Source organism: Bradyrhizobium sp. USDA 4501, from assembly GCF_054062115.1.
The window spans coordinates 4,366,139-4,596,824 of sequence record NZ_JBSSEX010000001.1; the positions used below are offsets into that span (position 1 = coordinate 4,366,139).

The 230,686-nt window shown below is 62.9% G+C and carries 170 protein-coding genes, 11 pseudogenes and 1 riboswitch; of the genes and pseudogenes, 84 read left to right on the top strand and 97 right to left on the bottom strand.

Annotated features, from left to right (window positions below; all coding sequences use genetic code 11):
* Positions 1-137 precede the first annotated feature (137 nt).
* Positions 138-410 carry a helix-turn-helix domain-containing protein gene (locus ACVWZM_RS20070; protein WP_456854387.1) on the bottom strand — a complete coding sequence of 91 codons (273 nt, stop codon included), beginning with the start codon at positions 408-410 and terminating at the stop codon, positions 138-140.
* A gap of 451 nt (positions 411-861) precedes the next feature.
* Here ACVWZM_RS20070 and ACVWZM_RS20075 point away from each other — a divergent pair.
* Positions 862-2,013 (top strand): annotated as a pseudogene (locus ACVWZM_RS20075) (IS5 family transposase); the annotation flags it as partial.
* 20 nt (positions 2,014-2,033) lie between these two features.
* Here the strand turns inward: ACVWZM_RS20075 and ACVWZM_RS20080 are convergent.
* The 5 genes from ACVWZM_RS20080 to ACVWZM_RS20100 form a co-directional block, all read right to left on the bottom strand.
* Positions 2,034-2,366: a hypothetical protein gene (locus ACVWZM_RS20080; RefSeq protein ID WP_456854389.1), complete on the bottom strand. Its 333-nt coding sequence runs from the start codon at positions 2,364-2,366 to the stop codon at positions 2,034-2,036.
* A 108-nt stretch (positions 2,367-2,474) separates the two neighbouring features.
* Positions 2,475-4,004: a phospholipase effector Tle1 domain-containing protein gene (locus tag ACVWZM_RS20085; RefSeq protein WP_456854391.1), complete on the bottom strand. Its 1,530-nt coding sequence runs from the start codon at positions 4,002-4,004 to the stop codon at positions 2,475-2,477.
* 23 nt (positions 4,005-4,027) lie between these two features.
* Positions 4,028-5,413, bottom strand: a complete 1,386-nt coding sequence (locus ACVWZM_RS20090; protein ID WP_456854393.1) for a hypothetical protein — start codon at positions 5,411-5,413, stop codon at positions 4,028-4,030.
* A 106-nt stretch (positions 5,414-5,519) separates the two neighbouring features.
* Positions 5,520-6,029: a hypothetical protein gene (locus ACVWZM_RS20095; RefSeq protein WP_456854395.1), complete on the bottom strand. Its 510-nt coding sequence runs from the start codon at positions 6,027-6,029 to the stop codon at positions 5,520-5,522.
* Positions 6,030-6,136: 107 nt separating this feature from the next.
* Complete coding sequence (locus tag ACVWZM_RS20100; RefSeq protein ID WP_456854397.1) at positions 6,137-7,702, bottom strand: tyrosinase family protein; 1,566 nt, start codon at positions 7,700-7,702, stop codon at positions 6,137-6,139.
* Positions 7,703-8,379: 677 nt separating this feature from the next.
* Here ACVWZM_RS20100 and ACVWZM_RS20105 point away from each other — a divergent pair.
* Together ACVWZM_RS20105 and ACVWZM_RS20110 are read left to right on the top strand one after the other, a co-directional pair.
* A pseudogene (locus tag ACVWZM_RS20105) lies at positions 8,380-9,011 on the top strand (IS110 family transposase); the annotation flags it as partial.
* A 375-nt stretch (positions 9,012-9,386) separates the two neighbouring features.
* Positions 9,387-9,596 (top strand): hypothetical protein, encoded by a 210-nt coding sequence (locus ACVWZM_RS20110; RefSeq protein ID WP_456854399.1) that lies wholly within the window; start codon positions 9,387-9,389, stop codon positions 9,594-9,596.
* Here ACVWZM_RS20110 and ACVWZM_RS20115 read toward each other — a convergent pair.
* The 4 genes from ACVWZM_RS20115 to ACVWZM_RS20130 are packed head-to-tail and all read right to left on the bottom strand — an operon-like array spanning position 9,591 to position 12,432.
* The gene (locus tag ACVWZM_RS20115) at positions 9,591-10,925 is read right to left on the bottom strand and encodes a hypothetical protein (RefSeq protein WP_456854401.1); all 1,335 of its coding nucleotides are present in this window, start codon (positions 10,923-10,925) and stop codon (positions 9,591-9,593) included. The two genes, ACVWZM_RS20110 and ACVWZM_RS20115, sit on opposite strands and share 6 nt — an antisense overlap.
* Positions 10,922-11,446 carry a hypothetical protein gene (locus ACVWZM_RS20120; RefSeq protein WP_456854403.1) on the bottom strand — a complete coding sequence of 175 codons (525 nt, stop codon included), beginning with the start codon at positions 11,444-11,446 and terminating at the stop codon, positions 10,922-10,924. The genes ACVWZM_RS20115 and ACVWZM_RS20120 overlap by 4 nt, the downstream gene beginning before the upstream one ends.
* On the bottom strand, positions 11,394-11,891 hold the full coding sequence (locus ACVWZM_RS20125; RefSeq protein ID WP_456854405.1) for a DUF7665 family protein: 498 nt from the start codon (positions 11,889-11,891) through the stop codon (positions 11,394-11,396). Before ACVWZM_RS20125 ends, ACVWZM_RS20120 begins: the two co-directional genes overlap by 53 nt.
* Positions 11,884-12,432 carry a hypothetical protein gene (locus ACVWZM_RS20130; RefSeq protein WP_456854407.1) on the bottom strand — a complete coding sequence of 183 codons (549 nt, stop codon included), beginning with the start codon at positions 12,430-12,432 and terminating at the stop codon, positions 11,884-11,886. Before ACVWZM_RS20130 ends, ACVWZM_RS20125 begins: the two co-directional genes overlap by 8 nt.
* A gap of 160 nt (positions 12,433-12,592) precedes the next feature.
* Between ACVWZM_RS20130 and ACVWZM_RS20135 the strand changes: the two genes are divergently transcribed.
* Genes ACVWZM_RS20135 through ACVWZM_RS20145 form a run of 3 tightly spaced genes read left to right on the top strand, consistent with a single transcriptional unit; the run spans position 12,593 to position 17,093 of the window.
* The gene (locus ACVWZM_RS20135) at positions 12,593-12,979 is read left to right on the top strand and encodes an antitoxin Xre/MbcA/ParS toxin-binding domain-containing protein (RefSeq protein ID WP_456854409.1); all 387 of its coding nucleotides are present in this window, start codon (positions 12,593-12,595) and stop codon (positions 12,977-12,979) included.
* Entirely contained in the window at positions 12,979-13,692 is a 714-nt protein-coding gene (locus ACVWZM_RS20140; protein ID WP_456854411.1) for an RES family NAD+ phosphorylase, read from the top strand. The genes ACVWZM_RS20135 and ACVWZM_RS20140 overlap by 1 nt, the downstream gene beginning before the upstream one ends.
* A 20-nt stretch (positions 13,693-13,712) precedes the next feature.
* Positions 13,713-17,093, top strand: a complete 3,381-nt coding sequence (locus tag ACVWZM_RS20145) for a TM0106 family RecB-like putative nuclease (RefSeq protein ID WP_456854413.1) — start codon at positions 13,713-13,715, stop codon at positions 17,091-17,093.
* A 313-nt stretch (positions 17,094-17,406) separates the two neighbouring features.
* Here the strand turns inward: ACVWZM_RS20145 and ACVWZM_RS20150 are convergent.
* Positions 17,407-17,631: pseudogene (locus ACVWZM_RS20150) on the bottom strand (hypothetical protein); the annotation flags it as partial.
* Positions 17,632-18,623: 992 nt separating this feature from the next.
* Here ACVWZM_RS20150 and ACVWZM_RS20155 point away from each other — a divergent pair.
* Together ACVWZM_RS20155 and ACVWZM_RS20160 are read left to right on the top strand one after the other, a co-directional pair.
* A complete protein-coding gene (locus tag ACVWZM_RS20155) occupies positions 18,624-20,486 on the top strand; it encodes a hypothetical protein (RefSeq protein ID WP_456854415.1) in 1,863 nt (620 codons plus the stop codon).
* 9 nt (positions 20,487-20,495) lie between these two features.
* A complete protein-coding gene (locus ACVWZM_RS20160; RefSeq protein ID WP_456854417.1) occupies positions 20,496-22,259 on the top strand; it encodes a hypothetical protein in 1,764 nt (587 codons plus the stop codon).
* Positions 22,260-22,393: 134 nt separating this feature from the next.
* Here the strand turns inward: ACVWZM_RS20160 and ACVWZM_RS20165 are convergent, their stop codons facing one another.
* Positions 22,394-23,767: a toll/interleukin-1 receptor domain-containing protein gene (locus tag ACVWZM_RS20165; RefSeq protein ID WP_456854419.1), complete on the bottom strand. Its 1,374-nt coding sequence runs from the start codon at positions 23,765-23,767 to the stop codon at positions 22,394-22,396.
* Positions 23,768-24,395: 628 nt separating this feature from the next.
* Positions 24,396-25,922, bottom strand: a complete 1,527-nt coding sequence (locus ACVWZM_RS20170; protein ID WP_456854421.1) for an Eco57I restriction-modification methylase domain-containing protein — start codon at positions 25,920-25,922, stop codon at positions 24,396-24,398.
* A gap of 1,138 nt (positions 25,923-27,060) precedes the next feature.
* On the opposite strand from ACVWZM_RS20170, the gene ACVWZM_RS20175 reads away from it, so the two are divergent.
* The 4 genes from ACVWZM_RS20175 to ACVWZM_RS20190 all read left to right on the top strand — a co-directional run bounded on the left by ACVWZM_RS20175 (position 27,061) and on the right by ACVWZM_RS20190 (position 36,975).
* A complete protein-coding gene (locus ACVWZM_RS20175) occupies positions 27,061-29,907 on the top strand; it encodes a hypothetical protein (RefSeq protein WP_456854423.1) in 2,847 nt (948 codons plus the stop codon).
* A complete protein-coding gene (locus tag ACVWZM_RS20180) occupies positions 29,904-34,178 on the top strand; it encodes a DEAD/DEAH box helicase family protein (protein ID WP_456854425.1) in 4,275 nt (1,424 codons plus the stop codon). The genes ACVWZM_RS20175 and ACVWZM_RS20180 overlap by 4 nt, the downstream gene beginning before the upstream one ends.
* Positions 34,171-36,414 carry a hypothetical protein gene (locus tag ACVWZM_RS20185; protein ID WP_456854427.1) on the top strand — a complete coding sequence of 748 codons (2,244 nt, stop codon included), beginning with the start codon at positions 34,171-34,173 and terminating at the stop codon, positions 36,412-36,414. The genes ACVWZM_RS20180 and ACVWZM_RS20185 overlap by 8 nt, the downstream gene beginning before the upstream one ends.
* 153 nt (positions 36,415-36,567) lie before the next feature.
* Positions 36,568-36,975 carry a hypothetical protein gene (locus ACVWZM_RS20190; RefSeq protein WP_456854429.1) on the top strand — a complete coding sequence of 136 codons (408 nt, stop codon included), beginning with the start codon at positions 36,568-36,570 and terminating at the stop codon, positions 36,973-36,975.
* Positions 36,976-37,429: 454 nt separating this feature from the next.
* Here ACVWZM_RS20190 and ACVWZM_RS20195 read toward each other — a convergent pair whose 3' ends face one another.
* The 10 genes and pseudogenes from ACVWZM_RS20195 to ACVWZM_RS20240 form a co-directional block, all read right to left on the bottom strand.
* Positions 37,430-38,836 carry a hypothetical protein gene (locus ACVWZM_RS20195; RefSeq protein WP_456854430.1) on the bottom strand — a complete coding sequence of 469 codons (1,407 nt, stop codon included), beginning with the start codon at positions 38,834-38,836 and terminating at the stop codon, positions 37,430-37,432.
* A 103-nt stretch (positions 38,837-38,939) separates the two neighbouring features.
* Complete coding sequence (locus ACVWZM_RS20200) at positions 38,940-39,326, bottom strand: hypothetical protein (protein ID WP_456854432.1); 387 nt, start codon at positions 39,324-39,326, stop codon at positions 38,940-38,942.
* A 96-nt stretch (positions 39,327-39,422) separates the two neighbouring features.
* The gene (locus tag ACVWZM_RS20205) at positions 39,423-41,168 is read right to left on the bottom strand and encodes a CHAT domain-containing protein (RefSeq protein ID WP_456854433.1); all 1,746 of its coding nucleotides are present in this window, start codon (positions 41,166-41,168) and stop codon (positions 39,423-39,425) included.
* 6 nt (positions 41,169-41,174) lie between these two features.
* A complete protein-coding gene (locus ACVWZM_RS20210; protein ID WP_456854434.1) occupies positions 41,175-42,392 on the bottom strand; it encodes a CHAT domain-containing protein in 1,218 nt (405 codons plus the stop codon).
* Between the two features lie 13 nt (positions 42,393-42,405).
* Positions 42,406-43,836, bottom strand: coding sequence for a hypothetical protein (locus ACVWZM_RS20215; RefSeq protein WP_456854436.1), 1,431 nt, complete (start codon positions 43,834-43,836; stop codon positions 42,406-42,408).
* A gap of 2 nt (positions 43,837-43,838) precedes the next feature.
* On the bottom strand, positions 43,839-45,086 hold the full coding sequence (locus ACVWZM_RS20220) for a phospholipase D-like domain-containing protein (RefSeq protein ID WP_456854438.1): 1,248 nt from the start codon (positions 45,084-45,086) through the stop codon (positions 43,839-43,841).
* Positions 45,087-45,250: 164 nt separating this feature from the next.
* Positions 45,251-45,694 (bottom strand): hypothetical protein, encoded by a 444-nt coding sequence (locus tag ACVWZM_RS20225; RefSeq protein WP_456854439.1) that lies wholly within the window; start codon positions 45,692-45,694, stop codon positions 45,251-45,253.
* A 100-nt stretch (positions 45,695-45,794) separates the two neighbouring features.
* Entirely contained in the window at positions 45,795-46,337 is a 543-nt protein-coding gene (locus tag ACVWZM_RS20230) for a DUF2252 family protein (protein ID WP_456854440.1), read from the bottom strand.
* A gap of 9 nt (positions 46,338-46,346) precedes the next feature.
* Positions 46,347-46,727 carry a hypothetical protein gene (locus ACVWZM_RS20235; protein WP_456856877.1) on the bottom strand — a complete coding sequence of 127 codons (381 nt, stop codon included), beginning with the start codon at positions 46,725-46,727 and terminating at the stop codon, positions 46,347-46,349.
* Between the two features lie 223 nt (positions 46,728-46,950).
* Positions 46,951-47,511, bottom strand: a pseudogene (locus ACVWZM_RS20240) (patatin-like phospholipase family protein); the annotation flags it as partial.
* A gap of 384 nt (positions 47,512-47,895) precedes the next feature.
* Between ACVWZM_RS20240 and ACVWZM_RS20245 the strand changes: the two are divergent.
* The 10 genes and pseudogenes from ACVWZM_RS20245 (at position 47,896) to ACVWZM_RS20290 (ending at position 59,580) form a co-directional block, all read left to right on the top strand.
* Positions 47,896-48,534 (top strand): hypothetical protein, encoded by a 639-nt coding sequence (locus ACVWZM_RS20245; protein ID WP_456854441.1) that lies wholly within the window; start codon positions 47,896-47,898, stop codon positions 48,532-48,534.
* A 15-nt stretch (positions 48,535-48,549) separates the two neighbouring features.
* Entirely contained in the window at positions 48,550-49,725 is a 1,176-nt protein-coding gene (locus tag ACVWZM_RS20250; protein WP_456854443.1) for a S8 family peptidase, read from the top strand.
* Between the two features lie 60 nt (positions 49,726-49,785).
* Entirely contained in the window at positions 49,786-50,016 is a 231-nt protein-coding gene (locus ACVWZM_RS20255; protein WP_456854444.1) for a hypothetical protein, read from the top strand.
* Between the two features lie 272 nt (positions 50,017-50,288).
* On the top strand, positions 50,289-50,711 hold the full coding sequence (locus tag ACVWZM_RS20260) for a MerR family transcriptional regulator (protein ID WP_456854445.1): 423 nt from the start codon (positions 50,289-50,291) through the stop codon (positions 50,709-50,711).
* Between the two features lie 54 nt (positions 50,712-50,765).
* Complete coding sequence (locus ACVWZM_RS20265) at positions 50,766-51,158, top strand: hypothetical protein (RefSeq protein ID WP_456854447.1); 393 nt, start codon at positions 50,766-50,768, stop codon at positions 51,156-51,158.
* Positions 51,159-51,424: 266 nt separating this feature from the next.
* Positions 51,425-52,558 carry a hypothetical protein gene (locus tag ACVWZM_RS20270; RefSeq protein WP_456854448.1) on the top strand — a complete coding sequence of 378 codons (1,134 nt, stop codon included), beginning with the start codon at positions 51,425-51,427 and terminating at the stop codon, positions 52,556-52,558.
* Positions 52,555-53,268 (top strand): dCTP deaminase, encoded by a 714-nt coding sequence (gene dcd, locus ACVWZM_RS20275; protein WP_456854450.1) that lies wholly within the window; start codon positions 52,555-52,557, stop codon positions 53,266-53,268. Before ACVWZM_RS20270 ends, dcd begins: the two co-directional genes overlap by 4 nt.
* Positions 53,269-54,012: 744 nt before the next feature.
* The gene (locus tag ACVWZM_RS20280; protein WP_456854451.1) at positions 54,013-58,266 is read left to right on the top strand and encodes a hypothetical protein; all 4,254 of its coding nucleotides are present in this window, start codon (positions 54,013-54,015) and stop codon (positions 58,264-58,266) included.
* Positions 58,267-58,428: 162 nt separating this feature from the next.
* Positions 58,429-59,150 (top strand): annotated as a pseudogene (locus ACVWZM_RS20285) (SOS response-associated peptidase).
* A gap of 49 nt (positions 59,151-59,199) precedes the next feature.
* Positions 59,200-59,580, top strand: coding sequence for a hypothetical protein (locus ACVWZM_RS20290; RefSeq protein WP_456854452.1), 381 nt, complete (start codon positions 59,200-59,202; stop codon positions 59,578-59,580).
* Between the two features lie 157 nt (positions 59,581-59,737).
* Here the strand turns inward: ACVWZM_RS20290 and ACVWZM_RS20295 are convergent, their stop codons facing one another.
* The 3 genes from ACVWZM_RS20295 to ACVWZM_RS20305 are packed head-to-tail and all read right to left on the bottom strand — an operon-like array spanning position 59,738 to position 61,660.
* On the bottom strand, positions 59,738-60,103 hold the full coding sequence (locus ACVWZM_RS20295) for a hypothetical protein (RefSeq protein WP_456854454.1): 366 nt from the start codon (positions 60,101-60,103) through the stop codon (positions 59,738-59,740).
* A complete protein-coding gene (locus ACVWZM_RS20300; protein WP_456854455.1) occupies positions 60,100-60,435 on the bottom strand; it encodes a hypothetical protein in 336 nt (111 codons plus the stop codon). The genes ACVWZM_RS20295 and ACVWZM_RS20300 overlap by 4 nt, the downstream gene beginning before the upstream one ends.
* Positions 60,436-60,475: 40 nt before the next feature.
* The gene (locus ACVWZM_RS20305; RefSeq protein WP_456854456.1) at positions 60,476-61,660 is read right to left on the bottom strand and encodes a DUF2235 domain-containing protein; all 1,185 of its coding nucleotides are present in this window, start codon (positions 61,658-61,660) and stop codon (positions 60,476-60,478) included.
* 631 nt (positions 61,661-62,291) lie between these two features.
* On the opposite strand from ACVWZM_RS20305, the gene ACVWZM_RS20310 reads away from it, so the two are divergent.
* The 3 genes from ACVWZM_RS20310 (at position 62,292) to ACVWZM_RS20320 (ending at position 64,268) form a co-directional block, all read left to right on the top strand.
* Positions 62,292-63,188, top strand: coding sequence for a 3'-5' exonuclease (locus ACVWZM_RS20310; RefSeq protein ID WP_456854457.1), 897 nt, complete (start codon positions 62,292-62,294; stop codon positions 63,186-63,188).
* A gap of 235 nt (positions 63,189-63,423) precedes the next feature.
* The gene (locus ACVWZM_RS20315) at positions 63,424-63,672 is read left to right on the top strand and encodes a hypothetical protein (protein ID WP_456854459.1); all 249 of its coding nucleotides are present in this window, start codon (positions 63,424-63,426) and stop codon (positions 63,670-63,672) included.
* Positions 63,669-64,268, top strand: coding sequence for a hypothetical protein (locus tag ACVWZM_RS20320; RefSeq protein ID WP_456854460.1), 600 nt, complete (start codon positions 63,669-63,671; stop codon positions 64,266-64,268). The genes ACVWZM_RS20315 and ACVWZM_RS20320 overlap by 4 nt, the downstream gene beginning before the upstream one ends.
* Before the next feature lie 56 nt (positions 64,269-64,324).
* On the opposite strand, the gene ACVWZM_RS20325 is transcribed toward ACVWZM_RS20320, so the two are convergent.
* On the bottom strand, positions 64,325-64,645 hold the full coding sequence (locus tag ACVWZM_RS20325; RefSeq protein WP_456854462.1) for a hypothetical protein: 321 nt from the start codon (positions 64,643-64,645) through the stop codon (positions 64,325-64,327).
* Positions 64,646-64,826: 181 nt separating this feature from the next.
* Positions 64,827-65,036, bottom strand: a pseudogene (locus ACVWZM_RS20330) (helix-turn-helix domain-containing protein); the annotation flags it as partial.
* A gap of 92 nt (positions 65,037-65,128) precedes the next feature.
* Here ACVWZM_RS20330 and ACVWZM_RS20335 point away from each other — a divergent pair.
* Both ACVWZM_RS20335 and ACVWZM_RS20340 read left to right on the top strand, forming a co-directional pair.
* Positions 65,129-65,558, top strand: a pseudogene (locus ACVWZM_RS20335) (transposase); the annotation flags it as partial.
* Between the two features lie 306 nt (positions 65,559-65,864).
* On the top strand, positions 65,865-67,661 hold the full coding sequence (locus tag ACVWZM_RS20340) for a hypothetical protein (protein WP_456854464.1): 1,797 nt from the start codon (positions 65,865-65,867) through the stop codon (positions 67,659-67,661).
* Between the two features lie 233 nt (positions 67,662-67,894).
* On the opposite strand, the gene ACVWZM_RS20345 is transcribed toward ACVWZM_RS20340, so the two are convergent.
* On the bottom strand, positions 67,895-68,122 hold the full coding sequence (locus ACVWZM_RS20345; protein WP_456854466.1) for a hypothetical protein: 228 nt from the start codon (positions 68,120-68,122) through the stop codon (positions 67,895-67,897).
* A gap of 207 nt (positions 68,123-68,329) precedes the next feature.
* Here ACVWZM_RS20345 and ACVWZM_RS20350 point away from each other — a divergent pair, with 207 nt between their 5' ends.
* From ACVWZM_RS20350 to tnpC, 7 genes and pseudogenes are all read left to right on the top strand, one after another.
* Positions 68,330-70,117 carry a PHA/PHB synthase family protein gene (locus tag ACVWZM_RS20350; protein ID WP_456854467.1) on the top strand — a complete coding sequence of 596 codons (1,788 nt, stop codon included), beginning with the start codon at positions 68,330-68,332 and terminating at the stop codon, positions 70,115-70,117.
* Positions 70,118-70,847: 730 nt separating this feature from the next.
* A pseudogene (locus tag ACVWZM_RS20355) lies at positions 70,848-71,115 on the top strand (IS5/IS1182 family transposase); the annotation flags it as partial.
* A 537-nt stretch (positions 71,116-71,652) separates the two neighbouring features.
* Positions 71,653-71,860, top strand: a pseudogene (locus tag ACVWZM_RS20360) (group II intron reverse transcriptase/maturase); the annotation flags it as partial.
* A gap of 411 nt (positions 71,861-72,271) precedes the next feature.
* Entirely contained in the window at positions 72,272-72,742 is a 471-nt protein-coding gene (locus tag ACVWZM_RS20365) for a DUF4238 domain-containing protein (protein WP_456854468.1), read from the top strand.
* Between the two features lie 112 nt (positions 72,743-72,854).
* Positions 72,855-73,283, top strand: a complete 429-nt coding sequence (gene tnpA, locus ACVWZM_RS20370; RefSeq protein WP_456854469.1) for an IS66-like element accessory protein TnpA — start codon at positions 72,855-72,857, stop codon at positions 73,281-73,283.
* Positions 73,280-73,633 (top strand): IS66 family insertion sequence element accessory protein TnpB, encoded by a 354-nt coding sequence (tnpB, locus tag ACVWZM_RS20375; protein ID WP_456854470.1) that lies wholly within the window; start codon positions 73,280-73,282, stop codon positions 73,631-73,633. The genes tnpA and tnpB overlap by 4 nt, the downstream gene beginning before the upstream one ends.
* A gap of 50 nt (positions 73,634-73,683) precedes the next feature.
* Positions 73,684-75,290, top strand: a pseudogene (gene tnpC / locus ACVWZM_RS20380) (IS66 family transposase).
* Between the two features lie 576 nt (positions 75,291-75,866).
* Here tnpC and ACVWZM_RS20385 read toward each other — a convergent pair.
* The 3 genes from ACVWZM_RS20385 to ACVWZM_RS20395 form a co-directional block, all read right to left on the bottom strand.
* The gene (locus ACVWZM_RS20385) at positions 75,867-77,126 is read right to left on the bottom strand and encodes an arsenic transporter (protein ID WP_456854471.1); all 1,260 of its coding nucleotides are present in this window, start codon (positions 77,124-77,126) and stop codon (positions 75,867-75,869) included.
* Positions 77,126-78,409, bottom strand: a complete 1,284-nt coding sequence (locus ACVWZM_RS20390; RefSeq protein WP_309143748.1) for an MFS transporter — start codon at positions 78,407-78,409, stop codon at positions 77,126-77,128. The genes ACVWZM_RS20385 and ACVWZM_RS20390 overlap by 1 nt, the downstream gene beginning before the upstream one ends.
* 133 nt (positions 78,410-78,542) lie before the next feature.
* Positions 78,543-78,992, bottom strand: coding sequence for a hypothetical protein (locus tag ACVWZM_RS20395; protein WP_057021152.1), 450 nt, complete (start codon positions 78,990-78,992; stop codon positions 78,543-78,545).
* Between the two features lie 185 nt (positions 78,993-79,177).
* Between ACVWZM_RS20395 and ACVWZM_RS20400 the strand changes: the two genes are divergently transcribed.
* The 7 genes from ACVWZM_RS20400 to ACVWZM_RS20430 all read left to right on the top strand — a co-directional run bounded on the left by ACVWZM_RS20400 (position 79,178) and on the right by ACVWZM_RS20430 (position 87,276).
* Positions 79,178-79,636, top strand: coding sequence for a hypothetical protein (locus ACVWZM_RS20400; protein ID WP_199805383.1), 459 nt, complete (start codon positions 79,178-79,180; stop codon positions 79,634-79,636).
* A gap of 105 nt (positions 79,637-79,741) precedes the next feature.
* The gene (locus ACVWZM_RS20405; protein WP_057021154.1) at positions 79,742-80,407 is read left to right on the top strand and encodes a response regulator transcription factor; all 666 of its coding nucleotides are present in this window, start codon (positions 79,742-79,744) and stop codon (positions 80,405-80,407) included.
* Positions 80,404-81,795, top strand: a complete 1,392-nt coding sequence (locus ACVWZM_RS20410; protein ID WP_456854474.1) for a sensor histidine kinase — start codon at positions 80,404-80,406, stop codon at positions 81,793-81,795. Before ACVWZM_RS20405 ends, ACVWZM_RS20410 begins: the two co-directional genes overlap by 4 nt.
* Before the next feature lie 215 nt (positions 81,796-82,010).
* Positions 82,011-83,015, top strand: a complete 1,005-nt coding sequence (locus tag ACVWZM_RS20415; RefSeq protein WP_456856720.1) for a TAXI family TRAP transporter solute-binding subunit — start codon at positions 82,011-82,013, stop codon at positions 83,013-83,015.
* 32 nt (positions 83,016-83,047) lie between these two features.
* Complete coding sequence (locus tag ACVWZM_RS20420) at positions 83,048-83,641, top strand: hypothetical protein (RefSeq protein WP_456854476.1); 594 nt, start codon at positions 83,048-83,050, stop codon at positions 83,639-83,641.
* A gap of 35 nt (positions 83,642-83,676) precedes the next feature.
* Positions 83,677-84,291, top strand: coding sequence for a DsrE family protein (locus ACVWZM_RS20425; RefSeq protein ID WP_057021157.1), 615 nt, complete (start codon positions 83,677-83,679; stop codon positions 84,289-84,291).
* A gap of 123 nt (positions 84,292-84,414) precedes the next feature.
* Positions 84,415-87,276 (top strand): hypothetical protein, encoded by a 2,862-nt coding sequence (locus ACVWZM_RS20430; protein ID WP_456854478.1) that lies wholly within the window; start codon positions 84,415-84,417, stop codon positions 87,274-87,276.
* A 124-nt stretch (positions 87,277-87,400) separates the two neighbouring features.
* Here the strand turns inward: ACVWZM_RS20430 and ACVWZM_RS20435 are convergent, their stop codons facing one another.
* The 3 genes from ACVWZM_RS20435 to ACVWZM_RS20445 all read right to left on the bottom strand — a co-directional run bounded on the left by ACVWZM_RS20435 (position 87,401) and on the right by ACVWZM_RS20445 (position 93,481).
* Complete coding sequence (locus ACVWZM_RS20435; RefSeq protein WP_057021159.1) at positions 87,401-88,828, bottom strand: HlyD family type I secretion periplasmic adaptor subunit; 1,428 nt, start codon at positions 88,826-88,828, stop codon at positions 87,401-87,403.
* Complete coding sequence (locus ACVWZM_RS20440; protein WP_456854480.1) at positions 88,815-91,463, bottom strand: type I secretion system permease/ATPase; 2,649 nt, start codon at positions 91,461-91,463, stop codon at positions 88,815-88,817. The genes ACVWZM_RS20435 and ACVWZM_RS20440 overlap by 14 nt, the downstream gene beginning before the upstream one ends.
* Before the next feature lie 578 nt (positions 91,464-92,041).
* On the bottom strand, positions 92,042-93,481 hold the full coding sequence (locus ACVWZM_RS20445) for a hypothetical protein (RefSeq protein WP_456854482.1): 1,440 nt from the start codon (positions 93,479-93,481) through the stop codon (positions 92,042-92,044).
* A 582-nt stretch (positions 93,482-94,063) separates the two neighbouring features.
* Between ACVWZM_RS20445 and ACVWZM_RS20450 the strand changes: the two genes are divergently transcribed.
* The gene (locus tag ACVWZM_RS20450) at positions 94,064-94,801 is read left to right on the top strand and encodes a class I SAM-dependent methyltransferase (RefSeq protein ID WP_057021161.1); all 738 of its coding nucleotides are present in this window, start codon (positions 94,064-94,066) and stop codon (positions 94,799-94,801) included.
* 34 nt (positions 94,802-94,835) lie between these two features.
* On the opposite strand, the gene ACVWZM_RS20455 is transcribed toward ACVWZM_RS20450, so the two are convergent.
* The 4 genes from ACVWZM_RS20455 to ACVWZM_RS20470 form a co-directional block, all read right to left on the bottom strand.
* Positions 94,836-95,630, bottom strand: a complete 795-nt coding sequence (locus ACVWZM_RS20455; RefSeq protein WP_456854484.1) for a hypothetical protein — start codon at positions 95,628-95,630, stop codon at positions 94,836-94,838.
* Between the two features lie 46 nt (positions 95,631-95,676).
* Positions 95,677-96,990 (bottom strand): O-antigen ligase family protein, encoded by a 1,314-nt coding sequence (locus ACVWZM_RS20460; protein WP_076834826.1) that lies wholly within the window; start codon positions 96,988-96,990, stop codon positions 95,677-95,679.
* A gap of 132 nt (positions 96,991-97,122) precedes the next feature.
* On the bottom strand, positions 97,123-98,262 hold the full coding sequence (locus ACVWZM_RS20465) for a glycosyltransferase family 4 protein (RefSeq protein ID WP_076834944.1): 1,140 nt from the start codon (positions 98,260-98,262) through the stop codon (positions 97,123-97,125).
* A 59-nt stretch (positions 98,263-98,321) separates the two neighbouring features.
* Positions 98,322-99,575: a glycosyltransferase family 4 protein gene (locus ACVWZM_RS20470; RefSeq protein WP_456854486.1), complete on the bottom strand. Its 1,254-nt coding sequence runs from the start codon at positions 99,573-99,575 to the stop codon at positions 98,322-98,324.
* A gap of 200 nt (positions 99,576-99,775) precedes the next feature.
* Between ACVWZM_RS20470 and ACVWZM_RS20475 the strand changes: the two genes are divergently transcribed.
* Together ACVWZM_RS20475 and ACVWZM_RS20480 are read left to right on the top strand one after the other, a co-directional pair.
* Positions 99,776-99,922: a hypothetical protein gene (locus ACVWZM_RS20475; RefSeq protein WP_156436591.1), complete on the top strand. Its 147-nt coding sequence runs from the start codon at positions 99,776-99,778 to the stop codon at positions 99,920-99,922.
* Positions 99,919-100,929 carry a polysaccharide deacetylase family protein gene (locus ACVWZM_RS20480; RefSeq protein WP_456854488.1) on the top strand — a complete coding sequence of 337 codons (1,011 nt, stop codon included), beginning with the start codon at positions 99,919-99,921 and terminating at the stop codon, positions 100,927-100,929. Before ACVWZM_RS20475 ends, ACVWZM_RS20480 begins: the two co-directional genes overlap by 4 nt.
* A 119-nt stretch (positions 100,930-101,048) precedes the next feature.
* Here the strand turns inward: ACVWZM_RS20480 and ACVWZM_RS20485 are convergent, their stop codons facing one another.
* The 4 genes from ACVWZM_RS20485 to ACVWZM_RS20500 form a co-directional block, all read right to left on the bottom strand.
* A complete protein-coding gene (locus tag ACVWZM_RS20485) occupies positions 101,049-101,990 on the bottom strand; it encodes an FkbM family methyltransferase (protein WP_456854490.1) in 942 nt (313 codons plus the stop codon).
* 70 nt (positions 101,991-102,060) lie between these two features.
* Positions 102,061-103,539: an oligosaccharide flippase family protein gene (locus ACVWZM_RS20490; RefSeq protein ID WP_456854492.1), complete on the bottom strand. Its 1,479-nt coding sequence runs from the start codon at positions 103,537-103,539 to the stop codon at positions 102,061-102,063.
* Positions 103,540-103,867: 328 nt separating this feature from the next.
* Positions 103,868-104,995, bottom strand: coding sequence for a GumC family protein (locus ACVWZM_RS20495; protein ID WP_076834827.1), 1,128 nt, complete (start codon positions 104,993-104,995; stop codon positions 103,868-103,870).
* 166 nt (positions 104,996-105,161) lie between these two features.
* Positions 105,162-106,661 carry an undecaprenyl-phosphate glucose phosphotransferase gene (locus ACVWZM_RS20500; RefSeq protein WP_057021166.1) on the bottom strand — a complete coding sequence of 500 codons (1,500 nt, stop codon included), beginning with the start codon at positions 106,659-106,661 and terminating at the stop codon, positions 105,162-105,164.
* A 179-nt stretch (positions 106,662-106,840) separates the two neighbouring features.
* Here ACVWZM_RS20500 and ACVWZM_RS20505 point away from each other — a divergent pair, with 179 nt between their 5' ends.
* Both ACVWZM_RS20505 and asnB read left to right on the top strand, forming a co-directional pair.
* Positions 106,841-108,220 (top strand): polysaccharide biosynthesis/export family protein, encoded by a 1,380-nt coding sequence (locus tag ACVWZM_RS20505; protein WP_456854494.1) that lies wholly within the window; start codon positions 106,841-106,843, stop codon positions 108,218-108,220.
* 233 nt (positions 108,221-108,453) lie between these two features.
* A complete protein-coding gene (gene asnB, locus ACVWZM_RS20510; RefSeq protein ID WP_456854496.1) occupies positions 108,454-110,184 on the top strand; it encodes an asparagine synthase B in 1,731 nt (576 codons plus the stop codon).
* A gap of 227 nt (positions 110,185-110,411) precedes the next feature.
* On the opposite strand, the gene ACVWZM_RS20515 is transcribed toward asnB, so the two are convergent.
* From ACVWZM_RS20515 to ACVWZM_RS20550, 8 genes are all read right to left on the bottom strand, one after another.
* Entirely contained in the window at positions 110,412-111,590 is a 1,179-nt protein-coding gene (locus ACVWZM_RS20515) for an acyl-CoA dehydrogenase family protein (protein ID WP_253588589.1), read from the bottom strand.
* A gap of 65 nt (positions 111,591-111,655) precedes the next feature.
* Complete coding sequence (locus ACVWZM_RS20520; RefSeq protein WP_456854497.1) at positions 111,656-113,668, bottom strand: non-ribosomal peptide synthetase; 2,013 nt, start codon at positions 113,666-113,668, stop codon at positions 111,656-111,658.
* 36 nt (positions 113,669-113,704) lie between these two features.
* Positions 113,705-114,745, bottom strand: coding sequence for a thioesterase domain-containing protein (locus tag ACVWZM_RS20525; protein WP_244559021.1), 1,041 nt, complete (start codon positions 114,743-114,745; stop codon positions 113,705-113,707).
* A 47-nt stretch (positions 114,746-114,792) separates the two neighbouring features.
* Positions 114,793-115,704 carry a 4'-phosphopantetheinyl transferase family protein gene (locus ACVWZM_RS20530; RefSeq protein WP_244559022.1) on the bottom strand — a complete coding sequence of 304 codons (912 nt, stop codon included), beginning with the start codon at positions 115,702-115,704 and terminating at the stop codon, positions 114,793-114,795.
* 253 nt (positions 115,705-115,957) lie between these two features.
* A complete protein-coding gene (locus tag ACVWZM_RS20535; protein WP_076834834.1) occupies positions 115,958-117,121 on the bottom strand; it encodes a GNAT family N-acetyltransferase in 1,164 nt (387 codons plus the stop codon).
* A 381-nt stretch (positions 117,122-117,502) separates the two neighbouring features.
* Entirely contained in the window at positions 117,503-120,118 is a 2,616-nt protein-coding gene (locus tag ACVWZM_RS20540) for an AMP-binding protein (protein WP_456854500.1), read from the bottom strand.
* A gap of 280 nt (positions 120,119-120,398) precedes the next feature.
* A complete protein-coding gene (gene galE, locus ACVWZM_RS20545; RefSeq protein WP_456854502.1) occupies positions 120,399-121,409 on the bottom strand; it encodes a UDP-glucose 4-epimerase GalE in 1,011 nt (336 codons plus the stop codon).
* 97 nt (positions 121,410-121,506) lie between these two features.
* Positions 121,507-122,427, bottom strand: coding sequence for a LuxR C-terminal-related transcriptional regulator (locus ACVWZM_RS20550; RefSeq protein ID WP_057021175.1), 921 nt, complete (start codon positions 122,425-122,427; stop codon positions 121,507-121,509).
* Positions 122,428-122,887: 460 nt separating this feature from the next.
* Between ACVWZM_RS20550 and ACVWZM_RS20555 the strand changes: the two genes are divergently transcribed.
* Positions 122,888-123,544: a LuxR C-terminal-related transcriptional regulator gene (locus ACVWZM_RS20555; RefSeq protein ID WP_225162391.1), complete on the top strand. Its 657-nt coding sequence runs from the start codon at positions 122,888-122,890 to the stop codon at positions 123,542-123,544.
* Positions 123,545-123,596: 52 nt separating this feature from the next.
* Here ACVWZM_RS20555 and ACVWZM_RS20560 read toward each other — a convergent pair whose 3' ends face one another.
* Positions 123,597-124,013 carry a VanZ family protein gene (locus ACVWZM_RS20560; protein WP_083715236.1) on the bottom strand — a complete coding sequence of 139 codons (417 nt, stop codon included), beginning with the start codon at positions 124,011-124,013 and terminating at the stop codon, positions 123,597-123,599.
* A 623-nt stretch (positions 124,014-124,636) separates the two neighbouring features.
* Positions 124,637-124,873, bottom strand: a complete 237-nt coding sequence (locus ACVWZM_RS20565) for a DUF6894 family protein (RefSeq protein WP_028335246.1) — start codon at positions 124,871-124,873, stop codon at positions 124,637-124,639.
* 579 nt (positions 124,874-125,452) lie between these two features.
* Between ACVWZM_RS20565 and ACVWZM_RS20570 the strand changes: the two genes are divergently transcribed.
* The 6 genes from ACVWZM_RS20570 to ACVWZM_RS20595 all read left to right on the top strand — a co-directional run bounded on the left by ACVWZM_RS20570 (position 125,453) and on the right by ACVWZM_RS20595 (position 128,581).
* Positions 125,453-125,713: a hypothetical protein gene (locus ACVWZM_RS20570; protein WP_076834843.1), complete on the top strand. Its 261-nt coding sequence runs from the start codon at positions 125,453-125,455 to the stop codon at positions 125,711-125,713.
* 221 nt (positions 125,714-125,934) lie between these two features.
* The gene (locus ACVWZM_RS20575) at positions 125,935-126,276 is read left to right on the top strand and encodes a hypothetical protein (RefSeq protein ID WP_456782899.1); all 342 of its coding nucleotides are present in this window, start codon (positions 125,935-125,937) and stop codon (positions 126,274-126,276) included.
* 180 nt (positions 126,277-126,456) lie between these two features.
* Positions 126,457-127,173, top strand: coding sequence for a septum site-determining protein MinC (minC, locus tag ACVWZM_RS20580; protein WP_028335249.1), 717 nt, complete (start codon positions 126,457-126,459; stop codon positions 127,171-127,173).
* Between the two features lie 21 nt (positions 127,174-127,194).
* Entirely contained in the window at positions 127,195-128,010 is an 816-nt protein-coding gene (gene minD, locus ACVWZM_RS20585) for a septum site-determining protein MinD (protein WP_057021178.1), read from the top strand.
* Positions 128,010-128,288, top strand: coding sequence for a cell division topological specificity factor MinE (gene minE, locus ACVWZM_RS20590; RefSeq protein WP_026192121.1), 279 nt, complete (start codon positions 128,010-128,012; stop codon positions 128,286-128,288). Before minD ends, minE begins: the two co-directional genes overlap by 1 nt.
* Positions 128,285-128,581, top strand: a complete 297-nt coding sequence (locus ACVWZM_RS20595; RefSeq protein WP_057021179.1) for a hypothetical protein — start codon at positions 128,285-128,287, stop codon at positions 128,579-128,581. Before minE ends, ACVWZM_RS20595 begins: the two co-directional genes overlap by 4 nt.
* 156 nt (positions 128,582-128,737) lie before the next feature.
* Here the strand turns inward: ACVWZM_RS20595 and ACVWZM_RS20600 are convergent, their stop codons facing one another.
* Complete coding sequence (locus tag ACVWZM_RS20600; RefSeq protein WP_076834846.1) at positions 128,738-129,541, bottom strand: NAD-dependent protein deacetylase; 804 nt, start codon at positions 129,539-129,541, stop codon at positions 128,738-128,740.
* 153 nt (positions 129,542-129,694) lie between these two features.
* Here ACVWZM_RS20600 and ACVWZM_RS20605 point away from each other — a divergent pair, with 153 nt between their 5' ends.
* Positions 129,695-130,075 (top strand): c-type cytochrome, encoded by a 381-nt coding sequence (locus tag ACVWZM_RS20605; RefSeq protein ID WP_229189985.1) that lies wholly within the window; start codon positions 129,695-129,697, stop codon positions 130,073-130,075.
* A 20-nt stretch (positions 130,076-130,095) separates the two neighbouring features.
* On the opposite strand, the gene ACVWZM_RS20610 is transcribed toward ACVWZM_RS20605, so the two are convergent.
* Positions 130,096-131,253 carry an Ig-like domain-containing protein gene (locus ACVWZM_RS20610; protein ID WP_456854504.1) on the bottom strand — a complete coding sequence of 386 codons (1,158 nt, stop codon included), beginning with the start codon at positions 131,251-131,253 and terminating at the stop codon, positions 130,096-130,098.
* A 185-nt stretch (positions 131,254-131,438) separates the two neighbouring features.
* A complete protein-coding gene (locus ACVWZM_RS20615) occupies positions 131,439-131,903 on the bottom strand; it encodes an Lrp/AsnC family transcriptional regulator (protein WP_057021181.1) in 465 nt (154 codons plus the stop codon).
* A 161-nt stretch (positions 131,904-132,064) separates the two neighbouring features.
* Between ACVWZM_RS20615 and ACVWZM_RS20620 the strand changes: the two genes are divergently transcribed.
* Positions 132,065-133,078 (top strand): 1-aminocyclopropane-1-carboxylate deaminase, encoded by a 1,014-nt coding sequence (locus tag ACVWZM_RS20620; protein ID WP_057021182.1) that lies wholly within the window; start codon positions 132,065-132,067, stop codon positions 133,076-133,078.
* A 500-nt stretch (positions 133,079-133,578) separates the two neighbouring features.
* Entirely contained in the window at positions 133,579-133,824 is a 246-nt protein-coding gene (locus ACVWZM_RS20625; RefSeq protein WP_456856722.1) for a hypothetical protein, read from the top strand.
* 1,217 nt (positions 133,825-135,041) lie between these two features.
* On the opposite strand, the gene ACVWZM_RS20630 is transcribed toward ACVWZM_RS20625, so the two are convergent.
* On the bottom strand, positions 135,042-135,350 hold the full coding sequence (locus ACVWZM_RS20630) for a hypothetical protein (protein WP_229193518.1): 309 nt from the start codon (positions 135,348-135,350) through the stop codon (positions 135,042-135,044).
* Between the two features lie 465 nt (positions 135,351-135,815).
* Here ACVWZM_RS20630 and ACVWZM_RS20635 point away from each other — a divergent pair, with 465 nt between their 5' ends.
* Positions 135,816-137,084, top strand: coding sequence for a S1C family serine protease (locus ACVWZM_RS20635; protein ID WP_456854506.1), 1,269 nt, complete (start codon positions 135,816-135,818; stop codon positions 137,082-137,084).
* Between the two features lie 159 nt (positions 137,085-137,243).
* Here the strand turns inward: ACVWZM_RS20635 and ACVWZM_RS20640 are convergent, their stop codons facing one another.
* Together ACVWZM_RS20640 and ACVWZM_RS20645 are read right to left on the bottom strand one after the other, a co-directional pair.
* Positions 137,244-138,185 carry a metallophosphoesterase gene (locus ACVWZM_RS20640; RefSeq protein WP_456854508.1) on the bottom strand — a complete coding sequence of 314 codons (942 nt, stop codon included), beginning with the start codon at positions 138,183-138,185 and terminating at the stop codon, positions 137,244-137,246.
* An 82-nt stretch (positions 138,186-138,267) separates the two neighbouring features.
* Complete coding sequence (locus ACVWZM_RS20645) at positions 138,268-140,016, bottom strand: flavin-containing monooxygenase (RefSeq protein WP_456854510.1); 1,749 nt, start codon at positions 140,014-140,016, stop codon at positions 138,268-138,270.
* A gap of 211 nt (positions 140,017-140,227) precedes the next feature.
* On the opposite strand from ACVWZM_RS20645, the gene ACVWZM_RS20650 reads away from it, so the two are divergent.
* Positions 140,228-141,175 carry a DUF1186 domain-containing protein gene (locus ACVWZM_RS20650; protein WP_456815160.1) on the top strand — a complete coding sequence of 316 codons (948 nt, stop codon included), beginning with the start codon at positions 140,228-140,230 and terminating at the stop codon, positions 141,173-141,175.
* A 67-nt stretch (positions 141,176-141,242) separates the two neighbouring features.
* Here the strand turns inward: ACVWZM_RS20650 and recQ are convergent, their stop codons facing one another.
* Complete coding sequence (gene recQ / locus ACVWZM_RS20655; RefSeq protein WP_456854511.1) at positions 141,243-143,111, bottom strand: DNA helicase RecQ; 1,869 nt, start codon at positions 143,109-143,111, stop codon at positions 141,243-141,245.
* A 132-nt stretch (positions 143,112-143,243) separates the two neighbouring features.
* On the opposite strand from recQ, the gene ACVWZM_RS20660 reads away from it, so the two are divergent.
* From ACVWZM_RS20660 to ACVWZM_RS20670, 3 genes are read left to right on the top strand one after another with little or no spacing between them, the layout of a single operon-like run.
* Positions 143,244-144,587 carry a c-type cytochrome gene (locus ACVWZM_RS20660; RefSeq protein ID WP_456854513.1) on the top strand — a complete coding sequence of 448 codons (1,344 nt, stop codon included), beginning with the start codon at positions 143,244-143,246 and terminating at the stop codon, positions 144,585-144,587.
* Positions 144,584-145,075 carry a (2Fe-2S)-binding protein gene (locus ACVWZM_RS20665; protein WP_057021187.1) on the top strand — a complete coding sequence of 164 codons (492 nt, stop codon included), beginning with the start codon at positions 144,584-144,586 and terminating at the stop codon, positions 145,073-145,075. Before ACVWZM_RS20660 ends, ACVWZM_RS20665 begins: the two co-directional genes overlap by 4 nt.
* Positions 145,072-147,297, top strand: a complete 2,226-nt coding sequence (locus tag ACVWZM_RS20670; RefSeq protein ID WP_057021188.1) for a xanthine dehydrogenase family protein molybdopterin-binding subunit — start codon at positions 145,072-145,074, stop codon at positions 147,295-147,297. Before ACVWZM_RS20665 ends, ACVWZM_RS20670 begins: the two co-directional genes overlap by 4 nt.
* A gap of 5 nt (positions 147,298-147,302) precedes the next feature.
* Here the strand turns inward: ACVWZM_RS20670 and ACVWZM_RS20675 are convergent, their stop codons facing one another.
* Positions 147,303-148,523 (bottom strand): DUF2235 domain-containing protein, encoded by a 1,221-nt coding sequence (locus ACVWZM_RS20675; RefSeq protein WP_057021189.1) that lies wholly within the window; start codon positions 148,521-148,523, stop codon positions 147,303-147,305.
* Between the two features lie 464 nt (positions 148,524-148,987).
* Here ACVWZM_RS20675 and ACVWZM_RS20680 point away from each other — a divergent pair, with 464 nt between their 5' ends.
* Positions 148,988-149,515: a hypothetical protein gene (locus ACVWZM_RS20680; protein ID WP_210262845.1), complete on the top strand. Its 528-nt coding sequence runs from the start codon at positions 148,988-148,990 to the stop codon at positions 149,513-149,515.
* Positions 149,516-149,529: 14 nt separating this feature from the next.
* Here ACVWZM_RS20680 and ACVWZM_RS20685 read toward each other — a convergent pair whose 3' ends face one another.
* From ACVWZM_RS20685 to ACVWZM_RS20700, 4 genes are all read right to left on the bottom strand, one after another.
* Positions 149,530-150,906, bottom strand: coding sequence for a vWA domain-containing protein (locus ACVWZM_RS20685; protein ID WP_057021191.1), 1,377 nt, complete (start codon positions 150,904-150,906; stop codon positions 149,530-149,532).
* Positions 150,907-150,912: 6 nt separating this feature from the next.
* Positions 150,913-151,860 carry an AAA family ATPase gene (locus ACVWZM_RS20690; RefSeq protein WP_021078095.1) on the bottom strand — a complete coding sequence of 316 codons (948 nt, stop codon included), beginning with the start codon at positions 151,858-151,860 and terminating at the stop codon, positions 150,913-150,915.
* A gap of 300 nt (positions 151,861-152,160) precedes the next feature.
* Positions 152,161-152,478 carry a hypothetical protein gene (locus ACVWZM_RS20695; protein ID WP_063790201.1) on the bottom strand — a complete coding sequence of 106 codons (318 nt, stop codon included), beginning with the start codon at positions 152,476-152,478 and terminating at the stop codon, positions 152,161-152,163.
* A 167-nt stretch (positions 152,479-152,645) separates the two neighbouring features.
* Entirely contained in the window at positions 152,646-153,278 is a 633-nt protein-coding gene (locus ACVWZM_RS20700) for an HAD-IA family hydrolase (protein WP_057021192.1), read from the bottom strand.
* 134 nt (positions 153,279-153,412) lie between these two features.
* Here ACVWZM_RS20700 and ACVWZM_RS20705 point away from each other — a divergent pair, with 134 nt between their 5' ends.
* On the top strand, positions 153,413-154,174 hold the full coding sequence (locus ACVWZM_RS20705) for a S1 family peptidase (RefSeq protein WP_057021193.1): 762 nt from the start codon (positions 153,413-153,415) through the stop codon (positions 154,172-154,174).
* A 130-nt stretch (positions 154,175-154,304) separates the two neighbouring features.
* Here the strand turns inward: ACVWZM_RS20705 and ACVWZM_RS20710 are convergent, their stop codons facing one another.
* From ACVWZM_RS20710 to ACVWZM_RS20720, 3 genes are all read right to left on the bottom strand, one after another.
* Positions 154,305-156,527: an acetate--CoA ligase family protein gene (locus ACVWZM_RS20710; RefSeq protein ID WP_229191108.1), complete on the bottom strand. Its 2,223-nt coding sequence runs from the start codon at positions 156,525-156,527 to the stop codon at positions 154,305-154,307.
* Positions 156,528-156,697: 170 nt separating this feature from the next.
* Positions 156,698-157,288 carry a class GN sortase gene (locus ACVWZM_RS20715; RefSeq protein ID WP_057021195.1) on the bottom strand — a complete coding sequence of 197 codons (591 nt, stop codon included), beginning with the start codon at positions 157,286-157,288 and terminating at the stop codon, positions 156,698-156,700.
* A 226-nt stretch (positions 157,289-157,514) separates the two neighbouring features.
* The gene (locus tag ACVWZM_RS20720; protein WP_456856724.1) at positions 157,515-159,734 is read right to left on the bottom strand and encodes a marine proteobacterial sortase target protein; all 2,220 of its coding nucleotides are present in this window, start codon (positions 159,732-159,734) and stop codon (positions 157,515-157,517) included.
* A 253-nt stretch (positions 159,735-159,987) separates the two neighbouring features.
* Between ACVWZM_RS20720 and ACVWZM_RS20725 the strand changes: the two genes are divergently transcribed.
* Entirely contained in the window at positions 159,988-160,752 is a 765-nt protein-coding gene (locus ACVWZM_RS20725; RefSeq protein WP_456815156.1) for a helix-turn-helix domain-containing protein, read from the top strand.
* Positions 160,753-161,023: 271 nt separating this feature from the next.
* Here the strand turns inward: ACVWZM_RS20725 and ACVWZM_RS20730 are convergent, their stop codons facing one another.
* Together ACVWZM_RS20730 and ACVWZM_RS20735 are read right to left on the bottom strand one after the other, a co-directional pair.
* Complete coding sequence (locus ACVWZM_RS20730; RefSeq protein ID WP_456815155.1) at positions 161,024-162,244, bottom strand: ABC transporter substrate-binding protein; 1,221 nt, start codon at positions 162,242-162,244, stop codon at positions 161,024-161,026.
* A gap of 125 nt (positions 162,245-162,369) precedes the next feature.
* The gene (locus ACVWZM_RS20735) at positions 162,370-163,911 is read right to left on the bottom strand and encodes an acyl-CoA synthetase (protein WP_456854515.1); all 1,542 of its coding nucleotides are present in this window, start codon (positions 163,909-163,911) and stop codon (positions 162,370-162,372) included.
* A 215-nt stretch (positions 163,912-164,126) separates the two neighbouring features.
* On the opposite strand from ACVWZM_RS20735, the gene ACVWZM_RS20740 reads away from it, so the two are divergent.
* The 4 genes from ACVWZM_RS20740 (at position 164,127) to ACVWZM_RS20755 (ending at position 168,384) form a co-directional block, all read left to right on the top strand.
* Positions 164,127-165,263, top strand: a complete 1,137-nt coding sequence (locus ACVWZM_RS20740; protein ID WP_057021199.1) for an acyl-CoA dehydrogenase family protein — start codon at positions 164,127-164,129, stop codon at positions 165,261-165,263.
* Between the two features lie 290 nt (positions 165,264-165,553).
* Complete coding sequence (locus ACVWZM_RS20745) at positions 165,554-166,723, top strand: acyl-CoA dehydrogenase family protein (RefSeq protein ID WP_057021200.1); 1,170 nt, start codon at positions 165,554-165,556, stop codon at positions 166,721-166,723.
* Positions 166,723-167,379, top strand: a complete 657-nt coding sequence (locus ACVWZM_RS20750) for a glutathione S-transferase family protein (RefSeq protein ID WP_057021201.1) — start codon at positions 166,723-166,725, stop codon at positions 167,377-167,379. The genes ACVWZM_RS20745 and ACVWZM_RS20750 overlap by 1 nt, the downstream gene beginning before the upstream one ends.
* Positions 167,380-167,553: 174 nt before the next feature.
* A complete protein-coding gene (locus tag ACVWZM_RS20755) occupies positions 167,554-168,384 on the top strand; it encodes a helix-turn-helix domain-containing protein (RefSeq protein WP_057021202.1) in 831 nt (276 codons plus the stop codon).
* A 152-nt stretch (positions 168,385-168,536) separates the two neighbouring features.
* Here the strand turns inward: ACVWZM_RS20755 and ACVWZM_RS20760 are convergent, their stop codons facing one another.
* Positions 168,537-169,760, bottom strand: coding sequence for an ABC transporter substrate-binding protein (locus ACVWZM_RS20760; RefSeq protein WP_456782885.1), 1,224 nt, complete (start codon positions 169,758-169,760; stop codon positions 168,537-168,539).
* Between the two features lie 215 nt (positions 169,761-169,975).
* Between ACVWZM_RS20760 and ACVWZM_RS20765 the strand changes: the two genes are divergently transcribed.
* The 4 genes from ACVWZM_RS20765 (at position 169,976) to ACVWZM_RS20780 (ending at position 176,156) form a co-directional block, all read left to right on the top strand.
* The gene (locus tag ACVWZM_RS20765) at positions 169,976-170,842 is read left to right on the top strand and encodes a BKACE family enzyme (RefSeq protein WP_057021261.1); all 867 of its coding nucleotides are present in this window, start codon (positions 169,976-169,978) and stop codon (positions 170,840-170,842) included.
* A 111-nt stretch (positions 170,843-170,953) separates the two neighbouring features.
* Positions 170,954-172,552 carry an AMP-binding protein gene (locus tag ACVWZM_RS20770; RefSeq protein ID WP_456854517.1) on the top strand — a complete coding sequence of 533 codons (1,599 nt, stop codon included), beginning with the start codon at positions 170,954-170,956 and terminating at the stop codon, positions 172,550-172,552.
* Positions 172,552-174,180: an acyl-CoA carboxylase subunit beta gene (locus ACVWZM_RS20775; protein ID WP_229191119.1), complete on the top strand. Its 1,629-nt coding sequence runs from the start codon at positions 172,552-172,554 to the stop codon at positions 174,178-174,180. The genes ACVWZM_RS20770 and ACVWZM_RS20775 overlap by 1 nt, the downstream gene beginning before the upstream one ends.
* Entirely contained in the window at positions 174,177-176,156 is a 1,980-nt protein-coding gene (locus ACVWZM_RS20780; protein WP_456854519.1) for an acetyl/propionyl/methylcrotonyl-CoA carboxylase subunit alpha, read from the top strand. Before ACVWZM_RS20775 ends, ACVWZM_RS20780 begins: the two co-directional genes overlap by 4 nt.
* A 129-nt stretch (positions 176,157-176,285) precedes the next feature.
* Here the strand turns inward: ACVWZM_RS20780 and ACVWZM_RS20785 are convergent, their stop codons facing one another.
* From ACVWZM_RS20785 to ACVWZM_RS20830, 10 genes are all read right to left on the bottom strand, one after another.
* On the bottom strand, positions 176,286-177,281 hold the full coding sequence (locus ACVWZM_RS20785) for an ABC transporter ATP-binding protein (protein WP_253588609.1): 996 nt from the start codon (positions 177,279-177,281) through the stop codon (positions 176,286-176,288).
* Complete coding sequence (locus ACVWZM_RS20790) at positions 177,278-178,291, bottom strand: ABC transporter ATP-binding protein (protein ID WP_076834870.1); 1,014 nt, start codon at positions 178,289-178,291, stop codon at positions 177,278-177,280. The genes ACVWZM_RS20785 and ACVWZM_RS20790 overlap by 4 nt, the downstream gene beginning before the upstream one ends.
* Positions 178,291-179,184 (bottom strand): ABC transporter permease, encoded by an 894-nt coding sequence (locus tag ACVWZM_RS20795; protein ID WP_016848340.1) that lies wholly within the window; start codon positions 179,182-179,184, stop codon positions 178,291-178,293. Before ACVWZM_RS20795 ends, ACVWZM_RS20790 begins: the two co-directional genes overlap by 1 nt.
* Before the next feature lie 217 nt (positions 179,185-179,401).
* A complete protein-coding gene (locus ACVWZM_RS20800) occupies positions 179,402-180,349 on the bottom strand; it encodes an ABC transporter permease (RefSeq protein ID WP_456854520.1) in 948 nt (315 codons plus the stop codon).
* A 91-nt stretch (positions 180,350-180,440) separates the two neighbouring features.
* On the bottom strand, positions 180,441-182,036 hold the full coding sequence (locus tag ACVWZM_RS20805) for an ABC transporter substrate-binding protein (protein ID WP_057021209.1): 1,596 nt from the start codon (positions 182,034-182,036) through the stop codon (positions 180,441-180,443).
* Between the two features lie 415 nt (positions 182,037-182,451).
* The gene (locus ACVWZM_RS20810; protein WP_456782880.1) at positions 182,452-183,339 is read right to left on the bottom strand and encodes a TauD/TfdA dioxygenase family protein; all 888 of its coding nucleotides are present in this window, start codon (positions 183,337-183,339) and stop codon (positions 182,452-182,454) included.
* A 78-nt stretch (positions 183,340-183,417) separates the two neighbouring features.
* Positions 183,418-184,116: a DUF2270 domain-containing protein gene (locus ACVWZM_RS20815; protein ID WP_456854522.1), complete on the bottom strand. Its 699-nt coding sequence runs from the start codon at positions 184,114-184,116 to the stop codon at positions 183,418-183,420.
* Between the two features lie 120 nt (positions 184,117-184,236).
* Positions 184,237-185,787 (bottom strand): AMP-binding protein, encoded by a 1,551-nt coding sequence (locus ACVWZM_RS20820; protein WP_456854523.1) that lies wholly within the window; start codon positions 185,785-185,787, stop codon positions 184,237-184,239.
* Positions 185,788-185,874: 87 nt separating this feature from the next.
* A complete protein-coding gene (locus tag ACVWZM_RS20825; RefSeq protein WP_456854525.1) occupies positions 185,875-187,029 on the bottom strand; it encodes an iron-containing alcohol dehydrogenase in 1,155 nt (384 codons plus the stop codon).
* Positions 187,030-187,184: 155 nt separating this feature from the next.
* The gene (locus ACVWZM_RS20830; RefSeq protein WP_456853106.1) at positions 187,185-188,402 is read right to left on the bottom strand and encodes an IS4 family transposase; all 1,218 of its coding nucleotides are present in this window, start codon (positions 188,400-188,402) and stop codon (positions 187,185-187,187) included.
* Positions 188,403-188,724: 322 nt separating this feature from the next.
* Here ACVWZM_RS20830 and ACVWZM_RS20835 point away from each other — a divergent pair.
* Both ACVWZM_RS20835 and ACVWZM_RS20840 read left to right on the top strand, forming a co-directional pair.
* A protein-coding gene (locus tag ACVWZM_RS20835) for an IS5 family transposase (RefSeq protein ID WP_139481326.1) occupies positions 188,725-189,488 on the top strand; the annotation gives its coding sequence in 2 pieces (ribosomal slippage) (positions 188,725-189,060 and positions 189,063-189,488; 762 coding nt in all).
* A 385-nt stretch (positions 189,489-189,873) separates the two neighbouring features.
* Positions 189,874-190,179, top strand: coding sequence for a DUF6916 family protein (locus ACVWZM_RS20840; protein ID WP_229190868.1), 306 nt, complete (start codon positions 189,874-189,876; stop codon positions 190,177-190,179).
* Here the strand turns inward: ACVWZM_RS20840 and ACVWZM_RS20845 are convergent.
* The 5 genes from ACVWZM_RS20845 to ACVWZM_RS20865 form a co-directional block, all read right to left on the bottom strand.
* Positions 190,161-190,709, bottom strand: coding sequence for a GNAT family N-acetyltransferase (locus tag ACVWZM_RS20845; protein WP_244559027.1), 549 nt, complete (start codon positions 190,707-190,709; stop codon positions 190,161-190,163). The two genes, ACVWZM_RS20840 and ACVWZM_RS20845, sit on opposite strands and share 19 nt — an antisense overlap.
* A 7-nt stretch (positions 190,710-190,716) precedes the next feature.
* The gene (locus ACVWZM_RS20850; protein ID WP_456854528.1) at positions 190,717-191,250 is read right to left on the bottom strand and encodes a phage tail protein; all 534 of its coding nucleotides are present in this window, start codon (positions 191,248-191,250) and stop codon (positions 190,717-190,719) included.
* Between the two features lie 12 nt (positions 191,251-191,262).
* Positions 191,263-191,787, bottom strand: coding sequence for a phage tail protein (locus ACVWZM_RS20855; RefSeq protein ID WP_057021216.1), 525 nt, complete (start codon positions 191,785-191,787; stop codon positions 191,263-191,265).
* Between the two features lie 12 nt (positions 191,788-191,799).
* The gene (locus tag ACVWZM_RS20860) at positions 191,800-192,300 is read right to left on the bottom strand and encodes a phage tail protein (protein ID WP_057021217.1); all 501 of its coding nucleotides are present in this window, start codon (positions 192,298-192,300) and stop codon (positions 191,800-191,802) included.
* 337 nt (positions 192,301-192,637) lie between these two features.
* Entirely contained in the window at positions 192,638-200,620 is a 7,983-nt protein-coding gene (locus ACVWZM_RS20865; protein WP_456854530.1) for a cadherin domain-containing protein, read from the bottom strand.
* 832 nt (positions 200,621-201,452) lie between these two features.
* Here ACVWZM_RS20865 and ACVWZM_RS20870 point away from each other — a divergent pair.
* The 3 genes from ACVWZM_RS20870 (at position 201,453) to ACVWZM_RS20880 (ending at position 207,298) form a co-directional block, all read left to right on the top strand.
* The gene (locus tag ACVWZM_RS20870; protein WP_233475753.1) at positions 201,453-202,670 is read left to right on the top strand and encodes an efflux RND transporter periplasmic adaptor subunit; all 1,218 of its coding nucleotides are present in this window, start codon (positions 201,453-201,455) and stop codon (positions 202,668-202,670) included.
* On the top strand, positions 202,667-205,840 hold the full coding sequence (locus tag ACVWZM_RS20875) for an efflux RND transporter permease subunit (RefSeq protein ID WP_028344243.1): 3,174 nt from the start codon (positions 202,667-202,669) through the stop codon (positions 205,838-205,840). Before ACVWZM_RS20870 ends, ACVWZM_RS20875 begins: the two co-directional genes overlap by 4 nt.
* Positions 205,841-206,107: 267 nt before the next feature.
* Positions 206,108-207,298, top strand: coding sequence for an ABC transporter substrate-binding protein (locus ACVWZM_RS20880; RefSeq protein ID WP_456854531.1), 1,191 nt, complete (start codon positions 206,108-206,110; stop codon positions 207,296-207,298).
* Positions 207,299-207,464: 166 nt separating this feature from the next.
* Here ACVWZM_RS20880 and ACVWZM_RS20885 read toward each other — a convergent pair whose 3' ends face one another.
* The 5 genes from ACVWZM_RS20885 to ACVWZM_RS20905 all read right to left on the bottom strand — a co-directional run bounded on the left by ACVWZM_RS20885 (position 207,465) and on the right by ACVWZM_RS20905 (position 213,104).
* Positions 207,465-207,854: an MAPEG family protein gene (locus tag ACVWZM_RS20885; protein WP_057021220.1), complete on the bottom strand. Its 390-nt coding sequence runs from the start codon at positions 207,852-207,854 to the stop codon at positions 207,465-207,467.
* 267 nt (positions 207,855-208,121) lie between these two features.
* Entirely contained in the window at positions 208,122-209,207 is a 1,086-nt protein-coding gene (locus ACVWZM_RS20890; protein ID WP_253625300.1) for a lipocalin-like domain-containing protein, read from the bottom strand.
* Positions 209,197-211,656, bottom strand: coding sequence for an FtsX-like permease family protein (locus ACVWZM_RS20895; protein WP_456854533.1), 2,460 nt, complete (start codon positions 211,654-211,656; stop codon positions 209,197-209,199). The genes ACVWZM_RS20890 and ACVWZM_RS20895 overlap by 11 nt, the downstream gene beginning before the upstream one ends.
* A complete protein-coding gene (locus ACVWZM_RS20900) occupies positions 211,653-212,306 on the bottom strand; it encodes an ABC transporter ATP-binding protein (RefSeq protein ID WP_057021223.1) in 654 nt (217 codons plus the stop codon). The genes ACVWZM_RS20895 and ACVWZM_RS20900 overlap by 4 nt, the downstream gene beginning before the upstream one ends.
* Before the next feature lie 36 nt (positions 212,307-212,342).
* Entirely contained in the window at positions 212,343-213,104 is a 762-nt protein-coding gene (locus ACVWZM_RS20905; RefSeq protein ID WP_057021224.1) for a class I SAM-dependent methyltransferase, read from the bottom strand.
* 222 nt (positions 213,105-213,326) lie between these two features.
* On the opposite strand from ACVWZM_RS20905, the gene ACVWZM_RS20910 reads away from it, so the two are divergent.
* Positions 213,327-214,655 carry an MFS transporter gene (locus ACVWZM_RS20910; protein WP_057021225.1) on the top strand — a complete coding sequence of 443 codons (1,329 nt, stop codon included), beginning with the start codon at positions 213,327-213,329 and terminating at the stop codon, positions 214,653-214,655.
* A gap of 224 nt (positions 214,656-214,879) precedes the next feature.
* On the opposite strand, the gene ACVWZM_RS20915 is transcribed toward ACVWZM_RS20910, so the two are convergent.
* Both ACVWZM_RS20915 and ACVWZM_RS20920 read right to left on the bottom strand, forming a co-directional pair.
* On the bottom strand, positions 214,880-216,598 hold the full coding sequence (locus tag ACVWZM_RS20915) for an N-acyl-D-amino-acid deacylase family protein (protein ID WP_057021226.1): 1,719 nt from the start codon (positions 216,596-216,598) through the stop codon (positions 214,880-214,882).
* A gap of 356 nt (positions 216,599-216,954) precedes the next feature.
* Positions 216,955-218,776 (bottom strand): annotated as a pseudogene (locus ACVWZM_RS20920) (chloride channel protein).
* A gap of 76 nt (positions 218,777-218,852) precedes the next feature.
* On the opposite strand from ACVWZM_RS20920, the gene ACVWZM_RS20925 reads away from it, so the two are divergent.
* On the top strand, positions 218,853-219,305 hold the full coding sequence (locus ACVWZM_RS20925; RefSeq protein WP_076834885.1) for a MarR family winged helix-turn-helix transcriptional regulator: 453 nt from the start codon (positions 218,853-218,855) through the stop codon (positions 219,303-219,305).
* Positions 219,306-219,333: 28 nt separating this feature from the next.
* Here the strand turns inward: ACVWZM_RS20925 and ACVWZM_RS20930 are convergent, their stop codons facing one another.
* The gene (locus ACVWZM_RS20930; RefSeq protein ID WP_456854534.1) at positions 219,334-220,572 is read right to left on the bottom strand and encodes an MFS transporter; all 1,239 of its coding nucleotides are present in this window, start codon (positions 220,570-220,572) and stop codon (positions 219,334-219,336) included.
* A 226-nt stretch (positions 220,573-220,798) separates the two neighbouring features.
* Here ACVWZM_RS20930 and ACVWZM_RS20935 point away from each other — a divergent pair, with 226 nt between their 5' ends.
* Positions 220,799-222,046: a hypothetical protein gene (locus ACVWZM_RS20935; RefSeq protein WP_456854535.1), complete on the top strand. Its 1,248-nt coding sequence runs from the start codon at positions 220,799-220,801 to the stop codon at positions 222,044-222,046.
* Positions 222,047-222,064: 18 nt separating this feature from the next.
* On the opposite strand, the gene ACVWZM_RS20940 is transcribed toward ACVWZM_RS20935, so the two are convergent.
* From ACVWZM_RS20940 to ACVWZM_RS20950, 3 genes are all read right to left on the bottom strand, one after another.
* Positions 222,065-223,057: an ABC transporter substrate-binding protein gene (locus tag ACVWZM_RS20940; protein ID WP_456854537.1), complete on the bottom strand. Its 993-nt coding sequence runs from the start codon at positions 223,055-223,057 to the stop codon at positions 222,065-222,067.
* Positions 223,058-223,443: 386 nt separating this feature from the next.
* Positions 223,444-223,617 carry a hypothetical protein gene (locus ACVWZM_RS20945; RefSeq protein WP_168858599.1) on the bottom strand — a complete coding sequence of 58 codons (174 nt, stop codon included), beginning with the start codon at positions 223,615-223,617 and terminating at the stop codon, positions 223,444-223,446.
* Between the two features lie 111 nt (positions 223,618-223,728).
* Positions 223,729-225,993: a TonB-dependent receptor gene (locus ACVWZM_RS20950; RefSeq protein WP_456854539.1), complete on the bottom strand. Its 2,265-nt coding sequence runs from the start codon at positions 225,991-225,993 to the stop codon at positions 223,729-223,731.
* Positions 225,994-226,102: 109 nt separating this feature from the next.
* A riboswitch (cobalamin riboswitch) is annotated at positions 226,103-226,300 on the bottom strand.
* Positions 226,301-226,412: 112 nt separating this feature from the next.
* On the opposite strand from ACVWZM_RS20950, the gene ACVWZM_RS20955 reads away from it, so the two are divergent.
* The 4 genes from ACVWZM_RS20955 (at position 226,413) to ACVWZM_RS20970 (ending at position 230,533) form a co-directional block, all read left to right on the top strand.
* Positions 226,413-227,456, top strand: a complete 1,044-nt coding sequence (locus ACVWZM_RS20955; protein WP_253638379.1) for a FecCD family ABC transporter permease — start codon at positions 226,413-226,415, stop codon at positions 227,454-227,456.
* Positions 227,453-228,226 (top strand): ABC transporter ATP-binding protein, encoded by a 774-nt coding sequence (locus ACVWZM_RS20960; RefSeq protein ID WP_456854541.1) that lies wholly within the window; start codon positions 227,453-227,455, stop codon positions 228,224-228,226. The genes ACVWZM_RS20955 and ACVWZM_RS20960 overlap by 4 nt, the downstream gene beginning before the upstream one ends.
* Before the next feature lie 242 nt (positions 228,227-228,468).
* Positions 228,469-229,632 (top strand): IS4 family transposase, encoded by a 1,164-nt coding sequence (locus tag ACVWZM_RS20965; RefSeq protein WP_456854543.1) that lies wholly within the window; start codon positions 228,469-228,471, stop codon positions 229,630-229,632.
* Positions 229,625-230,533 (top strand): ABC transporter substrate-binding protein, encoded by a 909-nt coding sequence (locus tag ACVWZM_RS20970; RefSeq protein WP_456854545.1) that lies wholly within the window; start codon positions 229,625-229,627, stop codon positions 230,531-230,533. Before ACVWZM_RS20965 ends, ACVWZM_RS20970 begins: the two co-directional genes overlap by 8 nt.
* Positions 230,534-230,686 lie beyond the last annotated feature (153 nt).

A 230,686-nucleotide genomic window follows, 5' to 3' on the forward strand; every position in this document is an offset into this window, starting at 1 on the left:
GGACGGCCCGTATACGTTATATAGTACAAAGAGATTGTGCCAAAGATATGGCCATGGCGAAAATAGAGGGTGCTCCGTAGAACCCTCGTTCGTGCGTCGATACAAGCGGTCCCAGCGCTAGTCGGGCCGCTCCCGATTCATCGGCGCGCCTTGAGGAGCTCGGACGCTTCGACGCTCAATGCCATCGCGATGCGCAGAACGGAGTCTAGCGTCGGGTTCGCTTCGCCCCGTTCGATGTCGCTGATCAGTGCGCGGCGGCTTTCCGCACGCTCCGCGAGCTCAGCTTGGGTCATTCGGAGGGATAGCCTTAACTTGCGGACGTTCCGGCCGAGAACTGTCCTGAGGCGCTGTTGCGCTCCTTCAAAGGAGTCAGATCCAGTCACGGCTCCTCCGGGAATCCTTCGCAGCATCCCGAAACATTCGAGCTGCGGAAGCAGTTGCGTCCCTCAATCTGCCACGTTTCCGCTCCGGAGGCCACCGGGCGGTGTCCAGGGTCAAGGAATCGTCGTCACCCGGCAGGCAAGGCGGAAAGATTGACGATATGCGCCGCGAGCGACCGGCTCGCGCGCCGCCTATTGCCGTCCTCCGTGCTTCGAAGGCTTGCCTTCATCTCCGAATCCTTGAATCACGTTCTTTTGGGCGCAACGACATGGCGGCCCCTGAATCCAGGCGTTTGCTAAGGTAATCTCTGCGAGTGTCGCGCTCCCTGTTATTCGGCCTGCAATATTGACCCGCATTGCCTCACCAAGAATATTACCGGAGAGCTGACCGTCTAGATTGGCGCGGCGATACCGAATCGGATCGGTATAGCCGATGGCAGGACGGATCAGCATGTGTGCGCGGCGCGAGCTCACGGCGGCCGCCGGGCTGTTCATCCTCAAGCACATGCACAACCTCTCCGATGAGGCGCTGTGCGACAGGTGGGTCGAGAACCCGTATTTTCAGTATTTCTGCGGGGATGTGGTGTTCCAGCATGAACTGCCGTTCGATCGCTCGTCGCTGACGCGCTGGCGCCGGCGGCTGGGGGAAGAGCAGATTGCGGCGCTCTTGCAGGAGAGCCTTTCGGTGGGACACCGAAGCGGGGCCATCGAGAGCAAGGATCTTGAGCGCGTGGTGGTGGATACCACCGTCCAGGAGAAGGCGATTGCGCATCCGACCGACGCGCGGCTCACCCACCGGGCGATCGAAAAGCTGGTGGCACTAGCCAGACGCGAGGGCCTCGAATTGCGCCAGAGCTATCTGCGTGTAGCCAAGCGCGCTGTCATCATGGTGGGGCGCTATACGCACGCCCACCAGTTCAAGCGCGCCCGGCGGGAGCTCAAATTCCTGCGTACCCGGCTTGGCCGCATCATCCGTGACATCAGACGCAAGATCGAGGGCGACCCTGCGCTTGAGGATCGCTTTGGTCCACTGCTCGATCTGGCGCTGCGGGTTCGCCATCAAGAGCAGCGTCAGCGCGGATCGAAGGTCTACTCGTTGCACGCCCCCGAGGTGGAATGCATCGGCAAAGGCAAGGCACGGGCCCCCTACGAGTTCGGCTGCAAGGTGTCGATTGCCACCCCCGCCACCGCGCCCAAAGGCGGCCAGTTCGTGCTGCACGCCAAGGCGCTGCACGGCAACCCCTATGACGGCCACACGCTCGGTCCCGTCATCGCCGATCTCGAAAAGCTCACAGGTGCCGCCGTGCGTCGCATCCATGGCGACAAGGGCTATCGCGGCCACAACTACCCGGACCGGTTCAAGGTCTGGATCAGCGGCCAGGTCCGTCGGGTCACCAAAGCCATCCGTTGCGAGATGCGCCGTCGCGCCGCCGTCGAGCCCGTGATCGGCCATCTCAAGGACGATCATCGGATGCGTCGCAACTATCTCAAAGGCCGAGACGGCGACCGGATCAATGCCGTGCTCGCAGCCGCCGGCTTCAACTTCAGCCTGCTCTTGCGCTGGTTCGCCAAGCTTTTGAGCGCATTGTTATTGATCCTCAGTCGCGGCTTCCCGTCACCGCGCCTCGCATAGGATGGCCTGCAGAACTTTCTTCACGAACGACTCATTCGCGGCGCCGATTTCGACAATGACAGCGCGTTCATGAACGACGTCGTCGTGCCCTGGTGTCGCGCGTAAAAGATCGAGGTGACACGCTCGCGCGCCTGGACGTAGGCTTTCACCATCGCCGGATCCGTAGCGATCTTCATGACCCATTCTGTGACGGAAGCGTCGCCTTGGGCGCCTGCGGGCGCGGGCTTTTGATGCGCAGGGACGGCCTTGACGCCTAGTTGGGTTGAGAACTTGTCGACCTCAGCTTGGGTGTTGGAAATAAGTGTGGCTCTGTCGATGCCCGCTGTTGCGGACTCCTTTGTATCGAGAACCACACTCAGCTCCAGTCTATCGTCCTCCTGCACCGGCACTTGCTGCGGCGATTATGGATTACCTTCATCATAACTCAACTTCGAGGTGCGCTCGTCTGTTCTGCCCGTCTCTCACGAGTAGTAAACCTTGAAATCGTCACTATGCCTCATGGATTCTGGCCTGTAGAGGCCATGATTGGCGCACTGAGGCACCTCGTCCAATTTGAACCGTTCTCTCACAGAGGGATGGACGAGCACATCATGCGGAATGCTGCGAATCTGTTCCTCCCAATTGAATCGGCTAAGCCGCCCACGGAGCCATTTCATCCAGGCCGGCAACTTCTCCACGTAGCCATCGATGGTGTCTCGCACGCCAGCGAGTTCGCAATGCTGGACACCGTCAGGGCGGGGGTAGAGGTTCAAAGGCGTGCCCGCGCCTCCGGTGTTCTCCAATTTGGCGCCGTTAACGAACACCGGACCAACCTTCAGGCCGTTCGGTATGGAAGTAGCCTCTTCGATCATCCAGGCAAGGGCGTTGTCTGAGAGCCTCGACTCAGCTTCGGGATAGCTACCGCCGATATCGGAGTGATTGCCCGCGAACCACATCTGTATCAACTTGGGTGGTCCTTCGGCGTTCGGCTTGGCCGCTGGATCGTCGGCAACGGTGCCCCACTGCACGCGCTGGAAGTCCTTCCGGTTCTCATCGATCGCGTTCGCCGCACGGCCAAAGCGGACATAGACGCTGAGCAGCCGGTCGAAATTCTCGTCCTTCCACTCTGCATAGTGTCTGCGCGGAGGATCCCCAGGTTTAGGAAAGTCGCGGATAACTTTCAGGCGTGATTGCTTCTGATAGTGCATCCAATAGACACCGAGACCGCCTACGCTCAGAGCGAGCAGGCCCCACCAGGTCGGCCAAAATGGGAGCCATCTGTCGACGAGCCACGCCACCAGGAGCGCCGGCAGTGCGGCAATCGAGCCTACGGTAAACGTGAAGGCCGATGCGAGTCCGGCCTGGATGACGAAACGGCGCAGCCCCTTAGCTCCCAGAGACGCTACCGTGTCGAAGACCCCGATGAAGTAAGGAGCCACATTGGAGTTGACTTCGCCGTCCGATCCATATTTCTCCCGAAATCGCCGCGCCTGTTCGAGGCGTTCGGCTGCATACTGATCGCGGGGAAATCCGGCCCCATGCTCGAGCACTACCGTGACGGCCTCGGCGGCGATGTCGTCCACCTGCTTCCGGAATCGCATCAGGGAACCAGTGGGGGTCTTGGTCGGTACGCCGCACAACATAAGCAGATTGGCCAGGCTGCGGACGGTGTAGGCGCCGCGACTGAAGCCAATGAGGAATACCCGATCACCGGGTCCATAATGGTTGATGATGAAGGCGTAGCAATCGGCAATATTCTTGACGATGCCGTTGCCGACGACCGAACCGAGCAGCTTCTGGATGAAGCGCCACGGCGCGCTTAGAGCGGTCGCTCCGATGTCGGTGCCGAGCCCCGGGTCATAGAAAGCCACCTGATCATGAGGGTCGATGGGATTTTCAGGTCCGGTGCGCGATGCGCGGTACATCTTATAGACGTTGCTGATGCGCTGCTCGGGTCGCACGCCGCCGTCTTGGCCGGTACCGTCCGAATAGACCACGATGTTCTTTGCCACGAAGGTACCCTCCAGGTCAGCCGTCAGTTCGCTTCCGTCGTGGGCAGGTCCGAGAACAAGTCGCGCAAGGGGCGCCCCAGATAGGCAGAGAGCAGTTTCTGCTGGTCCGGAGACACCTTGTCGTTGCCCGAAAACAGCTTCCGAACGTCGTCGCCATCCATTTCCAGGAGGCGTGCCATGCCGCCAAGGTCGCGGTTCGTGGCCTTGAGCGCCTCATCCAGGTCAACCCGGCTGTAGCGTGGACTGTAATCGGCGCCGCCGACGCTTTTCAGGAGCGAACTGGCGACCCCCCGGATGGTGGCCATCGAACGGTCGGACATCAATCCGGACACGACCGCCAGCAAGGAGATGAAGTAGGGGTTGAGCGGAGCGTTGCCGGCGAGCTTCCCGGTGTCGGCAAGGACCGGTACTCCAGCCTTGGCGATGATGAACATGACAATGGCAAGGACCGCGCCGAACGCCAACCGAAGAGGGTATTCGCCGAACGAAAGCGAATCCTGGTCGTTACTGATAAAAGCAGCCAGCAGGTTCAGGGCGCTGCCGAGCACTCCCATCGAGATGAGGAGCGACAGGACCACCATATCGTTGGTCCATAGCGCCACGTTGTACACCGCGCCGCCCCAGACGCTTGAAAGCGACGAAAGTTCGGCTGTGATATTGACGATGCGTTCAACAACTTCCGGCGTCGTTGTCGAACTGGAATCTCCGAAAAGCTTAGCAGCCGCCTGCTCGCGGTCTTGCCGCTGGTCTTGAAGGCTGGCGATCCAACTTTCCTTGCCCTTTATCTTGGCTTCGTTTGTTTCCACGGTCGCGCGGAGTTCTACGTTTTCGACGTAACGCTTTTTCAGTTGCCCGAGTTGATCGCCGAACAGCTTTTGCAGATCGTCGCGAGAAAGCAACAACTCGAGCTGGGTCAGGAGTTCAAAGACGCTTGGCGTGATTTCTGACTGAGAGGTCGCAGCAATCGAGGTCAGTTGGCCCGATGCGGCAGTCACGTTTTGCTTCAGAGATCTGACGTCCTCGCCAAGACGGGCAGCCTTGTTTAACTGCTCGGCCGCGAGCACCAGATTATTCTGCCTGTCTTTTGCGAGGTTTATCTTGTCTTGTGCGATGCCGTCGCGCAGCTTTCTGATGGCCTCAGGCCAATTCTTGAAGTCCTCTCGAAACTGATCGACCCGCCAGATCGTCAGAGGAGCTCCATTAAAGCTCAGTTCGGCGATCCGCGATTGAAACTGGGCGGCAGCAAAGAAGGTCACCGCGCTCGCCGCCGAAAGGATCACGAAAAGAATCAGCACGGAGCCGCCCAATACCCGGACGGGACGGAAATCACCGAAGTAACGCTTTATGAAGCCCTCGCGCTTAGCTGCGACGTCCCCTTGCAGCGTCGCAGTATCCGAACCCTCAGCCATGGCAGTCGTCCTCAATCAGGCGCAATGAATTTTTGCCTCCATCTCGAGCTGCAATTTTAGGATGCTCGACGGGCAATTCAAAACCAGCCAGCCAAAGCGCATCGATTCAGGAGCTTGACATACTGTCAAGCACCATCCGAAATTTCCTGTTAACAGCCGTCCTCTGGTAGAACGTTGCCCCGACCTTCTCCGGATCGAACGCCGGCTTCACGCTGGCGGCCTCGAGCTCCTTCTTGACCGCCATGTGGTGGCGCCCCTGCTGGCGAGCGATCGCGAACAGGGTGACGAATTCCGTCTCGAACCGTTCGACCTCCTCGGTTGGCACGATGGTGACCGGGCAGCGGTTGACGGGGTTGATCGCGGCGACGGTGCGCAGATGGCTGCCGGCGATGGGCTTGCGGGTGACCTTGTCGGCGACGCGCAGCCTGTCGGCCAGCGCCAGGCTTGTCAGGCCGTCGAGATCGGCGCCGCGGACCTCTTCCACGTCGACGAGGAGGTGGCCTCCCACTCGTCGATTTCGACGCGCTGCATCGCGCGGAAAATGTTCGGCATGCCACTGCGGGACGGGTGGAACTTGCGCTCGGCGTGTTCTTCGAGTGACGTCCGGCGGCGACATCGAACGGTGCCAGGCGGCGGATCGTGTTGCACATGAAATCGTAGTCTGGCCGAGCAGAGGAACGAGGTGAACGTGATTGGCTTTCCGGCGCGGACATCGGCCACTCGCTACTGAATCTCAACCGCGCCAACGGTCAGCGCCGCCCCCTTCCGAAATTCAACGGCGGGCGGTGCAGCAAGGTTCTTGCCGCTTGCACCCTTTTTTGTGGATGCGACCAGTCCCGATGTCGCCTCAAATGTCACTGTTAGCTCTCGCGTATCGCTGAGTCCTAGCGTCTGAAGCGCCTTAGAGACGTCGAACCGGAATGTGCGAGAGACGCGCCCCTTGTGCTGCATCCCCTCCATCGGGTCAAAAACCCCGAACCAATTGATCGTGCCTACATGCTCGCGAACGTTTGGTACGTCTTTACGCGCCACAAACACGGACAGGAGGGCTCCGGGGTCGGACTGCGAACTCACGTCTCGAACCACCAAAGTTGTTCTCCCGGAGAGGCCCGCCGCCAGTTCGCGCAACTTCGCCCCCTGGATCGTGATGTTGACCGAGGTCGTGCTTGCATTCAGCGGAATTGGCGGCGTTGATGTAGATGAAGTGGACTGCCCGGTCCCGGCCGACTGCGCCACAGCGATGTTCGGTGCCGGGGTTCGCGCGCAATTGCTCTCATTATCGTACGTGTAGCCAAGAACCTTAGTGTTTAGGAAGGCTTTCACCGGTTGCTTCACGAGCGCGCCGTTCTCGTCCACGAAGCTGAATTCCTGGTCCTGCCAATCGCCCGGACTTTCGTCCGGATGTGTATGTTGCCAACAAGACCACATACGGTCGATATTCGCGTGATGCGCATAGAAGATAGGATCATTTGCCGCCACACCCACCAAAGCCATGACCGGGATCGGACAGGTCTGACCAACCGAGCAGTGCACGTTGCCATGCACCCCCCGTTCAATGTCGCCCTCATACTGCAAAAAATTCGTGTCAGTGCTGAGGGGGCCGTCGATATCCGTGATTTCTGGATTTAAGGTGGCCGTTCCCTCATTCAAAGCTTCGGAACGTCGCCAGTCATAAAGCGGAGAATTCGGATTCTGAAACGCATCCGGCAAAGCCAACTGGGCCGGATCCGTATAGTCCCAATAGGGCAATGTGAGCGCAGGATCATTAGCGGCCCATCGCAGCACGCGCTCGAAATAGTAGAGATACATCCTGTGCCAGCCGAAGAAATTTAGTTGCTGGCCCGACGGAGAATGCTGGCAGGTCGCCCAGACGATAGTCGCGATAATATCCGGCGGCGTCTGATCTTGGAAGCCAGGCTTGTTGGCGGTCCCCAACAAGTACGGAAGGAACTGCGAAAGATTAAGGGTATTCAGGCGGTCCTTCTGAAAGCCCACCGTCCGGAACTTGCTGTTCGGCCCCAGGTATCCATGAATGTTCGCCCAGTACCTCCAACTGCGTCGGAAATCCGCAGAATCCATGGGGCTATTGTCGAGAGACCTCATCTTCGCGACTGCCTTTTCCAGGCTCGCGAGGCGCTTGGCACCGTCCGGTCCATTGATGAAATCCTGCCACTTCATACGCACGTGGATACCCGTGTTTGCACCGGCCTGCGCGTAGGCACCGTGAAGCACCAAGGGCAACGCGAGCAACAACACAGCGTTGACCGCCAAGCTGGACATGCGCGCCATCACAACCTCCTCAATCAAATGGCTCTGTTTAGGCAACCGTCTTTCAAGCGTTCGAGGACGACTAGGCGCGGTTCGCGATCCTCCTTCCTAAGCGTCAAGCCCACAAACGAAACGAAAGGCGGATCAATCGGCTTCGCCGGAACGCCGCCCCTGTCAGCAGGCTATGGTCATCGTCATCGCGTGCTGTTTTAGTATCAAGCCACGATGCCGGGCTCCTGGCGTGAGGCTAACTCTGCATCGGACGATTGTTCTGAACGTGTGCGTGCCGACGCTTGAACGAACGCGACGATCAGACATCTGACGGCCGCCGCCTCCACCTACCTTAAATCGTTGAGCGCGCCGCCTGCCAAAGCTTGTAGGCCCCTAAAGTCGGAATATTCTTCCGGCCATGATGGAGATATGCGCTCCGGTCCTCGTAAAGCGTCCGGCATTGATCCTCCATCTTTTGACCAGGCTTCCGAAGCCCCGGTCGACTGTCAGGCCATCTCGTCGTCACCCTCTCGCAAATGTCCGCGACAGCTCGACACTTATACTCGGCCGGACCGCCAAGCCTACTAAACCGCCATGTAAGGCGCTCTCCGTCTCTCAGCTTTTCGGCGTGTTGGGTGGACGGCCCCTGACGGCAATCGCGTATGCCAGCATGAGGTCGTTGCAGATCTCACTGAAAGGGGACCACAATGGAACAGATCAGCCGGATTAGGATGGATACGCCGAAACGGTTCTTACAACTTCACGGGGTGAACGCCGCCGAGACGGTGTTTTTGCGCAAAAGCTGAGGCGCAAGGAGATGGTGGCGTTTTTGGAGAAGCTTGCGCCGACGGTGAAGCCTGCGGCGCGCTTCCTACCATTCGGCTCGGCTTTTGCGGTCATTCGGCCATACGGTGAAGTTGATCCCGGCTCAACTGGTTAAGCCATATGTAAAGCGCGGCAAGAACGATATGGCCGATGCCGAGGCGATGAGCCGGCCAACGATGCGTTTCGTACCAATTAACATAGCCGAGCAGCAAGCAGCCCGATGCTGGTTGGCCTGCGCGATCGGCTTATCCGCAATCGCACGCAGCTGTCCAATGCCATTCGCGGCGATGCCGCCGAGTTCGGGTTCGTTGCCGCCAAAGGGGCGGCGAAACTTCGTCCGCTGCTCGAACGCATTGAAGCCGATGAGAGCGTGCCCGGCTTGGCGCGCGAACTGTTCGCGGCGCAAGCCAAAGAGTATGCTCAGCTTGAGGAGCAAATCGCCGGAGATCTTCGCCAAACTCATGGCTCGCACAAGGCTGACGAATGCAGCCGACGTCTCGCCAAGATCCTTGGCACAAATTCAGGTCGGCGGCGCCGACATCGTCGGTTATTGGGGGAGAATGTCGCAGTCATTGGTGAATAAAACGAAGGCGGGTAAGTCAGGTGCCGGAGAAATTAGCCAAAAAGAGCAACTCTAGACCATCGCCAACGACACGCTCGGCTTCTTCTCCGACATCGCCGATGCCGCCAACGCCAAGCTCGGCGAACCCCGCGCTTCCGGCGCGGAATCACTCGCCGCCGTCAACACGCTGACCGGGGCCAATGCCGTTCAAAACATGAGCGACATCACATCGGACGGCGGCAACAGCTTGTCGACGTTGCACGGGAGCCTGCGATCGCGCGTCTCGTCCTCCGTGACGATCGAGAGCAACGGCATGCCGAGGCATTGGTGAAAACATTCAAGCGCGACGACGTTCGTGTGATCCCGATCCCTGACGCGCACACTGCACTCCTGCCGATCGACCATTGGATGGTGGATTACAACTCAGAACGCGCGCATTCTCGGCTGGGCTACCGCTCACGGCGGGAGTACATTGCATCACTCAAACCAGCCGAGTCCGGTCTTGCCGCGGCAACCGCGCAATGCCATAAATCATAGTTGCATTAGTGCACTACCAACATTTGTCTGAGCACATTCAACGAAGTCAGAAACTGAGACCATCCCTGGAGCACCGAGCTCCATTTGCAGAAAGCGGGCTGTTGTTTGAAGTGAGGCAAGACGGATAGCTTGAGCGATGACCAACGCCCCCGTAGCCGCCCCCACAAACGGCACGGAGGTACTTGCTTCGGCGAAGCTCACGATCCCGCACTGGCCGATCTGTTTTTCGAGATCCTTGTAAGCAGCTTTTTCTTTCCGATCCGATAGTGCTTCTTCGGATGCATGCTCTGGCGCATTCCACAAATCGCCGGACGATGCGCCTTTGGCAATTACGCGTAGCTGGATGCCTTCGAAATCATGCGGGCCGTGCCCGAGGCCAGCGTCGATCATATAATCGAAGCCATGTTTCGCCATCACGCGGCGCGGCTCAACGCGGTCAAGGCCGCTTAATAGATACGGCGGGTCATCGGGCGTAAGCCGAATATCGCCATGATGCCGACGTTCGATAACGTCCGCTGTCCAGCCAACTGTGTCGAGCCACATGGCCGCAATCCGCGCCTTCTTTTCTCCGATATCGTCACCCGTTACCAGAAGGCTGGTTGCCTCGTTTTCCTCGCCGATGGTTTGATCGTCCTGAAGAACGGCGCGGCCGCCTTTCGAGCCGAGAAGACAGAGATTCCAGACGAAGCCTTGGCCAAGATGGCCGAGGCCGAGAAACCAAAATTGGTCAGGCACGTCAAAACTATCGGGCCCGATGTTCGTACGATCGGCCCGCTTCCATGGTGTCCAGAGCGAAATCGTGGCGTCCCTTGCGCGCAGCACCTTTCCGGCAAGGACACCTGCGAAAACTTGGCGGACGGCAAGGGCGGCAGCAAACACGCCGGAAAGAGCCAGCCGGGAGTCTCCGATCGTATCGTTGTGTACACGCGTTCCCGAGAGCCATCGGTCCCACCAGCAGCGGATCGTCCAGCCTTCGTCGCTGGATGCGTTCCCAACGATGATCCTGTGCGTCGTTCTCGCTGGCGTCTTTCTGGCAATCCTGGCGCCGAGCCGCCGTGCAGCACGGTGAAGCGTTGCACCCACAGGAAGGTTTGCGATCAGCGGAATATCCGCTTCGCTGACGAGAGTGACGCGACCAAAGCATTTGCGCGCGGTGACGATGGCGGTTAACGCTGCCGCCTGGCCGGCGCGCGTGGCGGCCTGATCAACGCCCACCACGACGGCAATGCGGACGGCATCAAGGCGCGCCTCCGCCTCCTCGAACGTACGCGCGCGCGCAGCGTCCGTGAGCGCCTTGGTGATGCGGGAGCGCTTCCAGTGGTTCGTCATAAGAACCATCCAACTCGCAGAAAGCGGCTACCGCTCTTGCTATGATCAGCCCACCGGCCGTTACCCAGGAATTCATACATCCCGATACTGCCGGGCTTCGGCGTACCGCGAGCAAAATTCGGCAGGATAAACGCGATGTGACCGGCGCGAGGCATAACGGGCCCCGCGCGATCGGATGCACTTTGCCCATACCCGGACGGGTGCACATGCACGTCCGCGACGACGCCGTAACCCCGTGCCCTGCAGATTTCCCAGAGCCGCGGCAGCGCCGTTTCACGAATGGTCACAATGCCAGTCGCCAGCGCCTTCGGATCAACGTCATCGTAGAACACGAATTCAAGGATCTCGTGCGTGCCGTTCTTCAATGTGCGGCCGAGAAGATAGGCGCCGCTTTCGCGCGTTTCGCGCAATGTGCGGCTTGCAAGCTCGCGCACGCCAGAATCCCAGACGCGCCGTGTGCAGATAATTCTAGGCGGCGCGAGCCCGGCCCAACCAAGCAGCGTGTTCAGAAACGAGCTCATACAAGCGCTCCATAATGAAAGTGATGTGCCGATCCCGGCGCCATACGAGGTCTGGGCGTTTCGATGCCCAGCCGTTATGCGGCGCGGCAAGGCGCTGCCACGGGCGGTAAATACCGCCATAGGTTCCTGGCTGCTGGTCGGTCCACTGCTTCAGCGCATCGACGACGCTGTCGGCGCTCGCCGCGAGGGGAGCAGGACGTTTGCCTTCCGCATGGTCCCAATGCTGGATGAACGGACCCGCGGCCGGAAAATTGTCGCATACCAACTGAAAGCCGAAGGTCACGCTGTGACTCGTGGGCGGATCGAAGCCGGTAATATTCATTTCCAGGTTTGGGAACGCATAACGCACGATCTGCCAGCGCCCCTGTTCGACGCCGGCAAGGAAGCGCACCGACCGAAGATGCGCATCCAGCGTTTGCTGCGCGGCTGATACAGCGTCAGCCATTGCTGAAATCCTTCAGCGTGAGATCAACGACCAGCGTGCAATGGCCGGGTTTGACGAACTTGCCCAACGCATCCTCGCGCGGAAGCGGCGCGTCGGCGCCCGGCAAGATCAGGTTGGCTTTTGCCGCAGCCACCGGGTCGAGGCCAAAGCCCTTCTTGCCAACGGCCCATTGCAGGGCCTTGAAGACCGTCTCCGACGGAGCGAAGGGATGCTCGATCGTGCGATGTTCGTAGCGGACCTGAAGCGTGACAACCGGGCAGCGGTGCCCCACCAGACGAATGGCCTTGCGTCCATGCGGCGGGCAAGGAAGCGGCTTGTCGTGGCCGTGTTCGAAGAGGTGCATGTCATCGGTCACGCCGATGCGGGCACGAACCGTCTCGTGGAAGCGCTCGTCGATGACGATGAAAAAGCCGATCGCCTCTTCGCGGTCCTCAATTTCGACTTCAACCTCGATTTCGAAGACCTCGATGCCCTCAAGGGCCGAATCGGGAGGCTGGCCTTCAACATGCTTGGGATTCGCGTTTTGGTTGCTATGTTCCATGGTATGGTCCTTTAAGCTGTGGCTTCTGCCCCATAAAGGGCAGTAAAAGCGCGGCTTACGTTCGGAAACGGACAAATTGGATAATTTCGTACGTTATTGGACTGTCTGTAATTGAACGAATATGCTACGTCAAGTCCGATTTTGGACTTATGGAGCCCTCATGCCGCCTGCCGCCACACCCGCCGAAACATCCGCGAGCGCATCCCCAAACCGGGCCTTGGATGTGTTTTTCAAAATTGCCGACGCCTGGAAGCTATCGATCGAGCAGCAGATCACGCTGCTCGGCGCCCCGGCGCGGTCGACGTTTTACAAATGGAAAAAGGAAGGCGGCTTGCTATCGACCGATACGGAGGACCGCATCTCGCACCTCGCCGCCATTTATAAAGCACTGCAAATAGTCGTTCCCGATCCACATGCGGCCGACACATGGATCGAAAGGCCCAACAAGTATTTTGGAGGCCGCACCGCGCTCGACGTGATGCTCGATGGCAAGCTGACCGACATCTATGCGGTCCGCGTTTATCTGGATGCCCAGCGCGGAGGCTGATGGCGATGTATCCCAAGCGTACGTTCGATCAGGATTGTTACCAACTTATCCCCTCCCGGTTTCCGATCATCGAGGTGTACGAGCGGCTGGGCGACGACCAGTTACAGAATGCCGCGAAAGCTCTGGAAGAGCGCACAAATCCTCGCCTGGCCGCAATCAAGCAGCTACCCAGTGTGCCGAAGGCGGGCGAAAAATCGGCCAGCCAGTATCAGAACTGGAATCATGCGCCCTTCGCCTACAAGGACCCACGTGGGACCTTTTTTCTGGGGCCGACGCTCGGGTGCCTTGAACTTGCTAGTGACATCAACACGGCTCTGGCATTCGCCCTGCTGCGCCGCGAGGAATTTCTCGGCAGCACGGGCGAACCCGCGATGGGCCTCGACATGCGTGTCTTCGGCCGTCGCATTACAGGAAGTTTTCACGACCTCACGAAGCTCGATCCCAACCTCTCGAAGGCCGAACGCCGGAAGATCGGGCACCAGCTTCATGACAGCGGCTCGCCCGGCGTTCTGTTCTGCCGGCCGGGCTTCGGCGAGCATCGCTTCCTTTCCGTATTCGACGGGGCCTTGCTGCCTCGTGCCGTGCAAGGCGCGCACTACCGTTTCGTGTGGGACGGGCAGAAGATCAAGAGCATCTATGATTTTTCCGACGGCAAAGAAATTTTACGGGGTGCGTTAGTGGCGCCCGATGTCGGCAGAGATGCTGCCGAATAGATAGAAACATTGGGGCAATCATGAGGGAGGAAGCAGGAAAACGCATTTATTCGGCAACCGACCTTGTGAATTATCTTGGCTGCACGCATGCAACATTCAACGACTTGCGGCAGCTTGTACACCCTGTGGCTCTTCCGGAAGACGACGAGCAGGCCAAGCTCCTACAGGAAAAGGGCATCGAGCATGAAAAGGCCTATCTCGCCCGCTTGCGGAAAGAAGGACGAACGGTTGCCGAGATAACCAGCGAAGGATCGCTTGCCGCTCGCGTTGCGGCCACGCACGAGGCGATGCAAGCTGGAGCCGATGTCGTATATCAAGGCGCGCTCTATGGCTCGCCATGGCACGGATTCTCGGATTTTCTCCTGCGCGTCAATGGCACCCCGTCGCGGCTTGGTGACTACGCCTACGACGTCGCCGACACCAAGCTCGCACGTACCGCCAAGCCAAAGCACGTGATCCAACTTTGCGTCTATGCGGACCTCCTTGGCTCCGCTCAAGGCGTTGAGCCGCCGCAATTGCATGTCGTCCTTGGCGACGGCCGCACGGCTTCACTTCGTACATCCGACGTGCGTCACTACTACGGCGTGGCACGAGGGCGCTTCGAAACCTTTGTTGGGACGCCCCCGACAGCCTCGGTCGCGGAGCCGTGTGGTCATTGTACCTTTTGCCGGTGGTCCGACACTTGCAGCACCGAATGGGAGGCGAACGATCATCTAAGTCTCGTCGCTAACATTCATCGCAGCCAGATGGACAAGCTACGGGCAAGCGGCATCACGACCGTCCGTCAGCTTGCAGCGATGCCGGCGACCACGCGCATTCCTGATCTGCAACCCAACACCTTGTCGCGATTGCGCGCACAGGCCGCTTTGCAAGTGGCACGCCGCGATACCGGGAAGAACCAGCACGAAATGCTGCCGCCGTCGCCGGGCCGTGGCTTTGAGCGGCTTCCCAAGCCGGACCCAGGCGACATCTTCTTCGATATGGAAGGTGACCCCCTTTACGAGATGGGACTCGAATACCTCTTTGGTCTTGTTCACTTCGATGGGGGCCAGGAGAAGTTCACGGCTTTCTGGGCGCACAATCGCGCGGATGAAAAGAAGGCGTTCGAGGACACCGTCGACTTCATGACAGCGCGCGTCGCGTCTTATCCGGCCGCCCACATCTACCATTACGCGAGCTACGAAGAGGCGGCCTTGAAGCGCCTCGCGATGCTTCATGGCACGCGCGAAACAGAGGTCGATAATCTGCTGCGCCGGCACAAGCTTGTTGATCTTTATAAGGTTGTGCGCGAATCTGTACGGATCTCGGAGCCGAGATATTCGATAAAGAACGTCGAGGCCTTCTATCTCGATGGCGCGCGGTCTGGAACCGTCACGACGGCGGGCGACAGCATCATCATTTACGAGCGCTTCCGCCGTCTTGGCGCCAAAGAACTGCTCGACGAAATCGAGGCTTACAACAAGCTGGATTGCCAATCGACCGCGCAATGCCGCGACTGGCTGATCACATTGCGCGCCGCCAATATGCCCTGGCCTACGGAAATCGCGCCGGAGAAGGCCGATCCCGTGCGCGAGCAGAAGCGCATCGAGGCCGAGCAGCGCACCGCCGCGCACATTCTGGCGCTCACAACGGGATGCGCACCCGAAGATCGTCCGTGGCGGACCTTACTGGCCTATTTGCTGGAATTTCACCGGCGTGAGGCCAAGCCGAAATTTTGGGCGATGTTCACGCGGCAGGAAATGACCGACGAGGAATTGGTCGACGACGCCGAGTGCATCGGCGTTCTTACCCCGGACCCCGCGCGACCGCCGCGCCAGGAAAAGAAGTCGATGGTCTACTCGTTCACGTTCCCTCCGCAGGACTTCAAGATGCGTGTCGATGACGAGGTCCTGCGGGCCGGCACGCTGGAGCCCGCGGGCGAGGTCTTTGAGCTTGATGAAGATGAAAGGCGTATCTCGCTGAAGCTTGGGCCGAAATGGACGCGCCTCGCCGACGGCGCGTCGCTCATTCCCAAGGGCCCTCTTGGCGATCTGGTTCTGCGGGCGGCGGTTCATCGCTTTGCCGAAACCGTCATCGCGGGCGATCTAAATCGCTACCGTGCCCTGACCGATATCATGAAGAAGACGGCGCCCCGCCTTGTAAAGCAGGCGCAAGGCGCGCCTATCATCGCGCAAGGTGCAGACCTTCTCGATGGATCAGTGGCTGCACTAAAGCGCCTTGACCAAAGCTACATGCTCATCCAAGGCCCGCCCGGCGCCGGCAAGACCTATACCTCGTCGCACGCGATCGTCGCCCTTTTGGCAGAGAAGAAGCGCGTCGGGGTGGCTTCCCACTCCCATAAAGCCATCAATAATTTGCTGAAAGACGTTGAAGCGGTCGCAAAAGAGAAAGGCGTCCGCTTCAACGGAATTAAGGGATCAACCAAGGAGGAGCAGTATTTTCAAGGGACGATGATCGCCAATGCCGAAAACAAGGATGCGGCGGCCGCCCAAGCCAATTATCAGCTCATTGCCGGGACCGCCTGGCTTTTTGCGCGCCCCGAACTCGACCAGGAGCTCGACTATCTCTTTATCGACGAAGCAGGCCAGGTGAGCCTTGCGAATGTGATTGCAATGGGCGTTGCCGCAAAAAACGTCGTTCTCGTCGGCGATCAGATGCAACTGTCCCAACCCATTCAGGGGGCACATCCGGGAGGCTCCGGCATCTCCGGCCTCGATCACTTGCTCGCTGGGTTAGCAACCGTTCCGCCCGACCGGGGCATCTTCCTCGCGACGACTTTCCGGATGAACCCCGACATCTGCAAATTCATCTCGGATGCTGTCTACGACGGCCGCCTCGTATCGGACCCGTCGACCAAGCAGCAAGCCATCGATATCGGCACGTCGACGGATGACGCGTTGGCTCCAACCGGCCTCCGCTTCGTTCCTGTCGACCATGCCGGTTTTGCGCAACGTTGCCCGCCTGAAGCTGAGCGTATCAAGAAGACCTACGACACGCTGCTTGGCAAAACGTGGGTGGACCGGAAAGGCGCCAAGAAGGCGATCGGCATCAACGATATTCTGGTCGTAACGCCTTATAACATGCAAGTGAACCATCTGCGCGATGTCTTGCCTGACGGCGCTCGTGTCGGAACCGTCGATAAATTTCAAGGGCAGGAAGCGGCTGTTGTACTGATTTCGATGGCGACGTCCTCTGGCGAGGACATGCCGCGCAATATCGAGTTTCTTTACAGCCGCAATCGTCTCAATGTGGCGATCAGTCGAGCTCGCTGCCTTTCCCTAATCTTCGCCAGCCCTCGTCTTCTCGAAATACCCTGTCATACGATTGAGCAGATGCAGCTCGTGAATACGCTGTGCTGGGCGAAACACTACTCCGATGAATCAGTTGCACCAGGTAAATAAGTACTGGAACCGAGATCGCAAATGTCCGAAAAAAGTCGCTAGACCCGCCGAACGTCTCGAGGCCGAGCCAATCTACCGCCTTGAGGAAGAACTCCTGCAGCGAGACCTGCAACCAGACTTCCCACCCGATTGGCTTGCGTGCAACGAAAGTACAAGGTCAAATGCCGCGGCCAGCGGCTTGGCGTTGCCACTTCGCCATCGGAGTATTTCGACGGGGCGCGGTCCTGTCGGTTTGGACGGCGGTACCATCAAGTTAACGAATTGGAGCGGCCGAGGAGTAGACGACCGGCATGCCGCCCGCCCGGGACCCTCTTCATCTTATCGCCGCTGGTTTGGTTGTATTTCCGGTTTCCCTTAAGCGGGCGATCGGCGTCGAGTTGTCGAAAGAGTGGAGCACGCCGCCGCGCGAGTTGCCCTGCTTGAGATCGACCTGACGGGACGCGTGGTTGTAGGACTGCGCGTAGCTGTTGCCGCGGGCCGACGTGAACGTAAGCGCGCGCCCCATTTCGTTGGTCCGTCCCATGCGAACCTGCAGCGGCGTGTTGTCCTTGGGGCGATCACCGCTCCGGCGATGGCGAGGATGATCTGATCGACGTTGTTGGCGTGATGCTGCCCGGCACCGAGCACACGCGCAGATATTCGCGAAGCTTTTCTACATCATTGACTTCAACGACCACGTTTCCCTCCTGCTACCGCAAGATATAGACGCGAGCACGGGAAGAAGGCGGCGGCAATCCAAGCTGAAGCCGAGGCTATCGAGAAGCGATCACGGTCTGAGGAGAATCGAAGGCAAAAGGAGAGGGAGCGGTTGCAAGCGGCGCTCCGGCACGCGCGAGGCTTGGACAGGCAAAGCGCGGTTTAGCCAACGCGCATTGTTGGCAAACAATCCGGCCCACCTCATGCGACGACCACCAGTCGAGCGATCCTGAAAAGGATCGGCCCGGCCGAGTACGTCGACGCCTTTCCGCTTTATGGCCGATTTTAACCATGTTTAAGGGCTGACTTGCACGGTGGCCCAAGGCCAAGTAGGATGAAGTCGCCGCGTGAGAACGCGGGTAAGCCTACGTCATCTGGTTTCTGATTGCCGGTGCCATTATATCCGCGGACGACGCGGGTACACCCTAGCTTAGTGCCACATTCGTGTGTGCGCTACATGTTCTCCGCTGGTCGATCGCGGAAAAGACGACCCCTAAACCCCGGCTTCAACCGCCGGGGTTTTTGTTTGCGCTTAACTCCGCGGCGTTCGGACGCGCATCTATCATCGGTCTCTCAAGCTGCTTACGCGCGCGCCGAAAGGCAGAGCTATTTCAGACGGCAACCTGTTCCGAGATCGCGAGGGCGTCATCAACCTTAATGCGGAGATACCGGACATGGTGCGGCTGACGTTTCAGTGCAGCATTAGCGGCCTCAACCGGGCACTCAAAGCTTCCAGTTATTCAGTTGTCAACTTTGAGAATGCACGCTAAGATGGTGGCGTTATTGCCAATCTGCCCTTACTTTTTTTCATACTCTAGCTTCTAGGCGCAGCTCATGAGCCACCGGTATCCGGCCCCCCCAGCACGCAGGCTTCGTGTCTACGCTTTCGATCCCCAAACTGCCAGCAGGCTGGGCTCGGTCGACTATGCGTTCGCCACTATCTCGTTGCCATGGGGAACAGCCAAGCAAGATGAACTGCAGCCCGGTCCCATCAACGACTATGTCGAGGTCATCGACGTAGACCCAGCCAGCCGCCAGTTCTACGATCCTGTGGATCTCAACGATCCATACCTGCTTGCGCAGGACGGGCTGACGCCGTCCGAAGGAAATCCGCAATTCCACCAGCAGATGGTTTTTGCGGTGGCGATGAAGATCATCCACATCTTCGAGCGCGCGCTCGGGCGCAAGGTGATCTGGGCGCCACACTGGAATCCAACGCGCAACACGTACGAGCCGGTGGACAAGCTGCGCGTCTACCCCCATGCGCTGCGCGAGGCCAATGCCTACTACAGCATGGCCAAGCGAGCGCTCCTGTTCGGTTACTTCCGCAGCACCAACGCGGCGGCCGGCGCGACCTGGATCTTTACCGCACTGTCGCACGATATCGTCGCCCATGAGACCACGCATGCAGTGCTTGACGGACTGCACCGGCGGTACGCGGAGGCGACGAGCGTCGACAGCCTCGCGTTTCACGAAGCGTTCGCCGACATCGTGGCGCTGATGTCGCATTTCACCCTTACCGAAGCCGTTTCCGCGCACATCCAGGGCGAGGGTGGGTCGTTCGACCAAGCGGGCCTGCTGAGCGGACTCGCAGAACAATTTGCCCGCGGCACGGTCGGACGAACATCGCTGCGCCAATATGTGGGTCATGCCCCTAAGCCGGAACTGCTTGCGGTGACGACCGAGTGCCACGAACGGGGTGCCATTCTTGTCGCTGCCGTTTTCGACGCATTCCTGACGATCTACAAAGCGCGTACGGATGACCTGCTGCGCATCGGCAACGTGACGCGCGGGGAAGGCAAGAGACTTAATACTGATCTCGTCGCCCGCCTGACGAGGGAGGCGGTCAAATCGGCCGACCATGTCCTTCGGATGTGCATCCGGGCGCTGGATTATCTGCCGCCCGTCGACGTCCGGTTCGGAGAATTCCTGCGCGCCATCATCACCGCCGACACCGACCTCGTGCCCGACGATCCGCACAACTACCGGATTGCTTTCGCGGAAGCCTTCCGCGGGCGCGGCATTCTGGTCGAGGACTGCCTGTCAATGTCACCGGAAAACCTGCTTTGGGAGACTCCAAAGCAGATGTTCGGATCGAATCCTCTGAGTGTCGACGACCTGCACTCGCTCAATCTGGACCTCATTCCGCACTACACACGCAAGGACATTCACGAAAGCTCGGAAGCAAATCGCCAGAAGGTCTGGAGGTGGCTCAGGACGCCGGACGACGATAACGAATCGGTCGACCTTGCCTGGGAAAACGCACTTGGGGTCTATTTCAAATTCCGGGAGAATGTGCCGCGAAGCATCTTTTCGGGGGAAGTCTTCCCGAACGTCGAAGTACACAGCGTGCGGACGACACGGCGGGCTGGACCTGACGGGCAAGACCTCCGGCAACTCGTCATCGAGGTGACGCAACGGCGGCGTGGCTATTTTGATCCCGAACAGCAGAAGAAGGCCGATGCCGGCGAGGAAGAGCCTGCAACGGCGGATTTCATCTTCCGTGGCGGCGCTACGCTGATCATCGATCTAAAGGAAGAGCTGTTGCGTTACGTAATCCGCAAGCCCGTTTCCGACGATACGCGCCTCGACGAGCAGCGAAAGGTTTTGTCGAATCCCGAGGGTTTCGGCTTCACGTATAATCCGGATGAGAGCGGCGAGCGCGAGCCGTTCGCCATGATCCATCGCGGTCAATAGGAGGCGGCCGTGGCACCAAAGGCAAAGGCCCTCAAGAAAAAGTCGAGCAAGAAGAAAGACGCACCGAGGTCCACCTCGGGGCCCGGCAAGAGGAAACGCTCCGCCGCCGCCCGAACAGCGGCCGGCAGGAAGTCGACGCAAGATGCGACTCCCGCGCCAGCCGCGGATGACGCCGTCGATCACAACAGTCCTGCGCCTCTGCGTTCTCCCGGAAATGGCACCGTGTCGATCCGGATGTACCGCGGATTGCTCGGCGATTTCTTCCTCGTCAGGCACGCCGCCGGCGGTCGCGTTTTCAAGATGCTGATCGACTGCGGCGTCTTGCAGCGCATTGGTACGGTGGAGGCGAAGCCGTCCACCTCCCTTGGCAAGGCGCGCATTGTCGACAACGTGGCGGATTTCATGAAGGAGACCGAGGAAGAGGTCGACCTAGTCGTGGCGACGCACGAGCATTATGACCACCTTTCCGGCTTCATCCTGGCAAGTGAAAAGTTCAAAGATTTTAAGATTGGCAAGGTCTGGATGGCATGGACTGAAGACAGGACCGACAAGATCGCGAACGGTTATCGCAGCAAAACGAAGAAAGCTCTCGCGGCGCTTGCAGGCCTGGCACTGAATTCGGCGCTCGCGCCGGACAGTGACGCGATGCAGACGGTGAACAATCTGCTGCAATTCTACGGCGAAAAAGAAAGCGTTCGAGCTCACGCCCTTGGTCTCGCAAAACCGGAGACCGACGGAAAGCTCTCCGGTAACGCGAGCTGCGAAGCGGTGCTGGACTGGTTGCGGAAGCGCGCTGGCGCCGCCAACGTATCGTTTCTCAAACCGGGCGAGGTGGTGCGCTGGGGGGTCGATGACGCGTTCCGGGCGTACGTCCTTGGTCCGCCGCGCGACGACAAGCTACTTCGCCAGCTCAATCCCTCCAAGGAAGACAGCGAGGTATATCTCGCGCGCCGTGAGGGGCTGTTTCTCGCTCGCAGCGGAGAGGTGGAAATGGTCACGGGGCTCGCGGCGATCCACGGCGACCCCATCGATGGCCGCGATCCCGACGCGGAGATCGACAATCAACCCTTCACGCGGATGTATCAGCATCCTTACCCTGCCGGTAAGAACGGTGCCGGCGACAGCAAGGGCCTGGTCAAGCTTGTGCCACGTTCGCCTAACGATCCGATCGCCAGGCTTTACAGGTCGAAACAGATTTTCGATCGTTGCATCGATGACGAATGGCTTGGAAGTGTCGAGAGTCTCGCACTAAAGATCGACAACGACGTCAACAACACATCGCTGGCTCTCGCGCTCGAACTGGCCGACAAGAGGGTGCTGCTGTTTCCCGGCGACGCGCAAGTCGGCAACTGGCTGTCTTGGGACCGCCAGAGTTATCCCGCTGACGACAAGCCGGGCGGATCCGCTCTGAAAATTGACGACATTCTTGCTCGTGTTATCTTCTACAAGGTCGGGCACCATGCAAGCCACAATGCGACCATGCGGGAGCGCGGTCTCGAACTAATGACGAGCTCCAGCCTGGTGGCGATGATTCCCGTCGTCGAGCTGACGGCTCGCGAACAGAAGACCAAGACCTCGCCGAAAGGCTGGGCCATGCCCTATGACAAGCTCTACGAACGGCTCGACCAGCTCACGGGCGGCAAGATCATCCGCGGGGACGGCGACACGACTACGGAGCAGAGCAAGTTCAAAGGATCGATCTTCAAGCTGTCCTACGGAGCAGATTTCAAGGACAAGGATCCCTTGTGGGCGGAACTCAAGCTTGATGCCTAGTCTAGCTGGCGCGTTGAACACCAGAGTTTCGCCGCGAACTCTGAGCGCTCCTTCGCCCTGCCGAGAGAGGGGACATTGTCGAGTCTGCGGTGATCGATACCATAGCCGCGGGTGAATCGCCGTTGTCGATGCCGCTATATCGGCAAGACGATATTCAAACCCCGCCAGCGATCGTACCAAGTCTGATGGGGGAATTGACGAAGCTCAATTCTCTTGCCTTGGATACTGGCGATAGTACCATCGACGACCCGATGTCCATACTCCCAGTATTTTTCGGCAATCTCGGCCTGCCTTGCGATGACACGGCGTTCCGCGACCGACTTCAGGAGAATCTCGACATACATGCTCTGGATCGCGCGACGCCAGTTTGCGGCAGCGTCAGCAGGGCGCGGTGCAGTAGGCTGCCGATCGCAGCGCATGATCCAATAATCTGCTTCCTCGTCTTTCCAGACTGCGGGGTCGTCGGATGGATCGACGCAAGGCGAGCGGCAGACCAGTGGCTTGCCTGTCGCTGTATCGACAAAGAAGAAGAAGCCCAGCTTGTGATAGAAGCGGATTCGCAGGAATTTCCGGATCTCCTCCTGCTGCTCAGACGAGAAGCACGCGGGTTCGGTTTTCAGTCGCTCGATCGTTGCGTCCACCGCATCGATGTCGAATCGCTCAACCTCCAGGATCAATGCCTCGTACTCCGGAAACAGGTCTGCCAGCACATCAATGATGTCGTGAAAGAGAGCGTTTGCGAGCTGGCCTTCACGCCAGCATCGCTGCACGCCGATATAATTCACGTAAGCCAGTTTGGCATCATAGTCGTACGTCAGGAATCCGAGTCCAATCGCCTTGTTCGCGACACTCAGGATGAAATAGCGGGAATCCAGCTGATATGAGATTTTTCCCCGGGCCGACAAGTTGAACGACCTCACCGTTCCGAGATCGGTATCCAGTACCCAGTGCTCGATATCCTCAGGATCGTCACGTTCGTTTGGCGGAAACAAATCGGCATATAGCTTGAAGACCTCGGTTTCGTTGAAGCTCGTTACGTCCAGAATATCGCCGCGCGCGACCGACAGCGTCGGGCGCATAAATGCGATCAAGGCGTTGCGCGCTTGCGGGTGTGTCAATTCGTCGAAGGTTGGGTTCAACGAAAGAAACTCGGTCCGCTTTCCCGTTTCGAAATCACGAACAGGAAAACTCGGTACTGTTCTGAGCTTTCGCCAGGCAGCCTCTCTTGCAAAAACCTGGATTACAATTGGCAGATATCCCCCGGTCTCCCGCTGGCGGGCGCGCGCACGACCTAGCTCCCGCTGAATGCGATCCGACGCGAGCGACTTGTCGCTGACCAAAAGAATGAAGAAGTGCGCGTTCTCGATCTCGCTCCTGCTGTCGGCGTGAGACGCAACCGAGAACCCGGAAACCGCAAGAAGGCTCTTGTACTGCTCGGCCTCATGATGATCTTCGTCGCAATGGGCAATGAAGACGGAATGCTTGCTGGCGGGTCTGATTGTTCGCATGAATCTGACTCCAAAAGGGCGATCCCAGTCTAAGACAGCTTACGATCTCGGTCGAGTTTCAACACCAAAGGACAGGTAGCCTCGACACGCTGAATTTCCTGGCCGTTCCCTCGGCCAGTGCGAGCAAGCCGATGCCGACCAGAACGTAGGCGCTGCAAGGAGCTTTTGTAGAACATCAAATCCTCAATACAATTTGGAGCAGCTGCCATTCGAGGGCGACAAATCCTGGTCCGCGCAACGCATGCCTCTCGCAGACCCAAGGCGCGAATTCGCATGAAATGCATTGCAACGAACCTTGCCCTTTTGTTGGGGGGGGGGCGACGTGGTCGCAAAATTCAGAGACGGCGTGATACCGATCATCGCCGCGGATAATAGGGGGCGACCATACTCGTCGGAAGCGCGGCCGCTCTGATCCACCGTTCACGCAAGGTGCTCGTCACCGCGGAGCACGTATTGAGCGATAATGCGGAAGTACAGCTCTTTATCTTTGCCCGTGACCGCCAAAGCAGATTTCTCGATCGAAAGTTCAGTGAAGCGCGATCTCGCTGTCAAACTTTTATCTTAAATCGCGCGAGGGAGCGCTCAAGCGGCCTTCTGCGGCCGCGACGAAATTTCTAGCGCCGGCAGCTTAATCGACATCAACGTATTCAAGGAAACCGAGGCCGATCCACAGACGCGATCGTACAGGGCGGTCATCTCGAGGGAGTTCAGCAAATCCGCCATCGCTCTCAGCTCCGCCATCGAAGTTTCTGCCGGCGGCGTCAGCACGATCACGTGGTTTTCCGCGACGAACGGTCCCACTCCTTCCAGGAATTTGCGGTCGACGACGGCCGCATTGATGCGACGCTTCTGCTTTCGGTTCGCGGTCCGCTGCACCACCAGACACGGTCGGCGCATAACATAAGATAGCTCGGTATCGACGACGACGCGATGGCCATCGACGTTGGCTTTCATGTGGTCGAAGTCCAGCGATCCGTCCGGACGTATCGCCGCCGCCCAGAGCAACGCGACGGACGAAGCCGCGCGGGTCTTCGAAATGCGTTCTTGCCACCTGTGGGGAACGACGGGCCCCACTTTTCCCCGCCCAGCCGAGTTTGGACAGCGATGCTCCCGTGGCGATCACGTCGGGCGTAGGCAATTCCCAGCGCCCACCTTCGCGGTCGAGCTTGATGTTGCCTAAAACGCGGTCCGTTCCGCCGTGCGTCAGGCTGCCGACGCGGACCGTCGGGCGCTGCTCGACGTCTCTGCGCATCGTGACGATGATGCAATCCTGAATAACGTCCAGGAATACGCGCTGACGGTTCTCGATTCGGTCGATCGCTATGACCTCACCGGCGATGGATTTGCGGAAGGCCGTGAAGGAAGGGCCTCCGATCATGCTCGCCGGCATCACGAACGACAGGAGCCCGCCCGGCTTCACGAAGCTGCGGCAGTGGTGCAGGAAGGCCATGGACAGATTGAGGTACCCTCCCTTTCCGGTCAGATCGGGCCACCGTTCGACGTAAGCGCGATAGTCCTCGCGACCGATCCGCATGTACGGCGGATTGCCGACGACCACGTCGTACTTGCCGGTGGCGACCGTCCCCAGCGTGTCCGCAACCTCCACGCAGTTTTCGACGGCTTGCCGATCGCGCTCCGAAGGGCTGTCGGCTCCGCGCGCCAAAGCGACCCGCCAGGCGAGTAGATCCTTCGAGACTTGGGCAAGCCGGCGGTCGATCTCGATGCCGCGCAGGAGCGTGAGCACCTTCCGCTGATCGCCTCCTTGCAGCGAACGGCTGATGAGTCCGTGCAACGGAGCAAGAAAGGCCGCTCCGCCCGCCGCCGGATCGATGATGGAGTGCCGCATCGGGTCGTAGCCATGCGCGGTCAAGCGGCGCAGCACGTGCGCCGCCAGATACGGAGGCGTGAAGTAAGCCCCCAGTCGTTCGCGCTCGCCTGATTTGAGTTGCAGGGCGGCGACGACGGCGGCTGCGTGCTCGCGCCATTCCAGCGGCAACGCCGCGAGACGCGCGTGGGCTGTCTGAACGGCTTCCGGGGCGCGCGGAAGCCGGCCATGCGCTATGCCTGCGGCAGGATCCGCGCATCGCCAGTCCGAGGTGTCGATAGCGCGCCGAATCGCCCCGAAGAATCGGGCGATTGCGTGTTGGTATTCCAAATGCTGCCCCATTTCAAAAACTGTACCCCAACAAGTCCGCAGTTCGGAATAGAAGTCTCTGCAGATTCGTTTGTTGGTTAACGGGAGAAATGGCTTTCCTGAATACCTGAATTTGACCATCTAAGCTTTCTGATGATTAATGGATGCCTCAGATCAGGAAAATAGATTGTCCCATGTCCTCCAATCCTGCCCCAGAGCACGATCAACGGTTGAAGGATGCGTGGTGCAATCAACGATCGCGAGTTGATGCTTGGGAGGATCGTCCGTTTCCACCGCTCGAGTGGGTCGAACTGGAAGCGTTCCTGTACGGCACGGCCACGACGTTGGCTGCGGTCGTGGGGCCTGCCCCGAACCTCGAGCGGGAACTCGCCGAGCTGATCGGCACCTACCTGGCCGGAGAACGCGCCGCGCAGGTCGATATCCCGTCGTCCTCACCCCCGGGCCGGGCCTGGTCGGCGATCCCGTCTGCCAGCCTTTCGGGTCCGTTCGTCGATTCGATGCGACGCCTGCATACCTATGGCTCGATCGGCACGCTCCTCGACGACGATCTGCCGGGGACGTCCGAACAGTTCGTGCGTCGCATCGAATCGGACCTCGATGCGCTCGCTTCGCTCCTGAGCAAATTGCCCAAGGCGGCAGCCACGGCCGGTAGACTGAACCTTCAGATGGTCCACGACATCGCGCTGGCCCGCCTGGCGATCGACGAGGGAACGCGTCAGGCGCCGGCGGCCGGATTGGCGTGGCTCGGCCGCGTCAGCGTCAAGACCGTCCAGAACCTGCTTTCCCGCGAGCAGCTCACGGGCGGCTCCGGATCCGCCGCCCCCCACTCGGCGCGCAACTGGCTCGCCCAACGCAAGGATTGGTCTCGCTCCTGCTGGCGCGAAGCCATCGAGGCCATCAATTCCGGGCTGGTGGCGCCCTTCCAGGAATTCGACGCCAAACAGGACCCGGCGGCGTCTCCGGACAGCGAAGGCGACGTCGTCGATTGGATTTTCGTGCCTCGAGCGGCGGACGGCGCGCTGTTCCTTCCCAACCTGATGCGTCCGCGCGGATGGACGATCGGTCCCCGCGGCGGCGAAAGGTCGTTCGGGGACTACTGGCGCGCACTCGATCATCTGCAGAAGACCGATCGACCGCATTGGCGGCGGCCCAACGAGGCCGGCGCCTACAACATCGTCGTCGCACGAGACTGGGTACGGATTCCGCGTGCCGAAATCGAATTGCAGCTCCGGGCGGTGTTGAAGACCGGAGGCTGTCCATGAAGGGACGCGACGGCGATCGGCGAAACCGCTTCGGCTCCAGCCTCGACATCATCAGACAGTCCCAGCGGAACGGTCTCGAGCGTCGCCGCAGCCTTCTGTCGAGACCGCCGCCCGACCGGCCGGCGGCGATCCAGGCGCCGTCGGCGAAGCCGGCCGCACCCCAGATGCTGCCCCCGCTGCGGCTCTACCATCGTTCGGACCTGAGTTCGGAAGTGAACTACGTGTCCGCGGCGCAGGCCGCCGTCTCGACCGTCGTCGACGCGGCGATGGAACGGAAGAGCGGCGTGGTCTTCTCATGGCCGGACCGGATCAACCGGCCGCTCGGCGTGACGATTTCCGCTCTGCTCCGGGCCCAATCGGCGCGGCCGATGCTTCGGTCCACGGTGGCGTATTATCCCTTCTCGGACCGCAAGACGCACAGTCTCAAATCCATCTTCGTCGACGAGCAGGATCTCGCGACCCGCTATCTCGAGCTCATCAGGTCGATGGACAGCTCCGAATACCGCGGGCCGGACTATCAGAACGCGTACCTTCTGAAGGGCCTCAGGGAGGCCTCCGCGACCAGCGGCGGCGCGACCATCAGCCACCCCAATCTGCGCGAACTGATTCCGACCTTCCCGCCGATCGAGCACAACCATTCCATCCGCTACGCCGATCGCGACGTGGACTTCCTCGGTGACATCGCTTCCCGTCGGACGTTGATCAGGGAAGCGTCGAAGTATCGCCGCGAGATCTCGTCGAAGGAGGTCGCGCCGATCGCGATTCTCGGCCTGCCCTCGTCGGTGGACGGCATCAATCGTCTCTTCAGGGCCGATACTCGGCTGGGCGACCGATGCAACCTGATCATCGCCGACGCGACCGATCTTGCGTTCGGGCAGGCCGAGTCCTGGCTCAAAGGCCTGCGTCGCCTGGCGCATCTTGCCCGCGGTTCCGGGCATGGCGTGCCTATCGTGGTCATCACGCAGGACGGATTCATCGCGAAGACGGCCGCCGAAATCATCGGCACGGCCGACGGCGGGGACGATCGCGCGCGGGTCGAACGCATCGGCGTGCGTAGCGTGGTCAAGATCGTCCCGAACGATTTCACGGCCCAATCGGACGTGGCCGAAACGTGGAACGCCGCTTCGTTCACGACCCACTTGAAGGCCGAAGAGCTCGCCCAATTTCGCGATGACGCGCTCTCGCTGGCGTCCGATCTTCGGAACGCCGGCTATCCGGGCGCCGCCGACGCGGTCGTCAAGGCTGTCACTTTCGCAAGGACGATCGCCTGTCTGCCGATTCCCTTGACGATCTTCCGCGAGCATCTCGACTACATGGAGCGCGCTGGCGCGGTCTCGGACTATGTCGCGGCCCAATACCGCTACCTCGGCGTCGCCGATTCACTACGCAAGGCGGAAAGGGAGGCCGACAGCCTCGGAGACGTCGTCTACGCCTTCCGCGAGCGCGTCGAAGCCATGGTCGACCGATATGCGAACGGCGGGGAAGTCGCCGAGCTCGTCCGCGAACTCATCGGCAAGGCCGTCGGCAAGGCGAATCGGACCATCGTCGCCTTCCGCGATCGCGTCGTCCTTTCCGCGGTGTCGGAGTGGCTCGCCGATCGCGAGGACATCGACCAGGCCAAGCTCGAAAGCAAGTTGATCCTGACGACGACCGAAGCGCTCGCCTCGACACTGTCGGCGACCTCGCGCGGAGCGCCCATTGATTCGCTCTTTCTCGTCAATCCGAAGGTCCGCCACTTCGAGCGCATCGTTCTGTCGCCATCGTTGCCCCGCAAGGTCGGTCTGATCGGAGACGGCGGCACACTCGGCGCGATCACCACCGTCCTGGCGCCCGTGACGCCTCTGTTCGACGGCGCGCCGGCCGCGCGGCTCAAGGCCGTATCGGCAAGTCTGGCCCAATGCGCGGAGCGGCTGAACTCGTTCGATTTCGAGAAGACGATATGTCCGGAGTTCGCACCAGACCTGACGCTCGACTTCACCATCCAGGACTCCTCCGAGGGCGGTCCGTACGACGGCCCGGTCGTCGAGCTCCGCACCGAGGACGGATACCTGCTGCGGCTGCTGCCGAGCGCCGAGTGTCTCGTCATCCAGGAAGACGAGCTAAATCCGTTGAAGGGAATGCCGGCGAACAAGGTCTCGATCGGCGATCGCATTTTCGTGTTCAGCCGGGACCTTCACGATCGGCTGGAATTCCTCCTGGGCCCCGTGAAGTCTGAAGGTACGACACTTCTTTCGTCGTACCAGCAGGCGGTCCGGGACCGCGTCGCCTTGATCCCCGGCGATCGGCAGAAGCAGGCTCAGGAAATACTATCGCTCATGAAGGCGGCGGCCGTCCAGATCGACGAAGCGTTCGACGCCGGCCGCAACGAAGTCTCCAACGTCATCCGATGGATGTCCACCGGCCGCACGAACGGACGTCCGGACGCACCGAGATCGGTGAAGACGTTCGCCCTCTTCATGAACGCGTTGGGCGTGCCGGAGACGATCGCCGCACAGTATTGGCGCAACGCAGTGGTCAATTCCCGCGTCATGGCCATCCAGGCCGGCCTGCACGCGCACAACCGGGCGCAGGAATTCGTCGTGAATCCCCACGCCTTCTACGCGCGCGCCACCGAGAAGAAGCCTGAGCTCAAGCAGCTCTGGGAGGAGATGGTGCGCAGCGCGAGCGTGGTCGTCCGCAGAGACTTCATTTCAGGCAAACAACGCAAGGAGAACGACCGATGAGCACGGCTCAACCGGGTCTTCCGAACGTCAACTCCGCGCTCAGCGACGATCCTGATCTCGCGCAAGAACTGAAGGAGGCGGTGTGCGACGCGCTGGTCGCCGCCGTCGGCGGAAAGGCGTCCGGAGCAGGGGAATTCGGGGAGGTCGTGCTCGGTCAGCGACCGCGCGATCAATTCTCATCCGGCTTCCTCCTCAACCAGATGTCGTCGTCGGGAGAGGACGAAAGTAGCGACATCAGGATTCCCGTGCACGGCGCGAGTCTCAAGCTGCGCAACGGCTCCGACGGCGACATCACTATCCAGCCGCATCTGGCCGTCTACGCGCGCGTGCTGCCTGCATGGGAGGATCTGGACAACGACATCCTGGGCTTGCGTCCGAAGCCGCGGCTCTCCCCGCAAGTCCGTCAGGAGGTGAACGCGGAAGCCTTCAAGATAGCCGAAGCCGCGCGCGTCGCCGGCGACGCCCGCTCCCGGAAAGTCATCTTCGCCGAGACGGCGCGCCGGCTGCTGACGCAACGCGGCGTGCGGTTCACCGGGACCGAAGAGACGGTCGTCACCGTGAATCCGGCGGAGGAGCCGCAAACGGGCGCCGAAACGCCGGTCCGACGCTTGGCCCGGGGCTCCGAAAGGACGGCGGCGGAGGAGACGCCCGTCGAGGTCGCCGAGACGACGGACGGAGCCGTCTACCCCGACGATCTCTGCTCTTCCGAAGAGATCCCGATGAAATTCCGGCGGTTGACCGTCGTGGTGCCGCCTCTGGTGCTCGCGTTGCGGAGCGAGCGTGGAGAGCGCGATCGAGCGATTCGCGAACACGCCGTCCAGATGAGCGGCGCGATGGCGAAAGCCTACGACGATTTCATGCGCTCCCAGGAAGGGACGGAATGGTGCTGGCGAAAGAAGCGTCTGCCGCCGAGCGCTTTCCGTTCGCAGCGCAGCTGGGACGCGGCGCTGGCGACAATCCGAGCGACGCCGGTCAACAGGGCACACCTGTGGCCCGATCAGAACGCCGAGATCGCCGTCGAGTGGGCGACCAGCCCCGTCGACGATCGCGTGATCCATGCCGCGATCGGCCTGATGCACCGGACCTGCAGCGCCGTCGGAGATCAGGACGGCGACGGCGGGCTCTACCAGGTCCGCCTCGAGATCGACGTCCGTCCCGCGGCGGCGCTGATCCCCTACGTTCTCGAGCGCGTGAAGCCGGCCTACGACATCCAGGGATTCCACTCGATACCCGCGGCGGGCTGGAACGGCGGCGTCGCGCAGAAGGCTCTGGAGGGCGGCGTCCGGCTTACGACGACATGGATGCCCCGGTACAATCTGCCGCGCATCGTCCCGAACCGCATCGACGCGCTGGACATCAGCTTCGAGGCGCTGGCCGATCCGAACCGGCCCATCGATCAGCTCGACCTCGTTCCGAACGCCTTCGCGCGCTGGATCGCCGATCAGCGCGGCGCCGTGGAGCCGACTTCGGGGCTCGCCGCCGACGATGCCGACGGCCGCGAACGCGAGCGCACGAAATTCGAGTGGGACATCGCCGCGTACGGCGAGGAGGTCGAAGACCTCCGCGTCGGAATCGAACTGCTGAAGCGGAGCCGTACGGCGTGGCTCGAGGACCGGAAGTCTCCGGCTGCGGCGCCGTTCAGGGCCTGGTATCTGACGAACCGCGCCTTCCATGAAGTCGGCCGACTCGAGAACAAGACATCATGGCGGCTCTTCCAGCTCGGATTCATTCTGTCGAACATAGTCTCGCCGTCGACGAGAATGAAGGAATTCGAGCATCTCTATGCGCCGAACCGACAGACCATCGAATCGGCGTCGCTGCTCTACTTCGCGACAGGCGGCGGCAAGTCCGAAGCGTTCTTCGGGCTGCTCCTGTACACGCTCTTTCTGGACCGCATCCGCGGCAAGCGCCGCGGCATTTCAGCCCTCATCCGCTACCCGCTGCGCCTCCTGACGGCGCAGCAGGCGCGCCGGCTGGCGAAGGTGCTGGCCAAGGCTGAAATCGTCCGGCGCAACGAACGGATCGACGGCGCGCCGTTCGAGATCGGCTTCTGGGTCGGCGGCAGCAGCACGCCGAACCGCTTGGCGAACGGCGATCAGGTCCTCGACGAATTCAAGTGCATTCCCGCCATCGAGGCGCCCGAACACGTGGACGAGGAGGCCAATCTCGGCGACCCGGCCTATTCCGCCGCCCTCCGGGATTACAACAAGCTGCCGAAATGCCCCTTCTGCGATCGCGACACCGCGCTGCGGCGCTATCCGAAGGAACGTCAGCGGCTCGGCATCGTCTGCCGAAACACCGAGTGCGAATGGAACCTCGAGACCAAGGGCGACGTCGAACGGCCGCTACCGTTCCTGCTGGTCGATTTCGACATCTATCGCTCCGCTCCCAGCATCCTCCTCGGCACCATCGACAAGCTCGCCCTGATCGGACAGCACTGGTCCACGATCAACAGGATCGGCGGAATGTTCGGTCTCGCACGCCTGATCGACGACAACGGCCTGATGGAGACGCCCTATGATCTCAATGTCGCGAAGGCGATGGAAGGGCGGCACCCGATCGCACCGGCCTTCGCCGGCGGCGTCGAGGTCTTCTTCGATCCTGTCCCGTCGCTGATCATCCAGGACGAAGCGCATCTGCTGGAGGAGAGCCTCGGCACCTTCGCCGGTCTGTTCGAAACCACCCTGTATCAATGGTTCCGTTCGCTTCGCCCCATCCTCGGGGACCGCATGTCGCTCGTTCCCGGAGACGGTTCGGACATCCGGCTTCCGAAGGTCGTCTGCGCCACCGCCACCATCTCCGATCCGGAGCGCCAGATCCGCGTGCTCTACCAGAAGCGCGTGCGGCAGTTTCCCCGCAAGGGAACGCGCCTGTATCGTTCGTTCTACGCCAATCCAAGCCGGTTCGAAGGCAGCGCCAGCGAGCGAAACGAAGCTCTCTCGTCGTCGTCCGATTCCAAGGCGGTCGAGACGTTCGCGCCCTGGGCGCGCGTCTACGTCAGTCTTCTCACCAACGGCCGGCCGCATACGACCGCATCGGTCATGATTCTCGGCGCGTTCACCGCGATCGTAACGATTCTTCTGCGCGATCTATGTTCCGGGGATCCGGCCCGTCAGGCCAAAGCGTGCCGGATGCTGGTCTCGAACCTCGGCGACACGGCGGTCTCCGCGAGGCATCGAGCCGCCCTGGCGCGGTTGGCGGCATCGGGTCGGTTCGACGTCATCGCCTCCGCGGTCGATCTCCATCGGGTCGCCCTGACCTACGTCACCAACAAGAAGGGCGGAGACCAGATACTGTCCGCGCTTCCGGGCATCGCGGACCGGCAGCATCGGGACTTCGGACGCGACGCGCTCGTCGAAAGCATCCGCACCGACCTGATCAGCGGCGGCGTCGAGTCCGGTGCGGTCGAGGCGATAGTGCGGAAGGCCGAAAGGCAGTTCGATCCGACCACGGAGGACGTCCAGGACGCGCTGCGGATGATCGTGGCCACTTCGGCGGTCTCGCACGGAGTCGACGTCGAAAACTTCAACTCGATGTTCTTCGCCGGCATGCCGACCGCGATCGACGAATTCATCCAGGCGAGTTCGCGCGTCGGGCGCACGCATGTCGGCTTTTCGTTGCTGATCCCGACGCCGCAGAACCGGCGGGACCGCTTCATCTTCGAGGTTCACGAAACCTTCCATCGCTTCCTGGAACGCATGATCGCGCCCCCGGCGATCGAGCGCTGGGCCGACCGCGCCGTCGTCCGGGTCATTCCGTCGCTCATCCAGAACTGGCTCATCGGCAAGATCTATCAGGAGCAGTTCGTCGCGGACGCAGACCCGGAGAAGAAGCGGACGCGCATCTTCAGCAAGGTGTCGTTCGTTCGTTCGCTGGTGAACCGCATGAAGACGGCCGCCTTCGTCGACGAAGCCGAGAGGTACATCGCCGGGTGCGTCGGCCTCGATGCCGAGGTCGGCGGCGCCGACGCGCAGCGGCAGATCGTCTCGGCGATGGTCAGGGATAGGCTCCAGGAATTCGTGAGACTGCTGGACATGCCGACGGCCGACGGCGACCTTGCCGCGTTCTGGGACCATTTCCGCGGCAACCTGGACAGTCCGATGACGTCGCTGCGCGATGTCGACGCGCCCGGCACCGTCCGTCCTCTCATCAACACCCGCAAAGCTGACGCCAAGGACCGCTTCCAGACGATGATGCGGTTCATCCGGGAGGGCGGCACCAGAAGGCCGCAAGGCATGATCGAAACCACCGCGGAGCTGCGCAATGAATGACGAAATCTTCTCCATGAAGCGGTCCCGGTCGCAGCTCGCGACGATCTATGCGCCGGGCGCGTTTTTCACTTTCGAGGGCGGCATGGGCGCCTGCATCGCCCAGCCGGCGGCCCGCATCGAGGCCAAGCTCAGCGAGATGCTGAAGAACCAGGTTCTTGACAGCATCAACGAACGCGTCCGGAACTGGGAGATCCAGGGTTTGAACTGCCGGCGGCCGGCAGGCCAACCGCCGGTCGATCCGGAGCTGGTACTCGATCCTCAGCTCCGCAACGACGACGGCCTGCCCCGTCTCCGCGGCGACCGCCTGGCCTTCCTCGTTCCGGACGTGATGAACTACGTGCCCGAACCGCTGACTTTCGTCTGCCGCCGGTGCGGCCTCATGAAGGACTTCGGCGGCGTCGAAGAGTTCGAGACGAAGAGCGGTACGCTCGAAGACGGATGTCCCAACGTCATGCAGAACGAGCCCTGCCGTTCCAACTGGGAGCAGTTGGACGTCGTCCAGGTCCACTGGTCGGGCGGCTATCACCGTGTTTCCACTCTCTCCAACCGATGGGACCGCGACCGGCAGGACATCGTCTGGAACCGCGTCCAGTGCCATTGCGGCAACTCGCATTTCCTGCTCGACCGCTCGTCCCCGGTATTCGGCAAATGGCGGTTGATCTGTTCGGCCTGCAAGAGCGCCACCAAGCTTCCCGTGCTGAAGGATCCCACCAGTCTGCGCGTCCTCGGCGACGGGCTGAATCAGGGATCGAACCAGCAAGTCGAAGTTAACATGGAGCCGGTGTCTTACCGCGCGAACAACGCGTACTACGTCCAGGGCGACAGGGTTTTGGCCTTGGCCAACGAAGACTACTTCCCGCTGCTTCTGCAGAGCCGCACGGACGAACTGAAAGGCTTCATCGCGAAGGCTTTCTCCTATCCGGTCGTCGCGATCTCGGAGGCGGACATCGAGAACACCTTGCGCGAAAAGAACCGGGCGCCCGAATTGCTCGCATACAAGAACCACGCCGAGATCATCGCGATGATGCGAGGCATGAAACGCGAGGATCTGGCCGAAGCTTCGGTCAAGGCCCGACAGGATCAGCTCGATCGCTGGCGGACCGAAGGACTCATTCCGGATGTCTACCAGCGGACCGCCGCCCTCGACTACGCGGTTGACATCCGCGCGGGGCAATGGGACCGCAAGTTCGATCCCATCCGACAGGCCGTGGAACACAAGACGCTCGAGATCGACGTCCTCAACGACGCCGACAAGGTGATCAACGTCAGGGAACCGAAGGATCCGATCCTGCCCGACATGGGTTCGGAAGAGGTCGAGACGACCAAGTCGCGGATATCGAACATCCTGTCGATGCTCGGCATCGAGGACATGCGGCTCGTCCGGAAGTTTCCGGTCTGCGAATTCACGTTCGGATTCTCGAGGGTCGAATCCGGCCCGCGGGTCACCCGGGACAAGACGGGCGAGATGTGGGAGATGCCCGTGAAGCTCAATCTTTTCCCGCGCGCGTACTTCCACGAGGAGCATGTCCGGCCGATTTACGTGATGAAGCAGGACAACGAGGCGTTCTACGTCCGTCTCGACGAGAACTGCGTCCGGGCATGGCTCGATGCGAACGGGATCGCCTACGACCTTCCCGCGCCGACGAGCCGGCTGGGTGCGGCGATCATCGACAGTTATCACACGATCAGGCCGGCGGGCGGCGGATTTTCGAGTTGGCTGGACGAGTATCGCGGCAACGCCACCCCCGAATCCCGCAACCTGTGCTCGTACGTCTACACGCTGCTGCACACGATGGCCCATCAGATGATGCATTCGGTGGCGCAGGTATCGGGCCTGGAGCTCGGAAGCCTGACCGAGCACATCTTTTTGCCGGATCTGGCCTTTGTCGTGTACCGCCGGGGCACGACGATGGATCTGGGCTATCTCAGTTCGGCCTGGCGGATGGCTACCAATTCGACCGACGGCAATCTGGTGCTATCGTCGATGCTGGATCCGACGAGCCTACGCTGCGGCTCGGGCGCTCTGTGCGACGAACGCGGCGGTGCCTGTCCGGATTGCATCCTGATTCCGGAGGTCTGCTGTATCACCCGAAACAACCTGCTGAGTCGGTCGGTGCTCCGCGGCATGGCAAAACCGCATTGGGACGTCGCCATACCGCGCGATCAGACCATAGAAGGATATTTCGACGTCGTGAGAAAGCGCAGTACGTCGGAGCAGCGCGATGTCGCCGCGTAACCGCCGTCCCGCACCGGGACGGGAGGTCTCGCCTGCGCCCGACGAGGATGATCTCTCGAAGAACAAGACCTTACTTCGCAATATGCCGCCTCGGACGATTTCAGGGAAAGGTTCTTTGAAGCCGCTTTTGAAGACACGGACATCGCGAGATCCATGCCTCCGTCAACCGGTGGGTTCCTGACCGTCGAGCCGTCCGAACAAAACAACGATCTCCCGCTCTTCGTCGACCGCAAGGCTGAAATGGAGCGGGAGTTCGTCGCCGAGTTATCGGAAAAGATCGGCGAGGCGAAGACCCGGGTTTTCTGCGATACCATCGCATGCGAATGGTTCGACGGTCTCTCGAATCGGTTGAAGGGAAGCGTGTCGGCGCTGAAGAGGAGCGTCAAAGCCCATCTTGAAGCCATCATCCGCGGCGGGCTGACCATCGATCGCACCGTGACTCTATCCGACATCGGGCCCGGCGATGTAATGCTCACGAACGAGGAACTCGCCCGCCTTTTGACACTCAATGACAGGATGATGCAGGTCGTGCTCGATGACTGGATCGCGCAGTGGAGATGATCGCTCGCTGCTCAGTAGGTTTCATCCCTTCGCCGACCATCGTCTTGCAAAACAGAAGCGGCCCGCGCCTCCAGTAAAAGTACCTGAGGTCATCATAGGGCGGAATATTTTCTTCGGAGCGCTTCAGGCGGTTGATGCTGGCCAGGCCGCTTGATCAATTGATGGGTTCTTTCAGAAGTGCAGCGTTCATATTTCCCCAATTGAAGGTAGCCGCTCTGCGTGACACTCACAAATCTCTCGCAATCACTTTGCGGTCTATTGGGCGATTTGCGCGTAAGGGGCTAAGGAACGTTGGGGCGCTACGGTCATCATCAACATCGCTGATCGTCAGGCGAGCGGAAACTCAATAGTACCGGTGAGTGTGTCGCTCATCACGCGGTCCCCAAGAAAGCATCAGCAGGTCGCACGGGTCCGCAAAACACAAGCCTCGAGCAATGCCCTTGAGAAGCTTGGCCTAAGTTTGAAGATACCTTGCACATTCGAACGTCAGCTCGTTCTTGGCTTTGTCACCCACGATGGCAGGCTGAATCTTCGCGTCCTTGACGCAGCGAAGCGTGTCCGTCAGACCCGCGATGCGCTCCAACTTACGCACCGTTGTCGCTACCGCCACCGACAACGCATCAAACTCGAGTATCTCTTCATGGAAGTCTTTCCACGAGCCGTGGTGTGGAAGTGACAGAATGAATATGTGGGACGAAAACCTTCTAAAGAAATCGAGCCATGCCTTGCGTCGGTCGGTCTTCTTCAGGCGAGAGTCGCCGCTACCCAGCCAGCCCACGGCCGAGGCCGCCATTTCGAGCCCGAACTGGGCCTTTCCGACCGGCCTCATCCATTGGTGGGGCAAGTTGGATCTATGCTCCGTTTCCGGCCCGGAATAGAGAGACATCGAAATGGAATTCTGATCGACTTCGAAATGGTCCGAATATAAGGAGACGAGCTTTTTGCGCTTGGTGCGCAGCGCGTCGAGCAACCCGCGTGCGAAAACCTCAAGCTCCGGAGATGGCGGAAGCGACAATTCGTGTAAGACCGCCTTCTGAAAAGCTGCTCTCGTCGCGCTCTCGACGGGATGCACATAGGGAAGCAAAATCCAGTCCGCCAATCTCCAGGAATCGTCGGCACTGGAACGCCACTCCAGGCGGAAATACGTCCCTGTTCCAGCCAACATACCTCCGGATGGGAGTTCTGTATCGATATCCTGAGGAGAGTCGTATTTCGGGCTCACGAAGCCTTTCGGTGCATGCAAGCGAGGAGGACGAAATATGCAAACTAGGCGCGCTTGGGCCCCTTCAGAGGTAGTGGACGGATTGGGACCGTCGGGATCGCGTGGCGCATCGGGCCATGGGCCTGGCGGAGGCTTGTCGCCGTCTCTGCCTGGTTCCACGAATATGACATGTGTAACACCTCGCCGTAGCCACCAGTTCAACGGATCTTGGACGTACTCCCGGACTGCGCTCGTGACCTTTCCCGAGTCCACGTCGCGTAAGAAAAGAACGGCCAGATCCTCGAAATCAAGGTAGGGCAGAACGACGATCTTGGGCGGATTTGCGCCCATCAGATTCTCGATCTTGTTCACGTGATCGGAATCGAGATGGGATACGAATAGAATATCGGTGCGGTTATCCGTCAGGCGATTATGATTTCTCAACGAGCGATTGAAGGCATCCGGAGACTCCGATCCGCAATCGTAGACATAGAATCTCTCAAGAAGAGTTCTTTGCGCGGCGCTGCCGTCGGCATTCTTCGCCTCGAGAAGCATCGCATTTGGGATCGGGATGGCGTCAGTCCGGACCAAGATACGACCAGCATGAAATCCTCCGTGCCCCACCGGGTACTGCTTTCTTAGAACGCTGGCAGTGATCATCCCAATTTGACTCCGTTCCGGCCGGCGGTTAACGACGATTGGCCAACGCCGCGTTGGATCGGCGATCGGCATCTTGATCAAGCCTGGGCTAACCGCAACGCGCCTACGCGACCGCGGCTTCGTCCAGCAAACCGCGCGCTGCATCCGGAGTTTCGCGGACCGCGAGTTGCATCCTTCCGGCGAAGATCAGCACTGACTTGGCCTTTGCGTGGTAGATGGCAGGGTCGCTCGCTATGATTTGGCGAACTCTTTGTGCGCTTACAGTAAGTTTGAGCGTTGCGTCGGGAGCCGAGAATTCGGCGACCCTGACCTTCGCGCCATCGAGCTTTTTCACCAAACCGCTTACAGACTCGACCGAATAGATGCGATCGTTTGCAAGCTGCAGCATCGTCGCGTCCTTCCATTCGCTGTCGAACGCCTTTCGCAACCAAAGCAACTCACCTTCTTCGACATTTTGAACCGCGCCTCCCGGCATGTTGACCACGATCACGACAGACCTCCTGCTTTGCGAAAAGAATCAGACGGCCGGGTGCGACGCGACTCCGCTTCAACTGTTGAGCCGCACCGAACAAGCCCAACAAAGAGCTCATGACAAAAAGGCATAACCGTCCACGCTCGAATAGAAGACGTCGGGGGCCGCGTCGATCGATAGTTCGAAGACGGTCAGGACGCGAGTGCTCTGGGTGCGGTCTTTAACTTTCATCCGGATCCGCGCGATCTCGTACTCGCCTGCCGCCAATATGGCGCCCCCCGACACGTTCTCAATTAAGATCTCTAGCACGCCGTCCGTCGCATTGGAGAGCGGCGCCTTCGGTGCAGCCGCTCCCTTCGTCGCGGATACGAAGTCGAAAGCGTCCTCCTCGAAGCTGATCTTCGCTCGCACCTTGTCGAGCCGTGCATCGGCGCGCAATCTCGCGGATAGACGGAAGTCGATCACGTCCTGCGCGTCCGGCAGACCTCCCTTCAACCTGATCGCATTTCCCATGATGTCGCTGATCTGCGACAAAAAGCCGTCGATCTTCGCGGCGATCGACTGCCGGAAGTCCGCGGCGGCGGCCTGCACCGCCGGCGGCTGCATCATGAGATCCTGCAGGCTCGCCCGATACGCCTCCACCTGGATCTTGAGCGCCATGATCTTCTTCTCGTCCTCGGGCGGAAGCGTTTCGTCATGGTAGGTCCGCACGTCGAAGGGACGCCCGTCCTTGCAGCGCCAGTACAGGACCGGGTTCGCCCAGCCGGGAGACCCGATCGATGTCGTCGCGGCGATCTGCGATCGGGCCGCGGTGACCGCCTCGTCGATGGTGGTACCGGGGTTGAGCAGCGTTCCGTAGAATTTACCACTGAACGACACCGCGGCGGCCGATTCCAGATCGAATTGCATGGCGACCACGGCGGATACGAACGAAAGACTTCCGGGGCTGACCAGGCGCTGCGCGATTCCGTCGAACGCCGTGGTCCCGTAGGGGGCTCCCGCAATTGAAGGCGGAAGCGCCGCCGTCGAGCAGCCGGTGATTACGACGAGGTTCGCCGAGGTGCAGTTCTTCAGCATGGAGTCGAACGTGAACGCGTCGAGCGGATCGAGCCCGCCGTCCTCCGCCTGGAGGCAGAGAAACGCGCGCGGCGTGGGATCCCCGCCGATCTGCCCGACGCCGCCGTGCCCAGCGAAGTGCACGACGTGGTAACCACCGCTAAGCAGCCGCTTGTTCAACTCGCCCCGCGTCGGCGGAATGCACGGATCGACTGTCACGAGACGGTTTGTCTCCAACTCCTTCAATGCTTCTTTGACGGTCGCCGTTTCCTTCGCGATGTTGGCTGGGGGCCACCCTTGCGGGCTCGCAGCCACCAGCAGGATGCGAAGTGGCGGCGCGAGCGGAACGGTAGGACGGTCTGGCTTGGCGACCAGGGTCCTGCTCACGGGGGTTTGCAGGGCGGAAGCGTAGAAGCCGCTTGCAGGCGTGTAGATCGTCTCGAAGGGAATTTCGGACAGACGAACCCCCTGCTGCGGAGCGTCGAGCGAGAGGGTCGAGAAGACAATGCGCAGGTTACGTTGGTTTTCCGACGATTTCTGAAGCGCGGCGTCGAGTGCCGCCTGCACGGCGGGATTGGTGACGGATCTGTAGACGGCCTGGCCGATTCGCTGCATCTCCCCCAAGTTGCCTCCGTTTCCAAATTTCGTCTTGTCGCGGATCGCGGCCAGGTCCGCGGCGTCGAAAACCGCTTCGGGTTGCCCCTTGGGTCCCGCCGCCGCAGCTATGGGCGATTCCAGGATCTGCAGCGCCAACTGTCCGTTGATATTCGGCGTAATCTGGACCCTGAACTCGTCGTACGACATCTCTCGTCACTCCGAATCGAAGCTTGCGGCGGTCGAGGAGAACGTCGAGAAGCGCGACCGCTCCTCGTCGTAGCTTTCTCCCAAAGCCTTCCCCATGTCGGTGTCCTCGAACGTCTTCAACCTTTCCTTCAGATCCGCGGCCAGCCTCGCGGCGAGCTGGGCCTGAACTTCGGCGGCATGCTGAACCGGGTCGATCGTCCTTCCAATCCTCAAGGGTCGATCGCCCCCCTCGCGCACGACCAGCGAGAAGCTTTCCGGCACGGTCGCGGTGGTGGTGCCGATCAAACGCGCGAGCGCTGCGTTGTACGCGCCGAGGACATTTCCTCGTTCGTCGATGAGTCCGGAGTAGAACTTGCCCCAGAACGCAGAGACGCCGGCCTCGTCGACGTCGGAACGGTTGACGATGCTGGTGGGAAGGCGGACGGCCTGTGGAGCGTTGGCGATGCAGACCAGTCCGGAGAGGTCGTAGTTGCGTTGCGAGAAGCCCGTGCTGATGCACAGCAGCCTGGTCGATACCGGGAGACCGCGCGACACCTGCGAGGCACGGATCCAGTTCGTCAAGCCGGTCTTCTCGTCGCGTAGAATCACGGCGCCTTCACCGCTCACTATGCCGCCATGTCCTAAGAAGTGGACGATATGCGGATCGAACTCGTGCACGACCGCCATCACGCTCGTTCCGGTTGCATCCCTAACCTCCCGGACGTCGTAGAACTGCGGATTGGCCGCCGCCTTCAGGATGGTCCGGTCCCTCTCGCTGAAGGCAAGATCGTCGTCGGCATTGGATGAGATCAGCAGCAGACGCAGCGGCGGAACGACGGTGATCGGCGGCGGCTTCAATGACGATGGCACCAGGCGTGCGACCGACAAACCGGCGGGATTCAGATTCAAACGCGGGAGAGATTCCCAAGGCAGCAGATCCACGGCCACATTGCCGCTTTCGATCAGCAACTGAACCGGCTCGGCGGAGCTGGTCATCTTCTGGCGGGCGTCGGGGGGAATCAGCGACCATAACCAGTCGGGGGTTGGTCCCTTCGACGACTGTTCGGCGGACCACGCCGGCAGGGTTACCTGCGTTCCCGCGAACGGTGGCTGCGTCGTCATTTCCTCTTCGGATGGCGCCCATGCGACGAGGTAGGATTCATCGGATCCGCGACCTCGCTCGAGCGAAATCGAGGAGCTCTTCGCGTTCGGCAGGCCGCTTTCGCGCGTGAAGCGTAGGATCATATCCATGAGTCCGTCATCCTTCCACGGCCTGACCGACTGGCGCGGCTGCAAGCGGCGACAGCGATCGACTCAGTTCCTGCGACACGAAACGATCGATTCTGGATTTGCGAGCCGAGGGCGGCGACATGAGAGGATCGGTGATGCTTCGTTTGCCCTTGGGCGCATTTCGGTCGAGCAGTAGGATGGCGTTGATCGACAGATTGTCTATCTCCGCGTCGAACGAGTTGTTCGCGATGGCGTCGTTGATCGCGATCCTGACTGAGGAAACGGCGTGCCGGGGTGCGATCCCGACGTTGGAGTTGAATTGCCTCAGCGATGTGGCGCATTTCGTGATCGCGTCCTCGTGCGCATTGGTGTATTCCACCAGCGAACGCAACGTCGTGCCCCCCATGCTCGGTATCGGCGAGTCCATCACACCGGCGATGATTTGCGGGATGTCGGGAAGATAATCTTTCAACGCAACGGGATCCCCGTAGAGCGGCTTCCAATCGGCCTCAAGTGTGTCGGCATGCCGCTCGAGCGCGCCACGGAAGGCCGCGTCCGCCGAAGCAGCGCCCATGGTCCTGATGTAGGCGGCGCAGAGAAGCACGCGTATGTAGTGGTTCGGGTGAGCATCGCCGGCGATGATCTGGGTCACTTGGTCCGGAGGGAGTATGAGTACGTTCCTCAGCATGTAAGCGAATGCAGGTCCGGAGAACTGTAGCGCGAGTAGATCCGGGAATATCTCTGAGGCCCACCCTAGCCATCGGCGTCGGCGCTCGTTCGGAATAGCGCCGGTCGCGAATATGGCCGAAAGATTAGTCTTGATCGCGGGAAGAAGCTTGAGGTCAGCGTCGATCTCGTGGCCGACTTCGTGAGAAATGGATAAGAATTCCCAGACGTTCGCCGTCTGGTCGTAGGGCACCTCCACTACGGGAATCGGAAGGGTCTGGCCGGCCAGCTCCTCGCTCTGTCCGTCGTTCGGACGCGTGCCGCGCGCCCAGGTCATCGGCGAGATGTCAGGGCTGAGGTAGGTGAGAGGTGGCTCCCGCACTTCTTCCGCTTTGATCCAGCCCTTCGCTTTCGCGGTCCCGATCGCCGCGTCGTAACAGTCGATCGCGATGATGTCGGCCGCCCGGAGACGCTTGCGGAACCGGTCGGACTTGCGTTGGTCGAACTTTCTGCGGAAGAAGTCCCAGGCGCGCTGTGCCGATGCGATCGCCATCAGAAGGTCGTACAGCGCGGCTTCGTACGATGCCTTGTCGGCTTCGGCCGGCAGGTTGCCGAGCACGGCATCGTACTTGGCGCGATAGGCGGCGATCAGTTCACCGATCGCCTCCATCTGGCTCCAGTGCAGGTTCGAATCGAGATCAGTCTCCGCGAGGGCCTTCCACTCCTCGACCTCGGCCGGCAGTTCCTTCGTCCGGCGCTCGAGTTCTCGCTTTCTTAGGAGCAGAAGGTCCATGATCAGACGATTTCTCCGCCACCCACATCGAGCAACTTCTTCCTGACGTCGTCCGCGGCGATGCCCTCGTTCCAATCCTCGTCAAATACCCCGGCATAGTAGCCAGCCAGGTGCGGGGACGTCAGCAGCACGCCCGCCTCGCGTGCCTTCGTGATCGAGTTGGCGCTCCAATTGGTCGACGAGACCGCCACGTGGGTGCGGTCGACGATGACGCCCTTGTTGTGCAGATGCGTGAAGAACTTGAGGTTCAATGCCTTCAGGCAATCCTTGAGCCCGACTGCGTCGAGAGTCTCTATGGTGAGATTCCAGTTCTTCGGGAACGTGGCGCTCGCCATGATGCGCACGTCGACGCCCTTTTCGCGGCGCTCCGCCACGATCTGGAGCAAGTCGTCGACCTTGTCGCCGGCCAGGACGTACTGCTGCTGGAGGATGATACTCTTCTCGGCCTTCTCCAGGAGTGCGGAGATGACGTCGAAATAGTTGTCGGGCGAGAATATCGGCATGACGTTCGTGGCGCCGTTGAACTTGTCGATATCGAATGTCTTCTGAGGACGGGCGACAAGCTCCGCCGGCACCATCAGCGAGCCGGTGACGTCATCCTCGTCGACCGATACAAGTGCGCCGGCTTCGCCGAGATCGGGGATTTCCCAGTCGGCGTCGAACACCGAGGTGAAGAATTTCGCGATCTCCGCGTCGTCCATGCGGAGCATCCATTCGCGATTTCCCTTCTTGAAGGGATCGCCATCCTCGATGAGCGGTATCGAGGTCTCGGCCCAGTTCGCACTCTCGACGACGACGGTCTTGCCGTCGATCACGACGAACTTCTGGTGGCAGACGGTGAAGACGCCGCGTCCGCCGCTAGATGGCGCCGGCTTGATCTCGAATCCGGTATCGTCGAGCGCATCCAGTACGTCGCGCTCCTCGGCGTGCGTGCCGCCGCGGTCGTACATCAGGCGGACTTTCGCTCCCTTGGCGTGCGCCTGCTTGACGAGATCGACCAGATATTCAGCGTGGATCTCATACACGTACACCAGAAGGGTGTGCTTGGCTTCCTCGAGTGCAGCGGAGATCAGTCGGTACGTGCAATCCGGGCTCACCGCGGCCTCGAAGGCCGAACAACTGAGGGGAGCCGCGGGGAATACGATCTTCGGGATACGGTCGGGCCTGAACTTCCCGAGCAACTGGCCCTGCTGGAGTGCGTCGACCTGATCGGCGACCTTCTTCAGACGTGCGAAATCGATCTGTACCATGACCCCTCCCAATAATTTTGACCGCTCATGATGGCTATCGGACGCAACGCCCGCATGACGGACCGAAAACGGACGCGAAAATCCTACCGGTGCAATGCCGGCGCAGAAAAGATCGAATGCGTTTATTATTTAGCTCGCACACCTTAAGCTTGTGCCGCAGAAAATCAATCCCGTTGTTTGTCGGATGAGCTTCGAGCGCCGGAGGCGTTCCACTCGGCGAAGTCGGCTTCGACCGCCGATGTCGCCGCCTTGGCTCTCTCGTGAAGCCAGCCCGCGTCCCTCCGTTCGAGGTCGTCCAAAATCGCGTGCTTTAGCCGGGGCGTCGAGGCGTGAAGCGAACCGATCTCGGAGCCCATCGCCCTCAGAAGTCTCGCGTCCAGCTTCCGGTCGAAGTTCGCATCGCGCTCGACTCTTCGAGTGTCCGCCGCGATGCGCCGCACGATGAACCCGTGATCGGTGCGCAGAAATGGATCCGGTGCGGACGATACCAGGTTCACGGCGTCGTCGAATCTGCTTGGGCGGCCGGCGTCTCCGGCCGCCCAGTCCCAGCCCGACGACAGCAGCGCCTTGGCTTCGCGGGCTATTCGGCCGCCTCGCCAGGTCGCCACCGCGACGTAGCGTGGCCGTCCTAGACTGCCTCCGCCTTTGCTGGCACTCGCGAAACGTTCGAACGCGGCTCCGGCCGGCAGGCTTGCGAGGAGGGCGGATTTAGCGTTCTGGGACGGATGCGCATCTGGGTACCCATCTATCACTTCCCCAAAACGACTTGCGCTGCTCGTCGGTGACCGTGACGTAGTCGCGCATCCACACTTCCTTTTGGTCGAGCAGCGTGGGTCCGGGGTCGCGCAGTCCTTCGCCGTAGCCGTCGAAGATCGCTTGCGCCGCCTCGCGGTTTCCGACGCCGAACCCGGCGAGGCGCACGCTCACAGCGAGCCTGAGCATGTCCGAGGCGTACGGGATTTCAGCGGCATCGTCGTGGTCGTTGACGCCCCAAACCAGCCTCGCTTCGGCGTCACGCCAGGTGCCGAAGTTCTCGACGTGGGCGTCGCCGACGGCGAGGGGAGTGGGCAGCTTCAATATCTCGGGAGCCGTCGTTCGGACCGTTTGCGCCCAGCGGAAGAAGGTTGCCCTGAGAAACCTGAACGCGTTCTTGCTCATCCGATCGTGCTTGCGTTCGAGATCCTCCTCCACGACGGCACATGCCGTCCTCATCCACTTCTCGTAGGCGGTGTTCTGTTCGACAAAGGACATGCCAAGCTCCTAACCGACGTCCGGAAGCCGATCGAAACTCGGGGCGCACGGATGAGGAATCGGAACTCGGCTGGCGGCGAGCGCAGCTTCTGTGTGCGCGTAGCCGGCCCTGACTAGAAGCCGGCGGGTTTCGGCGCTGAACTTCGTCAGCCGCGTCGGTACGACGGCTGCCCGGGCCGTCATGTCGGCGGTGAAGCCAAGCGGATTGCCCTGTCCGTAGCTGTCCACCGTCGTGCCGATGCCCCAATAGGCGACCGTCCTGGCCTGCGACCGATCGAGGCCGTGAAGGATCCGGATCCGGGTGTTGATGCCCTGCTGCAGGGAGACGTCGAGCACGCGTCTGAATTGGGAGTACCAGTTCGTCCAGGGCCGCGCGATCGGTTGCGTCACAGCTCCACCATCGCTGACGAGGAGCGTCCGATAGCGTTTCCACACGGGTTCGAGACCGAGATTGTCGTAGACGCCTCCATCGGTGAGGAACAGCTTGTCGGTGAATTGGGATCCGGGCCAGCGTCGTGGGCTCGCCCCACGATTTGATCGCGCCCTTCGGGGGCTTGACGCGGGCGGGGGACAGCAGCGGAGGAAAGCCTGCGGAGGCGGCGACCGCGAGCGCCAATTTGAGATCCGGATTCGCCCATTGGCCGACGCGCCAGTCGGCCGCGTATTCCTTCGCGAAACGCCAGAGCACGCCGGTCTGCAGGCTGGTCGAGGTGAAGACGAAGCGCGGAAGATCCGGAAGGTCCCTTAGCGTCTTCGAACCGAAGACGGATCTGTCGTAGGTCCATGCCGCCACGTTGGCGGCATGGACAAAGGGAAGAAAGCCGAGCAGGATCGACGGTATGTCGACGCGTTTCCGCGCGAGCTTGAGAAGTGGCTCGGAGACGTTGTCGTGGAAGCCCGTCGCGACGCCGTTGGCGTCGAAGGCGAGACCGGACCATCCTGCCGCGAGAATGCCGGCCGCGAGCGATCCTCCGGAAACGCTAGAGAAGCGGTTGATGGCCGGAAGCAGTCCGAGCTCGTTGAGGCGGATCAGGCTGCCGAGGTGGAAGAGCATCGCGCGAAAGCCGCCACCGGAAAGGCAGACGCCAATGCCGTCCTCGAGCTTCTTGCCCTCGAGGACGTCGGTGACCACGAAAGGCGTCTGTTCGGGATCGTTCTTGGCCTCATCCGCCATTGGTTAGCCCCCGCTTCCCGAAGACCGGCCTCGTCCGGACGAATTTCTGGACGAAGCGCCGGTCCGCATGCGATGGAAGGAGGATTCCACGTTTGCTAGAGAAAAGCGATGCCTACACGCGCAATGATCGTCGTCAACAAGAGTTGGGAGGCGGAGCCGCTGGTGGCGGTTCTCCGGAGCACCAACGGGCGCCCGGCCGATTTTCCGCAGGAGGTCGCCCCGCCGTGCGTAGAGATACCGTGGAGCGTCGGACGTTCGCACAAGATCCCGGCAAGAGCGGCATACCTCTCCGGCGAGTCCGCCGTCGAGGTCTGGTGCATCAAGGATCTGATGGATCCCGCCAAGAGCGCATCGAGCTCGGAGGAGAAGGCCCGCGTCCTTCCTATGATCGCCGCCGCCGGGCAACCGCCCGATCTCGTGGTGGCCGTCGGCACGGCGAGCCTTCCCGACGCCCGATCGTTCAACGGCTCCGTATCCGTCGGTTCCTCGTGCTTTTTGTTCGACCCGTATCCCACTTCCCCGAATCCGGAAAGCCGTTGGTCCAACGATCGCATCGGAAGCCTGGTCGACGAAGCGGATCGCACGAGCACCAACGGACTGATGGCGTGGCTCGATCGCGAAGCGAGGCCCAACGTCGAGACCAGATTCCTGCCGCCTCCGCTCGTTCCGGCCACTCCGCCCATCCTGATCGTGTCGACCACGTCGGTCGCGGTCAGCAACGTGAACGTCACCAATCCCGACAACTACGTCTGGACGGATCCGGAAGCACTCGCCTCGTTCTCTTCGGTCGCGCCCAAGCGAACGATCGGCTCGGTGGAGACGACCCACGGCGTGATCAGGCTCTGCATCCCTTCGCCGAACTTCCTCTTCGTATCCGGCATCGCCAACCGCCTCGGTTACTTCAATTCCGAACTGTCTCCCCGTTCCTATGCCCAGAACTTCGCGGCGTCCCACAACGCCGGAGTGACGGTCGCGTGGCTGCTTCCGCGCATCATGATCAGGATCGATTGGGCCGACGTGTAGCCGGGGTGATGCGCGATGATGCTCAAGTGCGGTTGTCCCGAAGGGCACACCATAAAAGGGTACGTCGAGTTCGTCTTTCCGGACGGATCGAGTTTCGGCAGCGAGATCGAAGACGGCATGGTTGAGGTGCCGGTGCTTTCGAACACGTACCCGAGGATGGCGGTCGTCAAGCCGATGGACGGTCATTGGAATACGATCGTGATGCGGCCATCCTCTGCGACCTCCTGTCGATGCGAGGCGATTACCTATGTCGGCGGCAAGCCTTGGTGGAAATCCATCGTGGGCGCTTCCAGAGAGAACGGCGGCGCGGGTGTCCGCATCGGCGTGATCGATCTCGGCTTTCAGCCCTGGCCGTCGCTTGCGCACCTCAAGTTCATGAACGCGGAAGGACAGGCGCTCGACTTCGACTACGTGCCCCCCACGAGCCATGGCACGCACGTCTGCCAGGTTCTCTGCGGAAGAGGCCGCGGCGAGACCGATAGCGGGATTGCCCCGGACGCCGAGGTGCTCTTCGTCGACGTGTCGGACAAGGACTATGTGGATCGGATCGACAGCGAATTGATCCCCGCGGCGATACACCTGCTGGCGGATATGCAGGTCGATCTGATCAACATTTCGGGCGGCTCGTACGTGCCTGACGGTCGCGAAAACGAGTTCGACCGCGTGCTGTTTAGCGCGGTCAACTACGCGAGAGATCAGGGATGTCTGGTGGTCGCCGCCACCGGCAATGAGGCCTCGAGACGGCCCGCAATTCCGGCTCGGCTCCCGAACGTCATCGGCGTCGGCGGCATGGGAGCGGCCGAGGTGGCGCCGGTCGGATCGCTGATGCACGGCGTCCAAACGAAGGCCAAGAAAGCCAATGGCGCGTGGGGAAAGTTGGACGATCTAGAGGTGTTCCATTACCTTCATTCGTCATACGGAACGGGCCTGGATGTGATTGCGCCCGCGGTCGGAATAACCATTTGTTACAGCCGAAGGTATATATACGACAGGGAGGGAACCTCGTTTTCCAGCCCGATTGTGGTCGGAATCCTGGCATGTGCCTTGTCCGTGGATCCGGCTTACAAGCTGCTGGCGGGGGCCCAAAGGGCTGATTTCGCCGCCAAAAAGCTCACTTCGATGTGTATGAACCTCGGGTTGGACCAGAAACGACAAGGGAAAGGACTCCCTGTGTTGTGCGCTGCGTGCTAAGGAACGGCATGCAGCGATTTGCCGTTGGCACATGGCTCGTCCGTACTCGGGACCACGAATATGAAGATTACGGTTAGCCTGAACGAGCAAGCGGCGCTGAAGGCGCAGGGCGGAAAAGCCCCCGACCTGAAGCAGCTCATCATCGACAACTCGCGCGCGCAGGTGCTGCGGGTGTTCGGGCGTGGCCGTTTCGCGAGCATCGAAGCGACCGGCGCCGACCTGAACCGCCTCCGGACCGCGATGGGAAATCTGTGCGTCTTCTCGGTCGTGACCGAAGCGCAGCCCTTCTGACGCCTCGCATCCGCGCTCCCATCGGACTTTCATCCATCGCATGACGCCGCCGCTCCGAGTCTAGCCGCTCGGCGCGACGGACTATTCGCGACCGCGCGACAGTGGTCCGGCGACGTCTCGCCGCAATCCCGCCGAGCCTGTCGATTGCGTCGCGGAGGATCTTAAGCGCGCAGGCGCGGCGATTTCTGGAAAAGAGGCCGACGAATTCATCAACCGTCGATTGAATAAAAAATAGTTCAGAGCTAGACTATTATTTCGAAGGGGTTCTTGATTTGTTCGAGACGAAAGAGGTAGTCTCCCTGACACAGATCCGGCGGCCGATGCTCGACTACCTGTGTAGATCGGGGATCGTCGTGCCGACAACGCCTGGGGGACGCGGACGCGGACGAAAGCGCATGTACTCTTTCGGCGACATCGTGTTCCTCAAGGTGATTGCGCGTCTGCTGAAGGCTGGGGTATCGGTGAAGCGGATGAAGGACAGTTTCGCGGGCATAAACAGGAAATTCCGCAAGATCGGCGAAACGTCGCGCATACCCGGAGTTCTAGTCACGGACGGAAAGTCGATCTATTTTCGCGACCGCGACAAGAAGCTTGTGGATCTTGTGAGCGGTCAGCAGTGTTTCGCGTTTTTAGTCGAATTGAATCCGATCCGAAAAGAAGTCATCAAGCAGGCGAAACTCCTGAAATCGGCGTGATGGTGTCGCATGGATAGGCCGCAAAATTTCGTGTTTTCCGTCGGACTTCGCCACGTGCTTGAGGACAGTCTCGCCGTGGTTCGAGGGCAGGCCCTCGAGCGGGATCGGCGCGAATTGGTGCTGCGCAACCTGCAGAAATTCGTCACCCAGGCCATGGAGGGATCGGCATCGACGACCGCCGCCGCCTTCGCGAACACGCGGGGGACCGTCGACACCATCGAAGCCTACGAGCTCGTGCATCGCATGCTTTCGTCCCGTCTCCAGAACGATCTGGTCCCGCAGCTACGTGCCACGGAGGCGGTCCTTTCCGAACTCGGCCGCGGCCGCGAGGTCGAGGCCGAGCGACGAAAGGCCGCGGCGGATCTGATTGATCTGCTCCTCCGTAGTCTCAAATACGAATCCGCAGCGAGTTCCTACAAACCCGCCGAAGCTGCGCATCTGTCCTGAGAGGCGGGAACATGAACCTATCGGCTGAACGAAACGCAGCCGAGTTTATGATCTCCCGCCTCAAGTCCCACGTCGCGAAACTCCGGTTGCGCGGTCATCCCGGAGACCTGCCGGGCCCGTCCGAGTGGCTCGATCTCTGCGAAGCGATATCCAACACCTCGCTGAACTATCTGCGAAGGTTCGATGCCGCCTCCGGCGACGACCGCATGCGGATACTCAAGGACACCAACGACCTCAACAACCTCGTCTACTCGCTTCTCGTCGAGATGGAAGGCTCGGGCACGGAGGACCTACCGTATCCGGTAGTCGGCCCGATGCAGAGATGGATCGAACTCCTCGATATTCCGAACGTCACCTTCTTCCGCGCGCTCCCGGCGCCGATCTACGAGATAAGGCGTTTCCAGCTCGCAGACTTTCAGGGAATAAGGGACGCCTCGCCGGACCTGAAGCGGATCCTATCGACCGAAACCAAGTGGCCGTATCTTCGGATAACGGTACCGAGCCGGGCGCTCGGCATCCTGCCGCATTTCGCCATCGTGGCCCACGAAGTCGGCCACATCATCCATCAGAGGCTCGCACCGCAATTCGACTTCTCCGATGACGAACTGATGAAGTTCTCCCAAAAGGTGCTGTCTTCTCTGGGCGTCGCCGACATCCGCCCCGAAAGCAAGACGTTCTTCAACGCGACGACCAAATCCTGGCTCGCCGAACTGTTCGCCGACGCGGTCGGCATCTGTATGCTTGGACCGGCGTTCTACTTCGCGCTCTGCGCCTTCCTCCAGGGCAAGACGTCGGAGTATATCCTGACGCGGAGCCATCCGCCGGCGATCCTGAGACGCAAGATCGCCTTCCGCAATCTGACCCGAGCGGGCAAATGGGACCATCCATCCGTCTTCGCCAGAATAACCGGCGTCGAACTCCGCCAGGGCATCAACAGCCAACTACTGGAACAACCCGCGGCGGATGACGTGTTGATCGAAAGCCTGGTCGCCAAGGAATACGACGACGAAGAGGCACGCATCCTTTGTCTGCTCCCGGACCTGGTCGAAAGTGTGCATGAGGAAGTCTTCCGCACGGCCTACGACCACATCGCGGAGATCGCGCCTTCGCTACTCTACACGTCGCAACAACTCGACCACGATCTTGAGGAGCACCTCGAAGCGCTCGTTATGGCGATTCCGCCGATAGAGTTCGGCGTCAGCCTGGAAGCCACGACCCACGCTGAACTGTCCTCCATCCTCAACGTAGGATGGGCCGTTCTCCTGACGAGGCTCGACCGGCTCGCCGTCCGGCAGGAAGCGAACCAGCTTCTGATCGCGGAAAAGTCGGAGAAGCTCCACTCCTTGCTGGTGAAGGCTGTCGAATTGTCCGAGGCCAAACAAATCTGGATGCGAGCATGACGGTATTGTCCGGAAGCGAATTGAGCGAGCGCCTCAAGACGCGTGAGCTTTCTAAGAGGCTCGTCGTGAGCCCGATCCTGGAGCCGGGCGAGCAGGTCAAGAACGACAGAGCTTCCATTGACGTCCGCCTGGGGTTCGAATTCGCTCTCATGTCACCGTCCCTCATCGGCGCGATCGACGAATTGGCGTTCGGTCCTAAGGCGCAGCGCCACCTCGAACTGGCCAAGCTCTATTCCAGGTCCTATGTGCCGTTCGGAAAGGCGCTCGTCATACATCCGCACCAGTTCATCTTGGCAGGGACGCTCGAATATCTGCGGTTGCCCCGCGATCTAATGTCCTACGTCGTGGGTCGATCCACATGGGGAAGGCTGGGTCTCACGATAGCGACCGCAATAGGCATTCATCCCGGCTTCGCCGGCACCCTCACTCTTGAGCTCAGGAATTTGGGTGAGATTCCGCTGGCGCTGCATCCTGGTGACACGATAGCCCAACTCTTCTTTCATCAGATCGCCGGCTCGGATAGCGGGCTTGCCGACGGAACGACTTCAACCGAGGCGGGACAATACGTCGGAACAGTAGACCTCATACCGAGGACGATGTCGCCGTCTGCGACGTTCGAGAAGCTTTCCAGACTACAGGCAGCGAGGCTCGAGCGCGAGCGGCAAGGAGCGACTTCGTCGGAACGGAACGAGTCGAACCCGACTTCCTGACGGGGTGGGCATGCAGGGGATCGCTGGCGCCGCGAATGCTGAAGTCTATTCCTCAATCTCACTGCAGTGCACGGTCGGCTCCTTGTGGCCCCCCAAGGATACCCCCGGTCGTCTGGCACGCGCGTTGCTGAGTAGTCTATGGCTTGGTCTCTGATTGATTGACCTCGAGAGGGCCAGGTCTGTTTGAGGTGCGACGGCGTGCGGGCGGTCGTCAGCAGTCGCCCGCACGCTTTTCCGTCGCGTCGGCTCACTGTGCTCTGTCGATTGTCATTTGGATGCAAATTTTTGCAGGCCGTCGGACCCTGCGTATCGTGCAAGGTAAGGATAGGCGCTGGACGCTATATCGCATCAAGACGATTGACGACAAAGGTGAATTGCTTGGCCTCTATCAAGGTCGGGGCGATGCGAATAAAGTATTGAGAACGATCGCTCATACTGGTGAGTAAGGATGTCGGCCGGCTTTGATGTTCCGCGTACGTCACTGCCGAATCTGCGCAGCCGACGTCGGCCTCGCGTCCGCGCACCGTCGTGTGCACCTTCTGTGGTCATCCGTACATCCCTCCTTGCACCGCGGACACGGAGGCCGCTTGCCCCAATATGATTTGGCTGCGCGAGGCGTTGCGCGGAGCGCGCCCGGCCGCCAACATCGTGCGGATGCGCAAGGAAAACACCCTCGAATTCGAACCCTGGTATCCGGAAGACGAGCGCTGATGTGCAATCTCTACAGCATGCTGGAAATCACGAATGTCTCACGTCGCCGACAATAAGCCGAAGTTCGCTTGGCCCCGGTTCTGGGTGCCCTTGGGCGGTCCGATCGACATCTCGGATTCCGGCTTCCTGAGCGATCCTGTTGGCTCTCTGGACCCGGACGCGCCGCGGACGCTCGAAGCCTTGGCCGGCTGGCGCTCGCTCGCGCTGCTGGGCGAGCCCGGCATTGGGAAGTCCACGACGCTCAAGGTGGAGTCGGACCGCATCGAGAGGTCGGCGCGGGAGGGAGTGCTTCAATCCTGCTATTTCGACCTCCGCTCGTTCTCCGGCGAGGCGCTTCTCGTCCAGAGGGTGTTCGAGAACGAGAAGATGACTCGTTGGAAGCAGGATACCTCGCACCTCGTTCTGCATCTCGACAGCCTGGACGAGGCGCTTCTGCGCATAGAAACCGTCGCCAACCTCATCGCCGCCGAGCTGCCGGGCCTTCCCGTCGACCGCCTCTCGATCCGCATCGCCTGCCGCACTGCGGTCTGGCCGGCCGAAACTCTGGGAGTGGCGTTGGAGAGCCTGTGGCCGAAGGCGGCCGCCACTCTCGAGCTCGCTCCGCTGCGCCGGGAAGACATCTTCAACGCGCTCGATGCGGAAGATATTCCGTCCGAAGGCTTCATGAGGGCGCTGCTCTCCGCTCACGCCATCCCGTTCGCGATCAAGCCGCTCACGTTGAGGCTGCTGCTGGCGATCTACCGGCAGCATGGTAGTCTCCCCGAGAGCAGCAGGGAGCTATACAAGCTTGGTTGCCTCGCCCTGAGCGAGGAAAGCAACAAGAGCCGGCACGACACCGGGCGCCGCGGCCGACTTAACGCCGCCCAGCACATGCGTCTCGCCGGGCGGATCGCCGCGGCGACCATCTTGGGAAACCAGTTCGCCGTCTGGACCGGGATGGATAGCGAATGCCCGAGCGAGGACATTCCCATATCCGCTTTGGCAGGAAGCACGGAGACCGGCGACTTCGCGGCGTTCGCCTGCGCGGACGACGACGTGCGCGAAACTCTCGACACGGGCCTGTTCGGCTCGCACGGCGAACAGCGGCTGGGCTGGGCCCATCGCGGATACGGCGAGTTTCTGGCGGCCATCTATCTTCATGCCCGCGGCGTTCCGGCGGCGACGATATTGAAGGCGGTGCGGCATCCGAGCGGCGGTCTCTATCCGCAACTGTCGAACTTCGCGGCGTGGGCCGCCTCTCTCGACACCGACGTGCGCTCCGCACTGATCGCTGAGGATCCGGTCGCGCTGTTCGCGGGCGACGTCTCCGGGCTCGATGACGAAACAAAGCGGGCGATCCTCCGGTCCCTCTTCGGCGCCGTGCAGAACAAGCGGGTCACGGATTCCGTCTACAAGCACGCGGAGATATTCAGCAAGCTGCGGCACGCCGACCTGACGGAAGATCTGCGGCCGATCATTGTCGAAAGGCGTCTCGACGTGAGCACCCGTCGTCTCGCCCTGCTGATCGCGGAACGGTGCCGCGTCGCGGATCTCAGGGCGGAGCTTCTGCAGCTGGCATTCGACACGACCGAGCATCCTCAGCTTCGCGGGGGCGCCATCGCAGCGCTGAAGCCCTGTCTCGACGCCGACGTCGCTCGGCAGTTGCTGCCGCTCGCCCAGGGCGCCGCAGACGCTGAAGACTCACAGCACGAGATCAAGGGCGACGCGTTGCGCTTGCTTTGGCCGGACCATATTTCGGCCGAGCAGCTGTTTCCGCTGTTGACGCCCTCCGACGACCACTTCTTCGGCGCATACGCGCACTTTGTCCGGACACTTCCGGAGACGCTGAAGGCGCGAGATCTCATGCCGGCCCTGCAGTGGGCCACCCTGCTCGTCGCGGCAGGCGACCGGAGAGAAAACCATCATCTGCGGTCGCTGGCCGACGAGATCATGTTCAAGGCGTGGCCGATCTTCGACGCCGCGGGCCTCATGGAAGCGTTCGTCGACCACCTCGCGGCCCGACTGCGCGATCACCGCCCGCTCTTTCTTGGTCTGGACCGAAAGGCGCAGAAGGGATTCCTGCTCTCGCTGCGGGAAGATGCTCCACGCCGCAGGACGCTTCTCCGCGCACTCAGCCGGAGGCAGCTCCGTCCAATAGACGTGTTCCTATTCAAGGGGGCCGAATTCGTCCAGTCGGCGGATCTCGAATGGCTGCTGTCGATGGCGCCGGGAGGCGCGGAGGAAGAGCCAGGCGTTGACGTCGAAACGCTCTTCAACATCATCGATGCGGTGTTCGACGACGAGAAGACCGACCATGTCGAGGCACTCCACGCCGCCATGCGGCGGTCGCCGTCGGTGCGCACGCGCTACGGCGCCCGGTTCGATGCGGTGCCGTTGGATTCGCCGATGAGGGACGATTGGCTGGCGCGGCAAGCGCAATGGCGCGCCATGGAGGACGGCCTGCCCCCGCCGATCGAAAACGACCCGGTCGGGAAGATCAGACTGCTCCTGGCGGAGGCGGAGTCTGGCCGATGGGAAGCGTGGCGGCAGATGACCTGCTTCCTCGCCGTGACCCCGAAAAGCCGCGGCTTCGGCGACGAGACCGACTATCTCATCGTCGACACGCCGGGCTGGAACGAAGCCGAACCCGGCATCCGCGACCGGATCGTCGCCGGCGCGATGCCTTATCTCACGTCGGCCGATCCGAGGATCGACGAATGGCTCGGACAATGGCCGATGCCGATCCTGCGGCAAGCGGTCGCCGGCGTTCGAGCGTTCCTGGTCCTCAAGGAAATGTCGCCCGAGCGGTACGCGCGAATCGAAGACGCGATTTGGCGCAAATGGGCGCCGGTGATCGTGGGTCTGCCTCGCGGCAACGACGCGAAGGGAGGTCCGGAGCTGGACGTCATCCTCCCCGAAGCCCTCGACCGCGCGCCGGAGGAATTCGTCGCGGCGGTCCGCACGATCATCCGTCTCGAGCGCGAGGAGGTGCGCAAGCCCGGGAACGAAGGCAGCCATTCCTTCTTCACGATACTCGATCACCTGCCCGGATGCTGGAGCAACGATCGTCTGCGCTACGCGATCTCGTCCGAACTTCGCGATCCGGACAACACGCCCGCAGAATACGCCGCGCTGCTCGATGCCCTTCTGGAGGCCGGCGTCGATTCCGCGCTCGATCACTCCCTCGCCCTCCTCGCCGGAGCCAACGCCACCACCCGCGAACGGGACGTGGCGGTCGTGGACGTGTTGCTGCGCCGCGCACCGGCGCGCGCGTGGCCGACCATCAGAGCGCTCATGGAGGCCGACGATGAGCTTTCACGCATGCTGGTGGGCCGGCTGGCGTCGCATTTCGATTTCGGCACGCCTTTCTACAGGAATTTCGACGAGCACGACGTCGCCGCCCTCTACCGGCTGGTCGCCCGCCTCGACCCACCGACGGGCAAAGATGAAGAACGTCGCAACGGCTTCATGAGCGCATGGGACTCGATCGCGTATCTTCGCGATGGCCTTCCTCGGCACCTCTCGACGATGGGCACGGACATGGCCGTCAGGCTCCTGAACGAACTGATCGCCGAGTATCCGCAGCTGACGCAGCTTGCCTACGACCTCACGCTGGCCGAAAGGGCCATGCGTCTCAAGACATGGTCCCCGCCCACTCCCCGCGAGGTGCTCGCGTTCGCGGACGATCCGTCCCTCAAGCTGGTGAACTCCGCGGCCGACCTCGGCGCAATCCTGGTCGAGGCGCTCGCGAAGTACGCGGACGCGCTGCACGGCGCGCAGACGCCCGTGCGCGACCTATGGGACCGACAGGGCGGCAAGAAGAGGGAAGTCTACCGTCCCATCGACGAGAACGGCTTCACGGACGTGATCGCGCGATTTCTCCGGACGGAACTCGGGACCAAAGGTGTATTCGCGAACCGGGAGGTGGAAGTCGGTCGCGTCCCTGGAGCTCCGGTCGGACGCCGCACCGACATCCTCGTCAACGCGGTCCGCCGCCAGTCCAACGGCAGAACGTACGACGCGCTCACAGCGGTCATCGAGACCAAGGGCTGCTGGAACGACGAACTGTTCACCGCGATCGACGAGCAGCTATTCCGGGACTACATGGTGCGGCTTCGCTCGCAGATGGGCATTTATCTGGTCGGCTGGTTCGAGACGGACAAGTGGGACACCGCCGACTGCCGCCGCGGGCAGGTTCCGAAGATGACTGTCCCGGACGTGAGGGCTGAGCTAGAAAAGCAGGCCTCCAAGTTGCCCGACGGCATCGTCGTCCATCCTGTCGTCGTCGAATGTCGCGCGCCATCGTGAAGGTCCGGGACCTGACCACGCTTCGGCATCCGCCGACCACCTTCGTCCACGACCTGGCGAGCCGGCTCCGCTGCAGGAGGTGCGCCACGGCGAATCGCCGGCCGGCTGCGACCCTGCTGCAACTGGCCCAACGGGCCCGGCATCCGGATCCGGAGACCTGAGATGTGCAATCTGTACTCCATGACCAAGAACGTCGACGCGATCCGCCGGCTGTTCGGCGCGCTCAACAGCAGCGTCGGTAACTTGCCCTCGATGCCGGGCATCTTTCCGGACTATACGGCGCCGATCGTGCGCAGCGCTGCCGACGGACGCGAGATCGTCATGGCACGCTGGGGCATGCCGTCGTCGTCGAAAGCGATGACGGATGCGACCAAGAAACGGGTGCAGAAGCTGGGGGCGAAGGGCAAGCCGGTCGACTTCAAGGAGCTGTTCCGGATGGAGCCGGATTCCGGAGCCACCAACATCCGCAACGTGAAGAGCAAGCACTGGACGCGCTGGCTGGGGCCGGAGAACCGCTGCGTGGTGCCGTTCAACTCGTTCAGCGAGTTCAACAAGGCCTAAGGCGGCGACGTCTGGTTCGCTCTGGACGAGACGCGTCCTCTCCTCTGTTTCGCGGGCATCTGGACCAAACGTCTGTCAGAAAGGTCCGGGAAGGCGAGACCACCAACGACCTCTACGCGCTCCTGACGACGGAGCCGAATGCGGAGGTCGGCGCCATCCACCCGAAGGCGATGCCCGTAATCTTGACGAAGCCTGAAGAAGTCGAGACCTGGATGACCGCGCCTGCGGACGAGGCGCTCAAGCTGCAGCGGCCGTTTCCGGACGGCGCGCTGCGGATCGTCGCCTGCGGCGTCAAGGAAGACCCCGCAAGAACTGCGACGTGACCAAGAACGACGGGACACAGAATAATTAGTGTATCGAGAGCCGGTAGCGATGAGATCGCCGGTCGTCGTCCTCGGCCGGTTCGCCTTCAAGTTCGCACGGAACGCGCAGGGCCGTGCCAGCAATCTCTATGAATCAAAACTCTATCGGAGCGGGAATGCCACGCGCCGCGCTCTGCTCTGCCCGGTTGTCTGGGTGTCCCGCAACGGATTCGTGCAGATCATGAGGGCCGCGAAGCCGTTGACCGAGATGATGAGCTTCGACGAATACATGGATGTCGTCGACGTCTGGGACTACATACCCCGTGAGGATAGTTGTCCCTTCGAACCAAAGGTATCCGACTGGGGCTGGCTTGAAGGACGGATGGTTGCGCTCGACTACTCGCCCCCTGCGTGGGAGGCCGATGAGTCTACCTCCTTTCGCGGATCCTGAGCGCTACCGGAGCGTCCCACGGGATGAACGTCGTCGGGTAGCGCAGGAACCTTGAGAAACTCTTCGTCAAGCAGGAAGCGCGCCCTACGATATATGTCCTGCGTCAGCTTATCTTTGCTCAAGAGGCCGTCGAAGCAAGTCGCATACGCCGCAACGCTTACGTCGACAAAGTCGTTCGGGAGTTTATCCGCGTCCTTAGCAACGCCGCTCGCGATGGCCGAGATCGCGTGAAGGTGGCGCACAACGCAAAGCGCAACTCGAATGTGTGAAAGATATCATCCTTCGGCGGCCAACCAGGCTTGTTCGGATGATTTTCGAAGAACTGTTGCGCCATCTCCATGGTGTGTATGCGGATCTTCTCGATGAGGGCCGGCGTGAAATTGTCCGCTCTGAATGCTTCCAGCTCCTCCTTAGTGTAGCGGTTTCGTGCTTCATCGATGTTCTGTTGGAATGTCTGTGCATTCTGGCGCATATCCGCAAGCTGGGCGCGAGCGCCGGCCGCACGGCGATCAATGTGCCTCAAGGATCGGGGGCGCCCCTCTTGGCGCGTTCCCGCGTGTGACGGCTCCACTTGCGGAATGTCGCGGTTCGTTTGCCGCTGGACAGACGCTTCTTCATGCTCTTCCGGCGTCCCCTGAGACGCACTACGTCCAAAGGTTCTTTGGTCAGCACGACCCGCTTCGCGTGTTCCGCCAAAATCTCCGCCGATTTGATTACGTTGACGGGCGCATCACCTTTGAGCATCTCGAGTTCGACGAGCGGCGTTACGACGACCTTGTTGCGCGGGGATTCGTCCAAGTAGTGGCGCAGTTCGTCGGTCTGCAGGTAGTTCGTATCGACGACCATTCGAGCCATGCCAGTCCCTCATCCAGCCTTTCGCCGTGCCGTTCGTGCCTCAATCTTTCGGTACTTGAGAAAGATCGTCGGCCCGCACCGATCCGGAAACCTTCGTGAGGTCTGCCTTCTTCCTCTCGGCCCATGTCGATAGATTCTTGGGACGGTATGTCTCGTCGCTCTGCCATCGCTCGAACACGGATCCGTCGATCGTTTCGTTGATCGAACTCTCGATGGCGGTACGCGAATCGATCGACTCCGCTCCTATCGGCCGCTGATACTCCTTTTGAAGGTACCTATAGAATCCGCCGAGAAAGCTTCCGTAGGAATCTATGACCGGCGACCTGATGGTTGGAGAAAACTGATCGACATCGCTGCGGAACGACAGCCCTTGAGCGGCGGCCCGCTTCATGATCCAGGCAAACGGCCTCTGCGACAGCAGATCGTTCGAGTAACCGCCGCCGACATTGGCGTGTGCGCCTACAAACCAGCGCTGCTCCGCCTCCACCAGCGAACGAGGTGCTCTCGGTTGGTCGGCATTCGGATCCTTCGGTACGCTCCTGGTCCATAGCGTCGGAGTGAAATCAGGCCGGTGCTCGTCAATCGCCAAGGCGTGCGCGGCAGTGATGTTCGGGGTACGCAGGCTGGTATTGAGAAACGAGTGGCTTTTCTTGAAGCGACTGATGCCCACGGGCACGCCCAACGATCCCACGGTATCGAAGACCCCGAGAAACTTGATGTTCACGAAGCGCGAGTAGCGGACCAACCAGTCCTCCTCCAAGGTGGGATCTTTTGGAGGATGGTTGATCAGGCGCTCGATGGACGGGACCTTCAGTCCCAGTCGGTACCGATCGTAGAGCTGCCTGATCGACAGGGGCCCCCCGGGTTTCAATACTCCGCAGCGTGAAACGAAGCCGGACAAACTGCGCGCCGTGTAGGATCCGCGGGAAAACCCGAAGATGAAAATATCGTCTCCGTCGTTGTAGTTTTCGACCAGCCACTGGTACGTCTCGAGGAGGATGTCGTCGATACCGACGCCGAACATCCCACCGCGCACCTTGCTGCCGACTTGCGTTCCAAGACCCGCATTGTAGTAGATCGACTGCCTGACCTGATCGGCGCCGAGGGGGGCCGTGAGTGCCCGGAGTCTCCAGACGTTCGTATTATCGTTGGTCGTATTCCACGTTCCGTCGAGAAATATCGCAATCCGCTTGCGGGGCTGGTCACCCGCCAATTCGCCGACCATTTTCAAAGACCTTTGTTGCAAAATAATAGCCACAGTACCTGTAGTTGCGGCAATTGGCGAGATGCGATTTCGTTCTCGAGCCGACCGGGGCAGAACGCTTCACTGTAGAAGGGTCGCGATCACGTACACTGCCACGGCCATTCCGAGACAGCGCCGCCATGGATTCACGCCTCGGATAATCTCGTCCGCGGCCCAGACGAGAAACCCGCCTTTGAAAACTACCGTCAGGGCGACGCTGAGCTTGCCGGCGGACGGCCAGATCCAGAGTAGAATGCCCGCCGTCGTCACGAGACGAGATTGGGCCATTGAGCGATCGTGACGGCGCCGGTCTCGCGATTGCGGAAGAACCAATTCAGGATTTAGCGCACGGTCGCGGCTCCCTCCGGCCTTCAACACCCCACGTAGGAACGCGCCGGTCGTTGTGGACAAACCGTAGGAACGGGCGCGTGTTCCGAAGCCGAGTGTTCGCCAGCCGCGCCAAAGCGGAGCGAACACGCCGGCCTGTTCTACCTCGATACGCTCGAACCGGACCGACACTCTACGAAAACGCCGTGAATCGCCGAATCTCAGGTACCTTATGACGCACTCTTGTGCGAAACAGACCGACCGGATCGCAACACTTCGAGCCCCGATGCTGCACGCCCCGATGGATCTGGCCGCGATGGCCGAGGCCCTCAGTCTTTCTCAAGATTACCGCGTGCTGCGGCGCCTGGTTGCCCGACCCACGTACATTCCGACCATGGGGCAGGAGGTCAGGACCGTCGTCCTGCTCGACACCGAGACGACCGGCCTCGACCACGTCAAGGACGAGATAATCGAGCTCGGGATGGTCAAGTTCGACTACACGCCGGACGGTCGGATCGTCGGCGTCAGAGACACCTTCTCCGCGTTCAACGAGCCGTCCGGCCCGATCCCGTCCGAGGTGACCGCAATTACGGGTATAACCGACGAGATGGTCGCCGGTCACAGATTCGACGAGGCCGCCATCACAGCCTTCGTCGAAGACGCGGTCATCGTCATAGCCCACAACAGCGGCTTCGACAGGAAGTTTGCCGAGCGCTACTGGCCCGTGTTCGAGTACAAGGCCTGGGGCTGCAGCATGAGCGAGATCGACTGGCGCGCGCACGGCTTCTCAGGTGCGCAGCTCGGCTGCCTGCTGAACGGAGCCGGCTTCTTCCACCAGGCGCACCGGGCAGTCGACGATTGCCACGCCTTGCTCGAGGTTCTGGCTTACGAACTGCCGACCACGGGCGCGCCAGCGCTCGCATTGCTGCTGGAGACCGCTCGCAAAGCGACCCTGCGGATCTGGGCAGAGCGGGCGCCGTTCGAACTCAAGGATTCGCTCAAAAAACGTGGCTACCGCTGGTCCGACGGCGGCGACGGGCGGCCGCGCTCCTGGTACGTCGACGTCGACGAGGCGGCCCTCGACGGCGAAATCGCGTTCCTGCGGACCGAGATCTACATCCGGGACGTCGAACCTAGTGTGCAGAGGCTGACCGCGTACACCCGGTTCTCCGGGAGGATCTAGCGGAATCGCGCATCAGCGATCAGGTCGTCGTCGCCTATCCGATCGCTCGCCGCCCGCGCGTCAGAGTGATAAGCTTGCGAGACAACAACCTGGGAACGGGCGCACGGTTGACCGTACTAGTCGAGGCGAAAAAATTCACCGGCAAGTTCTCGACGTTGAACGGCACGAAGACACTTCCCGCCGCTCGCGCCGACATCAACAATCGCTGATCATCGTCGGCTATCCGAGCCGGAAAGTGGCCGTGAAGACGGTCGGGCGCTGGCGCGAGCGTATGCTGCTCGCGATGGCTACGGGTTACCTGACGCCGGACCTGCGAACGACGCGGTACTTCAGAAGTCTCGAGCAGACGGAAAAAGTCGGCGTTTCCGTCCTGCTCGGGGAGGCGTTCACGCACTGGTACGCCCAGCGTCACATGAACATCGAGTACCTCGTACACCTCGCCGGCGTCCGCGGATGCGAGTGGGTGACGCCGAAAAAACGATGAAACCGAAGGCCGGTGCCGCATCCCCCGCGCCGAAGTCCCGCCCGGATTTTATCGGCATCCGCCGGACCGAAAGGCACGTGTTCGAAAGCAAAGGCCGTCAGCGACAGCCGAGCACAAGCGCCGAAGCTAAAGCCCTCGGACAGGTGTCGACCCTGATCTCCGCGAACGGCAAGAGACCCGTGACGCGCTGCGCGACCTTCTTCATGCTGAAGGCGTCCGGAGCCGAGGGAAAAGTCATTGATCCGCCCGCAGAGGGGCACCGGATCGGTGTCGAGTTCGACGAACGGGATGCGATAGCGAAGGCCTACTCGTTCTTCCTCGACAACCCCGTTGCGGAACTTCCGGGCGATATTGCACCGGGATACTTGGGACGCGAAATCGAGAATGGCGTCTTCTTCGGGCTCGACGAGAAGGTGTTCAAGGCCATCGCGGAACGCCCAACCTCGGCACCGTCACGCAGAGCCCGCGTCCGTGAGATATTCTCAATCCTTTCCACCCGTGAACAGCAGTACGAGGCCAGAAGAGACGACGACGCATCTCCGGGACGAGACGGCACCCTGCTCATCGATCGGCGTCCTCCGAACGACCACGGCTAGGCAGCTCCGGCAAGACCCTCGCCCAAGCGGCCGGCCATGGTTGTCGGAAGACGGTCTTACGGCACTGGCCTGCTGCGATCGTAGTGATATTCCAGCAGCGGATTGCCCGAATTGGTCGTCACGCGAGAGTTTATCCGTTTGGCGAAATCCGCCAAGTCGGTGACGCCAACCAGAACAGTCGAGAGTTGACCAACGCTCAGGAAGGCCGCATCCAGCAACGATTTGCGGGCAGTCCGACCGATAGTGGCGAGCTTGGCCAGCTCGTCGCCGATCTTAGACATGACGTCCTTCAATTTCGACTTTCTCGATCGCCGCAGCGCGTCCGCCAACGCCCAGAAGAACTTGTCGTCGAGCGTCCCGTGGTCGAGAAGCGTCACGCTCAACCTCACGATTTCCCTATCCCGGAAATCGAGACGGCGACCGTCCTCGAAAACTATCCGGCCGTTCGTGCGCAGCAACCTGACCAGCTCCGACGGAGCAATCGCTACCGGCGTGTCACTGGAGAGAGAAAAAGAATGGCAGCTTGACAACAAACCGCAATTACAGGGTCGATTGACAGGCAACGACCATCGCTTCTTCCGCGGTCGAGAGCACGGTCGATCGCACAGTCTTGGGGCCCATCGGCGCATCGTGGACAAAGGCGCGTTTACGCCACTTAGCGACGGTCTTCTGATTGAGACCGTGCTGGGCGGCTAGTTCTTTGAGCGAAGCCATTGCCGCTCGGATGGCGTGCGTGGTCGTGGCGCTGCCATGGAGTATCTGGCCCATAGGTCCTCCCGGAATGTGGGATCAGCATGGCTGATTCCCCCACACCCCGGGACTAGACACCTAGCGTCTGTGGAACTGGAGGTCGACGCTACACCGGGCCGGCCTACGGTGAGAAGAGCGCTGAGCATCTGGCCGAGCGCACGGCTACCGTGACCGGATCTGGGAGACCCGCGCGCTGTCGAATTGGTATTTCCCAAGCTGCGCAAGGGCACCTACTTCCCGGGCTTCCTGGAGCCGCCGCCGCATGGCCGAGAAGGCGCTCACCGCCGTGCTGCACGAGGCCTATGTGCAGGGCGTCTGTGGGCGATCTGGGATGAGCGGCATCTCCAAGAGCCAGGTGAGCCGGCTGCGCGGCGAGATCGACGACAAGGTGAAGGCGTTCCTCGGCCGCCCATCAAGGCCGACTGGCCGTACATGTGGATCGACGCCACCTGTGTGAAGGTGCGCCAGAATGGTCGCATCGTCTCTGTCGCGGTGATCGTCGGGCTCGGCGTCAACAGCGATGGACGGCGCGAGGTGATCGCCCGCCGTTCTGAGTGATTTGCAGCATCAATCCGGACACACCGCCAGCAGCCGATCGCAAGCGCATCCAGCGATTTGTCAATCCTCGGGCAACCTCGCGCATGAGCTGCCGACGAGAACGGCGCATACGCCATACCATCAAACCTTGGGTTGCAGACGCCTTGTGCCAGACTGCGTCAAGAATTCCGAAACCGCTGATTGCCACAAGTGCATCCCGGTACTCTTACGACTTGACGTTGGCAATGCAAACGAGCCAGTATCGGGTGTAAAATCTAATCGTTCACGGTTTGGTTGAGGGATGAGCAAATGATGTTCGTTCTCAAGGCTGCCGTCGCAATTATTCTTCTTTTCGTGATCTTTGGTCTGCGAAATTTCGACTTCGGAACTATCGGTGCTGTCCAGCTTATCGACGGAGACCATGAGACGCTTGTCGTCTACGGCCCCGCTTTGGGTGGAAGGACAGTTAGGCCAGACCTTGAGAGACTCACCCACGAGTCTTGCCCGAACGCAGACATGCTGGTCCCCACTTACAGCCATAGCTGGGCTTCCAATATCGATCCCTATGACATCACGAACATGATTGAGGGTGCGATAAGGGATGCTTACGACAGGTATCACTACGAGAAGATTATTCTCTTTGGCTACAGTACGGGCGGCCTATTGCTCCGCAAAGCGTATCTTTGGGGGCACGGCTTGGAGGATCGTCCCGACATGCGTATGCGCGGCCCGCACCCTTGGGTCAATCGTGTGGATCGCTTCGTCTCGCTCGCGGCGCCCAACCGCGGGTGGCCAAACGAGAAGCCAAGAAATCTCAATTCCTACCTATACGCGTTTGGCTATGCTGCGAGACAGGTTGGATACCTGACCGGCACAGGGCGGTTCATCGCGAGCCTGATGCAAGGCTCGCCGTTCGTCGCTAACATGCGCGTTCAATGGATCGATTTGTTCCGCTCCATGAAATCTTCTCCTGACGATCGGCTACCGTTGGTCATCCATCTTCTCGGAGATAAGGATGAATTGGTGGATCGCGAGGATAGCATAGATCTTGAGGCAGGCTCACCTGATGACATCATCATCAAGACCCTGGAAGGACTATCCCATGCGGAAATAGCGTCGCTACTGTACCAGGAAGATAGGCGTACATTGAGCCCCGCCGGAGGAGCAATTCAAATGGCTCTCACTCGAACTCGCGGGGAGTTTCCGCCGTATTGGGCCGACAAAGCGAGAGCGCTCCAAACCGACACGAACATCAAGCAGCTCATTTTTGTCATGCACGGCATTCGGGATGAGAGCACGTGGCCCGCGGAAGTCAAACGATCAATCGAAAGGCAGATCGGCGATCGAGCGGCAACTGTAAAGATCATCCCACCTCTCTATCGCAGATTTGCAATGCTGCCCTTTCTTCTCTACTGGGATCGCCAAGAACACGTACGCTGGTTCATGGACCAGTATACGCAAGCAGTAGCCATGTATCCGAACGTTGAAGCGACGGACTTCATAGGGCACAGCAATGGCACCTACATCTTAGCCAGCGCGCTGCAGCGATATCCCGTGTTGAAAGTGAGGAACGTCTTCTTTGCAGGTAGCGTCGTCCCAACCCAATACGATTGGGCGGGGCTGATCAGCGCGCAACGAGTGACTGGAAGAATATGGAATATCTGTGCGGACGCCGATTGGGTTGTGGCAATATTCCCGCAACTGTTTCAGCAGATCTCGGATTTGATGAAGCTCAAGACCCAACCCGGCCCTCTCGATATCGGCTCGGCAGGCTTTCATGGCTTTCGTCACGGAGCGGGTGACGAGGAAAAGCTTTTTAATCTGAAATACATCTCTGGCGGACACGGTGCTGCTCTTGAGCCTGCGATGGTTGATCCCATTGCGACCTACGCAGCGGTCGATCCGACGTTGGACTTCATCCAGCGTTGGCGACCGGAAGATCGGCCGCAACCATCCCGCTTGGAGTTCATATCCAATCTGAGTTGGTTGATCTGGATCACGGGGATCAGCCTTATCGTGGCGATTGGACTGGTGGCGTATCATTTTGGGCGCTTCTGGCTATTAGCCTATGGGACGTTGCTGTTCGGCCTCTTGATGACTGTCTGAATTGGCAGGTCGAAGACGACCGAGCGGCGAAAGCCGTAAGACCGTCATCGCTAATAGCGGGCTTTGCAAGCGCTTTTTGGCGCGGGAGGTTGTTGCCGGGAGCATGGTCGTCTACGCGGTCGACATTGGTCGCCGCATCATGGGCTTCGCGGGAGGATCCTTCCAATGTATGTCTCGCACGCTCCGAGCGAACTCGTGGTGCAACGGTCTTAACGGAATGAACCAGCCTGGATTTAGACCTTCAGAGCCCGCAACTGACTGCCGAAAGCCGCAAGACGGGCGCGGGTCACCTCTGGGATCCGGCGGTCGGCTGCATCGGCGACGACTTCCAGCAGTTGCTCGACACCCCTGGGCCCGACGGGAGCGGCAATCCCGAACTCGGCATGGGAGGCGCGGATCGAGTTGATGACGGCAGCCTGCGGGCGGATGAAGAGATGAAGACATGGCGCGCGATGAAGCATCAGACAGCTCTGTTGTTCGACCGTCTTGGCACTCTCGTGCCCGTGGAGGAGCCGTCCACAGCATCAATTGCGGAAGTTGATCCGTAGCACCGGTTCACCCTATGGAGGTATCTCTTTATCGTTTTCCAGTCGCTTCCGGCTAGGCGTTAGTCTTCTGGAAGCAGGCGAGCCTCCAGCCAAGAGGCTCGGCAACTACACGGGAAAAACATGACCGGCAAGTTGGTGCAAGCCGCACGGGACCCTCTGGCCCTTGCGGGGCAAATTCAGAAAATCGCGCAACAAAGCCAGATGCTGATGCTGCGTTTCGCATTTCATCAGACGAATGCCACGAAAATTAGTATGGTCGATGTGACCGTTGGATTCGATTTCTTCGAGCTCATGATCAAGATGATGAGCGACCCGGTCGCGGTCGCGAGGGCTCAGATAGACCTATTGAACGACAGTTTGGTCGTTTGGCAAAAAACGAGAGAGCGCATGTTCGATATTCGCGGTACGCGATATTCGGATGCGCCGCAGGACAAGCGCTTTAATCACCCCGAATGGAGCGAGAATGCCAACTTCAGCTTTGTAAAGGATAGCTACCTCGTTGCCGCAAAATCGATTCTCTCGGCTGTCCGCGGCGTCAAAGGCATGGACCCGGCTGTGGCTCGCAAGATCGATTTCTACACGCGCCAATTTGTGGATGCCATGTCCCCCTCGAACTTCATCGCGACCAATCCAGAGGTTCTCGCGGCAACACTTGAGTCCGGAGGGCAGAACCTGCTGCGCGGCTTGCAGAACCTTCTCGACGATCTGGAGCGCGGCGAAGGCCAGCTCGCCATTACCATGACCGACATGAAAGCCTTTCGTCTCGGTGAGAATATCGCAACAACTCCTGGGAAGATCGTCGACCAGAACGAATTGATACAGCTGATCCAGTACCAGCCCTCAACGAACGAAGTTCGGAAGCGACCGCTGCTCATCGTGCCAGCGTGGATCAACAAGTTCTATGTTCTGGATTTGCAGCCTAAAAATTCGTTCATCAAGTGGGCCGTCGATCAAGGGCATACGGTTTTCGTCATCTCCTGGGTGAACCCCGATGAAAAGCTCTCTGGCAAGAGCTTCGAAAGCTACATGCTTGAGGGACCTCTTGCCGCACTGGACGCTATCGAAGCCGCGACGGGAGAGCGGCGTATCAATGCAATCGGATATTGCCTCGGCGGCACCTTGCTCGCCTCTACGGCGGCCTACTTGGCTGCGAGGCGCGACGAACGCATTGCAAGCGCAACCTACTTCGTGACGCTTGTCGATTTCACCGAAGTCGGTGATATGGGTGTTTTTATCGACGAGGGGCAACTCGCCTCACTTGAAAGACGCATACGTCAGCGGGGCTATCTCGAAGCCCAGGATATGGCGACCTCGTTCAACATGTTGCGAGCCAATGACCTCATTTGGTCTTTTGTCGTCAGCAACTATCTGCTTGGCAAGGAACACGTGCCATTGGATCTTCTATTCTGGAATTCGGACCCGACACGCATGCCGGCCGCTATGCATTCATTCTACCTGCGTCAGATGTATCAGCAGAATCTCCTGATAAAGCCAGGCGGGATCAGTCTCGCTAATACACCAATCGATCTATCGAAGATCACCACGCCGAGCTTCGTCCTCGCCACACAAGAGGACCATATTGCGCCATGGAAATCCACCTATGCAGCAACACGCCTATTTTCTGGACCGACCAAGTTCGTGTTGTCGGCCTCGGGGCATTTGGCCGGTGTGATCAGCGCTCCAGGCAGCAAGTATGGTCACTGGACCAACGATAGTCTGCCAGCCAGCCCGGACGAATGGTTCGCCGGGGCGACACCTCACCAGGGATCATGGTGGCCGCTTTGGGACGAATGGGTAACGCATTTTGATGGAGAACGCGTTCCCGCGCGCGAACCTGGTGGCGGCAAGACGGCGATTATTGAAGACGCGCCGGGCTCTTACGTGCGCCGGAGATCGACAGCTGCGTAAGTTGCGGAGTACGAAATCGGCGCGGGGTCCGCGCGCCGACCGACGCAACGAAATGCTTGAATCTATTGATATCCGCGGGGTCAAATTTTCGCAGCTTATTCACAGCCATGAGTCGCCGCCGAACAGCGCATCAGCATCAACGGCCGGCTGCTAACCGATGCGCAGGCAATGACGGTGCGCGTGGCGGTCAAGCCGGATGTGCAGTTAAGCGATCTCATCCGCCCAGCCAGCGAGGTCCTTGACCACACATTGCATGCCATCATAAGCGGCAACGTTGTTGGTAGACGTGAGAACGATGTAGCCCTTATTCAGTGCCACCGCCGCCGTATGGCGTTCGACGTGGCTATCGTAGGCTCGATCCATTTTGCAGGCTGTCTAGGGGCGCCTTCTTCCAAAGTCCAGGGGGAAGGGCCGGTGTAATCCTCGCTAGATTGCGTCTGGCATCCGCTTCGCGCGCGATGCTTTCCGATCGCCTTGTCCTCTGCCGCAGCGGCCAGTTGCGCGGGTATCCGATGTCGGCGCGTGTGCGGGAGCAGCTTCTTCTTCAGCGCCGCAATTTTGTGGTCGGCTGTGAACAAGCCTGTAAGCGATTGAGCGGGAGTCTGTTTTGGGGATTTGACGGCGTTTGAGATTGCAGGGATTTGAGGCTTGATGGCCGCAAACCTTGCAAATTCGTTTTGTGGAGTCCTCTCCGCTGTGAACCGTGCTTCTGTGGCGCACCGGAGGGACGATGCGGCCGAAGAAGCACAAGACGACGGGATCGAACGATCTGTTTCGGGCACGGCTGGACCAGATCATCAACATGAAGCACGAGCTCGTTCTGCTTGCCGGCAAGATCGACTGGGACTGGATCGACGGCGAGATCGCCCCGCTCTACAGCGAGAACAGCAGGCCGGGGATCGAGACCCGATTCATTATCGGGCTGCTGTTCCTCAAGCACATTTACGGGCTGTCCGATGAGGGGGGGCGAGCGCTGGGTGCACGATCCGTACTTCCGTGTGCCTCGTCGCTGGTGCGTATCTGCCAGCGTAACTGTGTTGAAGATGGGAGTTTGGCCTCCCGAAGCCGGCCTGCAGGGGCAGGCTTCAAACCACTCCAGGCTGCTGCGTTTAAGAGACGTGGTGGTGAACGCTGGGGAAAAGGCGGCGGGCTACGCCGTCAGGTGAGTGACGAGAAGATGAGCGCAAGCGAACCGCCGATAACGCATCGAAATGGGTCCAGACGCTGTCAAAACGGGCATGGGGATAGTGATGCTCGGAAGAGTGTGGGCGATACCTGCTTACGGTCCACGCGACAGCCGGTGTATGGGCGGCATGATCTCATCACAGGCTTCAATCCGGAACGAGGAAACCTGGCTCGGGGTGTAAAGGGGAATCCGCAAGTGGCGCACGCCACGAGGGAGAACACACCAATACCCGAGACAGGGACGGAGCAGCTCGTAGTAGCGCTGAAGTGGCTGTAATGGCCATGGAGCGAAGGGGCTGCGTTACCCTGTCCGACATCGGACGCCAACCGGCTTTGTCGGGAGGAGCGCCATGACGCCGGACAAACCGTTGCCAATCACCAAGCGTATGGTCTGGGAGGCCTACCAGCTGGTGGCAGGGAATGGACAAGCGGCGGGCGTCGATGGCCAGAGCCTGGATGAGTTTGCGCAGGACCTTGGGAATAACCTCTACAAGCTCTGGAATCGCATGGCATCGGGAAGCTACTTCCCCGCCAGCGGTAAGGCGCGTGGAGATTCCCATCCAACCGGCTCGCCGTCTGCCTGCAATGAGTATTATTCTCGCCCGTCAACAACCTGGCTAGGGGACGTGCGATTGGCCGTAATCGTTGAAGCGACAAAGTTCACCGGGCGGTTCTCGGCACTGAACGGTGTCAAGGCGCTAAGCGCCACTCGGGCGGACATCATCCGATCGCTGCTTATCGTAGGCTATCCAAGCCGGAAGGAGGCGGTGAGAGTCGTCGGGCGCTGGCGGGGCGGATGCTACTCGCGATGGCCACCGGCTATCTGGACCAAAATCTGAGGACGACGCCATCGCCCCTACAAGAACATCTATCGGCAGCGCGTCTATCCGATAGAGACGGGCCTCAAGGACAGGTTGTACAAAAAGAAAGGTGTTCCGCAATCGATCGCAACAGGTCGAAGACAAGTTCATGAGCCCAGTCGACAACTTCGCCGCGAAGGCCCTCGTCTCGATCGAGACCGACGTCGACAAGTTGAGGAGCGATGCCGAAGCGAGGTCGGCTTGGTTGCTTTTCCTGATGTCGCTCATGACCCGGATGCCCGAGGACGTGGCCGCCCTCACGCAGGTAGTGGAAGACGACTGGAAGCGGGATCTTCCGCACCTAAGGGAGAAATATGCCCCCAACCGCAGGCCGGACGATCCCGAGACGATCGAGGAGTTCATCGAAAAGAAGGATCCCGAATACATGGGACGATGGGTCATGGACGATCTGCCGGAATTGACGCATCACGAACAGATGGGGCAGGCACTCAACGCGATGCGCTGGTCCGTCGTGGTCACGCCGGACGATGCGTCGCCGTTTCTGATGCGTCGCCGTTTCTCACGTCCGATAGGCCACTCTTCATGTCGAAGACGTTCAGCGAACCCGAATGCTACCTGACCCTCCCTATCGGTCCCCACCGCCTGTTCGTCGGTAAGCGCTCAGCCAATACCCTGGCTTCGGGGTTGGATTAGATGTGCGAAGAAGCCTCCGGCTTGAACGGAGGTTTGGGATGGGATTGGACGGCAAAAAAGACGCCCATTTGGACGGCTCATCAGTTGGGTCTGGGGTAGTCAGCCGGCTTGAAGTGCTTGAGGGACCGTCCGGGCGTCGTGTGCGTTCAGAGGCCGAGCGGGCTCGGATCGTCGGCGAAAGTCTGCTGCCGGGTGCTCAGGTGGCGGAGGTGGCGCGCAAGCACGGGGCGACGCGCTGGCAAATTTACGATTGGCGACGACGCTTCCGACAGCGCGGCGAATTACCGTCGTGCGACGCTCCGCAGCCGCCGTTCGCACCGCTGGTCGTGGAGGGGCCGTTAGAGGAGCGTCACGTTCCGGCAGTCAAGCTCGAGATTGCGATTGGCGACGTCGTCGTGCGGACGGACGCGGCGATAGATGGGGAGCAGCTGTCTCGAGTGATCCGCGCGGTGCGGGCGTCACGATGATTGTCCCCGGCTCCGAACTGAAGATTTACATCGCGATGCGGCCCGTCGACTTCCGCTGTGGGCACGATGGGCTTGCTGCGAAGGTGCAGGAGATGCTTGGTCTCGATCCGTTCAGCGGTGCAGCCTTCGTGTTCCGGTCGAAACGGGCGGACCGGATCAAGATTTTGGTGTGGGATCGAACGGGCCTGGTGCTGGTGCACAAACGCCTCGAGGGTTGCAAGTTCGTGTGGCCAAAGATTGCGGACGGCGTGATGCGGATATCGCCGGCGATGTTCGCCGCGCTGTTCGAGGGCCTGGATTGGCGGTTGGTCCGCCCGGAGGAAGCGCGGCGTCCACAGGTCGCTGGATAAGTGCGGCAGAATGACTCTGTGCCGAGTTGGGCATGGCGCCGGCGGCGCAAATGTGCTCGACATGGCGCATGAGCACCGCGACGCTTCGCGACGAGAATGAACGCCTGAAGGCGCTTTTAGCGCAAACGCAGGCAGCATTGAGCGAACATCAAGCGGCGCTGGCAACGTCGGAAGAAGCGCGGCGCCGGTTGGAGGTCATTCTCGGGGAACTACGCCGAGAGAAGTTCGGAGCGAAGTCCGAGAAGCTGCGGCCAGATCAATATCATTTGCCGCTCGAAGACGTGGAGATCGCGCAAGGCGTCCTGGACGCGGCACAGGAGAAGGCTGCGGCGGTCATCAGGGGCCGATCGCGTGCTGGATCGGATCCGGACCGTCATCGCAATCGGGGCTGCTTGCCTGCCCATTTGCCGCGGGTGGAGCGGATCCTTGAGCCTGCGAGCACGTTCTGTCCGTGCGGTTGCGGTGCGATAACGAAGATCGGCGAGGACGTCAGCAAACGCCTTGACGTGATCCCGGCACAATGGCGCGTGCTGGTCACGCGCCGCCCGAAATACATCTGCCGCCGCTGCTCCGGCCCTGTCGTGCAGGCGCATGCACCAGAGCATGTCGTGCCTGGTGGACTACCGACCGAAGCGGCGATTGCGCAGGTGATCGTCTCCAAGTTTGGCGACCATACGCCGTTTTACCGTCAGGCCGAGATCTATGCGCGCCAGGGGATCCGGCTTGATCGGGCGACACTGGGCAATTGGTCAGGCCGCGCCTGCTTCCATCTGCAGCCCATTGCCGACCACATGCGCCGCCATCTGGCAGCGGCGGATCGGCTGTTCATGGATGAAACCACGGCGCCGGTGCTCGATCCCGGGCGTGGTCAAACCAAGAAGGGCTACTTCTGGGCGATCGTCTCCGACGACCGCGGCCATAGCGGCCCAAGTCCGCCGATCGTGCTGTTCCGATATGCCCCCGGTCGCAGCGGCGCCTTCGCTGAGCAGTTCCTGGACGGCTTCAACGGACGGTTCCTGCAATGCGATGCCTATGACGGTTATGATCGGCTGATCGAAGTCGCTCGACCGCAAGGGCCGTGGACGCTCGTACATTGCTGGAGCCATTTGCGCCGGCGCTTCGTCAAATTGGCCCGCAACAGTAAATCGCCGATCGCCGAGGCCGCCGTCCGGCAGATCGCACAGCTCTACGCCATCGAAGCCATGGTACGCGGTTCATCGCCGGACATCAGGCTGGCCGCACGCAAGGAACACTCGCTGCCCCTCGTCGAGGCGTTGAAGCCGTGGTTCGAGAAACAGCTGTCGATGATCTCCAGCGGCTCGACGCTCGCTGATGACATCCGCTACGCGCTCAATCATTGGCAGGGGCTGACGCGCTTCCTCGATGACGGGCGTCTCGAGCTCGACACCAATCCGGTTGAAAACGCGATCCGGCCGATCTGCTTGACCAGAAAAATGCGCTCTTCGCCGGTCATGAGGTCGGAGCCGAAAACTGGGCCTTGCTCGCATCCATCGTGGCTACCTGTAAGCTCAACGACGTCAACCCGGTCGCCTACATCGCCGAAACGCTCACGGCGATCATTACCGGCCACCCCCAAAGCGAAATCGACGATCTCATGCCATGGCGGTTCCGCAAAACGTCAAGCCAGCATCAATAGGGTTGCAGCTAAGCGCTTACGTTCGTCGCGACCAATACCGAAGAAATCGAGCGAGAAAGTTCAAGGACAGGCCGCCCAAGGAATTGGCTCACGAGGTCAACTCTCAGGTCGCCAAACAGGCCGTGAAGTACGTCTACGGGATCGACCATTCAGAGTTGGAATTCGTCGACAAGCTGATATCGACCGACCGTCCGCCGAGGCTCATGGAACGGTTGCGCGACCGGCGTAGGCAGAGACACGCGCCCGCTTCGAAGCGCCCCTGAGCCGCCTCGAAATCGCCCGACATTGACGGCCGAGTCGGTCGGCGCGGTGGTACACAGCGGTGGTCACAAACCTAGACCGGGTTTTTTGGGAATCCTTGTTTTTCGGTTGTTTTAGCGCGTTCGGGACAAAAGGGATGGGAGTCCCACTCTCTCCGCCATTTCCACGATTTAGTGCGCCAAGCCGCGATCTTCTACGATTTTGTGCGACCGGCGGCGCGTATGCAGCGCCTACACAACATGCGCGGCCCCGCCAAGAGAAGTTGAGCCCTCTTGGAGCTCCCCCCGTTTCTGGCAATCGAAGCCGCAACCGCTCTTATGAGGCAGACAGCGAGAGCGCAAGCAGCGAAAGTACCAATGCCGGCGGCATGACCACAATGCCGAGTTGCAGAAAGCGAAGCGCGCCAACATGCTCACCCTCGCGCCGCAGCGCGATCAGCCACAGGATCGTGGCGAGTGAACCGGTGACTGAAAGGTTGGGTCCGAGGTCGACGCCGATCAGGATTGCGCCGGTGACGTGATGGGACGCCTGCGCGGCTTGCGTGGTCGTCGCCGCGATCAGACCCATCGGCAGATTGTTGATGAGGTTCGAGGCGATCGCCGTGATGACGCCGGCGCCCCATGAGGTTGCGTGCGGCGATCGCGCGGCGGTTCGCTCGAGCTCTTCCGCGAGTGCCGGCAGCACGCCGGTGCGATTGAGGCCCTCGACCAGGATGAACAGTCCGGCGACGAGAGGAAGGACCGACCATGAGATATCGCGCGCGATCGATAGCGGCGATGTGCGGCCGAGCAGGAGCACGATCACGGTCACCATCGCCCCGCAGGCAAATGTCGGGATTCCAAGATCCAGACCCAACGCCGATGTGGCGAGCAGGACCGCCGCCGTCGCGCCGATGCCGGCGGCGACGATCGCGGCACTTCTGGCAAGCACGGCCGGCTCTCCGTCGCGCACATCGACACTACCCGACAGGCTGTTCCGCAGGCTGAGCCGGAGCATGATGAAGGTCGCTGCAATCGCCACGGTCGAGGGCAGCAGGAAGTAGTGCAGCCACTGCGGCAGCGTCGGCATCCGCGCGCCGAACAACACGAGGTTGGCCGGATTAGAGATCGGCAGCACGAAGCTGGCGGCGTTGGCGATGAACGCACAGACGAAAAGATACGGCAGCGGCTCGACCTTCGCGGCACGGGTCGCGGCGTAGACCGCGGGCGTCAGCACGACGGCGGTGGCGTCGTTCGACAGGAAAATGGTGACCAGCGTACCGACCGCATAGACGATCGAAAACAACCGCGACGCTGAGTTGCGCGAATGCTTGACGGCGAGTTCGGCGAACCAATCGAACAAGCCCTCTTTCCGAGCGACCTCGGCCAGCAGCATCATGCCGATCAAAAAGAAGTAGACGTCCGTTCCCTTGCCTGCCGCCGCGACGGCGTCTCGCCACGGCAACAGGTCGAAGGCGATCAGCAGGACGGCGCCGGTCACTGCCCAGATGTATTCCGGCAGATTCCAGGGGCGCGCAATGACGCCCAAGGTCGCAAGACCGGCGATTCCCCAGGTCGCGGCGTTGTGAGTGAACATCAGGCGACACTCGCGGCGCTTGAAACCATTGCATCCGATGCGTGCCCGGGCTTTGTCGCACAAGCAGGCTTCAACAACGGCGCGAAGACGCTCCACAGCGCGACTGAGACCGTGGCGCAGCCACCGAGAATGAGAAACATCGGCCCGTACCCGAACTCCTGCGCGATCCAGCCACCGATCGCAGGGCTGAGCGAGGCACCGATGTTTTGGACCGTCATGACCGCGCCATGGCCGGCATTGATCCGCCCGGTCCCGTCGAGAATCCGCGCGACGAGGCCGGGCACTGCCACGCTCTGCAATCCCGCGCCGACGCCGTCAAGAATCTGTACCGGATAAACGCCCCAGCTGTTCAGGAGCCACGCCGCGATGATGCCCCGGACCGGCAAGGCGATGAACGACACCAGCATGACCAGCCAGTAGCCCTCCCTTTCGGCCATCCGCATCGCAACCAGCGAGGTCAGGATCATGGTGCCCTGGGCGATGACGATGGTCATCGCGACGAAGCTCGCGGGGTCGGCCTGCTTGTCGGCCACGACCGCCAGGCCGTACAGCGGGAGCATCGCCGCATTGCCGAGGTGGAAGAACAGCAGAGTTGCGGCGAGGATCAGCAATGGCTTCGATTCGATCAGCACTTGCAACCCGCTCGCGCGCTTGTCGTCCGTGCTCTCGCGTTCGAGCCCGCGGGCTGCGTCGTCGTCGATGGACGCGCTCGGGATCATCATAACGGAAGCGATCGAGAGAACACCGAAGACCGCCGCGAGCCAGAACACCGCGGTGAAGCCGTACACCCAGCCGACGAATCCGGACAGCCCGGCGCCGACCATGTTGCCGGCGTGGTTGAAGGCCTGGTTACGGCCGTTCTGTCGATTGAAGCCTGCCTGGCGGACGATACCCAGCGTGATGCCGGCGACGGCCGGACCGATCGCGGCGCCGGCAATCGCCGTCGCGACCTGTGAGGCTGCCACGAGCCAGAACTCCTGTGACAGCAGCACGATGCCGGAGGCGACGACACTGCAGATGCCGGGGATGATGACGAACAGCTTCTTGCTGCGCGTGGCGTCGATCAGGGCTCCGGCCGGCGTCGTCATCAACATCCCAGCAACGCCGCCCGCCGTCATCACCGTCCCGATCCAGCCGGCCTGCCAGCCCTGCGCGAGCAGAAATACGCCGAGGAACGGCCCGATGCCGGCCTGCATGTCGGCGATGAAGAAGTTCAGCGCGAGCAGCGGACGGAGCGCCTTCTCTGGACTTGCGCTGTATGAGGCCGTCGGTGCTATCGACACGTTGCATCCCGATGCTTGATTAAACAAACTGCCTGTCCGATGAGATCCTCGACGCACCCGAGCCGGTTGAGTCCGGTTCGGGTCCGGTTTCCTGTTACGGCTGCTCAGAGCGGCGTCAGTCGTCCCCTAAGCGTCAAGCAGCTTCGTGTCCGTTGCCGACGAGCTTGGCTTTCCGGATTCGTCCGCCCAATTCGACGTGCAGTTCGTAGGTCTCGCCGTTGCGCCGGCCGTCTATTTCGAAATGCTTGGGCTTGCGACGGGGCGTACCCATCGGTTCGAACCCGGCCGAGCGAGCGGCCTCGATCGCTGCGGCGGGGTCTGCGGGTTCGTGGTGGGCGTGCTCGGGCTTCTTCTTGTGCTGGATCGTCACGCCCGCGCCATCGCACGCGAAATGCGTCACCTTGAGCTCAGAAGGCTTCTGCTCGCCTTCCAGTTCGACATCGGCTCCGATCCGGAGCTTGACGAGGTCTGCTCCATGCGGCGTGAGATCGGCAAGCACCATGCCTTTCGGGGTCTGAACCACAAAGCGGTGCGCAAAAACGTGCACGATCCTGCCGGACAATTTGATCTGGTCTTCCGACATCCTGATCTCCTGATTTTCTACTGTTCGTGATTTGCTCAAAGCGCTTTGGGCCCAGGGGGCGGTGGCGGTGCTCCGGGCGGTGGTGGCGGGGCGTCAGCCCGCGGTGGTGGGGGTGGTGCCCCTGGGGGCGGCGGCGGAGGCGGCCCGTCGGCCCGCGGAGGCGGCGGTGGCGCGCCGCGAGGCGGATGCGGCGGAGGACCGAAGGCTTCGGTTCGGCCGTCGGCATGCGAGACGATTTGAGCGCGGAAGATCCCCTGATCGAACATTCCCTGGACCGTCACGATCTCTCCCCTGGTGACGGCATCGGCATTATCCCCACGCGGTCCGAGATCGATCAGGGCGCGGCCGCCGCCGTCCTCCATCAAGAACATGTGGCCGAAGATCTCAGCGACGTTGCCGCGCACGGCGGACGGACCGCCGGGTTGCAGCCTGTCGATCGCGGTCGGCTGCAGCAGCATGACGTTGCGCGGCGGCCAATTCTGGGCGACGCGAACGCCAGCGGCACCGGCCGCTGCGCCGGCGACAAGCACGGCAAGCGCGGCCCCTGCCAACAGGCCACGATGCCGGACCTGCCGACGCCCAGGCAGCGACGGGCTCGTATCCCTCTGTGCATCGCTTTCGGTCATTGGACGCTCCTTTCATGATTGCGATGCCTGAAGCCTAGGACACTGTCCCCAATCCAGCCTGAACCGTTCCGTTCAGCTTGAGTTAAGCTTGGGCGCCTAGTTCCGGTCCGAGGTGTGAGCCGAATGAAAATCCTTCTGGTCGAAGACGATCGCCTGCTCGCGCAAGAGATTGCCCGAGCCCTGCGTGAGGAGAATTTCGCGGTCGACATCGCCGCCAACGGCGAGGACGGACAGCACCTCGGCGAAACCGAATCCTACGATGCCGCGGTGCTCGATCTCGGGCTGCCCAAAGTGCCCGGCGTCGAGGTGCTGCGCGGTTGGCGGAAGCAGGCCCGGCACCTGCCGGTGCTGATCCTGACTGCGCGCGACGGCTGGACCGACAAGGTGGAAGGCTTCAAGGCCGGGGCCGATGACTATCTCACCAAGCCATTCCGGATCGAGGAACTGGTCATGCGCCTTCGCGCGCTGGTCCGTCGCGCCTCGGGGCATGCTGTGCCGCGAATTTCCTGCGGACCCCTGAGCTTCGAAACGCAGACCGGCGTGTTCGAGCTCGATGGATTGCCGTTGAAGCTGACCGGGTTGGAGTGGCGTGTTCTCGAATGCCTGATCCTGCGCAAGGACACCGTGGTCGAGCGAGGCCTGCTGTCGGAAAAGGTCTATGAGGGCGACGTCGGGACGGATTCGAATTCCATCGAAGTGATCGTCGCGCGGCTCCGGCGCAAGGTCGGCAAGGCGCTGATCGAGACCGAAAGGGGCCGCGGCTACAAGCTCAACTCGGGATCCCCATGATGAGCCGGAATGCATCGCTCGGCCGGCGCCTCATGATCGGAGCCGGCGTGTTCATCACCGCGGCCCTGATCGTCGCCGCGATCCTGATATCGTTCGTGCTGCATCGATTCGTGCAGGGGCAGATCGATCAGAGGCTCGACGCGCAGATCCTCTTCCTCGCGTCCATGCTTGAAGCCGACGGCGCCGGCAACATTCGTCTGGCGGGATCCGCCGACGGGCCGCCATTCGATCGACGCCGACGCGGCTGGTACTGGCAGATTTTGGGGCCAAAGAACGCCTTGCGGTCGCGGTCGCTCGACGGAGCGGATCTGGCTCCTCCCGATATCAGCAACAGACCCCTGCCGCCCCCGCCGCCGCCTCCCCCGATCGGCGAAGATCCGCCTCCGCGAGAACGCCCGCTGCCTGCCGACGGCAAGGGTCCATACGACAACGTACTCCACTTTCGCATTTTGAACGTCGCGGTGTCCGGCACTCCTGTCACGATCGTGGCCTCCGCGCCGAGAGACGCGGTGCGCGGGCCGTTGTGGGAAGCAATGCGCACGTTGGCCTTGTCGCTCGCGGTGCTCGGCATCGCATTGATCTTAGCGATGCTGATCCAGGTTCGTCTGGGGTTGCGTCCCCTCGAACGACTTCGTCAGGCGGTCGCCGATGTAAGAGCTGGACTTCGCGACAACGTGCCCGACGCGCAGCCGGGCGAGGTGCAGCCATTGGCCACCGAACTGAATGCGCTGCTGGTTCAGAACGCCACCAACCTGGAGCGGGCGCGCAAACACGTCTCGAATCTGGCGCACGGACTGAAGACGCCGCTTGCGACGCTGGCGGTCGCGCTGCAGAAGCAATCGTCAGGCTCAGAGGATCTTCACGGTCTCGTCGTCCTAATGGACCGGCGCATCCGGCATCATCTGGGCCGCGCCCGATCGGCCGCACTTGGCGGTCCGGTTCGGACAAGAACAGTAATCGCGCCACGCGTCGCGGATCTCGGTCTCGTCCTCGGCAAAGTGAACGCCGACAAGACGATCGATTTCGTCAATCATATACCAGCCGGCCTGGCGGTAGCCTGCGAACAGCAGGACGTCGACGAGATGCTGGGAAACGTGCTGGAGAACGCCTTCTCCTGGTGCGGCAGCAAGGTTGTCGTCGAATCTCGCGAGGAGACGCGAAGTGTCGTCCTCGTCGTCGAGGACGATGGACCGGGGCTTTCGCCGGAGCAGATGTCGCAGGCGGTGCAGGCCGGCCAACGGCTCGACGAAAGCTCTCCAGGATTCGGCTTCGGGCTGTCGATCACGCGGGAACTCACCGAGCTTTACGCCGGATCCCTTAGCCTGGACCGGTCTCCACTCGGGGGACTTCGAGTGGCGATACGTCTGCCGTCCGCGGGGCTGGAGTGAGGGAAATCCCGGATGTCTGGTGCCGGTGACCGGTCCCTCGCTGCCGCGGCGTGGGGGGACACGCACAATGGATAATCCGGAAGGAGTAGTGGGCTCCCCCATGGGGAGAAATAGCGCGCGCCGATGAACTGCATGAAACTACGACAAAATCACCGATCGGCGAGGGCGGAGATCCCATGGGACAGACCGCAAAAAGGGAATTGCACCCGTTGCGCATGCTGGCGCTGCTGATTCCGCTGCTCACGACCGTTCCGCTGTCAAACGTGGATGCACAGGCGCAACCTGCTGCACCGCGTCAATTGCGCCGTGAGCCGCCGCCGCAAAAGCCGCAGGTGACGATGAATGCCTGGACGATCGGCCTCGCCGGGGGCCTGCTCGAGGGCGCGCCCATTCGTCTCGCGGCCGAAATCGCCCGCGTGGTAGACGATGGCGACAAGCTGCACGTGTTGCCGGTCGTGACGCGCGGGCCGACGGAGAATGTGAACTCGCTGCTGTATTTGCGCGGCATCGATGCCGCCATCATCAATTCCGACGTGCTCGAGGAATACAGGAGCCAGGTGCCGGATATCCAGCAACGGCTGGCTTTCGTGCTGAACCTGTTTCCGTCCGAACTGCATATCTTCGTTCGTCCCGAGATCCAAAGCCTGAGCGATCTCGCCGGCAAGAAGGTGAACTTCAATAATCTGGGTACCGCGGCGGCCTATTCGGGGCCGCTGATCTTCAGCCGCCTTGGCCTCGATGTGGAAAAAACCTTCATTCCCCATCAGGTCGCGCTCGAGCAGATGCGCAAGGGCGAGGTGGCCGCGGTCGTCTTCATCACCTCGAAGCCGGTGGATGCCTTCGTGCGCGGCCGCTGGGACCCGGGGTTCAAGTTCCTGCCTGTTCCCTATGACAGGAGGTTCGAAGACTTTTATCTTCCCGCCTCGCTCGAGGCCACGGAGTATCCCAATCTCATCAAGCAGGGCGAGCGCGTCACGACAATCGCCGTGCCGACCGCCCTGGTGGCTTTCAACTTTCCGGCCAAATCGAACCGCTATGAGCGCCTTGCGCGCTTCGTGGAGTATCTGTTCTCGCGGATCGACAAGCTGCAGCAGCCGGGCTTCGACCAAAAGTGGAAGACGATCAATCTCGCCGCGACCGTTCCCGGCCTGACGCGCTTCCCCGCAGCGCAGGCGTGGCTCGATCGCGAGCCGCGCGCCGCCGCAAATACATCGCAATGAGACGCGCGGCGACCTGCGCGGTGGCTGGAGTCTTGCTCGCAAGCGGCATTGCTTCGGCGCAGGCGGCAGGATATCGCCAGATCGCTCAGCTCCGCGATTGCTCCGCCAAGGAACGCTCCGAACGGCCGGAGTGCTCCGAGAAGACACCGCGGGCGTCGGCGCTGTCCCAGGCGAACCTGGGTAACAGCTGGGTCGTCAGCCTGACGACTTCACCGCTCGACTATTCACCGGTCGCCACCGCCACGACGTCATCGCGCGACGGTGCTGGCGAAAGCGCAATGACGCTTTCGATTCGCTGCCATGGCGGGCGGAGCGAACTGATCGTCGCGGGCTCCCGCGTGTCCGGTCGCGGCGATGGATATGCGATTTCCTACCGCATCAACGACGGTCCGCCGCAGCAAGTCGCGGCAGCTGTGCCTGCGTCCGGGACTGGCGTTGCGTTCGGCGGTGACGTGGTTCGCTTGCTGCAGTCCCTTCCGGACGGCGGAGGTCTCAATATTCACCTCGCACCCCGTACCGGACCGGCGCTGGATGCGGTGTTTCCGTTGGGTGGGATGGATGTGGTGCGCGCGAAGATCACCGCTGCCTGCAGGTGGCCACAACCGACCGCAAAACCCAACGGCTAGAGATTTCAATGACGTGTCTTTAACAGGAGGTATCCATGCGCGTGTTTCAGCATATTGCGAAGGTAACCATCATCGGAGCCGCAACGGCGCTCCTGGCCGCTTCATACGCTGCGGCGGAGCAAGGCGGCGGACGGTACTGGACACCGACAACAACGAACCGCACTGCGGACTATCAGCACGTTTCAGAAAAGGTCCAAAGGGTTCATATCTCGCGCAAGGCGACCACCCACAAGAGGGAACGATCTCCTCTCGACGCCAACGCCCGGCTTCCATCCAACGCCAAGTCGCACAACCTGATCCTGCAGGTGAACACGAACGATCCCGCAGCCATGAATCTCGCGCTCAACAACGCAGTCAACGTTGCGCAATACTACAAGGATCTCGGCGAGAAGGTGAAAATCGAGGTGGTCACCTTCGGACCCGGCCTGCACATGCTGCGCGACGACACCTCGCCGGTGAAAGCCCGTCTCGAGGAAATGGCGCTGAGCACGCCGGAGGTCTCGTTCAAGGCCTGTGGCAATACCCAGGAAAAAATGCACAAGGCCGAGAACAAGGATATCCCGATTGTTCGCCAGGCGGAGGTGGTGAAGTCAGGCGTCGTGCGCGTGATGGAACTGCAGGAGAAGGGCTGGTCCTATGTGAAGCCGTGACCTGTGGCCTAACCCGAAAGGGGTGGGTGGGGTCCTCCATGCGGGCTGTAGGCTTCGCGCTGCGGTACGGCGCATAATGCCGTACCTCAACAGATCGTGTCGCCACGCGACAGGTGATTGCGGATGGGCCCGGTGATCCTCAAGGACAAGGCAGTTGCCGGCTGCGACATCGCAGATTCGTCGCGCCGCCTGCTGCCCAAGGCGGGACGGTCCGCGCTGTCGTGGACGACTGCTGCCATGCTCGCAATGGTGTGCGCGCCGGAAACACGGGCTTCCCCAGATCCGGCGCGCCCTTCGACGCAACCGCAGCATTCGGCGGCTGCCGGTAGTCCCGCTTTCATCGAAGCGGCAAGGAACGGCGCTCCCGAAGCCTTGCCGCCGGGTCGAGGCGGCAATGACAGACCGGTGCAGGTCGCCCAAGCGAGCGTCGGCGACACGGGGCAGGCCTCGAAACGGGAATACAACTGGGCGGAGTCGCTCTCCTGCGAACTGACGAATGCAAGACGTGACATCGAGTTGCTGCAACGTCTCGAGCAAGAGCGCTATCGGGCCGAGTCGATGGAGCAGAGTCTAGCGGCGGCGCGCCGCGATATCGAGGCCCAGGCCGCGTTGACGGACAAGGCGGCCGAAGAGAAGCAGGCCGCGCAGGGCGGCGCGGAGTTGCTGAACTCCCTGCAAGAGACGCGTGAGCGGGCGGAGCGCCTGGAGCGGGATCTGGCGGCAGCGCGGCGTGATGTCGAAACCCAGACCGTGCTGGCGACAAAAACGGGTGAGGAAGCGTCTCGGCTGAAAGCAGCGGCGGAAGGTGGCGCGGCGGATCTGCAGCGGGAGCGCGAGCGGTCCGCGCGGCTCGAGCAGGATCTCGAGGCATTGCGCCGCAACGTCGAGACTCAGACGGCGCTGGCGGCAAAGGCAGGCGAGGAGGTTTCCCAGCTGAAGGGGATGCGTGAAAGCGGCGCTACGGAGCTGCAGTCGGCCCTGCAAAGGGAGCACGAGCGGAGCGCGCAGCTGGAGCAGGATCTGGCGGCAGCGCGGCGCGATGTCGAGACCCAGATGGCGTTGGCGACAACGACGAAGGAAGAAGCCCTGCGGCAGAAGCAGGCAGCGGACGTCGGAGCTGCCGAGCTCAGGCAATTGCGCGAACGAGCCGAGGCGCTGGCGCAAGACCTCTCGCTGTCGCGGAGCTCGATCTATGCATACGAAGCCCAAGTCCGTAAATCCGGAGACGAAGCGACGGAGCTCAGGCAGGCGGTTGCAAGCTGCACGGCTTCGGTCAGCAAATTCACACCCGACGAAGGTGAGCGGTTCGCACGGCTGGAGCGGGACCTTGCGGCTGCCCGCAGCAACGTCGAGACCCAGGCCGCGCTGGCGACCAAAGCCGGCGAGGAGGTTTCCCGACTGAAACAGCAAAGCGAAAGCGGAGCGGCCGAGTCGCAGGGCTCCCTGCAAAAGGAGCGAGAGCGGTCCGAAAGGCTGGAGCAGGACCTTGCGGTCGCGCGGCGTGATGCCGAGACCCAGACCGCGCTGGCGGCAAAGGCGGCCGATGAAGCCCTGCGGCAGAAGCGGACGGTGGAGGCCGGGGCCGCCGAGCTGCGGGACTCGCGTGCCAAGGCCGACGCGCTGACACAGGAGCTTTCCCAGACGCGAAGCACGATCTACGCCTTCGAGGCGCAGGCCCGCAAAGCCGGTGAAGAAGCAGCGGAGCTCAGGCAGGCGGCCGAGAGCGGCGCGGCTTCGGTTCACAAATCCACACCGGACGAACGTGAGCGACTGGTGCGGCTGGAGCAGGATCTTGCGGCTGCGCGCCGCGATGTCGAGACGCAAACCGCGCTGGCGACGAAAGCAGGCGAGGAAACCGCCCGACTGAAGCGGGAAAGGGAAAGCGGTGCGGCGGAGTTGCAGAACTCACTGCAAGCGGCGCGGGCCGACCGGCTGGAGCAGGATCTCGCGGCAGCGCGGCGCGATGTCGCGACCAAGACGGCGCTGGCGACGAAAGCAGACGAGGAAACGTCCCGGCTGAAGGCGGTGGAGAAGAGCGGTGCGGCCGAGCTGCAAAAGGAGCATGAGCGGTCCGCCCGGCTGGAGCAGGATCTTGCGTCGGCGCGCCGTGATATCGAGAGCAAGGCCGTGCTGGTGACCGAGGCGGGCAAGGAAACGTCCCGGCTGAAGGCGGTGGAGAAGAGCGGTGCGGCCGAGCTGCAAAAGGAGCGTGAGCGGTCCGCCCGGCTGGAGCAGGATCTCGCGGCGGCGCGACGTGACGTCGAGAGCAAGGCCGTGCTGGTGACCGAAGCGGGCAAGGAAACGTCCCGGCTGCAAGCTGTGGGAAAGAGCGCTGCGGCGGACCTGCAAAAGGAGCGTGAGCGGTCGGCGCGGCTGGAGCAAGATCTGGCGGCAGCGCATCGCGACAGCGAGACCCAGACGGCGCGGGCGGCAAAGGCAGGCGAGGAAATCTTGCTGCAGAAGCAGGCGGCGGAAGCCAGCGCTGCCGAGTTGAGACAATTGCGCGCCAGGATCGACGTGCAGCCCCAGCACCTCCCTTTGTCGCGGAGCGCAATCCATGCGTATGAGGCCGAGGATCGCAAGGCGCACGGCGCGGCGTTGACGACCGGTGCGACCGCGCGGGACAAGTCCATCGAAGTGGCCACCAATCCAACCGCCGAACAGACGCGAGCGGCGCCTGCTCGCGCGGTTGCCCAGCCTGCTCCCGAGCAGGCTGCGGAAGCCGGAGGGTTGGTTGCGCGGGCGAGCTCCTTGTTGCGTCAGGGCGACATAGGCGCGGCGCGGCTTGTACTCGAGCGCGCCGTGGAAATGGGCAGCGCCCAGGCGAGCTTCGCGCTGGCAGAAACCTACGATCCCCTGATTCTTGCGAAGTGGGGGACTTACGGCACGCGCGGCGACGAGCGCAGGGCGCAAGACCTCTACGCCAAGGCCAACGCCGCGGGAGTCCATGAGGCGAAATCGCGTCTGGAAGCGCTGCGCCGATAGCGCATGTGCCAATCCACCGGCAATTTCACCGCAATCGTCCTAACGACGGGCGCCACCGCGACGAGCTTCGCTCTCACGCGCGTGGCGCCCCGCCCGGCCGCAACGTCCGGCGACGGGCTTCGCTTTAGCGTTCGCGCAGGGCTTCCTGCCGGTAGCGTGCCAGCGGCGACAGCAGGTAGCTGATGATCCTGCGCGTGCCGGTCTTGATTTCGACCGTCACCGCCATGCCCGGCCCGAGCTTGACGAGCTTGTCCTCGATTTGCATGTGCGTCCGGTCGAGCGAAACGCGCGCGGCGTATTCCAGCTCCTGACCTTTAGGCTCGCTGCTGCTCTGCGCCGCGCCCAATGTCCGGTCATTGGGGTTGCCCTGTTGCTTGTCGCGCGTGATGGCATCCGTCGACACGCTGAGCACATCGCCATGAAGCAGCCCGTACCGGGTGAAGTTGAACGTATCGACCTTGATCTCCGCCTTCTGGCCGGGATGCACGAAGCCGATGTCGCGGTTCGACAGCATGGCCTCGATCTCGAGCTGGCTCTCGCTCGGGACCACGACGGCCAGCGCCTGAGCGGGCGTCACCACGCCGCCCACCGTATGAACGGCAAGCTGCTGCACGACGCCGTCGACCGGTGCGGTCAGGCTCTGCAGTTTCGTTCGCCGATCCGCCTTGACCACCTCCTGCGCGGCGCTCGCAGCTTTCTGCTCGGCCTTCGCAAGAGCATCATAGGTCGCGCGGCGATACTCCGCGGCAGTCTTGTCCTTGGTCTCCTTCAGCAGCGCGATCGCCGCATCGGCTTCGCGCAGCCGGCTCTGCTGCAGGACGAGGTCCTGCTGCATGGCGACCAGTTCCTGATATTCGGAGAGATAGACGACCTTCGACGCCAATGCCTTCTCGACGAGACCCTTGCGGATATCGACGCGCTCCTTCAGTACCGGAATCGTCGCCTCCAGCTTGTCGACGCTCGCCGATGTGGTCGCCCGTTCCGCCTCCTTCTGCCCCTGCTGACGCTCGATTTCAGAAAGCTTTGCGCTCTGTTCGGCGCGCTGGCTGATCAGGAACTGGCGATGCATCTCGATTTCGGCCGCACTTGCGTTTTGCGGCGGCCGGAAGGCCGCGAGCGGGTCTGCGGCCAGCGCGGCGCGCAGCCGCGCGACGTCCAGCTCGGCTGCAAGCAGATCGCTCTTCTGGCGTTCCTGGTCGGCTTCCGTCATTGTCGGATCCAGCTCGATCAGGACGTCGCCGGCCTTGACGCTCTGGCCGTCGCGGACGCGGATGGCGCGGACCACACCGGTCTCGAACGGCTGGATCAGCTTGGTGCGCCCGCCCGGCACGATCTTGCCGGTCGCGCTGGCGACGATATCGACGCTGCCGAGCGTCGCCCACAACAGCGCGATGCAGAACGCGGCGATGATGCAGGCCCCGATCGCGCGCCCGATCGGCGACGGCGGCGATTCGGCGATCTCGAGCGCCGCCGGCAGAAAGGCGATTTCGTGCTCGCGGCGGCGAGGTTCGCGTCTCGGGAACGCGACGACATTGCGGCTAGCGGACGTCATGGATACCGGCCTGCAGATAATGGAGGTTGGCGTAACGGCCGTTGGTGCGGATCAGCTCGTCATGGCTGCCGTCCTCGACGATGCGGCCATGCTCGAGGGTGATGATCCGGCTTGCATTGCGCACCGTCGACAGCCGGTGGGCGATGACGAACACGGTCCGGCCGGCGGAAATCCGCCTCATGTTCTGCTGGATCGCGCGCTCGCTTTCGTAGTCCAGCGCGCTGGTCGCCTCGTCCAGGATCAGGATGCGTGGATCGGTGATGAGTGCACGCGCGATTGCGATTCGCTGGCGCTGCCCGCCGGACAGGCTGCTGCCGCGCTCACCCACGACGGTGTCGTAACCCTCCGGCAGTTCGAGGATGAAGTCGTGGGCGCCGGCTAGCTCCGCCGCTTCGATGACGCGCTCCATCGGCATCGCCGGATCGGCCAGCGCGATGTTGTCGCGAACCGTGCAGTTGAACAGTACGTTCTCCTGCAACACGACGCCGATCTGGCGCCGCAGCCAGCTCAGATCGACCATCGCGAGGTCGACGCCGTCGACGAGCACGCGCCCGCTTTCCGGGACATAGAGACGCTGGATCAGCTTGGTGATGGTGCTCTTGCCCGAGCCCGACGAACCCACGATGCCGATGACCTGGCCTGGCTCGACGCTGAAGGACACGTCGTGCAGCACCTCGGGGCCGTCGATGCGGTAGCGGAAAGTCGCGTGCTCGAATGTGACCTGACCGCGGATCGGTGGCAGCGCCGCGCGGGCCGGCGTGAAGCTCGGCTCGGGAATGGTGTTGAGGATGTCGCCGAGACGATCGATCGACAGGCGGGCCTGATGGAAGTCCTGCCAGATCTGCGCGAGTCGCAGAACCGGCGCGCTGACACGCGCGGCCAGCATGTTGAACGCGACGAGCTCACCGACAGTCAGGTCCCCGCTGACCACCAGGCGGGCGCCGAAGTAAAGGGTCGCGGCGATGACCAGCTTGTTGATCATCTGGACCGCCTGGCTCGCCGTGTTGTTCAGGCTGAGCACGCGGAAGCTTGCGGACACATAGCCGGCGAGCTGCTCCTCCCAGCGGCGCTGCATCTGCGGCTCGACCGCCATGGCCTTCAGCGTCTCGATACCGGTGACGCTCTCGACCAGGAAGGCCTGGTTCTCGGAGCCGCGATTGAATTTCTCGTCGAGGCGCCGACGGAACAGCGGCGCGGCTCCCGCGGAGATGCCGATGTAAAGCGGGAAGGACGCCAGCACGATCCACGTCAACGTCGTCGAGTAATAGAACATCACTGCAAGGAAGACGACGGTGAACAGCAGATCGATCACCAGCGTGAGCGCCGAGCTGGTCAGGAACTGGCGGATGTTCTCGAGTTCGCGGACGCGCGCCACCGAATCGCCGACGCGGCGGGTCTGGAAATAGGCGATCGGCAGCGCCAGCAGGTGACGGAACAGCCTGGCGCCGAGCTCGACGTCGATACGGTTTGTCGTATGCGCGAACTGATAGACGCGCAGCGTCTCGAGAACGGCCTCGAACACGGTCAGTACGACAAGCCCGACGACCAGCACGTCGAGCGTGCTCATGCTTCGATGCACGAGCACCTTGTCGATCACCACCTGGAAGAACAGCGGTGAGACAACGGCGAAGATCTGAAGGAAGAACGACGCCGCCAGCACCTCGCCGAGCAGGCGACGATACTTTTGCATGGCGCCGACGAACCAGGAGATATCGAAGCGCCGCGCGAGGTCGGTCAGGCTGGCGCGCCGGGCCATCAGGATGATGCCGCCGTCCCAGATCGCCTCGAGTTGGGCCTGGGTGATTGCTTCGGGCCGCGGAGACAGCGGGCGCTGAACGAGAAGCTTGTCGTCGATAACCTTGCCGAGGATCAGGAAGCTGCCGTCGCGCAGCACCGCAATTCCCGGCAGCGGGGTGACGGCAAGCCTGTTCCAGCTCGTCCTCTGCACCTTTGCCTTGAGTCCGAAATCCTTGGCGCAGCGCAGGATTTCAGTAACGCCGAGGCGCGCCGCGCCGATCCGGTGACGAATTTGGCCGGGGTCGGCAGCGATGCCATGGCAACGCAGCAAGATCGCCAGCGCAATGAGCCCGGATTCATCGTCATGTTCGGATTCGACGCCGGCGGCCGGGGATTCGGTGTTTGTGTTCGCCGGATGGATTGCGGCATCGTCGTGAGGCCCGCGCATCAGGATGCCAGGTCTCATCGCCAAGAAGCTCTTCGTGAGACCGTCACGAGCCCGCATCAGGCCCTCGCCGGCGCGGTGCATCAGGCCGGCGCCCAGGTCAAACGAGCGCGTGCGGATGCCGGCAAATGCATGACGTGCGCGCTGCGCGAGGCTCTGTGATCCAGCACAGATCAAACCGCCATCCCAGATCGCTTCGAATTCCGCGCGCGTCATTCGGCTCGGATGCGGCGAGGTCGGGTGCAGCACAAGCGCCACCTGGTCGTCGATCTTGCCCAGCAGCAGAAATCCGCCGTCACGTAGCGAGGCGATTCCGGGCAGCTGGGTACCCGCTAGGCGGGTCCAATCCATTGTCCGCGAGCGGACCTTGACCCCGAATTCGCGCGCGCAGCGAAGCATCGCGCGGACGCCGATCTCGTCGCTCCCGCAACGATCGCGGAGCTGGTCCGGCACGGTATTCACGCCATGGAGGCGCAGGAACAGAGCTAGCGCGCGAAGCCCTAGATCTGCGGCGGGGGCATTTCCGTTCTGGATCGCCATTCTTACTCAACCCTTCGCGGCTACCCGGCCGCGTTAGTGTTCCTTCTCATGCATTTCCAAAGACTGGGAATTCCAATGCCGCGCATCGACAGAGCATGCGACATACCGCTTGCTCGCAGCCAAAAGGCGCAAGCAACATCAAAGCACTAGGGCCTCGAACCGCGAGGGGATTTCAAAGCAGTGGGATTTTAGACCTGCCCCCCGACTGCTGAACCGGTTCGTTAATGCGCAAAAATGGCGAAAAAAGTTTCAAATCTTGATTTTTGCACCGTTATGTTGCGCGCAAATTTGCCGCATACCCGAAGCTGTTGCGCCAGCACGCATTTTGATCGCTTGGAAACAGATGCGAGCGATGAAGCCAACCGAGACCCCAAGATCCGCGCGTGGCAGTCCCTTCGCCGTTACCGTCCGCGATCGACCGCCCGTTTCCGACTCCCAACACGTTGATGGTACTGCACCCGGGCGCAGAGCCCCCGGGTGCAGTAGCCGGATCAACCCTGTGGTTTGCTCAGGAACGAGTTGTGCGTCCAGCTGTTCGCATTCGACATGGCCGCCGCGATCTGACCAGCGTCGACCCGACCGGAGCTGCCGGCCAGATACTGGTTCAGCAGCGCAAAGCCCTGGCTTGCCTGGGACGCTCGCGCGCCTTGATCGGCCCAACCGGTCGTCTGCGATGCTGTGTTCGCCAGGGTGCTCGTGTCGCCCATCTGCTGCTGCAACTGCGCAAAGCCGTGGTTTGCCCAGCTCCCTGCGTTTCCGCCAGTCCAGCTGGACGGCCGGGGATCCGTCACGCGGATCGTCTGCGGGTCCGACGACATCACTGCGCCGGTGGTCGGATCCATAGCGCTCGCGGTCAGCGTGAGGTTCGCGACCGGATGAGCATTGCCCCTGTAGTACGATGTCAGCGTCAGTCCGCTGTCGACCTGCGCGGACGTCAGGGTGATGTTGTTGCCCCTGAGCGTCGTGCCGTCGCCGGTCGTGATCGTCTCGTATCGCGGCAATCCCATGATACTGAGGGTGAGGTTATCGTTGGGGTCGGTCGTCGTAATGGTCGTCCCCAGGTCGACCTGACCGCCTCTGCCGGCCACCCAGAGCGACTTGTCCGCGACGTCGAGCACCGGTGCGGTCACGCTTGGAGTCGTGGGGGTTGTCGGCGTCGTGGGGTCGGTCGGCGTCGTCGGCTGCGCCGGTATCGTGGGATCGGTCGGCGTCGTCGGCGTCGTCGGCGTCGTCGGCGAAGAGGTGCCCTGCAGCGGAGGCGGCAGATCGCCCTGCAACTGCGTCGCATTCATCGTTGTGAAATAGAGTTGCTTATAGCTGGTTGTCAGATCGACCCAGTTGCTCATCCCGACGCCGGGATTATTCACGAATACGCCATTCTGGTAGACGTACCCGGCGGTGGCGTCTCTCCACCAGTCGGCACCGATATTGGCAACGTAGTGTTCGTTCGGATTGTCGACCTTCATGCTCGCCGTGACGAAAACGCCGTCGATCGTTCCGGGCGTGTAGGTGCCGCGGGATCCGCCCGGCCAGAAATGGTCGTTGTATCCGCTGGTCGGTGCATCGACGGATACGCTGCCATCCGCGTTTGTGGTTTGATTCCATGCAATGTTCGCGTTCCCGACGAAGTCAGCGGTGAAGTGGGCGCCTCCGAGGGAGCTCGTGTCCTGGTCCTGCACCTTGACCCAGCCGCCGCTCGTGAGATGCACCCAGGTCTCGAAATTTGCTATGTCGACGCTGCCCGGATTAACCGTCTGCCCGACCTCGGGATAGATCTGACCCCATCCGGTGATGGCCGAGAAGCCGGCAGGAGGGGTGCCTCCGCCACCGTTTCTGCCGGAATACCAAGAGTAGGATGAAGGAACGCCCAGCGGGAATCCTTCGCTATTGCCTGTGGTATTTTGAGTGATGACATCGTCTAGAGCGGCCAAGCTAATTCTCCATTGCAGACCAAATTGAGGACGAAGAATTCCACTGCCGCGCATGGGGGACGCGCGACATACTGCATGCTCGTAAGGTCTTGCGACCACGAACAGATTTCAATGCACTGCAGGCCTCGAACCGCGAGGAGATTTCAAAGCAGCGGGTTTAATGAATTTGCCCCCCCGACTGCTGCGCCGTTTGGTTAATGAGCAAAAATGGCGAAAAAACCTTCAAATCGTGATTTATACACACGTATATGGGACGCAAATCCCTTGTTCTCGACGCACGTGTGTCGCGGCGACTGATGCTTGTCGATGCAAGCGCGGATCGAGTTCTGCGCGCCGGGGTAGCCCGCAAGGATTATTGCGACAACCTCAAGATCAAGAACACACTCGCCGGTGGAGATGGATCGGTTCTCTTTGAATGGCGGCTCGTGGATTGGCGAATCTGAAGCCCGACAATTTGGCGATCCAACAGCGCTGGAAGGACGCGCGGTCGCCTGATCGCGTACGACGAACTCGAACGCACGCCCTCGGCGCGGCTGTGGTTCGCAGGCTGAGGCGAGCGCAATTCAATTGAGGGAGAGAACGATGGCTGTCGTCAGAGAGGCAGAGTTCGGGTCCAACGATCTCTATACCGGGAAAGGTTATGCTGAAGCCCATCCAGGCTGGCATGACGAAGATGCAGGAACCAAGGCCGCGAAGATCGCCAAGATCGTGCGTGACAACAACGTCACCTGCCGGACGATCGTCGACATCGGTTGCGGAGTGGGAGGCGTTCTGAACGCTCTGCTCGAGCACGACATCTTCCGTGACTCGACCGCCGTCGGCTACGATATCGCTCCGTATGCCATCACCGCCGCCAAACCGCGCGAGCGGGACAATTTGCGATTCCACTGCGGAGACTTCTCGCATACCAGCGAAAATTACGATCTTCTATTGTGCATCGATGTCTTCGAGCACATCGATGACTATATGGGATTTCTGCGAAGGATCAGAGGGCGCGCGAAATACTACGTGTTTCACATCCCGCTCGACATGACCATCCTCGGCGTTCTGCGAGGTCTGCCCCTCCAGCGGCGCAAGGAGGTCGGTCACCTGCATTATTTCGACCAGACGACCGCTCTGGCGACGCTGCGCGATACCGGTTTTGAGATTATCGACAACCAGTACACCCGGATGGAGGATTTCCTCCATGTTCATCCCGAATGGCGAACCGCGAAATCAACCCTCGCCATGGCTGGGCGGCAATTGGTTCGGAGCATTGCCGGAGAGGACCTTTCGGTGCGCGTCCTTGGCGGAGCCTCGTTGATGGTCCTCGCCAGCTAGTCGGAATTCCATCGGGAGCCAGAGTTCAGATCGGCTATCGCAAGGGCGGCGGTGGATCGGTCTGCAGCTGCGATCTGGTCATGGTTGTGAAGAAAAAGTACTGGTAGGTCGTCGTCAATCTGACCCACGCACCCATGCCGATGCCAGGATTGTTCACAAACACTCCATCACGGTAGAGGTACGGAGCCGAGGTGTCTCTCCACCAGTCTCCGCCGAAGTTTGCAATCAGATTTGCGTTCGCGCTATCGGTGCGCAGTTCTGCCAACGAGAACACTCCGTCGACCGTTTCAGGAGCATACGAGCCCCTCGGCTCCATCCAGAAATGATCATTGTAGCCGGGCGACGGCGAGCTCATCCTGATGCTTCGGTCGGGCTCAAGAATAAGATCCATCGTTGTAGAGGAGTTGTCGGAGAAATCCGCCACGTAGTGCCCGCCATCGACCGAATTCGTTGCCTGATCCTGCACGAGCCTCCAGCCGCCACTCGTCAAGTGTACATAGACGCGATAGTCCTTCAGATAGATATTGGCAGCAAAGTTCGGAGCACCAGCTTGCGGATAGATCTGCCCCCAACCCGTCAGTGAAGTGAAATCAGAAGGCGGAGCCCCGTTTCCGGTGGCAGCAGCGCCTCCGGCATACCACGAGTAGGAGGTTCTGACACCGTGGGGATAGATGCCGGCGTCCTGCCCGGAATTTTGCGATACGACGCATTCGATAGATAAGGACACGCAAATGGGCTGATGAGCACGCTTGCCCCCGGCACCCGGTGACGGGATGAGAGCTTCGAGGACCATGAGCGCGGTGAGGGAAATGGCAAGGTATGTCTTCACGCAAGAATTCCTAGCAGGGGCCAGTAGAACAGCAGCGAAGTTCGGCTCAGATGGCTCCAGGGCTCCCCAATGCTTCAGTCCGCGAACCGGCGATCATTGGGGTCGGCGATTCACGCGATCCGGGGGCGCGTTCAACAGCAGCTTCAGGTTGGGCCAGCACCAGGAAAATGCCGAGTATCAGGTACGACAACGCCACCGTTTCCCTGTTGAAGCTGTCATCGAACAACGCCACCAGCGTTACGCCAATGAACATGGCAATCCAGAGGTTCAGAGGTTGGATTTGCGCCGACCTCCTTCCATAGCAAGCAACAAGCTTCTGCCGGTCCGACATTGCGGCCAGCGGAAGGCTGAACCAGAACACGGTAAAGGAGATCAGGCCGACCACGCCGGTTTCGAAGAACATTTCTACGAACGCACTATGCGCAAGCAGGACGAATGGGCTGTAGAGCGCCGTTTGACCGGGGCCGTATCCAATCAGCGGTTGTTCGAGTGCAAGCGTGGACAGATAGTACCAATGGTAAATGCGCCAATGGACGGAGCTCGGAGCCGTGCGCCAATCCCAAACCGTGTAGTTTCCGCTCAAGATATAATCCGGAATCGAGCTTAGCTCCGAAAACGATGCTCCAAATGGAGATGTCCATATGACGACAACGAATGCTGCAGCGAACGCCGGCAAGAGGGCAGGCCGCTGAGCAAAGATATATATGGCGAAGGTTACCCCGAGTAGCGCGACCCCAGTCCTTGACGCAGCGAGGGCGAGGGCGACGAGAAAGAACAGATAAACGACAATGTCATTGTATCCCATGGAGAGGCGTAGTTTGCGACGCGACAGCTCGCAAAGGAAGAAGACCAGCACCAATTCGAGACTGAAGGATACCGGGTGCGCCGAGGGCCCCGCCGCTCGTGCATGCTTGTCGTATGGCGATGCGAGCTCGGTATATCCGGCCAGGTATTGGAACAATGCGATCGCCGACATCAGAAACAGCAGAACCATAAAAACACGATGGATGTTCGGGCAAAAGCCGGGAGATTGATAAATGGAAGAGACCAATATCACAAGCATGAACAGGTAGACGTACCTGATGATTTCGTACCACGCGGCGTATTGATCGATGATGCTCCTCGTATTGACGACAAGCGACAGTACGGCAGTGGCCGTGAAGACCGACAAGCATATTAACAGCGTGAAGAGTCTCCGGTGTATCCTGACATCGCGCATGTTCCAGGCTGCCACGAGGCCGACCGCGACGATGATCAACGAAAGAGTCGATGAAATGCCGGTGCCGTACAGACGATCAATTCCGTTGGAGAACGATCTCACAAAAACAAAGAAAAGAAAGAATGTCAGGAGGGCATTCATCTTGAGCGCAACTCCGGCTCAGTCAGGGGTCGAAAGACAGCCCGAATATCGGCGCGGCGTCGCGCCGGCTGGGGACGCTTCCAGCGCAAGGCGGCCAGCACGTGCTTGCCGCCACGCCACCCGAGCAACGCGCTAGGCTGCATGGGGAGGGGCGGTCCGGCGCCGCACGTCCTGGTGTGGCTCGATGGCTCTGCGATAGCATCCGAGCGTTCGTTCGGCGACAGAGTGCCAGTCCTCTCGCTCTGCCAACCAGCGGCGCGTTTTCTCGCGGAGTTCGGGCGGCCACGGACTGCTTGCAAAGAACGCCAGGCGACCCGCGAGCGCTGATACGTCTCCCAAATGGAAATAGTGCGAGTCGTCTAATCCGATCTCCAGAAGAGCGGGAATGTCACTGGCGACGACTGGCAGGCCGAAACTCAAGGCCTCCAGCAGCGCGATCGGCAAGCCCTCGTGCGAAGAAGGGAGGACGAAAATGCCGGCATGGGCGTAGAGCTCCTGTAGCGCGATGCCGTACTGAAAGCCTGCCACGACTGTCCCAGAGGTCGCCTCGGCGCGCGCTGTCACCTCCGCGGTATAGGCATTGGGATGTTCGGATGTCCCGACCAGCACGAGCTTCCATTCGTCGAGCCTGGCAGCGGCAAAGGCCTGAATCAAGTCGAGGTGCCGTTTCTCCGGAACCAGCCGGCCCACCGTCAGCACATATCGTCCCGGCGTAAGCCCGAACTTCTCGAGCGCTGAGGTGCTACTTGGTACGTCGGGCAGGGTGATGCCGTTTGGAATAAGGTCTGAGTTCAAGCCGTACTTGTCCCGCACCAGCTTCCGAATGGTCTGCGAGATCACGATGCGGCCGTCGGAGAACCGCATGCCCCAGGCTTCGCCAGCGTGCAGAACCGCCTTGGCCAGTCGGCCCCACTTCTCGCGGTCGTAATCCGGGCCATGATGCGTCACGACAACATGCAGTCCCAGCAATCGCGCGAGCGGCGCCATCAAAGCCGGCCCGATGGCCTGGATGTGCAATACGTCCGGTCGTTGCCATGCGGCGACCAGCACGCCGAGAAACGAATGCACAATCGTCTCGAGGCCGGACGCTTTCGGGCACCATACCCGCTGGTAGCGCACTCCGTGCCACTCGTCGCCACGACTGGGCGGCATATACGAGGAGCGGACGATCACTTTGACATCGCACCCCAACTTCTTGAGATGGGGACACAGATGCTCCGCGTGAGTTTCAACCCCTCCCTGCACATTGGGGAATCCACGCAGGCCAAGCATGATTACCCTCAGTACGAGATGATCCGCACTCACTACAAATTCCTCCTAAAATCTACAAACTATTCATGGACTCCTTGCGCCATTTCCGCTGCCGCCACCACCGAGGTTCGCCCCGGCAGCAGTGATCGGTAGACGGCAATCAGCTCGGCGTTGTGCTTGTCGAGGGAGAAGTGCTTCTCTACACGAACCCGTCCGGCGGCCCCCATCTGTGCGCGGAGCTCGCCGCTGCCCATGAGGCACTCGAGATGGGTTCGAAGCTCGTCGACATTGCCGGGCTCGAACAGAAATCCGGTCTCCCGGTCGTTCACGAGCTCAGGAATGCCGCCAATGCGGGTCGCAATGATGGCCTTGCCCTGCGCCATCGCCTCCAGGACCGACATCGGGCAATTCTCGCACCACTCCGAAGGCACAACCACTACGGATGCTTCGGCTATTGTTGTGCTCAGCGTGTCTCCGGAGAGGTGACCCGCAAACTGCACGTTTCGTGCAAACTGCGACTTCAAGTCATCAGTCAGCGGGCCCGTGCCCGCAATGACAAGTGGCCACGAACATCCCGCCGCCTGATGGGCACGCAACAGCGTCTCAGCACCCTTGCCCGGTGCGAGCCGGCCGCAGTAAAGAACGTATCCGTTGTCCCGGCCGCGCGGCGAAATGTTCCTGACATCCACGCCGTTGTAGAGCAGCACCGTTCGGTCTGGGGAGAAGCGGCGGGATACCGAATCCTGCATGAAGAGACTTGGTGCGATAAAGCGATCCACTTTCTCGTAGCTTCCGAGCCACTGTTGCGTGACCGCTTCGAGGTAAAGCGTGGCACTCTGCGCCAACGAGCCGTCGGAACAACGATGCGTCAGCACGTGATGGAAGCCGCCGGTGAGGCACAGCGAGCACAATTGGTTTCCGAGCGCTCGCGTGTGTACCGGACAGACCGGCTTCGTATCATGCAGCGTCAGGACAACCGGGATTCCGCGCGACTTGGCGACGCCGACGATCGATGGCGTCAACTGATGATAGACGTTGTGACAGTGCATCAAGTCTGGTCGCGTCTCGTCGATCAGCGATGCGAGCTTGCTTACGGCCTCGCGCGAGTGGATCAGCGCGAGGGCGCCCCTTATCCTGGCAAGGTAGCCGCCGTTGCGATAATCCTGGCGAGACACAAAATGAGTCGAGTAGGGTGACTCGATATTCCGCTCGTGCTGCATTGCGAAGTCAATGACTTCCACCCCGCTGCCCGTCAGGAATGCTCGTTCCTGAAACAGAACGGTCTCTGCGCCACCATTGTTGAAGAGGTATTTGTTAGCGAGGAGTACCTTCATTAAGGAGCCGTTCCATCGATACGCAGATCACAACAGCCACCCGCGCCTGGTGCTTTTTGTGCTCGACAGAAAAAGGCTACCTTGAAAGCTATCCGAGGCAGGTGGCGCATTCAGGGTGGGATGGGCGAATTGAGGGGTACCTATGAGTGAGTACCGGTGTCGCAGTTGCGTAGATGCAGCGGTTCCACGATAAATAGGCAATGCCTGCCAGTGCCTACGAGACGCTCACTGTTCTCACGATGGACAATTTGAAGATGAATATCGGCAGCGCGCCGCGCGTGGAATTAAACCGGCCTCAGATTCATGTGGTGAATTCTCTGACCAGCGGTGACGAGGGGGCGCCGTGAGGCAGAGTTTCAAGGCAGCCGTATTCCAGGCGGTGCGTTGGTCCGGACTGACGCCAGCTCTGCGCAAGATTTTTGCAGGCAGAGCCGCTATTCTGATGTTCCACGAGGTTCAGCGGGATTTCCGCTCAGAACTGATGACCGGAACGTCAGAGGACTTGTTTGAGTATTCGCTCAAGTGGCTGCGCCACGAGGGGTGGGAGATCGTCAGCCTGGAAACATGTCTTGAGCGGTTGGCAAATGATTCGCAGCCGCGCCGCTATGCTGTGGTTACCTTCGATGACGGTTATCGAGACAACGTTTCGACGGCGCTTCCGATCCTCGAGCGCAACAACGCCCCGTTCACGGTCTACGTTCCTACGGGCGCTCCGACGCGGACGCTGCAGTCATGGTGGCTCGGCTTGCGCGAAGTTCTTCGCTCGCGAGACACCGTTACCATTGACGCGATGGACATCCGGTTTTCCTGTCCCGATCTGAACAGCAAGGCGTCGGCCATGAGCAAGGTAGCGAAGTGGGTTCACGAAGATTATAACCGGGCCGAATTGCTCGTCCCGACGTTCCGCAATGCGGGTGTATCTCTATCGGCCTTGAACGACGTCTATTTCCTGGATGAACGCGAGCTTCAAGGCTTGGCGCAGCATCCTCTCGCTTCAATTGGCGGCCACACGGATTCCCACCCGGCACTGGCCTGTCTGGATGCAGCCTCAGCGCGAGCCGAAATGGCGGGCAACCGCAGCTATCTGGAGAATTTGCTTCAGAATCCCGTCCGGCATTTCGCCTATCCTTACGGCACCCCCGGAGCGTGTGACACTCGGGAGGAACGTCTTGCGGAGGAAGTCGGTTTTTCGACCGCGGTGACTACGCGGCATGGGCAGGTGTCCGATCGCAAGCCAAATCCACTGGCACTGCCTCGTATCGGCGTGGGTGGACAATTCGACACAAAGCTTGCGTTCGAGGCCCGAATGAACGGTATCCAGTCGGCGATGCACGGACTGCTGGGTCTTAGCTAGCAATCTTACACTCTGGTGATGCGGTGAGCCGCTCGTGCGTGAGGCACGAAATCAGATCGCTCGGGCTCTCAATCTATGAGGCGCTCCGCCAAGATCATCCGTAGCGACGCCCGGCGCGCTTATGCGCGACCGGCAGCCCGTTCCATCCACAGGTGGAAGCCGCTCCCTGGTGGGCAGGTTACGAAATTGTAGCCAATTTTCGGGTTCGTCTTGACCCTGTCCAGAAGGCCGAGTTCCTCGACCTTCGTAATTGCCCCGTCCATAGCGATGGAGAAGACCGGAAATCCTTCGGTATCGAGCATGTACCTCGTGGTCGTGTGGCTCCGGTCGTTGCCGTGATCCTCGTAGATGATCAGCGTATCGCGCTTTAGCACTTCGCGCGCCCCTTTGAAGGCCGAGATTTCCGCACCCTCGACGTCAAGCTTGACGACGAGCCGATCGCGGTCGGTCATCTGCAGCTGCCGTGCCAGCGAATCAAGCGTGATCGATACGACCGGTTCGACGTGCTTTGAGCGCATACCTTGCGACGTAACGATGTGTCGGGCGTCATGAGATCCGTCGTCGGAGAAGGACAACATCTGTCCGTCAGTCTCGAACAAGGCCTTGCGGCAGATCTCGAAGCGCCGATCGTTGGCGCTACGGTTCTGCTCGAGAATCGCGAGCGTTTGCCGCGATGCCTCGACAGCTATTGCGCGCTTGCGACCCAGCATTTCCGACGTGACGAGAACGGACCAGTACCCGATGTTGGCGCCGCAATCGAAGAACGTGTAGTCGACATCCTTCAGCCGCAGCAGAAGCATCGCTATGTCTGATTCGTAGGTACGATGGGGCTGACCGACAAAAAACGCATTCCAGTAGGCGTCGTCCAGCTCAAAGTACAGGCGGCTACCGTCCGCGAAATGGACGCAAGGCGTCTGGGAATGGATGAACGGACGGACCGCTCGCATTGCTAGTCCCATTCCACGCCCCGTACTCCGCGCAACAATCGTGTGCAGAAGCTTCACCAGCCCGATCGAAATCGGGTTTCCCGACACTTCGTAATCGAATGTATCCTGGTCCATGAGGTGCCGTCTCTCGCGCCCAATTCCGATTACAGCAGTCGCGTCCTCGTATGGCAACGAACGCATTCAACTATCTCCCCGAATCACGCACGTCGTGTCCCGACCGCCGCACGCGCGGCCGCAAGTCGAGAATGGTCGCGCCGGTTTCCGGCCGCACCGCGTCCATGAGCGGTTCGGATGGGCCTCGCCGCATTGTGCGCCTTACTAGCGCAATGAGCGTCGTGGTGGCCGTGATATCGATCCCCTCCGCGGCGTACATGTAGGCCGCTGTCCATACCCTGGTTGCCACGCCTGCGCAGGAGCCAGCAACTGCCGCTCCTAGAGCCCCAAAGGCCCAGGTCGCGCTGATCATGGCCAGGAGTCCCACGGCCCAGGTTGCTACCACGATTTGCATCGCGGCCCGCTGGTGTCCGGTCATATTCAGTGCGATAGGGCCGATGCCGAAGTATGTCGAGATTAACAGGCCGATTGCCAAGACCATCAGGACGCTGTAGGCGCGGGTGAAGTCGGCTCCGAACGTCATCAGCGCGAGGTCGCCGGCGGCCGCCAATGTTGCAACGCAGCCGAGGACGGCGACGAACGCAGCCAGTGTCGCTCCTGATGTGATGCGTGTGATTTCCGCATGACGATTTTCATCGAACAAGCGTGCCATGAGGGGCGCTGCGGGTACGCAGAAAGTTGCCAGAAAGAAATCAAGCAGGAACGCGATCCGGGTGGCAGCGTAGTAATATCCGCCGGCTTCCGGGCCGACCATCACCGAGACGATGATGACATCTATCGTGCCGCCCATCACGCTGGTGATGCTGGTTACCCAGAACGGTCCCGAAGTGGAAAGGATGTCGCCAATCCGATCATTCGATCGCTTCACCGCCACGGTGAATACGTTATAGCCCTCTGCGAGGCGTCGTAGGTAACCGTTCTGAGCGGGGATCAGCACGACCAGGATGCCGGTCGCAATCATCAGAACGTCTCCCGCCTGCAGCGGGCGGCCAAACGTCGAGAAGAGAACGCCGCTCAACAGAATGATGAGCAACCGCCACAAAACATCCTTGGTCATAAGCGCGAGGTTGACGGAACCGAGCGCGCGCCCCAACGAGCCCTGCATTTCGATCAAGGCCAATGGCAAGATCAGCAGCACGCTCGTGCAGTATTGCCACCGTCCGAATATACCATCGCGGCCGTGCGCGACGACGAACAAGAGGAGAGAGACCAGAGTAACGGCAATGCTGCCGAGACACGCCAAACGAACCTGCTTTGCAACAATCGAACCGATCTCTGGGAAACATTTCCGGACGGCGATGCTTGGTATTTCCCGCAGCACGCGAAACTGCTGGCCGAAGAGGCCGACCGTGGAGGCGACGACCGCGAATGTCATCAGCGACATGAGCGCCCCGTATTCCTCTATGGTCATCATCCGCGCAAAACTCACGCCGAAGAGGAAGGACACGGCGGCGCCCGAGCAGCGATAGACCATAGCCAGCCATGACTGCCGGAGGATATTGCTGAGCATGGTCACCGATCCGCCGGACGCCTGAAAAAAGCTCGTCATTGCGCATTCCAACGTTGGCTAACGCTACGCGACGCCCAGCGATTGTAATCGAGCTCTTCGCGGGCGGATGGTGGGTTGCGCACTGACTGAAGGTTCAAGAGCCAATTTTCCATCGTGTGGCGGATTGTCGCATGATAGAGGCCGAATGTAACTTCGTGGATGCGGAGGGCATTCGGCCCTTCCGGACTACCTACTCCGGTGGCCGTAACGAGAAACATGCTGCCTTCATCGCGATGAAGGCGGTTCGCCGACGAGCATTGTTCGACGGGTGATGTACGGGGCGTTTCAATCGAGCTTGCGGTATCGCGATCGGAGCCAATTCATGCGACTATAAGTCAGGATTGGCCTCCTTGTAGGTGTGTTGCTTCTCGACCTTGAACGAACCATCGAAATGGGGCTTGACGCCGTTCGCCTTGAGCCCCTGGACGACTGCAGTTCCTCCGGATGCGGTGGCTGCAGACCTGCGCGCGGGCGCGCGTTCCCGGTCCGACCTGTCGCGCAGCAATCCTATTCCGATCCCCAGGAGCATGCCGCCGAGGATCGCTGATCCAAGTATCAAGCGGGCGTTTGGCGAGCTGGCCGTGTAGGGGTGAGACACCCCCGTGAGCAGACGAGCCTCGAACACCGGCGCGGATTGCTGCTGCATGGCGTCCATGTAACGCAGCATCCGGAGGAAATTGTCATACGTTCTGGTGGCGGCGTCCGCCGTGGCTTCCAGTTCGCGGAGTTCGTCTTGCGTCGCTCCGGTCGATTGCGACGAGGGTGGACCTGCCCCAGCGGTGTTCGCGGGAGCCGCGACGCCATTCCTGGCCCTGTTGTAATCCGCTACGGCCTTTTTGGCAGTCGACGCCTGGCTGCTCAGTTCGTTGACACGTTCCTTGACCCATTTCTCGTTTTGCAGACCCCATTTGTATTTCGCGTCCATTTGCGTCGTGATGTAGGTCTCTACGACGGTGTCCAGGACCTGCGCTGCCCGATCGGGATCGGCGGAGCTGAAGGCGAGATCGACTATGTAGGTGAGGCCGGCGCGCTTCACCGAGAGCTTGCGCGCGAATGCTTCCATCGCATCACGCGTGACGACGTCCGTGTCCGGTCTGCTCCATCCGAGCAGCCGGGACGTCGACCGACCGAGTCGGTGCAGGACGCCGCCTGAGAATTCCGGATCCCCCGCCAAACCGAGCTTCGCGATCGCCGCGCGAGCGACGCTCTCGGACCTCAGGATTGCGACCTGACTCTCGACGGCCGTCGTTGCCGACGCCGTGTCGTTGGAAGAAGTCGTCTTGGCGTCGACGATGAGTTGCGCGGTTGCCGTAAACGTCGGAACTGCGACAACGAGATAGAGCAAGCCGGCGCCAAACATCAAGAAGCACGTCAGCAGTATGATCGAGAGGCGGCGGCGCAAGAAGGCGAGACCCTCCGCCACGAATTCGGCCGGCGAACCAAATTCAGGCGGCATCGTGTCCTGAGGTGCCGAATTGTCAGTTCTGTGAGATTGCAGCATTGTCTCGAACCTGCAGTTACTGGTGGCCTACCGAAGCCTCCGCCGATCAAACGGGAACGGGATCGACTGCAATGCCCTTGCGATCTTGCTGTACGGACTGCATGCAGCAATCGTCATCGCGCTAGAAGGCATTCCAATAGACCTTTCTGGAGAAGAGGGTCATGACGATGATCTTGAGATCGAGAAGGAATGACCAATTGTCGATGTAATAGAGGTCATGCTCGATACGACGTTGCATCTTCTCCAGGGTGTCGGTTTCGCCACGATAACCGTTGACCTGTGCCCAGCCGGTAATGCCGGGCTTGACGTTGTGACGGCGGGAGAATGACGAAATCAGCCGGGCGAAGCTCTCGTTCTGCGAGGTCGCGTGCGGACGAGGCCCGACGAGTGACATATCGCCGACCAGCACGTTGAAGAGCTGTGGAAGCTCATCGATATTGGTGTGGCGCATGAAGCGTCCCAACCGGGTCACACGTGGATCGTGTCTGGTCACCTGCTTGAAATTGTCGCCGTCCTCCGTCACGGTCATCGATCTGAATTTCAACACGCGAATAGTCTCGTTGTTGTAGCCGTGCCGCGTCTGACGAAATAGCACCGGCCCGGGCGAATCGAGCTTGATTGCGATTGGAATGATGACGAAGAGGGGACTGATGATGACAAGTCCGGCAATTGCGGCCGCGATGTCGAAGGCTCGTTTGATCGCCCGGTGGAACGGCGTCAGGGGAGACTGGAAGATGCGCATCGTCACCATGTTGCCGAATTGCGTGATGCGCGACACGGCCATGAGGTCGATTGCACCGACCGGGACGACGTGAACGTCGACCGGGAGCTCTGACAGGGCGCCGGCGAGCGCGAGGGCCGCCCGAACATCCGATTCCGAAGTCAGAATGACAATGTCATCCGCTCGCAGGGGCCGGCACTCTGCGATCAGTTCGCGGACATGGGATAGCACTTCGACCGCCCCGAAGTGCTCCGATGCCGAAGAGCCCTTGCGAAAGGTCGGCAACTCGAACGAGCGAATGGTCCGGATTCCGGTGGCGCTTACTCGTGCGGAAAAATCCAGGCAGTGGCTCGGTTCACCTATGAGGATGACGCGCCTGGCGTCGATCAGTCCGGATGCGATGGCAGGCTGCAGCAACGAGAAGCATATTGCCCGCGCGAAGAGCACCATGACGATAACGCTTGCCGCCTGGGCCATCACGGTCGCGCGCGAGTAGCCATCCGAGATCTTGAGAAGAAATATCGTTGAGATGAAGAAGGAGAATACGAAGAAGACGGCGCTGACGCCGCTCCATAGGAAGATGTGGCGGGGCTGCGTCTGGATCCGCGAATACTGCCGGAGCCCAACGGATACGAGCAGTTGCAACGTGGCAATCAGAAGAGATTCCAGGATGTATTTGGGAGTGTCCGGATAGTCGAGCGCAAGGACCAGCCGATAATAGAGGACGGCAGCGGCAAAAGCCCCAACGGCTACGAGGAGGAACTCGGCGCCTGCCGCCAGCACCAGCAAGGCGGCCAATCTGTTCTTGCCAAGGTCAGCCGCAATCGCCTTGCGGCCAGTGACCGAATGCGCCGAACGCTCGGTAGGGGCCGGCGAATTGGTGAAAAACGCATAACTCACCGGTTACTCCCAAGCAGTCCGTCACGCAGTCCGTCCCCCTGACAAAAACATAGCATTCGGGTCAGGAGGCGGATTGGCAATAAATGGGTAGCCGGGAGTAACTACGATGGTCAGTTGAGCCGAGGCGCTGCGGGATTAGATTGTCGATCAATCCGTGAGACCGAGCCATCGAGCACGCCATGCCGCACGCCAAGCTGCGTAATTTCCTCCGCCTTGACAACCGTCGCGGTCAACCAGGCCATTGTGTCAGGTGGGGCCTGGTGGCTGTTGGCCTGACGATTTCCGCGCAGGCGAAAGCCGAATATCGAGTGAGCGTCGGAGATGTTCTGGAGGTCGCGGTAGCCGGCGTGCCGGAACTGCGGCAGCGCGCGCCCGTCCAAGTCGATGGCAATATCTCTTTGCCGCTGGTCGGGATGGTCCCGGTCGCCGGCCTGCCGTTGCAAGAGATTCGGGCCAAGGTCGGGGCCGCAATGACGAGCAAGGTCTTTCGACAGAGGACTGTGGACGGCCGCGAGGTCGTGGTCGTGATAGATGCAGATCAGGTCACGGCGATCGTGGCGGAGTACAGGCCTGTTTACGTCAACGGGGACGTGTCGAAGCCGGGGGAGTACCCTTATCGTCCGGCGAGCACCGCGCGCCAGCTCATCGCCATGGCGGGTGGCTACGACATCATGCATATCAGGATGAACAACCCGTATCTCGAGTCAGCCGACCTGAGAAGCGAGTATGGTTCGCTTTGGACAGAACTCGCCAAGGAACAGGCGCGGATGTGGCGCATCAAGAGCGAGCTCGGGGAAGGGACGCAGATCAATCCAAGCGCTTCTCTTGCCGACGTGCCGATAGCCCGGTCGGCGGTTTCGGAAATCGTCAATGCGGAAGCCGAATACCTGAAGACGAAGCAGAGCGACTATCAGCAGGAAAAGGCGTACTTGCAGCGCAGCGTTCGGCAGGGAGACGACGAGGTCCGCGTGCTGTCGGAGCAGCAAAAGAAAGATGAAGAAGGACTTCAGTCCGACGTCGAGGACCTTCAGAAAGCGACCGACCTGTTCGGCAAGGGATCGTTGATCAGCCCTCGCGTGACGGATGCGCGTCGCGCGGTTCTGCTGTCGGCGACCCGGAGGCTGCAAACCTCTGCGCAATTGCTCCAGGTCAAGAAGTTGCAAGACGAGTACGCCAGACGGTTGGCAAAGCTCGACGATCAGCGGAAGCTTGATCTGTTCCGTGAGCTGCAAGAGACCAGCTTAAAGCTCAATCAGATTCGCGAGAAACTGCAGAGCGTCGGTGAGAAGCTTCAATACACTTCGATGGTTCGATCGCAGCTCGCACGGGGAGCCGGCAGTAAGCCGGATATTGCTATTATCAGAAAGAGCGAGAAAGGGCCGGAACGGATTGTCGTGAACGAGGATGCCGAGTTGCAGCCGGGTGATACCATCGAGGTCTCGCTGCGATACCAGGATGGTCCCGACGCGGCACCCCGAAAGCTGAGCAGTTCAAACGTTCCGGTCGTGATAGGCCGGACCGACGTGACCGCGGCAGACTCGCGGCGTGACAGCAGGTGACAAAGCCGGAAGCGGCAGAGTGATCGGGATTGGCACGTCGAGAAGACACGAGCAGCCACGGAGTTTGATGCCGCTTGTCCGTATATTTTTAGCCTATGCGACGGTGTCGCCGCTTAGGCATAGGCATAGGGTAATTCCGCTTGATCTGAACCTTGAATATTTTCTGACTTTTGCCGTTCTCGATCCGCTGTTCCGCTTCGCTGCGATCTGAACTTACAGAAGGGGCAACCTCCTTGTGCGGCTTCGTTGGCATCTTTGGATTTAAAGAATCGCTCGAGACGGCGCGCGGCCGGGCGCTCGAGATGGCCAAAACGGTCAGGCACCGCGGGCCAGACTGGAGCGGCATTTATTCCAGCGACGGCGCAGTGCTCGCGCACGAGCGTCTTTCCATCGTCGACGTGGAGCACGGCGCTCAACCCCTTCTCGACGTGACCGCGGGTCGCGCTTTGGCCGTGAACGGAGAGATCTACAATCATGTCGGTTTGCGCGCGGCGCTGAAGCTGCCGCACGCATGGAAAACGAAGTCCGACTGCGAAATCATCCTGTATCTCTACGACGAGTACGGCCCTGCCGTGTGCAATATGCTGAGTGGAATCTTTGCATTTGCCCTCTTCGATGAGCGCAGTGGCGATTTCTTCGTCGCCCGAGACCACATCGGCATTGTTCCGCTTTACATCGGATGGGGCAGCGACGGCACGACTTACGTCGCGAGCGAAATGAAAGCCCTCGATGGCGTATGCGAGACGATCCGGGAGTTTCCTCCGGGACATCATTACAGCGCCAAGGCCGGAAAGTTCGTCAAGTGGTATGATCCACAGTGGGCACATACTCTTCCAAGCAGGAAGGTGTCGCTGCAGGAGCTCCGATCTTCGCTCGAAGCTGCGGTCAAGCAGCAGATGATGTGCGATGTGCCTTACGGGGTGCTTATTTCCGGCGGGCTCGACTCGTCGCTTATCGCGGCGCTCGCGGCGCGCCACCGCTTCAAGCGGATCGAGTCGGGAGAAACCGAAGAGGCATGGTGGCCGAGGCTGCACTCGTTCTCGGTCGGCCTCGAAAACTCACCTGACATGAAGCATGCGCGAGACGTGGCAGCTCACATCGGCACGGTTCATCACGAGATTGTTTTTACCGTGCAGGAAGGATTGGACGCATTGCCGGACGTGATCCGGCACCTGGAGACCTTTGACGTCACCACCATTCGTGCCGGCACGCCGATGTATCTCATGGCGCGCAAAATCAAATCAATGGGCATCAAAATGGTGTTGTCTGGAGAAGGCGCTGACGAAGTATTCGGCGGCTATCTCTACTTCCATATGGCGCCGTCAGCAGAAGAATTCCACGACGAGACTGTCCGAAAGATCTTTGCGCTCAGCAAGTATGATTGCTGTCGCGCGAACAAGGCAATGGCGGCGTGGGGGGTCGAAGCCCGTGTGCCTTTCCTGGACAAGGAATTTCTGGACTACGCAATGTCGATAAACCCCGCCGAGAAGATGTGCCCTGGCGAGAAAATCGAGAAGGGCATATTGCGGGAAGCATTTACCGATCTGTTGCCGCAAGCGATCTTGTGGCGTCAAAAGGAGCAGTTTTCCGACGGGGTAGGGTACAGCTGGATTGAAAGCTTGAAGCGTCAAGCCGAGAATAAAGTCTCGGATCAGATGCTCGCAGAGGCGAGCAAGCGCTTTCCGCGGCAAACGCCGACGTCCAAAGAGGGATATTTCTACAGGGCCATCTTTGATGGCATTTTCAACAACCCGACAGCCTGCCTGACTGTGCCCGTCGGTCCTTCGATCGCATGCTCCACGCCGACCGCGTTTCTTTGGTCTCAGCAATTTGCGAGCATGAATGACCCATCCGGAAGGGCAGTGAAAGGGATCCACGTTCAGGCCATTGATCATGTTCGGTCAGTTGAAAACCTCAACAGTTCGAAGGCCCCATCGGGCGGACGGGTTGCAGCGGCGGAGTGAAATCGTCCTTCAAGTGAATTTCGGATTCCACACAGCGTCGCCCGGTGTTCGGCGGCAATGACGCCTGCCGGATTTCGTGGGTGAATCCGGCGCGCCGTATGCTGCGTCGGTCGCCGCGACCCGGCCCGGATGCCGAGACCATTCAAAGCCCGGCCCGCCGCGCGAAGCGCCGGCACTTGGCCTTTCTGCAAGCAACGCCAGAGCGACGCCTCAACGCCGCGTCAGGATCATGACATCGATGCGACCACCTCAAGCATCACTTCGGTCGCGCCGCCGGCGATGGAGAGGACGCGGGCGTCACGCGCGACGCGCTCGATCGCGCTCTCGCGCATGACGCCCATGGCGCCGTGGAACTGCACGCAATCATACGCGACCTCGTTGACGAGCTCGCCGCAGATGGCCTTCAACATCGAGATCTCGCGCAGGCAATCGTCATCGGCCGCCATGCGCCAAGCGGTGGCATAGAGAAACCCGCGGCTTGCCTCCACTTTCGCAGAAAGCATCGCGAGCCGTTGACGGATCGCCTGCATGTCCCAAAGGACGCCCCCGAATGCCCGGCGGGTTTTCACGTAGGTGAGGGTCATGTCGATCGCTGCCTCGGCCATCCCTATCGCCATGGCGGCGAGGACAAGGCGTTCGTTCTGCAAGTTGCGCATGATTGAGTAGAAGCCTTGTCCCTCCGCGCCGAGCACGTTGTCGGCGGGGATGCGGCAGCCGTCGAAGACAAGTTCCGCCGTGTCGGAGGAGCGCCAGCCGAGCTTGTCCAGCTCGCGCGCGACGCTGAAGCCTGGCGTTCCCTTCTCGACGAGGAACATCGTGATCCCGTTGCTTCCGGCCGAGGGATCAGTCTTGGCCGCGACGCAGTAGAGATCCGCGTGGACGCCGTTTGTGATATAGAGCTTGGTGCCGTCGAGCACGTAGGAGTCGCCGTCCCGGACCGCGCGCGTGCGGATGGCTTTCACGTCCGAGCCCGCATCCGGCTCCGTGATGGCGATCGCGGTGATCACCTCGCCGCTGATAATGCCCGGCATCCAGCGCGCCCGCTGGGCTTTGGTCCCGTCGTGAAAGACGTACGAGGAAGCCATGTCGGCATGGACGAGCATCGCGTCGGCGGCGCCGCCATAGGTCGAGCGCCCGAGCTCCTCGGCGAAGACCGTTGACGCGACAGAGTCCATTTCGGCGCCACCATACTCAGCCGGGTAGCGGATGCCGAAGAAGCCGAGTTCGCCCATGCGGCGCAGGATCGAACGGGGAATGAACCCGTTCTCTTCCCAGTGATCCGCGCAGGGCTTGATTTCCTCCTTGACGAACCGGCGGACCTGGTCCCGCAAGAGCTCATACTCCGCCGCCATCCAGGGCAGCTCCGGCTCTCGTGCCGCGTTCCAAGCTTTGTCCATCATCTTCATCCGATCTGCTGCGAGCCTGACTCAAAGGCTCCTGTCCCGCCCAAGACCAGGCGGAGACCTTCCGGCTAGAGTTCGACCTCCTCTCTCGGTCCCTCCGAGAGGGAAGGGGCATTGGAATCGGCCACCCAGCGCATTCCGTCGATGACTTCCGCCAGTTCGGCCAGTGTCGGCCGCTCAAAGAGGTTGCGAAGCTGCACGTCGACGCCGAAGATCTTTCGCATGCGCGACACCGCCCGCACCACCAGGAGCGACTCCCCGCCCAGTTCGAAGAAGTTGTCGTGGCGTCCGATCGACTCGAGCTTCAGGAGTTGACACCATAGAGCGGCCAGCGCCTTCTCGGTCTCTGTCGAGGGGGCGGCGAAGACCTGCGCCGGCTGGATGTTTTCCGCCGTCGGCTCGGGAAGCGATGAGCGGTCGATCTTGCCGTTGGGCGTGAGCGGCATCCGCTCGAGGCGAACGTAGTGCGTCGGAATCATGGACTCCAGCAGTTCTTCGGCGAGGTGCGCGCGCAGGTCCGCCACGGTCAGGGGTTTCGACGCAACATAGTAGGCCACAAGTCGTGCGATGCCGTCTTCGGGCGTCGACGGTTCGCCATGGCCGATTTGGGTCGTTTTCTGTGTCGCTGCTCTCGTCATCGAGGCGGCGACGGCGCATTCCTGAACGTCCGGGTGCTTGAGAAGCCGTGCTTCGATCTCGCCGAGCTCGATACGGGTGCCGCCGACCTTCACCTGATGATCGGCGCGGCCGAGAAATTCCAGGCGTCCTTCCGAGTTCCAGCGGGCGAGATCGCCCGTCTTATAGAGCCGCAGCTTCGAGCGCCCATCTCGGGGATCGGTGACCGTGCGGAAACGCTCGTCGGTCAGATCGGGGCGATTGAAATAACCTCTCGCGAGACCGTCGCCGGCAATGAACATCTCACCGATAATCCCGGGGCCGGTGGGCTGATATTCTATGCTGAGGACGTAGATGCCCGCATTCGCGGCCGGAACGCCGATCGGCACCGATGCGGATTGATCCCGATCGGTGTCGAAGCGGTGAATCATGCAGCCCACCGTGGCTTCGGTTGGTCCATACTCGTTGTAGATCTCGACAGGATGGGGAATAGCGTTGGTGATATCGCGAGCCAGCGCGGCCTTGAAGTCCTCACCGCCCACGATGAATTTGCGCAGTCTTGTGGTCTCTAGATTGCGGTCGCGGATCATCGCGAGATGCGCCGGCGTCAGCTTGATGATATCCACTGCATTGTCGTCGATCACCTTCAGCACGACCATGCTCTGCACTCCGGGATCGCCAAGATAGACCGCGATGCGGCCGCCGGTGATGAGTGGCGTAAAGAGCGTTGTGACCGTCAGGTCAAATGCGAGAGATGAGAAAAGGGGCCATGCGAGACTTTCGCCGGAACTGTACACCCGGGCGGCCCACCAGATGTAGTTCACCAGGCTTCGGTGCTCGATCTCGACGCCCTTGGGAGTGCCGGTCGAGCCGGAGGTGAAGATGATATAGGCGGCGCCGTCCGGCGTGGCAGCGGACGGTCGGGCCGAGGCCGGCTGATTCGAGATCGACTCGAGATCGGCGTCGAGCACGAAAATTTCGGCAAGGTTCGCGGCAATGCCCGAACGCAGGCTCGACTGGGTGATCGCCACGGGCGCCCGCCCGTCGGTCCCGTTGGAAATGTCCTGCAGGATTGTTGTGATACGCCCCTTCGGCGTTGCCGCATCCACCGGCACATAGGCCGCGCCGGACTTCAGCACGCCCAGGATCGCAACGACGACTTCAATGGAGTGCTCCATGAAGACAACGGCAATCCGGCCCGGGCCCACGCCGGTCGAGCTCAAATACGCGGCCATCTGGTTGGAGCGTTCGTCGAGCTGCCGGTAGGTCAGCGTTGCATCGCCAAAGCGGATCGCTTCAGCGTCAGGACTACGCGTCGTCTGGTCGCGGAAGAGATCGATGATCGTCTTGTCCGACGGATAGCGTGCCGCCGTGGCGTTGTAATCGACAACCAGCGCCTGATGATCGGAATCCTTCAGCAGGGGAAGCGCTACGCCCTCCGGCGCGATAGGTAGGACTTCGTTCATGAAATACGCTCCCGTCGGGAAAACTAAAAACGAAAATCACGTGTTCTGCTTCTGGGTTGCCTGGCGATAGAGGTCTGCGATGGCAGGTGCGTCAGGTTCCATCAGCATCGAGGCTTCGTTGCAGTCATCGGGCCCGAAGTAAAATTCGGCATGCGGCACTACTTGTAGCCATCGGTGTGGCGCGGCGCCCGATCGCAGCCAGGCTTTGTTGGGAAGGATGATGCAAACCCGACCGGAATACGGAGTGGGAGTGTAGCGCTGAAAAGCCGCGATCGCCGTGGATTTGAGCAGAGCCCTGCTCGCCAATACCGGGTCTGTCGCGACAGGCTCATTGCTCTTGCCAACGAGGGGTACGAGGGCGCGGACGTGCTCGCGCAGGCGACTGCCGAAATATCGGAGACGGGCGCCGAATGTCGGCAGCTTCGCTGTCTCATGCAGGAACGATTCCGCCTTGCCCCTGGCAATGAAATACAGCCGGCGCGGCCATTCCCCATAGGTGGTGGGGTGAAGCGGGCCAAACAGCGCAACGCATGAGACCTCGGACTCGCGCTGTCCCAGGATTCTCGCCAGTTCAAAAGCTGTTGGAGCGCCCGAGCAATAGCCGACGATGATGTACGGACCGGTCGGCTGATATTCGACGATCTGGCGGGCGAAGTACTCGGCGATATCTTCGACGCGATCCATCGGCTCGCTCTGCCCATCGAAGCCAGGCGGTTGGAGGGCGTAGAACGGTTGATCGACGCCCAGGTGCTTCGAGAGGTCCAGGAATGAGGACGGTGCCCCGACATGACCGGGGACTGCGTAAATGGGTATGCGTGTGCCGCGAGACTGCAACGGAACGATTGCAGACGGTTGCTTGGCCGCGGCTGTGGCCATGTTCAGAAACGCGATGATCTCGCCCTTCCGCCCCTGCAACTGATCGCGAAGCTCCGCCGTCAGCGCGCCGGCCGGGGCGTTGCAGCGCAGCCGGTCGCCATCCACCCAGACCTTGATGTCCTTGACCGCGAGGTCTGCGAGCAGCTCCGAAAACTGCATCACGTGCGCTGACATCGGGCTTTTCATCGATGAAGCTGACATTTCCTGTTCCGTGCGCCATCGCGGTGACTTCGACTCCGGATGACAGTTCATTTCCGGACGACCACGCTCCCAACATATCCAGGTTGCGGTACGAAGCTTCGGACAGCCCAATCCCTTTCATCCCAGGAAATCGGCTGTCCCAAGCCACACCCCAGCGCCTTGGAGACAGCCTCCAGCCGGGTCCAACGCTGGAGGAAGCCTTCCAGCCGGTCTTCCGGATCGAGGGCGGCGTAGGACTCGTATTCGGAGGTGGAAAGGCAGAGCGCTGCGATCTCGTCCGCTTCGGGCACAGGGAGGATTGCCTCGATGTCCACGCCGACCTCTTGCCTGATCGAGAGGGCGATGACCGCTACTTCTCCAGATCGCGAGGCGCTGAAGCGCACGTCGCGGGCGGGCATGCGGCGGGAGAGGTGGGGTTTGCCCAGCCGTCCATATTCCAGCTCGATCTCTGAAGGCGAAATTCTCAGTCTGGAAGCGAGGACCTGGCGCAGCTGCCCGCGGCTAACAATGAAGCGGCGGCGATCGCGCTCCAATCTCAATCCCGCGGCGCGCCGATGTTCTTCCTCGTTGAGGCAAGCGCTTAGCTCCCGGATGACGTCCTGCTCCACATGGAGCATGAATGCCAGGACCTCCAGACCATCATGCTCGAGAACCGGCGTGATGACCCCGGGTCTCAGCTCAACTGCTTTGTCCAAAAAGCTCAAAGGGGCGGTGCCGGCTCCGCGAGCCCCACATTCAAGTTTGCGATAGCCTCGCCCGTCAAAGGAACGACTATTTTCCCACTCGCTCTGTTCACAGGCACCCGTGCGAAAAGCCATCACAACTTGCTTTCTATTAGCCTCGATCCGGATTGCCGCCGGTAGGTTGCGAACGGTATTGCGATGGGCATTCGAGCGGACTGCTGATTGAAATTTTAATCGCGCACCGCCATGGCTCAATGGACCATCGTAATTACCCATTTTTTGCCAGTTCCCGTCCGGTGCCACGGATCGGACTGCTTGAGTTGAGTGACCTGGTGGCAAAGTGCCGCGTCCTTCCGCCAAAAGCGCAAGCGGGGGAATATTCCTGGGGGAATCGGACCGCTAGACGGTCAATGGATGCAGTCCAGGCGTCAGCGCCTGCCCCGGCCGGCAGTCAGAGGGGGAGAAGCACCGACATGGCCACATCGCTGACCTGGACATTGGTTCTCGCCAAGGAGCCCAAACCGATCGACTAGGAGCCAGCCCCGAATACGGAATACAGAGCCGCGGTCTTTTTTGGAAGATTCGTGGCAATGGTCCGTAGCATCCGCTTGGCACTGCGGAGCTTGGCCTCGATGTGGCGCTCTGGACTGTCTCTGCCGACAGCGATCCACGCCATGGCCTGCTCCCTGTTGGCCAGATGGGACTTGTGCCCGCCGCCACCGGCCAGGAAGTCGTAGCCACTTTCCCCGCGTGCAATGCTGTCCTCAATAGCCAGCACATGGCTGACGAGCCCGGGCTTGAGCCGGCTATCGCTCTCATAGAGAAAGCCGCTCTGGTAGTTCAGGACACGGCCGTCATGCACGAAATTGTACACGACCCCAATTGTCTCGTTCCCAACCAGCGTCCGTGAGATACGAACGGCCCCCGTCGGGACTCCGCGCGCAATCAGCTCCTCGTGAAACGGACGGAAGCCGGGATTGGCGAAGGCTCCCCTGCGTCCCCATCGCGACCGATGAAAGTCGCCCAGCAATTCGAATGCGGCGAGGGCCTCCGTCGTCGTTTCCATGATCCGGAGTTCAACGGGGCCGCGTTCGGCATACAGCCGCATGGCGCGGTTTACGGCCTGGCGCGTACTGCGGCCCAATGTGGCGCGATAATCCCCCCCGCGCTGGCGGACCGGGGCAAAATCGACCCACAATGCCGCATCAGCTTTTTTCACCTCGGTCACGAGCCCGGCCCGGCCTGCGGCGCGACTGGCAGTCGCCTCAAGGTCCGGATCAATTCCGGAGAGCACCAGCTGATCCGAGCGGTGCAAGCGGGACGTCAACGCATTGAGGCCTGCGGATATGATGGCATCGGATTGCTCTGCAAGAATACCGTTGTACTCGATGAACAATCGGTCGAAGCGAGTATCTCCCGTTTCATTGAGCAGCCAGCGCGTCCGCGCATGCGGCCCGAGACTCCACGCCCTCCGCCGGCAAATAATCGCCAGGCCAACGATCTTGCCTGATGACCGGGCCACGAGGACGTGTGGTCGCGCGCCATCCGGGATATGCCGCACCCAAGTGCCGATCCAGAGCCAGGACAGGAAGAACGAGTGAGTCACTCGCGCTTCGAGCTCCTTCCATGAGGATTCAAGCCACGCAATGCTCTCCAGGGCATCCAGGCTGACATCGGTAACCGTCTCAGGCATGCTTTCCCGTTCCAACGCCGGAGGGCTGAATGCGCGACGTGACGGGAATACCGAAGGATCGAGCTGCAATGTTCGCGCAAGATCCGATGATGGATGGCTCGTCACGCGCGGATATCCCTCTGGCAGACACGTCCTGGTTGGGCGTCTCTGACCGTTGTCTCGGCGGAGGCCGATGACGGCAACTATATCCGGAATTCGATCGAGGCGCGGACCCTTTCTGATTACCCACGGTAGCTGCTTGTGCCAGCGCAGCAACTGTGCCGAGGTGAAGCTGTGATCGACCGGGTTCGAGGCTGGTGCAGCGCGCTCCGGCCTTCGGCGTCCGATGGCCTCGATGCTCCGCCCGCTCATCGGGGCGTGTCATGGCTGACGTCCGATTTCTCACGTGGCGCTCGATCCCGAGGCGAGTTTTTCAAATCTCCGCCGCAGGTGATCCACGAGCAGTTCCGCACCGATCAACAGGCAGCCCGGATGTCCGCCGGGCACCTGTATCAATTCCAGTTGAGGGCTGAGATGCCGCCACGCTCGGCCATCGTGGTCGGCCGCGTAAAAGGCCACCGGGATCTCGAGCGGCGCCGGACAATACCGCGCCATTGCGATTGAATGAGCGTCCCACAACGCCGTTGGAATTGCGACCTTGGCGATCGCAGGCTGTTCGTTCGCCGGAAGCTTCAGGTATCGCTCCAGTCTCACCATTTGCTCGAAGGTCCAACGCAAGAGATAAGGCGAAACCAGCGGCTTCAGCAGCCCCAGGATCGCCCGTGGCATTGGACGGGCACTGACGGTCGGCGGGTCCACCATCGTAACCAAATCAACCGTGTGGCCGGCAGCCATCAGCTGGCGGGCCACTTCGAACGCCACCATGGCGCCATTGCACTTGCCGCCCAGAAGAAAGGGACCGCTCGCTTGCCTTGCCAGGATGAACGGCAGGCGGTCGGCGGCCATCGCCTCGATCGAGCCCGGAATCGGCTCGCCATGAAGACCGTGGGGATTGATCGAGATGATCGGATAATCCGGCCCCAGAAGCTCTACCACCCGCCGCACACTCGCGTGGCCGCTGACAAGGTCGCCGTTGAAAAAGTACAGCGGAGACCGCGTGCCAGGCGCATGGGGCTGGAAGAACGGCGTCGTCCACGTGTCCGTTGGTGCGGAAACCCTTGCGGCAAATTGCCGGACGGTTTCTGCCCCGAACATGATGGTTTCCGGCACGGGATAGCCGACGAGCCGCTCGACCTCGATCAGCATCTCCATCGCGAGAAGGGAGTCTCCACCGCTGGCAAAAAAATCATCGTCAACGGTCACGGCCTCGTTCTTGAGCAGCCTGCGCCAGAGGGGCAGCAACTCGGCTTCCAAATTCAACGGCCCGTTCGCGACGGGCGCCGGCGTCGTCGCCTGGTGCCCCCGTGGCCGGTCGACCAGCTCGCGCAGACGTCGCCGCTGAACCTTTCCCGTCACCCCCTTCGGCAGATGGTCGAGCGTCAGAATGCGTCTCGGAATCTTGAACGAGGCCAGCTCGCGTTGAAGGAACAGGCGAAGCTCCGCAGCGCTCGCCTGCGCGCCGCGATGAGGGACGATGGCGACTGCGACGTCCTCGCCCAGGCGCGGATGCGAGATCGCGAAGGCCGCAGCTTCGGCGATGGCCGAATGTCGCAATAGCGCGGCCTCGATCTCGGCGGGAGAAATCTTCTCACCACCGCGATTGATCAGCTCGCTCAGGCGGCCGTGCAGCGAAAGGAAGCCGTCTTCGTCGAGGCTGCCGATATCGCCGGTGCGAAACCAACCCTTCGTGAAAGCGGCTTGATTGAGTTCCGGCGCATCGAGATAGCCCGACGTCACGGTCGGTCCACGAATCCAGATCTCTCCGCGCTCGCCGGCTGCCAGGGGATGTCCATCCTCGCCAACGATGGCCACGGTATCGGGCCAGGGTCTTCCGCAGGTGCCCGGCCTGTTCGGACCAGGCGGCAGCTGGTTGGCGGCGATCTGGGCCGCCTCGCTGGAGCCGTAATGCTCGAGCACCGGCACGCCGAGAGCGTGTTGCAGGCCGTCCTGCACGGCCCTCGGGAGCGGCGCGCCGCCCGACATCGCGAACCGCAAAGTGTGCGCCGGCTGTGCATTCTCGAGGCTTTGTGCCTTGTCCAGCACCGTGGTGTGAAGCGTCGGGCCTGCCGAGTACCAGGTCGGCCGCAAGACATCGAACCACTCATCGAGTGCGACGACGGCACTGTTCGCCGGGATGGCAATGCTGCCTCCCGTCAGCAACGGCGTGAAGACCGTCACTTTGAGCCCATGGGAATAGTAGGGGGGCGACACGCTCAGGCATCGGTCCCGGGACGTGAGGCCGAACCAGGCCTGAAGGCGTTCGGCCGCCGCCAGCATATTGTCATGGCTGAACGGAATGAGCTTCGGCTGCGCGGTCGTGCCCGACGTCTGCAGAATGAAGGCGGGGGAGCGCGGATCCGGCTCGGCGTCGATGGCAGGGGAGCCGGCAACTTGCACGGCGATCTCGAGTCCAAGCTGGCCCTGTCCGACCGGAGCGGCTTCTATGACGGCAAGCGTTCTGCGTGCTGCGGCCTGGCGAGCTTCAGGGGCACTGCCCTGCAGCACAACGAGGGCGCTCAAGTTGAGCATGTCGAGGCGCTGCTCGATTTCAGGCAGGGAGAGGCGTGGGTCGAGGGGCACCGCGACGGTACAGCAGGCGACTGCCACGATGGCGAGAACCGCCTCCGGGCCGTTCGGCATCAAGACCCCGATCCGGGTATTACAATCGAAACCGGCCAAGCGCAGCCGCCGGCGGATTGCGTTCAACTGGCGTTCAAGACCGTTGTATGTCAGAGGCTCGAAAGCGCTCGAGACGATCGCCGGCTGGTTCGGAAACCGACTGGCAGTTCGACCTATGACCTGGCTTATTGTGAGCCGGGCTTCCGACTCCCCATGGTCGCGAGCGTGGAAGCTCTCGGAACACATGGTGGCGGCAGGCGTCTCGTTGTCCAGAAGCATTCCGTCCTACCTTGAACAACGTAAGTCGGCTCGCACAACCATAGCGCGCCGCTCCCGAAGATGCCTTGCTGTACAGCAAGTGATGGCGGCAATTAGGGATTAGCCAATATTCGGTGCGTCATCCTGCCATCCTGCCGATTGCGACCATTGCTGAGTGGTGGCGTAACCAGGCGGCGGCGCGACTTGAGCTCGCCGATGCGAGCAGTCGTCCGGCTTGCTCGGGATTGAACAGGCCTCGAACAAGACGGAAATTCTCGAAGACGGAGATCGCTCTCGCCGACTACGCGCCGCGATAGCCATTCGGGTTCTTCATCTGGAAATGCCAATGGTCGGCACACATCTGTGTCAGCGATCGCGCTGATGTCCAGCCCAACAGGTTCTTCGCGAGAGTTGGATCGGCATAGCAGATTGCGACGTCACCGACCCTGCGTTGGTCGATCACATACGGCACGGGCCGGCCACTCACTTCCTTGAATGTCCGGATCACGTCCATGACGCTACTGCCGCTTCCTGTTCCGAGATTGACCGTCAGAAGGCCGGGCTGTCTCAGTTGGCTAAGGGCGCTCAGATGTCCGGATGCAAGATCGACAACGTGAATGAAGTCGCGGATCCCGGTGCCGTCCGGAGTATCATAGTCGTTTCCCCAAACATGCACCGTCGGACGTCGTCCGATCGCCACTTGTGCCACAATAGGCAACAGATTGTTCGGCACATCCAGGGGATCTTCTCCGATCAGTCCGCTTTCGTGGGCGCCAACCGGATTGAAGTAGCGCAAGATGGCAATCCGCCAATCCTTGTCGGACTCATGAAGGTCCTTCAGTATTTCTTCGATGAAGTATTTTGTGCGGCCGTACGGATTGATCGGTGCGACGGGATGCTTCTCGTCCAGCGGCAGGTACGCGGGTGTCCCGTAAACGGTTGCGGATGAACTGAAGACCAGCGTCTTGACGGATGCTCGCGTCATGGCCGACACGAGCCGCATCGTTCCCACGACGTTGTTGTCGTAATAGGTGATGGGTTGAGCGCTGGACTCGCCCACCGCCTTGAGGCCGGCGAGATGAATGACCGCAGTCACGTCGTGGGCGCGCAGGATCTGGTAGATCGCCTCTTCATTGCGAATATCGGCATGCCGGAAAATGACCGATCGCCCGCAGATGGCTCGTATCCGTTCGAGAGAGGCGCTGTTGCTGTTGGAAAGATTGTCGACCGCGACGACATCGAGCCCGGCGTCGAGTAGGGCGACAGCGATGTGGGATCCGATATAGCCGGCACCGCCGGTCAACAAGATCATTTCCGCTTCCGTTTCGCGTCTGCGTGGTCAATGCTCACCGCGCGCGGGAAATCATCCCGCGCGGTGATGCCGATGCGCCAGACCGGACGAGTCTCAGCTATTTCCGCAGTCGGATCGCCCCGTCGGCTTTTGAGCTCATGTCCTTGCGGGTATGGCCGTTGGCGAGGGAGACTTCGAAGTAGTTCTCCGCATGGTCGATCGCGCCAAGTGGCGCCGGCCGGCCCGCTCTCGCAATCTTGGGAATTTCCCGGCCAGATGGGAGGAGCCGCTCGGTTACGTCAACGATCTGATGCGCCGAACTGCTGTTTCTCGACCAAGCCGCAGATCGATGGTTCAATCCCCAGATTGCTGCCTGCGTTCTGTTTTGAACCCGAATCTTGCGAAGGATCGCCTTGATGTGAACCTTCACCGTGGCTTCGGCAATCTTGATCTTGCGCGCAATGCACTTGTTGGAATCGCCTTCAATCAGGCACTGCACAATTGAAACTTCCCGCGGCGAAAGTTGCTGAGCCAGCGTGTCATCTGCCGTTGCGACGGCATGATCGTCATCGTTGGGTACAGGAGCATCGTCCACCTCGCGTTTCTCGGTCTCGAGAGCGGACTCCAAGAATGCCGGCGGGAATACCGTCCCACCCATCATGACGAGTTCGATGGACTTGATGAACGCGTCGCAGTTCATCACGTCGATGAAATATCCGGTGGCGCCGGCTCGGAATGCGGCAACCAGATCATTCAGATGAAAGTGATCCGCGACAACTGCGACACGTGCATCCGCGTGACGGCGCTTGAACGAGTCGATTTGCTCGACTGTCGGGCGAAAATCATCGCCACTATGAACGATGAGGAACAATGACGGACTCGCGGGGGCTTTCTGAAGCGCCTCATCGCTGGGCCAATCATCGGCGTCGTATATCGAGGTTAGGACGAAATTCTCCGAATTTAGAATTCTTGCAAGGCCTTCTTTGCGAAGACTATTTTCACCAACCAGTGCAATGGCAAAAGGATATCGTCGTCTCATGGAAACTCTCCCGGACGCTACAATGATACAAGCGGTTGAAGGGTTGAACCCGATTCATTTTTGGTGGCCCGCCCAGCTGAAAAGAACGACGTAAAAACAAGCTTCCTCAGATTCGGTCGATAGAACAAACCTGGGACGAAAAGCGCTTAACTCACTCCGAAAATATTTAAGAATGTTAGATGCTAATCCCCAATATCCCTATATACCGTTGGTTATAGGCATTTGGGGCCGCCAAACTGACGAGGGTGGTCTCTCGGTCCCGGTCGACAGGCACTCGCTGAGGGTGCCTCGGATCGTCGCTGCGATTACGCGTTGTGGAATCTGGTTATCGGCGCGCTCCAGGCGGTAGATTCACGGGACCAAACGACAACAAAACCTTACTGAAATATCTCATATTGGAGTAGCTTATTAATGACATGGGCGCCGATCTGAACTGAGGGGGATTGAGGGTTGATCGGAAATGCATTTCAGTCGTGTAGTCATTGCCAGTAGATATCCAGTCGTTTTATTGGGTCTGAACTGCCTGCTCGAAGCAGAGCGTGATTTCAAAGTTGTTGCTCGCTGCAATGATATTGCGAGCTGCTTCAAGGCAATACAGAGCCTCGCGCCCGACATCGCCATTTTGGACATGTCGATGCCTGACATTTCTGGGCAGGCCATGCTCGAGGTCGCAAACTCCGGGGCGCTTGGTGTGCGGCTCGTGTTTCTTGCCGCCTCGGTTGAGGATCGCGATCTCGCCATGCTCGCAGCAGCGGGAGCTTGCGGTGTTCTTCTGAGCGAGGAGGAGCCCGAAACGCTCTTGCAGACGTTGCGGCAAGTCGCCGACGGCCAGAAGACATTGCCTCCGCCCTCGTACGAAGAAGCCATCCCTTATGCGCAAACGACGATCCCGGAGAAATATCTTGCGGTGCTGACGGACCGCGAGCGTCAGATCATGCGTTTGGTGTCGGAGGGCTTGTCGAACAAGGAGATTGGCCGCCGTCTGAAGGTGGCCGACGGTACCATCAAGGTTCATCTGCACCACATCTTCCGCAAGCTCGAGATCAGCAACAGGACCGTCCTTGCTACGCTTGCCGTCTCATATTCCGGGCCGACCGGGTCTCCATCCGTCGAATAGCGGCGACGGACCGGCGTTTTTCATCGAGCTTCATGCGCGATGATCATCCCCGCTAGGCCAACGGGCTGTCTGTCCGCCTGGAGATTGCGGAAAACGAGCGTCTCAAGGCAGTTGCGATGAAAACGCCTGCACAACAGCCGGCGCCTTTGACGAACATGTCCTTTACGTATCCATGTCTGTCGGGGAGCAGTCTTTGGATGAGTTCGAAGCCGACGACGATAGCGAGAAGGACGAGCAGGATTGGCAGCACGTGCTTCGGATAGGCGAGCGAAAAGGCGACCCCGATAATGAACAGAGCTGCAAAACGATCGATGTTCGCCGATATCAACGTGTGCGGACGGAATGCCAGCGGTGTATCGGTGACGATGAAGAGGCCTAGGATCAAACCCCAAGCCAAGCATCGGAATACGGTTTGCGTCATCCCTTGTGGTTCAGCAAGAGCGCAGTAACCTGGTTTCATCATTCGCATTCGCAACTACTCTTCAGGCGCGGCCGTTTTAAAGAGATGGATCGTCGTTGCACGATGGGGGCAAGCTCAACTGCGGATCACCATGGCGGGCTAGGTTTTGCCAAGCCACTGGCCAATGTCTCTGGATCCGATGACCCGTTTGGGCCGGTACGGGTTGATCGTTCCAGCTGAAAGTCTCTCGATGCGCTGGTCCTCCGCCAGTTTCCTTGTGAACTGCTTCGCATCCTGTTCGGATACGAATGTCGCAGTCCTTCGTGCGTGCCTGTCGGGCGGAGCATCGCGTTGATCAATGAAGGAGACGTACCAGATGTGCCTTGCTGTCATGCGGGACCTCCGAGGTCAGGTCTAGGCGCGAATACAAATTCGAGACACCAGGCGGTGATATCTGAAAGCTGATCGGCAGAAAGCTTCTTCTCCATTGTGTAGTCGTGATTGGTTTCTGCGAGCCAAAGCAGGCCGGCGATTGGTCCGTCCGCAATGGACGGGAATTGCAGCTTTCGCTCAGCGTGTCGCCGGGGCTTTCAGAGTACTCCTCCTGGACATCAAGCTTGCATGCTTCGTTCCATCGCGAAGTTTGAAGATGGCCACGAGGCGCCGCAAGCGAGCGCTGCGTTCGCTGCTATTCATGCCGCAATGGAAAACTGAAGGACGAACAGTGACTGGCCGCCCGGCTCGGGGCTGTCGCTGATTTCGACATGCCAGCGAAGATGACGCAAGAATGGCTCCGTCACGTCGTGCTTGAGTATCTCGCCGCTCAGTTCAATCGCCGTCGTCCGTGCGGCGAAAATGTCGGGAAGATCCAGGCCGACATCATCGAGCACTGAATGGCCGCCGTGGATATGAAAAAAATACCGCGGCATTGGTGTCTCCGGATGAGGCGAACATTCCGACGACTGCGACGAGCTCGACGCATCAAAGTGGTGTCATCGCACCACGGTGAGGCGGACGGCAAGCCGCTATTCTAGGAGGGCGGATCATCATTGTTGGGTACCCCGACGTGGACCTGCACCATCATCGGTTCGGAAGGTCGAGCGACGCATCGGGTCGACAGAGGAGACCAGCCGAATTCGTGTTGGCTTGTCGGCAATGAGCCAGCGATTCGGTCATCGTGATTTCGAGACAATGGCAAGCGGCTGGCGGGAAGCAGAGAGCGCCGCTCGTCACCGCGAATACAATCACGCCGTTACAGAAGCTGAGGCAGGCGGCCGACCAGCGGGAAACGGCTGCGGACCACCGGACGCGCCGAGATCTCTCGGATGGTCAGGGAAGCGTGCGGCAATGCCTAGCACCCGAAGCTAACGAGCAGCATTTTCACGACGGCCCGTGGTGCTCGCCAGCGACGCCGGCGATCAATTATTTGTGCGGTGCGGCAACATTGATATTGCATTGCAATAATAGCTGACTAACTCTGCTTATCACGTGCCACTGAGGAGCCTTCCGTGATCAAGATTTCCCTCTCCACCCTTGCCGCCGCTCTCGCGATCGCAACCGCCGCGTCCGCTGCGGAGCTTCCGACCTATGAGGCTGCGGGTCTGCCGATCTCGGCGGTGCAGGCCGGCGTGATTGGCGCCGCCAACGCCCGCGAGCAGGCGCCTGTTGCGACCACATCGGCGACGCCGCATCAGCTCAGCGTTCTGACGCCCCGCAACAAGATGACGACCGCGCGGGCCGCTGCCCGCACCGACCGCTCGGTCCACTGATCGGCATAGCCGTTCCCGGAAGGCCCGCGACGACGTCGCGGGTCTTCGGCGGGCGTAGAGCAAATACATCGCGCGCTCAGCTGCGTCCGACGCAAGCTCGCGCCGCTCGCCGCCGCCAAGTGGCGCCTCACGCCGTTGGCGCGAACTCCCGCAGGTGGAGTTTGATTGCGGCGTCGACCTCGTCCGGGTGATCGACCTGAGGCAGTCGCCGAGGTCGAGAAATGGTGGCCGATCGTCAAGTCGGCGAATATCAAGGCGGAATAGCTACAACGATGATTTTCGGCGTGATCGGCAGATGCGCGTTAAGGCATCCGCTGTCATGGCAGGGCTGGCAGCTTGCAGGCTCGGCACTGGAAATCGTCGCCGCGCTCGTCGGCGCGAACTTCGAATTCCTCCGAAACCCGAACAATTCGGTTGCGAAGCGGGGCGACCTCGGAAAGCTCAGCGTGGCCCGTGCGTCGGCATTTCGGGCACCGCAGGATCTCAATCCAGTAGGTTTGGGTCATGACGTCGTCTGCAAACGCTCGCGCAATGATAACCCCGACTGGCGCGAAGAAAATTGATCCAGCTCAAAAACGCGGCCGCATCTCCTCCAATTCCGCACCTGTTCAAACGCCAAAGCGCGTTTCGAGGGCCCCGGGGCGAGCGCTGCTCAAATCGGTGAAAACCCTGACCGCGTTAACCTTTGATTAACCATGCGGTCCGATTGTTAACCATTCGACAAGACAACCGAGTCAGGGGCGATGGACGCAACTCAACAGGTCGCACGTCAGCAGGTCCGCATGCGCGGCCGTTCCTACGTTGCGTTCGTTTTCTCGCCGGTCGTGCCTGTCGTGTCCTGGCTGGCCGAGATCGACGCGACGCTGGCGAAGTCGCCGGGCTTCTTCACCGGAAAGCCCATCGTGCTCGACCTCTCGGCGGTCGATCTCAGCCAGACCGCGATCGCGCATCTGATCGGCAGCCTCGGCGAGCGCAACATCCGCATCCTCGGCATCGAGGGCGTCGACGAATCGAAGCTCGGCGCCAACATGCCGCCGCTTCTGACCGGCGGCAGGGCCTGCGCGATCACCCATGTCGAGCCGCAGAAGCCGCAGGTGCAGGAAAAAAACAAGGACAAGGACAAGACCAAGTTGCCGTCGCTGCTGCTGGAGAGCCCGGTCCGTTCCGGCCAGTCGATCGTGTTTGCCGAGGGCGACGTCACCGTGCTCGGCTCGGTCGGCTCCGGCGCCGAGATCGTCGCCGGCGGCTCGATCCATGTCTATGGCACGCTACGCGGCCGCGCGATGGCCGGCATCAACGGCAATTCGGCGGCCCGCATCTTCTGCCAGAGGATCGAGGCCGAGCTGCTCGCGATCGATGGCTACTACCAGACTGCGGAAGAAATCGCCGACAGCTTGCGCAACCGGCCCGCCCAGGCGTGGCTCGAGGGCGAAATGCTGCGCATTACACCATTGAACTGACCGACCACAAGGAGAGAGAGAATGGCCAAGGTATTGGTCGTGACGTCTGGGAAGGGCGGGGTCGGCAAAACGACCTCAACCGCCGCGCTCGGCGCGGCGCTCGCGCAAATGGGTCAGAACGTCGTCGTCATCGATTTCGACGTCGGCCTGCGCAACCTCGATCTGGTGATGGGCGCGGAGCGTCGGGTGGTGTTCGACCTCATCAACGTGGTGCAGGGCGTCGCCAAGCTGCCGCAGGCGCTGATCCGCGACAAGCGGCTGGAGAATCTCTGGCTGCTGCCGGCGTCGCAGACCCGCGACAAGGACGCGCTGAGCGAAGAGGGCGTCAAGCACGTGATCGCCGACCTCAAGACCAAGTTCGACTGGATCCTGTGCGACAGCCCGGCCGGCATCGAGCGCGGCGCGACGCTCGCGATGCGCTACGCCGACGAGGCCGTTATCGTCACCAATCCGGAAGTGTCGTCGGTTCGCGACTCCGACCGCATCATCGGCATGCTCGATTCCAAGACGGTCCGCGCCGAGCGCGGCGAGCGCGTCGAGAAGCATCTTCTGGTCACCCGCTATGATGCCGGCCGCGCGGCGCGCGGCGAGATGCTCTCGATCGACGATATCCTGGAGATCCTTGCGACCCCCTTGCTCGGCATCGTCCCGGAAAGCCAGGACGTGCTGCGCGCCTCCAATGTCGGCTGCCCGGTCACGCTGAACGCAGCAAGCAGCGCGCCGGCGCGGGCCTATACCGATGCGGTGCGCCGCCTGATGGGCGAGGCGGTGGAGATGACCGTGCCGGTTCAACGCAAGGGACTGATGGATCGGCTACTGCGACGGAGGGCGGCATGATGAACGTAATGCGGCTGTTCGGCGGCCGCGCCGCATCGGCGCCCGTCGCGCGGGAGCGGTTGCAGATCCTGCTTTCGCATGAGCGTGGCCGGACCGGCGCGCCAGATCTCCTGGAGACACTTCGCTCGGAAATCCTGAGCGTGGTTTCCAAGCATATCGACGTCGACCCCGACAAGGTCGTGGTCCGGATGGACCGTGGCAAGTTCGTCTCGATGCTCGAGGTCGACATCGAGGTTCCCAATGGCGTGCAACGATCGAAGATGGTGGCGGCCACATGACGGCAGACAGCGATAGTCACATTGCCTGGCAGCGCGCGCAGCTCAAGAAGCTGCGGGCGGCGTTGAGGGCGATCGAGGCCGATCAGCTCGGCAAGGCCAATTGCGGCCGCGCGACGCAGATGACGATCGACGAATTGCAGCGCAAGATCGGCGAGTCGGGCCGCTGCATCGCGGAGTACGAGCGCCGGACCCGTCGCCCGCTGGCGACGGACCTCGGCAGCCTCGCCAGCGTCAGCTGGACGCACTGGAACGCCAACATGCCGATGGCCAAGGCGCCGCGCCACCGCGCGTAGTGCGATAATTCTCCCGTCGTCATTGCGAGCCACCCGGTCGGCGCAAGACGCCGCCGGATGACAGGCTCCGCGAAGCAATCCATTTTTCCGCATAGGCGGCTCGATGGATTGCTTCGTCGCTATCGCTCCTCGCAATGACGTGGAGAGAGCAGCGACCTACAGCAAAAACGCCAGCGCGCTCTCGCAACTATCCTCGACTTTGAGGGTGAGCAGCTCGTCGGCGCGGGTGCGGCCGAGATTGACGGCGGCAATCGGCAGGCCGTGCTGCTCTGCCATCCGGACGAAGCGAAAGCCGGAATAGACCATCAGCGAGGAGCCGACCACCAGCACGGCGTCGGCCTGCTCGAGATGCGCCTGCGCCGACGCGACCGTATCGCGCGGCACGTTCTCGCCGAAGAACACCACATCGGGTTTCAGCACGCCGCCGCAGGCTTCGCAGGCCGGCACCACGAACGACGAAAAATCTTGCTCGAGATCGGCGTCGCCGTCGGGAGCGTCGGCGGCATCGAGCGTGAGCCAGGCGGGGTTTCGTTGCGCGAGCTCGTGCTGGAATTGTTCGCGCGGCATCGTCGCGCCGCAGCCGAGGCAGCGCACCACGTCTAATCGGCCGTGCAGGTCGATCACCCGCCGGCTGCCGGCGGCCTGGTGCAGGCGGTCGACATTCTGGGTCAGCAGCAGCTCGCAGCGCCCCTGCTGTTCGAGCTTGGCCAGCGCGCGATGCGCGCCGTTCGGCGCGGCGCGGCCGAACCGTCGCCAGCCCACCATGCTGCGCGCCCAGTAGCGCTGCCGCGTCGCCGCCTCGCCCAAGAACGCCTGGATGGTGACCGGGCGCGTCCGCTTCCAGTTGCCGTCGCTGTCGCGATAGTCAGGAATGCCGGAATTGGTGCTGCAGCCCGCCCCGGTCAGGACAAACAGGCGCTGGTGGCCGGCGACGAAATCCTCGAGGGCGGGGTGTGGCATGGCAGCACATCTAGTGCGGCGTGCGTATCTGCGCCAGATGTGGGGCCTGCCGCGAGCGGACCTTTCACGCCGCCTCTGCGTTGACGGCATGGCACCCGAGGCGTGGTGCTGCGCGCGCCTGTTTGCCTGGCGCAATTGCCGACGGAGTGATCGATGCGGCCGGGATTCATCGTCGTCGTTTGCGGGCTGATGTCGTTGGCCTCATCGCCGTCCCATGGTCAGGATGCGGGCGTGTCCGGCGAGCAGGCGTTCAACAATTCCTGCCGCACCTGCCACACGGTCAAGGACGGCGACAACCGCGTTGGCCCGAACCTGCACAATGTCGTCGGCCGCAAAGCCGGGTCGGTTGCGGACTTCCCTTATTCGGAGGCGATGAAATCATCCGACATCGTCTGGGATGAGAGCACGCTGCTGCGCTTCATCGAAGATCCCGAGGCCGTGGTGTCGGGCAACGGCATGAAGCCGTATACCGGCGTGCGTTCGGCGGAGGATCGCGCCAGGATCGTGGCGTTCCTGAAATCCCCCGGCAAGTGACCGTTGGCGGAAGGCCGGTCTCACCTTGCCGGCACGACGAAGACCTGGCCGGGATAGATCAAATTGGGATTGCGGATCTGCTGCGAGTTGGCCCGATAGATCACGGCGTAGCGCTGTCCGGCGCCGAATGCGCGCTGGCTGATCCGCCACAGGCTGTCGCCGCGGGCGACGGTGGTCGTCGTGATCTTCGGCACGATCACGGCGGAGGGGGACTTCACATCGGATGCGGTGGCGGTTGCCGCCGCGGCGAGCTGCGGTTTGACCACATCCGCGCGGCCGGACGAGGTTGGCGATGCCGGGATCGATGCGGTCGTCATCATGTCCGGAACGTTGAACGGCACCTCGGCCCGCGCGCGGACCTTGCCGGAGCTGGGATCGACGTCGTCAAGCCGCACCTGATAGTTGCCGGCGGTCACGCCCTTGTTGATCGTGACCGAGAGATGTCCCGCCTCGTCGGCCGTCGCGGACGTGATCAAGCTGCCGTTGAGATAGAGCCTGACGGTCGCGCCGGGAGCTGCCTGACCGCTCACATGGAGCTTGCCGTCCGGTTCGGTTTCGACGGCCTCGATGGCCACTTTCCCAGCGGCCGGCGCCGTGGCCGCAGGTTGCGACAGCACGCGGACCGGTTTGTCCGGTGCCATCAGCGCCACCATCGGCCGCTCCCGCGTCGCAGCCTCGAGCGCCACCGCCACGCTTTGCTTGGAGGTCACCTGCTTACCGTCGCGCGTCATGCGCAGGGTGAGGTCATAGTTTCCCGGCGGAAGCGGGCGCGGGACCATGACGAACTGGCCGGACTTGTCCACCACGACGCGATCGTGCACCTCGCCATTGCGCAGCAGTTCCACCGTCGTGCCCGGTAGCGCCCGGCCGGCAACAACGGTCTCGCCGGTCGGCTCTATGTTGACGACGTCGAACTCCGGCACCGCGTCGCCGCCTGGTGCTGGCGCCGGTCCCGCCAGCACGTCGGCCAAGGCCGCGGTCTCGGTTTGCGCCTTTGCCAGCGCGGTCTTGTTTTGGTCTCGCGCCGGAGCCGCTGGCGCGGATGGTGCCGTCGCCGTCAAAGGCGTGCTCCCGCCCAGGATTTGCTGGGTTTGGCGGATGCCGAAGACGAGCGCCGCCGTGCCGCCGGCGGCAAGTGCCAGCAACGGAATGACCAGTCGGATCGCCGTGGCGTTCATGATTGTCATCCGCGGATGATGTCCCCCGCGCATCCGCGCGCGACCCCCGCCCCCCGCGGGGATTTAGTGAGAGACTGCGCCGGTTTGCGCCGGCCATCAAGTCGGATGAAGGGATTACTTCTCTCGGGCAGGCCGGCCGATCTGGCGGCTCGCGGCGCCCGGCCCGGGTCGGGATCACGTCAGGTTCAAAATTCCAGCGCCGCATTGTCCACCACCTCCTTCATGACGAAGAAGGTGCGGGTCTGCCGCACGCCGGGCAGCGCGATCAGCTGATCGCCATGGATGCGCTTGAAGTCGTCGACGTCGCCGGCGCGGATCTTGAGGAAGTAGTCGAAATCGCCGGCGACGAGGTGGCAGTCGAGCACGCATTTGAGCTTCGCCACCGCCTGCTCGAAGCTCGCAAAGCTTTCCGGTGTCGAGCGGTCGAGCACGACGCCGACCATCACCAACGTGCCCTTGCCGAGCTTGCGCGGCGCCACCATGGCGCGGACGCCGCTGAGATAACCCTCGTCGAACAGCGCTTGCGTCCGGCGATGGCAGGTGGCGGGGCTGACGCCGACCTGATCGGCCAGCTCGGCATTGCTGAGCCGGCCGTTCTTTTGCAGCAATCTCAACATCTTGAGGTCGATGCGGTCGAGTCGGGCGGACATGGAAGAATCTCTCACTATTGGTCGATTTCATGAGAGAAAATATACCATCAGGGCCAGATCCGGCAATCTTCGGCAATTGTGCAAGCTGAGTTAGAGAGCACCTTTCGCGCCTGGGGTGATAGCTGTGGCCGCCGTTTCAGACCACCAAAGAGGATGCCAGCATGCTGGAGAAGTTCGCGCGCTATCCACTCACATTCGGGCCGACTGCCATCGAGAAGCTCGATCGGCTGTCAAAGCATCTCGGCGGCAAGGTCGAGCTCTATGCCAAGCGCGAGGATTGTAATTCCGGGCTCGCCTATGGCGGCAACAAGCTGCGCAAGCTTGAATACATCATCCCCGATGCGATCGCCTCCAATGCCGACACGCTGGTCTCGATCGGCGGCGTACAGTCGAACCACACCCGCATGGTCGCGGCGGTCGCGGCCAAGATCGGCATGAAGTGCCGGCTGGTGCAGGAAAGCTGGGTGCCGCATGAGGACGCGGTCTATGATCGCGTCGGCAACATCCTGCTTTCGCGCGTCATGGGCGCCGATGTGCGGCTGGTCGACGAAGGCTTCGACATCGGCATCCGCAAGAGCTGGGAGCAGGCGATCGAGGAGGTCAAGGCCGCGGGCGGCAAGCCCTACGCGATTCCGGCCGGCGCCTCCGTGCACAAATTTGGCGGGCTCGGCTATGTCGGCTTCGCCGAGGAGGTGCGCGCGCAGGAGCGCCAGCTCGGCGTCAAGTTCGACTACATCATCGTCTGCACGGTGACCGGCTCGACCCATGCCGGCATGCTGGTCGGCTTCGCCGCCGATGGGCGCGCGCGCAACGTGATCGGCATCGACGGTTCGTTCACGCCCGCGCAGACCAAGGCGCAGGTGCTGTCGATCGCGCAGAACACCGCAAAGCTCGTCGAGCTCGGCCGCGACATCGTCGAGGATGATGTCGTGCTGATCGAGGACTACGCCTATCCCGCCTACGGCGTGCCGTCGGAGGAGACCAAGGAGGCGATCCGGCTCAGCGCGCGGCTGGAAGGCATGATCACCGACCCCGTCTACGAGGGCAAGTCGATGCAGGGCATGATCGATCTGGTGCAGAAGGGCTATTTCCCGGCCGGATCGAAGGTGCTCTACGCCCATCTCGGCGGCGCACCGGCGCTCAACGGCTACGCCTACGCGTTCAGGAACGGCTGAGGCGAGCGGGCTTCTAATTTCGTGGCTTCGTAGCCCGGATGAAGCGAAGCGCAATCCGGTAAGGTCTCTCGGCGGCACGATCCCCGGATTTCGCGGAGCCTGTCATCGGGCGCGCGTTCGCGCGACCCGTTGGCTGCATCCGGGCTATGCATTCTTACCTCCCCTTGAAAAGGGGAGGTCGCTTTGCTCGCAGAGCAAAGGGGGTGGGGATCTGCTCTCTCCGCTTGCAGCGTCGCCTGTAGCTGACCCCCATCCCGACCTTCCCCCTTTCAGGGGGAAGGGGAAGAGAAGTCCGTAGCCGGGATGAAGCAAAGCGTAGTCCGGCAGGCTTCAGCAGCGCGGATAGAAAGTCCCGGATTTGGCGGAGCCTGTCATCGGGCGCGCGTTCGCGCGACCCGTTGGCTCCATCCGGGCTACGTTCGATGTCCCACGTCAGGTCCGCGTCAGCTTCGCCCGGTATTTTTGCCTGGCCGGGCGAGTTGGGAGACCATCGCGTGAGGATGATGAATGCGGCCGGCCGAGCCATCGCCGCGCTCGGCGTTGGCATCGTCGCCGTGGGGCACTGGGTCTGGACCTACCAGAGCCAGGGTGCCGCGCAGCATCCCCGCCTGCTGGCGATGAATCATGCGGTCGAGCTCTATGCCGGCATCTTCCTGATCGGCGTCGGCGTCCATGCCCTCGCATCCTGGTACTGGTTCAGCGATCCAAATCCGCCGGCGCGCTCCTCGGTCGGGGAGCCGCAGTAGCGTCCGCCTTGGCGGCAATGCTCCGGTTGAGGTGCTGTCCTGGTTAGGGCACTCGGAGAGGGGAATTAGGACATCTGATGCCCGGTGGAATCTGGAAATTGGACACAGCCGCTGACTGACATACGCTAAAGCGCCCGCCGATCCGACGTGTAATGCTTTGAACATTATGTTCAGGACCGATTTAGATGGCGTCGAGTTCAGCCTCATAGGCTTGGCGGGGATATCGCTCGTCGCGTTCATCATCAGCTTAGGCTGGCTTCTGATCGGCTGAACTGCCGTAGCTCATTGGAAACGTCAACTTGGCCTTAGCGCTCTCCCGGCGCTGGGGCCGCTTTCTAATCAGGACACCTCCAAAATCAACTTGGGACACGGGGCCTAAATGCGGACAGCACCCCGGTTGAGATGCTGTCCCAGTTAGGACATTCGCTTGGGGAAATCAGGACACTCATTCACATATGCAAATGCCCTTCCGTACCATCGAGGTTCTAGCTCACGCGGGGGTGTCCATAATCTTTCCCTACCCCACGAGCGCTCCTCGGCCTCAGCCTCCTTGCCCGAGTGCTGGGGCCGTTTGCTTGAGTGCCGCATCGCATCTGCGATGAAACGCAAGCTGACTTTCCTATGCAAATGCGGGAACAGACCTATTGGGCGCAGGGTCGAGTTCTCATGGGAATGACAATCCCTCTGGCCCCGGCGCTAGCTACGTGCCGGGGCCGCCTTATTCTCAGCGGCGCGGCAAGGCGGCCTCAGCGTTCGTTCCAACGCGCTGGGGCCGTTTCCTTGAGGGCGTCACGGGGAACAGTCTCGCTGGAAGGCCTGATTGATCGCCACTCTCTACGTAGCATCTCGGATTGGTGTGCCAGCATACGCGATTGGGCTGCGACGTTCCGGACAATGGCGCGCTCGGGAGCGAGTAGCTTCACGGCCACATCATCGCACTGTGCTGCCATCGCTCGCATCTCTTCCGACGTCATGGTGTCGTATTAGAGGGCGCTTCGACCGGGCCTGCATTTGCCTATGTTTCAGCCCCAAGCCGGGGATCGTGCCGGAGATTCAGCCGCGAGCTTGCGGAGGATGGATCGCAACCACAGGAAGGGAGGCGCCGCTCTCATTTGGCGTGACGGCTAACTCGGAAGCAGAAGTGCGCGAGCGATTTGAATCGAGCTTGCGCCGATGGATCGAGATCATAAACGGAGAGGCCGCCAACTGAGGCGGCCTTACTCAACGACGCCTTTGATATCGGACCTTCGCCGGAACAGTTTTATTTGTCCGATCAGCGGTCGGATCAGATATTTTAGAACAAGGCCGAGACCTATGATCGACACCAGGATTGGCCAGTAGGCCAAGATCGCAAGAACGGCCAACCATTCCGGGCTGCGCTGCTCCCGCCAATACACCGACGCCGCGATGACGTGGGCCACCAATAGCGCGGCCCAAATAGCTAGCGCGACGATGACGGGCTCATCGAATGTCAACGCTTCCCACGCGGCTTCACCCGGCCCTGAAGGCGCACTTTCGCTTTCCATGGCTTGGTCGACCTCCCTCAGCTTCCAACCCCTGCGATGGCGGGCTTATTCCATCGGAATGCTAAGGGGGACGGTAGCGGAGGCTGGAACTCCGTTCACCCACGGAGAACCCCGGTAACACTTCTGCCCTGTGGAGCGAGAACACTTGGCGGATTGCAAAAGCCAGAACATCTGGCGTGCGACTCAGTAGTCTTGCCGAGAACATCGGCCAAGTTACGGTTTTCGTTCGCTTAATCGGAATTAAGACACTCCAAGATTCAACTTGGGACACGGGCTTAAATACGGCCAGTACCTCGGTTGACATAGGAACATAATAGGAACATAGGTTCTGTAACCTGAGGGTGTGGCGACCGCCTCATCCGCGGCGGACTTGCGTGGCCGCAGGACCAAAGACCAAGCCGCGCACCACTTGCGGATGAATTTCGACGCCTCCTATGATGGGTTGTGGCTGGGGGAGTGCGCGTCATGAGAGTTGCGATCTGGGCGGCCGTTGCGGCCGCGTGGCTGTTTGCGTCTGCAACTCCGTCGAGCGCCCGCGGTCCCTACGGCTCGATCACGGTCGGCAACTGGAAGGGCGGCGCTTTCACCAACGACAAGAATGGCGCCTTCACCCATTGCTCGGCGGGCACCACGTATCAAAGCGGCATCTTCTTCATGGTGTCGATCGCCGAGAATGGCAGCTGGCGGCTCGGCTTTGCCCATGACAGCTGGCGTCTGACGCCGGGCGAGGCCTTTCCGCTGGCGCTGACCTTTGACGGCCAGCCGGCGTTCAACGTCTACGGCATGCCGCTCGGCACCCAGCTCGTGAATGTCGAGATGCCGGTGAATTCCAGCCTGATCAACCAGTTCCGCAAGGCGCGCCAGATGACGGCATTCGCGCAGGGACAATTGTTTCAGTTCAACCTCAATCAGACCGCGCAGCTGTTGCCGGCTCTGCTCAACTGCGTCGTCTCGGTGAAGAAGAACGGCGTCTCCAATGCCGGCGAGTTCGCGGTCGCGACAAAGCCTGCTGCGGCGGCGCCGCCGCAGCAGGCTGCAGCACCCAGCGCGCCGCCGGCGAAGCAGGCGAGATCGGGGACCGGCACCGGCTTTGTGGTCAGCAGCAGCGGCCACGTCGTCACCAATCACCATGTCGTCGGCGGCTGCAGCGAGATCACGGGCAACCTGAGCGGCGAGGCGCCGGTCAAGCTGCGCCTGGTGTCCGATGACGAGACCAATGATCTCGCGTTGCTGCAGGCGCCGACCCCTTTCAAGGATGTCGTCAGCCTCAGGCAAAACCCCATCCTGGTCGGCAACGGCGTAGTGGCGATCGGTTATCCCTATCACGGATTGCTGACATCCGATTTCACGGTCACCACGGGCATTGTCTCTTCGCTGAGTGGCATCCTCAACGATACCCGTCATCTGCAGATCAGCGCCGCCGTGCAGCCGGGCAACAGCGGCGGTCCGCTGTTCGACCTTACCGGCGCGGTGGTCGGCGTGGTGGCTGCCAAACTCGACGCGGTCAGGATGGCGCGGGCGACGGGGACCATCCCGGAGAACATCAATTTCGCGATCAAGACCGGCGCGCTGCGCGATTTTCTCGACAACAGCGCGGTGGCGTACCGGACCGCCGAGTGGCGCGAGGAGATGAAGAAGGAAACCGCCGAGATTGCCAAGAATGCGCGCGGCTACACGCTGCTGATCACCTGCACGGTGAACGAGCAGAGCGCGAACGCGAAGAAGGGCAATTGAGACCTCCGCTACGCCCTCTTCCCGTCCTTACGGCAGGGCAACTGCATCTGGCTACCGGCCACGCGTCTTTCCTTGCGACGTCCGGGCGGCCGCCGACTCCTTTGCATGGGGTTGTTTTCGATATTTTGGCAATGGGCGCCTGCCAGGTACGGGCGGAGCTCAACCGAGCCGCCGCAGCGTATGCACGGTGATCTCGGCCGGGCAATTCAGCCGCACCGGCGCGAGGCTGGTGCCGGCGCCGGCCGAGGTGTAGCCGGCAAGTTCACCGAAGCGCCAGGCGCCTCGGCCCATCCGGCGCGGCAGCCGCGCCTCGAGCTTGATCGCGATGCCGCCGGGCAGGCAGAGCTGGCCGCCATGGGTATGGCCGCTCAGCATCAGGTCGAAGCCGGCTGCCGCCGCCGCGCGGTAGGATTCCGGCGTATGTGCCAGCAGGATCGAGAATGCATCGCGCGGGATCGCCGTGGCAGCCCTTGCAATGTCGTCGGTGCGGTAGAAGTGCGCGTCGTCGATCCCGGCGAGGTGGATCGTCGCGCCATCGCGCGTGATCGACTCCTGCTCATTGAACAGCATCCTGATGCCCATCGCCTCCAGCGCCGGCGTCATGCGGATGCTGTCGTGATTGCCGAGGATGCCGTAGAGCGGCAGCTTGATCCGCGCGCACAGATCCCGCATCAACGCGAGGCTCGTTTCAAACGGCCCATACGTCTTGCCGCGGTAGTCGCCCGTGAGAACGCAGATATCGCAGGCGATATCGCTCACGATGTCCATCAGATGCCGCATCGCGCGTTGGCTGATGTCGGCATGGAGATCGCTGAGCTGAAGCATGGCGAAGCCGTCGAAGGCCGCCGGCAGGCGCGCCGACGTCACCAGATTGTGCCGCACTTCGACCCTATCGGCATTACGCCGCGCGCGGCCGTGCAGGCCGGTCACCTTGAGCGCGGTCTCGATGATCCGCGGCGCCAGTTTCCAGTTCTCGACGTTGAACAGCAGCGTGCCCTGGCCGAACACCTGCTTCTCATGCGCGGCCTCGATCCCAAGCCGGCGCACGACGTGATCCGCGCCGATCCGCTCGACCAGTCCCTGCAATGCCGTGTCGGCCATCGTCCCCCGTGCGCTCCGCGATGCCAAGCGCGGACCGGCGCGACACTATCATGCGCAATCCCGGTGGGGATACCGCCGGCACTCAGACCACGGGAACCCGCTTCGCGGCGACCGCGGCCGGCGAGATCACCTCGATGTCGAGCGGTACCTGCCAGCGCTCGGTGAAGCGCACCCGCGGCGGTGCATTGCCGTTGCGCCCACCCTGCAGCACGAAGCCGTCGTAACCCGAGTTCATCACCTCATTGCACTTCTGCACATAGATCGGGAAGCCGCCGATATAGGGCATGAACACGCGGGGACGGCCCGGGATGTTGGCGCCGACATACCACGAGCTGCAGGTCGAGCGCAGCGAGACCGTTGAGACGTCGTTGACATGGGCGACCCAGGCGTCTTCGTCGTCGCGGACCGCCTCGATCGTGCCGGCGCCGATGTCGCGCATATGACTGATGCAATCCGCCAGCCAATCGACATGCTGCTCGATCGCCTGGATCATGCTGGCGAGCACCGACGGGCTGCCGGGCCCGGTGATCATGAACAGGTTCGGAAAGCCCTCGGAGGCAAGGCCGAGATAGGCACGCGGGCCCGCGCGCCATTTCTCGGCCAGCGTCTGCCCGCCGCGGCCGGTGATCGCGATCTTGTCGAACGAGCCGGTCATGGCGGCAAAGCCGGTGGCGGAGACGATCGCGTCGAACTTGTATTCGGTGCCGTCGACGACAATGCCTTCCGTCGTGAAGCGATCGATCGGCGTCGTCGACACGTCGACCAGTTTCACATGCGGCAGATTGTAGGTCTCGAAGTAATTGGTGTCGACGCAGAGCCGCTTGCAGCCGAACACGTTTCGCGGGCACAGCAGCTCGGCCGTCGCAGGATCCTTGACGATGCCGCGGATCTTCTCGCGCGCGAAATCGGCGATGGTGTCGTTGGCGGCCTTCTCGAACAGGAGATCGCCGAACGCGCCGAGGAAGGGCAGGCCGCCGCGCTGCCACGCTTCTTCGTATTGCTGCTCGCGCTCCCGCTCGCTCGCCTGCAAGGCGGGCTGGGCGTTGAACTGGAAATAGAAGCCGGTCGGGCGCGCACGGGCCTTGGCGCGCAGCTCCGGATAATGCGCCTTCGCTTCCTTGAGATATTCCGCCGACAGCCGCTCGTTCCACGCCGGCACCGACCAGGTCGCGGTGCGCTGAAACACCGTGAGCTCGGAGGCCTGCTGCGCGATGATCGGGATCGACTGGATCGCCGACGAGCCGGTGCCGATCACGCCCACGCGCAGGCCGCTGAAATCGACGCCCTCATGCGGCCATTCGCCGGTGTGATAGATCGGCCCGCGGAAATCCGCCATGCCCGGGAAAGCCGGCCGGTTCGGCGCCGACAGGCAGCCGACCGCCATGATGCAGAATTTTGCGGTAACCCTGTCGCCGCGGTCGGTCTCGATAAGCCATGTGCCTGCCTGTTCGTCGAAGGTCGCCGCGGTGACGCGGGTGTCGAACACGATCTGGCTGCGCAGGTCGAAGCGATCGGCGACGTGATTGGCGTAGGCGAGAATTTCAGCCTGCGGAGAATATTTCTCCGACCAGCTCCAGTCCTGATCGAGTTCCTCGGAGAACGAGAAGGAATATTGCAGGCTCTCGACGTCGCAGCGCGCGCCGGGATAGCGATTCCAGTACCAGGTGCCGCCGACGCCGCCGCCGGCCTCATAGACCCGCGCGGTGAAGCCGAGTCCGCGCAGCCGATGCAGCATGTACATGCCGGCGAACCCGGCGCCGATCACCACGGCATCGAACGTTCCGGTCTCGGCAGGGCGCACAGTTTTGCGCGCGGTGCTCTCCTGAGCCATGGGCCGTCTCTTCCCTATATCGTTATGTCTTGTCCGCGCCTCGTTGGACGCGGTAGGCAAAGATTAGGGCGAGGGCGGCGCGGCCCGCAAGCAAGCGTATTGCCGTCCAGCGAATAGCTCCTATGCTGTCTCTGGGAGAAGATGGGGATAAGCGGTGATCGGGTAGTTGTTCTGTCGTGACCGTTCATCTGCCCGCGAAGATCGAGGTCTCATGAAGAAGGAAGAAGTAGAAGCTATCTTCGAGTTGGGCGATTTGGGGCCGATCGAAGACTATCTTGAGGCCGTCGCGACCGAGAAACAATTGCCTGCGGCCGCAGTCGGAATGTGCCTGATCAGAATGGAAGAAGCGGCCCCCGCGCTGCGCGCCATCGTCGCCCGGGCAGGGAACGGCGAGGAACTGTCCGACGATGAGGCCAGGTTGCTGTTCCGAGGTGTCTACATCCTCGGTGGAGCTCGTGACACGGATGTTTGCCGCGACCTGCTGCGACTGCTGCGCAGACCCGAAAGCGAACTTGATGACCTGTTGGGTGACTGCCTGACCGAAAGCATGGCGCGCATTGTCGCGGGTGTCTTTGACGGGGACGTCGACGCCTTGTTGAGTCTGGTCGTGGATCAGTCCGTCGATCAATTTGCGCGCGAGCAGGTTCTCGGCGCGGCCACCTTCCTCACATGGAATGGGATGATCGGGCGGGAGCGCATGCAGCGCCTGCTCAAAGCATTCCACGAGCAAAATCTGGCGGATGACGAGAACCATGCCTGGTACGCGTGGCAGCAGGCAATTGCCCTCCTGGGGTTGCGCGAGCTGGCGCCCTTGGCGTATCGCGCTTTCGATGACGGGCGTATACCCGATTGGATGACAGAACGCCGCGAGTTCGACGAAATGCTCGTCGATGCCGAGCAGCGACCCGAGGAAATCGCACGATTCGAGGAAGTTGGCCTCGGCTATATCAAGGATGCGGTCCAGGAAATGGAAGGGACCGACTACGGCTACAACGAGACCTTCGACGATCTGGATGCCCCCTTTGGGGACGATCTCGATACATTGTGGAGCCACACCGAACCCGTGAGGAATCCCTTGCGCCATGTCGGGCGCAACGACCCATGCCCGTGCGGCAGCGGCAAGAAATACAAGAAATGCTGTCTCGCTGACCAGCGTTGAGCTGCGGCTCCCTCGGTCTCAGCGCCGGCCAAAGCGACTGTCGTCGCTTCGGCGTGGAGAGGACCGGTCACGCTCCTGTCGTCTTCACGATCCGGATCAGCTCGTCGCCGTAGTGCTCGAGCTTCTTGTCGCCGATCCCTGCGATGTTGCGCAGCTCGCTGAGCGTGTCCGGCCGCATCGCGGCGATGCCGTCGATGGTGGAATCGTGCAGCACGACATAGGCCGGCACGCCGCGCTGGCGCGCGACATCCGAGCGCCAGGCGCGCAACGCCGCATGCAACGCGGGATTTGCGGCGCCACCCGGGCTGTCGGCCGCGGGCACAAGCTCGCCGCGGCGCGACTTGCCGCGGACCGCGCGGTTGCGCGCGCCCTCCGGCTGCTCACGCAGCATCACCGCGGTCTCGCCCTTCAGCACGCCGCGGGCGCTGTCGGTCAGAACAAGCGCGCCGAAGGCATCGCTGTCGGCGCGCAGATGGCCCATCGCCATCAGCTGGCGCAGCACCGCGCGCCATTGCTTCTCGTTGAGCTCGCGGCCGATGCCGAACACCGACAGCTGGTCGTGGTTGAACTGCTTGACCCGTTCGGTCAGCCGCCCGACCAGCACGTCGATCAGGTGCATGGCGCCGAAACGTTGGCCGGTGCGGTAGACGCAGGACAGCAGCTTTTGTGCGAGCACCTTGCCGTCGCGGACGCGCGGCGGCGTCAGGCAGTTGTCGCAATTGCCGCAGCTATCCTCCGCGCGGGTCTCGCCGAAATAGCCGAGCAGGCGCTGCCGGCGGCAATGCACCGTTTCAGCCAGCGCAACCAGCGCGTCGAGCTTGCCGACCGAGACGCGCTTGAAGGCATCGGAGCCGGTCGATTCATCGATCATGCGGCGCTGTTGCACGATGTCGGACAGGCCATAGGCCATCCATGCCGCCGACGGCTTGCCGTCGCGGCCGGCACGCCCGGTCTCCTGGTAGTAGGCTTCGATGCTCTTCGGCAGATCGAGATGCGCGACGAAGCGTACGTCGGGCTTGTCGATCCCCATGCCGAAGGCGATCGTGGCGACGATCACGAGCCCGTCCTCGTTGAGGAAGCGGTCCTGGTGCCGGGCGCGCACGCCGACATCGAGCCCGGCATGATAGGGCAGCGCCGGAATGCCGGCCTCGCTCAGCGCCGCCGCGACGTCCTCGACCTTGGCGCGGGACAGGCAATACACCACGCCGGCATCGCCGGCATGCCGCTCCTTGATGAAATTCTTCAGCTGCGTGGTCGCATTCTGCTTGTCGACGATCTCGTAGCGGATATTGGGCCGGTCGAAGCTCGCGACGAATTGCGGCGCGTCGGTAAGCTGCAGCCGCTCGGCGATCTCCCTCCGGGTCAGCGCATCCGCGGTCGCGGTCAGCGCGATGCGCGGCACTTTGGGGAAGCGCTCGGCAAGTGCGGACAGGCCGATATATTCCGGGCGGAAGTCATGGCCCCATTGCGAGACGCAATGCGCCTCGTCGATCGCAAACAGCGCGATCTGCGCCTGGCCGAGCAGACTGAGGCAGCGCGGCGTGAGCAGCCGCTCCGGCGCCACATAGAGCAGGTCGAGATCGCCGGCGAGCAGCCGCCGCTCGACCTCGGAGGCTTCCTCATAGGACAGCGTCGAGTTCAGCACCGCGGCGTTGACGCCGGCTTCAGTGAGGCCCGCGACCTGGTCGCGCATCAGCGCAATCAAAGGTGATACCACGATGCCGCAGCCGTCGCGCAGCAGCGACGGCAATTGGTAGCACAGCGACTTGCCGCCGCCGGTCGGCATCAGCACCAGGCAATTGCCGCCATCGGTGACGTGACGGATGATGTTTTCCTGCGCGCCGCGGAAGCCCGACAGGCCGAACACGGAACTGAGCATGGACAGCGCATCGCGAGACGGGGCGGAGGCGCGATCGAGGGCGGGCTGGGCGGTCATGATCCCTTGCGCGATCCCTTTGGGATTTTCCAGGATTCCTTGAGGTCAACAGGCGGTGATCGAGGTCTTCTGGCCGAACGATACCGGAATGAAAGGTGTTAATACACGTCCCAACAACAAACTCAATTCAGCATGACTGGTCAGCTGCGGATCATCACAGGCATTGCCGCGATCGTGCTGGTCGCGGGCGCGGCGGCAGCCTTTGCCGTCGCCTGGCGGCCGCAGATTGCCGCGATTGCGCCGCCGCGGGCCGATACCTTCGACCCTGATGTGGTCAAACGCGGCCGCGAACTCGCCGCGATCGGCAATTGCAACACCTGCCACACCGTGCAGGGCGGCGCGACTTATGCCGGCGGGCTCCCGGTTCCAACGCCGTTCGGCATCGTCTTCTCATCCAACATCACGCCGGATGCCGAAACCGGCATCGGGCGCTGGCCGGAGGAGGCGTTCGTCCGCGCGATGCGCTCCGGCGTCGCCCGCGATGGCCAGCATCTCTACCCGACCTTTCCCTATGACCATTTCACCAACGTCTCGGATGCGGACGACCGGGCGCTGTATGCGTTCCTGATGACGCGACAGCCGGTCCGCGCGTCGCCGCCGGCGAATCAGCTTTCGTTTCCGTTGAACTATCGACCTCTGATTGCAGGGTGGAAGCTGCTGTATCTGCGCAGCGGCGATGCCCCTCAGGACTCGGCGAAGGGCGCGGAATGGAACCGCGGCGCCTATCTGGTGGAGGGGCTCGCGCATTGCGGCGCCTGCCACACGCCGCGCAACGCGCTCGGCGCCGAGCGTGTCAATGCGCAGTTCGCGGGCGGCGAGGTCGACAATTGGCACGCCTACGCGCTGAACGACACCTCGCACGCCCCGGTGCGCTGGACCGCCGACGCGCTCTACGCCTATTTGCGCCACGGCTGGCAGGCCGATCATGGCACCGCGCGCGGGCCGATGGCCGCCGTGATCGGCAATCTGGCGACGGTGCCCGACAGCGACGTGCGGGCCATCTCCGTGTACATGGCCGATATCTCGGGCGCGCCGGCGCCGGATCGCAAACGGCCGGCCGACGTCGTCGCACAATCGTCTTCCGATGATGCGGCACAGACCCATGCGGCCGGCGCAGCGATCTATGCCGCGGCGTGTGCCTCCTGCCATGAGGGCGACCGCGCGCTGCCCTATGGCGGCGTCAATCTCGCGCTCAGCACGGCGATCGCAAGCCCCGACCCGCGCAATCTCCTCAATATCGTGCTGTCGGGCGTCGGCGCCGTCGAAGGCGAGCGCAGCCCGATCATGCCGGGCTTCGCCAGCAGCATCGATGATACGCAGATGGTCGCGCTCACGGCCTATCTGCGCGAGCGGTTCGGCAAGCGGCCGGCGTGGGCCAATCTCGACAAGGCGGTGCGCGATGCGCGGGCGGTGCAGGCCACGTCGCTTGCGGCGCGCGACACGCCAGCGGAATCCAGACAGCGAGGCAAGCCATGATGACATTGAAGGTCAATGGCAGGGATCATCAGGTCGATGCGGAGCCGGATACGCCGTTGCTCTATGTGCTGCGCAATGATCTGGCGCTCAATGCCGCCAAGTTCGGCTGCGGGCTCGGGCAATGTGGCTCCTGCACGGTGATCGTCGACGGCAAGGCGGTGCTGTCCTGCGTCACGCCGCTGGTCCTGGTCGAGGGCAAGCAGGTGACGACGCTCGAAGGGCTCGGCACCGTGGCCGCGCCGGCGCCGATCCAGCGCGCCTTCATGGAGGAGCAGGCGGCGCAGTGTGGCTACTGCATCGCCGGGATGATGATGCGCGCGCAGGCGCTGCTGATGCGCAACCCGAAGCCATCGGATGCGCAGATCCGCGCCGAGCTGGAGCCCAATCTCTGCCGCTGCGGCACCCATATGCGCATCCTGCGCGCGGTGCACCGCGCCACCAGGTTGATGGATACGGCCGACGCCGCAAGCGACAGGAGCGTCCGATGACCGCGCCGGTAATTCTCGATCGCCGCAGCGTGCTGGCCGGCGGCGGTGCGCTGATTGTCAGCTTCTCGCTGCGCCATGCGGTGGCGCAGGAGCAGAAGGCTGCGCAGGGCCCGGCGTTGCCGGGCAGCCTGGCCAAAACGCCCAATCTGGATTCCTGGATCCGTATCGATGCCAATGGCCAGGTCACGGCCTTCACGGGCAAGGCCGAACTCGGCCAGGGATTCCGCACCGCGTTCCAGCAGATTGCGGCCGAGCAGCTCGATATTCCCTTCGATGCGCTGAAGGTGATCACCGCCGACACCAAACTCACGGCGAACGAGGGCTACACGTCCGGCAGTCATTCGATGCAGGACAGCGGCACGGCGATCCTGCATGCCGCGGCGCAGGCGCGCATGTTGCTGGTGGCCGAGGCGGCAAAGCGTTTCGGCTTGCCGCCCGACGGCTTGCGAACCGAGAATGCGGCCGTCATCGCTCCCGATGGCCGGCGTCTGGGCTATGGCGAGCTTGTCGCCGCGGACATGTTGCACGTCCAGGCGCAACCGACATCGAGCCTGAAGGATCCGGCGAGCTTCAAGGTGATGGGCCAGCCGGTGCCACGCGTCGATATTCCGGCCAAGGTCACGGGCGGCGCCGCCTATGTGCAGGACATGCGGCTTCCCGGCATGGTGCATGCGCGCGTGGTGCGCCCGCCGAGCTACGGCGCGCAGCTCGTGGAATGCGACACGGCCGCGATCGAGAAATTGCCCGGCGTGATTCAAATCGTGCGCGACGGCAACTTCCTGGCCGTGGTGGCGGAGAAGGAATTTTCGGCGGTCAAGGCTATGCACGCGCTGGCCGCCGCGGCGAAGTGGCGGGAGAGCGCGAAACTGCCGAACCAGCACGATCTGGCCAACGTGCTGACCACGCTGCCCTCTCAGGATTTCGCGATCTTGCAGCGTAGCGATCCCACGGTGAGCGGCGCGCGGTCGCTCGAAGCGACCTATGCGCGGCCTTACCAGTCGCACGGCTCGATCGGGCCGTCCTGCGCGGTCGCGCAATTCGTCGACGGCGCGATAACGGTGTGGACGCACACGCAGGGCGTCTATCCCGACCGGCAGGCGATCGCCGAGATGCTCGGCATGACGCCCGCCAGCGTCCGCCTGATCCATGTCGAAGGCTCCGGCTGTTACGGCCACAATGGCGCCGACGATGCCGCGGCCGACGCCGCGCTGATCGCCCGGGTGCTGCCAGGGCGCCCAATTCGGGTGCAGTGGATGCGCGAGCAGGAGCACGGCTGGGAGCCGTATGGTCCGGCGATGGTGACAAAATTGAGCGCGTCACTCACGGCCGACGGCAAGATCGCCGACTGGAATTTTGCGGTGTGGAGCAACACCCATTCGATGCGGCCGGGCGGCGCCGGCGCGCTGCTTGCGGCCCAGCACATGGCGCGATCATTCGCGGTGCCCGCACCAAAGCCGTTGCCGTTGCCGGAAGGTGGCGGCGATCGCAACGCGATTCCGATCTACAATTTTCCGAACGCGCATGTGATGCATCACTTCATCCCCGCGATGCCGCTGCGGATCTCCGCGATGCGCGCGCTCGGCGCCTATCACAACGTGTTCTCGACCGAGAGCTTCATGGATGAACTGGCCGCTCTCGCCGGCGCCGATCCGGTCGAGTTTCGGCTCAGGCATCTCGACGATCAGCGGGGCCGCGCGGTGGTCGAGAAGGCCGCGGAGGAATTCGGCTGGACGCGCGGACAGCAGCCGCCGCGAAATCGCGGCTACGGCTTCGCTTTCGCGCGCTACAAGAATCTCGCCGCCTATTGCGCCATTGCATCCGAGGTCGAGGTCGATCGCGAAACCGGGCGGGCCCGGCTGGTGCGCGCGGTCGCCGCCGTCGACGCCGGCCAGGTCGTCAATCCGGACGGCATCACCAACCAGATCGAGGGCGCGATCGTGCAGTCGACCAGCTGGACGCTCTATGAAAGCGTCACCTTCGACGAGACAAGGATCACCAGCATCGACTGGCAGACCTACCCGATCCTGCGCTTCAATGCGGTGCCCGACAGTATCGCCGTCCACATCATCAACCGCCCCGGCCAGCCGTTCCTCGGCAGCGGCGAGACCGGGCAGGGCCCGGCCGCCGTCTCGCTCGCCAATGCCATCGCGCATGCAACCGGCAAGCGGCTGCGCGAGCTGCCGCTCAGCCGCAAACGGATCAAGGACGCGATCGACGCGTAATGCGGTCAAGCCGTTGCAGCGGGGGGAGCCGGGGGCGGCGTCATCGGCTCGACGTTGTAGGTCATCGGCATATTGATCGGCTTGTAGGCCGGATCCTTCTCCATGCGCTCCAACACCGAGGCATGGATGGTCGCGCCGTCCGCAATCGGCCGCGGCTCGCCGCGCGGCAGATAGAAGCCGAGGAAGGATTTCCGCTCCGACCATTCCTTCCATTTGTCGCTCTTCGGAATCCATTCCAGGATTTCCCAGGCGGCGGTCAGCGAGTTGTGCAGCGGAGCGGTCGCGCTCGGCGGCACATATTCGTGCTTGTGCGGCGGCAACGGCATCCCCCAGGCGAGATGATCGATCAGCGCCTGATCCATGTGCAGCCCGGCTGCCTTGGCCTGCTCGAGCATCCAGATCAGCGGAAACTTCGACGGCCCGCTCTGGTCTTCCGGATAGCCGCCGCCGACGTCGGAGTGCACGCCGGCAAACCAGACCTGGCGGATGTCCTGCTCCACCTCCGTTGCCGGATCGAATGGATCCGAGCGAAATTTCTGCGGCTCGATCCAGCGATTGAGTCGGAACATGCGCCTGCGCTCGTCGATCGAGATCGCCTGGCGGAACCGTTTGACGCTGGAATTGGTGCGGGTGAACAGCAGCGTCTGCAAGTCGAACAGGAAATTGTCCTGTCGCGGCACGATGATCGAGGCCACGGTGTCCCAGACCCCGACGAACTCGATATCGATGTTGCGGCCGCCGGCAATCTGGCTGAAATGCCAGGCCTCCTTCAACGGAGCATAGTCGAACGAGCCGTCGGACTTCTGGGCGTCGGAGCTGGCTTTCTTGTAGGTGCCGAAGGCGTAGCTCGCGAGGTCGAGCTGGTCGACGGGCAGCAGGCCCATCACATGGACGAAGGCCGCGAGCACGCGCACCGTGTAGGCACCGCGGCTGAAGCCGAACATCCAGACCCGGTCACCGGGCTCCCAGGTTCGGCACAGGAACAGGTAGGCGCCGAGCGTGTCCTGGTCGAGACCGGCGCCGAAGGCCAGCCCGAACAAGCCGCGCATCTGCTGCTTGAAGCGGCCCCAGGCGTTTTGCAGGCCGATGGTGCCGAGGCCGGGATGATAGTAGATTCGCTGCCGGTCATTCTTGTCGGCGACGCGGAACAGCTTCAGCACGTTGGAAATATTGTCACCGATCTCGTTGCCGGTGCCGTCGCAGCAAATCACAATATCCTTCGGCATCCGTTGCCCTCGCGGCCGCCGTGAAAATTCGCAGCCTCTATGTACGGCAGAATGCGGTGAAAATTCAATCTCCAATTGAAGACGGTTCTGTGGCGGCGGCGTGACCGCCGGTGGTGCCGGGTAGCGAAGCGCGATGCGCGCCGGCGTTGCCTGCCGTTGGCTTTCGAATTCAATCTCGCCACAGCCGGCCAAAGCTGCGCCAAGGACGGCATCGCTTCAGCTCGCCGATGCCCGGCCGTGACGGAGTGTCCGTGAGAGACCCAATTGCGTTCGCGATGCTTTGGGCCAGCCGCCAATGGCGCTCTCAAAATTCAATTGCAACACTTCGGAAAAGATGGAAATCTGCTCGTCGATCATTGCCATATGCGTCGACATTTTCTCCCTTTCAGGGACTCCGCGGTGCACGCGATCATCTTTCCTGCGGCTTCCCGCAGCTTCCTCAGCAGTAACAGGAACAGGTCGGCATGAGCCCTCAAGCTCTCGTGACGGCCATTCTCTTGGGACTTGTGGTGGTGGCGTTCGGGCTGTTCTGGTGGGTCGGCAGCTATTCCGATCGCGTGTTCGCAAGCAGGTTCCGCACCCGCTTTCCGGAGAAGACGCTGAGCTACACCGGCGACCAGCTCGGCGAGCTGGTGCAGTCCGATCTGCGGATGAAATATGTCTTTCCGATCCTGTTTCCGCTCGACCTGATCGTCATGCTGGCGCTGGCGGGTGCGATGGGGGCGGCGTCATCGCACTGGCTCAGCCGGATCTACCCGTCCGCTGCGTGGCTCGGCCTGGTCGTGCCGGCGGTGTACCTGCTCAGCGACCTGATCGAGGATTGTCTCCTGGTATGGCTGCTGCTGCACGGCGACCCGCATGCGGCGGCGCGGTCTGTCTCGATCCTGAAGGCGATCACGACGATCAAGCTGGTCGGCATCTTCGCCTCGATCGCTCTGACATTGGCTGCGTTCGTCGGGTGGCTGTTCCACGGCGAGTCGCTTGCCATCTAAGTGCGGCGGGCGGCCTATTGATAGGTCGCGACGATATCCGACACGGCACGCTCGAGCTGCTGCGCGGTCGCGCACTGCCGCAACACGCTGCAGAAGGTCGCGTAGCGCGGCATCTCGGAATCGCCAAAACCCCAGACCATGCGGCCCTCGGGATTGAGCCAGACCAGCCGTTTGGAGCGCTCGCCGATCCGGCGCAGGATGTCGGCGCGCGGATCGAGGTTGTTGCTGCGGGCGTCGCCGAGCACGATCACCGTGGTCTGCGGCGTGATCGCGCTCATCCAATTGTCCTCGAAATCGGCGAAGGAATTGCCATAGTCGGATGAGCCGAAGCCGACCTTGGACATGATCTCCTTCATCGCCTCTTCCGGCGATTTCGATTCCAGGATGTCGCTGACCTCGATCAGGTGGCCCGAGAAGGCGAACGAGCGGACGTCGTCCACCACTTCGTGCAGGCTGTGGATCAGGAGCAGGAAGAAGTCCGAGACGCGGGCGACCGAGCCCGAGACGTCGCATAGCGCGACGATCTTCGGCCGGTCGCGATGCTTGCGCTTCCACGCTGTGAGGAAGGGGACGCCGCCCCAGGCTGCGTTGCGGCGTAGCGTGCGGCGGACGTCGAGATGACCGCGGCGCTGGCGCTTGCGCGGCTTGGAATAGCGCTCGCGCAGCCGGCGCGCGATCTGGCGGATCAGCGCGCGCATCTGCTCGACCTGCCGCGGCTCGATCCGCGCCAGCGGCGCGTTGCGCAGGATCTCGTTGCGCAGATTCTCCGCTTCCTCGCGCCCGTAGAGCAGCAGGGCCTGCGAGACCGCATCGCGAACGGTGCCGCGCAAGCCGTTGAGCGCCTCCTGCAGCCGTTCGGCGAGCGCGGGATTGCGCGTGGTCTGGTCGTCGATGTCGTCGCGCAGGCGCTGGATCCCCATCGCATCGAGGATGCGGGTCTGGAAGATGCCGCGCTGGGTGAAGTAGCGGATATCCGGCAGCGAGGCGGCGCCGGAGGCGTTGGCGATCGCGCTCGATATCGCGGAGCGATCCTGCGACAGCAGCATCTGCGCCAGCGGCCCGACGTTCTCGCTGGCGGCGCCGCCCGACGCATCGCCATGCTCGTCGGCCGATGGGTTGGCACCGGATTCGCTGCCGTCGTCGGTCTTGCTCTGCTCGGCGTTCTCCTGCTGCGGCTCGGGCTGGCTGAAGAACAGGTCGAAGCATTCGCCGAGCGCGCGCTTCTCGTCCTGGGTCTTGGCCAGCGTCAGCAGGAAGGTGTCGCGCAGGATGTCGCGATCGGCAAAGCCGACCTGGGCGACCGCCCGCATCGCATCGATGCTTTCGGCGGGCGAGACCCGGACCCCGGCTCCCCGCGCCGCACGAAAGAAGCGATGCAGGTTCTCGCGCATCTTGGTTTAGCTGAACACGCCCTGGCGCGACGCCTTGGCGATGAAGGACGAAATCTGCGGTGTCGCGGCCTCGATATCGGCCTCGTATTTCAGGAGCACGTTGAGCGTGTCCTTGACGATCTCGTGGTCGAGCTCGCTGGCCTGCAGCAGCACCAGCACGCGCGCCCAGTCGATCGCCTCGCTGACCGAGGGCAGCTTCTTCAGGTCGAGCGAGCGGATCTCGTGGATGAAGCCGACCATCTGCTTGCGCAGCGTCTGCGAGATGCCGGGCACCCGGCTCTCGACGATGCGCTCCTCCAGCTTCTGTTCGGGGAAGCCGATGTGCAGATGCAGACAACGCCGCTTCAAGGCATCGCCAAGATCGCGCTCGCTGTTCGAGGTCAGGATCACGGTCGGCGGCGCCACTGCGGAGACGGTCCCGAGCTCGGGGATCGTGACCTGGAAGTCCGAGAGGATTTCCAGCAGCAGCGATTCGAATTCGGCATCCGACTTGTCGATTTCGTCAATCAGGAGCACGCAGCCGGCCGGCTGCTCCAGCGCCTGCAACAGCGGCCGCGGCTCGACGAATTCCTTGGAGAAGAACACATCGCCGAAGGTGTGGAGCTGGTCGAGCGCAGCCGCCAGCGACTGTGCGCCGCCGAGCACCTCGCCGAGCTTGTCCTTCAGGATCTGGGTGTAGAGCAGCTGCTTGGCGTATTTCCACTCATACAGCGCCTTGGCCTCGTCGAGGCCCTCATAGCATTGCAGGCGGATCATCTTCATGCCGCGCCATGCGGCGATCGCCTTCGCCAGCTCGGTCTTGCCGACGCCGGCAGGGCCCTCGACCAGGATCGGCTTCTCGATCTGCTGCGACAGATAGACCGCGGTCGCGATCTGCCGGCTCGCAATATAGCCTTGCGCGGCGAGGCCGCTTTCCACGGCCTCGATCGAGGCGGTGGGCCTGGTGTCAGCCACGAGGATCAGCTCCGAATTTGCCTTGAACTCGGACCTGTTCTGCGCCCGTTGCGGACAAAGCACAAGGCTCGTTTGGCCCGCATAGCGCATGGTTCCGGGGTATTCCGCCAAGCGCAATACGGGCTACGCTTGTTAGCGTGTAGTTCGAACCTCCCCTTGAAAAGGGGAGGTCGCTTTGCTCGCCAGAGCAAAGCGGGTGGGGATCTACTCTCTCCATCAACGCCGGCGTCTGCGGCTGACCCCCATCCCGACCTTCCCCCTTTCAGGGGGAAGGAGAAGAATCTCGTAGCCCGGCTACCGTCAACCCGCGCAGCTCTTCACGAAATCCTTGCGCTGCGGGCCCGTGATCTTTTGGTCGATGGCCTGCTTCAGGCAGTCGAGCCGCGCCTGCGCCATGCAGAGCTGCATCTGGTCGTGCCGCTCCTGACCCTTCAGCGCCTTCGCCGCGCTCTGGCAGGCCGCGCGCTTCGCGCCGGGCACGGGCGCCGCTGTCGACGCGCTCTGTTGCGCGGGAGCTGCCACCGGCGCTGTTGTGGGGGCTGATGTTGTCTGCGCGAGCGCTGCGACCGGGATCAGCAGCGAACCAGCGGAGACAAGGGCGACGACAAGACGTTTCATGGGAAGTGCCTCCGCGAGGCATGATCCGGAGAAGTGGACGTCGGTTTTCCGGAACGTCATGCTCAGACCAGGAAAGGGGTCACGATGCGATCGCGCCGTGACCCGGGGGGAGGCCGACAATTAGAAGCCGCCGCGTGAATGCGGCATGAACAGGCGCGTAGCCCGCTTCACCTCAGCGTGAGGCCGGTCGCGGCTTCAAGCTCGCCGATCGCCTGCGCGGCATTCGCGACCTTGATCGTGGTCATGCCCATCTCGCGCGCCGGCTTCAAATTGACGCCGAGATCGTCGAGATAGACGCAGTTCTTCGGGTTCACCTGCAGCGTCTCCACCATCATCTGGTAGATCCGTGGGTCGGGCTTGCGCAGGCCGATCTTCGCGGACTCGATGACGTGATCGAACAGCGCCATCACCTCGGCGACGTAGAGCGTGCGTCCGCTGCGGCTGCCGATCGCGTTCGCCGGCAGGTTGTTGGTGATGCAGCCGGCCTTGAATTTCGCCTTGATGCGCTTCAGCGCCTCGACCATCTCGGGGCGCAGGTCGCCGGAGAGCAGCGGCAGCACGTCCTTGCCGCGCACCTCGGCGCCGAGCGCCTTCGATTCCGTGGCGAACAGCGCGTCGAACGCGTCGATATCGATCTCGGCGCGCTCGAACTTGGCCCAGGCGTTCTCGAGATGATTGGCGGCGTTGGTGCGGCGGATGATGTCGATCGGCAGGCCGCGCTCGGTCTCATAGCGCGCGAACGCCTCGAACGGCGAGGTGGTCAACACGCCGCCGAAATCCCAGATCACTGCCTCGATCATGCTTTCCTGCCCAATGATGCGTTGCTTGAGGAGCGGCTAACACGGATCGCAGACCGGGACCAGCCCGATCCGGCGCTTGTTCGGTGCTCGTTCGGTGCTTGGCGACCCGCGCGGAGCGGGCTATTGCTTCGCCGATGAAGACATCCCGCCTGATCCTCGCCGTTCTCGTGTCGCTGGTCTGCCCTCCGGCTTTCGCCATCGTCGGCGGCGGCGCGCCGTCGACGGATGGCGTTGCGCGCTCCGTCGTCACGATCGTCGGCTCGCGCGGCAATTTCTGCACCGGTGCGCTGATCGCGCCGAAGGTCGTGCTGACCGCGGCGCATTGCGTGCAGCCCGGTGCCGATTACAAGATTGTCGAATATGGCGCGGACAGGCAGCCGAAGCTGCAGGACGTCAGGACGGTTGCGATCCATCCCGGCTTTCGGATGCAGGCGATGACCAATCATGTCGCGACCGCCGATGTCGCGCTGCTGCAGCTCGCGGCGCCGGCCGCAGGCAAGGCGCCGGCCGCGCTCGGCATGCCAAACATTCCGATCCAGGTCGGCGGCCGCTTCACCATCGCGGGCGTCGGCGTCACCGTGCGTGGTGACGGCAAGAGCGGCGGCGCCACCCGCGTCGCCGGCCTGATCGCGAGCGGCAAGCCGGGCACGTTGCAGATCCGTCTCGTCGATCCGGTCGGGCAGGGCGTGCGCGACGGGCTCGGGGCCTGCACCGGCGATTCCGGCGCGCCGGTGTTCGAGGACAAGCAGGGCGGTCCCGCAATCGTCGGCGTGGTGAGTTGGTCGACGGGACCGAACGGCGCCGCCGGCTGCGGCGGCATCACCGGCGTGACGCCGCTGACACTCTATCGCGACTGGGTGATGCAGACCGCGCGGCAATGGGGCGCGAGCTTTTAGCCCAAGATGCATGCTTCGGACAGACCGCACACTCGCAGTTCCGTCATCCTGAGGCTCGCTTCGCTCGCACCTCCAGCGACAAAGGCGAAGCCTTTGCGCGGGGATGACGGTGATGAATTTGCGATGAACCCTAATGCCCCGCGGCCTTGTTCGCGGCGGCGTTGTTCAGCACGATCAGGCCGTCGACGGCGACGCCGAGCTTGCTGTTGATCAGGAACGGGTTGACGTCGATCGAGGCAATGCGGCCATTGGCGTCGGCCATCAGGTTGGAGAGCCCGACCAGCGCCTTCACTGCCGACGGCTCGTGCAGCGCGGGCTTGCCGCGATAGCCCTTCATCTTGACCCCGGCCTTGGTCCTGGCGATCAGCTCCTTCGCCTCGGCGGCGTCGAGCGGCGCGCCGGCGAGCGCGACGTCCTTCATCAGCTCGATGTCGACGCCGCCGGTGCCGAACAGCACGACGGGGCCCATCTCGGCGTCGAGCGAGGCGCCGACCACGAGCTCGAGGTCGGCCTTGACCTGCTGCGCAATCAGGATGCCCTCGAGCTTCGGCTTGCCCTTCAGCTTCTTCACCCGCGCGGTGATGTCGTTGAAGGCTTTCTTCACCTCGGCCGCATTGGCAAGGTTCAGCACCACGCCGCCGATATCGGATTTGTGCAGGATGTCGGGGCTGACCACCTTGGCGACCACCGGGAAGCCGATTTGCTTGGCGATCTTCACGGCCTCCGCCGCGGTCTGCGCGACCTCTTCCTTCGAGATCGGGATGCCATAGGCCTTGAGCAGCTTCTTCGAGGCAACCTCGTCGAGCGCGGCGGCGCCGTTGGCGGCCTTCAGCGTCTTCTCCAGCACCGCGCGCGCAGATGCCGTCGAGCTCGACGCGATATCGGGCACTTCCTTGCGCAGGCCGGCATATTCGATCAGCGACTTGATCGCGCCGACCGCGCGGTCAAGGCCCTGCATGACCGCGATATCGGGCAGCGACTTGCGCAGCCCCTTGGTGAATTCGGTGAAGCCGATCGACATCGCGCTGATATAGATCACCGGCTTGTTGGCCTGGCCCGCCATCTCGTTGACGATGCGCAGATTGCGCTCGCGCAGCTCGTGCGGCGCCTTCGGCAGCTCGGCATCGATGATGACGATATCGGTGTCGGGATCGTCGATCATGATCTTGATCGACTTCATGTAGACGGAGGGATCGACCACCGCCGCGAAGCCGGCGTCGAGCGGATTGCCGACGATGCTGCCGGGGCCAAGCATCTTCGCCAGCTGCTCCGAGGCGTTCGGACTCAGCGGCGCGAAGTTCAGCCCGGCGGAATAGAACGCGTCGATCAGGAGCCCGCGCTTGCCGCCCGACAGCGACACCGCCGCGAGGCGGTTGCCCTTCGGCGGATCGGCATGGACGAAGCACTCGGTGGTTTCGATCAGTTCATCCAGCCCACGCACCCGGATCACGCCTTCGCGGGTCGAGATCGCATCGAAGGTCTCGATCGAGCCGGCGAGCGCGCCGGTATGCGCCATCGCCGCCGCGCGGCCGCCTTCGGAGGCGCCGAGCTTGAGCGCGATCACCGGCTTGCCGGCGGCGCGCGCGGCCTTGCAGGCATCGCGGAATACCTTCGTATTCCTGACGCCTTCGAGATAGACCACGATGACACGGATGCTCGGATCGGCGGCGAAATAGCTCATCAGGTCCGGGGTCTCGAGGCCGGATTCATTGCCGGTCGTGACCATGTAGCCGACGCCGACCCCACGATCCTCCAGCGCCTGGCGGATCGCCATCACGATCGCGCCGGATTGGCCGGCGATCGCCACCGCGCCCTGCTCCATGGTGACGATGCGGTCGTCGATATTGGTGAACAGGTTCTCGCCGGCGCTGAGATTGCCGAGGCAATTCGGACCGGTGACCGCAAGCCCGGTCTCCTTGATCGCCTGCTTCAGCTCGACCGCGAGGCGCTGGCTCTCTTCATCCTGCAATTCGCTGAAGCCGGAGGTGACGATGGTCGCCGAGCGCGCGCCGGCCGCCGCCGCATCGCGGATCACCTGCACCGCAAACCGGGCCGGCACCAGCACCAGCACATGGTCGGGTTTTTCGGGAAGGCTAGCGAAGTCCTTGTAGCAGGTGACGCCCCAGATCGCTTCGCGCTTGGCGTTGATCGGATAGAGGCCGCCGGCATATCCGTATTTAACCAGATTGTTCCAGATCCGTTCGGCGTAATTGCCGGGCTTGTCGGTGGCACCGACCAGCACGATGTTGCGCGGATGCAGCATCGCGTGGATGCTCTTGACGATATCACTGGCGTCAGCGGGCGGCGCCCATTCGTGGGACACATGAGACGCGGTGCTTGCGAAAGCTTCCATGGAGCCTGCCCTTATCCTTGTTGTCTTTGTTTCCTCTGGCCACGGCGGATCACCGTGAGGCGCGCGATTTTTCATTGTTTTTATGGCGAGGGAAAGGGGGTAGCAACTCATGCCGGCGCAGGTCAGGGCACCGCGCGCAATATCCCGGCAGGCGCAAAATTGATTGCGTATCAGGAACCCGATCCACGCGGGCGCGAATCCGTTTCGACCAAAGTCGCGTGCAACAGATAACGCTCGGGCCCCGATGTCAGCGCATCGAACGGCCAGCAGGTCGACAGCACCAGTTCACGACGGTCGGTGAGCGGATCGATCCCCGATTGATCGAAGCGGACCACCGAACTGCGATCGGCCCGATAGCGAAACATCTTGCCGTCGCTGCGCGTGACGTCGATCTCGTCACCGATTGTGACATCCCTGAGAAAGTGAAAATGCGTATCGCGGTGAGCGGAATAGACCGCCACGCCCCGCTCGCCGGCATCGACTGTCTGTTCGACATGGCCGGGGCCGAACGCCAGCGCCTGGCCGCTGCTGCCGGCAAGCACGATCGCGGAGGCGTGCAGACGCTTCACCTCGATCCGCGCCACTGGCCAGGTATCGGCCCAGCTCCACGGCCTCACCGGCTGGCCGGTCGCGATGCTTTGTGTGAAGGCGCGCTCCAGCAGCACCTGTGCGAGCAGCGCCTTGGCGTGGATATAGGCGCCCTGGCCGAACAGGATCAGGCCGATGAGGGCGAAGGCGAGGAGTGGGATGAAGCGGGGCATTGTTGCGCCTGTTGCTGTCATTCCGGGATGGTCCGAAGGACCAGACCCGGAATCTCGAGATTCTCAGGCGCGCAAGCGCGCACCATAGTTCGATGCTGCGCATCGCCCCGGAATGACATTGCGGGTTGGAAAAAAGTTGCGCGCGCGGCCCCTGGGGGACGGGTGGGAACGCCGCGCGCGCTCTTGAAGGAGGAGGTTGGGGGGCACCTCCTCCTTTCATCCGACGTCATTGGGGCGACGTCTGACGCCGGTTGAACACCAGGAGGAGAATGCTCACCGTGAGCAGGATCACGCCCGCGATCATCTTCAGCTCCGCATCGGTCGCGGTCTTCGGCAGCTGGATCGTGCCGGGACCTTGCGTGGCGACCGGTGACCGCTTCAGCGCAGCGAGCTGCAGCTTGCCGTCGCCGGCGTCGGCGCGCCGCTCGCCCGGGACGGCCGGCAGACTCGGACGCTCGCCGAACAGCTTCGCGAAATCCCAGCCGGCGGGCAGGTTGAGCGGGAGTTCGCTCAACTTCAGCGGCTCGCCTTCCGGGCGGCTCGGCGTCTTGTCGACCGCGACAAGGCTGGTCAGCCGCGTGACGAGCTGATGCTCCAGCGCCAGCGCGAGGATGGTCTTGTCGGCGTCCTCGGGGTTCTGCTGCCGCGTGGTGCGCGCCACTTCGGCATCGGCGATCTTGCGCCGGGCCCACAGTTTCGACAGGCCCTTGCCTTCAGCGGCATTCGCGAGCGGCAGCGTCACGCTCCACGGGCGATCGCCGATACGGCCCTTGATCTCGACCGAGCCGGCCAGCTTGTCGAGCTTGGCGGCCAGCACCAGCGGCTCGTCGCGATAGACGTCAGGCAGTGCCGACGGCGTCAGGTCGGCCGCCGCCTCGGAGAATTTCGCGGAGAGGCTAGTCACCGCGGGATTTTCCAGCTTGGCGAACAGGCCGCGCATGCGCTCGTCGACCTGCTCGACCGAGCCGATATGGGTGAAGGTGCCGCGGCCGAGTTCGGCGGCGCGCGTCATCAGATAGGTGTTCGGCGCCGAGCCGATGCCGACCATGAACACCCGCGAGCGGCCGTGCAGCGCGCTGATGGTCTCGAACAATTGCTGCTCGTTGCCGATGGCGCCGTCGGTCAGGAACACGACCTGACGGACGTAATTGGCGTCGTCATGGTTGGTGTCGGACAGCGCTGCGCGCATCGCCGGCACCATCTCGGTGCCGCCGCGGGCCTGCAGCGCGCTGACGAACGCCGTCGCGTTGCCGACATTGGTGTTGTTTGCCGCGACCGGTGCCGGATACAGCGTGTCCATGGTGTCGTCGAACCGGATCACGTTGAAGCGATCGGTCGGCTGCAAGCGACCGAGCGCGTAAGTCAGGCTCGCTTTGGCCTGGATGATCGAGGTGCCACCCATCGAACCGGAATTGTCGATCACGAAGATCACTTCGCGCGGCAACGGCTTCTGTTGCGCCTGCTCGACCGACGGCGGGGTGACGAAAGCGAGCAGATAGTCGGAATTGCCGACATGCTCGCGGAATAGCCCGACCGACGGCGCCTTCTCGGCGGCCGGCTTCCAGGTGAGCTCGAAATCACGATCGGCCGGCACCGGGCCTTCGGCGAGCTTGACGAGCCGCGTGGTGCTGTCGGGGCTCTCGATCCTGACCTGGTGGAAATGGCTCTTCACCTCGCCGAGCGGGAAGCCGGCGTTGAGGCGCACCGTGATGTTGGTCGGATTGACCGGCGCATTCTCCGCCGGATCGAGCACTTGCGAGGCAATGCGGTCGCGGTCCGGCACGGGATCGGTTGACGTGGCGCCCCAGCCGTTGCCGTCGGCGCGGAGGTCGACGCTCTGCACCACCGGACGCGGATTGTAGCGCGGGCCGACCACCATCGGCACCCGCAGCGAGAACTCGTTGCCGTTCTGCTGCACCGGCTCCTGATATTCGATCTGCACCAGCACGGTTTCGCCGGGGCCGATATTGGCGACGGAGTTGGTGAAGATGTTGGGCCGCTCCTGTTCGGTGAGCGCGGCCTTTTGGCCATTCTGCTTGGCCTGCTCGTAGATCGCGCGAGCCTGCTGCCGCTCCTTGATGTCGCCGACCACGACGCGGTCGCCGACCACCATCTTCAGCATGTCGACCGCGCCGCCCGCCGGCAGCGGATAGACATAGGTCGCCTCCACCCAGTCCTTGGTCGGGTTGCGGAAGATCTGCGTGACGCGGGCGCGGACCGTCGGACCCGACACCGCGAGGTCGACGTCAATGCCGAGCCTGGTCGCGTCGGCATAGCCGTCGTCGGTCTTGAACAGCAGCGAGCCGGAGCGCGCATCCGATGGCCGCAGCACCGCCTGTTGCGGCAGTTCGGCCGACCACACCGGATCGAAACTCAGGAATAGCGCCGCAAAGCCGATCACTAGCGCGGCCACACCTTCCACCAGAAAGAACAGCGCAATGCGCATCCTGCGCGACAGGCGGATCTGCGGGCTGTTCTCACATGCATCGTAAATCGTCATTTTCGTCACTCCCGAGCGAGGCTTTCGCTGCCTCGCGATCATGGAGAACGGCGGTTTTGGCGCGAGCAGAATGATCGGCAATGATTGGCCGCCGTCCGGCGCGGCCCGCCGCCGGCTGAGGCGGATTTGTGCGGTTTGGTGATGGATTGTCCGGTCTGCTAGACTGCGCGGAATCAAGGGGAACCGGGCAGGAATCTGGATGCCGACGCCTGATAAGCAGCTATCCGCCGAGCAGAGCCAGCAGGTCGCGGAGACCATCCGCGAGGAAATCGCGCGCCGCCGCATCTCGCGGCAGACGCTGGCCGAGCAGGCCAAGCTCAGCCTCTCGACCCTGGAGAAGGTGCTCGGCGGCCGCCGCCCGTTCACGCTTGCGACCACCGTGCGGCTGGAGCAGGCGCTGGGTGTGTCCTTGCGCAAGCTGCCGGAGACGATCACGGTGGCCGCACCCGCCAATGGCGGGATCGCACCCGACAGCCTCGGGTCCTATTCGCGCCGCGCGGTGGCGCGGATCGAAGGGACCTACATCACGGTGCGGCCGTCGTTCGGCGAGCAGGGCGCGCTCTACGCCTATCGCACCGAGATCGCCTGGGACGAAGCGGCGTCATCGCTCGGCTTTCGCGAGGGCGAGCGGCAGGACGCCGACTATACGCAATGCGGCGAAGTCGCGGTGCCCAATGAATCCGGCTTCGTCTACCTCGTGACCAACAGGCACGGCCAGCATCGCGTGATCACGGTGTCGCGCCCGCGCAATTCCGGCGAGATGTACGGCATCATCACGACGCTGCTCGCCGGCCGCGGCTCGCTGCTGACGCCGGTCGCCGCGCCGATCGCGTTCCTGCCGGTGAAGAACGTGCCCAAGCCCAGCCTCGGCCGGGTGTCGGCGGATGACGCGAACTACGCCGCCTATCGCGAGCATTTGCGTCGAACGATCGATGAGCCGTTCGCGATTTTCTTGCCGGGATGACAACGGCAGAGTTAGGTCCGTCATCCTGAGGTGCGAGCCTTGCGGCGCGATTGCGCCGCTGGGCGAGCCTCGAAGGATGCACGGCCCGTATGCATCGACTCGGGAGAGAGCCCGGCCGTCGACCCTTCGAGACGCCGCTTCGCGGCTCCTCAGGGTGACGGTGAGATAGCTTGCGCGTCGCTCGGCTTCACCCGCGATCCGCAAAAAGCAACGAAGCCGCCCGGATGGGCGGCTTCGCGATGGCTGATGTTTGGTGGCGGTGCGCGTCGCGCTAGCCGCCGGTCTCGGCGCTGATGATGTCACCGAACAGCTCCCACTGCCCGTTCTTGAACTGCATCATCTTGAGCTGCTCGACCGGTGCGAAGTCGGTCGCGCTGGTGTTGATCCTGATGCCGGGGATCAGCGTGTCGGGCGCAAAATCCTTCAGGCTGGCGGCCTGCTTCATCACGTTCTCACGCGTCAGGTTGTCGCCGGCCTGCTTCAGCACCTGCACCATGGTCTGCGCGGCGGCGTAGCCATAGACCAGATTGGCGTCGGCGAGGTTGGCGCCCGGCATGTACTTCTCGGCGAAGGCCATGAACTTCTTCATGCCCTCGTCATTCTTCCACTGCGGATCGGACGCGTCCTTCAGATAGCCGGCCGACAGCACGCCTTCCGAGGCCTCGAGTCCGGCCGGTTTCATGACCGCGCCGATCGAGATCGAGACGTCGGTCATCACCTGCATCGGCTTCCAGTTGAGCTCGGCGATCTTCTTGATCGCCTGCGCCGCGAATTTCGGCGTCGAGATGTTGACGAACACGTCGGCGCCGGTGTCCTTCAGCTTGACGATGTGGGAGTCGATCGACGGTTCGGTGGTCTCGTAGCTCTCTTCGGCGACGATCTTGACGCTCGACTTGTCGAGGATCTCCTTCAGGCCGACCAGGTAATCCTTGCCGAAATCGTCATTGGCATAGAAGATCGCGACCTTGGCATCCGGCTTGGCCTTCAGGATGTACTTGCCGAAGATCCGCGCCTCGACGCGATAGCTCGGCTGGAAACCCATGGTCCACGGGAAATCCTTCGGATCGTTCCACTTGCTGGCGCCGGTGGCGAGGAACAGCTGCGGCACCTTCTTGGCGTTGTGATACTTCTGCACCGCGGTCTGGGTCGGTGTGCCCAGCGCGTTGAACACCAGGAAGACCTCGTCGCTCTCGATCAGCTTGCGGATCTGCTCCACGGTCTTCGGCGGCGAGTAGCCGTCGTCATAGGAGATCCAGTTGATCTTGCGGCCGTTGATGCCGCCCTGGTCGTTGATCATCTTGAAATAGGCTTCTTCGGTCTTGCCGATGACGCCGTAGGCGGAGGCGGGACCGCTATAGGCCTCGACATTGCCGATCTTGATCTCGGTGTCGGAGGCGCCGGTATCATACTTCTTCTGTGCAAAGGCGGCCTGGGTGGAGAGCAGGCAGAGCGCCGTGACGGCTGCCAGCAGCGACAGTGTTGTTGTTTTCATAAAGGCAATTTCCTCGATTGATCTTGGATGGGGACTTACGCAACGAACCCGCAGCCGGTCCCGGCAGACGGCAGCGGGGCAATCCTTGTCGGGGCGAATCCCGGAACGCGCGGCGCGCGTCTGGCTCACGCTGCGGTATCGGTTGGCTTCGGCCGGCTGAATTGCTGCCGGAGCGTCGGCTTATGAATTTTGCCTGTCGCGTTCCGAGGCAGGACCTCGATGAATTCGATCAGGCGCGGGCATTTGAACCGCGCCAGATTGGCCTGGCAATGCGCGTGGACCTCGGCCGGGGTCAGCGAATGGCCGGATTTCACGGCGATGATCGCCATGCCGACTTCGCCCCATTGCTCGTCGGGGATGCCGATCACGGCGGCTTCGGCGACGGCGGCCAGTTGATGCAGCACGCTCTCGACCTCGGCCGGATAGACGTTCTCGCCGCCCGAGATGTACATGTCCTTCCAGCGGTCGACGATGTAGTAGAAGCCTTCCTCGTCGATCCGCGTGGCGTCGCCGGTGTGCAGCCAGCCGTCGGTGAAGGAGGAGGCATTGGCGTCCGGCCTGTTCCAGTAGCCCGGCGTGATGTTCGGGCCCTTGACCCAGAGCTCGCCGAGCTCGCCGACTGCGGCGTCGCTACCGTCGGGCCGCACGATGCGGACCTCAGTGTGCAGCACCGGCTTGCCGGAGGAGCCGGCCTTGCGCGCGGCATCCTCGCGGTCGAGCACCATCACCGCCGGCGAGGTCTCGGTCATGCCGTAGCCCTGCTGCAGTGCGACGCCGCGCGCCTCCCAGGTCTTGAGCAGCGGCACCGGCATCGGCGCGCCGCCGACGCCGCCGATCACGAGGCGGCTGAAATCCGCCGTAGCGAAGGACGGGTGCTGCGCCATGAACTGGTAGATCGCGGGCACGCCGAAGAACACGTTGATGCCCTGCGCGGGATCGTCGATCAGCTTCAGCGCCTCGCCGGGATCGAACGCGCGCATGATCAGCACGGTGCCGCCGGCATGCAGCACCGGGTTGGTATAGCAGTTCAGACCACCGGTGTGGAACAGCGGCAGCACCGTGAGCAGCACCGAGGCCGGCGAGATGTAGGCGGGGCCGCCGAGATTGACGCAATTCCAGAACGTCATCCCATGCGTGATGATCGCGCCCTTCGGCTGGCCCGTCGTCCCCGAGGTGTACATGATGGTCGAGATGTCATCGAGCATGACCTCCTCGAACCGTTCGAGCGGCGCGGCTGCCGCAATGCCGGTCTCATAGGCGCCGCCCGGGCCGAGCCTCACGGTCGCAGCGACATTGCAGAGCTTTGCCACCGCAAGCGCGGTCTCGGCGAGGTCGTCGTCATGGATCATCACCTTCGGCGCGGCGTCGCCGGTGATGTAGCGCAGCTCGGGAACGGTGAGGCGGGTGTTGAGCGGCAGAAAGATCGCGCCGATCCGGAAGCAGGCGAACTGCACCTCCAGCGTATCCGTCGTGTTCAGCGCCAGCACCGCGACGCGGTCGCCGCTGGCAACCTTGAGCCCATCGCGCAGCCAGGCCGCGAGCCGCGACACGCGGGCGTCGAGCTCCGCATAGCTGAAGCGGCGTCCGCTGGCGAGATCGACAAGCGCCATCTTGTCCGGCGTGCGCCGGCGATGATGCGCGATCCAGTCGTAGTAACGAACCGGCAAATTTCCCTCCTCCGGAACGGCAGTCTTGCGCCGCCTGTTCCTGGCTCAATTGATGCCATGAATTGGCAGTGGAGGGGGCGTATAAGGATACTGTCTTGCGTTTAGTGGCTGGCAAATCGCCGGACCGGGCGTCGGCACCGATGGCAGCCACTCGACGCAAGTGAACCGGGAGAAATCCGGACATCGTCGGAGGGAAGAATCAACGGAGCACGCGGATGGCAAACCCGTTCTACACCGGCGAGCATGAGGCCTTTCGCGAGGTGATGCGGCGCTTTGTTGCCAGGGAAATCGAGCCTTATGCCCATCAATGGGACGAGGACGGCGAGTTTCCGCGCGAGCTCTATGCCAAGGCGTCCGCGATCGGGCTACTCGGCCTCGGCTTCCCGGAAGAATATGGCGGCATCGCCGCCGACCAGTTCATGAGAATCGTGGCCTCGCAGGAGCTGGCGCGTGCCGGCGCCGGCGGCGTCTCCTCGAGCCTGATGAGCCACACCATCGGTTCGCCGCCGATCGCCCGTGCCGCGCGACCCGAGGTCAAGGCGCGGGTGCTGCCGGAGGTGCTCGCCGGCAAGAAGATCTCCGCGCTCGCGATCACCGAGCCGAGCGGCGGCTCCGATGTCGCGAACCTGCGCACCAGGGCGCGGCGCGACGGCGATCACTACGTCGTCTCCGGCGAGAAGACCTTCATCACCTCGGGCATGCGCGCCGACTATCTGACGGTCGCGGTGCGCACCGGCGGCGAAGGTCCCGGCGGCGTCAGCCTGCTGTTGATCGAAGGCAATACGCCCGGTCTGTCCCGCACCAAGCTGAAGAAGATGGGCTGGTGGGCGTCGGATACCGCGACGCTTCACTTCGACGAATGCCGCGTGCCGGTCGAGAACCTGATCGGCGAGGAAGGGCAGGGCTTCAAGATCATCATGCAGAACTTCAACAGCGAGCGCATGGGCATGGCGGCGAGCTGCACCGCCTATGCGCGCGTCTGCCTCGACGAGGCGGTCGCCTATGCCAAGGAGCGCAAGACGTTCGGCAAGCCGATCGCGCAGCACCAGGTGATCAGGCACAAGATCGTCGACATGGCACAGAAGGTCGCGGTCTCGCAGGCGATGCTGGAAATGCTGGCATGGCGGCTCGGCCAGGGCGAAAGCCCGGTTGCCGAGATCTGCATGATGAAGAATCAGGCGACCCAGACCATGGCGCATTGTGCCTCCGAGGCGGTGCAGATCTTCGGCGGCGCCGGCTTCATGCGCGGCGTCAAGGTCGAGCGTATCTACCGCGAGGTCAAGGTCAACGCCATCGGCGGCGGCACCGAGGAGATCATGAAGGACCTCGCGAGCCGGCAGATGGGGTTGTGATCGCGTCAGGTGATGATGTGGTCGCGGCGAAAAGGCGGATTGTGAACCCTCCCCCTGAAAGGGGGAGGGCAGGGTGGGGGTCAAGCCGCGAGTCGGACTGCTAGTTTGACCCCCACCCGGCCCGATCGGCATAGCCGAACGTGCCGACCTCCCCCTTTCAGGGGGAGGTGAGAAGGCAAGGTCATTCCGGGGCGCGCGCCAGCGCGAACCCGGAATCCAGAGGTAATGGATCGAGATTCCGGGTTCGATGCTTCGCATCGCCCCGGAATGACAAAGGATAGTTCGAGAACATGCTCTTCACCGCCGACCACGACGAACCGCGCCGCGCTCTACAGAAGTTCATCGCGGCCGAGATCAATCCCCATGTCGACGAATGGGAGAAGGCCGACATCTTCCCGGCGCATGAGCTGTTCAAGAAGCTCGGCGATCTTGGCTTCCTCGGCCTCAACAAGCCGGTCGAGTTCGGCGGCCAGGGACTGGATTATTCCTACGCGCTGATGATGGCCGAGGAGCTAGGCGCCATCACCTGCGGCGGCGTGCCGATGGCGATCGGGGTGCAGACCGACATGGCGACGCCGGCGCTGGCGCGGTTCGGCTCCGACGAGGTGCGGCGCGAATTCCTCAGCCCGGCGATTGCCGGCGATCAGGTCGCCTGCATCGGCGTCTCCGAGCCCGGCGCCGGCTCCGACGTCGCCTCGATCAAGACCAGTGCGCGCGCCGACGGCGACGACTACGTCATCAATGGCGGCAAGATGTGGATCACCAACGGCACCCAGGCCGACTGGATCTGCCTGCTCGCCAACACCAGCGACGGCCCGGTCCATCGCAACAAGTCGCTGATTTGCGTGCCCATGAAGACAAAGGGCGTGCAGATCGCGCGCAAGCTCGACAAGCTCGGCATGCGTTCGTCGGATACGGCGCAGATCTTCTTCGACAATGTCCGGGTGCCGAAGCGCAACCGGATCGGCGAGGAGGGCCAGGGCTTCACCTACCAGATGATCCAGTTCCAGGAGGAGCGGCTGTGGGGTGCGGCCGCCTGCCTGAAGGCGCATGAATTCATCATCAACGAGACCATCGACTACACTCGCAACCGCAAGGCGTTCGGCGGCTCGATCCTCGACAATCAGGTGGTTCACTTCAAGCTCGCGGAAATGCAGACCGAGGTCGAGCTGCTGCGCTCGCTGATCTATCGTGCCGGCGAGGCGCTGGTGGCCGGCGAGGACGTGACGCGGCTCGCGACCATGGCCAAGCTGAAGGCCGGCCGGCTCGGCCGCGAGCTTACCGATGCCTGCCTGCAATATTGGGGCGGCATGGGTTTCACCAACGAGACGCCGGTCAGCCGCGCCTATCGCGACAGCCGCCTGACCTCGATCGGCGGCGGCGCCGACGAGGTCATGCTCATGGTATTGTGCAAGATGATGGGCACGCTGCCTGGCCTGAAGCAAAAGGGAAACGCCTGATGATCACGCTCTATCACTGCGACGCCGCGCGCTCGTTCCGTCCGCTGTGGATGCTGGAGGAGCTCGGGCTTGCCTATGAGCTGAAGATGCTGCCGTTCCCGCCGCGCGTGTTCGCCAAGGAATATCTCGGCATCAATCCGCTCGGCACCATCCCGTTCATGATCGATGGCGAGACCAGGATGACGGAGTCCTCCGGCATCTGCCATTATCTCGGCACCAAATACGGCCCGACGCCGCTGATCGTCGGCGTCGACGAGCCGGCCTATGGCGCGTTCCTGAATTGGATGTATTTTTCCGACGCGACGCTGACCTTCCCGCAGACGCTGGTGCTCCGCTACAGCCAGCTTGAGCCGGAGGAGCGGCGCAACCCGCAGGTCTCGGGCGATTATGCAAAATGGTTCCTGGGCCGCCTGCGCGCGGTCGAGGCCGCCGCCGCGAAGTCGGAATTCCTCTGCGCGGAACGCTTCACCGCGGCCGACATCGCCAACGGTTATGCGCTCCGTCTCGCCAGCAATATCGGCCTCGCCAAGGATTTCGGGCCGAATGTCGCGGCCTATTGGGCGCGGCTGCAGCAGCGCGACGGTTACCAGCGCGCGGTCGCGGCGGAGCAAAAAGCCGGTCAGGAACAGAACGTTGCGCCGCGGGCGCGGCTTTAGCGCTCGTCATTCCGGGATGGTGCGTTAGCACCAGACCCGGAATCTCGAGATTCCGGGTTCGATGCTGTCGCATCGCCCCGGAATGACGACGTTTCGTTGCAGTGACAGCGTGCGAATTTGCGTTATGGTAGCTCCGCCGCAGCGGCCCAAAGAGCCGCGCGAGGAGGAACCGCCATGGACGCGATCGTGGACGCGAAGTGCCAGAGCTCCAGCCAGCAATCCGGTCACCGGATGCTGATCACGCCGGAACGGGTGTTCTATGCCGGGCTGCTCGGCCGCCCGCGCGAGCGCTGTCCCGGTGCATTCCATGTCTATGTCGCGATCCGCGACGGCTTGCATCTGTCGACCAGCGAAGGCCGCGAGTCGCATGGCGAACTCGCGGTGACGATGCCGAACCTGCGCCACACCATCACCAGCGAATATCGCTCGGCGATCTGCGTCGCGATCGAACCGGAAAGCGTGCCCGACGGCACGCTCGAAGCCGTCGCCCGCCGTCTGCAAGGATCGGACTCCCATCTGTTCGCCAATCGCATTCGCAACGCCTATGCGACGCTCGCCGAGATGCAGCATCGCGACGCGATCGCGAATGCCGAGTTCGACACCATGTGCTTCGGCGACGCGCTGCCGCAGCGCGTGCTCGATCCGCGTGTCGTGCGCGCGATCGGCCGCATCGGGCAATTCTCCGGCGAGCCGGTGACCGCGGCCGGCTGCGCCGCCGAGGCCGGGCTATCGCCCTCGCGCTTCCTGCATCTGTTCAAGGAGGAGACCGGGATCTCGTTCCGCTCCTTCCGCGCCTGGAAGCGCGCGCGGCATCTGCTGCACTTCGCCAACCAGGACATCAACCTCGCGCATCTCGCGCAGGATATCGGCTATCCCGATAGCACGCATTTCAGCCACTCGATCCGTCGCTTCTATGGCTTGAAGCCGCGCGCGATCTTCTCCGGCTCGCGGGACCTTGCGATCTACCGCACCGGGCAAACCGCGAGCGAGCGCGCGCTGACGTAACCTCCGCTGTCGTCCTGGCGAACGCCAGGCGAACGCCGGGACCCATACCGCGTGATTATCCGTGATTCGGGATGGCAGACGCGCTGTTAAATAATGAGCAGCGGTGGTTATGGGTCCCGCCTTCGCCGGGACGACATTGGGGTTGTTCTCCGCTACAAATTCGCGCCCTGGATCACCTCCCCGAACCGCAGCCAGCCCGGACCTTCGATCCGTTGCAGCTGAAGCTGCTGCAGCGGGTGATGATTGGTCGGGCTGGTGTTGACGCGGATGCCGGGCAACAGCGTCGGCACCTCGATGTCCTTCAGGTTGTTGGCCTGCGCCATGATGTTGTCGCGCGTGAAATTGCCCTTGCACTGCTCGAGCACGATCTTCAGCACCTGCGCCACCGTGTAGGCGTAGAGGTTGTAGCCTTCCTTCGGATTGCCGTCGGGGAAGTACTTCTCCATGAAGGCGAGGAAGTTCTTCACGCCGGGATCATTGGCCCAGGCCGGGTCGGCGACGTCCTTGACATAGGCCGATGAGATCGTGCCCTGCGACTTGTCGAGGCCGACAGGCGCGATGGTCGAGGAGATCGAGGCGGCGCCGCTGGCGATGAAGTGCATCGGCTTCCAGCCGAGCTCATAGATCTTGCGGATCGACTGCGCGCAGAACTTTGCCGTGGTGCCGGAGATCAGCACATCTGGGTTGGCGCCGCGCAGCGCAACGATCTGGGAATCGATCGTGGGATCGGTGACCTCGTGCGAGGCCACCACGGCTGCGGTCGCGAACCGTTCGCCGAGCACGTCCTTGGCCCCGGCGACGAAATCCTTGCCGAGATCGTCGTTCTGGTAGAGCACCGCGAATTTTGCGTTCTTGTTCTGGCTCAGTGCATACTTGACGAACACCTGCGCCTCGGTACGCGCGCTCGGCGCAAAGCCCATGGTCCAGGGATAGGTCTTGTAGTCGCCCCATTTGTCGCCATTCACCGACAGGAACAGGTGCGGCACCTTGGCGGCGTTGATGTATTTGACGACCGACGAGTTCGGCGCGGTACCGAGCATGTTGAACAGGAAGGCGACATTGTCGCTTTCGATCAGGCGGCGCACCTGCTCGACCGTCTTCGCCGGGTTGAACGCATCGTCATAGTAGATGTACTTGATCTGCCGGCCGGCGATGCCGCCCTGCTCGTTCAGCATCTTGAAATAGGCTTCCTGGCAGCGCGCCTGCACGCCGAGCGCGGATACCGGGCCGCTCAGGGAGGTGGTGCTGCCGATCCTGATCTCGGTCGCGGTGACGCCTGGCGTGTCGTCGGCCAGCGAAGGCTTAAGACCCGCGACCGCGGCAAGTCCCGCGCCTGCCGCGCCGGTGAGCCATGTGCGCCGGTTGATCGAGACCATGACGTTCTCCCCGTGATGCCGGCTTGTTGCGCCGCTTCTGCCTTAGAACCAAGGTTAGGCATGACGCTTGTGCCGCGTCTTGTGTTAACCGGCTGGCGACGGATTGTGCCGTGAGCGCATCCACTTAGCCAGTCAACGCAAGATGGCGCGAAGGCAAAGTTCTCATCATGGCGAAATCAGCAGCGCATGTGCGCTGCAAAGCGGACAAGAGACCCATGAGCGACAAGGCCGTCATCACCTGCGCGCTGAACGGCGTGCTTACCGACCCGAAGCAGCACAACGTTCCGGTGACGCCCGAACAGATGGCGCGCGAGGCCAAGGCCGCGTTCAACGCCGGCGCCAGCATCATGCACATCCATCTGCGGCAGCAGGAGCCGAACAAGGGCCACCTGCCGTCGTGGGATGTCGGCGTCAGCAAGGAGATCCAGCAGGCGATCCGCGAGGCCTGCCCCGGCGTGATCATCAACCACACCACCGGCACCTCTGGCCCGAACTACCAGGGCGCGCTCGATTGCGTGCGCGAGACGCGGCCCGAGATCGCCGCCTGCAATGCCGGCTCGCTGAATTATCTGAAGGTGAAGGCCGACAACACCTGGGCCTGGCCGCCCATGATGTTCGATAACGCGGTCGAGAAGGTGCAGGACTATCTCGACGTGATGAAGGCGGCCGGCACCATTCCCGAATTCGAGTGCTTCGATGTCGGCATCGTGCGTTGCGTTGGCATGTACCGGCAGACCGGGATGTATTCCGGTCCGCTCGAATACAATTTCGTGATGGGCGTCGCCTCGGGCATGCCGGCCGATCCGGAGCTGTTGCCGATCCTCCTGAAGCTGAAGGCGCCGGAGGCGCATTGGCAGGTCACCGCGATCGGCCGCGCCGAGATCTGGCCGCTGCACCAGCGCGCCGCCGACCTCGGCGGCCATCTGCGCAGCGGGCTCGAGGATACGTTCTATCTCGGCGACGGCACCAAGGTGACGTCGAACGGGCAGCTCGTCGAAGGTCTCGCCGCCTGCGCGCGCCGCGCCGGCCGCGAGATCGCGAGCCCGGCCGAGGCGCGGCAGATTTTTGGAACGCGACACTGACCGTCATTCCGGGGCACGCGAAGCGTGAACCCGGAATCTCGCGCCACACCTCTGGATTCCGGGTCTGCGCTTCGCGCATCCCGGAATGACGGAGCCCGGGAGGAGAAACGCATGCACAATCTCGCAGCAACCGGCGGCGTCACCGGGCCGGGTCGTATCGGCCGGGTCGCGATCGGCGACCTGTTGAAGCGCGCCGCGCGGCGGTTTCCGGATCGCATCGCGCTGACCGACGGCAGCAGGCAGGTCACCTTCACCGAACTCGAGCGCGACGCCAATCGCTTCGCCAATCATCTGGTGCAGCGCGGGCTGAAGCCGGGCGAGAAGATTTCGACCATCTGCAACAACTCTGTCGAATTCGTCAAAGCGCTGTTTGGCATTCACCGCGCCGGGCTGGTCTGGGTGCCCATCAACACCATGCTCGGACCGGCTGATATGGACTACATCCTCGGCCATGCCGAGGTGCGTTTCGCCATCATCGATGACGCCCTTCATGCCCAGGCCGACCGCCGCGCCGCGCTGGAAGCGCGCGGCATGGAGATGATCGCGATCGATCTGACCGGCAATGCCGGCAAGACCGGATTGCAGGAGTTCAACGGTCTGTTGGAGGGACAGTCCGATATCGAGCCTGACATCGAGATCAACGACCGCGACCTCGCGATGATCATCTATACGTCAGGTACGACCTCGCGGCCGAAGGGCGCGATGCATTGTCACCTCGCCGTTGTCATGGCCGTGATGAGCAATTGTATCGAGATGCAGCTCTCGCGCGATGACGGGATCACCGGACAGTTTCCGCTGTTCCACTGCGCCGGCCACGTGTTGCTGCTCAGCTATCTCTCGGTCGGCGGCCGCATGGCGCTGATGCGCGGCTTCGATCCGGTCGCGTGCATGGATGCGATCGTGCGCGACAAGCTCACCGTGTTCGTCGGCCTGTCGTTGATGTATCAGGCGATCCTCGACCATCCGCGCCGGCGCGACTACGACCTGTCAGGCCTGCGCTGCTGCATCTACACCATGGCGCCGATGGGCAAGCCGCTGCTCGAGCGCGCCATGGCCGATCTCTGTCCGAACTTCGTGCTATCCAGCGGCCAGACCGAGATGTATCCGGCGACGACGATGTCCCGCCCGGAGGTGCAGCTCGACCGTTTCGGCAATTACTGGGGCGAATCGCTGATCGTCAATGAGACCGCGATCATGGACGACAACGGCAATCTGCTGCCGCGCGGCGAGATCGGCGAGCTGGTGCATCGCGGACCCAATGTGATGATGGGCTACCACAAGGACCCCAAATCGACCGAGGAGGCGCGCAAGTTCGGCTGGCACCATACCGGCGATCTTGCTTTGATCGACGGCAACGGCGAGGTGCTGTTCCTCGACCGCAAGAAGGATATGATCAAGTCGGGCGGCGAGAACGTTGCCTCCGTCAAGATTGAGGAGACGTTGCTGGCGCATCCCGCCGTGCAGAACGCCGCCGTGGTCGGCCTGCCGCATCCGCAATGGGGCGAGGCGGTCTCCGCCTTCGTCAAGCTGAAGCCCGGCGCGGTGGCCGACGAGGCCGGCATCGAGGCGCATTGCAGAAAGCATCTCGGTGGCTTCCAGGTGCCGAAGCTGGTGCGTATCCTCGAGGAGATGCCGATGACCGCGACCGGCAAGCTACGCAAGGTCGAGCTGCGGCAGCAATACAGTGGGCATTTTGTGGAGCGCGCCTAGTGGCCATCATCGAGAACACGATTTCCACCGGCAGCGCCGCCTTCCAGGGCAATCGCGACGGCATGCTGGCGCTGATCGCCCGGATGCGCGCCCTGGAGGAGCGGACGCGCGCAGCCTCCGCCGCGGCAAAGGACCGCTTCCACAAGCGCGGCCAGCTATTGCCACGCGAGCGCGTCGCGCTGGTGCTCGATCCCGGTTCGCCCTTCCTCGAACTGTCGACGCTCGCCGGTTACATGTTCGACGTAGCGGATGCGGACAAGAGCGTGCCCGGCGGCGGACTGGTCGCGGGCATCGGCTTCGTCTCCGGCATCCGCTGCATGGTCAGCGCCAATGATGCCGGCATCGACGCGGGCGCATTGCAGCCTTACGGCCTCGACAAGACGCTGCGGGTGCAGGAGCTCGCGCTGGAGAACAAGCTGCCCTATGTGCAGCTGGTCGAGAGCGCCGGCGCCAACCTGCTGCGCTACCGTGTCGAGGACTTCGTCCGTGGCGGCAACATCTTCCGCAACCTGGCGCGGCTGTCGGCGGCAGGGCTTCCCGTCGTTACGGTCACCCACGGCTCCTCGACCGCGGGCGGCGCCTACCAGACCGGTCTCTCCGACTACATCGTGATGGTGCGCGGCCGCACCCGCGCGTTCCTTGCCGGGCCGCCTCTGCTCAAGGCGGCCACCGGCGAGATCGCGACCGAGGAGGAGCTCGGCGGCGCCGAGATGCACACCCAGATCTCCGGTCTCGGCGATTATCTCGCCGAGGACGACCGCGATGCGCTCCGCATCGCGCGCGAGCTCATGGCCAAGCTGCCTTGGGATCGTTCTTGGGATCGGCCGGCCGCCGAACCGGCCGCGTTCAAGCCGCCACGTTATGACGCCGAGGAACTGCTCGGCATCATGCCGATGGATCACAAGCGCCCCGTCGACATGCGCCAGGCGATTGCGCGCTTCATCGACGATTCCGACTTCACCGAGTTCGGCGCCAATTACGGCCCGGCGACGGTCTGCGGCCACGCGCGCATCGAGGGGCAGGCGATCGGCATCATCACCAATAATGGCCCGCTCGACGTGCCCGGCGCCAACAAGGCGACGCATTTCATCCAGGCCTGCTGCCAGTCGCGCACACCGATCCTCTACATGAACAACACCACCGGCTACATGGTGGGCCGGGCCTATGAAGAGGCCGGCATGATCAAGCACGGCTCCAAGATGATCCAGGCGGTGACCTCGGCGACGGTGCCGCAGATCACGCTGTATTGCGGCGCCTCGTTCGGCGCCGGCAATTACGGCATGTGCGGCCGCGGCTTCCATCCGCGCTTCTGCTTCTCCTGGCCCAACGCCAAGACCGCCGTGATGGGCGGCGAGCAGGCCGCCGAAACCATGGCGATCGTGACTGAGGCCGCCGCCGCGCGGCGCGGCAAGCCGATCGAGAAGGAGAAGCTGGACGCGATGAAGGCGCAGATCACCGGGGTGTTCGACAGCCAGATGGACGTGTTCTCGACCAGCGCCCGGGTGCTCGACGACGGAGTGATCGATCCGCGCGACACGCGGACGGTGCTTGCCGAGGTGCTTACGATCTGCCGCGAGGCCGAGGCCCGCAGCCCGCAGCGCATGCAGTTCTCGGTGGCGCGGCCATGAGCGGGGCAATCGTGAAGCGGACGCCGTTCTTCAAGATCCTGATCGCCAACCGCGGCGAGATCGCGCTGCGCATCATGCGATCGGCACGGCGGCTCGGCCATGGCGTCGTCGCGGTCTATTCGGACGCCGACCGTGACGCGCTGCATGTGCGCGAGGCCGACCAGGCGGTGCGGATCGGCGAGGCGCTGCCGGCGCAATCCTATCTGAAGATCGACGCGATCATCGCCGCGGCCAAGGCGAGCGGCGCCGGCGCGGTGCATCCCGGTTATGGCTTCCTCGCCGAGAACGAGGATTTTGCGCATGCCTGCCGCGATGCGGGTCTGGTGTTCATCGGTCCGTCGCCGGAAGCGATCCTTGCGATGGGCAACAAGGCCGGCGCCAAGGAGATCATGCAGCGGGCCGGCGTGCCCTGCGTGCCCGGCTATCAGGGCGCCGACCAGAGCGATGCCGTGATGCTGGCGGAAGCCAGGGCCATTGGTTTTCCGGTCATGATCAAGGCGGTCGCCGGCGGCGGCGGCCGCGGCATGCGGCTTGTCGCCGATGCGGCGGCATTTCCCGACGCGCTGCGCAGCGCGCGATCGGAGGCGCAGGGTGCGTTCGGCGATCCGACCGTCATTCTGGAGCGCGCGATCGTCAATCCCCGCCACATCGAGATCCAGGTGTTCGGCGACCGCCATGGTAACGCCATCCATCTCGGCGAGCGCGATTGCTCGGTGCAGCGGCGACACCAGAAGCTGGTCGAGGAGGCGCCGTCGCCGGCGGTGACGTCGGAGCTGCGCGCGCGGATGGGCGCGGTCGCGGTGCAGGCGGTCAAGGCGATCGGCTACGAGGGCGCCGGCACGCTGGAATTTTTGCTCGATCGCGCCGGCAATTTCTACTTCATGGAGATGAACACGCGGCTGCAGGTCGAGCATCCCGTCACTGAGGCGATCACCGGGCTCGATCTGGTCGAATTGCAGCTGCGCGTCGCCAGTGGCGCGCCGCTCGGCTTGACCCAGGAGGACGTCAAGTTCTCCGGCCATGCCATCGAGGTGCGGCTCTGCTCGGAGGATGCTGCGCACGATTTCATGCCGCAATCCGGCACGATGGCGCGGTGGCAGATGCCCGACGGTATCCGCGTCGAGCACGCGCTGCAGTCCGGCTCGGAGATTCCGCCGTTCTATGATTCGATGATCGCCAAGGTTATCAGCCATGGCACGACCCGCGAGGAGGCGCGCGGCAAGCTGATCTGTGCCCTGGAGCAGGTCACGGCCTTCGGCGTCACGACCAACCAGGGCTTCCTGATCGACTGCCTGCGCTACCCTGTCTTTGCCAGGGGCGAGGCGACCACGGCCTTCATCGGCGACAACCGCGATGCGCTGCTGGCGCCGGGGCCCGATCGCGGCAGCGATCTCGCGCTTGCGGCGCTGCTGCTCTACGTCACCAATCCGCACGCACCGCCATGGCAGCGCGGGCGGTCGCTCGCAGCGACATTCCCGCTCGGCCTGCGGATCGATCTCGGCCGCGGCGTGCAGGAGATCGAGATTGTCCGCGAGCGCGACGGCAGCTACATCGCGACCCGCAACGGCGATCGCTTCAGCTTCGTGATCGACGAGCTCAGCCGGGACAGCATCCGCTTCCACCACGATGGGGTGATGGAGCATGCCCAATTCCTGCGCGATGGCGACCGGCTCTATATCCTGCATCGCGGCGTCACGCTGCCGGTGCGCGATCTCGCCCTCGCGCCGCCGGAGAGCGCGACGGCGGCCGGCGGTGACGGCAAGGTCCGCGCCGCCATGAACGGCCGGGTCGTCGCGGTGCTGGTGAAGCCGGGCGACAAGGTCGCGGCCGGCCAGCCGGTGATGACGCTGGAAGCGATGAAGATGGAGCACGTCCACACCGCCGGCGTCGCGGGCACGGTATCGTCGATCGATGTCGCCGAGGGCGAGCAGGTGACGACGGGGAAGATCGTGGTGGAGATCGAGGCCGCCACATAACCGCCGTCGTCCCGGCGCAGGCCGGGACCCATAACCACCGCTGTATGTTGTTGGAGCAAGCTGTGGCCCCAGTTTGGCAAATCAACGGGCATTCGGGGTAATGGGTCCCGGCCTTCGCCGGGACGACATTTATGAGGCCGCTTGCCCGGTCCCGTCATTCAGCCAGCAGGCGATCTGATGCGCCGGGCCGGCCGCCTGCAGCGCCGGGCGTTCGCTTTTGCAGCGATCCATCGCGTAACGGCAGCGGGTGTGGAAGGCGCAGCCTGAGGGCGGGTTGATCGGGCTCGGCACGTCGCCGTCGATCAGCGGTGCGGTTCGCTTGGCCTTGGGATCGGCAATCGGCACCGAGGCGAGCAGCGCCTGGGTGTAGGGATGGCGCGGATTGGCGAACAGCTCGTGCTTGTCGGCGATCTCGACAATGCGACCGAGATACATCACCGCGACGCGGTGGCTGATATGGGCGACGACCGCCAGATCGTGCGCGATGAACAGATATGAGAAGTTCTGCTTGCGCTGCAGGTCGATCAACAGATTGATCACCTGCGCCTGGATCGAGACGTCGAGCGCGGAGACCGGCTCGTCGCAGACGATCAGCCGCGGCCCGAGCGACAGCGCACGCGCGATGCAGATGCGCTGGCGCTGGCCGCCGGAGAACTGGTGCGGAAAATTCTTCATCTGGTCGGGCCGCAGGCCGACCTGCTGGAACAGTTCCGCGACGCGCTCTTGCTTCTTCGCGCCGGTCGCGAGGCCATGCACAATGAGGGGCTCGCCGACGATGTCGCCGGCCGTCATGCGCGGGTTGAGCGAGGCGAACGGATCCTGGAACACGATCTGCATCGAGCGCCGGTACGGCCGCAGCGCCGTCTTGCTGAGCGGCGCGATGTCCTCGCCATCCAGCTTGATGGCGCCGCTGGTCGGCTCGACCAGCCGCAGCACGGTGCGCGCCACCGTTGACTTGCCGCAGCCGGATTCGCCGACCAGCCCGAGCGTCTCGCCGGCGCCGAGCGCGAAGCTGACGCCGTCGACCGCATGCACGGTGCCGACCTGCCGGCGCAGCACACCGCCGCGCACCGCGTAGTGCTTGACGAGGTCGGTCACCTCGAGGAGCGGGCGCTGTTCGGTCATGACGCCTCCGCCATCTCGCCGGCGCGCCAGCACGCGGCCCAGTGATTGCTCTTGATCTCGTCGAGCGGCGGATATTCCTGACGGCAGCGGTCGACCGCCAGCTTGCAGCGCGGCGCGAAGGCGCAGCCGGGCGGCAGCTTGGTCAGCGACGGCACCATGCCGGGGATTTCGGTCAGCCGCGCATCGGTCTTCGCGCCGAGCGCGATCACCGCCGGCATCGAGGCCATCAGTCCGCGGGTGTAGGGGTGCAGCGGCGTCTCGAACAAAGCTTCGACCGTCGCCTCCTCGACCTTCTTGCCGGCATACATCACGATCACGCGCTGCGCGGTTTGCGCGACGACGCCGAGGTCGTGGGTGATCAGGATCAGCCCGGTGCCGAGCCGCTTTTGCAGATCGACGATCAGCGCCAGGATCTGCGCCTGGATGGTGACGTCGAGCGCCGTGGTCGGTTCGTCCGCGATCAGGAGCGCCGGCCGGCACGCCAGCGCCATCGCAATCATCGCGCGCTGGCGCATGCCGCCGGACAGCTGATGCGGATATTCCTGCGCGCGGCGCTCCGGCTCCGGAATCCGCACCAGCCGCAGCATGTCGACCGCCTGCTTCCAGGCCTCCTTGCTGCTGACCTTCTGGTGCAGCCGCACCGCCTCAATGATCTGGTCGCCGATCCGCATCACCGGATTGAGCGAGGTCATCGGCTCCTGGAAGATCATCGAGATGCGGTTGCCCCTGATGTCGCGCATCGCGGCATCGTCGAGCTTCAGCAGATCGGTGCCCTCGAGCGTCACCGAGCCGCCGACGATGCGGCCGGGCGGATCGGGCACCAGCCGCATGATCGACAGCGCGCTGACGCTCTTGCCGCAGCCGGACTCGCCGACGATCGCCAGCGTCTCGCCGCGGCGGACCGAGAACGAGACGTCGTCGACCGCGCGGAACAGGCCGGAGTTGGTGAAGAACACCGTTTGCAGGTTCTTCACGTCGAGAATCGTATCGAGCGTCTTGGCCTCGCTCATCAGCCGCGCTGCCTCGGATCGAGAATGTCGCGCAACGCGTCGCCGAACAGATTGGTGCCGAACACCGCAAGGCTGATCGCAATGCCGGGGAAGATCACCAGCCATGGCGCGGTGCGGACATATTCGGCGGCGGATTCGGACAGCATGCGACCCCAGGACGGATAAGGCTCGGGGATGCCGAGGCCAAGGAACGACAGCGACGCTTCGGTCAGGATGGTTGAGCCGAGCTGCGCGGTGGCGAGCACGATCAGCGGCGCGATGGTGTTGGGCAGCACGTGGCGCAGCGCAATCCGCATCTCGCTCATGCCGATCGATTTGGCGGCCTCGACGAACGGCTGCTCGCGCAGCGCCAGCGTGTTGGCGCGGATCACGCGCGCGACCGTCGGGATCAGGGGAATTGCGATCGCCAGGATCACGTTCGGCAGCGAGGGACCGAGCGCCGCGGTCATGACGAGTGCGAGTACCAAGAGCGGCAGCGATTGCAGGATGTCGGTCACCCGCTGGAACACGAGGTCGACCCAGCCGGAGAGATAGCCAGAGGCGAGGCCGACGATCACGCCGAGCGTGGCGCCGAGCGTCGTCGAGCCGATGCCGACCGCAAGCGAGATCCGCGCACCATGGATGATGCGGCTCCAGACGTCACGGCCGAAGGAGTCGGTGCCGAACCAGTGCAGCGCGGACGGCGCAGCCAGCCGGTGCGCGGAATCGACGCTGAGCGGATCGTAGCGGCTGATGACGTTAGCGAAGATCGCGGTCAGCACGAACAGCAGCATGATGACGAGGCCGACCGTGCCGAGCACGTGGCGCTGCGCGAGGAACGCAAACCGTCCCCAGCCACCGGTGGCATTGGCCCCGGCACGTCGCAATTCGCTGTCGAAATTGATCGTCGCCACGTGTCAGCTTCTTCGCCTGATGATTGCAGAACGGTCTTCTCCCTCTCCCCGCTTGCGGGGAGAGGGTTGGGGTGAGGGGGGCTCTCCGCAAGCGCGGTGGGCGTTGGATTCGCGGTGAGCCCCCCTCACCCGGATCGCATCTGCGATGCGATCCGACCTCTCCCCGCAAGCGGGGCGAGGTAAGAGTTGGACTCGGCCTTCGACCAATCCTGTCATGTCACTCTCCAAACCGGATACGTGGGTCGATTGCCGCATAAAGCATGTCGACGATGAAGTTCACCACCACCACGACGACGGCGATGAACATCACGAGGTTCTGCACGATCGGGTAGTCGCGCCAGCGCAGCGCCTCGACCAGGAAGCGGGCGATGCCAGGGATGTTGAACACGGTCTCGGTGACAATCAGGCCGCCGATCAGGAACGCGGCCTCGATGCCGATCACGGTGATGACCGGCAGCACCGCGTTCTTCAGCGCGTGGTGATAGTTCACGGAGGCCTCGGAGGCGCCCTTGGCGCGCGCGGTGCGGATATAGTCCTGGCGCAGGATCTCCAGCATCGAGGAGCGGGTGATGCGCATGGTGAGTGCCGCGCTGCGGAAGCCCACCGCCATCGCCGGCACCGCATAGATGGTCAGCGACTCGAGCCAGGTTTTCGGGTTCGGATTGAAGATCGGCATGGTGCCGAACAGCGAGACCGAGGCCATCAAGACCAAGAGGCCGAGCCAGAAAGACGGCAGCGACAGGCCGCTGAGGCTGACGACGCGCAGCGCATAATCGAGCCGTGAGCCCTGGTGGACGGCGCTGATGACACCGAGCGGAATACCGATCGAGGCGGAGAACAATAGCGCCAACCCGGCGAGCCGCGCCGTGATCGGAATCCGCGGCAGGATTTCCTCCAGCGCCGGCTTTTCCGAAACGTAGGAATAGCCGAGATCGCCGTGCAGCAGGCCGCCGATCCAGTGCAGATACTGGATCACGATCGGCTGGCTCAACCCGAGCTCGCGCTCGAGATTGGCCTTGTCGGCGGGGTCGACGAAGCCCGCGGCGTCGAACAGGATGTCGACGATGTTGCCGGGAACGACGCGCAGCAGCACGAAGATGATGACCGAGATCCCGAACAGGGTCACCAGCATCAGGAACAGCCGCCGCACGATATAGGCAAACACCCTGGCTCTCTCCTTGATCCCGCCTGTGTCTTGTCTTCCGACGCGCTTTCTTTGCGCGAACCGGTATCCACTTCGCCCGAAAACGCTACGCCTACTTGTCCAGCCAGACGTCTTCGTAACGATAGCCGTTATAGGAGCTGTTGGACATGATCGTGACATTCTTCACGTAAGGCTGCCAGCAAGTGCCGGTGCGGGCATGGAAGATGATCGGACGCGCGACGTCTTCCTGCAGCTTCTTGTCGATCTCCCAGACCAGCTTCTTGCGCTTGTCGACGTTGGTCTCTTCCGACTGCTGGTCGAACAGCTTCTCGATCTCCTTGTTGCAGTAGTTGGTGTAGTTCCGCTCCGAGCCGCAGGCGTAGTTCTCGTAGAACGACTGGTCGGGCTCGTCGACGGCATTGCCGGTGAGGTTGAGACCGAGCGAATAGTCCTTGCGGGCGATCTTCGGGAACCATTGCGCGGTGTCGACGACGTCGAGCTCGGCGTCGATGTAGATGCTCTTGATCTGGTCGATCAGGATGATCGCGGGATCGCGATAGACCGCGATGTTGCGGGTCGAGACCTTGATCTGCAGGTGCTTGTCCGGGCCATAGCCCGCCTTCTGCATCAGCTTGCGGGCTTCCTCGCGGTTCTTCTCGATGTCGGGACCGTAGCCGGGGATCTGCTCCAGCATGTCCTTCGGCATCGCCCACAGCCCGTCCGGCGCCGGCTCCATGGTACCGCCGATGTCGCCCTGGCCTTCGAACATGATCTGGATGAACGCCTTGCGGTCGAGCGCCAGCGCCAGCGCGCGGCGGATGTCGAGATTGTCGAACGGCGGCGCGGTCGAATTGATGATGATGTTGGTGGAGACGTTGTTCGGTTCCACCATGCAGACCGCATTGGCCGCCTGCGACTTGACGTCCTTGAGCAGCGGGATCGAGACCTCGGTCGGGAACGTCATGTCGAACTTGCCGGAGACGAAGCCGAGGATTGCGGTCGAGCGGTTCGGGATGATGGTGAACTCGATACCGTCAAGATAAGGCAGGCCCTTCTTGAAGTAATCCGGGTTCTTGGTGAGCTTGATCGATTCGTTGGCCTTGAACTCGACGAACTTGAACGGGCCGGTGCCGACCGGCTTGGTGCGCATCTCGGCCGGCGACACATGGCAGGGATAGACCGGCGAGTAGCCCGAGGCGAGCAGCGACAGCAGCGCCGGCTGCGGCCGCTTCAGCTTGAACGACGCCTCATGGTCGCCGTTGGTCGTGACCTCTTCGACTTGCTCGTACCAGGACTTGCGCGGGTTCTGCCGGAACTTCTGCTGCGACTTGCCCATCAGCATGTCGAAGGTGCATTTGACGTCGGCGGCGGTGAACGGCTTGCCGTCGTGCCATTTCACGTCCTTGCGCAGCTTGAAGGTCAGCGTCTTGTTGTCGCCGCTCCAGGCCCAGCTTTCCGCAAGCTCGGGCCGGATCGTGCTGGTGCTGTTCTGGGCGATGTGCTGGTCGAAGATGACGAGATTGTTGAAGATCGGCATGAACGGAACGTTCAGCGAATAGGTCGCGCCCTCGTGGATCGAGGCGCTGCCGGGGCTGTCGCGGTGATAGATCCTGAAGATGCCGCCCGGTTTCGGCTCGGCTGCGCGTGAAACGTCGCTGATGATCAGCACAGACAACACCGCGACGGCCAGCGCTTGCACGCTCCGCATGGTCCCCTCCCACATTTCGGTCTCAATGGCCGATTGGCATCGACGATACCACGGTGAGGCTGTCGGGCAACCAGCGAGGATCGCGCGGGGATTGGCAATTCGGATGACCCCACAACATTAAAATTTCCACGGATCGGGAATAATGGCTGTGATTGCGGGGAACCTGGGTCGTTTTGCTATGCAGCGGCGAAACTCCGTTTGAATTCGGTTGCCGATGCCGATGTGTGCGGCGTGAAGCGGGCTGCAATCAGCGACAGTATGTCGCCGATGTAAGCCGCGCACTGCACACGCTCTCCGTCATCCTGAGGAGCGCGAAGCGCGTCTCCAAGGATCGACGGCCCAGCTGGTGGCCGTGCATCCTTCGAGGCTCGCTCCGCTCGCACCTCAGGATGACGGGGAAACATTCGCATTCACCTCACTCCGCCGCCTGCGGCGAAGGCAGGTGCATGTTGGCGACGCCATCGGCCTCGGTCGCCGAGATCGTGGTGCGAATCATCAGGCGGCCCTCATGCGCCGGCCAGGGGCGGCCGCGATGCATGGTGGCGCGGTTGTCCCACATCACGACGTCGCCCTGCTTCCATTGATGCAGATAGCTGACGCCGGGCGCGGTCGCGGCTTCGGTCAATTGCTCGATCAGCGCCCTGCCGGCCTCGGTATCCATGCCCTCGACGCCATAGGCATGGGAGGCAAGATACAGCGCGCCGCGGCCGTTGACGGGATTGCGCCAGACCATCCGCCAGCATACCGGCGGCAGCGCGTCGACTTCTTCAGTCGTTGCGAGGCCGGTGGCCACCTTGCTGCGCGAATGCGCGTAGGAGTGCCAGGCGAACGCGTTCTCCAGCCGACTTGCCGCGTCCTTGTCGAGCCGCTCGAAAGCAAGCCGCATCGAGACGAATTCGGTCTCGCCGCCATGTTCAGGAATGATGCGCGCCGACAGGATCGAGGTCAGCGCCGGCACCTGCTTGAAGGAAGAGTCGGTGTGCCAGAGCTGGTTGGCCCTGGCGCGCAGCTGCTGCCGGTGATCGGATGGAACCACCTTGCCGTCGGGCCCGAAGGTCGAGAGGATCACGAAATGCGAACCGGTGCCCATCGAACCGACCTTGGTCACCTCGGGCGGACCGAACCGGCGCGAGAAGGCGAGCTGGGTGTCGTTGCTGACCTCCTGGCCGCGGAACACCAGCACCGAATGTTCCTCGAACGCCGCGCGCACCGCCGCATAGGCGGCATCGCTGGCGGCAACGTCTGACAGCGTGACGCCGCGCAGCTCGGCACCGAATCCCGGACGCAGTGGGATCACTTCCATCGCAAGTCCTCCCTTTTCTTTGTTGTTGCGGCGAGGTTAGGGGAAAAGCCCGCGATCGGCAACGCGGCCCGCGGCGCCTCAGCCCATTGCGATCAGATTGTGCCGCGTGCGCCGGTCCGCGACCTCGATGCGATGTGTGACGAAGGCGAACAGCGCCCAGCTGGAATGGAAGGCGACACCGGCCAGAATCACGATGGCTCCGGGAATCGGACCGATCGAAGCGCGGTCCAAGATCGCGCTCATCGTGGTCAGCGGTAGCGGGTGGATCGCCAGCTTGCCGTAATAGGCGATGGCCTGGATCGCGAAGATCCAGCCATAAGTCCGTCGCAGGCGCCGGCCGATCGCTCTGACATAGCTGATGTGATAGCTGGGGCGGCGGTAGTCGTTGGCGAGCAGGTCGGTCCAGGCTGCGTTCGGTGTGGGGCCCTCGCCGCGGATCATCGGTGCGTAGAAATCGGTTTCGAGCAACCGCGCCCGGGCGCGCCAGACGTTGAAATAGCGATAGCGCCGCGCCTCGAATAGCAGGAATACGGTCACCAGCAGTCCGACCAGGACCATCGGCAAGGGCGAGGCTTCCGCACTGCTGTAGGTCGCCGACAGCGCGATCCCGGTCGTGACCACCGCCCAGTTGGTCGAACTGTCGAGACGGGTGCGCCAGACCGTGCTGCGATAGACCTCGCCACGATAGAGATGGGCGAGTGCACCGATCTCGGCGGCAGTGAATTCGAGCCTTCCGGCCTGCACCGGCTCCGGCTCGCGCGGCTGGGGCAATGGCATGGCGGCCTCCGGCGAAGCTGGCTTACGATCCCGGAGCATAGCGCGAAATCCGCGCGACCGGCGAGTCCGTTGCGTCCGTCGGCTTGGTTGGCAGCATCAGTCCGGATGCCGCACCGCCGCTCACACGATCCGCGAGGTCTTGTTGCCCCAATAGCGGTCACGCAGCAGGCGCTTGTAGAGTTTGCCGGTCGGCAGCCGCGGCAGCTCGGCTTCGAAATCCACCGAGCGCGGCACCTTCTGGCGCGACAGCGAGCCGGCGCAGAACGCGATCAGTTCCTCGGCAAGCTCCGGCCCCGGCGCGATGCCGTCGACCGGCTGCACCACCGCCTTCACTTCCTCGCCGAGATCGACATTGGGCACGCCGAACACCGCGGCGTCGGCGACCTTGGGATGGGTGATCAGGAGGTTCTCGCATTCCTGCGGATAGATGTTCACGCCGCCGGAGATGATCATGAAGGTGGCGCGGTCGGTGAGATAGAGGAAGTTGTCGTCGTCGACATAGCCGACGTCGCCGACCGTGCTCATGCTGCCGTCGGCCGAGCGCGCCTCGCCGGTCTTGGCGGGGTCGTTGAAATATTCGAATGGCGTGGCGGTCTTGAACCACACGGTGCCCGGCGTTCCCTTGGGGCAAGGCTGCATGTTCTCGTCGAGGATATACAGATCGCCGAGCAGGACCCTGCCGACGGTGCCGCGATGCGCGAGCCACTCCTCGCTGTTGCAGGCGGTGAAGCCGAGCCCCTCGGTCGCGCCGTAATATTCGTGGATGATGGGGCCCCACCATTTGATCATGTCGTCCTTGACCAGCGCCGGGCAGGGCGCGGCGGCATGGATCGCGATCTCGAGGGTCGACAGATCGTAGCGGGCGCGAACCTCCTCGGGCAGTTTCAGCAGGCGCGAGAACATGGTCGGCACCAGCTGGCTGTGGGTGATGCCCCATTGCTCGACCAGCTGCAGATAGCGCTCCGGGTCGAAGCTCTCCATGATGACGACCGTGCCGCCCATCCGGATGGTGAGATTGACCGCGGCCTGCGGCGCCGAGTGGTAGAGCGGCGCCGGCGAGAGGTAGACCATGCCCTCGCGGTAGTGCCAGAGCTTGGTCAGGAAATCGAACAGCGGCAGGTTCTGCGATGGCGGCTGCTCCGGCAGCGGCCGCACGATGCCCTTGGGCCGGCCGGTCGTGCCGGAGGAATACAGCATCGCGGTGCCGGCAAATTCGTCCGCGATCGGCGTTGATGGCAGGCCTGCGGTGGTCTCTCGCAGTCCGACAATGCGATCGCTCTCGCTTTCGCCGTCGACCACGATGCAGAGCTCGACCCGCAGGCACTCCTTCAGCGCCTCGCGCGCGATGTCGAGCTTCAGCTTCGAGGTGATCAGGATCCGCGACTGGCTGTTGGTCAGGATGTAGGCGAGTTCGCCCGCGGTGAGGTAGGAGTTGACGCAGGTGAAGTAGAGCCCGGCGCGCTCGCCGGCGCCGCAGGCCTCGAGGTAGCGGTTGTTGTTCTCCATGAAGATCGAATAATGGTCGAGCCGCCGCAGCCCCTGTTTGCGGAACAGATGCGCGAGCCGGTTGGAGCGCGCCTCGAGCTCACGATAGGTGACGGTCTCGCCGGTCCCGGCCATGATGAAGGCGGGTTGCAGCGGGCGCAGGTAAGCATGCTTGCCGGTATACATCGAACTCCAGATCCCCCTTGATCGTGCTTGTTCTTGTTTGACGCGTTTTCTTCACGCGAACCGGTACCCACTTCGCTCGAAAGCGCTCTATGCAGCCATCTCCAGAATCTCGCGAACCTGGGATGGATCGTCGATCTTGCGCGGATTGCGCGGCACCCAGGGCGTTCGCATCGCTTGCTTTGCGATGCGGTCGAAATGCTCGGGGCCGACGTGGACCTCCTGCAGGCTGCGCGGCATGCCGAGGTCGCGGATGAAGAGGTCGAGCACGTCGCCGGCGTCCGCGCCCGCATGTCCCATTGCGGCCGCGACCAGCGCGTGCCGGTCGGCATTGTCGCGCTTGTTCCAGCGCATCACCGCGGGCAGCATCACGCACGAGGTATAGCCGTGCGGCACGTCGAATTCGGTGCCGAGCACGTAGCCGATGCCGTGGCTCGCGCCCATCGGCACGCCCGAGGCGAGCGGGCCGGTGGAGAGCCAGGTGCCGATCTGGCAATCCATTCGCGCCGAAATATCCTTCGGGTCGGCTTTCACCCGCGGCAGGCCGGCTGCCAGCATCTCGAGTCCCTTCAGCGCCTGCGCGTCGCCGTAAGGATGCGCCTCGCGCGAGCAGATGCCCTCGACGCAATGGTCGACGGCACGGATGCCGGTCGACAGGAACAGCCATTCCGGCGTGTGCACCGACAGTTCCGGATCGAGGATGGTGGCACGCGGCATCACCAGCGGATGGCGCAGCATCTCCTTCTGCCGCTTGGCCTCGTTGGTGACGCCGGCGATCGACGAGAACTCGCCGCCGGCGATGGTGGTCGGCACGCTGATCTGGCGCACGGTCGGTGGGTTCATCGCGGGCGAGACGCCACCATGGGTGCGGATCGTCTCGATGCCGTCGGACGTCGTGACGTTGTTGGCGAGGCAAAGCTGCACCGCCTTGGCGCCGTCGGTGATCGAGCCGCCGCCGATCGTGACGATCAAATCCGCTTTCGCGCCGCGCGCCTGCTCCGCCGCCGCGATCACCGCGGCGCGCGGCGTATGCGCCGGCATCTTGTCGAAGGTGCCGACGCAGCGGCGCCCAAGCGCCGCGCGAACCTTCTCGATCTCGTCGGTCTCGCGGTTCAGCGTGCCCGACACCATCAGAAAGGCGCGCTCGGCGCCAATCCGGTCCAGCTGCTCGATGATGGCCTCACGCGCGGGCCGCCCGAACACGACCTCGTCCATGGCACCGAATACGACACGGCCTTGATGCAAGCGCCTGTCCTCCCTCAACACGGTCCGCCTTGCTGGCGGACCTTTGCGGCGAGGTTAGCGGAGGAAATCGGGGCCGTCATCAGGGCTCTGGGCCGGTGGCTTGATACGGTCGCGCCGCCCATTCCGCGGTCGTCCCTGCGAAAGCACTAGTGCATCTACACGTTTGTCGGGCCATTTGCGAGGATTTGGAAGCGGGCCATTCCGGTGTGGAAGGTGATTGGTCCAGGTGGACGGTGGGAGGCGTAGCCGGTCCATCCGCCGAGTTTTGCGATGATCCATGCCGCCCAAGCAAGGGTGTTGGGGCGATGGTGGTTTTTCTGAAGCTCGGTGCGACCTTTCATGGTTTTGTTGATGGCCCTGAGCGTCTCGATCTCTTCTGCGGTGAAGACAAATTCAGCCGGCAATTCTTCGCCACTGTTGCGGGCCTGAACGAGTTGAATGACGATACATGCCGCTCTGGTGGCGACCGCCACGAGCTTGATCAGGCCTTCGGCGCTCTCGATCTGACTATCCTCGATGCGCAAACCCTGGCTCTTCAGCGAGCGAAAGAGTTGCTCAATGATCCAGCGCTGGCGGTACCAGGAGACGATCTGCCAGGCGTCTTTAGCGGTGGCGACCGGATGAGTGGTCAGGAGCAGCCAGCGAATGGGCTCCGCACCTCTCGGCGGATGCAACTCGACCACTTCTACGAAGCTGAGTTTGATGCCCTCCGCCAAGTCGGTGACGCCGGGCCTCTGCGGCCGCTTGAGCACGACGGTTCCGAAGCGCATCGAGAGATGGGCCTGCCGGCCGCGCCGATCCATTCGCTGCGGCAGATCGATCACCGCGTTGTCGCAGAAGCGGCTCCGCTCGACCGCCTGATAAAGTGTGTCGCCATCGACCAGCGCATGGTCGTGCATGGCACGCGACAGAAGATGGACATTCTCAGCTGGCGTCAGCGCCCAGTGAGCAAAGAAATCCCCCTCGCGGTCGTTGACGACGGTGATCATGCGGGCATCTGCCAGGACGTCGCGGCCTTGCTCGGCGGCCGTCACCCAGCGCGCCGACTCCTTGTCGGCCAAGGCGCGCCGCTCATGCGGGATTTTTACCTTGCCTTTGCGCGTCCAAACGTTGCCGCCAGTAAGGCCAAGACAGACCCCGCTGTCGGCATCCACCGCCATCATCGCATGCAACAGCACGCCGCGAGCATTGCCCTTGCCGACTTTGCCCAGCCCGCGCCGCCGTCCCGCCTGGGTCTGGAACTTGACCTCGCTCGTATCCTGGATCGCCAGCACATGACGCCCGCTGACCGCAGTCCGCGTCTGCGTGCTCCAGCCCTCAATCAATTTATCGATCGTGACTTGGGGGTTGTTCACAAACCGCCAGAACGCCATATTGGCAGCCCAATCGCCCCGGGCCATCTGGCGCAAGCAGACGCTGCGCGTGCAAAGCATAGCCCGGAGAAGCGTCGCCCCCTTTTGTCGAGACGAACGTCCCCGAACTCACCCAAAGACAAATCCGGCTGCATCGCTGGCGCTCCTTCGAATCAAAGCGCCAGTGAGAGAATCATACAACATGCTGCAGAGACGCCACTTCTTGCTGCACCGAGTCAATCTGTCGCGCCCCAAAACCGTGTAGACACGCTAGGTGGTGTGGACTCTAAGGATTCCCTTTTAGGCGCAAATCAGATTCAAGGCTGCTTTTGGGGAGGCCGCCTTGGGTGTGATGGACCGCTTGGTATTGAGCGACGCGACATGGGAGCGGATGGCGCCGCTGATCATCGGCCGGCCTGACCAGAAGGGTTCGACCGGACGGGACAACCGGATGTTTGTGGAGGGCGTACTTTGGATCGTGCGCACTGGCTCTCCCTGGCGTGATCTTCCGGAGGTGTTTGGAGACTGGAACAGCGTGTTTCGGCGCTTCAGTCGATGGAGCATCAAGGGGGTCTGGTGGCGCATATTCGAAGCGATGTCCGGTGATCCGGACTTCGAGTATCTGATCGTCGACTCCACCATCGTCCGGGCGCACCAGCACGCCGCTGGGGCGAAAAAAGGGGGTCTGAAGATCAGGCGATCGGTCGCTCGCGCGGTGGCCTGAGCACCAAGATACATATGGCCGTTCGCGGCCTGGGATGTCCCGTACGGTTCAAGCTCACCGCAGGTCAGAAGAGCGACGTACCGCAAGCCGCCGAATTGATCGAGGGATTACCTGCCCAGGTCGTCATGGCGGATACGGCTTATGACGCCGATCACTTGCGCCAGGCGATCGCTGCCAAAGGCGCGCTCGCCGTCATCCCCAACAACCCGTCACGTGCGCTCAAATATCCGCTGGACAAGCACCTCTATGCCCAGCGTCATCTCGTCGAATGCTGCTTCTCAAAACTCAAGCAGTTCCGCCGCGTCGCAACCCGCTTCGAAAAGACCGCCCGAAATTACCTGGCCGTCGTTACTCTCGCAGCCATCGTCTTATGGATGCGATAAATGTCCACACCACCTAGTGCGAAAGCAGGGACCCATAACCACAGGGTTGCGTTGTTGAAGTGAGCTGTGGCCCGAGCGCTGGCTAAACAATTGGCATCGGTGGTTATGGGTCCCGGGTCGCGCGGAGCCTGTCATCGGGCGGCGCTTCGCGCCGACCCGTTGGCTTGCCCGGGACGACATCGAATATGTGGCACTCGCGTGAGTCATACATCCGCATCCTCGCGGCGCGCTGCATCCGAGTCTTGCGTTTACTTGCCTCCCCGTGGAAGCAGAGGACGCCCCGGAATGACGGTGAAAGCTTCAGGTCGAAATCGGATGACCGGCAGAAATCTTGACGGCAACATCGCGGCGTGTGTTACACCTCGAAAGCAACAGGGACGTGCGCATGACATCCACCGTCGATCTCGCGAAACTGCATATTGAAGACTTCACGCCGCATCAGGATGCGGAGTTCGCGATGCAGGCGGAGAGGGACCGCGTCGTGCCGCTGAAGCTCGCCAAGGTCGAGCCCGCGGGCAACAGCGGCCGGCCGGGTGGCGCATTCTCGCTGCTGTTCACGGCGCCGAAGGGCGCGTGGCTGCCGCAGGCGATCTATCCGGTGCGACATCCGGCATTGGGCGTGATCGAGATGTTCCTGGTGCCGATCGGTCCGGTCGCGGACGGCAATGGTTATCAAGCGATCTTCACCTGACGCTCTGCCGCCCGCCAGCGCATCAGGTCGTAAACGCCCTTGTCTTCCTCGGTGATGAAGCCGAGCCGCCGGTAGAGCCGCATCGCCGGGTTGAGCTTCTCGACGTGGATCGAGACGTCCTTGCCGGCGGCCTTCGCCTCGTCGATCGCGTCGCGCAGCAACGCTTCGCCGTAGCCCCTGCCGCGATGCTCGGGCAGGAAGGCGATGTCGATGATGCGGTGCTGGCTCGGCCAGCGTTCGAGATAGAACCGGCCGACGTCTTCACCCTGGCGCGCGATCACCAGCCAATCGGCGTTCGGATAGTGCTGCTGGTAGTGCGCGTGCTGGGCGCGGAATTGCTGCTCGAGAAAGGCAGCCTTGTCGGCCTCGCTCCACGGCACCGGCGCAAGTTCCTCGGCGCGCGTCGAGGCATAGAGGCGGCCGAGGAACGGCAGGTCCGCCTCCGACAGGCGGCGAAAGCCGCAACCGACTTCGGCCGCGCGCGCCCAGCCGAAGGCGGACGTGATGGTGCCTGGCGCGTCGAGAGCCAAAACGAGCTCAGCCTCGCGCCGGGAAGACGCCCTGCAGTGCGATGCAGAAGTTCAGCGTGAGGTAAGGTAGCATGTTGTTGTGCGGAAGGTTGCCGCCCGTCATGCCGATCATGGTGGCGTTCATCTGCGTCAGTGTTGGCGCCGGGCTCCCGGGCACGTAGGCGAACGCGTTGGCCGATTTGCCGAGGATGCGGGTCGGGCTCGGGACTTGAACGTCGGCCGTGTCCTGCGTACCGACGTTCACGGGGTGGTTGTGCTGCGGTATCTGGTTTTGCAGCAGCGTCACATTGGGGGAGCCGATGGTCTCGCCGAGGTCATACAGCGACAGCCCCGGGCCCTGTCCGGGCGCCAGCGGCGCGTTGCCCTGCATGTTGGGAAGCGCGAAATTCGAGGTGCCGTTGCCGCCATAGGTGACGCCGAGCAGCGAAAACAGCGCCGTGTTCTGCGAGATCGGCAGGATCTGGCCGCTGCAGAAGGCCCAGCCCTTGGGAGCGAAGTTGAACGGAAAGATGCGGATTTCGGCGACGAAGGGGTCGGCCATGGTGTCGCGCTCCTAGCCCTGGCTCGGGAAAATGCCGGACAGCGAAATGATAAAGGTGACGCAAAGCAGCGGCTGCAAATTGCTGTGCGGCAGGTTTCCGCCGGTATTCGTCAGCATTCCGCCTGCCATGGCCCCGTCGGGCGGCTGGCCGTCGATATACATCGCGATTGTGCCGGTCGTCTGATCGAGAATATTTCCCTGCGGGTTCGACGCGGTGCCGGTCTGCTTCGCGGCGATGAAGGCGTGCGAATGCTGCGGGATCGTCTGCGTCGTGAGTGTTACGTTTTCGACGCCGCCAGTCTGCCCCATGGCATAGGTCGTGCCGCTGCTGGCGGTGCCCGTGTGGATTGGCACACGGCCGCGCAGATCGGGGACCGCGAAGGTGGATTGGCCATCGCCGCCATAGGTGGTGCCGATCAGATTGAACAGCGCGTCGTACTGGGAGATCGCCAACAGGCTGCCGTCACAGAAATTCCATCCGACCGGGGCAAAGGTGCCGCCGAACATACGGATTTCGCCTAAATAGGATTCTGACATCGGCGCTTCTCGTCAATTCTGCGAGGGGAAAATGCCCTGGAGGGCAATGCTGAAATTGATCGTCAGGAACGGTTGCATGTTCTGATGGGCCTGGCTGCCGCCGGCATTGCCCACGGTCAATGGATTGAGCGGGGTGATGTCGGTCGTCGACATGCTGTAGCCGTTGTTGAAGGCACCGAGATAGGCCCCCGAATCGAGCGGCTGGCTACCGTTGCTGTTGGTGGCGTTGGCCAAATGATTGTGCTGCGCCATCTCGTTGATCGTGAGCGTGTGGCTCTCCTCGCCGCCGCGTTGGCCGAGCGTATAGCCGGGGCCCATACTTATCGGCACCCGGCCTCGAAGGTCGGGCAGGCCAAAAGTGACGCGCCCGTCCCCGCCATAGGTCGTACCTAGCAACGAGAACAGTGCCTGATTCTGAGCGATGGGAAGCAGTTGGCCGTTGCAAAATGCCCAACCCTTGGGCGCAAAGCCGAACGACATCATGCGGACTTCGGAAAGAAACGGATCGGCCATCGGTCCTCCGCGAATACGTCGTACGATTTGTGAAAAATTCGAAGCAATGATGCTGCGTGTGCAATGTCTGCACGATAGCGTGTTTTGTGGCTAGTGCAACCTCAACGATTGTCTGGTTTCCGCGATTTTTTCGATTCCGCGGCCGCGCGAGCCATTCGCAGTTCGCGACGAGACGGTATCGCTGCTGACGGGACCGTTGTCACGAATCGGACATGTCCAAGCGGACATCATGAGGCGATTGAAGTTTGCCGGGTCGACGGAAGCGCGGATCCCATCCATCTGAGGCAAGCCTGCCGGAACGCTTCGGCAGGCGTTGTGTAGTCGATACGGTGCCCGGTCAGACGATCAGGTCATGGTGCAACTGGGCGTGGTTGTCGGTCGGCGTGCCGCCCATGGCGGCAAACGTCGCCTCATGGCCGACCCACCATGGGGTGCCGGCATTGGCGTGCCCGCTGAACAGATCGGACCAGGTCTGGGTGTTCGCGGCCAGGTCCGCGTGGCTCGTGCTGGCCTGCGACGGCGTCTGGGTGAACGACGAGAAGTCGAAGCCGTCGCGGTTCAGAGTCGAGGATGTGTTGCTCTGCATGGGCATCGCCTTCGCCGATCCCACGTTGGCCTGCGTGACATCCGCGGCGGTTGGGAGCCGCCGCTCGCCGTCGGTGAGACTGATATACATCAGGTCGTTGGCATCGGATGACGACGTCAGGTCGGGGAGGCCGAGCACGTGTCCCAACTCATGGACCACGGCGGTCAATAGATCGAGATGACCGGCTGCGGCCGTCGACGAATCGGTCTGCAGATCGGAGCCGGAAGCATTGAGCGCGTGGGTGAACTCAAAATTGTCAAACGGTGTCGAATCAACAAACCAGCCATGGCCGGCGGCGTCGGCATCGATCGTGATGTGGCCGGCGCTTTCCAGGCCGACCACCTGGCCGGCGAGATCAGCGACGCTGAAGGTGACGGCATGCAGCGCGGCCAGTTGATCCGCGTCCACGCCAGCCTTTGCCCATTGGGTAATGGCCGCCGAGACGACCGAGTCGAGCTGGCTTTGCGTCAGGTGGGTTTCGCCAGGGGTCGCGATGGCGGCCTGCACGCCGCCATCCGCGGCGATCAGCGGCGACGAGCCGAAGCCGTTGGTGCTGCCCGCCGTGACGCTGATGGTCGGTGCCGTGGTGACCGTATTGTGCGCCAGGACGTAGGCTGAAATCGCGGCGGTATCGGTGGAGCCGCCGCCGTAGGACGTGCCGTCGCCCGCGTGCAGGCCGACGGTGGTGGCAAACCGATCGCGCAGCCGGATGTCGGTGCCGGTCGCGCCCGAACCGAGGAACTGATTTTCCTGGGCGCCGGTGCCGCCCAGCGTCAGCGAGACGCTCTGCGCATCGCCCGCGACCGTGCCGGCATTAAGTTCGAAGCCATGAGCGCCGAACGCACCCGGGTTGGACACCGTGTTGCCCATGACGATCGCGGTCAATAGGGCGTTGCCGCCGTTCGCAGCGTCACCGGTCTGCAGTTCGATTCCGTCGTTGTTGTACTGATACAGATGATTGTTGGTGATCGTGACGCTGGAATTGGCCCCGCCCATCGTGACGAAGCCGATGTCACTGCCCTGGGCGGAGCCGCTGTTGGCGACGCCGGCGACGCCGATCGTGTTGGAATCGATCGTGCCGTTGAACGAGCTTGCGCCTGATCCCGTGCTGATGCCGAGCGCGGTGCCGAGGGCATCACGCATGGTATTGTTGGCGATGTTGAAGGTCAGGTTGGCGTGGTCGCCGGTCCCGCCAGAGCTGATGGTGATGCCGCCGCCGCCCGAGACGATATTCTGGTTGTTGTTCGAGAAACTGTTTCCGTTCAGCACGAGGTCCGAGTTGACGCCGCCGTGCAGATCGAGCTGGAACAGGTCGCCGCGCGCCGACGTGAATGTCGAATTCTGCACGGTCGCGTTGAATGTTCCGTCGGTGGCCTGGAACACCAGGGCATCGCCCGAGCTGTTTCCGGCCGCCGAATTGGTCGCGAAGGTCGAGCCGGTAATGGTGATGCGGTTGAGTGTCTGACCGCTGTTGTTGAAGACGTGGAACGCATCGAGCGCCGCGCCCGTGAAGGTCGAATTCGTTACCGACGCCGTGCCGGACAGGCCGGTGAAGTAGACGTCGCCCTCGCCGATGCCGCCGACGTTGGTGCCGTTGGTGCCGGTCACCGTGGTGTTGCCGAGGGCAAAGCCGGTGACGCTGGTGCCGACGATGCCGTAGTTCTGGAAGTCGTGCATCGCCAGATAGGACAGCTGAACGTCCTTGGTGTTGTTCAGATAGACGCCGCTGCCCTGCGTGGTGCTGCCGTCGGCGCCGGTCTTGTTGGCGATGGTGCCGCCGCTGCCCGCCGTCGAGCCGTCGCCGGTGATGTGCAGGCCGCCGTTGCCGGCGGCGGTGCCGGTATTCGACAGGATGATGCCGTTGTTGGACCCGCCGCTCGAGGTGATGCTCTTGAGGATGAAGTTGGACGAGCCGATCTGGGTGTTCTCGACATCGAGCGCGGTGCCGGTGCCCGACGTGATGGAGTTGTTGGTGCCGGTCAGCGTGATGGTGCCGCCATGGGTGAAGCTCATGCCGGTGCCGCTGGCAGTCTTGACCGTGATGTCGGACATCGTGACGGTGCCGACATTGTTGTTGTCGTCGCTGATGCCCATGCCGGTCGAGGCCGAGGTATCGATGCTGACGCCGCTGATGCTGTGGCCCGAGGTGCCGAGCAGGTCGATGCCGTTGTCGGCGCCGGTCACCTTGATCACCGGATCGGTGCCGGTCGCAGTGTTGGCGGTCACCACGGCGCCGGTCACCGGATTGGTGAACGTCAGGGAGTGACTGCCGCCGACCAGGTTGACGCCATTGGCGAGGTTGATGCCGTTGGCCTCGGTATAGGTGCCGGACCTCAGCACGACATAGTCGCCAGAGCCGGCCGGATTCGCCGCGTTGTAGGCGGCGATCGAGGTGTATGGATCGGCCGCGGTGCCGAGATTGGCGCTGTTGGCCAGCGCCGTGGGCGAGTTGTCGATATAGAACACCTGCGGGACGACGCCGACGTGGAAGGTCTGGGCGCCCGACGTGAGCGGCCCGCCGGTGCCGGTGTTGCCGTTGTCGTTGATGTTCAGCGTGACGGTATCCGAGCCGGTGAAGCCGTCGTCGCTGTTGTATGTCAAGGTCGCCAGCGCGGTGTTGACCTGTGCGACGGTGCCGGTCAGCGTCACCGTGTGGCTGCTGTTGTTGGTGGAGCTGGCGAGCCCGGCGGTATTGAAGGTCAGGTTCGCATGGCTCGAGGCAATCGTCGCCGTGACGTTGCCGCTGGCGGCATCGATGTCGGCGACCGAAAGTCCTGAAATCGCGAAGTCGGTGTGCGAGAATGCCGTGCCGATCGAATTGTCCGCCGGCACCGACGCGGTGGGTCCGTCGTCCACCGCGGTGACGCTTCCCGTCGTCGATCCCGTCCCGGTGTTGCTGCCGCCATTCGCGGTACCGCCGTCATCGTGCACAGTCAGGCTGTAGGAGCGCGCGGCGGTGTCGGGGTTTTCGCTGGTGTTGTTGAACTGGATCAGGTCCAGCGCCGCATTGTAGTGCGCAAGCGTGTCGGTACCGGTGAAGCTGATCGTTTCGGTACCGGCGGTGCTGGTGATCTCGAAGTGGATGCCGCCGATATCGCCGCTGTTGCCGGCGTGGCCTGCGATCGACAGCGCATCCGACGGCTTCAGATTGTTCAGAACGAAGGTCGCATCGGTCAGGTTATTGCCTTCGGCGTCCGTGATCGTCAGGTTCGGCGTGATCGTGACCGGCGTCGAGTTCGCTGCCGGCGTGCCGTTCGGCGGCTCGGAGAAGCCGGTGATGGCACCGAAGCTCACGACCGGCGCATCGTTGACCGGCGTGACGTGGATGGTCGAGGTCGAGGTGTTGCTGCTGTCGGTGCCGTCGGTGACCGTAAAGCTGACGGTGCGATCCGCCCCGGATGGGTTGTCGCTCGAGTTGAAATAGGTGATGGAATCGAGCGCGGCCTTGTAGTTGGCGACGCTGGCGGAGCCGGTCAGCGTCAGCACGCCGGTCCCGGAATTGTACGAGCCGGTGATGCCGTTCTGGTTGACGAAGCCCAGCACGTCCTGGCCGGCGGCGAAGCCGCCGGTGATCTGCACCGTAGCGCCGGTCAGATTGGCGCTGTCGACGTCGGTCACGTTGACCGACGCATCGATCACGGTCGCGGCCTGGTTTTCGGTGTAGTTCAGCGTGCCGCCGGCGGTCGTGACCGGCGGATCGTTGACCGGCGTGACGTTGATGGTGCCGGTGACCGGCGTGGAGGTCGCCGTGCCGTCGTTTGCGATGATCGTGACGGTGCGCGCCAGGCCCGACGGGTTGTCGCTGGTGTTCTGATAGGTCACCGAGGCGAGCGCCGCCTGATAATCGGCGACGCTGGCGGTGCCTGTCAGCGTCAGCATGCCGGTTCCCGCATTGAACGAGCCGGTGATGCCGTTCTGGGACGTAAAGGCGAGGACGTCCTGACCGTTCGCGTAGTTGCCGGTGATCTGCACCGTCGCGCCGGTCAGCGTAGTGTTGTCGACGTCGGACACGATGATCGCCGGGTCGAACGCGGTCGCGGCCTGGTTCTCGGTGTAATTGAGGGTGTGACCGGTGACGACGGGCGGGTCGTTGACCGGGGTGACGTTGATGGTGTCGGTGACCGGCGAGCTGTCGAGCGTGCCGTCGTTGGTCGTGATGGTGACGGTGCGCGCCAGCCCGGACGGATTGTCGCTGCTGTTGATGTAAGTCACCGACGCCAGCGCGGCCTGGTAGTTCGCGACGCTGGAGGAGCCGGTCAGCGTCAGCGTTCCGGTCGCGGCATTGAACGAGCCGGTGATGCCGTTCTGGTTGGTGAAGCCGAGGACATCCTGGCCGCTGGCATAGTTGCCGGTGATCTGCACCGTCGCGGACACCAGATTGGCGTCATCGCCGTCGGTGACGGTGATCGCCGAATCGATCACGGTCGCGGCCTGGTTCTCGGTGTAGTTCAGCGTGTGGCCGGCGGTGACGACCGGCGCCTGGTCGACCACGACGGCGATGGTGAAGGTCTGCTGGCTGTGCAGCGTACCGTCGCTCGCATCGACCGTGACGTCATAGGACGGGTCGGCAATGTTGATCTTGCTGGGATCGGCGACCGTGATCTTGCCGGTGGTCGCATCGATGGTGAAGCCGCCGCCGGAAGTGTCGCCGACCAGCGAATAGGTCACGGCGGGGCCGTTGACGTCCGTCGAGGATGCCGTGACGCTGGTTCCCGCGCCGACCGGTGCGTTGACCGCAACGCGGTTGGCGCCGGCGTCGGCATCGACCGGGGTCGACGGCGCGACGTCGGTGACGGCGATGGTGAAGGTCTGCGAGCTCGTGAGCAAACCGTCGCTGGCCTGCGCGGTGACGGTGTAGGCGTGCCCGGCCGGGCTTTCGTAATCGATCTTGGAGCTGTCCGCGACGGTGATGACGCCCGTCGTCGCGTTGATGGTGAAGCCGCCGCCGGAGGTGTCGCCGATCAGCGACCAGATCACGGCCGGGCCGTTGACGTCGGTTGCCGCCGCGGTGATGCCGACGGTCGAGCCGTTGGCAGCGCCTTCGGCGATCGTGTTGGTGCCGGCGTCGGCATCGACCGGGGTCGACGGTGCGGCGTCGTTGACGGCGATGGTGAAGCTCTGCGAGCTCGCCAGCGTGCCGTCGCTGGCCTGCGCGGTCACCGTGTAGGAATGGGTCGGGCCGCTGCCCTCATAATCGATCTTGGTCGGGTCGGCGACGGTGATGACGCCGGTCGTCGGGTCGATGGTGAAGCCGCCGCCGGAGGTGTCGCCGATCAACGACCAGGTCACGGCCGGGCCGTTGACGTCGGTCGCGTGCGCGGTGATGCCGACCGCAGTGCCGGCGGCCGCGCCTTCGACAACGCTGTTGGCGGCGGCGTCGCCGTCGACCGGCGTCGATGGCGCAACATCCGCGATGTTGATGGTGAAGGTCTGCGAGCTCGCCAGCGTGCCGTCGCTGGCTTGCGTGGTGACGGTGTAGCTGCCGCCCGAGCTTTCGAAATCGAGCTTGCTCGAATCGGCGACCGTGACGACGCCGGTTGCGGCATTGATGGTGAAGCCGCCGCCGGAGCTGTCGCCGATCAGCGAATAGGTCACGGCCGGACCGTTGATGTCGGTCGCCGACGCGGTGATACCGACGGTCGAGCCGTTGGCTGCGCCTTCAATGACGGTGTTGGCGCCGGCGTCGGAGTCGACCGGGGTCGACGGCGCGACGTCGGTGACGGCGATCGTAAAGGTTTGCGAGCTCGCCGTCGTGCCGTCGCTGGCCTGCGCGGTGACGGTATAGGAATGGGTCGGACCGCTGCTCTCGTAATCGACCTTGGTGCTATCCGCGACGGTGATGACGCCGGTTGTCGCGTCGATGGTGAAGCCGCCGCCGGAGGTGTCGCCGATCAGCGCATAGGTCACCGGCGGGCCGTTGACGTCGATCGACGACGCCGTGACACCGACGGTCGAGCCGTTGGCGGCGCCTTCGGCGATCGCATTGGCGCTGGCGTCGCTGTCGACCGGGGTCGAGGGCGGGGCTTCGGTGACGGCGATGGTGAAGGTCTGCGAGGTCGCAAGGGTGCCGTCGCTGGCCTGCGCGGTAACGGTATAGGCGTGGCCGGGCGCGCTTTCGTAATCGAGCTTGCTCGGGTCGGCGACGGTGATGACGCCTGTTGTCGCGTTGATGGTGAAGCCGCCGCCGGAGCTGTCGCCGGTCAGCGAATAGGTTACCGCCGGGCCGTTGATGTCGGTCGAGGATGCGGTGACGCCGACCGTGGTGCCGACGGCCGCACCTTCGACGACGGTATTCGCGGCAGCATTGCTGTCGACCGGGGCCGACGGCGCAACGTCGGTGACGTTGACGGTAAAGGTCTGCGTGCTGGTCTGCGTGCCGTCGCTGGCCTGCGCGGTGATCGTGTAGGCGTGGCCGGGCGCGGTTTCGAAATCGACCTTGGTGGGATCGACGACGGTGACGACGCCGGTCGCGGCGTTGATGGTGAGGCCGTGGGCATCGCCGACCAGCGAATAGGTCACGGTGCCGCCATTGATGTCGGTGGCGTGCGCGGTGATGCCGACGGCGGTGCCGATGGCGGCGCCTTCGACCACTGTGTTGGTCGCGGCGTCAGAGTCGGTGGGAGCCGACGGCGGGGCGTCAGTCACGCCGATCGTGAAGGTTTGCGTCGTCGTGGTCGCGCCACTCGTCGCCTGCACCGTGATGGTGTAGGCGTGGCCCGGCGCGCTCTCGTAATCGAGCTTGTTCGGATCGGCGACGGTGACGACACCCGTCGTGGCATTGATGGTGAAGCCGCCGCCGGAGGTGTCGCCGGTCAGCGAATAGGTGGTTGCGGGGCCGTTCGGATCGACCGCGGAGGCGGTGATGCCGACCAGCGTATTGACGGCAGCGCCTTCGACGACGCTGTTGGCGGCGGCATTAATGTCGACCGGGGTGCTGACCGCCACGTCGTTGACGTTGATCGTGAAGCTCTGCGAGCTGACGCCGCCATGGCCGTCGCTGGCCTGGACCGTGATGGTGTAGGCGTGGCCCGGCGCGGTCTCGAAGTCGATCTTGGCGGAATTGGCGACGGTGACGATGCCGGTGGTGGGATCGATTTTGAAGCCGCCATTGGAGGAATCCGATGTCAGTGAGTAGGTGACGCCGGGGCCGTTGACGTCGGCCGACGACGCGGTGATGCCGACCGAGGTGTTGACCGCGGCGCCCTCGTTGACGGCGTTGGCGGTGGCGTTGCCGTCGGTCGGTGTCGAGGGCGGCGCATTGCTGACCGCGATCGTGAAGCTCTGCGACGAGACGAAGATACCGTCGGTCGCCTGCACATTGACGACATAGCTGCCGCCGGAGCTCTCGAAATCGACCTTGGAGGGATCGGCAATCGAGACCACGCCGGTATTCGGATCGACCTTGAAGCCGCCATGCGAGGAATCGAACGCCAGCGAATAGGTGACCGGAAGGCCGATCAGGCTGGTGGATTGCGCGGTGATGCCGACCGATGTATTGGCTGCGGCGCCCTCAACGACCGTGTTGGCGCCGGAATTGGCGTCGGTCGGTGGCGACAGGAAGCCGGGCACCGGCGGCCACGGCGTGCCGGGAGGACAGCCCAGGTAAAGATATTGCAGACCATACGTATTGACGAACGCCTGCGCGGCCGGATCCAGAATGATATTGCCGCTCGGATCGAGATGAAGCTCGGGGCGGGTTAAACCACCGATTGTATAGGCAGGTATGGTCGTCATGAGCACTCCCGCAATCGGCGTGAAAGCCGATCAACTAACTACAATTTTTGGGGACGACGAGGTGTGAAGCAGTTCACACGCTGAGGTTGACTACTTGCGATCCGAGATCGCACCGATCCGCTCGCAATATGCGGACACCGCGACGGTTGCGGAGTCCCGACATCAGCAAGTTCAAATGCGCTTGCCATTACGTAATCGCTTCCACTCACTCACGCCGCGAGAAAAGCCCAATGAATGTTCGAGAAAAGCGCGGCGGCCAAGAAAATTTACCGGCTGGCAACCACGACCGTATTGTCGATGCTTCCGAGTGTCAATGTGTGTCCACGTGACACCGCGCCGTTAACCACGATTCGGCCATGCAGCGGGAGGTAGAGTGTGGGAACTCGACCATTTTTAATCTTGTGCGACCCCCGGTGGTTTCTGCGCCGCAGGCGGAATTGTCGTTGTGTGACGAACATGTGTCGGTGATTCGCCTTGGGATTGATTCCCGGCAAGCCGTCTGTGATCTCTCCTCACCCGAAAGGCCAGTGAATCTGTCCCTTCCTGTCGTCACGGCTTCGCGATCACGTCGTAAGGCTTTCAGATTGCGCAACTATTCGCTTGATCCGGCGGCCATCTTGAACAGACTGGGGAGCGGCTACATCTGTGACGTCCGCTGCCGCGACATTGCGGTGGTCCATCCGCGTTGAATCACCGCAAGTTTAATTGCGACTTTCGTAGCCCTGCACTGATCCTTGGGGAGAGGGAATTGAGTTCGATTGACAGAACGGGGCGTGTGGCTCCGGTGACCGGCGTCGAGCGTCATTCGCTTCGCCGCCATGCCTCATGCGGCCTGTCGCTCAGGCCTTGGCTTGGCCTTGCGCCGATCGGGCTGCTGGCGGCGCTGGCGCTCGGCGGCTGCGACAACAAGAGCGCGCAATCGCAGGCCGCGCCTCCGCCGCCACCTGTGACCGTCGCGCAGCCGGTCAAGCGCACCGTCACCGACTGGGACGAGTTCACCGGCCGCTTCGAGGCGATCGAGGAGGTTCAGGTCCGCGCCCGTGTCGGCGGCTTCGTCAACAGCGTCGAGTTCAAGGATGGTGCGATCGTCCACGCCGGCGATCTGCTCTACATTATCGACCCGCGGCCGTTCGAGGCGGTCGTGCTGCAGGCCGAAGGCCAGCTGGCCGACGCGCGCGCCAAGGGGGAGCTTGCCAAGCGCGATCTCGAGCGCGGGCTGAACCTCGTGCAGACCAGCGCGGTCTCGGAGCAAGTCGTCGATCAGCGCCGTCAGGCGTTGCAGGCGGCACGCGCCGCCGAGACCCAGGCCGAGGGCACGCTGAAGGCCGCGCAGCTCAACGTCGAATTCACCCATGTGCTGGCGCCGATCACCGGCCGCGTCAGCCGGCATCTGGTCACTCCGGGCAATCTCGTGCAGGGCAGCGAGGGCGGCGCGACGCTGCTGACCTCGATCGTGTCGCTCGATCCGATCTACATCTATTTCGACGTCGACGAGGCGACCTATCAGCGCAATAGCAAGCTGTGGTTCGAAGGCAGGCGGCCGAGCTCGCGCGACACCGCGAACCCGGTGCAGGTGACGCTGACCGGCGAGACCAAGCCCTCGCATGAAGGCAAGATGGACTTCCTCGACAACCGGCTCGACGTCTCGACCGCGACGCTGCGCAGCCGCGCGATCATTCCGAACAAGGATCTGTCGGTCCTGCCCGGCCAGTTCGGCCGCGTCCGCATCATCGGCTCCTCGCCCTATGAGGCGCTGTTGATCCCGGACAGCGCTGTTGCCACCGACCAGTCGCGCAAGATCGTGTTCGTGGTCAAGGACGACAACACGGTGGAAGCAAGAGCGGTCACGCTCGGGCCGCTCGACGATGGCTTGCGCGTCGTCCGCGAAGGCCTCAAGGCGGAGGATCACGTGATCGTCGACGGCCTGCAGCGCGCCCGCGTCGGCGCCAAGGTGACGCCGAAGATGGCGCAGGCTCCGGCGGATTCCAAGCCCGCCGCAGGCGACAAGCCCGCGGCCGCTGACAAGCCCGCCTCAGGTGCCAAACCATGAATCTCGGCAGGCTCTCCATCAACCAGCCCATCCTCGCGATGGTGCTGTCGATCGTGCTGCTGATCGTCGGCGCGATCGCCTATCCGACGCTGCCGGTCTCGGAATATCCGCAAGTGGTGCCGCCGACCGTCGTCGTCACCACGCAATATCCGGGCGCCTCGGCGCAGACCGTGTCCGACACCGTCGCCGCCCCGATCGAGCAGGAGATCAACGGCGTCGAGGACATGCTGTATCTCTACAGCCAGGCGACGTCGAACGGCCAGCTCACCATCACAGCGACCTTCAAGCTCGGCACCGACCTCGACAAGGCCCAGGTGCTGGTGCAGAACCGCGTCGCGATCGCGCAGCCGCGGCTGCCCGAAGAGGTGCAGCGCAACGGCGTGACCACGCGCAAGAACTCGCCCGACATCCTGATGGTCGTGTTCATGCTGTCGCCCGATGACACGTTCGACCAGCTCTACATCTCCAACTACGCGCTGCTGCAGGTCCGCGACCAGCTGTTGCGGCTCGATGGCGTCGGCGACATCCAGATGTTCGGCGCGCGCGATTACTCGATGCGGCTGTGGCTCGATCCCGACCGGATCGCCAATCTCGGTCTGACCTCGACCGAGGTGCTGGCGGCGATCCGGGCGCAGAACCTGCAAATCGCCGGCGGCCAGATCGCCGAGCCGCCGATCGCCGATCGCGCATTCCAGCCGAACCTCGTCTTCACCGGCCGCCTCAAGGACATCAGGCAGTTCGAGGACATCGTGGTGAAGGCCGGCTCCGACGGCCGCACGGTACGTCTGCGCGACGTCGCCCGCGTCGAGCTCGGCGCGCTGTCCTACGCCACCAACAGCTTCCTGCTGCGCAAATCCGCGGTCGCCCTGCTGGTGACGCAACGGCCCGGATCGAACGCGCTCGCCACCGCCAAGAGCATCTCCGACACGATGGAGCGGATGAAGGCGAGTTTCCCGAAGGGGCTCGACTACAATATCGGCTACAACCCGACCGAATTCATCGCCCAATCGGTCCACGAGCTGATCAAGACGATCTACGAGGCCATGGCGCTCGTCGTCATCGTGGTGCTGGTGTTCCTGCAGGGATGGCGGCCTGCGATCATCCCGATCATCGCGATCCCGGTGTCGCTGGTCGGCACCTTCGCGGTGATGGCGGCGCTCGGCTTCTCGATCAACAATCTGACGCTGTTCGGCCTCGTGCTGGCGGTCGGCATCGTGGTCGACGACGCCATCGTGGTGGTCGAAAATGTCGAGCGGCATCTCGAGCACGGCATGAGCAGGCGCGACGCTGCGCTCAAGACCATGGAGGAGGTCGGCGGCGCGCTGGTCTCGATCGCGCTCGTGCTGTGCGCGGTGTTCGTGCCGACCGCCTTCCTCGGCGGCATTTCCGGGCAGTTCTTCCAGCAATTCGCGGTCACCATCGCGGTCGCGACCGCGATCTCCTGCTTCTGCTCGCTGACGCTGTCGCCGGCGCTGGCCTCGCAGATCCTGGTGCCGCATGAGGAGAAACGCCCGCCGGCGCGCTGGAACATTATCGCGCGCGGCTGGGACAGCTTCACCGCGCTGTTCAACCGCGTGTTTGACCGGCTCGCGCACGGCTATGCATCGGTGGCCGACTTTGTGATCCGGCATACGGTGGTGATGCTTGCGCTCTACCTCGTACTTATCGGCAGCGCCGGCTGGCTGCTCGCGACCACCTCGCAGGGCTTCATTCCGGCGCAGGACCGCGGCTACGTCATCATCTCGGCGCAGCTGCCGGGCGCCGCGTCGCTGGCGCGGACCACCGCTGTTGTGCGCGAGATCGAGCGGATTGCGCTGGATACGCCGGGCATCGTTCGCGTCGCGGCTTTCGCCGGCTTCTCCGGTGCGACGCGCACGCAGCAGGGTAACGCCGCGGCGCTGTTCCCGGTATTCGACGAGCCGGAGGCGCGCCTGAAGAAGGGGCTGACGGCGAACGCGATCACGGCCGAATTGCGCAAGCGTCTGTCGGTGATCCAGGGCGCCTTCATCATCGTCATTCCGCCGCCGGCCGTGCCCGGCATCGGCACCGGTGGTGGCTTCACCATCCGCGTCCAGGACCGGCAGGGGCGCGGACCCGAACTGCTGGCTTCCGCGACCGATGAATTGGTGACAGCCGCGCGCAAATCGCCGTCTCTCACGTCGGTGTTCTCGCCGTTCACCGCGAACACGCCGCAGCTGTTCGTCGACATTGATCGCGTCAAGGCGCAGAAGCTCGGGGTGCCGATCGCCAACATTAACGACACGATCCAGACCTATTTTGGTTCGACCTATGTCAACGACTTCAACCTGTTCGGCCGCACCTATCACGTTACCGCGCAAGCCGATCTGCCGTTCCGGAAAGACAGCCCCGATCTCGCAAGGCTGCGCACCCGCAACGTCGCCGGCGACATGGTGATGCTCGGCAGCATCGTGGACTTCAAGGACGTCTCGGGACCCGACCGCGTCGCGCGCTACAATCTGTACTCGGCGTCCGAACTGCAGGGTGAGCCGGCACCCGGCGTGAGCTCGACGACGGCGCTCAACACCATCAAGCAGCTCGCCGACCAGACATTGCCGAGCGGCTTTTCGTTCGAGTGGACCGACCTGTCCTATCAGCAGGTGACCGGCGCCAATGCCGGCCTCTACGTGTTCCCGATCTGCGTGCTGTTCGTCTATCTGGTGCTGGCCGCGCAATATGGCAGCTGGACCTTGCCGTTCGCGGTGATCCTGATCGTGCCGATGTGCCTGTTCGCGGCCACGATCGGCGTGCGCCTGATGGGCCAGGACGTCAACATCCTGACCCAGATCGGCTTCGTGGTGCTGGTGGGGCTGGCCGCCAAGAACGCGATCCTGATCGTCGAATTTGCACGCGACATCGAGCTCGAGGGGAGGTCGCGGCTGGACGCGGTGATCGAGGCCTGCCGGCTCCGTCTGCGGCCGATCCTGATGACCTCGTTCGCCTTCATCCTCGGCGTGCTGCCGCTGGTGGTATCGACCGGTTCGGGCTCGGAGATGCGGCAGGCGGTCGGCGTTGCCGTGTTCTTCGGCATGCTCGGCGTCACCCTGTTCGGCCTGATCTTCACGCCGATCTTCTACATGGTGGTGCGCAACCTCGCGGAAGGAAAGAACGAGGGCAAGCCGGCCGAGCCCAAGGCAACCGTGGCGGGTTGAGGGCGGCACCCAACGTTCCGCAGCAGCAAGTCCTTCCCCGTCATCCTGAGGAGCCTGCGAAGCAGGCGTCTCGAAGGATGCACGGCCACCGGCCGGGCCGTCGACCCTTCGAGACGCGCGTTCCGCGCTCCTCAGGGTGACGGGAAGCTAGCAAGTGCTGTCGACGCAGCCCATACTTTTGGCTGAGCGGAAAGAGATGGGCAGGCGTGGGGTTATAAAATAATGTCGCGCCGATTTTCCTGATAGAAACTGCTGGGAGAGCATAGAATGAAGTCCGGATTTTTGGCCGCAGTCGCGGCCTGCAGCCTGATGCTTGCGGCGCCGGCGATGGCCCAGGGCGTCAAGATCGGCATCCTGAACGATCAGTCCGGCGTCTATGCCGACTACGGCGGCAAATATTCGCTCGAAGCCGCGCGGATGGCGGTCGAGGATTTCGGCGGCGAGGTGCTGGGACAGAAGATCGAGATCGTTACCGCCGACCATCAGAACAAGCCGGATCTTGCGACCGCGATCGCGCGGCGCTGGTACGAGGTCGAGAACGTCGACATGATCACCGAGCTCACGACGTCGTCGGTCGCGCTCGCGGTGCAGGAGCTGTCGAAGGAAAAGAAGAAGATCGACATCGTGGTCGGCGCGGCGACCTCCCGTATCACCGGCGATGCCTGCACGCCCTACAGCTTCCACTGGGCCTATGACACCCGCGCGCTCGCCGTCGGAACCGGCGGTGCGCTGACGGAAGCCGGCGGCAACACCTGGTTCTTCCTGACCGCCGACTACGCCTTCGGCTACGCGCTGGAGAAGGACACCAGCGACATCGTCACCTCGAAGGGCGGCAAGGTGGTCGGCTCGGTCCGCGTGCCGCTCAATTCGTCGGACTTCTCGTCCTTCCTGCTGCAGGCGCAGAGCTCGAAGGCCAAGATCATCGGGCTCGCCAACGCCGGACTCGACACCACCAACTCGATCAAGCAGGCGGCCGAGTTCGGCATCGTGCGCGGCGGCCAGAAGCTTGCCGGCCTGTTGATGACGCTGTCGGAGGTGCACGGTCTCGGGCTCGAGGCGGCGCAGGGTCTCGTGCTCACCGAGGGCTTCTACTGGGACCACGACGACGCCTCGCGCGCCTTCAGCGAGCGCTTCTTCAAGCGCACCAGCCGGATGCCGAGCATGATCCATGCCGGCACCTATTCGGCGACGCTGAGCTATTTGAAGGCTGTGAAGGCCGCCGGCACCAAGGACAGCGAGGCGGTCGCCGCCAAGCTGAAGGAGCTGCCGGTCGATGACGCCTTCGCCAAGGGCAAGGTGCTCGCGAACGGCCGCATGGTGCACGACCTCTATCTGTTCGAGGTCAAGAAGCCCTCGGAGTCGAAGAAGCCGTGGGACTATTACAAGCCGATCGCCGTGGTGCCCGGCGACAAGGCCTTCTTCACCGCCAAGGAAAGCGGCTGCCCGCTGACCAAGTGAGGCGAATATCCACGGGTGGTGTCGTCCTGGCGAAAGCCAGGACCCATTACCCCGATTGGATGTTATTGCACCACGCTGTGGCCATCAGATTGCCCATAACCACGCTCTGTGGTTGGGTCCTGGCTTTCGCCAGGACGACGGTAGTGGTTATGGCGCGACCGCGCCTTCAATGCGCCAGCCGCCACACCGCGCCGCCGATCGCGCCAACCCAGAGGATGACGCAGGCGAGCGCCTGGATGGCGAAGCCGGGGCTGCGTTTCGCCACCGCTTCGCGATAGCCGATGAAATAGACGATGCGGCCGATCACCCAGATCGCGCCGACCGCCGCCGCGGCGGCATCGCCGACATAGACCGCGAACAGCCAGAGCGACGGCAGGAAGATCGGCATCCATTCCAGCGTGTTCATCTGGATGCGGTAGATGCGCTCGAAATCCGGATTTCCCGTGATCGCCGGCAGCTTGACCCCGTAGACCGCGCGGGCGCGGGCGACCTGCAGCGCGAAGAAGAAGTGCAGCGCGACCGCAAGGCAGGTGACGATGGCGGTGTAGTGGTACATGTCAGGCGTGTCCTCTTTCCATTGGCCCCGATGTCATGACGGGACAGCGAAGCCCGGTGTGACATGCGGCCTTGCTTTACCTCTCCTCGCGCGCGGGGAGAGGTCGGAACGCATCGTCAGATGCGTTCCGGGTGAGGGGGGACCTCGGCGAGACCAACTGTCACCGAGTACGCGGGGACGGCCCCTCACCCCAACCCTCTCCCCGTAAGAACGGGGCGAGGGAGCACAGTTATGCCGCGGCCCCATTCGGACCAATTCCGTCACGTCCTAGTACCCCGTCATCTCAAGATAGCCGATTCCGGCGTGGCTGCCTGAGAAGCGGATCGGGCCTTCCCAGTACGGGAAGCTGGTTCCCATCCAGCTCCGTGCATTGAGCGGCGTGGTCTCGATGGCAAGGCCGCGTGCGGGCAGGCTGACGCGCCATGACGTCGGCAGCTTGCGGCCGTCGATCTCGGTGGTCGCGAGCGGCGCGATGCTGTTGCCGCTGGCGGCGATCTCGGCCGAGCGGCCGTCCGGCGTGATCCAGTTGCCGAACAGGTTTTCGCGGCCGTCCTTCTGGCGCAGCCGGTACAGCATCAGCTTCTCGTCGCCGGGCAGATGCAGCGAGAACCAGTCCCAGCCGGTCTGATCGGCCGCCAATGGCTGGCTGCTCCATTCGCGATCCATCCACGCCGAGCCCGTGACGTCGACCGGTCTGTCGTCGATTACGATGCGGCCGGACGCCTTGTAGAACGGCTGGCTGTAGTAATAGGAGGCTTGCCCGCGATCCGACTTGCGGCTGTAGCCGCGGTCGCCCTGCAGCACCAGCGCGCGGTCGGCCTCGAGCCGCAGCGCGGTGCTGAAGTCGGCGGCGGAGGCCTTGAGCTCGAGCGGTGCGACGCGCTGAGCATCGAACGCGTCGCGCCCGCGCAGCTCCCAGGCGTCGATCCAGGCGCGGAACGGCGTGGCTTCGACAGCGGCCTGCCCGACGCCGCCGCGGGCAAAGGTTTCGCTGAAGCGGTGCGTGCCGGCGCTGGTCACGGCGGCGTGGCCCATCCAGAGCTGCTGATTGGCCCAGCCCTCGGCCGGTCCGCCCGCTTTCATCGCCTGGCGGAACAGCGTCCATTGCGCGCCATAGGCCGCGCCGCTCGTGTCGGACAGGTTGGCGGTCACGTACCACCATTCGATCCGGAATTCCGGATGCGGGCCGTGGTCCGCGGGGAACGTGAATGGCTTGCCCGGCGTGACGGCGGCAAATCCTTCCGCGGTCTCGCCGAGCCCGGCGAAGCCCTGCGCGAACGTCTTGCCGCCGAGCGCCAGCCCCAGCGCACCGCCGGCAAAGGCGCGACGGGTGATGGTGCCGCTAGCGCTCATTGACAAAGATCCTGATCAGGCTGGCGGGCTGCATGCGCGCCAGCCTCGCGACCGGAAGCGCCGCGGCACAGAATGCGGCGGCCAGCGCCACCGCGAGCAGCTCGATCAGCTGCAGCGGGAAAATGTGGAACGGCAGCCGCCAGCCGAACGCCTTGACGTTGACGATCGCAAGCAGGCACCACGCCACCAGCAGGCCGAGCGGCAGCGCAAACAGCGCGGTGATCAGCGCGACCGCCATGGTCTTCAACAGTTCGAGCGCGGCGAGCCGCCGCCGGGTCAGGCCGATCGCCCACAGCGGCGCCAGCTGCGGCAGCCGCGAATTGGCCAGCGTGAGCAGGCTGGTCAAAAGCGCAATGCCGGCGACGCCGAGCGTGAAGGCGTTGAGCGCGGCGGTCACCGAGAAGGTGCGGTTGAAGACCCGCTTCGATTCCGTTTTCATCCTGGCCTGGTCGGCGATGTTGCGATCATCGAGACCGAATTTCTCCTGTAGCGCGGTGATCAGCGGTGCGATCTTATCCGGTGCCACGCGGAGGCCCATCCGTGTCATTGGTGTCTGCGGGAAGCGCCGGGTCAGCGCGGCGAAGTTGACCGCGATCTGGCCCTTGGGGTTGCCGTAATCGGCATAGATGCCGACGATCTCGAGCGGCCAGTTGCCGCCGGGGGCGGGTACCTCGACATGATCGCCGATCGCCAGCTTCATCCGCCGCGACAGCTGCTCGCTGACGAGGCAGGTGTCGCCGGGCCGCAGCCGAACCCACGCATTTGCGACGCTTTCGAGCAACGGCCAGCTGTCGTGATAGGTGGCGTGGTCGGGCAGGCCGAGCACCTCGATCGGCGCGCCGTCGAGCTGGGTGTCGGCGCGGCCGCCGGGCAGGATGGCCTGAACCTCGGGCCGATCGCGCAGCCAGGCCTTGATCTCCTTTGCCTGCTGATCGCTGGCGGCGCTGATGTAAACGTCGGCGGCGAGCCTTCCGTCGAGCCAGACCAGGAAGGTGCGGTTGAAACTTTCCACCATGGTGCCGACGCCGACATTGACCGCGAGCGCAAGCAGCAGCGCCATCAGCGCCAGCGACAGTCCCGACAATTGCTGGCGGCTGTCGGCCCAGAACCAGATGCCGACCGGCGCCCGCGCGCTGCGCTGCCCGAAGGCCAGCGCAATCTGCAGGACCATCGGCAGGATCAGCGCCGCGCCGAGCATCAGCGCGGCGAGCACGGCAAAGCCCGCGATCAGGGAATCGCCGAACCAGATCAGGCCCGCGGCGACCGCGAACACCGCGAGTGCCGCCGCGCTCTGGAGCAGCAGCCAGCGCCGCTGCGCCTGCTGCCAGGCCTGCGGCTGCGCCGTCGCCAGCACCGGCATCCGGATCGCCTTGGCAAGGCTCGCGGCCGCCGCGGCGAGCGCGCCCAGAATGCTGATGGCGATGCCGGCGAACCACCAGACGGGTTTGAGCGAAAGCTGTCCGGGAATCTGCGCGCCATAGAGCCCGCGCAGCGAGGCCGCGACATCCGGCAGCAAGGCAGCCGCGATGAAGTAGCCGCAGACGAGGCCGATGAGGCCGGCGACCAGCGCCAGTGACACCAGCTCGATCACCAGCACGGTGTTGAGCATTCGCGCCGAGACGCCGCAGGCGCGCAGCGTGCGCAGCATCGGCAGCCGCTGCTCGAAGGCGAGGCCGATCGCGGAGTTGACGATGAACAGGCCGACGAAGAACGACAGCAGGCCGAACGCGGTGAGGTTGAGATGAAAGCTGTCGGTGAGGCGTTCGAGGTCGCTCTCCGCGCTCGGCTCGACCAGGCGGAGCTTGTCACCCGCCACGTTTTCGAACGCTGTGTGCGGCGCTTTGGACGTGCCGACCAGCAGGCGGGAGACCTGGCCGGGCATCTTCAAGATGTCCTGCGCGATGCCGATATCGACGATCAGCGCGCCGGGCGCGAGCTCGGCCTGCACGCGCAGCGGCGGCAAGCTCATGCCGTTGGCCTGCGGCCGCTCGCCTTCCTTGAGGCCGAGATCGCGCAGCGTTTCGCCCGCCACCAGCATTTCGCCCGGCGGCGTGACGAAGGACTGCAGGCTGCCGCGTCCGACCGCCGGCGCGTTGCCGACCTCGGACGGCAGCGTCACCGGCTCGACGCCGAGCAGGCGGAAGCTGCGCCCGTCGATCTGGACCCGGCCCTCCAGCATCGGCGACACCGGCCAGCCGGCACGGCGCAGATCGACGAACAATGTTTGCGGGAAGGTCGCGCTGTCCCTGGCGACCAGCATTGCAGTCCGCGACCCGCCGAAGGTCGCGGCGGCGCGATCATAAGCGATGCGGGCCTGCTGGTTCAGCGCCTGCACGCCGCTCCACAGCGCGGTGGCCGAGATCAGTCCGATCAAGAGCGTTGCGAGCTGCATCGGATGCCGCCGCCAGTGGCTGAGCAGCACCGCGAGGATCCACAGCGCGCGCCTCATGCGACGATCCCGGCATGCAGGGTGACCTGGCGGTCGAGCGTCGCGGCGAGCCGCGCGCTGTGCGTGACCATCAGGAAGCCGCAGCCGGTGCGGGTCACCAGATCGCGTGCCAGTGCCAGCACCTCGTCGGCAGTGTCCTCGTCGAGATTGCCGGTCGGCTCGTCGGCGAGCAGCAACAGCGGCTTTGGCGCCAGCGCGCGGCCGATCGCCACGCGCTGCTGCTGGCCGCCGGACAGTTGCTCGGGATAGCGCTTCAGCAGCTGCTTCAGCCCAAGGCGCTCGACCAGTTCGTCGTGCCAGGCCGCGTCATGCCGTCCGGCGATGCGCGACTGAAACACGAGATTGTCCGCGACCGTCAGGCTCGGGATCAAATTGAACTGCTGGAACACGAGGCCGAGCCGGTTGCGGCGCAATTCGGCACGACCGGCGTCGCTGAGGTGGGAGACGACGGTGTCGGCGAGGGCGATCTCGCCGCTATCGGCGGCATCGAGCCCCGCGATCAGATGCAACAGCGTGCTCTTGCCGCTGCCGGATTCGCCTGATAGCGCCACGCTCTCGCCGGTCGCAACGGCAAGGTCGACGCCGCGCAGCACAGCGACGTCTTCGCCGGCAGAACGGTAACTCTTGGTCAGGCCGGTGACGCGAAGCACCGCGGCGGTCTGGTCAGATGAAGCGATGGCTGGGCCTCATTGCGGCTTCTGGTATTTCAGGACGAACTCGTCGATCGGCACCGGTGCCTTGAAGACGGGAATGTCCTTGGGGTCCTCCGCATGATGCAGGAAATCGCCCTCGGCCACCAGCTTGAAGCCCGCCGCCTCGATCTCCTGCTTCAAGGTGCTCTCCTCGATCCGGTGCAGCGTCTTGGCGACACCGGTGCCTGCGCCCGTCTTGGCCGAGTGATCCGCGATCACGAGCAAGCCGCCCGGCTTGAGCGCGGCGAACATCTTCTTGTTCATCGCGGCGCGGTCGACAGGCAGATAGGTGATGTCGTGATAGAAAAAGAAGAAGGTGATCATGTCGAGGTCCTTGACCTCGGGCGGGATCGGGTCGTCATAGTCCCGCACCACATGGACCACGTTCTTCATCGCCGGCGCCTTGGCGCGGGTGTCGAACTTGTCCTTGACGAAGCGCTCGAGCACTGTCGCGGAATCCTGTGCGTAGACCTTGCCCGACGGGGCGACGGTGCGCGCCAACAGTTCGGTGCTGTAGCCGGCGCTCGCCGCCATGTCGAGGATCGTCATACCCGGCTTGACGCCGGCAAAGGTGAGCATCTTGGCCGGCTGCCGGCGCTGGTCGACCTGGCGATCCGCATCGCTGCGATCGGGTGCGGCGACGATCGCGGCGTAGTCGGGATTGGCGGCGTCTTCCGCGCGGACTTGAGGCGCGGCAAGCAGCGCGGCGGACATAAGTGCAGCGCAAGCGGTGGCACGTAGGATCAATCTGTTCATGAAATAACCCCGGGCTTTTCGTTGGCCCTGAACATAGCAGTCGGGACATGACAGTTCACCGCTCCACTGGCGCGACCGACGCGATCGTGATCGGGCCGTTAGAAGCGCTCCGGGGCGCACAACCCCGAGGAAATGCGGTGTTGCGTTGCACGGCGAGGCGTGGCTAGCATCGCCGGACGGGGCCGATTTACGAAGCCAAAACGAAACGACGGGGAGCCGGACATGACGACGCAAGCGACGTCCAAGAGGACGTCAGAGGGGCTGTCAAAGGGGACGCCGAAGGGCGCCTGGCAAATCACCTTCCTTCTATTCCTGTTCATGGTGGTGAACTTTGCCGACAAGATCGTGGTCGGGCTCGCCGGCGTGCCGATCAAGAAGGAAATGGGCCTCACCCAGGAGCAGTTCGGCGATCTCGGCTCGTCATTCTTCCTCTTGTTCTCGATCTCGGCGATCGTGGTCGGCTTCATCGTCAACCGCGTCGCCACCCGCTGGGTGCTGCTGATCCTGGCGGTGATCTGGTCGCTGGCGCAATTTCCGATGGTCGGCACCGTCAGCTTCACGACGCTGGTGATCTGCCGCATCATCCTCGGCGCCGGCGAGGGGCCGGCGTTCTCGGTCGCGGCGCACGCGATCTACAAATGGTTTCCGGACGAGAAGCGTACGCTGCCGACCGCGATCCTGTCGCAGGGCTCCGCGTTCGGCGTGATCCTCGCGGTGCCCGCGCTGAACTGGATCATCGTCAATCACAGCTGGCATCACGCCTTCGGCGCGCTCGGCATCGTCGGCCTGATCTGGGCGGTCGCCTGGTTCGCGCTCGGCAAGGAAGGGCCGCTGGTGTCGACGTCTGCCGTGGCGGCCGACGAGCCGCGGATTCCGTATTGGAAGCTGTTGACCTCGCGCACCTTCATCGGCTGCGTGGTAGCAACCTTCGGCGCCTATTGGGCGCTGTCGCTCGGGCTCACCTGGTTCACGTCCTTCATCATCGAGGGGCTCGGCTTCTCGCAGCACCAGGCCGGCTTCGTCTCGATCCTGCCCTGGATCTTCGGCGCGACGATCGTGCTGCTGACCGGCTGGATCTCGCAGCTGATGCTGACGCGCGGCTTCACCACCCGCGGTGCGCGCGGCGTGCTCGGCTCGGTGCCGCTGATCTTCGGCGGCGCCATCCTTGCGATGCTGCCCTATGCGCCGCCCGGCGGGATCATGATCGCGCTGCTGGTGATCGGCTCCGGCCTGTGCGGCTCGATCTACGTGGTGTGCCCGCCGATGCTCGGCGAGTTCACGCCGGTGTCGCAGCGCGGCGCGATCATCGCGATCTACGGCGCGCTCTACACGATCTCGGGCATCCTGGCGCCGATGGTGATGGGCAATGTGATCCAGCACGCGGCAACGCCGATGGCCGGTTACATGTCCGGCTTCACTATCAACGCGGCGATCATGGCCGGCTCCGGCCTGCTCGGATTGCTGCTGCTGTGGCCGAACAGCGAGCGGGCGCGGCTGACCGGCACGTCGCAGCCGGCGGGCACGATCAAAGGTGCGATGTCGCCGACGTAAGGGGCGCACCTCTGGCAACTCGCTCCACTTCGCCTTTCCCCTTGTGGGAGAGGCCGGATTTCGCGCGTCAGCGGGAAATCCGGGTGAGGGGTCTGCCTCCGCGAGTTCCGTCCCTCGAGAGACCGCAACCCCTCACCCGGATCGCATTGCGCTCCGCTGCATGCGATCCGGCCTCTCCCACAAGGGGAGAGGCGGGAGTCCTGTCGCCCGGATCGCTGCGTCTCTCAATTCATCCCCTGCGCGCCGCGGACGAGCTTGCCCGGGCGTGCGCCGGTGGCCTTGCCCTCGCGCTGGGTCACGATGCCCGACACGATGGTGGCGTCATAGCCGTCGACCTGCTGCAGGAGGCGGCGGCCGCCGACCGGCAGGTCGTAATGCACCTTCGGAGGGTGCAAATGCAGCCGGTCGTAATCGATCACGTTGACGTCGGCCTTGAAACCAGGAGCGATCACCCCGCGATCATACAGACCGACCGACAGCGCGGTCTTGCGCGACTGCGCCGCGACCACGAACGGGATCGAGAGCTTCTCGCCGCGGCTGCGGTCGCGCGTCCAGTGCGTCAAGAGATAGGTCGGGAAGCTGGCATCGCAGATGATGCCGCAATGCGCGCCGCCGTCGGACAGGCCGGGCACGGCACTGGGCTCGCGCAGCATCTCATGCACGGCGTCGAGATTGCCGTCGGCGTAATTCAGGAACGGCACATAGAGCATGCCGCGACCCTCGTCGGTCAGCATCGCGTCATAGGCAAGCTCTTCCGGCTGACGGCCCTGGCGCCGCGCCTGCGGCCCGAGCGCGTTTTCCGGCGGCTGCTCATAGTTCGGCGGATTACCCAAGAGATACATCTTGTCGTAGTTCGGCCGGAAGAACAGCGGATCGTCGGTCGCCGTCGCGCTCTCGCTCAGGATCGCCGCGCGCACCTCGGGCCGGCGCAGATGCGCGAGCCGCTCGGCGAGCGGCAATTTGGCGATCTCGCGATAGCTCGGATGGGTCTGGAACGGATTGCGCGACAATTCGAGCCCGAGCAGCAGCCCGACCGGCCGCGCCGCGATCTGGGTCGTGATCGACAGGCCGCGGGCGGCGGCTTCATTGATGGTGTCCATGGTCTGCCGCCAGCGTCGCGGCGCCTTGTCGGCCTGGGCGACCGAGAACGAGATCGGGCACCTTGTGTTCTCGGCGACCCGCAGCATCATCGGCAGGTCCTCGTGCACGGTGCTCTGGTCGAGCACGAATTGCAGCACGCTGCGGCCGACGCCGTGCATCGCGCCGGCGATCGCGGTCAGTTCATCCTCGCCGGCTTTCAGCGTCGGCGTGTAGTCGCCGGTCGAGGTGCGGTGATTGAGCGTGCGCGAGGTCGAGAAACCCAGCGCGCCCGCCCGCACCGCGTCGCCGGCGAGCGCCGCCATCGCCTTGTTGTCCTCGGCCGTTGCCGGATCGCGGCGCGCGCCGCGCTCGCCCATCACATAGACCCGCAGCGCGGCATGCGGCAGCTGTGCGCCGATGTCCATGTCGAAATTGCGCTTCGACAGCCACTCCATGTAGTCGGGGAAGCTCTCCCACGCCCAGGGAATGCCGGCGGAGAGTACCGGCTCCGGAATGTCCTCGACGCCTTCCATCAGCTGGATCAGCCTGGTGTGGTCGCTCGGCCGGCACGGCGCGAAGCCGACGCCGCAATTGCCCATGATCGCCGTGGTGACGCCGTTCTGCGACGACGGCGTGATGTCCTGGCTCCAGGTCACTTGGCCGTCGTAATGGGTGTGGACGTCGACGAAGCCGGGCGCCACCAGCTTGCCGCGGGCGTCGATCTCTTCCTTGCCCTTTGCCGAGACCTTGCCGACTTCGGTGATCTTGCCGCCTGTGATCGCGACATCGGCTTCATAGAGGTCGCCGCCCTTGCCGTCGGCGATGGTGCCGCCGCGGATCACGAGGTCTGGGGTCGAGGTCATGGCATTTCATCCCGAGGCTGTTTTTGGTTGACGGCATCATGGGTCAGCCCCTGATGCTGTCAACCAGCGCCGATGAAGCTCTGGGATGCGCTGATGCTGATTTGCCAGCTGGGATCGAACGTTGCCGCCCGACGGAAATTTGTTCCTCGACGGCAGGCGGCGCTGCGCTCCCTCTCCCCGTACTCACGGGGAGAGGGGTGGGGTGAGGGGCTGTCTCCGCATAAGCGGTGATAGCTGCGTTTGTGGAAGCTCCCCCTCACCCGGAACGCATCTAACGATGCGTTCCGACCTCTCCCCGCACGCGGGGCGAGGTGAAACGGAGTCCGCGGCTCGATTCGAAATGAACTCGTATTGCGCTATCGCGCGCCGAAGAACGCCGTCTTCTGGGTCTCCTCGGCCTGCAGCCTGGCGCGGACGCGCATCAGGTCCTTCCAGCCGATATAGCCGACGAGGCGCTGATTCCTCGCGCGAGATCACAGGCAGATGCGAGACGTTGACCTGCATCAGGCGGTCGGCGAGCCGGTCGAGATATTCGTCGGGATAGGCGACGGTGATCTTGCTGCCGGCCAGCAGCTGCCTGAGCGTCGCGGTGCGATGCTTGCCGGCGCGGCGCCAGCGCAGCACGGACGGCGGGTCGATCACGCCGAGCACGTGATGGTTGGCGTCGACGACGGGAAAGCTGGGGTGACCGGTCTTCGGGTTGGTCAGGAAGGCGGCCGCGCCGTGCAGCGTCATGGTGTCGGCGACGGTCTCGACCGCCTTGGTCATGACGTCGCGCACGCGGGTCAGCGCGAACGGATCGACACGGTACTCGCGCACCAGATGATGGCCGCGCCGAGCCACCTTCTCGGTCAGGATCGAGCGCCGCATCAAAAGCACCGTGACGCCGTGCGCGGTGCCGCAGGCTGCGATCAGCGGCAGCAGCACATGGGTGTTGCCGGTGAGTTCGACGGCGAAGAAGGTCGCGGTCAGCGGCGAGCGCATCGTGCCGCCCATTGTCGCCGCCATCGCCAGCAACGCCCAGAAGCCGGGGCTCGCTTCAGGCAGATAGCCGCTCAGCGCCGTTCCCATCGCGCCGCCCATGATGAGCAGCGGCGCCAGCACGCCGCCCGACGTACCCGAGCCGAGCGCGACCGACCAGATCACGGCTTTCACCACGAGCAGCAGCAGCGCGGCCTTCAGCACCACATCGCCTTGCAGCATCGACGCGAGGTTGTCATAGCCGACGCCGAGCGCCTGCGGCTCGATCAAGCCGCCGAGGCCGACCACCAGGCCGCCGATCAGCGGCCACCACATCCAGTGGATCGGCAGCTTGAGGAAGATGTCCTCGCAGCCATAGACCAGCTGGGTGAGCACGCCCGACAGCAGCCCGGAGAGGATCCCGATCAGCATCCAGGCGCCGAGCTGCAGCACCGAAATGTCGACGCCGCCGGTGAACGGAAACAGCGGCGCGGGCATTTGCAGGAAGGTGCGTCCGACCGCCGCCACCACGGCGGCGACGGTGACGGGAATGAAGCTGCGCGGCGTCCATTCGAACAGCAGCAGTTCGACCGCGAGCATGATCGCGGCGATCGGCGTTCCGAACACCGTGGTCATTCCGGCGGCGGCGCCCGCCACCAGCAGGGTCTTGCGCTCGTTGTCGCTGACCGGGAGCATCTGCGCGATCAGCGAGCCGATCGCGCCGCCGGTCATGATGATCGGGCCCTCGGCGCCGAACGGGCCGCCGGTGCCGATCGACACCGCCGACGACAACGGCTTCAGGATCGCCACCTTGGGGTCGAGCCGGGAACGGCCGAGCAGGATGGCCTCGATGGCTTCCGGGATGCCGTGGCCGCGGATCTTCTCGCTGCCGAAACGCGCCATCAGCCCGATGATGAGCGAGCCCGCGACCGGCACCAGCACGGTCCAGAGCCCGAGCGGCGAATCCTGCAATTTCAGGTCGGCGAAGCTGAACTGGCCGAAATAGGCGATGTTGGTGGCAAGCTTGATCAGCTGCAGCAGTCCCGCCCCGGCCAGCACGCCTGCGGCGGAGACAAACACGGCGATCGCCGAGATCACCACGACGCGCGGATCGGTCGTGAAGTCGCTCAGGAGGTGGCTGGCCTTCTCGCCGATTTTGGCAGTGTTTGGGGCGGTGTTCGTGGCGGAGACGCTCGATTTGGTGGAAATGACGCTCATTGGTGGCGTAAGGCTCGGGTGAAGTGGACGCGGCGTCATATCGCATTGCGATATAATTACAAGCGGGAGACATCGAATGGCAGCGTTGAAAGCACCGTCGAAATCGCCGAGGCAGGACCAGAAGCGGGTTCCCAGCCAGGGCGATTACGAAACGCTGTCGCAATTTCGCTATCTGATCCGCCGGTTTCTGGAGTTCAGCCAGGACGCCGCGAAGGCCGCAGGCCTGACACCGCGGCAGCATCAGGCATTGCTGGCGATCCGGGGGTATCCGGGCGGCGGGCCGGTTGCGGTCGGTGATCTGGCCGAACGGCTGCGGCTTCGTCACCACACCACGGTCGAACTGGTCGACCGGCTGTCCGAGGCCGGACTGGTCGAGCGCGTGCTCGATCCCGCCGACCAGCGGCGGGTGCTGCTGAAATTAACCGGCCTTGCGGCCGATCATCTCGCCGAATTGTCGGCGGTCCATCTCGATGAGCTGTCGCGCATCGAGCCGCTCCTGAAGCAGGTGCTGTCGCGACGGTCGGAGTGAGCGCGCTGCGTGCGCAACGTTTCGCGTTTCAGGCGCGCGGGCTGGCGGTCTCGGCCTCGTATCCCGAAGCCTGCGGCTTGCGCTCGGTGACGAGGGCAAGCAGCACGGTCAGCACCATGAACACCACGGAGGCGCCGAACACCCAGTGCGGCATGTGCTGGTCCATGATCCAGCCGAACAGCAGCGGGCTGACGATGCCGCCGAAGTTGAAACCGGTGGAGACGATGCCGAAGGCGCGGCCGGCGGCGCCGGGCGGCGCGGCGTTGCGCACCATCATGTCGCGGGACGGCGCGATCACGCCGCCGAGGAATCCGGCAAGCCCCATCGCCAGCGTGAGCGCCACCGGCGGCAGGTTGAGCAGCGCAATCAGCAGCACGAGGGCGGCGTTGACCGCGAAGCAGCCCGCAGCGACCTGGCTGTGGCGGTGGGTCCAGTCGGCGAGGTAGCCGCCGGCGAGCACGCCGGCCGCGCTGGCGCCGAGGAATGCGGTCAGCGCGATATTGGCCGTCGAGAACGATGCGCCGTAGCCGCCCATCAGTGCGACCACGCCGAAATTGTTGATGCCCGAGGTCGACAGGCTGAGCAGCGTGAAGAAGGCCGTCAGCACCATCAGCGCCGGTGTGATCACGCTGGCCTTTGGTGCCGCATCGTCCTTTGACTTGTTCTTGTTGGCGCCGGCATCGGGAATGCCGAGCACGATCAGGAACAGCGCCACCAGCGGCCCGACCGCACCGGCGACGATCAGCGCGCCGAGGCCGCCGATCGAGGCCACGAGCGCCGCCATGATCGCGGGCGCCACCGCGCCGCCGAGGAATCCGGCGAAGGTGTGGATCGAGAAGGCGCGGCCCATCCGCGCCTCGTCCATATGCGCCGAGAGGATCGCGTAGTCGGCCGGATGATAGACGCTGTTGGCGAGGCCCAGCAGCACCGCGCAGACGATCAGCGACGTATAGCTGAGATGCAGGCCGAGCCCGATCAGCGCGCAACCGCCGACGGTCAGTCCGATCAACAGGATCTTGCGCGCGCCGAAATGGTCGGCGAGGTAACCGATCGGCGCCTGGGTCAGCCCGGAGACCGCCGCGAACACCGTCAGCGCCAGGCCGAGCTCGACATAGCCGACGCCGAGCTGCTGCTTCAGGAACGGGAACAGCATCGGCAGCACGAAGATATGGAAATGGCTGACCCAATGGGCGACCGAAATCCCCGTCAGCGTGCGCAGCGCACTGTCGGCTTTCGCTTGCTGCGGTGCGGCCAGAACGTCGACCATGTCGTCGAAAACCCCAGTTCCATAGCGTTTTCAAGCGAAGTGGGTACCGGTTCGCGTGAAGAAAACGCGTCAAACAAAATGCCCGGCAGGGCCCGCCGAAAATAGAGATTGGCCGCTAATTGTCTATGAACGCGGGCGCATGGCTGCCCCCGGCGCGGGCGTGCCGGATCGACACATGCGGCATTAAATGCGGCGACAAAGCACGGCGGCACGGCGATGATCGGCCATGATCGACGCCAAAAAGCAGCTCCGCGTGCTGGTGTCGGAGGGCTCCAGCACCTCCGGCCGCGAGGCGGTCACGATCCTCGGACTGGCCGGCCATCACGTCGAGGTTTGCGACCCCTCGCGCTGGTGCCTGGCGCGCTACTCGCGCTTTGTCCGCAAATACCACCATTGTCCGCCGCTGCGGTCGGATCCGGCCGGCTTCCTGCGCTTCGTCGAGCGCCTGTTGGCGTCGCGGCATTTCGATGTGCTGCTGCCGACCCATGAACAGGGATTTCTGTTCGCCCGCGCCGCGGCGGGGCTGGCCTCACGTACTGGCCTCGCGCTGCCGGATTTCGCCAGCTATCGCGCCGTGCACAGCAAGGCCGGGTTCAGCCGCCTGCTCGACCGGCTCGGCCTGCCGCAGCCGCCGACCCGGATCGTGAACTCGGCCGAGGAGCTGCGCGAGGCGGTGCGCTTTCCCTCCGTTGTCAAAACGTCGGTCGGCACCGCCAGCCGCGGTGTCTGGTTCGTGCGCGACGCTGGTGATCTCAATCGCGCGCTCTACGACCTCGAATCCTCAGGCGATTTTGCCGGCGAGGTGCTGGCGCAGGATCTGGTCACCGGCACGGTCGAGAAGGCGCAGTCGGTGTTCTGCCACGGCACGCTCGTCGGCTTCCATGCCTACCGCCAGATTGCGGCCGGTGTCGGCGGCGGCGAGGCGATCAAGGAGAGCGTGAGCCGGCCGGCGATCCGCGCCGGCCTCGAGACCATCGGCGCGCATCTTGGTTGGCACGGTGCGCTCTCGGTCGACGTCATCATGCCGCTCGACAGCGCGACGCCGCTGCTGATCGACTGCAACCCACGGCTGGTCGAGCCGATGAACGCCTTTCAGTCGGGCGTCGATCTGGTCGACCTGCTGCTGCGCGTCTCGCGCGGCGAAACGCCGGCGCCGCTGGCCGAGGGGCGCGCCGGGGTGCGGACGCATCTGGCGATGCAGGCGCTGCTCGGCAGTGCGTCGCGCGATGGTACGCGGCGTGACCTGATCCGGGAATGCGGCCGCATCGCCGCGGGCGAAGGGCACTATCGGGGAAGCAGCGAAGAGCTGACGCCGGTGCGGCTCGACTGGCTCAGCGCCGTGCCGCTTGCGATGACGACAGTGCTGCTGCTGGCATCACCGCAGATCGCCTCATCGCTGGCGCGCGGCGGCTTTGGCGCGCATCTGCTCGATCGCGGCAGCATCAAGGCGATCGAGAATGGCGATTTCCGCTAGTATCCCTCCAGCGCGAATTCACCGCACGATCTTGTCTGCGCGCTTCAAGAGCTCCGGTGGAATCTCGACGCCCACGGCCTGGGCCGCCTGGAGATTGAATATCAGCTCTCGCTTGGTGACGACGCCGACTGGCAGGTCGCCCGGCTTCGCGCCCTTGAAAATCTTGTCGGCGAATGTCGCAAACTCGCGCCATGTATCGGCGACGTTGGCCCCATAAGTAATCACCCCGCCGGCGTCCGCCTGGCCGCCGGGAAACATTGCCGGCAAGCGGTTCTTGATGGCCAGTTCACCGACTCGTTTTCGATTGCTCCAGGGCACCGGCACTTCAAGGACCAGCAGCGCCTCCGCGCGCTCCTTTGCCATCCCGGCAATCGCGGCCTCCAGATCGTCCGCACCCTTGACCTTCAAGATTTGCGGCTCCAGCCCCTGGGCCTTGGCTGCGGCCTCGTTGGCGCGGTCAATCGGGGCGAGCCCGCGTTCATCCGCGCCGGGGATCGTTTGATCACTGAGAATCGCAACGCGCGTGATCCCGGGGAATGCCTCCTTCAGAAGCTTGAACTGGTCGCTGGCCTGCTGCGGATCGAGGTTGGTGAGGCCCGTGACATTGCCTCCCGGTTTTTCCATCGAGGCGACAAGCTTCAACGCGACCGGATCGGTCACGATCGCAAAGATCACCGGGATCGTCGACGTGGCCTTCTGCGACGCGACCGACGCCGGGCCACCGAGTGCGAGGATGACATCCACATTCGCGCCGACCAGCTCCGAGGCGAGACCGGGAAGGCGCTCGAGCTTCGATTCGGCAAATCGCGGCTCGATGACGATGTCGCGTCCTTCGAGATAGCCGCGCTCGGCGAAGTCGCTCAGAAGGTTTTTCTTGATGGAATCGAACAGCGGCGACGGGCTGCCGTTGACGAGGATTCCTAGTTTCCTGGGGGCCTGTTGCGCATTGGACGGATCGCACATCGACGCGATCATGCAGAAGACCGTGAGCACCGCCTTCGCAAACCTCATGGCACCGCCCCCAGCAAGGACCCAGCGTCCATGCGAGCCTAGCACGGCAACCAATCCGGAAGGGGGGGGCAGCCCATGACCCCGCTGCGACCTAATGTCTGCTTGGCGACGGCGAGCCGGGCTCGGCAGCTCGCGAGCTACGAGGCCGCCGCGCGCGACCCGGCGCGCAGCTGCGCGACCGTGCGCGTATCAGGGAGATCGGGGACGAAGCCTTTGACTAGCTCCATCCGCGTCGTCCCGGGCAAGCGCAGCGCGACCCGGGACCCATAACCATCGCTGGCGATTGTTGCGTATCGCTGGGGCCGCAGCCTATTTCAACAACCCAATCCGGTGGCAATGGGTCCCGGCCTTCGCCGGGACGACGTGAGGATGGATATCGCATAGCCTCACAACGGCTCGTCATCATTGCCGTAGCGGTCGAGCTTCGGCGTGGCGATGTCGCCGTCCTCATAGTACTCGTCGTCCTGCAACGCTGCGGGTGGCGGAGGCTTCTTCGACTTGTCGTCGGTCTTGTCCTTGATCTTCGTGCCGCCCTTGGTCTGCTTCCCGGCCTTGGCCATGCGTTTCCCCTGCGCGGGTCAAATCAGCTGCCGGAACTCTACCCCAGTTTCGGTGCGTTTGTAATGTTCGGAGACGGTGCGCGGGGCAGACCCGCCCCACCGGTTCACGCTCTAAAACGTCGCGCCGGCCTTTACCATGTAGGTGCGGCCGGGCAGCGGATAGGCCGAGAAGCGGCCTTCGGTGAACGTGCTCGCGATGGCGTAGTCGTAATAGAGCGCGTTGAACAGGTTGTTCACGCTTAGTGACCAGAAGAAGCGGTCAACTTGCCCGCTCAGCTTGATATCGGCGGTGGCGTTGCCGGGAATCCGGCTCTGGGTGTTGGCCTGATCGTTGTCCATGATGCGCGAACTCCAGGCCCGCACCGTGGCGTCGAACACCAGATAGTTCTGCCAGATATTCCAGGTGACGCCGAGATTGCCGGTGTAGCGCGACACCAGCGGCACGTCGTTGCCGGTCCAGATGCCTTCGCGGAACACCGCGCGGGTGATCGCCATGCCGCCGCGCAGGGTCACCGTATCGCTGAACTTGAGCGAGGCACTGGTTTCCGAGCCATAGCGGCGGGTGGGGTCGAGGTTGGTGTTGAAGAACAGCACCGGGTTGAAATGGATCTCGTTCTCGAGATCCATCAGATAGACGCTGGTCTGGACCTGAAACAGGTTGGTCTTGACCCGGAAGCCGCCCTCGACGTCCTGCGATGTCTGGGTCTTGAGCTGGAAATTCTGCGGGATCGGGGCGAAGGTCAGCGGATCGAACGACGGTCCGGATGCGACGCGCTCGTCGACATCGGGCGTGCGGAACGCGCGCGCCGCGCGGCCGAACACCGAGAAGGTGTCGGTCAGGCGATGCTCGGCGCCGACATGCAGGGCGTATTGCGTCTCGTTGCTGTCGAGCGGTGCCGCCTGCGTGTCGAACGCGAATGGCGCATTCGGGTCGTAGCGATCGCGCGCCGAGATGCTGGTATTCTGGACGCGCGCGCCGTAGGAGATGTCGGTCGTTGGCAACAGGCCCAGCGTATGTTGCCAATAGCCGGCCACGCTCTGCTGCTCGATATTGTAGATGTGGAACGGGTCGACGCCCTGATAGGCGCCGCGCGCCTCGCGGAAGCTCGAATCGTAATAGTCGATGCCGGTCAGGATCGTCGACGGCACGCCCAGCATCACATTCTTGACGCTGAGCCGCGGCGTCAGCGACCAGGTCTGCAGCGCGGCGTCATTGTAGGTCGAGGCGAAGCTGATGGTCGGCACCGTGCCGAAGAAGCCGCTCTGCGTCTCGCGCTGCCGCCAGCCGCCGTCGACGATGAGGTCGACGCCGTTCATCAGCGTCTTGGTGAAGCCGGCGGTGACGCTGGCGGTCTGCTGGTTGGCATAGTCGAAGGGCGTCGCGGCGCCGCGGCGATCGGTGAGCAGCTCGTTCACGCCGATCGACGGATCGACCAGCCGTCCGCCGGGTAGGCCGAGCTTCTGGTCGCTGCCGGTGACGGTCAGGAAGGCGGTGAGATCAGGCGTCGTGTAGTTGATGTTGCCGACGGCGTTGCGCTGGTCGAGCGCATTGTTGACGCGGTAGCCGTCCGACTTGATGCCGTTGCCGTAGAACGAGGTGGACCACGGGCCGGAATTGAGCGCCGCGGAGACCGCGGCCATGCGGGTGTTGAACGAGCCAACTCCGGCCTCGGCCCGCATCGTCGTCGGCGGGCCGCCGACGCCGGTCTTGGTGATGATGTTGACGACGCCGCCCACCGCGTTGTCGCCGTAGAGCACCGCGCCGCTGTTGCCGCGCGTGATCTCGATGCGCTCGATCGAATCGAGCGGAATCGTGGTGAGGTCGAAGCCGGCCTTGTCGACGTCGTTGAGGCGGCGGCCGTTGAGCAGGAAAAGGGTATTGTCGGTCGCGAATGCGCCGAAGCCGCGCAGGTCGACCGACGTCTTGGCGCCGTTCGGTCCGCCATAGGGCGTTTGCAGCTGCACGCCCGGCACCTGCGCGAGGATCTCGGGTAACGACTGCACCGGCGAATGCGCGATGTCGTCGGCGGTGATCACGGCCGAGGAGGAGCCGACAATGCCGGCGAACTGGCGGCCGCCGGTGCCGCCCGTTCCGGTGGCCACGCCGGTCCCTGTCGTGCCCGATCCGGCTCCGCTGCCTGTATTGTTGCCTTGCGAGGTGCCCGGCGCCGGGCGTCGCGGCGCCGGCGCTTCGTCAGCGGCCGGCCTGGCGCGCGTGACGTTCTGGTCGCCCGGCTTGGTGACTTCGATCGCCGGCAGCTGATCGGGAGCGGGTGCCTCCTGCGCCCGCGCTGCGGAGACAAGGATCGCCGGCGCGATCATCGTCGACGCGAGCAGAAGCGCGCGGCGCCGCCGATGGAAAGGGAAGGAGAACATAAGCAAGGCCTCGGCAACGTCAGTGGCACGTCACCGCGAACCAGTCTCACCATCGTGCTCACAGCATCAGGTGAAGCTCATGCCTGTACTCCCCGACCGGCAGCATCGCGTGTGACCACGGCTGACGGCAGGTCTCCTGGCTCGCGGGTCGTTACCCTTCGTCGCCTTCCCAGGACCGAGATTCCCAGTGGCCTGTGACGAAGGATTCACCGCATACAGTTGCGGGGGCAGCCGCGGCGTTGGGGAAGTTTCCCCGTACCGCATTCCCTTTTCATCTCATGAAAGAACCGTCATGTTCATCTAGGGTTCGGCCGGGTAGCAAAGTCAATCCGGCGGAAGTCGGGCGGCGGCCGCGCGGCCACGGTTTTTGTCGAGTGTCGCTTGTCTGCCACGGCGATCGCTGTAAGAGCATGGATCCGATGAGCGTGCAGGATTTTGCCTTGGCGGCCGAGGTCGCGGCGCGGCGCCGGTGGGGCGCCACGGCGGCGCTGCTCGCGCTCGTGGTCCTGTTGTGTGTGCTCTCGCTCGGCATCGGGCCGGTGCGGCTGTCGCCGCTCGCGGTGGTCGAGGCGCTGTTCGGCGGCAGCAGCGATGTGGCGCAGGTGATCGTGCGCGAGATCCGCCTGCCGCGCACCATCCTGGCATTTGCGATCGGCGGCATTCTCGGGCTGTCCGGTGCGGCGCTGCAAGGGCTGCTGCGCAATCCGCTGGCCTCGCCGTCGCTGTTCGGCGCGCCGCAATCGGCGGCGTTCGGCGCGGTGCTGGTGATCGCGCTGGGCCTCGCCGATGTGCGCTCCTACGCGCTGCCGGTGGTGGCGATCATCGCCGCGTTCGGCTCGGTGTTCGCGCTGCTTGCGATCGCCGGCCGCAATGCCGGGCTGTTGATCCTGATCCTCGCTGGGCTCGCGATCTCGAGCTTTGCGGGAGCCGCGACCGCACTGGTGATGAATCTCTCGAGCAATCCGTTTGTGGTGCTGGAGATCGCGTTCTGGCTGCTCGGCTCGCTGGAGGACCGCAGCTTCCAGCACGTGGCGCTGGCGCTGCCCTTCATCGTCGCGGGCGCCGCCATCCTGCTCAGCCAGGCGAGCGCCTTCCGCGCGCTGACGCTTGGCGAGGAGGCGGCGCAGAGCCTCGGCGTCGACGTCGGGCGGTTGCGGCTCTTCGTGATCACGGGCGTGGCGCTTGGCGTCGGCGGCGCGGTCGCAGTCACCGGCACGATCGGTTTCATCGGCCTCGTCGCGCCGCATCTGATGCGTCCCGTGATCGGTCACGATCCGGCGCGGCTCTTGGTGCCGAGCGCGCTCACCGGCTCGGCGCTGCTGCTCGCCGCCGACATCGCGGTGCGCATCATTCCTTCAACCTCGGACATCAAGGTCGGCGTGCTGACCTCGATCATCGGCGTGCCGTTCTTCCTCTATCTGATCATGCGCGAGCGCCGCGCGCTCGGCGGAGGCGTGGCATGACGCTGCTCTCCGCCGCGGCGCTCAATGCCTCACTCGGCAGCCGCAAGGTGCTGCACGATGTCTCGCTGTCGCTGCCGTCGGGCCATCTGGTCGCGCTGGTCGGCCCGAACGGCGCCGGCAAGACCACGCTGCTGCGTGCACTGGCCGGGCTGATTTCGTCGGGCGGCGAGATCCGGATCGGCGGCGATCCGCTGGCGTCGCTGCCGCTGCGCGAGCGCGCGAAGCGTTTCGCCTATCTGCCGCAGGGGCACATGGTGCACTGGCCGCTGCCGGCGCGCGACATCGTCGCGCTCGGCCGCTATCCGCACGGCGCGACCGATCCGGCGCGGCTGTCGCAGACGGATATGGAGGCGGTGCTGCGCGCCATGCAGGCGGTTGACGTCACCGAATTCAGCGATCGCCGCGTCACCGAACTCTCCGGCGGCGAGCGCAGCCGCGTCGCACTGGCCCGGGTGCTCGCGGTGGAGGCGCCGGTGATTCTCGCCGACGAGCCGACCGCCTCGCTCGATCCGCGCCACCAGATCGACGTGATGCAGAAGCTGCGCAATGTCGCCGACAGCGGCGTGCTGGTGATCGTGGTGACGCATGACCTGGGACTTGCCGCGCGCTTCGCCGATCACGTGCTGGTGCTGTCGGAAGGGCGGCTGGCCGCGCAGGGCGCGCCCGTCGAGGCATTGTCGGAGAGCGTCCTCGCTAGCGTGTTCCGCATCAGCGCCTATCGCGCCGAATTTCAGCGCGAGGTCGTCATCGTGCCATGGGCGGACGTGTGATGTGGCCACGGCCTCACCACGAGCTCAGTTCACCTCTCCCGCTTGCGGGGGAGGTCGCTGCGCTCGAAGAGGGCAGCGGGTGGGGGCTCTCTCTACGATATGGCTCGCGGCGAAACCCCCACCCCAACCCTCCCCCTGAAAGGCAGGGGTGTCCGGGGAATGATTCACTGTGTCGCGGTGCATGCTCGGCAGGACCGAGGCAAATCGGTCTTTTCTGGTTGTCGAGACACAGAGGGCCGAGCATGCGATATCGCGGTAGCATTTTTGGAAGGCTGCTTGAACCGATCAATCGACGGCAGTTTCAGACGGTTGTGGATCGTCTGGACGGGGATGCCTACGACAAGTCGTTCAGGAGCTGGGATCATCTGGTGGCGCTGATCTATGCCCAGCTTAGCGGCAACAGCAGTCTGCGCGGGGTAGTGACTGGCTTCAACGCCAATTCGCAGCATCACTATCACTTGGGAACCGGCAAGCTGTCGCGCTCGACGTTGTCCGATGCCAATGCCCGCCGTCCGATCGGCATTTTCGCGCAAACCTTTGCGGCGCTGTCGGCGATGGCGCGTCGCCAGCTGCGGAGTGAAGGCATGGAGATGGTGCGTCTGATCGACGCCAGTCCGATCCCGCTCGGCAAGGTCTGCAGTTGGGCGACGTGGAACGGCCGCATCCGCGGCATGAAGCTGCATGTCGTCTACGACCCAAGGAGCGATGTCCCGACCTGCGTCGAGATGACGGCCGCGAACGTCAATGACATCGAGATCGGCCGACAGACCCCAATCCAGCCCGCCACCACCTATGTGTTTGACAAGGGCTATTGCCGTTTCGACTGGTGGCAGAAGATCAATGATAGCAAGGCTTTCTTCGTTACCCGGGCGAAGACGAGCATCCGTCTTCGCTCGCTCAGGCATCGCGCCATCCGCAAGCGTAACGGGGATGGCTTCGAAATCCTTGCCGATGACGAGGTGAAGCTCACCAGCAAGGGCGATTCGCGCCTTCCAATCCCGCTCCGCCGCATCAAGATCAGACGCGAGAAAGGCGGCAAGATCACACTCCTGACCAACGACCCTGCCCGTAGCGCCGTCGAGATCGCCGCCCTCTACAAGAGCCGATGGCAAATCGAGCTGCTGTTCCGCTGGATCAAGCAGCATCTCGATATTCGCAAGTTCCTCGGCGCCAACGACAACGCGATCCGCCTTCAGGTGCTCGCTGCGATGATTGCCTACCTGCTGCTGCGCATCGCCGCTCACACCAACTGCATCAAAATGCTCCCGCTCAGGTTCGCCGAACTCGTCGGCCAGCTCCTGCTCACGCGTCGATCCCTCGCTGCCATCGACAAACCTCCGCCCATCAACCCCAGCCGTCGGAAATCAACCATCTCACCTGACCAGATGGAGCTCCGCTATGCCTGAATTTCCCCGGACACCCCTGCCGCAAACGGGAGAGGGGGCTCAGCGTCAGCGTGGCAGCCATCTCGCTTCGCTTCATCTTGGAGCGGTGGTCGCCATAGTGCTGTGGCTTATTTCCGCCGGTGCCGCGTTCGCCGCCGGACCGCGCATCGTCTCGATGAATGTCTGCAGCGACCAGCTCGTGCTGTCGCTGGCCGACCCGGATCAGATCATCGGCCTCAGCCGCTTCTCGCGCGATGCCTGGCAATCCTGGGCCGCGGAGAAGGCGCGAAACTTTCCGCGCTTGTCCGGCGAGGCCGAGGACGTGTTGCTGCTCAAGCCCGACCTCGTCGTGGTCAGCCTGTTCGACAAGCGCGCGACCCGTGATCTGTTGAAGGCCCACGGGCTGCACCTCGTCGAATTCACGGTGCCGCGCACGCTGGACGAGGTGAAGGACCAGATCCGCGCGATGGGCGATGTGGTGCAGCACCCCGATCGCGCGGAGGCCGAGATCGCGCGCCTCGATGCGGCGATCGCGCATGCGCGGGCGGCGGCAAGCGCGCATCATTACCGCGTGCTGCCGCTGGAGCGGCGCGGCTTTGTCTCGGGCGACCATAGCCTGGTCAGCTCGCTGCTGGCGGCAGCCGGCCTCGCCAACGCCGCCGGCGAACTTGGCGTCGGCGCAGGCGGGTTTGCTTCGCTGGAGGCGATCGTAAAACTGCGGCCGGATTTCATCCTGGTGTCGGAAGCCGGCGACCGCGCCGAGGATGACGGCCGCGCCTTCCTGCTGCATCCGGCGCTGGAGCGCTTCTATCCGCAAAGCAAGCGCATCGTGCTGCCGGAGCGGCTCACGGTGTGCGGCGGCGTGATGCTGGCGGATGCGCTGGATCGCCTGACGGAAGAGTTGCAGCGAGTGACGCAGTGACCTTCCAAACCCGTCATCCTGAGGAGCGGCGAAGCCGCGTCTCGAAGGATGCACGGCCCGGATACTTCCAGGAGTTCGCGGAAGGAGTGTGGCCGTCGACCTTCGAGGCTCGCTTCGCTCGCACCTCAGGGTGACGGTGAGATATTTGCGAGC

Coding starts and splice junctions, on each gene's coding strand:
- ACVWZM_RS20070 (WP_456854387.1), bottom strand. CDS start 410: ATGCTGCGAAGGATTCCCGGAGGAGCCGTGACTGGATCTGACTCCTTT.
- ACVWZM_RS20090 (WP_456854393.1), bottom strand. CDS start 5,413: ATGGCTGAGGGTTCGGATACTGCGACGCTGCAAGGGGACGTCGCAGCT.
- ACVWZM_RS20095 (WP_456854395.1), bottom strand. CDS start 6,029: ATGTCGCCGCCGGACGTCACTCGAAGAACACGCCGAGCGCAAGTTCCA.
- ACVWZM_RS20100 (WP_456854397.1), bottom strand. CDS start 7,702: ATGGCGCGCATGTCCAGCTTGGCGGTCAACGCTGTGTTGTTGCTCGCG.
- ACVWZM_RS20115 (WP_456854401.1), bottom strand. CDS start 10,925: ATGACGAACCACTGGAAGCGCTCCCGCATCACCAAGGCGCTCACGGAC.
- ACVWZM_RS20120 (WP_456854403.1), bottom strand. CDS start 11,446: ATGAGCTCGTTTCTGAACACGCTGCTTGGTTGGGCCGGGCTCGCGCCG.
- ACVWZM_RS20125 (WP_456854405.1), bottom strand. CDS start 11,891: ATGGCTGACGCTGTATCAGCCGCGCAGCAAACGCTGGATGCGCATCTT.
- ACVWZM_RS20130 (WP_456854407.1), bottom strand. CDS start 12,432: ATGGAACATAGCAACCAAAACGCGAATCCCAAGCATGTTGAAGGCCAG.
- ACVWZM_RS20135 (WP_456854409.1), top strand. CDS start 12,593: ATGCCGCCTGCCGCCACACCCGCCGAAACATCCGCGAGCGCATCCCCA.
- ACVWZM_RS20140 (WP_456854411.1), top strand. CDS start 12,979: ATGGCGATGTATCCCAAGCGTACGTTCGATCAGGATTGTTACCAACTT.
- ACVWZM_RS20145 (WP_456854413.1), top strand. CDS start 13,713: ATGAGGGAGGAAGCAGGAAAACGCATTTATTCGGCAACCGACCTTGTG.
- ACVWZM_RS20155 (WP_456854415.1), top strand. CDS start 18,624: ATGAGCCACCGGTATCCGGCCCCCCCAGCACGCAGGCTTCGTGTCTAC.
- ACVWZM_RS20165 (WP_456854419.1), bottom strand. CDS start 23,767: ATGCGAACAATCAGACCCGCCAGCAAGCATTCCGTCTTCATTGCCCAT.
- ACVWZM_RS20180 (WP_456854425.1), top strand. CDS start 29,904: ATGAGCACGGCTCAACCGGGTCTTCCGAACGTCAACTCCGCGCTCAGC.
- ACVWZM_RS20185 (WP_456854427.1), top strand. CDS start 34,171: ATGAATGACGAAATCTTCTCCATGAAGCGGTCCCGGTCGCAGCTCGCG.
- ACVWZM_RS20190 (WP_456854429.1), top strand. CDS start 36,568: ATGCCTCCGTCAACCGGTGGGTTCCTGACCGTCGAGCCGTCCGAACAA.
- ACVWZM_RS20195 (WP_456854430.1), bottom strand. CDS start 38,836: ATGATCACTGCCAGCGTTCTAAGAAAGCAGTACCCGGTGGGGCACGGA.
- ACVWZM_RS20205 (WP_456854433.1), bottom strand. CDS start 41,168: ATGTCGTACGACGAGTTCAGGGTCCAGATTACGCCGAATATCAACGGA.
- ACVWZM_RS20210 (WP_456854434.1), bottom strand. CDS start 42,392: ATGATCCTACGCTTCACGCGCGAAAGCGGCCTGCCGAACGCGAAGAGC.
- ACVWZM_RS20215 (WP_456854436.1), bottom strand. CDS start 43,836: ATGGACCTTCTGCTCCTAAGAAAGCGAGAACTCGAGCGCCGGACGAAG.
- ACVWZM_RS20220 (WP_456854438.1), bottom strand. CDS start 45,086: ATGGTACAGATCGATTTCGCACGTCTGAAGAAGGTCGCCGATCAGGTC.
- ACVWZM_RS20230 (WP_456854440.1), bottom strand. CDS start 46,337: ATGTCCTTTGTCGAACAGAACACCGCCTACGAGAAGTGGATGAGGACG.
- ACVWZM_RS20245 (WP_456854441.1), top strand. CDS start 47,896: ATGATCGCCGCCGCCGGGCAACCGCCCGATCTCGTGGTGGCCGTCGGC.
- ACVWZM_RS20250 (WP_456854443.1), top strand. CDS start 48,550: ATGATGCTCAAGTGCGGTTGTCCCGAAGGGCACACCATAAAAGGGTAC.
- ACVWZM_RS20255 (WP_456854444.1), top strand. CDS start 49,786: ATGAAGATTACGGTTAGCCTGAACGAGCAAGCGGCGCTGAAGGCGCAG.
- ACVWZM_RS20270 (WP_456854448.1), top strand. CDS start 51,425: ATGGAAGGCTCGGGCACGGAGGACCTACCGTATCCGGTAGTCGGCCCG.
- dcd (WP_456854450.1), top strand. CDS start 52,555: ATGACGGTATTGTCCGGAAGCGAATTGAGCGAGCGCCTCAAGACGCGT.
- ACVWZM_RS20280 (WP_456854451.1), top strand. CDS start 54,013: ATGTCTCACGTCGCCGACAATAAGCCGAAGTTCGCTTGGCCCCGGTTC.
- ACVWZM_RS20290 (WP_456854452.1), top strand. CDS start 59,200: ATGAGATCGCCGGTCGTCGTCCTCGGCCGGTTCGCCTTCAAGTTCGCA.
- ACVWZM_RS20300 (WP_456854455.1), bottom strand. CDS start 60,435: ATGGCTCGAATGGTCGTCGATACGAACTACCTGCAGACCGACGAACTG.
- ACVWZM_RS20305 (WP_456854456.1), bottom strand. CDS start 61,660: ATGGTCGGCGAATTGGCGGGTGACCAGCCCCGCAAGCGGATTGCGATA.
- ACVWZM_RS20310 (WP_456854457.1), top strand. CDS start 62,292: ATGCTGCACGCCCCGATGGATCTGGCCGCGATGGCCGAGGCCCTCAGT.
- ACVWZM_RS20320 (WP_456854460.1), top strand. CDS start 63,669: ATGAAACCGAAGGCCGGTGCCGCATCCCCCGCGCCGAAGTCCCGCCCG.
- ACVWZM_RS20340 (WP_456854464.1), top strand. CDS start 65,865: ATGATGTTCGTTCTCAAGGCTGCCGTCGCAATTATTCTTCTTTTCGTG.
- ACVWZM_RS20345 (WP_456854466.1), bottom strand. CDS start 68,122: ATGCTTCATCGCGCGCCATGTCTTCATCTCTTCATCCGCCCGCAGGCT.
- ACVWZM_RS20350 (WP_456854467.1), top strand. CDS start 68,330: ATGACCGGCAAGTTGGTGCAAGCCGCACGGGACCCTCTGGCCCTTGCG.
- ACVWZM_RS20365 (WP_456854468.1), top strand. CDS start 72,272: ATGAGCCCAGTCGACAACTTCGCCGCGAAGGCCCTCGTCTCGATCGAG.
- tnpA (WP_456854469.1), top strand. CDS start 72,855: ATGGGATTGGACGGCAAAAAAGACGCCCATTTGGACGGCTCATCAGTT.
- tnpB (WP_456854470.1), top strand. CDS start 73,280: ATGATTGTCCCCGGCTCCGAACTGAAGATTTACATCGCGATGCGGCCC.
- ACVWZM_RS20385 (WP_456854471.1), bottom strand. CDS start 77,126: ATGTTCACTCACAACGCCGCGACCTGGGGAATCGCCGGTCTTGCGACC.
- ACVWZM_RS20395 (WP_057021152.1), bottom strand. CDS start 78,992: ATGTCGGAAGACCAGATCAAATTGTCCGGCAGGATCGTGCACGTTTTT.
- ACVWZM_RS20400 (WP_199805383.1), top strand. CDS start 79,178: ATGCGGCGGAGGACCGAAGGCTTCGGTTCGGCCGTCGGCATGCGAGAC.
- ACVWZM_RS20405 (WP_057021154.1), top strand. CDS start 79,742: ATGAAAATCCTTCTGGTCGAAGACGATCGCCTGCTCGCGCAAGAGATT.
- ACVWZM_RS20410 (WP_456854474.1), top strand. CDS start 80,404: ATGATGAGCCGGAATGCATCGCTCGGCCGGCGCCTCATGATCGGAGCC.
- ACVWZM_RS20415 (WP_456856720.1), top strand. CDS start 82,011: ATGCTGGCGCTGCTGATTCCGCTGCTCACGACCGTTCCGCTGTCAAAC.
- ACVWZM_RS20425 (WP_057021157.1), top strand. CDS start 83,677: ATGCGCGTGTTTCAGCATATTGCGAAGGTAACCATCATCGGAGCCGCA.
- ACVWZM_RS20430 (WP_456854478.1), top strand. CDS start 84,415: ATGGGCCCGGTGATCCTCAAGGACAAGGCAGTTGCCGGCTGCGACATC.
- ACVWZM_RS20435 (WP_057021159.1), bottom strand. CDS start 88,828: ATGACGTCCGCTAGCCGCAATGTCGTCGCGTTCCCGAGACGCGAACCT.
- ACVWZM_RS20450 (WP_057021161.1), top strand. CDS start 94,064: ATGGCTGTCGTCAGAGAGGCAGAGTTCGGGTCCAACGATCTCTATACC.
- ACVWZM_RS20460 (WP_076834826.1), bottom strand. CDS start 96,990: ATGAATGCCCTCCTGACATTCTTTCTTTTCTTTGTTTTTGTGAGATCG.
- ACVWZM_RS20465 (WP_076834944.1), bottom strand. CDS start 98,262: ATGCTTGGCCTGCGTGGATTCCCCAATGTGCAGGGAGGGGTTGAAACT.
- ACVWZM_RS20470 (WP_456854486.1), bottom strand. CDS start 99,575: ATGAAGGTACTCCTCGCTAACAAATACCTCTTCAACAATGGTGGCGCA.
- ACVWZM_RS20475 (WP_156436591.1), top strand. CDS start 99,776: ATGCCTGCCAGTGCCTACGAGACGCTCACTGTTCTCACGATGGACAAT.
- ACVWZM_RS20485 (WP_456854490.1), bottom strand. CDS start 101,990: ATGGACCAGGATACATTCGATTACGAAGTGTCGGGAAACCCGATTTCG.
- ACVWZM_RS20490 (WP_456854492.1), bottom strand. CDS start 103,539: ATGACGAGCTTTTTTCAGGCGTCCGGCGGATCGGTGACCATGCTCAGC.
- ACVWZM_RS20495 (WP_076834827.1), bottom strand. CDS start 104,995: ATGCCGCCTGAATTTGGTTCGCCGGCCGAATTCGTGGCGGAGGGTCTC.
- ACVWZM_RS20505 (WP_456854494.1), top strand. CDS start 106,841: ATGCCGCACGCCAAGCTGCGTAATTTCCTCCGCCTTGACAACCGTCGC.
- ACVWZM_RS20515 (WP_253588589.1), bottom strand. CDS start 111,590: ATGAAGATGATGGACAAAGCTTGGAACGCGGCACGAGAGCCGGAGCTG.
- ACVWZM_RS20520 (WP_456854497.1), bottom strand. CDS start 113,668: ATGAACGAAGTCCTACCTATCGCGCCGGAGGGCGTAGCGCTTCCCCTG.
- ACVWZM_RS20525 (WP_244559021.1), bottom strand. CDS start 114,745: ATGTCAGCTTCATCGATGAAAAGCCCGATGTCAGCGCACGTGATGCAG.
- ACVWZM_RS20530 (WP_244559022.1), bottom strand. CDS start 115,704: ATGGGTAATTACGATGGTCCATTGAGCCATGGCGGTGCGCGATTAAAA.
- ACVWZM_RS20535 (WP_076834834.1), bottom strand. CDS start 117,121: ATGCCTGAGACGGTTACCGATGTCAGCCTGGATGCCCTGGAGAGCATT.
- ACVWZM_RS20540 (WP_456854500.1), bottom strand. CDS start 120,118: ATGCTTCTGGACAACGAGACGCCTGCCGCCACCATGTGTTCCGAGAGC.
- galE (WP_456854502.1), bottom strand. CDS start 121,409: ATGATCTTGTTGACCGGCGGTGCCGGCTATATCGGATCCCACATCGCT.
- ACVWZM_RS20550 (WP_057021175.1), bottom strand. CDS start 122,427: ATGAGACGACGATATCCTTTTGCCATTGCACTGGTTGGTGAAAATAGT.
- ACVWZM_RS20555 (WP_225162391.1), top strand. CDS start 122,888: ATGCATTTCAGTCGTGTAGTCATTGCCAGTAGATATCCAGTCGTTTTA.
- ACVWZM_RS20560 (WP_083715236.1), bottom strand. CDS start 124,013: ATGCGAATGATGAAACCAGGTTACTGCGCTCTTGCTGAACCACAAGGG.
- ACVWZM_RS20565 (WP_028335246.1), bottom strand. CDS start 124,873: ATGCCGCGGTATTTTTTTCATATCCACGGCGGCCATTCAGTGCTCGAT.
- ACVWZM_RS20575 (WP_456782899.1), top strand. CDS start 125,935: ATGGTGGCCGATCGTCAAGTCGGCGAATATCAAGGCGGAATAGCTACA.
- minC (WP_028335249.1), top strand. CDS start 126,457: ATGGACGCAACTCAACAGGTCGCACGTCAGCAGGTCCGCATGCGCGGC.
- minD (WP_057021178.1), top strand. CDS start 127,195: ATGGCCAAGGTATTGGTCGTGACGTCTGGGAAGGGCGGGGTCGGCAAA.
- minE (WP_026192121.1), top strand. CDS start 128,010: ATGAACGTAATGCGGCTGTTCGGCGGCCGCGCCGCATCGGCGCCCGTC.
- ACVWZM_RS20595 (WP_057021179.1), top strand. CDS start 128,285: ATGACGGCAGACAGCGATAGTCACATTGCCTGGCAGCGCGCGCAGCTC.
- ACVWZM_RS20600 (WP_076834846.1), bottom strand. CDS start 129,541: ATGCCACACCCCGCCCTCGAGGATTTCGTCGCCGGCCACCAGCGCCTG.
- ACVWZM_RS20605 (WP_229189985.1), top strand. CDS start 129,695: ATGCGGCCGGGATTCATCGTCGTCGTTTGCGGGCTGATGTCGTTGGCC.
- ACVWZM_RS20610 (WP_456854504.1), bottom strand. CDS start 131,253: ATGAACGCCACGGCGATCCGACTGGTCATTCCGTTGCTGGCACTTGCC.
- ACVWZM_RS20615 (WP_057021181.1), bottom strand. CDS start 131,903: ATGTCCGCCCGACTCGACCGCATCGACCTCAAGATGTTGAGATTGCTG.
- ACVWZM_RS20620 (WP_057021182.1), top strand. CDS start 132,065: ATGCTGGAGAAGTTCGCGCGCTATCCACTCACATTCGGGCCGACTGCC.
- ACVWZM_RS20625 (WP_456856722.1), top strand. CDS start 133,579: ATGATGAATGCGGCCGGCCGAGCCATCGCCGCGCTCGGCGTTGGCATC.
- ACVWZM_RS20630 (WP_229193518.1), bottom strand. CDS start 135,350: ATGGAAAGCGAAAGTGCGCCTTCAGGGCCGGGTGAAGCCGCGTGGGAA.
- ACVWZM_RS20635 (WP_456854506.1), top strand. CDS start 135,816: ATGAGAGTTGCGATCTGGGCGGCCGTTGCGGCCGCGTGGCTGTTTGCG.
- ACVWZM_RS20640 (WP_456854508.1), bottom strand. CDS start 138,185: ATGGCCGACACGGCATTGCAGGGACTGGTCGAGCGGATCGGCGCGGAT.
- ACVWZM_RS20645 (WP_456854510.1), bottom strand. CDS start 140,016: ATGGCTCAGGAGAGCACCGCGCGCAAAACTGTGCGCCCTGCCGAGACC.
- ACVWZM_RS20650 (WP_456815160.1), top strand. CDS start 140,228: ATGAAGAAGGAAGAAGTAGAAGCTATCTTCGAGTTGGGCGATTTGGGG.
- recQ (WP_456854511.1), bottom strand. CDS start 143,111: ATGACCGCCCAGCCCGCCCTCGATCGCGCCTCCGCCCCGTCTCGCGAT.
- ACVWZM_RS20660 (WP_456854513.1), top strand. CDS start 143,244: ATGACTGGTCAGCTGCGGATCATCACAGGCATTGCCGCGATCGTGCTG.
- ACVWZM_RS20665 (WP_057021187.1), top strand. CDS start 144,584: ATGATGACATTGAAGGTCAATGGCAGGGATCATCAGGTCGATGCGGAG.
- ACVWZM_RS20670 (WP_057021188.1), top strand. CDS start 145,072: ATGACCGCGCCGGTAATTCTCGATCGCCGCAGCGTGCTGGCCGGCGGC.
- ACVWZM_RS20675 (WP_057021189.1), bottom strand. CDS start 148,523: ATGCCGAAGGATATTGTGATTTGCTGCGACGGCACCGGCAACGAGATC.
- ACVWZM_RS20680 (WP_210262845.1), top strand. CDS start 148,988: ATGAGCCCTCAAGCTCTCGTGACGGCCATTCTCTTGGGACTTGTGGTG.
- ACVWZM_RS20685 (WP_057021191.1), bottom strand. CDS start 150,906: ATGCGCGAGAACCTGCATCGCTTCTTTCGTGCGGCGCGGGGAGCCGGG.
- ACVWZM_RS20695 (WP_063790201.1), bottom strand. CDS start 152,478: ATGAAACGTCTTGTCGTCGCCCTTGTCTCCGCTGGTTCGCTGCTGATC.
- ACVWZM_RS20700 (WP_057021192.1), bottom strand. CDS start 153,278: ATGATCGAGGCAGTGATCTGGGATTTCGGCGGCGTGTTGACCACCTCG.
- ACVWZM_RS20705 (WP_057021193.1), top strand. CDS start 153,413: ATGAAGACATCCCGCCTGATCCTCGCCGTTCTCGTGTCGCTGGTCTGC.
- ACVWZM_RS20710 (WP_229191108.1), bottom strand. CDS start 156,527: ATGGAAGCTTTCGCAAGCACCGCGTCTCATGTGTCCCACGAATGGGCG.
- ACVWZM_RS20715 (WP_057021195.1), bottom strand. CDS start 157,288: ATGCCCCGCTTCATCCCACTCCTCGCCTTCGCCCTCATCGGCCTGATC.
- ACVWZM_RS20720 (WP_456856724.1), bottom strand. CDS start 159,734: ATGCGCATTGCGCTGTTCTTTCTGGTGGAAGGTGTGGCCGCGCTAGTG.
- ACVWZM_RS20725 (WP_456815156.1), top strand. CDS start 159,988: ATGCCGACGCCTGATAAGCAGCTATCCGCCGAGCAGAGCCAGCAGGTC.
- ACVWZM_RS20730 (WP_456815155.1), bottom strand. CDS start 162,244: ATGAAAACAACAACACTGTCGCTGCTGGCAGCCGTCACGGCGCTCTGC.
- ACVWZM_RS20740 (WP_057021199.1), top strand. CDS start 164,127: ATGGCAAACCCGTTCTACACCGGCGAGCATGAGGCCTTTCGCGAGGTG.
- ACVWZM_RS20745 (WP_057021200.1), top strand. CDS start 165,554: ATGCTCTTCACCGCCGACCACGACGAACCGCGCCGCGCTCTACAGAAG.
- ACVWZM_RS20750 (WP_057021201.1), top strand. CDS start 166,723: ATGATCACGCTCTATCACTGCGACGCCGCGCGCTCGTTCCGTCCGCTG.
- ACVWZM_RS20755 (WP_057021202.1), top strand. CDS start 167,554: ATGGACGCGATCGTGGACGCGAAGTGCCAGAGCTCCAGCCAGCAATCC.
- ACVWZM_RS20760 (WP_456782885.1), bottom strand. CDS start 169,760: ATGGTCTCGATCAACCGGCGCACATGGCTCACCGGCGCGGCAGGCGCG.
- ACVWZM_RS20765 (WP_057021261.1), top strand. CDS start 169,976: ATGAGCGACAAGGCCGTCATCACCTGCGCGCTGAACGGCGTGCTTACC.
- ACVWZM_RS20770 (WP_456854517.1), top strand. CDS start 170,954: ATGCACAATCTCGCAGCAACCGGCGGCGTCACCGGGCCGGGTCGTATC.
- ACVWZM_RS20780 (WP_456854519.1), top strand. CDS start 174,177: ATGAGCGGGGCAATCGTGAAGCGGACGCCGTTCTTCAAGATCCTGATC.
- ACVWZM_RS20785 (WP_253588609.1), bottom strand. CDS start 177,281: ATGACCGAACAGCGCCCGCTCCTCGAGGTGACCGACCTCGTCAAGCAC.
- ACVWZM_RS20790 (WP_076834870.1), bottom strand. CDS start 178,291: ATGAGCGAGGCCAAGACGCTCGATACGATTCTCGACGTGAAGAACCTG.
- ACVWZM_RS20805 (WP_057021209.1), bottom strand. CDS start 182,036: ATGCGGAGCGTGCAAGCGCTGGCCGTCGCGGTGTTGTCTGTGCTGATC.
- ACVWZM_RS20810 (WP_456782880.1), bottom strand. CDS start 183,339: ATGGAAGTGATCCCACTGCGTCCGGGATTCGGTGCCGAGCTGCGCGGC.
- ACVWZM_RS20815 (WP_456854522.1), bottom strand. CDS start 184,116: ATGCCATTGCCCCAGCCGCGCGAGCCGGAGCCGGTGCAGGCCGGAAGG.
- ACVWZM_RS20820 (WP_456854523.1), bottom strand. CDS start 185,787: ATGTATACCGGCAAGCATGCTTACCTGCGCCCGCTGCAACCCGCCTTC.
- ACVWZM_RS20830 (WP_456853106.1), bottom strand. CDS start 188,402: ATGGCGTTCTGGCGGTTTGTGAACAACCCCCAAGTCACGATCGATAAA.
- ACVWZM_RS20840 (WP_229190868.1), top strand. CDS start 189,874: ATGACATCCACCGTCGATCTCGCGAAACTGCATATTGAAGACTTCACG.
- ACVWZM_RS20850 (WP_456854528.1), bottom strand. CDS start 191,250: ATGGCCGACCCCTTCGTCGCCGAAATCCGCATCTTTCCGTTCAACTTC.
- ACVWZM_RS20855 (WP_057021216.1), bottom strand. CDS start 191,787: ATGTCAGAATCCTATTTAGGCGAAATCCGTATGTTCGGCGGCACCTTT.
- ACVWZM_RS20860 (WP_057021217.1), bottom strand. CDS start 192,300: ATGGCCGATCCGTTTCTTTCCGAAGTCCGCATGATGTCGTTCGGCTTT.
- ACVWZM_RS20865 (WP_456854530.1), bottom strand. CDS start 200,620: ATGACGACCATACCTGCCTATACAATCGGTGGTTTAACCCGCCCCGAG.
- ACVWZM_RS20875 (WP_028344243.1), top strand. CDS start 202,667: ATGAATCTCGGCAGGCTCTCCATCAACCAGCCCATCCTCGCGATGGTG.
- ACVWZM_RS20880 (WP_456854531.1), top strand. CDS start 206,108: ATGAAGTCCGGATTTTTGGCCGCAGTCGCGGCCTGCAGCCTGATGCTT.
- ACVWZM_RS20885 (WP_057021220.1), bottom strand. CDS start 207,854: ATGTACCACTACACCGCCATCGTCACCTGCCTTGCGGTCGCGCTGCAC.
- ACVWZM_RS20890 (WP_253625300.1), bottom strand. CDS start 209,207: ATGAGCGCTAGCGGCACCATCACCCGTCGCGCCTTTGCCGGCGGTGCG.
- ACVWZM_RS20895 (WP_456854533.1), bottom strand. CDS start 211,656: ATGAGGCGCGCGCTGTGGATCCTCGCGGTGCTGCTCAGCCACTGGCGG.
- ACVWZM_RS20905 (WP_057021224.1), bottom strand. CDS start 213,104: ATGAACAGATTGATCCTACGTGCCACCGCTTGCGCTGCACTTATGTCC.
- ACVWZM_RS20910 (WP_057021225.1), top strand. CDS start 213,327: ATGACGACGCAAGCGACGTCCAAGAGGACGTCAGAGGGGCTGTCAAAG.
- ACVWZM_RS20915 (WP_057021226.1), bottom strand. CDS start 216,598: ATGACCTCGACCCCAGACCTCGTGATCCGCGGCGGCACCATCGCCGAC.
- ACVWZM_RS20925 (WP_076834885.1), top strand. CDS start 218,853: ATGGCAGCGTTGAAAGCACCGTCGAAATCGCCGAGGCAGGACCAGAAG.
- ACVWZM_RS20930 (WP_456854534.1), bottom strand. CDS start 220,572: ATGGTCGACGTTCTGGCCGCACCGCAGCAAGCGAAAGCCGACAGTGCG.
- ACVWZM_RS20935 (WP_456854535.1), top strand. CDS start 220,799: ATGATCGACGCCAAAAAGCAGCTCCGCGTGCTGGTGTCGGAGGGCTCC.
- ACVWZM_RS20940 (WP_456854537.1), bottom strand. CDS start 223,057: ATGAGGTTTGCGAAGGCGGTGCTCACGGTCTTCTGCATGATCGCGTCG.
- ACVWZM_RS20945 (WP_168858599.1), bottom strand. CDS start 223,617: ATGGCCAAGGCCGGGAAGCAGACCAAGGGCGGCACGAAGATCAAGGAC.
- ACVWZM_RS20950 (WP_456854539.1), bottom strand. CDS start 225,993: ATGTTCTCCTTCCCTTTCCATCGGCGGCGCCGCGCGCTTCTGCTCGCG.
- ACVWZM_RS20955 (WP_253638379.1), top strand. CDS start 226,413: ATGAGCGTGCAGGATTTTGCCTTGGCGGCCGAGGTCGCGGCGCGGCGC.
- ACVWZM_RS20960 (WP_456854541.1), top strand. CDS start 227,453: ATGACGCTGCTCTCCGCCGCGGCGCTCAATGCCTCACTCGGCAGCCGC.
- ACVWZM_RS20965 (WP_456854543.1), top strand. CDS start 228,469: ATGCGATATCGCGGTAGCATTTTTGGAAGGCTGCTTGAACCGATCAAT.
- ACVWZM_RS20970 (WP_456854545.1), top strand. CDS start 229,625: ATGCCTGAATTTCCCCGGACACCCCTGCCGCAAACGGGAGAGGGGGCT.